Genomic DNA, 230,686 nt, shown 5'->3' on the forward strand with positions numbered 1-230,686 from the left:
TTTTCTAAATATTTATTAAATGCTTGTCTTAGGGCATATTCTGATGCATATCCATAATAACCAAATACTATTCTAACCGGCATCATTTCCTCCATTAACAAACTATGATAAATCATTTGTTCATGCAGAGGCAGTTTGATCACTTCTTCATAGTCAGGAAGTTCTTTCTGTACTGTATGTCTAAATGCATCTCTAAACGCCTTCATATTTAATAATTCATTGCTTGGCTCAGTAATTGAGTAAATCTGCTTCATTTTATTGTAGGCATCTACTAGATCCTCCTGATACAAGTTTTTTTTCACTTCTAAAACTGCAATTACTTGAGAGAGATTATATATAAACTTTCCTGTATACGGAATGGCTTCGCCTTCTCCCTCTACTATCATACAATCTATTTCATTACTAAAGGATTCTTCTTCATTACGTATCTTACCTGACACAACTCTTATATCTAATCCTTCGAATATAGCTTTATTAAGAAGATTTGTTGTAAGTCCCTCATACATATCCCCTATTGTAGGGCCATGCTTAATTATGCTGTATTTTTTTAACAACTCTTTCTCCTTGATCATAAGAGAATTCAATAGATCAGCTACTGTTGTAATCAGTTTAAATCCACCTTTCAACTTCAGTTTGCCTCCAGTATACTATAAAGAGAGAGTAAAATTCTTATTCATTATAATATTTTTTAGCTCGGCTAAATTTGCGATTAGCTTTTTTGTAGCACTCTCACCATAACAAGTAATATCCATGAAGCTTAGTAATTAGTTGTCACACCTCTGCACATTTTTTGTCTCCCTCCAAAAAACGACTACTTAGAATAATCAGGGCTGTTTGCTCTTTAAGGTATAAAAAAGAGAGCATCCAGTAAAAAAGATACTCTTTTCTTTTTTTCGAAGTGGATACCTAGATTTATTATTCCGTAACTTCGAACCCTATTTCATTAAATTTCTTAGTCAATCGAGAAGTAAAACCTTCAATTTTAGATTTATCAATAAATATTGACAAATTTCTTCGTGCACGAGAACAACCTACATAAAATAAACGATAAGCACTTAAAGACCCATACACTTGGCTTTCCTTAAAACACATTTTCGCTGTCTTTACAAGTGAATTGTCTAAATATGCTTTGTGATCACTCTCACATAAATTTTTGAAGTACTTATTATTTTCAAAATGTTTAAGTAGTTGATTTATTCTTGATGTTAAATACTCTCTATGTTTTTTATGCAGCTCACTATTAATTTCAGATAACTTGAACCCTAAGTATGAAGTTGTATCCTTTATCCACTCAACATATTCATAATAGAACGACTCAAATTCATTAAGTGACACCTCCATGTTACTCCACATGTTAAAGAACTTATACATATGGACTAATGGCTTGCTGTTACTGTCCTCCGCTATAAAAAAAACTGTGTCATGGCTCTCTCCCTTTACGCCATGTTGTGTAGATACATTTGGTGTTTTTAAGTACTCAGCTAGAAGACGAAACTCTGCTATATTAACTTCCAAAACTAAAGAGTATTCTTCGTCATCAATTATGGAGCCTATATACTCCGGTCTAACCAGTGCAGTTTCCAAAAGTGTATTTAACACTGATTTTATACTATATTCCATTTGAGAATTATTATATACATCCGAAACTTTAAGCAATAAATTATCCAATCTATGTTTATCTTCATGTTTTTTCACAGTAAATACAGTATCATTAAATATTTTAGAATTTCGTTTGAACAACTGAACGATATTGCCTAGGCTCTTAGTACCATAGTCCTGAGCAATTTGGTTAACCAAGAACAATAATTTAACTAAACTATCTGGGTTATCCTGTGAATCATTTATAAGCACATCAACAGCACTATATTGTTGTATATGCGAATATCGTTCCATTTTGTTATACTTTCTATAAAGATCTCCTGCTCCAATAGAGTCAAATCGTTTTTGATTAAGCAAGAACAACAATAATGCGTTAGGATAATTTTGTTTTTCTAACTTAAGCTTCTCAGAAACATCATCACATAACAAAATTCTAGGCAAGTGATCAACTGTTACATTTAAATTTTTCTCTGCAGGTTCTTGCTTATACGAATTGTTATTATACAAATTGTTTAAAATATCAATAACAGCAGGAACTGATCTATAATTAGTAGTTAATTTAATTGATTGATTGAGGGTTAAAAGTTTATCCTCAAATGAGCCATCATAGTTCCTATATATTTGTTGCATTTTATCTCCCAGAAAATATAGCTCTGTAGAGGTTGCATGAACTGCTTCATAAAATAATTTTAATACATTTGCCGACGAATCTTGATACTCATCAATAAATATAAGTTGATACTTTTTTGTCAATCTCCTTCTAATGACAGGAAACTTATCAAATACCAATTTAGAAAACGTTATAAGATCATCATGGGACAAGCCTCCATAATATAAAAAGTTAAATTGAGACTCATTGTAATAGATAGACTTAAGGTTTTCCTTAATATAATTAAATGATAACTCACCGTTTTTCTCAATATACCTTTCATTACTTCTGGTTATCTTTTCATCCCCATTTTCATTGGAAATTCTCTTCATTATTTCAGAACCATATGTTTCAAAGTACAAATTTAGTATTTGTTCATGTGAAAAATAAATCTTTAGAAAGTTGTGTAAAAAAGAATGAATTGTTGAAAAATAAACTTTTTTATTATCCATATCCTTCCCTAATTCTTCTGCAGCCCTATTTGTGTATGTTATACAAAGAATATTATTTTTGGGGTATTCAACCAGATGCTTAAAAATCATTGATTTGATTGCCGTTGTCTTACCACTTCCGGCCGGAGCATTAACTAAATAGATATTTTTATCTACTATTTCTTCAGCCATGCCAGCCCCTCCTCAATATAATCTGGCAACATATTTTTAGTTAAATTATTTAGGATTACTGAATACATAAAATCTGTTTTTCCTTTTGAAGTATGCTCAACAATGTCTCTAATTGTATATTGTCCCTCTTCTTGAGGAATAGTAAACTTCAATTTGTCAACATTTCTTAAATTAATCCAATCCTCCCGACTCTTTTGCTCAACTGCTGTTAATTTATAATGCTTAGCAAGCATTGCTTCTTCTAAGGTACGAGCAAAGCTGTCCTTTTCCCCTTGATAATTTAGATATGCACAGCCTTTAAACAATATGTTCCCCTCATTCTTTTTCCACTCATATAAATCTGCTACAGTTGGCTTGGTTTCTGGATGTGTTATTTCATAAAAATTATTAATCGTGGCATTCGTTGTTCCCGAGGCTCTTATGTGACTTTCTGTTTTTGAGGCTTTATTATAATCAAGATCCGTCAGTATAAGCGTTTTTATTCCCATAAACTCAATGAGAGTTCTATAGTTGTGAGCATACGCTCCTCCCACCTGAACAAATGCGATATATAGTTGGTTTAATACTGCAAAATCATCCAAAGAAAAGAGTTTTCTAATAAGCATTCTTTCTGTGTCACCCTCATAAATAATGACTCTATCGGCAAATACTATATCAGAGAATCCTATTTCATAGAACCAATCATAGAAATTATCAAGAACAGGGTCCTTACTTACACTTTCTTTAAAAGATGAGAAATCAAATATATTGCTTATGAACGGAGTTGTCGGTCTTGCCACTCTGAGATTCTTCATCTCAGTTACTCTAACCATCTCACTAGAATGCGTAGTTATTAACCCTTGTATCTTTTTTTCTTGGTAGTATTTTTTCAGAAATTTTCCAAAGACATTTTGCATTTGTGGATGCATGTGTGACTCAGGTTCTTCAATAATAAATATGTTCACCAACAATGGGTCAATATTCCTTTTATATCTTTCAAGTTGCAAGAGAATAAATATCATATTACTGTATCCCAATCCTTGTGATGTTTCATTGAGATAGTGCCCCTGAAGATCATACTTAGCGTGAGTAATTTGGCTGATAAGAGAACTAATCGTTTCCTCCGAGATCTCTAAATCAAGCATAATGCTCCCCGTATTCCCCCCATTAGCTTGTGCAATGGATGAAATTGTCTCGGTAAGTCCATCCACCGAAACCTTCCTTACAATATCTGTTATCCCTAGTTCTTCAATTGGCTGAAGTATCTTATCTGGCAAGGCTCCCAGAAATGCTTTCCATGCATCATCATGATGTGCTAGATCAAGGACATTTTTGCTAATACTTTTTGAGTGACCTACATTCTGGTCTTCTAATGGCCTACCTGCATAAATATTATATAAATTAAACAACTTTCGGAAATGTGAGAGTTCCATTTCATTTTTATTTTGAAACTGCCTATCAGCAAAATAACACTTCTCAATAATACTAGAAACGTATGTACCTAATATTTTTTCTTTAAAGAAACCTATCTTAGTATTTTGTTCTTTTTCTCCAGAAAGCTTTACGTATCTACTTTTTAATTTCTCATAGTCTTTATCTAGTGATTGACTAAAAGTAGTGGAAGTAACCTCAAATGAATATTCAAAATAGATTGAACAATGGCTAGGATCTAAATCCATAATATAGTCTGCGAAATCCCCAATCTCTTCATTTGCCTCATAATCAACTCTTAGTTGAACTACTGTTGGTGAAATAAGGAGTTTCTCTTTCCCTGTAGCTGCATCTATACAAAAAATATCATTTACTATTCCTTGAATCGTCTTATCTCTATCTTCATTTTTATCAAAATAATTAATAAAAATAGAATAAGCTCGATCAATCCATTCTTTTGAGAGAGTCACAGGAATATCTGAAACACAATATTCCGTTTTTTTGGTATTTAGAATATTTTCAAAAAGTTCAATTAAAGATGTTTTTCCACTATTGTTAGCACCCGCTAACAAAGTCACATCATCTGCCAAAGATAATGATGTATTTAAAAATCTTCTGTAATTTTGAATCGAAACAGTTTTTAGCTTCACAAAATCTCCCCCATAGACATAAAATAATATTTTTATAGTAAAATTCTACTACATGTCTATAGTACCATAGATTCCTGAAAATATTGGAATAAATGCATGAAATTTGTCACTACATGAATTAAAGAATTGAATGGTTAAGTGATCATTTGGGCATCAGAACAAAGTTCTAGTACCCTATGGCCTTTTGAGTATTTAGGTCCGTATATTTTCAACTCAAACTTTTGCAGTACAGTTGGACTTAACATAGCGACGAAGATGACTTTTACCTAAATTAATGTAATCAAATCTGCATTCTGTTCAATAAGCTTGATCCAAGGTCAGCCAACAATCAATATGATGAGAATCTACTTCATCTACACCTAACTTTTCACCTTATCCTCAGTAGCTTTGTGTCCAAACTCAATATGAATTTAATTGCTCTAATAGTTTTTGTTTGATAGCCCTTTTAATCGTTCCACCATACCTAATAAAATTAGCATTTCCTACTTCACTAGAATTTTCAATAGGGAACATCAGAAAATTTCAAACTCAACATTAGTCGTTCCTTATAAAATATAAGCAAGGTTAACTCTCTTCTATGATTATTGAATCCCAATCTCACAGATCTCGATATATTTTTTATTGACCCAGTCTATTGCTAATTCTGCTTCTTCTTTTAAAATAACATCTCGCTGGCTTTTATACTGAAAGTTCTCTTTTGCCCATAACAATAGAAACTTTACATATTCTAACGTCTCAATTTCACATCTACTGTCCTGTTCATCATCTTCAGCAAAGATATCTTCAAAATTTGTAAAAAACTTGTCTGATCTTATTAAATTGACGTTCCCTCCACCTTCGTATAGCTTTATTTTTCCTTTCAGTAATTCAATTAGGTTTCCAGCCTCTTCCTGGATCGTGGCGAAATCTCCAAAAATATCTGATCCCAAAGAATTAGTAATTAGATAACCGTTCTTTAAAGATGAATTAATGCCTAAGTCCAGGATGACTTCGTTGAAATCCTCTTTATATTCAATAGTGCACCTATATTTAATCATGTTCGTATCTCCTATAAGTATGAGTTCACTATTTCGTCCAGGATATGACCAATCAAATCATCTTCTTTTTCCAAAGAGTCTCCGTCTATACAATGGCTTTAAAAGGAGCATGACCTGTTTCAGCATTCCTTAATAAAGTCGGTTTTCTAAAACGCAAACTGGTTTCCAGCTTGAAGATAGCGGTATCTCCTTCAATTTCTATAAAAGATACATTAATCCATATAGGAGCTTTCGGAAAAAGCCCTCCTAAAACCCCAACTACATCTTCTAACAATAGTTTTTTACCACCAATATTCTCTTTAGACAACACAAGACGTTTCATCATTTCATCGCCACCATCTAACATTTTCCCCTGTTCCTCAACAGGCTCTATGATAAACTTAATAATATCGCTCGAAATGTTTTTAGCCTTTTTTATCTTATCAACTGCTTTAGATAAATTAGTCGAAAAAATTTCCTCATTCATTTGAGTAGTCAAAATATCTCCTCCTACTATTTCAGCTTAGCTGAATATACTTTCTTTAATTTCCCTATATCAACATAACCACTTCTCGTTACTTCTAGTTGATATATCTCTAACCAAGCGTTTTCTGTCTTTATTCCAGCACTATTGAATATCTGCTCATATTTTTTAGCTTGCTCAGTTGTTGGAGTATAGTGTCCTGATTCATTTGTTATTCTTCTAACATTTCCGTTTGCATCGACTTTTAGTTTTCCAGCAGCTTGAACGTCAGCTCCATTTGCTAAATGAGAGTGTCCTCTTCCAACATTTAAGTTACCATCTGTATCTATGACAAAGTCAACTTCTTTAATTCCATCTCGAATCTTAACTTGGCCATTCTTCAAAACATAGTCAAAACTCTTCCCTTGCTGAATCTCATTTGGATATCTATTTTCAATGATTTGGACAGGTCTAACATCACCCGTCCCCTTAATATTACTCGTTTTTTTTGCTTCAGCCGCTTCCAAGTTCTTTTTAATCTTCGTCACAGCCGGATCAGAAGCAGGCAAGCGAAACGGCCCTTTGCGACCAGGCATACTTCCGCGAACCATCTGAAAAGCCATAAAGATCTGGCTGAACTTCAGGGAAGTCAGCATCATCTGAGCATACTTATCGGATACAGGTTCGCCCGTGAAGGGATGGATTCGATTTTCAAAAGCTTTAATCTGCAATGCATGAATATCTTCCCCTGGCTCTTCCGCATGACCTGCTTGCATCCGGTTGATATCCAAATGCCCCTGATCTTTCTCATAAGCCTTTAGAGATGCCTGATCGGGAACGCCATTCTCGTTTACTGGCATCCACATCAGCCTACCATAGATATTGACTTGAGCCATCCGGTAGCCTTTGTCCTCCGAACCCGCATCACTTGCTGCACTCTTCATCATTGCTACCGCACCCGCAGCACCAATAACACCGCCCAGACTCCCTTTCTCCGCATCCGCATTTTCAAACCGGATCGCGATATCCTTTAACTCTTTCGAAGTATACACCATGCTCTCAAGTGCTTTCTGTAGTACAGGACGCGACCTTGCAAAATCATCATAAAAGCGCTCCTGTGTCACACCCATCCACATGGCTTGAAGGAACATAATCTGCCTGGAGAGATGATCTTGGATATGCTCCAATTGCTGTCTCGCCTGATCCACCTGACTGGATACGTGATGTAACTGCTCAGGTGTTACTTTGATTGTACTCATCCGTTTTCACCGCTTATTTTTATGTAGGATTTACTTATGTTAGCAGAAGTTTGATGGCAATTTCATCCGGCTAATTTCCTGATTTCAATTTATTATTCCCACCTCACAGTGTTGAGTTTCCATACTGAGGTCCTACATCATTCCGCACTCACTTCATTTCTTCTGATAGCCCTTCTACAACGTCAATCCTATATATCTTATGTATGCCTAATTTTTCGGTAGTGGTTAGCTTGTATATTTCAGGTTCTTCTGTAGGTTCTAGAACAGTCCACTGCCAATCTGATCCTGGGTGCGTCGTGATAGCCGCGATCTCTTTCCCATCCAGATCTAGCGGGATCGTTTTCTTAACAGCTTGATTAGAGACCTCTTTTACAATTAAATTTACCTGATTATTTCGCTGGGACATGTTGATTATCTCCAGATTGTACTCGTACTTCTCATCCGATGTGAGGCTGACAGGATCACTTTCCACTTTCTCTGGTTTCACCGTATGTTCTAATGCATTGATAAAAGCTGGAGTACAGAACATTAATATCAAAATGAATATAACCCCATAGATCATGGTACTTATACTTAACGAAGAATTCCATTTTCTTATTAAAACGACTATTGAAATCATGTTAATAATGAGCGATGGTATACCGCAGAGAAGCATGATCGGCATACCGATCAAATCGAGTGATCTTTGAAAATTGGATGTAGCACCAACTAGAAACCAAATAAATACGGCTAAATTAACTAGAACCGCAGCACCCCAAATCCATTTCATCCAACTCGACACACACTCACCTCCAAATTCTGCAAAATTCCATACTTTTCTTTCGCTTCACTCTCATGAAAAATGCTTTCCTGTATGTAAATCTTCTATTTCTACTGAAAGCTTTTTAGTGTGAACCCCCATATATCGATCCGCTTTATATAAAACATCAATATCTCCTCCAAGGTTGTACAATATCGTAGTCGATAATATTTGTACGATATAAAGGTCCGAGTGTAGTGCCATCCATTCAAAAAAACTAAAGAATTTCTCTATTTGTTCAATGTCACTATGTTCCTGAAGCAATCTTTCCACATGAGTAGACACTTCATCTCCGAAGAATACATGTCCTAGAAACTCTTGATTAAACTCCATATGCTCAATATATCGATCATTAAATTCCGGAAACAGTTTTAGAAATTGACTTATGAAGATATCTTTCTCCATCCATCCTTCTCCTTACTTATACATTTTGTCTCATCTGGTAGTATCATTCCTTCCAATAAATAACTCTACTTCATCCGATAATTGTCTGGTTCGTTCACCCATATATTTTTGAGCTTCTTTAAATATAGTGATGTCATCGCCAATTCTTGTTAAAATGGTTGTGGTTAGAACTTGTCTACTATAGAGATCCGCTTCCTTCGCTATATCCTCGAAAAATGCAAAATATTTAACAGCCTTACTGTTGAATGCTTCCAACTTCAATTGATTAATTACTTCACTAGTGACATGATCGCCGAAAAAAACATGGGCTAGCTCCTCATTGTATTCAGAGATATGTTCTTGATAGGCCGCTTCAAACTCGGGGAACACTTCTAAAAACAATCTAGATATTTCACTTTTGTGTATCATCTTGTTTTCTCCTCTGGGTTACTTCTTTAACAAAGCTATCGCTTCATCTAGCAGATCATTTCCACTTACAGCTTTGCACTGCAATATAATATTTTTGCAAACCTGCTTCTGCTGCTCGCTTAATTTCTCCGCCACCTTTTCAAATAATAGAAAGGACTGCAGCCTTACTTCCAAACTCGCATCTCCAATCAATGCCACAATGATCTCGATATAAGGCTCATAATGCATTTCTTCCATTGCGTATAGCAGAGTGCCCCTGCTCCTTCTCAACTGAGCGTTAGATAGAGCCTCAATTAGCGGATAAACCGCTCTATTGTCTCCAATGTCTCTTAGTGCGATTGCCACTTGATTTCTGACAAGAGCATTCTTGGTTTCGGTCAAAATCCCAATTAGAAACTCTACTGAAGATCGATCTCTTTTTTCTCCCACCTCAGCAATCCGAGTCATTGCTTCCTCGAACCTCTCTGCATCTAATAAATCCTTGATGGTAGTGTGTATTGGATACAACCTCCCTTATAAAAATTCTATTACGAATCGAATTCATTTATAGTAGTTCAATGTTATGATTCCAATGGTCTAAATAAAATGTAATATTGGATCTGGTATTTAACTTTTCCCAATTCTTTTTACCAATCGGAAAGGTTTCTTTGCCAAAAGCAGGAGATATAACGTGAATATAAAAGTAACCATCATGTTCAATCATTTTAGCGATCACTCCTGTCAAAGGGTCTTTTGTCAATTCTTTATTAATTGAAACGATGTATAGATATTTCCCCTCGTTAAGATACCTATAGTTTATTTCATCCCCTCCTTTTAGCTTGCTGCATGATGGACTTTCGAATGTTTCTGTCTTCGTTCTGTTGTGCCCTTTTGATGGGTCGCTAACAGTTACCTTACATGATGAATCAGCCTGTAGTTCAACTGAAACAATGTGCGTGGTCGATGATATAGGTGTAAGGTCATTCATTAAATACCATATCCAACCTATTGTTGCAATGATCAAGAAGATGCCGATGAATAATGCTTTTTTCAAAAAAATAACACACCTCTCCTTATTCATGATTAAGATTATAAAAATGGTAGAAAGATACAGAAGGTGTTCTCCAACTCGAATAGAGGTAACTTGGTTCGTAGCGTATTAGCCCGATACTGGTGCTCAAGGCCGATTGAGATTCACCAACGAAGCTTGCGCTCCAAAGAATCGGCGTTTCTTTCGAATCATAGAGCAACTCCCTATCGTTTGATTGCTAAGACACTCTTGTAGGACTTATGCTCTGAAACCTGACAGCTTTACTCGTTACTCTTTGTGTAGATTTGAATACAACTTTTTTAAGTATCCAATCTCGCGTGCAATTATGTCGGCTCTTTTCCCTTACTGGAAAACTTGGTTCTAGGCATCCCTTTTAGATAAAGAAATTTTTTTTTTCAATATCAACATGTATTACTACTTCAGTTATACTCATGTGATTTTCGTTAAGCTAGTGGACTATTTCCAGCTTCAATACAAAGAAGTATTGAGTGCTGACAGCTTAGCTGTCCTATATTGTTCATAAAAAGATCCCCTTCGTTTATATGATTAATTCATCTTAACAGATGTCTTATTCCTCATATAATTAGAAGGGGATGATAGTACTACAATATAATTTCACCTGTTGAAATCTTAACAACCTAATAGAAGCACCATATTATTATGATTTCGTAGCCTTCTTATGAGTACGACATCCTCTAATATTTTTATAGCTTTAATTTACTCATTTGAAGACTTAAATTTTTCTAGGTCATAGTAGGGGTTAGATATATGATCTCCTACCTCAATAATTGTCTCTTTTATCTCATTTAGAGTTATCAAGTCTATGTTATGCTCTTTAGTTACTGACTCTTTAATTTTATTAAAAGTTTTCTCTAGACCAAGATTAACAACGATAGACAATATAGTATCCACTTCTTCATAGGAATCGGTGCTCCACAACCTTCTTAATGCAGTATCCAGATCATTTCTTGTATCTTCTTCTAATAGTTCATAAGTCATGACCTGTCGATCTGTTAATTCGATCAGTATCAATAGAAACTCTCGTTTGTCAATAATTTCATCTTTAAAATCCTTTAAAACTTTCTTAAAAAATTTTAGCAACACTTCTTTAGATACTCTGTCAGGTAATTTCTTAACGTCTTCAATGTTCATTTAATCACTTCCCTTTAATTGGAATATGAACTTGATCCAAAGATTGATTTTTTGTCCATGTACCATCTGTCTTTAATTGTTTATTACCTATTTTAATTTGTGCAGTCCAACGACTACCAGATGCAGAAGCAGGATATTTCGCCCTAGCAACAGGATCAGGGGAATGCCATCTAATGATTACTTTTTGTCCGTCAGCAAGTGAAAATTCATATTTTGCTCCTACTTTAATTGTATCTGTTTTTACAAATGTATTTTTCACCCCTTTTGGAATCATTGATTTTAAGTGGGTTATTCTAATTTCCCCATTTTTAATTAACTTCTGGGCAAATTTTCTGGCTTCATCTCTTGTTAATCCATTTATAGATCTTTTTCCTGTAATAGATTTAGTACTCTTCGGTTTTGATGTATTGGGTTTAGAAGAAGGACTGCTCCCTCCTCTACCTCCACCGCCACCCATGCTTCCGCCTGGAACTGTTCGTCCCCCACGGGAACTGCCACTACCACTTTCCAAACCTAGCAGAGCATTATTAGCTGGTCTTTTTGATTCTCCACTCGGATCCACATATTTCAACGGATTGTTGTGAACATACGAATACAGATTCAAACTCAGTGGATCATTCAGTTCACCTTCATACGTATCTTCACCGATGAAACGGGCCATGCCTGGGTCGTACCAGCGAGCTCTCAAGTATTGCAGACCTACGGTGTCATCCCAGTATTCTCCTGCGTATCGAAGTACATTCGGAACCGTTTCTTCTTTGGTTAACGGTCCGCCCCAGATATCGTATGTGTAACTGTTTAGAACTTCGCCTGCATCGTCCACAAGGCCAACAACGTCACCATGTCCGTTCAACTGGTAGTACTCCAGTTTGCCCGTCTTTTTATCCTGCCGGGCCCATAGCTGCCCATACAAGTCATAGATATAAACGTAAGCAAGCTCCGCTTTTCCAGACGATACTACAGCCTCAGCCATCAGTTTGGCTTCTTCGTCATAGTAATAACGTATCGTTTGCTCGCCTTCGGTACGTTCGTACAACAATCCATCGCCGTTATAGCTATAGTTTACGGTTTTACCTTCTCCAGTCGCTTTAACCATACGATTCTGACTGTCATACGTATACTGTGCATCCTTCAGACCGTATATCTTTCCGCTTCCGGTACTGTATCGGTTACCGTTCTGGTCATAGGTGTACGTTTCTTTTTGCGTGCCCGTTTCAGTCTGAATCCGGCTCAATTCATCGTACGTGTATTGATCCGTTTTTCCGTTTTGGATACGGGTCGTCATGTTTTTGTTACCGTCATACTCATAGCTAAACTGTTGAACCGCGGAAGCCCCTTGAGAGACTGTAACCCCCGACAGGTCATATCCGTTATACTGGTAGCTCGTACTGAGTCCTTTACCAAATGATAGTTTTTCCAGTAAGCTATTCGGTTTGTAACTGAACGTCATACGATCTACCGGTGTTGTTCCCGATGAAGCAAGAGCAGAAGCTCCTCCTGTACCCGAGGTAATATCCATGGAAGTGACCCGATTCATCGCGTCAAGCTCGCCGTGAATACGAAGGGCTTGTCCCTTTACATCGGTCATCGTGTATCCCAGACGTTGCTGTGTATTATTTTCATAACTCAACTGTGTTCCATCTGGAAATGTTAATCCGTCCAATATTCCATCTGATTGCTGATAGCTGTACGTCGTTTTGCCATGGTCGTCGGTCATGGAGGTTCTGCGCCCAACAGCATCATACGTATACGATACGCTCGTATCTGGCGCCTTCATGCTTGTGAGCATGTCGTCACTGTTGTACGTGTATTCGGTGACTTTTCCAAGTCGATCCTGCTTTTTGATCAGATTGCTTCGTTTATCATAGTAGTAGCTGGTTGCAGAGCCATCCTGAATAGGTGGAGTCTGTTTAATCAGCCTGCCCAGTTCATCATATTGTTTGGTTACCGTCTGACCATTCGCTGATACGACCTGAGTCGTCTGACCTTGATAGCTATAGAAATAACGGCTTGTCTCTTGCTTCGGTGTGGTGGCCGTTGCAATTTGACCCATAGCATCATACGTATACGTTGTCCGTTCGCCGTTACCATCAATGGATGCCGTCACATTACCATCCAGATCATACTCCTTCTGCTGCAATGGAACGTATGCACCGTTCTGATATTCTTCCATCACTGTCACGCGGCCCAATACATCTCTTTTTTCCCGGGTTTTGTTGCCAGCAGCATCTTCATACGTTACCGTACGATCTACAGCGTTATACGCTGTGTTAGCTGTGGTCGTATCCGGGTATTGAGTCTTGGTCGTTCGGCCCAACGCATCTACAACGAATCGGGTTACATTTCCTTCAGCATCTTCAACCGCGGTGACATTCCCTTCACGATCGTAGGCATACTTATAGGTAGCCTCTGCCGTCTGTTCTTCTGCCAGAAGACCTAACGGATTATACCGCTCTTTGGTAACCATACCGTCCGGGGCGGTGTTGGTAATTATATTTCTCACATCATCATAGGCAGTGACTGATTTTGTGCCATCCGCATGGGTGACTTGAAGAACCCGTCCGGCTTGGTCATACTGATACGTTTCTTCTTCACCGGAAGCATCGGTTACTTTTTTCAGTTCACTAGCACCATTATATTCATATGAATCGACATAAGGAGTTGCCTTCCCTGCAATATCATTGACAGTGGTTGATTTCGATTGAACTAAATGTCCCGCATTCGCATCATAACTCAGCGTCACCACGCGGTCTTTAGCCAGATAACCACCTTTATCCGTTGTTGTGACAACTCTGCCTTTTGCGTCGAGTTTGATTTCGGAGTCAGATAATATCTGTCCTCCGTATCCGTTTTTGGTTACACTTCGTAATACAGATCCTTGTCCATTATAAGTCGTTTCCGTGTATCTTTCTAACCTGTCATTAATCTTAGTCGTTGTACGAATGGGTTGGATCCAAAAGTACGGAGACTTCCCGGTTTCATAGGCATAAGTGGATTCTTGTCCCGTACTTTGCTTCTCGGAAGTAACCATTCCATTCGGATCATAGGTCACCGAAGTGGTCAGCTTATCTCCTGTACGCCCACTTTCGCTAGTCCATTCGGATTGTTCTGTCGGCAGATTCCGTTTATTTTGGCTATCGTACTTGTACTCCGTGTTATAGACGACGCCATCTGCACTTAATTCATGCTTGTTCACCCGGATTAAATCCGGCTGTGCAGCTGCACCGAATGATTTAGAGAACTTCCATGTATCCACCGTATTTCCTGATTTTACTTTGGTCGTCCATGAAGCGGACTGACCGTATGACTCCAGATCCTCTCCAGAGTATTCGAAATTAACTTTGTCCAGATCACCTTCGGCATCGGTTGAACTAAAATGGCTTTTGCGCTCTCTTACTTTGTATACAAAATGTACGGAAGACGTTCCAACCTGTTTCAAAGCCGGTATGTAGGCATAGTCTGTTATCGCTGAGGATGGGCTTGTAATACGCGACAGCAGCGCCGTATGCATCACACCATGTGCACTCTGATTTTGTTGAAGCTCCGGTAAAAAGTTGAATTTGGATTCCGGATAATAATACGTATAGGTCGTTGTTCGATCCAGCGCATCCGTAAACTCTCTCAGAATACGAATATCTCCGTCCTCACGCTGTGTATAGGTCACTTTCCGATCCGTTCCAGCAAGCTGAACAGTCATTTTCAGATCGCTATACGTAAATGTCAGCGCTTGACCTTCGCTATTTTCGATACGAGAGATAACACGGTTACCATTGGAATTCGTATATTTAAAATTCACCGTGTTTCGGTAGGCATCCGTAATCTGCAGCAATTCTCCTGTTTGTGTAAACAAATACTCGTACCCGTTCCGGACAGACAAACGATAACTGCTGGCTACCCCATCCACCGTTACAGTCGCATCTCTTTGAATTGAAATATCATTCCATACGTAACCTTCTAGTTCCAAATTTGCGTTTAAACGATAATAGCCCACACCTGGAATATAAATGTACTGGTTCTCACCACGTTGTTCCATAAAAGGCAGATCCCAACGCCAGCCCTGTCCAAGGCCTGCCGCTGTTTCTTTACGCGGTGTTACCGCATTAGAATACGTTTGAGTCGCTTCGTCATACTTCACACCAAGCTGTCCATTCGCTCTAGCTGTATCATAAATACGTGTCAGATCGAAGGGAATCAAACCTGGAAGTGACAGATCGGCACTTTGAATCGTCATCTCCCCTGTAGCAGTTGAGATGGACTCAGCTCCATAAGACGTCATATACTGGGATGCTTCATCCCGAAGATCGACATGATCAAGCCCTGTTTGATCCACGGTTGTTCCTGTACCTGGAACTTCATCGTCAACTGCAAGGATTGAAAAGGGTTTGAGCTGAGATGAATCAGACGGTGTGGATGAGGAAGGGCGTAACCCCTCCATGGTAATCGGTTCGCTGATTTCCTGGGTTTGAAGCCAGTTCTCAGCAGCCGCACCGCCTGAGCGATCTGTCTGTAACGCCTTATACAACTGATACAAGGAGTAACCTTGATCCAGTTTCGCTCTGATCCATTCCTCTTGAATACCAAACTGCTCTTGTAAACTATGAATTGTAATATAGGTAGCTGAAGGAAGAGAATCTCTTCCTTCTGACGACGATGCCGCCGCAGCCTGCCCTTCATACGCAAAAGAGCCAAGCCCACTAAAAACTAATATCGCACATAACCATATCAATGTTATTTTCTTAAACACTTCATCACCTCAACCTAGTATTAACAATCATTAATTAAATGGGAAAATTTTCTTTGTTCTTTTCGTTAAATTACCGTTACGGTCATACTCAAATACAATCTGATCTCCTGTATACAGCACAACTTTAAGCAATTGATTCGCATAACCGTATTCGTAGCTGTTATCGTTGCGAATGTTCATCCAGGCCGCTTTGATGGCTCCTTTTATCGGTTTGCCATTCTTTTCACTCAGTTTGAGATAGTACGTTTTGCCACCCTGCAGATCCCATTCAAGCACGGTATATTGCTCGCCGTACACCTGCTCCTGATCTACGGAAGACACCAGAGGTATGCTAAGCTCCTTGTCTTCATACAACTCGATTCGAGGTTCGATGGAAAAATCTCCTGATTCTTTGATTGCAATTCGATATTTATCAGAGCTATATGGACTGAAACGGTAGTAGATATTACCTTTTTGCTCCTTAGGAAGTTCAGTCTCTGTGTTCTCATACAAAGTCAGAAACTCTAATTCGACTTGCTTTACCGTAAAATTGCGGTATGGAGCTACGAATTTCAACGTTTGGTCTGACACATTATGCACCTGAATTTCAGACTTTCCAGGTATTTGTTGTGGTCCTACTGCGTCTTTCCCTTCTTTGACAACGACTTGGTTCTGATTCCGGACAACGTAATCGTAGACTAATCCTTCTACTTGAGATGTAAAGAGCACGGATGAGAAAGAAGATGTGTTAGAGAACACCGCCGTCGTGTTCGGCTCCAAATTTCGTTTAAGGAGTGCAGGCTCCTGACTGGGACTAGCCGTCACAGGCACGCTATATTGAATCGTTACTGGCTCAGAAGATATTGCAGTCATCACGAGTGTTCCGCCAGCAGGTATTTCCCAAGCATCCAAGTCCGAACCTGCCGTTAGATGCAAAAATTTATCGGTTCCTTCGTAAACTACAAAATCAACAATGGAACTGTTTGTTCCTACCCGATTGATTAGAGCCGTTGTTGAACCCGGATTCGTGAAGACTGCGCTCTGTCCCTGCTTCACTGTAATTTCCGTTTCAGGTGACGGGACTTCGTCGTCTTGTCCACGGAAAATACGATAAATCCCTCCATACGTTATCGCTTGCTCGGAAGTATTCGTAACGACAATTTTTTTGCTACCCACGACAAGGGGATCAAAAGCAACCGCTGTTCTCTTGGATGATTCCGTTCCATCTGAATTGTAGATGATATAATCAAAGACTTTCTGTTGATTACTAGAGGCATCCGTCCTGATTCTCTTGGAATCGGAGCTTATATTTGTATAGGCATAACTCTCTCCTTTGTTTAACGTTACACGTAAATAGGCGGGTTCCTGGCTATCCACGACGGAGAAATCGTCTGTATATTCAAATAACACAGGTGTGCTTCCTACAACGGTAACAATGGCTTCACCACCAGATGGAATGTTAACGAGACTACCATTGTTATTGAATTTGTCACTATATGCTTTGCCGTCTGATTTGTAGACAACGATGTCATATAGAGAACCTACCGTCTTCGCATTACTACGGATTGGATTACTAAGGGAACCGCCGTTATGAAATTTCACGGATTGTCCCGGTTCAACAGTAATCTTACTCAAGGCTTCGTTAGGCCGATCCTCCACATCAAAAATGGTATAAATGGCACCCATCGTAACAGGTTGTGAAGATACACCTGTAATTACGGCTTTGTTCCCATAAAATACCACCGGGGCAGTCGAGGTTGATTTTTTGGTGCTGCGCTCCGTACCATCGGAGTAATAAGTTACATAATCAAATAAACGAGATTTGTTATTCGATGAAGCATCACTATCGAGATATTCCTGACTTTTACCGTAGTTCCAGAATGTCACGCTCTCCCCCTGGTTCAACGTTACACGGTGATGGGAAGGTTCCAGGCTGTATTCAAAGGAAAAATCATCCGTGTAACTAAATTCAATCGGAACTTGTCCTACAACGGATACAACGGCGTAACCTTGGGATCGAATCATCGGATTGACATTTTTGTTAAAGCCGTCAGAATGCACAACATTTTCCGAGGTATACAAGGTGTAATCAAACACAGCTCCGTTCGCGCTGCTCGCATTGTTTTTAATTGGGTTGGCTAATGATCCGTTATTCCGGAAAATAACAGATTCGCCAGGATATACGGTCACTCTTGTTATCGCATCACCGCCAGCTTTCTGAACATCGAAAGTCCTGTAAGGCACACCGTATGTCACAGGTGTTGAGGTTACCAGTGTCACCACAGCTGTTCTGCCCGCAGCGATAGTCGGCTTTGTGGTTGAATTGGTCCCGGTCGTACTTTCTGTACCATCGGGAAGATAAACAACGTAATCATGTTTATCTTTAGAGGTCCCATCACTCTGAAGCGCATCCGATTTGGAACTAATATTCGTAAACTGATAACTCTCTCCTTGATTCAAAGTTACTCGTGTATACGCCGGCTCGTCACTCCAGTCACCCGTGTATACTTCATAGGGAAAACCAACACTAACAGGCTGTGAACCTGCACCTGTAATAATAACTTCATTTCCTCCAGCAACTGAAGGCTTGCCTGTAGTTTGGAAATTTGAACTTACAAGACTACCATCTTCTTTGTAAACAGCGTAGTCTATCTTCTTATCCTGGGTTGTGGAAGTACCCGCACTTAAAACTCTTGACTGTGATCCTTCATTGAAGAAGCGGTAACTTTCTCCTTTGGATAAAGTAACTCGGTGCATCGCAGGGTTTGTGGACACACCATAGGAAAACTCCGGTCGAACCGTAACCGTGAAAGGATTTTCCCCGCTTGATGTAATGACGATCGTGTAGCCTGAATTTACCGTTATACTTCCGGTAAAGTCTAAATTATCACCTGAAATACTTCCGTCCGGTCTATAATTGGCATAATCGTATGCACTGCCTCTTGAGGTTGATGCATTGATACTTAAACTCCTGGCAACGGTCCCGGTATTGGTGAATGTATATGATTCTCCCGGATTCATGACTAGTGTTTCGTTCGCCAAAGCCACTGCTTGGGTAGTGAACATGTGCTCTCCGTATGTATCATCCGTCACCGTCAACGGGTCTGATTCCTTCTTATGTTCTTCACCTTCATTTACATCCTCAGGTTCTTCATAGAATTCGGGGTCCCAACCCTCTACATCCGTCTGTCCTATTAGCACTGCATCCTCCGCAGAACGGTTGACATCATCACCCGTGCTTTCTGACGTTACTATTGAAGCTGATGGATCTGAAAGTGCATAACCGCTAGTTGGAAGCATGGTTCCAATAGCAAGCCAGAAAACTAGAAAAATAATAAAGCCTTTTCGTAGATTCATGAAATTTCTTTTCCTCCTTTATATTCATCTTCCAGTTCATCCCTTAAAAGAGATAAAGATGGTCGAATTATAAGTATCGTCATTTTCCTTAATTTAGGTAATAGTTATTTAGTCCTTGATTTTAGGGACTTTTTTCCTTTTAAAGGTGTGGATAAAACAAAAAAGCCGCCAGATGGCGACTCTTGGATAAAACAAAACAGATTGGTACTCTCTTACATATTAAATAAGCTTCACTACTACTTTTTCTCAATAAATAAATACATAAGTACTCTCATCTGACTGTTCTTCCGAGAAAACAAAATCTAACCGATCAAATCCTTTGATATCTTCCACATCTGTAATCTTACGCTCTGCCATATACCGTACCATCTCACCTCTCGCCATTTTGGCGCGGGTGGCCTTCTCCACCAGTTTCCCACCAACCATCTGTCCAAATACACAAGTGATAAAACGGGTTTCTTCTTTCAAAAAAGGCGTGATGTTCTTGCTGTACTCTTTGGAAGCCAGATTCAGAATGCAGTTGCTTTCGGATTGAAGCTGATCAGCCAGCTTGCTGCCCCAGAACTGATAAAGGGATTTGAATCCCGGCCCTTGCAGCTTGCCCTGCATCTCCAACCGATACGGAGTAACCCCGTCCAAAGGACGCAACATGCCATAAAACCCGGATAATATCCGCAAATGCTGCTCCAGATACGCCAGCTCTTCCTGCTGAAAAACACCCGGCGCCATATATTGATACTGAATGCCCTCATACGAATAGATGGCCGGTGTAAGATTTTCTTTTACATTCATGCTGCGAATCCGCTCCATGTTCAGTTCAGCGATAGCATCATTGCACTTCCATAACGTTTTGAGCTCTTCATAAGATAACGTCTGGAGCAGACTCAGGAGTTGTTCTGACTCGTTTATATATTGCGGCAACTGCGCGCTAGCCATTAGATCGGTATCAACCTTCATCTTTTTGGCTGGTGATATAATAATCCTCATCGTTCTAATCCATCCTTAATCTACCGTTGTTTTGTCGTTATTCATTGTACAGGATTAGGCAGATGAATCCAATGGTGGGTCATATTAAGATCGCGCCTTCATAAAAGATTCCAAAAGTTTAAGTTATTTTATGAAAGTTTACGAATTCGGATCAGGTGCCAGCTGAATCCATTCATCTTCTCTATAGTAGTAGATATATTCCTCCGGATTGTCTTTAAATTTAACAACAACAGGATACATCGGCATTTTACTACGGCGAGCTGTGATGCTGGTGATCGTCTGCTCATCCATTCCTTTTTCAACCGTTAAATACGTTCTCAACTTATCCTCAAGTTTCTTCATATCACTCTTATAGGACCCATACCATGCCAAAGAAGCAATGATCACGAGTGTTACTAGAACCAATGAGGTCTTTAGTAATTTCATCTCTATTCACCCTGACTCTTTTAATTTTTCTTCTTTTAATTCTCGAATTCATCCATTCAAAGCGATCATCTAATCTTAGCTCACAATGTACCTCGACCTCAACTTTAGCAATCCGGAATACCAGACTTTATATCAATGGGTCTTTGCTACCATTCCGAATCAATCACTCGTCAATATGTTATTATCTGAACTTAGTCCAATATTCTCATGGTCTTCCTAAATGGTTTTGTTATGATGATTAATAAAAGTATTTACATCAATGGATCAAGAGAAAGGGTGTCGCTTCTTCATGTTTATTATTCAATTACTGGTTGCTCTCGCACTTTTGAGCGGTTCAGGCAATTCAGATTATGCTTCATCTACAAACCTGGAGAGCACATCATTACAGACTCAAATTGCTTCGCCTGAACTTGTATTGGAATCCGGTATGAAACCTTTCCGGTCGGAATTAACATACAAAGATCTTAAGCCAGATTACAATGCATTCGAGCAGTCCGCGAGCAATCTTAGTGATAAACTTTTGGAAAATACTTCATCACCGATCTTATCTAAAGCTGGGGATACGGGCATATTCGAATACGGTGGACAGCTGAAATTGTTAAAAACAGTTTCTCTGGATCAAAGTATTGCAGTTGGACCATTAACTATTCATCTGATGGATGTCCAATTACTAGAAGCAAATGATATTCCCGAGGACACCCTGAAAAACATTTCGGTACTCAATCAACAGGATATCGCTTCTAAAATGACTTATATCAAAATCCTATACAGTGTCGAAAATACAACGGATCAAAATATAGGATTTTACGGTCTGAATTCTGTTCATCCGAATATGGGCAACCCTATTTCAGCAGATCGTAATTTCATGAGGAAACCTTACGTCTATCATCAATATAATGGTGTAGTCATGGATAATATAGCCGCTGGTTTCGTATACACTGGTGATCCTGATGAACTGGAGTCCATCGAATTAATTTTCAACAAGGTCTATGACTATGATACGGAAAAAACGATTGTAGAGCCGACTTCATTGACGATTCCATTCGAAAATAAAGATTAACGTTGAATCTGCGCTGTCTCACTACTCCATATATTCTTTCTCCGCGATAACAACGTATAAATAAAACAAACCCTGGTAAAATATCTGCAAATCTTCTGCAGCGTTCAACCAGGGTTTGTTGTTGGACCAAAAAATTAGTTACCACTCTACCTAATTAGCTGGCTTCTTGCATTACCACCTTATTTCGTAAAATCATGTTGCCCAATGGTCAGCAGTGTGGGCCTGCTCTTGCTCCACTCGGACGTGGCAATCTTCGGATTGTAATAAAATAGCGCTCCATGCGTTGGATCGGCACCATTGAGAGCTTGACGTGCAGCCTTGAACGAGGTTGCGGTTGGCTTCAGATTAAATTGACCATCGTCTACAGCTGTGAACTGACCTTTCTGGAAAATGACTTCGGAGATGGATGACGGAAACTCCCCCGATTGCACCCGGTTTAAGACAACTGCCCCTACAGCGACCTGTCCTTCGAAAGATTCTCCGCGCGCTTCCCCATGGATCAGCTTCGCCAGTTGACGCAGTGTTTCTCCTTCGGCTTTGACCTTTTGGTTCAGTCTGTTCAGCGTCACAGGCCCTACTACACCATCGGCACTTAATCCCTGCGCTTGCTGGAATTCACGAACGGCGTTCTGAGTAATCGAACCATAATAACCTGTCACACCAGCATCAAAATATCCTAGGTCACTCAATTGCTCTTGCAGTTGCACCACATGTTCACTGCGAATGCCCTGCTCCAGCTTTTGTGCCCCTGCTGAAGGGGCAGCAACGGTAAGTCCAAGCGTCATTGCACAGGCTCCAAGAAGCATACTGACTCGGCCTGCTCTTTTGTTCGTCTTTTTCCCCCTGCGATGGGTGACTTTACGACTCACGGTAATAGGCTCCATATCGTCTGCACTCATGCGCAGATCATTCGGATCAGAATACCCATATATGATATTCATCCCTGACTCTTCATCAACTCTCACCATTTCGTACACGCTATGCTGTTCACTCGTCATATGCATTTCATTCTTTGTATTTTTCTTCATCATTTCCTTAACCCTCCAATTTTCTGAATCCAGATATACTACTTCCCACTGAATCCTCACATTTGGACATCCCGAGTGTCATTATAGGATATCAAAAATAGCCCGTCTATCGGACCGATGGAGCATGAAAAAATGAGTCCTGCACATATCAAAAAGAGGCATGAGCCCATGGTCGTATCAGGGTCACACCTCTTCTTATATCAACCTTGTATCGCTTGTCCAACCCCCTTTTCCGTAGGCAGGCAGACCCGTATAAAAGTTGCGCTAAAATTTTCTGAACATTATTCGGCGAGTTCCTGCCCTTTCGTTTCCCGGCCCCAGAACAGCACAGCAGCTGCTCCAATAAGGATGGTTACGAAGAAAATGGTGAAAATCAGGCTGATGGGAACTGCCTTCTGAACAAGCATACCCACCATAAATGGTGCAAGTACGCCTCCAATCCGGCCGACCGATGTAGCTAGTCCAACGCCTGTGGAACGAACCGAAGTCGGATACAATTCAGGGCTGTATGCGTACAATCCGCCCCAAGCACCGAGATTGAAGAACGATAAACAGATTCCGGCGGCCAAAATGGTCGCTTCGGTTGTAGCCAGTCCAAAGGCAATCGCACTGAACGCAGTCAAAGTAAGGTAAACGACAAGTACAAACTTCCGGCCAAATCGTTCAATGAAATACGCAGCAGTGAAGTAACCTGGCAACTGTGCGATCGTCATGATCAACACATACTGGAAACTTTTGACCAACGTAAAACCCTTTGCCATTACAACCGAAGGCAGCCACAAGAACATGCCATAATACGAGAAAATAACGGTAAACCACAAAATCCATAGCATCAATGTGGTGCGGCGATGCGGTGCAGACCACACCGTGGCAACCTTCTCGCGGAAAGTGATTTTATGCAATTTCGTGTGATTCTTGTACCGCGGAGGATCTTGGATAGCACGGCGTAAATACAGCGCATAGAACGCAGGAAGTGCACCAATCGCAAACGCAATTCTCCACCCATACTCAGGGATAACAAAATTGGCAATCAGCGCCGATACAATCCAGCCCCCTGCCCAGAAGCTTTCCAACAACACAACCGCACGTCCACGTTCCGCTGTAGGCATCGATTCCGATACCAGCGTAGATGCTACGGGCAGCTCGCCGCCAAGACCGATCCCTGCAACGAGACGTAGTGCACACAAGACTGCAAAACCAGTAGCGAGTGCCGATAGACCGCTTGCAATCGTAAAGATCAGCAACGTCCACATCAGAATCGCTTTTCTTCCAAAACGGTCTGCGAGTGCACCTGCGAGCAAGGCACCCAGTGCCATACCGATGGAGTTGATACTCGTCAGCACCCCGACTTGTCCGGGACTTAGACTCCACTCCTTCGCGAGTGCAGCTACGATAAAGGAGATCATGCCGACTTCCATCGCATCAAACAGCCAGCTCATACCGGCACTGAACAGCAGCTTGCGCTGCTTGGGATTCCGCAACACTTCCAATTTACTCATCAGATTAATAGCTCCCTTGATCTCTATGTAGTCATCCTGACACTAAACCATTATTATGCAGAATGAACCAGAAATCAATGCAAAATACAGGGCCACGCTAAATGAAACATGTACATCTGGAAGTGAACATAAATACTTTATACTTTTTTGTAATTAAAGCAGTAAATTTGCAATTTTATAATTTTCCATTTATAACTAATAGAGGGGATTCTAAAATTAATTCGAATCGTTTCGAATGATAAAAACATTGGCTTATAAATCCCCAAAAATAATAACTATTCAGAATATCAAACTAACCATAGTCATACTAGGATCAGTATTAATTAAATAATTCATAAGGAGAGTTACAACAATGGTGACTAAAATACTTCCAATTTCTCAACCAAAAGTTATCGGTTTTTTACATCATGCTTATCCATTGTCAATTTTAGGTAATCACAATGAATATATTCCTTGGTTCTATAATAACTTCATCCAAATAATATGTAATCCAGAATACTTTGAGCATACGAATGACCATCTCGTTGATTTCTACTTTCCAAACGATCGATTGTTCAGTTACCCATGTATCGAGACCTATGCTTCTAAACCAGAATTTTCAATTAGTGAAATCGACATTGTAGACTACACTATTAATAGCATTAATAATGATTGCTATGTTTATACTCATGTTGATGAATTCTATATTCCTAATAGAAAAGTAAATAAACACTTCACTCATAATATTTTGGTTTATGGATACGAAGATAAAAAATTTAATGTTCTAGGTTTTAATGAGATTCGTCATTTTGCCAGCACTCAAGTTCCCTTTGAAGATTTTAGAAAAGCTTATAATCATGCTGATTACAAACTCACTATTCTATACAGTTACAACAACTACATTACACCACAATTTAATATCTACAATGTCATGCGTTCAATAAAGGATTATTTACTATCAATAAATACGATTCAAGGAAACTGTTACCTCCCTCCAAATCCTATATTTGGTATCGACACATATTATTATCTTAAACGATATGTCGAAATACTAAAATCAGGTTCAACTAAAGCAGATATACGTCCCTTTCATATTTTATTAGAGCACAAAACTTGTATGGTTGAGAGAATAAACTATATGAGGGAACACAACTATATAAGAAATCCCAATATTTATTCAAAATATAAAGAGATAGAAAAACTTGCATATATACAACGAAATATTATACTGAAGTACTCAATCTCTCTTGACCCTATGTCTTTGTCTAATCTGGCGAACTCTATTGATCTATTAATAGCTAAAGAAACGGATGCGTTAAATATGATTTTAGATGACTTACAATCATCTGGATTTAGCATTGATTAATACGCGCCCAGTATTACAGACAAATAAAAAGAAGTACTTATTTTATTCGATTAATTGTGAATTGGAGAAGAGTAGAGAATATACCCCAAAGCGAGATGCAGCCTTATGTGTACAATCGCTTTGGGCTTTTCCAGTTTCAAGCTGTTTCGTCAATTTCTATCTCCAGGCCTCAACCCTTAAGGGAACCTGCCGTAAGACCTGCGACGAAATAACGCTGAAGTAGCAAGAACAGCACAATCATCGGGATCGCTGTCACTAGAACACCAGTCAGCATCATCGGATAATTCGTCACGTACTCCCCGCGGAATTGCATCAGGGCAAGTGGCAAGGTGAGTTTGGACTTGCTGGTGAGCATAAGCATCGGAATGAGCAAGTCATTCCAGACCATCACCAGCAGGAACGTTGCGGTTGCGGCCAGTGAAGGTGCCGCCAGAGGCAGAGCGATCCGGGTAAAGAGTCTCCACTCGTTGGCCCCATCCATACTACCTGCTTCCAAAATTTCCGAATTCAACATACGCATGAAACCTGTCAGCATAAACACGGAAACGGGCATCAACATCGCAGCTGATACGATAATCAAACCTGTCAGACTGTCGGACCATCCAAGCGTACGTGTGAGGGAATAGATCGGCAACATGCTGACCTGTGACGGTACAATTAGACCAGCAACAAAGAGTGCAAACACAATTTTGCCTACGCCGCCGCCCCAGCGGACAATGGCATAAGCAATCATGCTACTGAGCAGTAGCTCAATCGCTACTGTCCCCAGTGTTACAATCATACTGTTCCCGAAATATTGCCACATGGGCTGATTACGGAACAATCCCGTCACATTATCCCATGTAAACGGGTCCGGCCAGCTGAATGGGCTGGTGAAGAAATTGCTACTTGTTTTGAACGAAGATACAAATACAAAATACAGCGGCACAAGGATCAGCAGCGCATACACAAACAGGATCAGTCGATTGAACCATTTGAAAACCATATAAAAAATCCCTCCTTCCTCTCAACCTCACACCTAAAGTTAATCTTCACATCCAAAATCAAATTACTACGTTTTTCTCGAACACGCTCACGAAAAGAGGCAATCATCTATCCGTTAATAGCTCACCCGGTCGGCACGTAGCGCCTTGAACTGTAATAACGTCAGTAGCGCGAGCAACACCAGGAAGATCATCGAACCGGCAGAAGCCAGACCAAACGAATAGCTGCCAAAAGCAGTATGATAAATGTATGTGGTCAAAATTTCAGTGGCGTAGTTCGGACCTCCGTCCGTCATTGTGAAAATAAGATCAAAAGCCTTGAACGACTGGATGGTCGTATAGGCTACCACAATCGTTGCCGATGGAGCCAGCAGCGGCCAGGTCACGGTGCGGAATACCTGCCATTTGCTCCCGCCGTCCATACGTGCCGCTTCGTACAGTTCTGCTGGGATCCCTTGCAGACCTGCGATGAACACAATCATCATCTGCCCTGCGTGAGCCCAAACCTGCACCGCAGCGATAGAGAAAATCGCAATCTTCGGATCACCGATCCAGTTACGAGCGATGCTACTCATCCCCGCCTCGTTTAATCCATAATTGATCAGTCCAATGGACGGGTCATACATGAACGCCCAGATCAGACCAACGGATACCGACGACAGAATCGCCGGCAGGAAATAAAGCGCCCGAAGTACCACTTTTGTCTTGGTATTGCGTACTAGAAGCAGGGCTAGAACGAGTGAAATAAAGGTTTGTGCGATCACAACGGTTAACATAAACTCCACGTTATTGCCGAAGGCTTTGCGAAATACGATGCTGCTGAGACTGTCCTTGTAATTATCCAGCCCTACAAATGCATACGACGGGGATACCCCGTCCCAATCCGTAAAGGAGTAGAACAGCCCCGTCAATGTAGGAAATACGAACAATCCAACGTACAGCAGCAATCCGGGTAACAGAAACAGGGATAGCTGAAACCGGTTTTTCATCGTTTATTTCCCGATATGCTGATCAATGATCGCTTGTGCTTGCTGTGCTGCTTCTTCCGGGGAAGTGCCACTCAGCACAGCCTGAATGGAGTTGGTTACCGCCTTCTGGTTATCTCCGTTCAGGATGGTGAACCGTGGCTGGAACACGGTCTTTTTGTTCGCCCATTCTCCCGCAACCTGAAGTTCTGGTGTATCATACTTCACGTCATTCACCGTTACATTCTGTCCTGTCTGGTTGGCGTATGCGCCAGCTACATCCGGTTTGCTCAGGAATTCAAGGAATTTCTTCGCTTCTTCCGGGTGTTTCGATTTGCTGTTTACCGCAAGCATGAATGTGGTCGTATGCACTCCCTCATATTTCGCCTGGTCGGCACTTACCGTAATCGGCGCGAGCAACTTTTGCTCGAGATTCGGGTTTTGTTGTTTGTTCTGAGCAAGTTGATACGATCCGCTTGCAAGCATCGCCGCTTTCTCCTGAATAAACAGTGCACCTGCTGCCGGGTCTTTCGTACCCAGTGCATTTTGCTGGAAGTATCCTTTATCGTTCAGCTCTTTGATTTGCGTCAACGTTTTTACCCAGAACTCATCTGTCAGTTTGGCTTCGCCCGCTTCAACTTTGGTAAAAATGTCGTCACTCGGTGCATTGTTCATCACCATCGTATTCATGAATTGGCCTGGACCAATATCCGCTCCGGCAAAGGCAATCGGAATAATGCCATTGTCTTTCAGCTTTTGGCACAGCGCCAGGAACCCTTCCCAATCTTTCGGTGGGGTCAGGCCGTACTTTTCAAACAGTTTAACGTTATAGATCGGATCGTTATATACAAGTTGATACGGAATCGCATATTGTTTGCCATCGTGTTGTCCGGCTTCGATCAGTTTCGGATTGTAAGCCGACAGGAAGGATGATCCCGTCAGATCCGTAAATAGTCCGGCTTTGCTGAATGCTTGGAACTGAGCACCCGGGAAAGAGGCAAACACATCCCCTGTGGAGCCGTCGCTGATTTTGGATTGCACGGTGGATTGATATTGATCCGAAGGGAGCGTCTGCATCTCCACATGGATGTTCGGATTTTCTTTTTCAAACGCGTCAATCGTCTTGTTAAATGCTTCGGAATCCTCGCCCCGCCAGTGCATGAAGCTAATGGTCACTTTACCTGAACCTGAGGAGCCGTTCTCTCCGGATGCCGCATTATTTCCACCGCCGCAAGCGGACAGCAGGATGGACATCACCAGCATACTGACAAGCGGCAGGATCATTTTTTTATTTTTTTTCATGAAAGACGACCTCCTAAGGATGATAAACGTAAGTTAAACCGACTAAATTTACACTGAACACTACGTATTCATAACAATCTTTCAATCGCTGTTACCCCCGGATTTTTTCAATTTTAATATATAAGGAGAAATCCGGGGATAAAGGCGAGCGCTCCGCTTTTCCAGATTTGTTTTGAATACTTCGTTGTCGTGTAAAAAACAAGTTTTACTTATTTAGTTGGCAGTAATAGAATGCTGTTTCTGTCTTGTTTTCCATTTCTCGCGGATGATGGGCATCACGGTCTTGCCGAAGATTTCGGCTTCTTCCAGATGCGGATAACCGGACAGAATGAATGTTGTCACGCCCAGGTCTCCGTATTCCATCAAACGTTCTGCAACCTGCTCCGCTGTACCCACGATGAGGATGGCTCCCCCAGAGCGTACTACCGACAAACCTGTCCACAGGTTTGGCCCAACCACAAACTGCTGTTTCTCGGACAATTCACGAAGCTCATTCTGTCTGCGCTGGTTGGTGGCATCCGTTTCGGCGAACGCGGCTTTGGCCTTTTCAATCGCTTCCGGTGGTACTTTGCTGATGATCTCCCACGCTGCTGCCCATGCCTCTTCTTCGGTATCCCGAATGAGCACCTGTGCACGCATACCGTAACGGAGCTGGCGATCTTGTCCCGTTTCCTCTTTCACCTGCTCCCGAATGACCTCGATCTCTTCGATCTGCTCCTGAATCCAGTCATGCGGCTCGCCCCACATCAGGAAGGTATCCGCATGTTCAACTGCCACTCGCTTTGCAATCGGAGAACTTCCTCCAAGATAGAACGGAGGGTATGGCTTCTGTACCGTCTCCGGCATGCCTACCGGGCCTTTGAAGTTGTAATATTGACCGTTGAATTCAGGATTTGGTTCGCTGGATGCATCTGCACCTGATTGTGCGCCACTTCCGGCGAATTCCGTCAGATTCAAGCCTGTCGACTGCGTCCACGAACGCTTCATGACTTCCATATATTCGCTTGCGCGAACATACCGTTCATCATGCGCATGTGCCAGTGGATCACCGAGTTCTTCCAGATCTCGAACCGAACTGCCTGTAACTACGTTAATCATGGCACGACCGCCAGAGAGCTGATCCAGTGCCGCACCCATGCGAGCTGCGAGTACGGGTGTCACCAGACCCGGGCGAATCGCTACAAGGGGACGCAATGTCTTGGTGTGACTCATTACCGCTGAGCCGACCACCCATGCGTCCAGACAGGCTCCCCCTGTCGGAATCAGTACAAATTCGAACCCTGCCGTCTCCGCCGTCTGTGCCACCTGCACCAGATAATCCAGACTTGGCTCACGTTCCGGCTCTACACCTACATACTTCCCATCTCCAGCCGTTGGTAAAAACCACCCAAACTTCATCTCTTCCTGCTCGCTCACCATCGTCATTCCCTTCTATGGATAAATAAAGTCTCATGTTAAAAATAAGATCGGTGTTGTGCAACATGGCCGTTCCGGGTACGAATCGTTCTTTCGATCGCTGTTATCTCCAGATTTTTTTGGTTCCCTTTCCCAAAGGGAAAATCCGGAGATAAAGGCGAACACTACGTTTCTTCAGAATCGATTTCGCCCCTCCACTACGTTCGCACTCGTTAAACCCTATTTTTAAAGTGCGCCTAATTTCTAATTATTTTGTAAAGTATACATCCAAATGCCGATTAATTAACTTGGTTTAATAGGTATGGACATCATATCAATTGATTTGTCTGTGATCAATGTCATTTCGCGGTAATTTATTTTTGTCATTTTGTGGTCGTTTTTCGAATTCAGATTCACCTGATCTTGAATTTGTATAAAACCCACCTGTATAATAGGTTATAAATGAATCTTTTAGAAGATATCGACGATACTTATACAATAAAGAGGTGTTCCTGGTGACCGAGCTTGAGCGCATGAAGGAGGACCACCACGAGTTTTTGGATATTCTATTTTTTACTCCGTCTGAATTTGAGAAGGCCAGCGGTGCATGGCCCTTACGCATTGGTCGTAACATTGCTAAAAGCAATTATCATATAGGTCCTCGGACTACGCCTTATCATTATTTGTTATTTGTGCTGGAGGGCGAAGGCTCATTCATTCAGAACGGACAGCAGTATCCCTTGCGAGCCAAAGATGCTTTCTGTCTGTTTCCGCATGTGACGCATGAGTACTGGACAGATCCCGACCATCCTTTGCAGAAAATATTTATTGCCTTTGACGGAGCATATGCCGCTGAACTGCTCTCCCGAATTGGCTTAAGTCCTGACAATCCGTACCGTTCAGGTGTACTGACACCCGAGACCGCAGGCAACATGCGTTCATTTATGGAGGACGTTCGTAAACCGCAGGACAGTGCCAGTGATTTGGGACGACTGATCCGGTTTCTCGGCCTTTTCGACCGCATTGCGCGCTCTCCAGCGACCAAAGACTTGCAACCGAATGTAGCCACCCCCTGGCTTCAAAAAGGGAAAGAGTACATTGAACTTCATTTCGCAGGCGGCATTTCGGTGGAGGGTGTGTCTGCCCATGCAGGGGTGGATCGAACCCATTTTGCCAAACAGTTTCGCAAAGCCTACGGCTTGTCCCCAGTGCAATATATTCAGCAACTCAAAATGAATCAAGCCAAACTCCTGCTTGTGCAGACCACGCTGAGTTTAACGGAGGTCGCTCATTCCGTGGGTTACCCGGATTTATTTTCGTTCTCCAAAGCTTTTAAAAAGCAAGTCGGTCTACCTCCTAACCGTTATCGGACAACGACAACAGAACAGAAGAGAGACTAGATGAGTTGGTTAAGAGAACACCAGAACACCCGCGCTAACGGAGCGATTTCCTGTTCTCAAACACTAAAATATCCTGAATAAGGCAAGCCCCTTCACTATGCGAGTGATCGGGATTTGCCTTATTCAGGTTTTCTATTTTAGATGAGCTAGAATCAGTATCTGCTGTCTCTGACGAGTCGAAATGTTTTTTTCATAGATCACAAGTTAAATTACGAAAAAATCTCATCTGGCACTTCCTAAAAACTTACTCTCAACATATGTAACTTATGTACCGGTTCTTACGTTAATCCTAATGAATAATGAATATACCAAAGGAGTGGTTATCATGCGTATTTCCAAGTTTTTAGTGGTGACTGTGCTAACTTTTGCTATGGCTGGCTTCAGTTCATCCGTAAATGCGGCTTCTCCCCCCGCTTCCGGATCAACTGTGAACATCCAATCCAATGTGCTGGGTGAAAAATCATTTACAGGTCTGATGATTAAAGGGCATACCTACGTTGATCTCGACGGATTCGTGAACTGCCTTCCGTTCCAAATTAATTCCAAAGCGTTATCCTTTCAATCCGAGACCAAAACATTTAAGGTACTCAATGAAGACTTTGCAATTCCTACCCCAGAATTACAGTTCAAGGTTGGAAGTGATACGTTCCAGCACAATGATGAGTCATTTCGATTGAGTGATCCCGTTCTTCTGATTCAAAACCGCATTTATTTTCCGCTAAAAGATATCGTTTCGGTCTACGACATTAACGTTTCTTATAACTCGCAGACGAAAACGGTACAAGTGAGTAAAGAGTAACTTACGTTACACTAATTTACAAAGGTAGCACGTTTACCAAAACGGGGAACAAGCGCACCAATTGGGACGCTTTTATCTAACCATAGGCTCCTGATGTTTGGGATCATCGTCCATGTAGCTGTGCTGCTGAATGTGCCCGTCCTTGAAAAGGATGTAATAATATTTATTATTAGGCTCATCCGCGAATGTTACGGAAGCACCATATGGTGCCTCTGAGCTTGTGAAGGAATAGTTACCCGTTATATCTATCATTTCCTCAGGGGAATATCCCTTTTGTTGAATTAAATAAGCCCTTACTTTCTTTTCAGCATCTTTCATTTGAATTGGATTACCGAATAAACTGAAGTACACCCAACCTGATATCACCACAACGAACGCTAAAGTAGCAATCAAACTGATTTTCACTCTTTTCGACATAGAGAAACCTCCATTTCTACACTTTCACATTCTCTAAATAATATAAAAATCCCTTCTGAGCTACACACAGCAGGAACGAATACCTGCTGCTTTGCCCAGAAGGGATTATCAACTAAACGTTAAAGCTTGTGTTATTGTTTCTGATGTTGTGATCCTTCCTTCATTTCCCCGGTCTTACGGACAAGCGGGATGCCGTTTTGCTTCGCATACCACGCCTCATAATGATGCACAGCCACACCTGCAAACGATGAATGTGAGGCGCCCAGTTCAAACACCTTCTGCATCTCTTCGTCCATATTGCTGATGGGTTTGCGGAAAAAGGTCAGGTGATCTCCCTCGTGTGTATCCGCGAGTTCTGCTCCAATCCAGACCTTCTTGCCCAGATCATCCGCTTCAGCCAGCTCTTCCTTAGACAGATCGTACATCTGCTGCCCGCTGTCTCGATAAGCCATAATGGCCACCGCATCAAAACGGGAGATGACCCAGCGACTGAACGTCTCCTTGCCTCCAGCAGACTGCCGGGCATCCAGCCAGAATGGAATCGCTGCACTCATATATAGTCCTGCTGCCTTTCCGGCTTCCGTCCAGACCTCCATATTATTCTGCCATTCGGCAATGACACTGCTCTGCTCGTTCTCCCAGCGTTTTAACTGGTACGGCTCGACATCGAGCTGAATGCCTTCAAAGCGTTCATTCTTCGCAGAAGAAGAATTGTATGCCCGCACGCGTTCAATAAAAGCAAGTCCTTCTGCACGCTTCTCGCGATAAGCCCAGTCGGCATGACCATTCAGCGCGTGCACTTCAATCTCGGCATTGGTCGCAGCCGCAATGAACTTACGATAAGCCGCATCAGGCACCTCATCCTGAACTTGCAGGAAAATGGTATCCACGCCCTGTTCCTTGGAGAACGCGATAATCTCAGGTGTCTGCTTCATAATGATCGACGTATCCCACAGCCAGGTTGCCTTGTGTTCCTCATGCGAAAACCATTTGAACAGCCAGGACAGGAGCAGCAGGCAGAACACCACAGCCACAATAGCCCATTTTGCCTTACCTGCCAACTTGCCCTGTATTCTCATCGGTCGCCTCAGACGAGAACCGCTTCACTTGGTGCAAACACAGGATGTTGTACCGAGTGACCGATCTTGTAAATATGTGAGTGATTGTACGTGCGGAATGCATTACGTGTATCCAGAATAGGTACACCCAGTTCCGCAATATCATAATAAGGCAAGTCGCTGTGGTTGGTGATCAGCACGATGCAATCGTACGTTTTGAACTGCTCCAGGTTAAAGGCTTGGCTGTGCACGGTTTCGCCATGTTTGTCTTTGAATGATTCTGCATGCGGGTCGTAATAGTTAACGTTTGCGCCGCTTTCCTTGAACAGCTCGTATACTTCCAGTCCCGGTGATTCACGCAGATCGGCAATGTTCGGTTTGTACGACATGCCGAGCAGGAGAATGTTCGATTTACGAACAGACTTCGCGTATTCGTTCAGGATTGTTGACGTTTTATTCAGTACATAGTACGGCATATTGTCATTGGTGGATTGCGCCAGTTCAATAAATTTGCTATAAAAACGGAATCCTTTGGCCTTCCACGACAGATACATCGGGTCGAGCGGGATGCAGTGTCCGCCAATACCCGGACCTGGATAGAATGGCATAAAGCCAAACGGTTTTGTCGCAGCCGCGTCAATAACCTCCCAAATATCGATGCCCATGCGATCACACATCATGGCCATTTCATTGACAAAGGCAATGTTGACACTGCGGAATGTGTTTTCCAGCAATTTGGACATTTCCGCTACTTTAGGTGAAGATACCGGAACTACAGTCTCTACATATTTGCTGTACAGCGCTGTGCCTAGTTTCAGACAAGCTTCCGTTGTACCGCCGATGACCTTCGGTGTATTAAATGTGGTGAAACGACCGTTGGATGGGTCCACTCGCTCAGGTGAGAAGCACAGGAAATAGTCTTTGCCCGCCTCATGTCCGATTTTGTCCAGCTCCTGCTGGATCAACTCTTCCGTTGTACCTGGATATGTCGTACTTTCCAGTGTGATCAGCATACCTGGTTTCATATGCAGTTTAATCTGATCAACAACCGTCTCGATATAAGAGGTATCCGGGTCCTGGTTTTCGCTGAGCGGTGTCGGTACGCAAATACTCAGTGCGTCAATGACACGCAACATGCTGTAGTCTGTTGTTGGCTGAAAGCGACCGCTTTGCATTACTTTTTTCAATTCGTCGGACGAAATATCGTGAATATAGGAATCTCCATTGTAGATGCTGTCGACTTTGGAAGCATCCAGGTCGATACCAATGACGGTAAATCCTTGGTTGACCATCTCCACCGCAAGGGGAAGGCCGACATAACCAAGGCCGACAACGCCCAGTACCGCTTCTTTATTTTCGATCGCGTTCAGTAAAGTGTGAAATTGTTGATTCTCCATGATATTCCCTCCGCGCAATATATTTGATGTTGCTTATATGAGCTGAACTAAGAGGATTTACACGGACACTCCGATGACAGAATAACCTTCCAATCGCTGTTATCCCCAGATTTTTTGATTCCCTTTTGTTAAAGGGAAAATCCGGTGATAAAGGCGAAGCATATGCTTCCGATGTAGCTTTCTTTCAGAAAGCTTTTAGCTTCGCTTTGTCAGTTTTTTTCTGTCCTCTCCGTTAAAGTGTAAAAAATAGTTCAGATCATATAGATGTGGTTGTAACTGTAACCGTTGTGACTCTAATCTACTTATCTTCTAGTGCAGGCAACGTCTGATCCGGGCGTCCAGCTCCACAGGTGAGAACGGTTTGGTCATATAATCGTCTACCCCGCTACTGAAACATTGGCTGATCGTCTGCTCCACCCGCTGTTCCGTCAACACGACGATTTTAGGCGGTTGCTCCATCTCCAGCTTCTGGATGTGGTGAATGAATGGAAGCCCATCGATGCCATACAGATTCAACTCCGTCAGCACGAGGTCAGGTGTCACTTTCTCGATCAGGTCGAGTGCAGCAAGTCCATCCACTGCTTCATAGGTTTCATATCCCTGCATTTTCAAACGCAGTTGCAAAAATTCTCGAACCGTCGGATCATTATCCACGATCAGAATCCGTTCGGGGTCATCCGCCGTATGTTCCAGCGTATAGATATGAATTTCCGATGAATCCACAAGCTTCGAAGATTCGGCCATATGCTGAATCGTTGCCTTCGAAGGGCGCTCCCCCGGCGGGAAACTGGCCAGTGTAATCTGCGGATCAGCACCAGGAGCACTCTCTTGCAACTCATGCTTGATACGAAGTCCTTCATAGTGCACCTCATCGAGCGTAAGCCCTGGAAGAAGGACAGCAGTGGTCTGTGTATGACTATCCTGCCATACCTGGAACGACGTATATCCCGCCTGCTCCAGATGTGTCCTGACCTGCTGCTCCGGCTGAACCTGACCTGCACAGTGAATGAACATTAAGCCACAAGCCTCGGCACCCGTTTCCTTCAATCCCTGTTCTACATTGCGATACACATTAACGGCAGCTTCACGCTGCAATGTCGCCGTATTTGGCATGTTCTTTTCCACCCTTCTTCATGTTCTATACAAGTTCAACAAGTCGTTTACACGTACATTCCGATGACAGAACAATCTTCCGATCACTGTTATCCCCTGATTTTTTCGATTCCCTTTGCTCAAGGGGAAAATCCGGTGATAAAGGTGAAGATTATGCTTCCGATGCAGCTTTCTTTCAGAAAGCTTTTAGCTTCGCTTCTTCAGATTATTTCTGTCCTCTCCATCATCGTGTAAAAATGGAGTTGAACATCTATAATGTTGTTACAATTAAGCCGCTTTGCTTGCGTCCTTGGATTCCTCAGACCAGCTTTGGCGTGTCATCGTGCCCCATGAATTGTTGTTTTGCAAAAACTGAATGTGTCCCTGCAATCTCCACAGCACGCCGAGTTGATGATATCCCACAAATTTCAGGGCGGAGTAGACCAGCATTTTGACCAGATCGGACAGCTTGTTATACCGTTTAAACGCAATCTCCTCCAGAATCAATGCCCCTACACTCAGCAGATATCCACTCACAAAGTTCAGCAAGCCAAACAAAACGAGGATCGGCCACTGGGTCATGTCCAGAAGCACGTATCCAGCCAGAGCAATCAGTCCGGTAATGCGGAAGTACGGATTCAGCGCTTCAAAAATAACGTTATATGGCATGGTGATTAACCCCATAACCTTATATTTCGGGTTGAACAGCATGCCGCGATTTTCCAGCATGTTTTTCAGATTCCCGCGGCCCCAGCGTTTGCGTTGGCTAGACAAAATGCGGTACGAATCCGGTGCTTGTGTCCAGCACACCGCTTCAGGACAGAAAGCGACGCGGTATTTGAGTTTATTTTCCAGCATATAGCGGTGAAGCTTGATAATAATGTTCATGTCCTCACCTGGATAACCGTCGCGGTATCCACCTACGGCAATCACTGCATCCTTACGGAACATGCCGAATGCGCCAGAGACGATGATCAGACCGTTCATGTGACTCCAGCCGATTCGGCCGCCGAGGAAAGCTTTCAAATACTCGATAGATTGGAACATCGGCCAAATCTTACGCGGCAAGGATACGTCCTGTACCGCACCGTTTTCGATTTTGCAGCCGTTGGCAATGCGGACATCCCCACCAATCGCAACAGTCTCTTCCGGATTCTCCATATACATGCGTGCCATGCGGATCAAAGCGTCTTTCTCCAGAAGGGAATCGGCATCGATGGAAGAGATCAGCGGATAATGGGACAAATTAATCCCTGCGTTGAGGGAATCGGCCTTACCACCATTCTCCTTGTCGATGACATACAGATCCGGGAAGTCCGGGTTATGATAGATGCCGCGAATTTTTTGACACTGAATTTTTCCGCGAATTTGCGTATTCGGCACCGGCTTCAGCCGGTATTCTTCCAGCAACACCTTCAAGGTGGAGTCGTTCGAACCATCATTAATGACAATGACTTCATACGTTGGATAGTTCAGTGTCATGAGGCAGTTTACATTTTCAATAATCGTCAGTTCCTCGTTGTACGCTGGCACCAGCAGGGATACCGAAGGAACCAGTTCCGAGCCGGATAACGTGTTGTACTTGGAGTAATGTGACCTCCGGAAGATCGTCCAGATGTTACGAAATGATAAGGCCAGTATGGAAAAATAAAGCGTATTAACAAACACCACATAATAGATGGCGACCATACCGTAGATTAGCAATAAATCTCTAAGCAGTGTAATCCCCTCCTACTGTTGCAACGCCTGTGCGTTTCTTGGTTGTACGGTTTTCGCCGCGCACCGGGCCAAAATAACGTTCGTACAGCAGTCTTTTTTTGTTATGTGCAATCATCTGCTCTACCGCCTTGTGGTCGGTTCCCGAATGTTGCATCGTGCTCTCGATCTGCTGCATGGCAATCTCGCGCTCTGCACCCGTTCCTTGCACTGCTGCCTGACACAAAGCTTCGAATCCCGGTTCGCCCAGCTTACTCAAACTTTCCGCGCTGTTATAGCGAACTCTCCAGTCTTCATCGCGAAGTGCCTTGCGCAGCAACGGGATGCTGCCTGATGCATGCTTCAAACCAAGTGCCTGTACCACTTCCGCCCGAACTTCCGGATCGGTGTCCTGGATCAGCTTCAGAATCGTCTCATCCTTAAGTGCTGGACTTGCACTGAGATACAGCTTCACTGCTTCGGCACGAACATCCTCATGCTCTGCTCCGACGAGTCTGTGGAGTGCAGGCATTACTTCCGGCACCGCTTGTCCCCACATCGCCACAAGTCCTACTTTGACAAAATCAGGGTTGCGATCCTCAAGTAATTCGATCAGCACACGACTCGTATCCAGGTTTGCTTCCAATAAGATGTCCGCTGCCAGATGATGAATCGATTTTCCTTTCGTTAAAAGCAGTGTAAGCATGTCTTTCAACTCGCCATGCCGGGTTGTACATCTCGCAATCGAACGTCCAATCATGATCGCCATCGGACCCGGCTTCTCATCCTTGAGAAGCTCCATTAAACCTGGAACTGCTTCGGGACAGCGCATGCCTCCGAGACGATATGCTGCATCAATCTGACGTCCGTAACGCAGACGGCCCAGCTCTTTCAGATCGTGTTCGACGAATCCGGCCTCGCGGCACAGTTCGATCAGCTTGTCACGATACTCTCCCTTGAACTGGTCAATCCATTCAATCAGCTTGTCCTGAATAACCCGTCTTTCTAGTGGAGCAAGCTTGCCTGGCGGCAGCTTGAGTGGGCTGTTCTCCGTCAATGCGGTCTGCAGATACGTGAAATAGTCTCGTTGCTTCATTTCATACAAAGCGGTTTTGCGTCGTTTGCCGTTGTGGGACATTTTCATGGCAAACAGAACGACGACGCCTACAATCACAAGTGCAATGCAGGCGATCAAAAACCAATAGGCCAAAGCTAAACTCTGGAACATGTGAAAAAGTCCTCCTTTTATACTCGCTTATGATGTTCTATGCTGATTTATTCGATCTGAAAACTAGGCATTTTTTCGTAGCTCTGCCGCATTTTCTCATAGCTTAACTTAAGTCTTTCGCTATATTCGACCTGCTCCCAAGGTTTCCAGCTGTAGACGGGTAAAGTTTTCAAATCAAGCGTTGATTGCTCGCCCCCAGGCCAGGATACCTGTTTCGTGGAACGATCCGTCAGCCACGGAACCAGCGTGATACCTTCAACGGTAGTTGTAGAAAACTCCCGACCGTTTTTCAGCGGTCCGTATTCGATGGCCTGCAAGGAGCTTGGATCACCGAAACCAAGCAGCATCCACGGAATTCGCATCTCCACCTGATTGCCGTTATACTGCCAGGCTGTTAGCGAATCGGTGTCTGTCTGTCCTGGAACTGTCGTCCCCCGTTTCAACGTCCCCACCTTCTCAGCCATGAATGGATGCGCCGAACGTGTATCTGGCGGGGTCATCTTCAGACTGACTGCCAGTTCCCAAGGATGGAACGGATCCGTTGACTTGAGTTGCTCGTCTGGAATCATGTTATATCCGTCCTTGCCATATAAACGCTGGTTGAAATCATAGTCCTTCGCAATCTGTACCTGGGATTCGTTATCTTTGCCCAGTGTGATGACCGTTTCCAGTCCATCACTTAGCGTTTTGCCTGGCAACATGTTGCTTGGTTGACTGCCGCCGGTAAGAGTATCTGTCCCAATGCGAAGTACAGTTTTCTCCGGGTCAAATGGCTGATCCAGCGTCAAGCCCACATACAGATAAGCTTCATCATGGGTCATTTTCATCTCCTGAATACCATTCACTTGCCCTTGCCAGACGGTGACATCTTCTTTCTTCAGCTTATCCCAGTCATCCAGCTTGCCATCAATGGTCAGCTGTTCCTGTTTCCCTGGGTCCATGGCCAGCAAACCAAACATCTTTTCGTTGGTTAACACGTTTAGCCAGTACGCCCGGCGATCTGCCGGAATTTCCAGCGGCATCGTGTTCCAGGTCTTTTTGAACCACTCATCCTGCCACATGAACAGAATCGCTCCTGCATAGCCTTCATCATAGACATCCTGCGTAAGCGAAGCATCGATGTCTCCCTGCTGTACCTCGTTATGCCCGCCTTGATTTCGACCACCCATGCCCAGATGAGAAATACCAAGTGAGGACGGCACACCATACTCTGTAATCATTACAGGCATATCGGAAAACTCGGCTTTTAGCTTTTGCAGATAGCTTTTGTACGTGTTGTACTCGCCCTTTTCATCCTTGATGGTTTGCAGTGTCTTATCAATGTGGAACAGATCCGGGTAATACGGGTACACGTGGTAGGCAGCAAAATAACCTCCATCCCATGCTTCCGGCTTAATATGCCGTGCATCCACACTGACGAGATCCTCTTCATAGAGCGGCTCGCCCGGATGATCCAGCACATCGGTTGTAACCCAGTTGGTAAACGTCATCGGATGTTCCCATCCATACTTTTTCTCCTGAACCGCCGTGTAGTCCAGCAGCTCTGCTAACCAATTTTCAAACGGTGATGCTTCTGCACTGCCGGAAAAGTGAACACCTTTGTACTGCGGCACATCCGCATGCACCTTATTGGTGTTGTCCACCATCCCCGGGTCCCACTCGGTACCTACATGCCAAGCCATCAAGTATTTTCCGGCATTGGTTCTGTACTTGCCGCTGGACTCTCCGTTCTTGGCAGGAATGTCTGCATCACCGTACACGGCAGATACGGCCTTTTCTATCTCCTGCTTGAACCTCTGTTCAATATGATCGGCGTAGGCATCCTGCTTCTCAATCAATTCCTCTTCAGGTGACCATATGCCTTGTATAAAATATAACGGCTGCTCCCGGCCACGATTATAATCGACCAGTGCGGAGTAAAAAATCGGCTGGTGGACGGTATAGACCCGAATCACATTCGCGCCCAAATCCTGAATCTGCTCGAACCAGCGCAGGTAATCCTCCTCGGTGAGCGGAAACTCTCCCGGGTAATGTCCCGGCGAAGTCGCCCCCAGGTTCACCCCTTTAACGAACATTTCCTTCCACGTTCCATCCGGCCCGTATTGCATGAACCGGTCTCCATCGGTCTTAAATTTCATTTCCGTGCCGTTCTCCGCTGTATACGTAACAAGCTTTGGTTGCATGTAATGCCATCCGGCAAGTATTCCGCCAGTCACCACCAATGCGCCTGTCAAAGCTGTCAGTAACCAGCGTCTTCGTCGTTGTCTGCTCATGACTTCTGATTGCTCACCTCTCTAGTATGCATCCTGCTTCCCCATAGATCAGGTTCATGCACTGCACAAACCCATGCAGGAAACATACGATCATTCCGCTTCGGATGTCCGCTTGGTAGAGATGTCAGCGGTGTAGTTCTCACTATAGCGCTAAGCCTCTGCATTGTAACTAGGCTGATGGAAGCAAACATGATATGGAACGTTCTGCCCATACTCAGCCCGTTGAGCCACCCGCCAGCACTCCAAGGCAACAATTCCGTTTGCGGTCTTTTTACATTCGTGATCTGCCGAAAAGCACAGATGAATGCCCTGCTTATCCTGCACATCTTCACGTAATATTGTTATGTGCAACGCGGATACAGGCACTCTTCCCCCGAAAAACATATACCCCATTAAACGCGAGTAACATTTTAAAGTTTCGCGTTTTTTACAGTATTAACCATAAAGATTACAAAATTGATACTATAGTCCGATAACGCATCACTGAAAATCCGCGTCCTATCAAGGTTTTCTGAAAAGTACTGAAAATGAAAAAAGGACATCAGTCCCCCTATCTAGGACTCTGTCCATGAACGACACTTTTACAAAAATCAAAATGAACTACCAGTCATCGCCCAGAGGTCACAGATCTCTCACATTAAATGTAAAAAGCCACATCTTATTTCCTATTTCAGACCTCTGATCTGTCGATCGTATAATTGTGTCCAATTTGCAAAATAATTCCGGTTGCCGCATTTTGAATTGTCCTTTATGCTTATAAAACAGGAACACTTGTTCCATACTGTAAATTAACTGTAAATGAACAGCTCTCTGCAAGGATCAGACGACAGGAGCAACATCAAGAATTGCAGATAAGGAGAGGAAACATCATGCCCCGCCAAGACAGACGTGTCATCATGCTGGCAGACTGCCAGTCATTTTACGCCAGTGTGGAGAAGTCTGCACATCCTGAGTACAAGGATCGCCCTCTTGTTGTAGCTGGTGACCCGGCGAGGCGTTCAGGTATCATTCTGGCGGCGTGTCCTCTCGCCAAGTCCTACGGTATTACAACCGCAGAACGACTGGGAGAGGCGCTTGCCAAATGTCCAGATGTTGTGGTTATTCGCCCAAGAATGGCCGAATACATCCGCGTATCCCTTCATATTACACGTATTCTTCAGTCCTATACCGATCTGGTGGAACCCTACAGCATTGACGAGCAATTTCTCGATGTCACGGGAAGCCTGGATCTGTTCGGCAGTCCCGAAACAATTGCACGCAGCATCCAGTCTAAAGTGATGGATGAAACTGGCGTTTACATTCGAATCGGCATCAGCGATACCAAAGTCGTCAGCAAAATGGCCTGTGACCTGTATGCCAAAAAAGTCCCAGGAGGCATCTATACGCTGCCAAGGAAGGATATGCCCTCCACGATCTGGGAAAAACCTGTACGCGATATGTTCATGGTTGGTTCACGCATGGCACAGCATCTCTACAAAATGGGCGTTCATACGATTGGTGATTTGGCGAATACACCGCTATCCCGGCTCAAGGAGCGGTGGGGTGTAAATGGTGAAGTGTTATGGCGTATCGCCCGTGGTATAGATGATTCTCCGGTAAAACCCGGAACATACACACACCAGCAGCAGGGGATCGGACATCAGATGACGCTGCCACGGGATTACGAGACTTGGGAAGAGATAAAGGTTGTGTTGCTGGAGCTCGCGGAACTAGTCAGCCGACGTTCCCGGGACAAATCACTCATGGGGCATGTCGTTTCGGTCGGGTGTCGCGGACAGGATTACGACCGGCCAACCGGTTTTTCCCGTCAGATGAAGGTGAATGAACCGACCAACATCACAGATGAAGTATATGATGCGGCGGCAGCTCTGTTTCTGCGCCATTGGGACGGATTACCCATAAGACGCATCCATGTGTCGCTGAGCGGACTTGTACCCGATTCAGAAGTACAACTGTCCTGGTTTGACGACCGCGAACGCAAGAGAGAACTGGAGCGAGCCACGGATGATATCAAGCGCAAGTTCGGAGATACCGCCATCATGCGTGCTTCATCTCTGTGCTCGTCCGCTCAGGCGCAGGATCGTTCTCATAAAATTGGAGGTCACTATAGATGAGTAAAAAATTGCAACAAAACGGACTTTTTGAGTCTTCACGTATGATGCTTCCCGAACATCGGGAAGCCTATATTCTTCATCAGGAGCAGCTTGCCCCCCGCACTCGTCCCTCCCTGGATGCTCAGGCTGCAGATGAAATGTCCCGTTTGCTGAGCAACTCCATGGTACTTGGCGACCGCGTTACGATCACGCTGTTCCATGAGCATGATGACATTTCTTATACTGGACGTGTGCTCCGATTGGATCGCCCCGCCCGTACACTCAGACTGCTAACCGATGACGGGAATCGGGATCTTCAGATGAATCTCATTACAGGTGTGACTTCAGCAGGTGAGTGGATGGATGAGTAAACATGTGAGTGATGTAGCAAAATGAGCATTTCTTCACATATGGACATGGTGGGAACCCCTTGATAGATGTAGCAGCTTCACGTTGTGCAGGACTGTATCCCTACTATACTTTAAGAACATAAAAAAAGCAGTCGATAAAACCGATGTCTGTGCACTCTGCCTCGTTCAAAAGAAGCAAAATAACTGGAATCTGATTCATCCACTGCCTTAGAAGGGTAACTATTATGTTGCTTTTTTAATATTAGAAGAAACTCCAGTCGAACTCCTTGGACAGACGCTCAAGCAGATGAACGCCAGCGAGGCTGTTGCCTTTGCGATTGAGTGCAGGGCCGACCACACCAATGCCGAATTGCCCTGGAACAAGCGTCAGTATTCCACCTGAAACACCACTTTTGGCGGGCAAACCAACCTCGATGGCAAATTCACCAGAAGCATTGTACATCCCGCAGGTAGTCATAAAGGTCTTGGCGATCTGCACATAACGACGAGGAATGAGTTCTTCTCCAGTAATCGGATCGGTTCCATCATGAGCGAGAACAAGTGCCATGCGAGCCAGGTCAGCACAGGTGACTTCAATAGAACAATGGCGGAAATATACTGCCAGCACATCTTCCACATCATCTTTGATGACACCGTTATGTTTGAGGAAATAGGCGAGGGAGCGATTCAAATGACCACTCTCCGATTCGGAACGAAAAACGTCTTCGTTATAACCCAATCGTTCATTATTCGCTAACTTGCGGAAAAATTCGAGAATACGGCGGGACTTCTCTTCCTTGCAGTCACCACCAACAAGAGAGGATACGGTGATCGCCCCCGCATTAATGAGAGGATTAAACGGAATACCTGGTTCAACCAGTTCCAGCTTGATCATGGAGTCATAATCATCGCCGGTGGGTTCTTTTCCTACATTAAAGAAGACCGCCTCTTCCCCATGATCCATCAGGGCCAGAATGAGGGTGAACACTTTGGAGATACTTTGCATCGTAAAAGGAACTCCGCAATCGCCGGCAGACACATGGTTACCTTCCGCGTCCATGATATGTATTCCCAGATCATCCTGAGATGCTTTGACCAGTTCCGGAATATAGGAAGCTACTTTCCCCTGTCCCGTATGCAGGCGGCTGGTCTCCAACCACTCGGGCAACAGAGCATTCAGTCGTTCCATCGTTGAATCACTCATATGTCATCTCCTCCACGTTTATCTATAGAAGTATCTTACACGAGATACTAGTCCTGCAATACAACGGAGCGCTGTACTCAGGCAAGACACCTTATACTCCTTATTCTATCCTATGCATTACCCTGTGGTACGCGAAGTTACACGGATTTCTACCGGGAAAACAAAAAAGCTGCTAGCGTAACAGCTTTTATGGGGACTTTGTTCTATTCTCTGAATCAGGTTGTTGATGGATTACGATGGGAACGGTTCCTTTATTTTCCAAATTTTATGAATCATATTTCAGTATTGTTTCCTCGCTGATTAACAAAATCTTCCGCTCTTTCAGCCATAAGCTCCGAATCAATATTGCTAATGCCAATTCTGGCAAGTTTGTGCACGACCTGACTCGCAGATTGTGCATTTTCAATAATGATGTTTACGGCTTCATCAGCATCATCGACAACGCGAATATAACGTTTGAATTCCTCTTCTGTCATATTTTTCGTACCGACAAAAAGTTGATAAAGCAAACCCATCACTGGCATGTGCAGCCTTTTATCAGGGGTCTCTGAATTGGTCCAGAACTGGCTGTCAAGAAACAGCATTGAAGTAATTGGAGCCTTATTATACGCGTCATTCTCACGGTAATAGACTTGAGCGGCGTCCTGGAACACTTCCTGGATTGTGCCTCCCCGCCCCTCCGAAAAAATGATACCGCATGAAGCGAGTGTAAGAAGTACATCTTCCCGTATACTATTGAGAAAGTATTTCGCAACGTGGGTAGCAAACGGAGTAAAAGGCTCGTGGCCATAATGCCAGGTCGGCAGTGCCAAACTGCAATTGAGTGGGCTGAGCTGATCCTTGAGTTCATTTGCTATTTCCCATGCGGGAAGCATCCATTTATGGAGCTTACTTAACAATTCTTCATTAAAGGTCTGCCCATCTTTACCGATAATATCGCTCATGTTTTGCGGGAATTCAGCAAACGGTTCCTTCTCCAAACGATTTATTGCAGATTCAAGGCAGCCTGCAGACCGTCCAGCGTGAAGAGCACCAAGATGTGTTGCTTCCATACAACCAGGTCCGCCACCGCTAACGACAATAAAACCAGATTCTGATAGCTTCTGGGCAATTCGTGCTACTTTACGATAGGTTTCGCTTCCACGTTTCTCCCGATGTCCTCCCATAATTGCAACAGGACGACGGCCTGCCTGTAACTCCGTTGCCAGAAATCCGTTCATTTCGCGTACAACGGATGTATCATGTACAGCCTCCATCATCGCAGCATAAGGATCTGAGACGGTTGTACCTCCTTGTTGATGGAAATATGTAAAACACCGGAAATCTGGCGTGACTAATAGACTCCGTGCATCATCCGCATTAAAACCCTTAAGCAACTCAAAGGGAGTATAAAGCTTATCATGAATAGGGTTAAACGGAGGATGCGTAATCCATTCCAATGACTTTATCATAATGCTCTCCTCTTACATGTAATTTAGGGCCATTCTCTATCTAATATAGATTGCACAGAAAAAAGCCGCTTTATAAGCGGCTGCAGCATGTTTAAGCATATACTTTCATGTGTATCTAACGTCTTTATCTGTTAGGACGCAGATTCAACTCCAGAATCTCCCCAGGCAAACCGTCGTAATCTCCCACCCATGTTGATTCAAAGTTCTGTCTAAGCAAAATCTGACGGGATGCCGCATTGGAAGGATCAATAACGGCATATAGAACCTCAATGCCTGCAGCCTGAGCCTGAATAATCAGGCGGGACGCGATAGCTGTACCCTGACCTTTGCCCCAATGCTCCGGTAGAATCATATACCCCATCTCTGCCCGGCTTGGGTTATCTTCATCCAGAATCAATTTGGCGTAGGCCACACCCGCATCATCCTGCGTGGTCACTCGATAGTGCCCGCATAAAGAACGAAGGTTATAATCTAGCATGGAATCGAACTGTGTTCTCGCTTCCGGCTCCGGGATCGCCCGCTCGGTAATCTGCTTCATGACGTCCTCATTGGAAACGAGTGCATAATAATGTTCAAAGTCCGGTTCTGTGTATTTTACAAAGTTCATGAATATGCCTCCTCAGGATAGATCATTTCAATGTCATCGTGTCGCATACCGTATATCATTTTATAACGCGTCATCGAGTACAGTTTTGCTTTGATTCACCTAAAGTATAACAGAAGCAAAGGTAGCAATGCACATCTTGGGATGTACGTCAGCGTGGTTATGTCGCTCTTGCACTTGGCAACAAGGCTTTTGGGATTTGTGAAGCTTTTGAAAAAGGTAAAAACGGCCTCATCTGAGACCGCTTGCCATTAATCTAATCTAACTTTTGGTATTCGTTCTTAGCCCAATGCCGTGTCCAATCGCTAGGTCTCTGTGATGTTGTGATACGTATATATGGATCTGTACAACGATATAACTACAACTTAGCTTGCCCGCGATGACGGGTTGAACTGCATCTGTTTATTATGGGAATCACGTGCCCGCAGGCTTGTACCTGGAGGTGTGATGATCAGTGCCATCAGCAGTGATACCGCACAGAGTACCGCAATGACGATAAAGGTAAGATGGAAACCACCCAGTAGCGCACTGATGAATGATCCGGCCAGAGCACCAAATCCGAACCCTTGGTAGATGACGCCGTAGTTTTTGCTCTGGTTTTTCAACCCGAAGTAATCGGCCACAATGGCTGGGAACACGGTAATGTTACCCCCAAAGCAGAAGGCAATCACTGCCACACAAGCGAAGAAGATTCCAAAGTTCAGCGGCACCAGACTCAGCGTCATGACAGCCACGGCTGTAACGAGCAACGCTCCGGCGATGACTTTCATCCGTCCTACTTTATCCGACAAGGCTCCCAGAATTATACGACCCGCTGTGTTAAAAATAGCGACCATGGCCACCGCATTTGCAGCCGTTGCCACGTTAAGACCTGCGAGCTGTACGCCAATGTCTTTGACAATGCCGATCAGATACAGACCGCTCATACATGCTGTGAAGAAAATACCGAAAAGCATATACGCCTCTTTTGTGCGAAGCATTTCTTTAACTGTATATTCATGATGGACTTCTGCAGGTTCACTGACCGCGCCCTCTTTGGCATTCACCGGAGACTGTTCACGAACCACCGCTTCACGGATCAGGAATGATCCGGCAACAACCAGTACAAGAACGATTATCCCCCAGTACATAAAGGCTTGCGCTGGGCCAACCGCACTAATCAGGGCGGAGTTCACATATTTGAACAATAGACTACCGGTACCAAAAGCACCTACCGAAATACCCGAGATCAGACCTTTACGCTCAGGGAACCACTTGATCAGATTGGATAGAGAAGTGATATATGCTGTGCCGTCCGCAAAACCAACCACAAACCCAGCCAGCAGATACAGCAGCGTTAACGAGCTCACCTGAGAACTTAGAATAAGTCCAAGCCCGAGTACCACCCCGGCTACACGGATCAAACGCCGAAGCCCCCAGCGCTCTTGCAATCGGCCCGCAAACAAGGTAGCAAATGCCAAAGCAAAACTCGTAATCGAAAAAGTTATCGCGACCGAGCTGACGTCCCATCCGAAACGATCAGACAGCGGTTGATTAAATAAACTCCAAGTGTAAATGGTGCCGAGTCCCATTTGTACAATAATTGTACCCAGTACAATAAGCCAGCGGTTCATGGATAAAGATGATGTCGTGGTTGAATTCAATGCTGATGAAGCGGATGAAATAGCTGCTTTCATCGTAATCTCCCCTTTGCCGATGTCTGTGACATGTTGAACATTCTCTGTACCATTCAAACATACTTGAATGCGTTCACAAGACCATCATACATGAAAGGGGATTCATAGAGCCGTTTGCAGCATGAGTTGCATCAAATACGGAATGAAATGCCGTTATATGCGCATGAGTTGCCTGAATTCTTTGACTTTGCCACGACTGACGGGCACTTCGGCTTCCAGATCACGCAAACGAAGCAGATACGTATTGTTAAACCAAGGCACAATCTCACGGATTTGGACAAGATTCACGAGATAGGAACGATGACAACGGAAGAAAGCATCCTGAGGCAAGCGACTGTGAAAATCGGAAATGCTGACCGGCATCGTGAACTCTCCGTTTTTGGTATACACCTTGGTGACCTTCTCCTGAGCCTCTGCATAATAGATATCTGCCGAATCGGTGACAATGATATTGTCATTGCGCAGCAAATTGACCCGTGTTCCTGTCAGATGATCCGCCGCCTGTGATGGAGAATTAGAAGATATCGGTCGCTGCTCCAGTCCTTGATGTGCCTGCCGTACGCCAGAGCGAACCTGATCTTCTCTTGTGTCATGTCCTCGCTGAGCCCCATGATCATTTGTTGACGAATGTTCCTCTGCGCGCCGATATGCCCGGTTCTCCCCCTGCATTAGGCTATCCAAGTTCTCCGTTTGCTCCTGATCGCGTTTGAAGGTCAGCTCCAGCTTGTGCAACATGGCTGCGATCCGCTTCTCGTCATAAGGCTTCAAAATATAATCAAAGGCTTCCAGTTCAAAAGCCTCAGCCGCATGCTCCTTATAGGCTGTCGTAAATACGATGTAAGGTTTACGTGCAAACTTGCCAATATGATGTGCCAGCATCATACCGTCCAGCGAAGGAATGTTAATATCGAGAAATAGTACATCCACTTCCTGCTCCTGCAAAAATTTAAGCACATCCAGGCCATCTTCCAGACAATCCACAACATCAATCTGGCTATGCTCGTGAATGAGATAACTCAATTCTTCGCTTGCCGGAATTTCATCCTCCACAACTAAGGCTCTCATCCTTCTTTTGTCTACCCCATTCAACATGCCTTCATCTAACGCTCTCATCGCTTCATCATCACCTTGATATGACATCTCCTTTGGGTACATCAAATAAAATCTCGGTCCCTTGCTCTAACCTTCTAATCGTTAGGCCTTGTCCATAAATCAACTTCACACGCCGATGCACATTATATAGCCCGATTTGGTTGCCCGGCATGCGATCATGGTAGACTTTTTCAATAATATCTCCACTGATGCCTGCCCCGGTATCACTCACGCTAATACGCACAAAATCAGAATGATCCTGCACCTGAATCCGCACGGTTCCAGGGCCTTTAACCTTCAGAATCCCATGTATAATCGCGTTTTCTACGAGAGGCTGAATGACCAGGCTTGGAATATGCACTGCCACTTCATCAATCTCGTAGATAACCGTGAGTCTGCTGCCAAAACGCGCTTTTTCAATCTCCACATAATTACGGACTTGCTCCAGCTCTTTATGAATATCAATTAACTCATCCGACAGCTCCAAGTTGTAACGCATGTAACCCGAGAGGTTAACAATCAATTCCCGCGCACGATCCGGCTTGGTGCGTATGGACGAAGCGATAGCGTTCAGCGCATTGAACAAAAAATGAGGATGAATCGTTGTCTGTAATGCGCGTAATTCCGCTTTGTTCGCCGCAGCCTTAATCTCCTCTACGCGAGACACCTCCATCTGTGTGGAGATAATCTGAGAAAGTCCCACAGCCATCGTTTGCAGTGGATACGTAATTTTGTAGGCTTTACGATAATAGATTTTAAGCGCGCCCGTCACATCGCCCCGTTCTTTCAGGGGAATGATCAGCAACGAGTGGATATCTGGGGTTTTCTCATCTGTTACATCGTTACTGATCGTAATTTCCCCGCTGGAGATCGTCTTCTTGGTCATTTCACTAATAATCTCATTGCCAATATGATACCTTTCCTCACCAAAACCAACATAAGCCAAAACATTCCGTGTATCCGTGATCGCTACCGCGTCCGCTTGGATATCCTCTTGAATGATTTTACATATTTTGCGCAGGGAATCCTCATCAATAGAGCGGAAATACGGTAGTGTTTTATTCGCAATCTCCAAAGCCAGTTTGGCCTGACGGCCTGCAATTAACTCTTTTTCCCCCTCCACACTCTGCACCAAAAGTACGATCAGCCCAATGTTCACCTCACCCAAAATCATCGGCAGTGCAATCTTCGAAACGATATCTGCTCCAAGCGGGTCAGGATACGAGTATAAGAGAATCAGCAGCATCGTGAGCGCTTCAATGATCATGCCTGCCCCGATACCGATCATCCAGCGTTTGGATTTTGGGGTGTATTTGTGAATATAACCTGACACCAGCCCCGCCAGAATACTTGTGATCAGGCACGGAATCGCGGTTATGCCATCCATATCGATAAGATAACGATGCACTCCGGACACAAGTCCCGTAATAATGCCCACCGGTGCTCCGAACAAGATTCCACCCGATAGAATCGCAATGATCCGTACATTAACAAGTGAGCCTTCAACGTTGATGCCTGTATATGTACCAAAGATGGCAAACGCACAAAATAACAAAGTTACCGCAGCATACTCCTGCCATCTTAACTTGCCCTTCTGCAAAATCTGCCTGAACCGCGGCACCCGCGACAGAAAAAACAAAAATATAATCAGCAGCGCCGCCCGCTCGAACAGCCCCAGCAGCATCGTAAACATTTCCAATCCATCTTCCTCCGCATCTATCTGAAAAATAACAATAACAGTGCCAAATCATCCTCATGCATCCCGCACTGCGATATTATATCTATACTACTCGTATGCAACAGTTTACCCTCCCCCTTGGAGGAAAGCAAAGGATATCCTGTGAAAACTAAAAGGAGGATGTTTCATCAAATCAAACAGGAGAACTAATGCCTCTTCTGATATAACCATTTTCTCTTAATAGTCATATTCAATGCACTCTTAGCTCTGAGTAGAAATGTGGTATAATCAGGAAACTAATATGCGTAACATGAAGATACTCATACTAACCAATTTCTCCACAGAAAGGTGCTCCGTACATGTTTGCAATTCTGCTCCTTAGTTCACTTCTGCTATTTAGTCTTATATTTTATATCTTAAAATGCTTCTCTGGACGTTCCAACCATGTTGAACGATCGACAGGACGAGTACTCCAGGTCGTTTTATGTATTTCAATTCTGGTTTTGGTTGTACAAGATTACATACTCACAGAACTACCTCATAACGGAATTATCATCGTCACATTAATAGCAATGTGGTTTGCAACGATGGTCCCGAACGACCGTGGCCCAGTGTCCAAAGAGGCCAACCGAAAATCCATTTGATCTCATTTACTCGGTTGCGGTAATCCGAACCACTACGCTCCTCCTCAACGTACCACTCCAAATTCTAACGATCTCAGATGAGCTTATTTGAGCCAAATAGAGCCTTCTGAATTTGTAACGATCACCACAGAGCTTATTTCAGACAAAATCAGAAGAAACAAGCCCATTTTAGCACCAAACAACTCAAATAAGCTTCCCTGAGATCGTTAGAAAATAAAAACGTGTAATCTAGCCTAAATAACGTCTCTGGTGATCGTTAGAAAAATCAGGCTCCCTGGTAGTGGCACAAGCTCCCGGGTAATGGCCCAACCTCTTAATATAGGTCACCAGTTAACGGCGTACCACTTGAAAACGCAACTTTTCAACTGTGTCACTACTCCAGGATATCACTGGTGAGCATCATATTTTTCAGCAAATCTCCAAAAATGGACATTGTTATATTCTCTTCGATGCTTGGTAGAACGAACCTGTTATTCTCAGCTAAAATGGACTCTACTCGGTTCGTTAGCTCCGGCATTCACCAACCACCTCATCGCCAAATCGAATTTCCAGCGTGTACACAAGTCAGTTCACTACTTTTCACCTCTATAAGTTGCTTATTACGCTACCCCATCTTGCGATTAAACAGCTCCAGTAGCATCATAATCATTCCAATCTAACTTCCCTCATATCTATCTGGGGCTTATATTCAACAAGGATATGCTGTAAAAATAAAAAAAAGCCAACCGAACATCCGGTTGACCTCGTTCCACTGCTTTTGAATCAGCAAGCAGTTGAAGCAAATATTCGTCTAATAAAATAACTTGGTGTACAGCTCCAGGCATGGCAATAACTATTGATCAGATTACTGCCATACGGAGAATATGTCTTGTCGTCGGGATTATATAGCTCCCAGAACGTATCTGCTCCATCCTTTACCATGCCGCCCCAGTAAGCTCGAATCTGCGCCAAGGCCTCTTCCTTTTTTCCACATTGCAACAGCGACTCTACGTAATGATGCATCATGTAAGGCGTGTTCATTGGAATTGCTTCCTTATGATTCATCAACCGTTGCAATAATGCCCACGCTGCATCCTTATCCACCACTTCAGCCAGAATCATCCAGACCTGCGATGCCCACGATACCTGACGTCCCTCACCACTGATGAAGAAACCTTGTTCCTCATCCCATAAATAATGAAGGGTAGCCCGTTCCGCCTGCTGAACCTGCATCTGAATCTGTTCCTCTTGCGCGGACAGCCCCAGTTCCCGGGCAATCCATTGCCCTCTTTTCATGCTATAGATCAATATCGCCTGTGCACCTGCCTGTTTATTCAACTGCTCATGCCAATCGAGGAAGCAATACCACGTGTCATCATCCTGCACAACACCACGTGCATCCAGCCTTTTCAAGGCAATGTCGATCTGCTCTCTGGCAACAGGCCACAACACCTCCAGTGTCTCTCGATCCTTCGTTGCCTCGTAATAGTCCCATAATGTAGTGATGAAAAATAGGGCATAGTCATACAAGTAGATGTCATCTACATAAGGCTCCGGTTTTTCGTACAGGCACGCACCAACTTGCCCACCTTCCAGCCTTGATCCGGCAAATAGATATAAACAGCGCTTCACCAGATCATTACAGCCAAATGTCTCATAATTGACCAAGGCCTGCAAACGCAGATCACCAATCCATAACCGCCGATCCCGCTTCGGACCGTCCTCAAATACCGTTTGCATACAATCCCGAAGAGTACGAATCGATACCAGATCAAGTTGTGCGAGCTCTTCATCGATGTTTTCCGGCAATGGCGGTATAGCATCCATCGATGCGGAAGTCACCGCCCTACAATAAATATCCTTGATCTGGATATCATACCGAATCGATGTGTCCAGTACTTCAATCTTCAGATAACGAAAGGCATATCGACGGTTCAACGTAACTGTGCCAGGTAGCACGTCCACATTAAGCACCTCATCCTGCAACCAGGAACGACTAAGCCACCCCTCATATGTGGAAAAGTCTTCAGCAACCTCACATGGCATCTCGCCAAATGTCAATTTTAATCTCAAAGGTGCATCTGCATTGCTTCGTACATTCAGCAGTGACAGGGTTACATAACCGACAAGATGCTGGCCAAAATCCAGTGTTATCTCGTCTCCCTTGCGTAGCGTTTGCTTAGGCAAAACAGAAGCCGGGCCTATCGTCTCCATCCGCCATCCTTGAAATGCATGTGAATCTGACATGGAACGAACGATCCGCTCGGGATATACCGTTTGCTCGTGGAGCTTTGGAATCCATTGCTGCGCCTGATCCATCCATGATTCGTTTACGATATGTTCGCCCACCCTGCGTTCACTTATAATCTTTTCACTCATGTCAGGTTCCCCTCCTTAACCTTTAACTGCACCAACCGTCATACCACCAACGAAGTATTTTTGTAAAAATAAAAAGACCAGCAACAGCGGCAGGGCACACAGGAAGCACGCTGCGAACAATACATTCCATTGGGTCGGATTTTGCTGATCCCCCATAAATCCAAGCATCGCCAGAGGTAAAGGTGATTCTCCGGCTCCGGAAATAAAAATCATATTAAAAAAGTAATCGTTCCATATCCATACTCCCTGTGTAATAATAACGGACACCGTCACTGGAAGGAGCAGCGGAAAAACAACTGTCCAGAAACGCTGGAATAACCCGGCACCATCAATATGTGCAGCCTCCTCCACCTCTTCAGGTACACCACTGCGAATAAATCCGGTATACAGGAAGGTGGAAAACGGCAAGCTGCAAGTTATAAACATAAAGATCGGAGTATACTGGTTCGTCGGAATATGCAGCGCATTAATCATCTGCACGATAGGGATCAGCACCATCTGAGCAGGCACCACGAGCCCGGACAGAAAAAATAAATACATAAACTTGCTGAGCTTTGTTTTCAGCCGGGCCATCGGATATGAGGCCATCGCTGCGAACAGGACCACAAAGATGACCGATACCCCAGTTAACACAACGCTGTTCCATAAAGCATCCAGAAAATGCATACGCTCGAAGGCAGCTTTGTAACTTGCCAGAGACATACCTTGAAACAGGACGAGTGGATTGGTGTTATCTTTCGGATCACGCAGTGAAGTCGAAAAAGCAATAATCAGTGGAATAAGATTCAGCGCCATAATTAGAATGACAGCGAGCTGAGTAAACCCTTTTCCCATCCATTTACGAGAAGTCATGCAGACACCTCCCGCTTGTTCATTTTCAGTACAAATACCGCCGTAATAACGATAATTACAGCAAAGGATATGACACCAAGCGCTGAAGCCTTACCAAAGAGCTGCTCGGTAAATGCCATTTTATAGATTGAAAAGATTAACGTATTCGTCGCTGTACCCGGGCCGCCATTGGTCATAATAAACGGAAAGTCAAACGCTTTGAGCCCGTTGATTAAGCTCAGAGTTACATTAATGGTGATAGCCGTTGCCAGAAGAGGTATCTTCACATGTCGCAACAACCGCCAAGGACCGCACCCGTCAATTCGACCCGCTTCTAACAGATCATTCGGGACTGTTTGCAGACCGGCCAGGAAAATAATCATCGTAGTCCCGATCGTTTTCCAGATTTCCACAAAAATGATGGAATACAAGGCTGTTGAATAATCACCGAGGAAATTCAGTTCACTCGCAATACCCAGTTTATTCAGAAAGGAAGAAATCAGCCCGTAATCCGGCATGTATACGTAACTCCAGAGAAATCCCACAACGATTGCGCTGAATAGCGTAGGAATATAGGCCAAAGAACGGTAGATTCCGGTTCCTCTTATTTTCATATTTAATAGCAAGGCCATCCCCAAACCGATTAGATTACCCACAATAACCGTAACAAACGTATAGATTAATGTGTTTTTCAACGATACACCAAGCACATCACCGCGAAACAAATCTTTGTAATTGTCCAATCCGATATAGCTAAACGCCTGAGCATATCCGTTATAGTCCGTTATACTGTACTGGAATAACCGCAGAATCGGGAAAATCCAGAACGTAAGGTAAAAAAGTAATGCGGGTACAGCAAACCAGTACATGGACTTTTTCATGACAGTCGAGTTCATCTTGCTCCATCCTCTCCCAGAAGAATGCGGCCAGGGAAGTAGCTGAAAAGCCCTTCCCCATGGCAACAGACAGTTTCATCTAATTCTTGATCAAGTGTTTTCAGACACACTCTAGTTCTTCCACAGCTCTCTAAATTTGCTTTCCATCGCAGCTGCGACCTCTTCAGGTGTTGTCTTTTGTCCAGCGATAATCTCTGCGAATTTGGCTTGCATGACATCCGACACTCCCGCAGGCCACATCTGATTGCTAAAATATACAGAGTTGCCTGTTTGTTGATAGTTGTCATTCACTTCCTTGAACAATTCCTTCTCCAATGTCACGCCCTTGTACACACTGATTGAACTGTTGGAAGCCACAAAAGCTTTGAACAACTCTGACTGTCCGTCAAACAGATAATTCAGCACTTGCTTCGCTGCATCCAGATTGACTGATTTTGCATTGAGTGCATAACCGGCCGATGTTGCACCAGACACATATACCGGTTTGCCAGAATCATTGCCTGGAAGGGAAGAGAATCCGCGAGTGAAGTCAGCTGCACCTTTGGATGTCATGGAAGCGTAATCCCATGTACCGGTCAATGTCATCGCTGCTTTGCCATCAATGAACAGCTGTGCTGATTGTGCACTGCCGATACCCAGTGAGTTTTTGACTATGTAACCTTTGTCGTACAGATCTTTATACCTTGAGATCGTTTCAGTCCACTTTGGATCGGTCAGTGATTTCTCACCTTTTTGCAGCTTTACATCAAAATCCTTATCATCCGGGTATACCATGTTGGCCGCAATCTGATACATTCCAAATTGGATCACCCAAGGATCTTTATCTCCCATAGCAATCGGTGTGATCCCCGCATCCTTCAACTTTTGGCATAATTCCAGAAACGAAGGCCAATCTTTCGGAAATTCGGAGTAACCGACCTGTTGTAGCAGTTCCTTATTGTAATAAGCCCCCAGAAATGCAATACCACCCGATACGCCGTATGGCTTGCCGTCCACAGACATATCATCCTTTGCACCTTGACTGATATTATTCCAGAACTTCAGGTCAGACAGGTCAGCGGCAAATCCGGCTTTGGCAAAATCAACGACTCCACCTGCTGAATTTTTGGGGAAAATCCAGAACATATCCGGCCCCTGTCCAGCTGCCAGTTTCGTTCGTACCGAGGTGTTGTACTGATCATCAGGAAGCTTCTGCACTTCCAGCGTGATATTCGGAAACTTTTCCTTGACTAGACGAGGCAACGTTTCGAGTTCGAAGTCCTCCCCTTCCGACGCCTTGTTTCCTGAGAGCATCATCGTCAACGTGATCGGTTTGGCAGAGTCACCGGCTCCCCCATTATTGTCGGAACTTCCCTGTTCCTGACTGGCAGAACTACATGCGCTAAGGAACGTCATTAGCAGCACTAAAGTCAAAGGCCACAGTTGTTTTCTATTTTTCATCTTGTCATTCCCCCGATTCATGTTTATTCTTGCTTTGTGCACATTTTCATCATACGGCGTTCATCAGTACATTTACTTTAGCTTGTGTAGTGCACTATTTTTAGAATTGACATTCGCAGGGGGAGCACGTATGATTCTGTTCAATATCAAAACCAAACTGTTTCTGATTCTCGTTCTTGTGTCGATCATACCTATTATCGTTGTATCCCTGAGTTCCTACCGAAGTTATACGAAGCTGGTGAATGAGCAGACTTCTCTGATTACATCCACAACAATCGGCAATTCGGTCAAAAGTATGGAAGAGATTTTGCAGAACATCGACCGCATTTCGGTCACTCTTCTTCAGCAGTCTTCCAATGCAACCGCTTACAGCACAGTTAGTGATGAACTAACGAAGCTGAACGATACGAATGATCAGTATGACATTTTTATGATACGTAGCAAGCTCAAGCTGATCTTTGAAAATATTTTGCTCGGATACAATTACATTAATGGTCTCTACCTCTTCACACCAGACGGAAAATGGATCAGTTATGGAAGCAGTGGCACGGATCTGCGTCTAGACTACGTTGCTCTTCAGGATCAATGGTATCTCGACACCATTCAGCGTAAAGGCGATTTATATGTTGGCGAGGTGGGCGTTAAACCTTATATTATCAATGCCAAACAGTCGATCGGTTTCTCCAGAGCCCTTTACGATCCGAACAATCATGAGTTTCTCGGCGTATTCATGCTGGATTGCGGGATGAACATTTTTGACGGACTGAAACGGAATCCTGCGCCAAGTCTCTCCAACCTGTATTTGGCTGACGATCAGGGGAAAATACTATACTCCACGGAAAGCGACCAGATCGGACATCCTCTTCCTGCCAGCTTTAATCCGGCAATGAAGCAAGTGAACAGTAGTTCACAGTATAAAACCATTCAGGATAAAATGATGACCGTTATACAAAAAGTGCCTGGACATAACTGGAATGTCATTGCCAACATCTCTCTTGAACGCTTATACGAGCAGTACAACATCTCTCAAAAGCTATTTTTGTATGTTGCTGTAAGCTGTGCTGTAATCTTTCTACTCTTATCCTTTTTCTTGTCCAACCTGATTACCAAACCGATCATTGAATTAACCAAAATGATGCGTAAGACCAAATCACATCAGTTCGTGAAGATCAGACCGCAAAAAAGCAAACATGTGGATGAAATCGGAATCCTCTATCATGAATTCAATAAAATGATGAAGGATATTGATACCCATATTCGGGAGAGCTATCAAAATAAAATCCTGACACTCGATTCACAGATGAAAGCACTCGAAGCACAGATCAATTCTCATTTCTTATACAATACACTGGAGTCAATCAACAGTATTGCAGAGATTGAAGAGGTCGAAAGCATTGTCATTATGACCAAGTCACTCGGCGATATGTTCCGTTACAGCATCAAAACAGATAGTGAACGCGTGACCGTCAGCGAAGAGCTACAGCATGTTGAAAATTATATGGCCATTCAGCAGATCAGGTACGGAGATAAAATCAACTTCGAGCTCTACGTGGAGCCTGAGATCCAAAACCACTATATGCTTAAACTCCTGCTGCAACCGCTCGTGGAAAATGCAATCTATCATGGTCTGGAGAACAAACGTGGCAAGGGTACGATTATGATTACCGGCAAGGTTCAAGATGAACAGATCATCTTTGAAGTATGCGATGACGGCGTAGGCATTGCACCTGAACAGGCAGATGAGCTGAGACAACTACTATTACAGCCGCCAGAATTCATTTCTGTCGGTCAAAGGCTCAAGCAGAGCATTGGCATCAAAAACGTACATTCACGAATTGTTCTGTATTATGGTGACGGATACGGGTTGACCTTCCATAGTGAGGTTCATCGAGGAACCCGAATTACCGTAAAAATTCCAAGTCTTTGAGAGTAGAGGTGACGGCTATGTATACGTTTATCGTTGTGGATGACGAACATTTGATTCGTAAAGGTCTGTTAAAAAAACTGGAGGCATCGGAGCATAAGATGACGCTGGTTGGTGAAGCAGACAATGGAGCCGAGGCATTGGAATTGATTGAATCTTTGAGCCCCGATATTGTCTTCACAGATATGCGCATGCCCGAGATGGACGGGCAATGGTTAATTCGAACGGTGAGCCAGCGTTTTCCTCATATCAAACTCATCGTGATCAGTGGCCATACTGATTTTGATTATATGCAGGAGGCCATCTCGGCCAAGGTAGTCAATTACCTGCTTAAACCGTTTAGCCGGGACGAAGTTCAACGTGCCTTGCAACAAGCCATACGAACACTTGAACAGGAACGCGCGCTGAAACAAGAGGTTGTTCAGCTGACTGTGGAGACAGAACAGATGAAAATCGATGCTGACCATCAGACTTTTCTTCATGTTGTGCTGAGTCCACATCTGCCCGCGAAGCGCCCTATATTCCGTTCCCGAGAATTCGCTGTCCTTCTGGAAGCCGAGCTTCTGCTTTTTATGATGATCTATAGTCCTAAACCCTTCATCGTGGAGCATCTTCCATCTTTTCCGCAAAGTCTCTATATCCCGCATCCCCAATCAGAACAACTTGTTTTTCTCATGATGTGTGATCCAGGCGACACAGTTGCTGAACTGCAAAAACGTGCCGTTCTATACGCGGAGCGTATCCTCGCAGAAACAACAACAGCGGAATGTTGTATCGGAATCAGTCTTCCCTTATCCGATGTAAGTCGTATTCGTGATGCTCATCATCAGACTATTTTAGCTCTCGACCAACGCTCCATTACCGATTTCGGTAAATGTTATATCTATACAGAGGAGAACAACACCTTGTCTTCCTTGCGCTGGAGCAGGTCGCATGAATTACTGTTTTCTATCGAAAGCGGCAGCGTATCCAAAGTGCAAGAGTTAATCGCTGATTTCTTTGCTTTCTTTCTCCAGCAACCTGATGCTTTACTAGCACACCTGAAAGAGCAGTGCCGGGACATTGTGGCTGAAACGAAACGCTTGCTGCAACATTATTTACAAAGCGGTAGCAGTAGCAACGGAAATGCTTCTTCCAGTCTCGAAGCCGTGCTTGACATTTCATTTGATATGGAATCCATCCGTCAGTATATGGACAAGGTGTTGACAGGGACAGCACTACTGCTTCAAGAATATAATCCATATCGATCCGATCAGGTTATCGACAACGTCAGGAAATATATCGATGTTCATTATGCCAAAAATTTAACGCTGGAATGGGTCTCCTCCCTGTTTTACCTGAACCCAAGTTATCTCAGCTATCTGTTTAAAGAAAAACACGGCGAGAACTTCACAGATTACGTTAACCGCCTGCGTATCGAACAAGCTAAAAGCGCCTTAACCTTGACCGAGGACAAAGTCTATCGCATTGCCAAGCAGCTTGGTTACGATAATCCAAAATACTTCTTCCGCGTATTCAAAAAAGTGACCGGACTGACCCCCGAGGAATTCCGGAAACAGTACAAAGTTACGTGCAGCACCAAAGAACCAAGTCACGAGTGATGACCTGGTTCTTTGAGGTTTGCCTGTTTGGTGCAAAGTCATTGCATCTTTTCCTGCACAGAGAATGCTAGACTGATCTGGAAACGCTGCTAACACAGCCACACTTGGCAAGCACATATAAAGCCAGCCAAAACTACGTCCTTCTTCCACTATCCTCACTTGGCTGAATTGACCAACTTCTCTTCCTCAGATAACAATAGTCAACACTACAACCTTTCTTCCGCAGCAAACGTTAGCTAACACAATTTATTTTTGTAATTTTCAATTATGATCAGAAAGCTAACGAGCAAAGCCTCCCAGTAAAACTGCTCACCATATCTCTCCAAATTCTAACGATTTCAGATGAGCTTATTTGAGCGAAATAGAACCTTCTGAAATTGTAACGATCTCCACAGAGCTTATTTCAACAAAAACAGAGGAAACAAGCCCGTTTTAGCGCCAAACAACTCAAATAAGCTTCCCTAGGATCGTTAGAAAATAAAAATGTGTGATATCGCTGAAATAGCGTCTCTGGCGGTTCAACCCCTTAATATTGGACACTAGCTAGCTTTTTCTCAGATTGACGCATCATAACGCAATGGATTTGGGTTCTATGGTTCCTTCGTTGACCAGGCGCAGGTAATCTGTCGGCGACCAGTCGTGTAGACTGCCGTGAATACGGTCTTTGTTGTAATAACGGATGTATCGATCTACCTCGGAAAAGGCTTCTTCGTAGCTTTCGAAACAATGTCGCTGGTAACACTCACGTTCCAGAACACTATGAAACGATTCAATAAAAGCATTTTTATTCGGTGTTCGAACGGGTGTCCGCTCATGCTCTAAACCTGCTTCTTCACAGAAGTTATAAAACGCTTTGCTTATAAACTGAGGGCCGTTATCGGTACGAATCACGAGCTTTGGCTCGGTTTTAGGGATACGTCGTGTTACCATAGCCTGCCGGAGCGTATTCAAGATGCTCTGCGTGTCGCAGGCTTTACCTCGATGGTGAGCGACGATTCGGCGATCAAAAACATCAATAATACTTGCGAGGAAAAAGTGCCGGCGTTTCCCTGCAACATAACCGTACTTGATATCCATCTGCCACAATTGGTTAGGCCCATCTACCGTTCGGTTATTAGCTACTTTTCTCGGTACAGTATGCGTTCGTTCGCGCTGAGGGAGAAGGATACAGAGAGACTTACAGAGCCGATATACCTTCTTTTTGTTAATCACCAAGTTGTATTTCCGGCGCAACAACACGGTTAGTTTTCGGTAGCCAAACGCCGCATCCGGCCCTTGGATCAAACGACGAAGAAACCCGAAAATCCGAGTGTCCGAGATACGCTTCCCCTGCTGGTTGTAAGAGTATCCAGGGATTTTTCGTCCGCTACTTATGGGTTGCTGGCGTTCAGGGTGTTTCAAGTGATAATAGTATGTTGAGCGAGGGACATCGCAGATCCGAAGCACCGTACGGACAGGATATCCTCGCTCAATCCAACCTATCGCGGTTTGTAGTCGGGGTACTTTTTTTTAACGAGATCCTTGAGAATCTGGTTCTCTAATTCTTTTGCGCCGAGAAGTTTCAAAGCTTCATCGTATTTCTCTTGTAATTCTTGATAGTTGGCTGCATCTTGCTGTATTTGTTGCGTTTCTTTTTGTTTTTTAGCCACCAGTTCCCCCACCTCATCTTCATATTGACGAACCCAAGTCGTCAGCGTTTTAGGAGACATGCCGTACTTTCGTGCCACGACCTCTGTCCGGAGGCCAGAAAGCACCTCTACGACATACTCCTTTTTCGCCTCAACCGGGCATCTAAATCGTCTTTTCATGAACACTCTCCTCATTTCATTTAGTGTATCTGAGGTGGCTTCGAGTGTCCAATTGGATTAGGGGGCTTTAAAGCTGGTGATCGTTAAAAAACCAAACCCCAGTGTCCTCTCAGCATCTTAAATATTTCCAATCTAACTTCCTCCACATCTACAAAAAAATAGCATAACCTGGTAACTGTAATACATCTTGCATCTCATACTGTGAAGTTATGATTACCCCACTCGTATGCCGCGGTCTTCCCTTCCAAGTGAGGAAAACAGAAATTATCCTCTCTAAAAATCCAAAAAGGCATTTCATCAAGTCATATATGACTGATGAAACACCCTTCTTTACACTAACAATCTCTCTTGAATGTAATCCGACTTTTCAAAAAATTCAGTTTGCACATTAACGGAGAGAGCAGAACCAATCTGAAGAAGCACAAGCGGGCGCCTTTATTACCGGATTTTACCCTTATAGAGGGTAATTCCAAAAATTCGGGGATAACAGCGCTCGGAAGATGGTACTGCACTCGGAGTGTCCCGTGTAAACCCCTATATGTTTTGAAGTAACCCCATCACATTCAACCTTACCTGAACATACCCCACAACTTAATCAAATGAAACGTGTTGTTCGGATCAATCTTCTGCGCGATCACAAAAGTAACAAATTGCTCCTCCTGTGCAGGCGAGAAGTTCTCATTCATAATGACTGCCGACGATTTAATGAGCCTGCGCACCTTCGCTTTATCCTGCAGATCGGCCTTCGTTACGCCATCGATCAGCTTTTTAATCCGCTCTTTAACCGCAGGATTTTTCATCTTAAGTTTGATCCGCTCCACCAGCTGCGGACTAATTCCATATTGTTGGTAACCCAAAACGTACAGCACCTCCCAAAAAATGAACTCACTTCTTATTCATATGTCGGGAGGGCTTGGTCACTTGTCACTTTTTACAAAACATGCCTTAAAACAAACGTAGCACATCCGCGTTAAGCTTTTAAGTAGCACATTCAGGTCTAGCATTTACTTTACGCTTTACTTTACGATATCACGTTATGAATTTAGGTTACTCATTTCATTACGCATTCAGGCCACGTATCTGAATTACGCAACCTTACGCTTCCAACTGCTTGTCCACATTCCACATCCAGCGCTTAATCGATCAGATCGCCCTTGAATACCTGCTGTTGCTGAAGAAAATCACGCAGTGGTGTATAGTCAACAGACGTCCAGAACGTAGCATCCGCAATCAGATCAGATACATCATCCCGAGCCTGCTCCAGTATAGCGAAATCCGCCACCATATCTGCCAGACGGAATTCAGGTAACCCGCTCTGCTTCGTGCCAAAGAAATCCCCAGGCCCCCGCAGATCCAAATCACGCCGGGACACCTCGAATCCATCCTCGGTTTCAGTCATGACCTTCATCCGTTCCTGACCAACCTCTGTCTTCGGATCAGCAATGAGCACACAATACGATGCATGCGCACCACGACCGACACGGCCGCGAAGCTGATGCAGCTGGGACAACCCAAAACGGTCTGCGTCCATAATCACCATTAGAGTGGCGTTAGGCACATCCACCCCGACTTCTACCACCGTGGTAGACACCAGTAGCTGAATGTCATTGCTGTAAAATTCACGCATCATTTCTTCTTTTTCCGCAGCTGTCATGCGCCCATGGAGAAGTCCCACTTTGTATTTGGGGAAGTTCTGCTGCATCTGCACATGCAGGTCAATCGCATTCTGCACATCCAGCTTCTCCGATTCCTCGATCAGTGGGCAGATCAGATACGCCTGACGCCCTTGATCTACCTCCCTCGATATAAAACCAAGCACCCGCTCCATCATGTCATGCTTCACCCAATACGTGGAGATCGGAATCCGTCCCTTCGGCCGCTCCGATATCGTCGATACCTCAATATCACCAAAAGCCGTAATCGCAAGTGTCCGGGGAATCGGCGTAGCGGTCATCGTTAATACGTCAGGATTATAGCCTTTACGTCTCAAAACACTGCGCTGATTCACCCCGAAGCGATGCTGCTCGTCCGTCACCACAAGGCCCAGCTCCCGGAAAAAAACATCTTCCTGAATTAGGGCGTGTGTGCCCACAACAATATCCAGCATCCCCATCTGCAATGAGGCGATCAAGTCCTTGCGTTTGCGCCCGTTGACACTGCCCGTTAACAGACCCACCGTCACACCAAAAGGCTCAAACAGCTTCTGCAAGGAACGCATATGCTGTTCCGCCAGAATCTCAGTTGGCACCATAAGTGCCCCCTGAAAGCCGGAGCGCACCGTCGTATAAAGTGCAATGGCTGCGATCACCGTTTTACCAGAACCTACATCGCCTTGCAGCAACCGATTCATCGCATAGGGTGAACGCATATCATGCAATATTTCAAGTTCCACCTTCTTCTGCGCATCTGTCAACTCAAATGGCAAACTACGTACAAACTCTCGAATCGTCGTATTGTCCGTTGTATGTACCATGCCATCCATTCGGTTTCGATTTAACGCACGAAACGCCTGCATTTTAAGTTGGAACAAAAATAACTCCTCATAGACCATGCGCTGTCTGGCTCGCTGACCTTCCTGATTATCCTGCGGACGATGAATACCTGCGATGGCCTGCTTGCGTGGCATCAGATTATATTTTTTAATCAATGCCTGCGGTAAAATCTCCGGAATCATCTCACCGTACTGAGTCAGCCCCTGGTTAATCGTCTTGCGCATCCATTGCTGCGTGACCTTGCCCGTGACGGAATATACCGGTTGCAGTGTGCCTGAACGTCCATCGCCTTTATCCGGGAATTCCGAATCAGATACGGTAAGCTGCATACGCTTTTGTTCCCATTTTCCGGTAAGCACAATTTCCCGGTTGGGTGTAAGCTGGTCTTTGAGAAAATGGCGGTTAAACCACGTTGCCGTAATCATCCACTCTTCCGTCATAATCTTGCAAGTCAGACGGGACTTTTTACCGTAACGTTGCAACACCGGAACACCCATAACCTGACCTTGTACCGTAATTTTGTCTCCGTCTTTTACCTCACTAAGCGAACGCAGACGATAATCTTCATAACGAAACGGATAATACTCCAGCAAGTCTTTCACACTAGAGATGCCAAAGGCGTGAAGCTCTCCCTCTTTGAGAGCACTCACGCCGTTAATTTGCTTGACTGATATTTCTTCCAAGTTCATATCTAATCCCTCATTCCGGAACAGGCCACATAAAGATAGCAATAACACCGGGCCCCACATGACTGCCAATAACGGCCCCGATATTCGTATAGATCACTTCATTCAATGTAAAATGACCTCGTAACTGTTCCGCACAAGCCTCTGCTGACGCGGGGTCGGCCGTATGACCTACCGCCAGGTTGACTCGCTTTCCAGCCAGATCCCTCTGGAACAGTTCAATAATACGTGCCATAGCCTTTTTATGACCTCTGACTTTCTCTACGGCGTAGATTACGCCTTCTTCATCGATAGACAGGATCGGTTTGATATTTAACAGCGTTCCCAAGATCGCTGAGGCTTTGCCAATCCGTCCGCCTTTCTGCAGATACTCCAGCGTATCCACCAGAAAAAACAGTTTACGGGATTGTTGCATTGCCTCCACAGCAACTGCAATCTCAGTAACAGACTTGCCTTGTTCAGCAAGCTCGGCAGCATGTACAACCATTAGACCATACCCGTAGGAAGCCGATTTTGAATCAATGATTGTTAGATCCGCTTCCCGTTCCAGTAGTGACTTGCCGAGCATCGCCGATTGATACGTACCACTCATGCCCGAAGACAAGTGTATAGATACGATAGGTCGGTCCGGGTTTTCGTCCAGCAAACGCTGGTACACATCCATAAAATCGGTAGGAGAAGGCTGTGAAGTCGTAGGCAGGACTGCGCTCTGCCTTAACTTGTCGTAAAACTGCTCCGAAGTCAGTTCCACTCCATCCGCATAGTTTTCTTCCCCAAACAACACACGCAAGGGAACCACATGTATACCGTATTTACGAACCAGTTCCTCAGGAATATCCGCCGTACTGTCCGTTACAATCGCAACCTTGTGGCTCACAGGCTCTCCTCCTCTTCACATCAAGTGCTATCATGCATGTTTAACAAGTCATTCGTCCAGCGTCTAAAATCGATAGTGATTGGCTTGTGAAACAACCGCAATTAGGACTCTACAGAGAACAGATAATAGTACACGGGCTGTCCTCCCTGATGTACCTCGACTTCCGCGTCAGGATACTGCTCTTCCAGCCATGCAACAAGAGAAGAAGTAATCTCAGCGTCAGCCTCTTCCCCCTCAAGAACCGTAACCACTTCATCTCCGCTCTCCATCATCTGCCCAAGCAGACCTTCACAAGCATGAAGCATGCTCTCATCTGTCGCAACAATTTTGGAGTTATAGATCCCGATATAATTTCCGGCTTTGATATCCAGTTCATCATATTGTGTATCCCGAACGGCATGTGTCACTTGTCCGGACTGCACGCGGCTAATGGCCTCCAGCATCTGTTCACGATTCGTTTCTGCAGACTCATCCTCTTGGAAAGCAAATGCCGCTGCCATCCCTTGTGGAATCGTCTTGCTCGGGATAACGGTAATCCGACGCTCATCCTCCAGCAATTCACGAGCTTGTTCAGCTGCAAGAACGATGTTGGAGTTGTTCGGTAAAATAAAAATTTGATCCGCCGCAATCGAACGAACGGCTTTTACAAAGTCTTCTGTGCTTGGGTTCATCGTCTGACCACCAGACATCACCACATCTACACCCAGACTTTTGAAAATTTCCGCAATGCCGTCACCGGAAGAAACCGCAATAAAGCCATATGGTGCCATTTCATCAGCCGGAAGCACCGCTTCTTCCAATGTGCTTGTCTTCTCATGCGGAATGTCAGCAAAGAGATCAGGTGAAGCTGCAATATCCATGCCTGCGCTCAGCAGGTCCCGGTGCTGTTCACGCATATTGAGAATATGAATCTGTGTAATCTCTCCATACTTCAAAGCCAGATTTAATACATCACCAGGTGTCTTGGAATGCACATGCACCTTAATCACTTCATCGTCAGCAATGATGATGATCGAATCTCCATTTATTGACAACGATTTACGGAACGACTCTTCATCAAATGTTGCTCCTGCATTCTCACCAAGCTCACGATTGATGAAAAACTCCATGTCATACAGGAATTCAATATCTTCTGTTTCCAATCTTGCCTGAGCTGACAAAGGCATCTCGGGCGTAATTACTTGTGCCGCCTTCGTTGCAACTGGCTCGATTGCAGGCGTTTTCACCGGTGTTGCTGCTGAAGAAGCAGATTCTTTTTGCAGTGAGGCACGTGAACTACCGTCTGTTTTCAATAGCACGTCCATAAAACCTTCATAAATATATACAAGACCCTGACCACCCGAATCCACCACACCGACCTGCTTTAAAACAGGCAGCAACTCTGGAGTCATCGCCAGCGCTTCTTTTGCTTTTAATAGAACTTCATTCATTAATTCAGTGATATCATTCGTCCGTCTTGCATAGTAGCTGGCATGTTTAGCCGCTTCTTTAGCTACGGTAAGAATGGTTCCCTCCACAGGTTTAACTACAGCTTTGTATGCTGCGTCAACACCATTTTGCAGGGCGGCTGCGAATTGAATCGTATTCAATTCTTCATAAGGAGCTGCTGAACGGCTGAATCCACGGAACAATTGGGATAAAATAACCCCTGAATTTCCGCGCGCGCCCATAAGCAAGCCCTTCGACAGTATTGCGGCAGCTTCTCCGATGGAAGCAGAGCTCTTTCTTTTGATCTCTGCAACACCAGCAGTCATTGTCAAATTCATATTTGTTCCCGTGTCACCATCCGGCACAGGGAAAACATTCAGGGAATTGACATGTTCTGCGTGCTGCCCTAGTTGTTCCGCTCCGGCGAGAACCATTGCGGTGAAATCTGTTCCATTTAAAGAACGTATACTCAAGTGAGAATTCCCCTTCCTAGCTTGATACACGAACAACTTGCACCAAGAATCAATTTGGTCTGTTCATGCGCTAACGCGGCTGCGTTATTCTTCGTCCATACCTTGTCCGGCACAGGTATATAATACAACATGTCAGCCGGATAAACGGTCTGGGCGGCCGGGCTACCAATATCCTGCATTCTCTGCAACCCGTTATGCGGGCATAGGGATATGCACCGGTATCAGAAGCCGACATGAATGCCGCATGGAGACTGGTGCCAATGATGGAATGCCGCATCTCACAGCGTTGCCAAAAAAGCAAACCTCCAACCTCTACGTACGGTTTTTTCTCCGGCTTCCCGCGGCAACAGCCTATTCATGGCTGTATTATGGACTATTCAACATTGTACTATATTAGACAAGAGAAATAAATAAAGTTTTTGGATCAGTTGACGAAGCTTTTTTGATTATGATATTATATTTAAGTATTGTTTTATGCAGGTTAAGTAATGGAAATGATCCGGCCATGCCGGCTTGAACAACCCATTAGCTACTGAAGCCTGACCTTTAGGATCAGGTAAGAACAATTAAGTCCTTATGGAATGACGTTTGTCTCTCCCAAAGGCACTGGTTATTTTAGGATAGGAGGTGTAATCTATGTCTCGCAAATGTTATGTGACAGGTAAGAAACCGGGCACCGGTAACCACGTATCCCACGCTAACAACCGTAACCGTCGTTCTTGGGGCGTAAACGTTCAGAAGGTTCGTATTCTCGTGAACGGCAAACCAAAACGTGTATACGTAAGCACCCGTGCACTGAAAGCCGGTAAAGTGACTCGCGTATAATCACGCAAAGCTACTATAAATCGGGTAAGCAAAAAGCACCTTGTTCCTTGCAGGTGCTTTTTTGGTGTTCCAAAAAGCACATGTCCAACACACAGGAATGGCCGCCGCATGGCACATCATACAGATCTGGTTCTCCAGATGAGCGTGGAGCCAAAACGGCGGTATTCGACTAACTGTGCTGTTAATCAGATCAGTTCTTTTGAAACGTATTCAGGATCGCCTTTACAAACCCTCCCAAAAACTTCGGCAGTTTGAATGTGTAAAATTTCATACTTCACCCTCCCCATCATGCTCATGCATCCGCCGTATCCTATGCTTCAGGCCTTTTTCACCCAAACACGACAAAAAAGGCTACATGAGAAACCTGCTCATGTAACCATATTTATGCGGAACCTGCTGTCCCTATTCCACAATGACAAGCCTGAGATCAGCCCATTTACGTTTGAGTAGGGATGTACTGATAAACAGCGATCATAAAAACACTCATGAGATAATACAGTATGCTGAAAATGACAAAAGTAATCCGATGTCCCTTCCGATCAAACTTTCGGAAATACATGATAACTACGGCAACGCCAATTAATGATGTGAGCGCATTAAATGGAGCCTGGAGAACTGAAAACAATGCAAGCACCAAGCCCGTAATCATGCTTCCCGCCATTGTCAGCAATGTCTCTTTAAAAGTCATGAATTAACCCTCGTAACTGCTACGAATCTCGGCAATGGCAGCAGCGCGGTCTTCACGTCCGAATACGGCACTACCAGCGACCAGAACATCAGCACCAGCTTCCACAACGAGTGGAGCTGTATCTGCAGCAATACCACCGTCTACCTCGATATGTACGTCATGACGTCCTCTTTCGTTCAGCCATGTACGAATCTGCTTGATTTTGTTCATCGTACCGGAAATAAATGCTTGCCCGCCAAAACCAGGATTCACCGTCATGACAAGAACCATATCTACATCGTCCAGTACTTCCTGAATTGCACTTGCTGGAGTACCAGGATTAAGAGCAACGCCTGCCATAATTCCCTGCTCTTTAATGAGATGAATGACACGGTGCAGATGCACGCACGCCTCAGCATGAACTGTAATCACCGCTGCGCCGGCTTTAGCGAACTCTTCCACGTACCGTTCCGGATTCTCAATCATTAGATGAACGTCAATCGGCAATGTTGTATGAGGTGCAATGGCCTTAACAATAGCAGGACCGAGTGTAATATTAGGAACGAAGTGCCCGTCCATAACGTCAACATGAATCCAATCTCCGCCTGCTGCTTGTGCTTCGGCAACCTCTGCACCTAATTTGGCGAAGTCAGCCGATAATATTGATGGGGCAATTTTAATCATATTAATACCTCCGCTTCTTATCTTTCATTTCTGTCAGGAACTGAACATAATGCTGGTATCGACTTTCAGAGACCAGCCCTTCCTCCTTGGCTGTCAGCACTTTACAGCCTGGTTCATGCGTATGTGTACAACCACGGAACTTACACTGATCAGCAAACTGGGCAAACTCTCGGAAACATGTGGATAATTCCTCCACACCAATCTCCAGAAAGTCCAACTGGCTGAATCCCGGTGTATCCGCAACAAATCCGCCATTATCGAGTGGAATGAGTTCCACATGTCTGGTCGTATGTTTACCGCGCCCAAGACGCATGCTGATTGCACTCGTTTCCAAGGTAAGACCTGGCATCAATGCGTTCAGCATCGATGATTTGCCAACACCAGACTGACCGGAAAACACGCTGATCTTGCCCGCAAGGCGTTCTCTAAGCAGCTCACTGCCTTCTCCAGTCCTTGAACTGGTCGAAATAACCTCATACCCTATCTGCTCGTACATTGTCTTCACTTCAGCCACGATATTCCGATCCTCAGCTTCTGGATCAATCAAATCCTGTTTCGTCAGCACGATAAGGGCATCAAGTCCAGCTTGCTCAATATGCACGAGGAACTTATCCAGGAGATTCAGGTTCATATCGGGCTCTTTGACCGAAAATAGCAAAACAGCCAAGCTGACGTTTGCTACAGGCGGACGAATTAACTCGGTCTCTCGCTTGTGAATCTCATCGACGGTTCCTTCCCCGTTCTCCGTGAGCATGTAGCTTACACGGTCACCAACAAGCGGAGAAGTGCCTCTTTTGCGAAAAATCCCCCTGGCTCTGCATTGAACGGCGGAACCTTCAACCGAAGGAACCCCGTTGTCTTCTACTGGCATGACATAGTAGTAACCACTTAACGCTTTAACGATGATACCTTCTGGCACAGCTCCGTCGCCCTCCTTCAGATGAGTAATATTCTTTCCTTACGTCAGCATAAGCCGTCCTTATGGACGGCCTGATGCGTTGATAACTCCTTTTTTCTTATCCTCTTTATGCTTGCCTGGACCTTTATCCGTCTTCATTGCTGAAGTGTCGCCTTCCTGATTATCCCCTTCTCCATCAGCCGGGGTGGAGTCAGGTTCTTTTTCCTGACCATTATCTACGCTGCCTTCATTGTCGCCATTCCCTGGATCAGGGGTATTGGCTGGCGGTGCTTGCGTGTTCTGTTCAGGGTCGATGGAAGGTACATTCACTGTACCGTTCTTCGCTTCACTGTAAGACACAACATACGTATCCAGGAATTTACCATCACGATAAACAGATACAGCGCCATTTTCATTCGGTGCGAGCACAAGCGGTATGGTCAGGACTTGAGCGGAATTGATTGTACGTGTGCCCCACTCCTGATTTTTGCCGCGTGCATCCTCATAGGTAATACGAATTTTACTATTTTTACCCACTTCTTTTGGTGATACGTTGATGTTAAATGGATACTGCAGTGCTTCAGGAGGGTACCCTGTGCTGATAAAGATCGTAATTTTGTCGCCAGGGCTAACATCCGTCCCAGCTTCCACAGGCCATTGTTGGGTTACTTTACCCTGTTCTACCGTATAACTGGACTCTTCCTGTACCTGTCCGAGCACCAGTCCCTTTTCTTTCAACATTTGTTCCGCTTCACTGCGCGTATGATTTTTCAGATCAGGCATTTTGACCGTTTCAGTTCCCTTGCTTACGGTTAACTCAATCTCAACAGCTTCAGGATCAAATTCTTCATTTACACCAGGCGTCTGGGCAATGACGGAACCTGAAGGTACTTCATTGGAGAAATCGTCCTTACGCTTGATTTGGTCTTCCTTAAGACCAAGCGCAGTCAACTTTTTGACCGCTTCAGCATAAGGCTCCAGCTTAACATCAATCATTTTCACCAATTCTTTTTCCGCGCCAACACTCAGCTGAACCTCAGTGCCCTTTTTGACCACATCGCCTTCATTCCTGCTCTGATCAAAAACAATGCCTGGGTCTACATTTTCTTTGTACTGTCGAATGACTTCATTGCTCACCACCAAACCCTGTTCTTCCAACAGTTGGCGGGCTTTTTCTTCTGTCTGGTTAACTACATTAGGTACGGTTACCTCAGGTACAACAAGCATACCTTTGACATACCATACCACCCCAACCATAGCGACCAGAAGAAGAACAGTCAAGGATATGATGAGCGTTGGTTTTTTCCAGTTTTTCTGCTTCGATTTACCTGCGCTTTGTTCCTGATCTGTTTCCATCACAGGCACCGCTCCAGTAGACTTCATTCCACGCGGTTCCGGTTTGATGGCTGGCATTACGCGCGTCTGATCAATATCATCCTCATCCGGAAAATCAACCTTGGACTCATTGCGGCGCTCTGGCATGAGACATGTTTCCAGATCATGCTGCATTTCTTTCGCAGATTGGTATCGCTCCTGCGGATTTTTACGCATGGATTTCAGAATGACATTTTCCACACTTTGCGGAATGAGCGGATTGAATTTGCGTGGTTCATCAAACTCTTCCTGCAAATGTTTCAAGGCTACACTAATCGGACTTTCCCCGAGAAATGGAAGCTGTCCTGTAAGCATTTGATAAAGTACAATTCCAAGAGAATATAAGTCCGACTTCTCCCCAGTCACAATACCCTTGGCATGCTCTGGTGAGAAATAATGCACTGAGCCCACGACAGAGCCAGTCTGTGTGATCGTTGTAGAGGTAACAGCACGCGCGATCCCGAAATCTGTTACTTTTACCCGGCCATTCCGGCCAATTAATATGTTATGCGGTTTAATGTCCCGGTGAATAATCTGATTATGATGGGCGTGATCCAGTGCATCCGCGATCTGAGAAGCAATGTGTACCGCTTCGTCGACCTGCAAAGGCGCACGTTCCTTAATAATTTCATTTAGATTTTTGCCTTCAACGTACTCCATAACAATATAATGAACGTCATCTTCCTGACCCACATCATAAATGCTGACGACATTAGGATGTGAGAGCGATGCAGCTGATTGTGCCTCTCTCCGGAAACGGCGAATAAACTCTTCATCATGAACAAACTGTTGTCTGAGCACTTTAATTGCCACATTTCGATTTAAGAGCAAATCCTGGGCTTTGTAAACCAGAGCCATGCCGCCACCACCGACACGCTCAATGACTTCATAGCGTCCGCCTAGCTGATGCCCAATCATGACTCACACCCCGTTTCCACCTGTGGGGCGTCTTGCTGCTGAGGCTCAAATAAAGCGACAGTGATATTATCGTCTCCTCCAGCAAGCAATGCCAGCTGTAGCAGTCGATCTGCACGATCTTCCAGTGGAAGGTCAAGGTTGCCTGCAACCTGAATAATCTGCTCATTGCTGACCAGGTTACTGAGTCCGTCACTGCAGAGAAGCAGTACTTCCCCCTCTTCCAATCGAACAGCGTCCATATCCACCTTCACTTCAGCATCTGTGCCAAGTGCACGGGTAAGCACATTGCGACGTGGATGGTGAGATACGTCCTCCTTGCTAATCTGACCATTTTTGTACAATTCATTCACCAGTGTGTGGTCTTCGGTCAGCTGGAATACTTCCTTACCTGCAATTTTGTATGCACGGCTGTCCCCGATATGTCCAATCACACCTTCCGCATCATTTAACAGAGCGGCGACAACTGTCGTCCCCATATTATGATACTTATCGTCCGTGGATGCTGTGCGGAATATGACTTCATTCGCATGAAGAATCGCATCGCTAAGCGCAGCTGACAGGGAAGCATGGGACAAACCTGGCTCAAGTGTTGCCAGATCCTGTACCAACGTCTCCACTGCAAGGCGGCTTGCCGTATCACCAGCAAGATGTCCACCCATGCCGTCTGCAACGATTCCCAGAATATATCCTGTATCCAGATTCCGAATCCAGGCTGAATCTTCATTCACCGAACGTACTCGTCCGATATGGCTCACATGAACTGTTTTGATCAAAACGCTCTCACCTCAACTCCATATGCTTTGCACGAAGCTGGCCGCAAGCGGCAGCAATATCATGTCCCTGTTCACGGCGAATCGTTACATTAACACCCTGTTCCGAGAGAATTCTCTGGAAGTTAAAAATATCACTTCTTGATGTTCTAACATATTTGCGCTCAGGCACATGGTTAACCGGGATCAGGTTGACATGGCATAACATGTTTTTGAGCACACTTGCCAGTTCTGCCGCATGCTCCGGCTGGTCGTTCACACCGCCGATCAATGCGTACTCAAACGTAATTCTTCGGCCTGTCTTGGCCAGATAATAACGGAGAGACTCCATCACATCATCAAATGGGAAACGACGGTTCACCGGCATCAGTTTCGAACGCAAGGCATCATTTGGTGCGTGAATCGAAATAGCCAGATTGATTTGCGTGTCTTCATCTGCAAACTTGTAGATGTTCGGCACGATTCCACTTGTAGAGACAGTGATATGACGCTGACCAATATTCAGACCTTTTTCGTGAATCATAATCCGTAAAAACGTCATCGTTGCTTCATAGTTTTCAAATGGTTCACCCGAACCCATGATCACGATGCTGCTGACGCGTTCACCGCGCTCATCCAGAATTTTCTGAGCCTGTACAACCTGAGCAACGATCTCCCCGGCTGTCAGGTTACGTTTCAGTCCCCCGAGCGTGGATGCACAGAACGTACAACCAATCCGGCAACCAACCTGTGTTGTTACACAGATGCTGTTCCCGTAGTTATGTTTCATAATAACCGTTTCAATCGCATGATCATCATGCAGACCAAATAGGAATTTCACCGTGCCATCCTTGGACTCGAACTTCGTAATTTCCTTAAGAGTTACGAATTCAAACTGCTCTGCGAGCTTCTCGCGTAGCGTCTTGGAGAGATTTGTCATTTCACTAAAATCATTTACACGTTTCACATAAATCCAGTCAAAGATCTGACCGCCGCGAAACGCTGGTTCCCCGTTCTCCACAGCCCATTGCTGCAGTTGCTCCAGGGAAAAATCGTATATAAAAGGTTTCATTTTGTTTTCAACACCTATTCCTTTTTTCTTTTCATTTGCACTTCTTTTGCTTTCCATCGTTTTACTGCATTCGTCCTATTCTATCACAAACGGCACTTTACATCCATGTATACCCTGGAGACCCGTTCTTCATGCATTATAACATCTCACTGTTACCATCGCATCCTGACATCGTTTTATAAACGAGTTAGTAATCACCAAGTGGCCTCTCACAAAGAAATCCGCCGAGGGTTTTCCTCGGCGGCCTTCCTTTAGTGCTCTATTAAACGTTTAATTGACCGTTTTTGTCAACCTTGCGATGTAGAAACCGTCACTGTGAGCGTATTGTGGCAAAATCTGAACACCACCATTCACAGCCTTCCATTCCCTGCTTCCTGGCTGTGACCATGCGGATGTTTCGATAGCCTTATACTCTGGATGACGATCCAAAAAGTCCGCTACCATATCCTCGTTCTCTGCCGATTCAATGGTACACGTGCTGTATACCAAAATGCCACCCGGTTTGAGCAATGGCGCAACGCAATCCAGAAGTTCTCGTTGCAAACTGGAGATATCTTCGATGTCGGATGAGGATTTAGTCCACTTCACATCCGGCTTGCGACGAATGACTCCTAGACCTGAGCAAGGTGCATCCAGCAAAATCCGGTCAAACGAAGACTCGGCATATCGCTTGTCTAGATCAAGCGCATCCCCGGTTACCGCATCAATGCAGCTTAATCCAAGACGTTCAGCCTGATCCAAAATAAGCTCGCGTTTATGGGCATGAACATCGTTAGCTATAATGCGTCCACGGTCCCGCATTTTCTCTGCGATATGAGCTGTCTTGCCGCCAGGTGCTGCACAACAGTCCAGCACCTTTTGTCCCTCTTCCGGCGCTACGGCTTCGGCGACCAGCATAGAACTTTCGTCCTGAACCGAGAAAAGCCCATCGCGGTACCAGGACGTTAGAGCCATATTGCCACCGCTTCGAACCAGAATGCCATCTGGGCTAAGATGCGAAGCTTCAACCACAGCTCCCGAGCTTACCATTTCCTCCATCAGCTTGTCCCGTGTTGTCATCGTCGTATTCACACGTATACTCACTGCTGGAGGTTCATTATTCGCACGACAGATGGCCTCAGTTGTCTCTTCCCCATATTGAGCAATCCACCGCTCCACCATCCACAGCGGGTGAGAATGCTCCAGTGAGATCCGTTCAGCTACCGGCAGATGCGAGGGAACATGCAACTGCTCCTTGTTTCGAATCATATTCCGCAGCACACCGTTAACCATACCTGAGATTCCCTGATGACCAAGTTTCTTAGCCAGGTTCACTGCTTCGCTGACGACGGCATGTTCCGGAATTCGATCCAGGTAGATCAATTGATACGCACTGATCCGAAGCAAACTACGCACCCAAGGCTGTAACTTTGCTGTTCCTTTGGCAACAAAACGCTCCAGATAATAATCAAGCGTGTTTCGTCTTGCAATCGTTCCATATACCAGTTCCGTAGCGAGTCCTGCATCAGCAGAACTAAGATCTGCTTCTTTGAGACGGCGGTTCAGTTCCAGATTGCTGTATGCTCCGTCCTGCTCCACCGCACTCAGTACCTTGACAGCGAGTGCACGAGCAGATGTCTTCGGTTTCTGCGAACGATCATGAGTCTGGCTTCCCTTAGCAGAAGAACCTTTGCTAGTCTGACGAAGATTCGCGGGGCCTCCTGCGTTTCCGTTGCCTGCTCCTTTGCGTTCTTTTCCTGAAGAATGTCCTGATCTTGAAGTACTCATCGCAGCACCATGCCAGGTTTCAATGTTCCACCGCGAGCAAAGTCAGCGGCTTGCATTACTTTTTTGCCAGCAGGTTGGACTTCCGTTAGCCACAAAGAACCATTACCTGTCTTGATTTCAATACCTGATTTGTTCAATTGCAACACGGTTCCCGGCTCGGCTTGTCCAGCATCTGAAACAGATGAAGCTTCATTCGCCACCTGATCTGGATTGCACGCAGCCCAAACTTTAAATACCTGTTCATCCCACATCGTGAATGCACCCGAAAAAGGAACAAGACCACGAATCTGATTGAACAATTCACGGGATGTACGATTCCAGTCCATCTTCTCGTCTTCCCGTGTCAGATTACGAGCATAGGAAGCTTCCTCATCATTCTGTGGAACAGCTGTCGTTTCGCCTGCGATGAGACGTGGCATCTCCGCTTGGAGCAACTTGGAGCCGGCCTCACTTAATTTGGCAAACATCGTGCCGGATGTATCTTCATCCGTGATTGGTACTTCCACACGAGAGATCATATCCCCGGTATCCAGACCTTCTGCCATATACATCAACGTGACCCCTGTGACGGATTCTCCGTTAATGATAGAACGTTGTATCGGAGCTCCTCCGCGATATTTAGGCAGAAGAGATCCATGCACGTTCACACAGCCGCGAACCGGCATATCCAACACCGCTTTGGGAAGAATCTGTCCAAATGCGGCAGTGACGATCAAATCCGGTTTCCATTCCGCAAGGCGGGCTACCGCTTCCGGATCACGAAGTTTGACAGGCTGAAACACCGGCAGACCGTGGCGTTCAGCTGCGGCCTTAACCGGTGTAGGTGTAAGCACTTTTTTTCTTCCCTGCGGTTTATCCGGCTGTGTTACCACGCCTACCACATGGTATCCTTCCGCCATCAACATATCCAGAGAAGGAACGGCAAATTCAGGTGTTCCCATAAAGACAATATTCAAATCGATCACTCCTTAATTGCGACGCGGTCCAGTTTGCTCTGGGGTAATTTCATATACTTTTTCAGCGATATCTGTGAAGAGCACACCGTCCAAATGGTCAATTTCGTGCTGAAACGCACGGGATAGCAAACCGGTTCCTGTAATAATCAACTCTTTACCTTCACGATCGAGACCTTTAACGGTCACTGTCTCAAAACGACGAACATCACCGTTAATTCCAGGAATACTCAGACATCCTTCAGGTCCGAACTGTTCTCCTTCACTGGAAATGATCTCCGGGTTAATCATTTTGATCAGCCCTTGCTCATCTCCTGCATCAATCACAATCAAACGTTTCAAAATACCGACTTGCGGAGCTGCAAGACCTACCCCTTCTGCGTCGTACATCGTGTCTGCCATATCATCAAGCAACTTTTGCACATTAGGTGTAACTTTGGTAACTTCCTTGGCTCTTTTGTGAAGCACCTCATCTGGTTCTTTAACGATAATACGAATCGACATGTTGTAAGCACCTTCCCAATTCTCATCATAGTTTCTAGTCAATAATCTCTATTTCGTTGTTCATTTAATCTATGTTTATACCGCTTGTTCACATCCACATTTTCGCATCAAAATGCTATAAAATGTCTACATTAACATCTGCGGATCTACATCAAGGCTAATGAGCAGCTTCTGGGCCTGAACATCATCGTCCATGTGCCGGGCCGTTGCCAGAGCCAGACCGATGGCATCCACATCCCCACGCCATTTTATCATACATTGGAATCGGTATCTATTCTTGATCCTTGGAATTGGAGAAGCTACAGGCCCAAGCACATCAAAGGCTTCGTTACTGAAACGGTCCAGACTGCCCAGCCATCCATCAGCATTCGCCTTTTCTTTCAGCAATCGGGTATAGTTTTCAGCCAATCGAATCAGTACAGGAAGTTGTTCATGGGAGAAGGTTACCAGAATCAGGCGACAGTATGGCGGATACTGTAAATTTCTCCGATGTAGCAATTCCTCCTTCACAAAGGATACATAGTCATGCTGGCTTGCGTGTCCAATGGAGTAGTGTTCTGGCGTGTAAGACTGTACAAATACTTCACCCGGTAATTGATGACGACCCGCTCGGCCTGCCACTTGTGTCAGCAGTTGGAAGGTTTTCTCGGCAGCACGGAAATCAGGCAAGTTAAGAGCTGAATCCGCGGTGATGACTCCAACGAGCGTCACATCAGGGAAATCGAGCCCCTTGGCAACCATCTGGGTTCCAAGTAACACATCGGCTTTTTTCTCCCGAAACTGTTTTAACAGCTTCTCATGCGCGCCTTTCTCCGTTGTTGTATCCACATCCATACGGATTACCCGTATCCCTGGAAACAGCTTGGCCAGTTCCTCTTCAACCCGTTGCGTTCCTGTACCAAAGTAGCGAATATGCTCACTTCCACAATCCGGGCACGTTTCGGGCGCCGCTTCTGCATACCCGCAATAGTGACAGCGTAAATTGTTGGAACGCTGATGATATGTCAAAGAGATGTCACATTCAGGACAGCCCGCCACATATCCACAGCTTCGGCACATCACAAAGGTTGAATATCCGCGCCGATTCAGTAGCAGCACCGTCTGTTCTCCGCGCTCCAAGCGCTCTTCCAACCCTTTGTGTAACGCTCTGCTGAACATGGAACGATTGCCATCCTTCAGTTCTTCACGCATATCGATGATTCTTACAGCTGGCAGATTGTTGCCAAGCGCCCTTGTAGGCATTTCAAGCAAGAGAGGAGCAAAATCATCATTGCTTTGCGAACGCGCAGCATAATAACTTTCCAGCGAGGGCGTGGCTGAACCCAGAACCACCACGGCCTGATGTTGTTGCGCTCTTTTGACAGCTACATCACGCGCATGGTATTTCGGCGTTTCTTCCTGTTTATAGGAAGTCTCATGTTCTTCATCCATAATAATCAGTCCCAGACGGCTGAACGGAGCGAACACCGCAGAGCGCGCACCAATCGCTACCTTCACCTGACCCTCCCGGATTTTGCGCCATTCATCATAACGTTCACCGCCGGAAAGACGACTGTGCATGACCGCAACCTGATCACCAAAACGTCCTTTGAAGCGCTCCACCATCTGTGGAGTAAGAGCAATCTCCGGCACCAGCACGATGGCCTGTCTGTTCTGATTGATGCACTGCTGAATCGTCTGCAGATATACTTCCGTTTTACCGCTTCCGGTAACGCCATGCAAAAGAAACACACCATGACGCTGTTCCTGCAACCGGCCGTTGATACTGCTGTATACGCCTTGTTGCTCGTCTGTCAATTTCAGTGGTTCTGTCGGTTTAAAACGTCTGCCCTGATACGGATCACGGAACACTTCTACATCCTCTGTTACAACCAAGCCTTTTTCCTCAAGCCCCTTGATCGTTGCTGCCGAAACTTGAAGCGTAGACAATACTTCCTTCAAAGGCATGGGCAGCAAATCCTTCATTTCCAGCAAAAAAGAAAGAATTTCCTTCTGCCGTTGTGCTTTTGACGGGAACGAAGACAACGCTTCTTCCGCGACAGCGATATCCACAGCCAGATTCACGGACTTCATCGTTTTTTTATTCAGCTTATCCTTAATCGCCTGACTTTCCAAAAGCACACCGCCGAGCAACAGCTTTTTGATCAAGGCTGCATGGTTGGGGTATTTTCGGCTTAATTGTTGCAGCGGAACCTGCCCACGGCTTTTGACAAAACGGATAATATCCTGCTTTACCTTCTCGGTTGTCGATTCCTCTCCCCACATAAACAGAACGTCCTCGTTAGAAGATTCACCTCCAACATGTCCATCTAGTGCATCACCTAGCGAAATGTAGCGCTCCGCTTTTCCTTTCAGCGCGGTTGGCACCATCACTTGCAAGGACAGAATCCGATTGCTCGCATATCGCTCGCTCATCCATTCCGCCAGTTCCACCAGATCCTTCGATAGTGGCGGCACGATATCCAGTAGCTCCTGAATAGGTTTTAGCTTAAATGATTCTTCTCCCGTACGGGGAACCAGATCAACGACGAACCCTTGCACGGTGCGATGTCCAAAAGGTACACCTACCCTGCTCCCCACCTCAATCCATTCCTTCATGGAGTCGGGCACCAGATAATCAAAAGGCCGGTCGGTCTGCTTCACAGGCACATCGACAATGACCTTGGCAATCTCCATCTTCTAATTCCTCCCGGCAATGCGCTCCGCCGCAATTCGGAGCAAACGATGTGCCACTTCTTCCTTGGACATCAGCTCAAGCTCCTCTACCAACCCATCACGGTCATAAATATGCACCGCATTGGTGTCTGTTCCAAATCCTGCTCCCGAACGGGTGACATCATTGGCTACGATCAGATCACAATTTTTCCGTTCCAGTTTCTCACGTGCATACATCTCGAGCGACTGGGTCTCGGCAGCAAAACCAATCAAATACTGATGGGTTTTCCGTTTACCCAGCGTCTCCAAAATATCTATATTTTTCACAAGTTCGAGCGACAACGTGTCGCCTTTTTTCTTGATTTTTTCCATGTAAACTTCTTTCGGGCGATAATCAGCCACAGCGGCTGCCTTAATGACGATATCCGCACCATCCCACTCACGGGATACTGCCTCATACATGTCCTGGGCAGACTGTACAGGTATGATCTCTACATTTTCTGGCGGCTGTGCCTGTGTATTCCCCATAACAAGCTTCACATCAGCCCCAAGATCCCGTGCAACAGTGGCGATGGCAAATCCCATTTTTCCGGATGAATCATTCGTAATATAACGAACCGGATCAATGCGCTCGATCGTACCGCCAGCGGTAACCACGACCTTTTTACCATTTAAGAGCGAATCCTGCCCTAACATCACGCTGTGCAACGACTCTTGAGTTCCTGGCTGCGCACCACCTTGTGCAACAGTTGTAAACCAGGTCTGTTCTGAAGGTTTTACCGATACCGCACCACGCTGTGCAAAAAAACGCTCTACCACATCCACAATGGTCTCCGGTTCTTCCAGGCGCCCCTTGCCTACATATCCGCAAGCCAGAAGTCCTTCACCCGGTTCAATCATCAATGTGCCCCGTTCAGCCAGCAGATTCATATTGTGTTGCACCGCCGGATGATCATACATGTGCACATTCATGGCAGGAGCAATCATCACTGGTGCAGTAGTAGCAAGCAGGGTCGTAGTTAGCATATCGTCAGCCATCCCGTGTGCCATCTTGGCAATGACATTCGCTGTTGCCGGAGCGACCAGCACCAAATCAGCCATGTCTGCGAGATTAATATGAGAGACCACCGCTGGCTCACGTTCATCGAATGTATCTGTATATACTGCGTTTCGGGTCAACGTTTGCAGCGTTAATTCGGTAATAAACTGTGTCGCCGAAGCGGTCATGATGACGTGAACATCCGCTCCCTTTTGCACCAGTTTGCTGCATAATGTTGCTGCTTTATAAGCTGCAATGCCCCCTGTTACGCCAAGCACGATTTTTTTACCGTTCAACATGTTCAATATCCCCCGATAATGTTAAGACATCAATACAAGTTCAATACAAGTTCATCTATATGATCAAGGCTTATTCGTAAAAAAATAACAACCTTTCGGTTGTCAAAATGATTTCGGCTATCGCCGTATGCAGTTGAAGAGCAGCCCTGGGGCTTACTCTTCTTCTTCGTCCTGCCCTTTAATCACAACAAGGTGATCACCATAAATCTCTTCCAAAGCAACGCCAACCTGTTTATGGGACTTTGCGTTTCTCAGCTCTGTTTTTTCGCCTTCACGAAGCTGTCTCGCACGGCGGGAAGCAGCAACAACCAGGGAATACTTGCTGTCAACTTTGTTCATCATTTCATCAATTGAAGGATACAGCATATTAACAAAACACCTCTTTGCTTTAGTATAATCACAAGTTGCCGCCGGACAGAACCTGATGTTGCGTGTCCTCACGTAGAAGCAGCAGTCCAGAATGAACCTCAACCTTAACATGATATGACAACTGCCCCATGAATATCGCTGTACGCGGCGGCAAAAGGGATTATTTATTGATCTTACAATGTTCGGCGATAATGATGCTTTCTATTCGTTTGCAAGCCGAATCAATCTCATCATTAACCACGGCATAGTCATAGTGCTCGAGCAGATTGATCTCATCGACTGCTACAGACATCCGGTGATCAATCGTCGCTTGACTTTCCGTGCCCCGTCCTTGAATACGATCCTTCAACTCATCCAAAGAAGGAGGAAGCAGGAAAACAAAAATTCCTTCAGGGAATTTCTCCTTCACTTTAAGTGCACCCTGAACCTCAATCTCCAAGATAATATCTCGGCCTTCGTTGATCGTTTTCTCCACAAAATTACGCGGAGTGCCGTAATAATTGCCCACATACTCTGCATGTTCCAGCAGTTGATCCTCGGCAATCATTCTCAAAAACTCATCATGAGAGTGGAAAAAATAGTTCACTCCATGCTCTTCACCCAAACGTGGCTGACGAGTGGTTGCTGAAACCGAATAAGTCAGATTCGGCACCCGTTGGCGCAACGCACTGCATACTGTACCCTTCCCGACCCCAGATGGGCCGGACAACACTATCAGTAATCCCTTAGACATATTACACTCCATTTTATTCGTCGTTATCATCATCTTTCGAGGAAAGACGATGGGCGACCGTTTCAGGCTGAACTGCAGACAGAATAACATGATCACTATCCGTAATGATTACGGCACGTGTACGTCTTCCATACGTTGCATCAATCAGCATGTGACGATCTCTAGCCTCTTGTATAATTCTCTTGATCGGCGCCGATTCCGGACTCACGATGGATATAATCCGGTTCGCCGATACGATGTTACCGAATCCAATGTTAATGAGTTTGATTGCCATAATCAGGTTCTTCCCCCTATACATGCGACTCTTTTGCCGAAATTTAGCCGTTCATTCGATGTTCGCCGCTTGCTCACGAATCTTCTCCAGCTCCGCTTTCATCTCGACAACACGGTTCACCAGAGCCAAGTGGTTGGCTTTTGATCCAATCGTATTAACCTCGCGATTCATCTCCTGAATCAGGAAGTCCAACTTGCGGCCTACCGATTCCTCGCTCTTCAACAATTCTCTACATTGTCCAAAGTGGCTGAGTAAACGCGTAAGCTCCTCTTCAATGTTGGAACGATCAGCAAAGACTGCGATTTCCATACCCAATTTATGCTCATCAAAAGGGAAAGAGCCGTCCTCCTGTAACTCCGTAAGACGCTGTCTCAACTTGTTGCGGTAATCGCTCACCACAGTGGGTGCAAGTGCAAGCATCTCGGTGTGTAGTGACTCCAGACGGGTAATCCGCCGTTCCAGATCATTGGCCAGATGAAGACCTTCACGAGCGCGCATCTGCTCCAAACTGGACAGAGCTTCGTTCAACCCAGCCTGCAGAACCTGCTCCCACTCGTCTTTTTGTTCCTCTTGGATGGGGCTTGTCCCATCCGGTTGAACCATGACATCCGGCAAACCTAGCATATCCACAATACTTGGCTTGCCCTGCATTCCAAATTGAGACTCAAGCCGCTCTGCAGCCTGCAGATAGGCCCTGACCGCCTGCTCATTCAGAACAGCGGGGAGAGCCTGGTCTTCCTCTTTTTCTTTCATTACATAAACATCAATCCGCCCACGCTTCAAGCGGCCCTGTACGATCTTTCTCAAACCATCTTCATAATACGTCCACTCTCTCGGCAAACGCATCATCACTTCGCAATAACGATGATTGACTGATTTGATCTCCAATTGTACCTTGTAGCCGCCAAAATGAAAGGCGGATTGACCGTATCCGGTCATACTGAATGACATCGGCATCACATCCGTTTTACTATTGTAATTGATTATTAGGGTTGAAACAAGTAGGACATTGATGCTCCGATTTCTCCCAGACGTATTGAGTCAGTTCTGCCGTCATGCCATAGAACATAAACGGAGTCATCAGATAGATGCCCTTGAAGTGCTCTGTAGCTACATCCAGTAGCTCTTTTGCAATCGTCACTCCCATGGCACGCCCCTCTTCACCTTCCAGTCCTGCCATCCGTGAACGCACTTCATCGGAAAGCTGGATACCTGGAACCTCATTGTGCAGATACTCTGCGTTTCGGCCGCTTGCAAGTGGCATAATACCGATGAAAATAGGAATGTCCAGATGTTTGGTTGCCTCACGCATCGCCACGATCAATTCCGGATCATACACCGGCTGAGTCATAATATAGTCTGCCCCGGAGGCAATTTTCTTCTCAAGCCTTTGTACCGCTTTGTCCAGATGTTTCACGTTCGGGTTGAAGGCCGCTCCAATAACAAAGCCGGCTTTCTGTTTCAACGGTTTACCCGAAAAGGCTACACCATCATTCAGTTGTTTAATCATTCTTATGATTTCAAACGATGTCAAATCGTACACGGAGCTTGAACCAGGCAAGTCACCAAACCTTGCAGGGTCGCCCGTAACGGCAAGCACATGGTTAATGCCGAGTGCATCAAATCCCATCATATGGGATTGAGTTCCGATCAAGTTACGGTCACGGCAGGCAATATGCACAAGTGCACGAAGTCCTGTGCGATCCTGCACCAGATGTCCGAGTGCCATATTACTCATACGTGTTACAGCAAGGGAGTTGTCAGCAAGCGTAAGGGCATCCGCCCCTGCCGCTTTCAATGTTTCGGCACCCTTCATAAACTTGGCAATATCCAGATCACGCGGGGGATCAAGCTCTACAATGACCGTGTGGCGTTGTTTGACCAGATCAACAATGGTTGGCTGGCCCCCTCGTCCTGCGCGTTCATCCACATTCTCATGAAGTACAATGCGTGACGTAATCTCGGCAGGATCAGGTTCAGCAATCGGCTGAGGTACGTAATCCGCAAGCGCTTCTTTAATCGCAGTGATGTGATCCGGCGTTGTACCGCAGCAACCGCCGATAATACGTGCACCAAGATCCGCAAACTGTATTGCAGTCTGACCAAAGTACTCTGGTGTTGCACCGTAACGGAACTGACCATCCACATAGTCCGCCGCACCCGCATTCGGATATACGGACATCGGAACACCGATACGTCCAGAAACGGTTTCCATCGCACGCATGATCCCGTTCGGACCAGACCTGCAATTGAAACCGATGACGTCAGCCCCCTGTTCGCGCATGATACGAAATGCTTCAGGCATCGTGTAACCGTCCAGCGTATGGCCTACATCCTCTACCGCGAATTGTCCAATCACAGGCAGGTCGCTCAGCTTGCGGGCCTGCAAAAGAGCGATATCCATCTCTTCGATATCATAGAACGTTTCAAGCAAGATGCCATCTACGCCTTCGTCTAGTAACGCAAAAATCTGCTGTTGATAGAAGCGTTTCAATTCACTAGTAGACACATTTGTCCGTTTGCCGCCGCGAATCGAACCTACTGCACCCAGAACGTAGCCCTCTGCCCCTGCCACTTCTTTCGCGATGCGTACGCCCGCACGGTTCACATCCTCCACTTTGGACTCTAGCCCAAATTTAGACAACTTGTCAAAGTTAGCCGAGTACGTATTGGTCTCGAATATATCCGTGCCTGCATCACGATAACGACGATGCACATCAGCCACAACTTCAGGTGAAATTAAGTTCAACTCTTCATAAGATATCCCTACCGGAAATCCCATTTGATATAGAAATGTCCCCATGGCCCCATCCCCAACAAGGACACGTTGCTTCATCGCTGTACGTAAATCTGCCTTCATCCCGTTTCCCCCCGCCTGACTGTGATCGTTTTCATACTAATGTAACACAAAAAATGCTTAAAAACGAAGAAAAACACAGGTATTTACTGTATGTCCGACTCCAGTGGACATTCCTGCGAAATATGTGCTGAATTCGTCCTTGATGACCGGACAGCATGTAACATCTTGTCTAATTTGGATAAAAAAAGAGGCCCTGCAGGCCTCTTCCGTGTAACCTTCTACTTTTTTTCAAGAAACTATGAAGTAAATCCTTTGAAAACAACTTCGGCTGGTCCCGTCATATAGACGTGGTTATCCGCCTCGTTCCACTCAATGTTCAGATCCCCGCCTTTAAGGCTAATTACCGCAGTACGATCTGTATGACCATTCAGTACAGAGGATACCAGCGTTGCACAAGCGCCTGTTCCGCAAGCCAGTGTCGGACCAGCGCCACGCTCCCATACACGCATGTCTACATACCCGCGGTCGCGTACCGTTGCGAATTCAACATTAATTTTTTTCGGGAACATCGGGTGAACCTCAAGCAATGGCCCCCATGTTGTCAGATCAAAATTCACCGCATCCTCGACATAGATGACCGCGTGAGGGTTGCCCATAGACACCGCTGTGAATTTGAATGCATGTCCATTCGCTTCAATGTTGTGATTGACCACCGGATTCGCATCCACTGTGGTAGGTACTTGAAGACCATCCAGAATCGGCTCGCCCATGTCTACCCTTACGGTCTCTACCTTGCCATCCCGGATATTAAGAGTTACAGGTTGAACCCCTGCACCAATCGTTTCAATCGTAATCTGCTCGCGATCAACATGCCCATGGTCATATACATACTTGGACACACAACGGATCGCGTTGCCGCATTGCTCCGCTTCAGAACCGTCCGAGTTCATGATGCGCATCTGAAAATCCGCCTTCTCCGAAGGCAGTATATAAACCAGACCATCTGCTCCGATACCGAAGAACCGATTGCACCATTTTACCGCAAGTTCAGCCGCATCTGCTGGAAGCTGTTTTTCACCAAATACAACGATAAAGTCGTTGCCTAGTCCGTGCATTTTCGTAAATTCCATATCTTGCCCACTCCTTTTGGCAGTCTTCCGCCAAAGCTTTATAGTTTATTTATAGCTAATCTTCATATCATGCGCACAAAGCATACAAAAAAAGCTATCCTGCAAAATATCAAAGCTTTCGCTTTGAATCATTTTGAGGATAGCATATCGAAACGAGATATTAAAAGCTATTGATTTTATGCTGAAAACTTTGTACTTTTCGGTACGAAGCGTCCAGGACCGCCCATGCGGCGACGATTCCGGCGACCACCCCAGACACTGCCAGCCCCCATAAGGAATGTTGGAATGCCTGCGGCTACGATACAGATCGCCCATTCACGCAGACCGAGAGGTACCGTTTTGAAGATGGGTTGCAACGGTTCCACATACATTACCACCAGCATCAGCACAACCGATGAGATAACAGCCAGAACGAGATATTTATTCTGCAACGGATTGCGGTGGAAGATCGAACGGGAACTACGGCAGTCAAACACATGAATCAACTGGGCAAGCACCAATGTAGCAAAAGCGACGGACTGAGCTTTGAGTAGCTGACCAGGATGATCCGGTGCAGCCTGAAGTGTCAACCAGAAGGCACCGAGCGTGCATAATCCGATTAATACACCGCGGCTAATGATTTTCCAGCCCAGCCTGCGTGCAAAAATATTTTCCTTTGCGCCGCGAGGTTTGTGCTCCATCAAATCTTTTTCCGCCTGATCCACCCCGAGCGCCATCGCTGGCAAACCATCGGTCACCAGGTTTACCCATAGAATCTGGATTGGCACGAGTGGCAACGGCAAGCCCATCATCATGGCAAAGAACATCGTTAAAATCTCGCCGACATTCGAAGCCAGCAAATAACGGATAAACTTGCGAATGTTCTCATAGATGTTACGCCCTTCTTCAATAGCCGCCACAATGGTGGAGAAATTATCATCACTCAAAATGAGAGATGAAGCTTCCTTTGTCACATCCGTTCCCGTGATGCCCATGGCAATCCCGATATCCGCAGCCTTGATCGCAGGTGCATCGTTGACGCCGTCCCCAGTCATCGCGACAACGTGTCCTTTGCGCTGCAACGATTTGACGATACGCAATTTGTGCTCAGGCGAGACTCTGGAGAACACATAGATATCATTGACCGTTTTATCCAATTGTTCATCCGTCATGCCTGCCAGTTGCTGCCCGCTTAACGATGCTCCTCCGCGCGGGAGAATACCCAGCTGATGAGCGATCGCTTCCGCTGTTGTTCCATGATCTCCCGTGATCATCACTGTCCGGATGCCCGCTTTGCGGCATGTCGCAATGGCATCACGAACTTCACGGCGAGGTGGATCGATCATGCCAGCAAGCCCAACAAATACAAGCTGGCTTTCAGCTGCATGCTCGTCAGCCACATGTTCCTTCGGCTTGACTTCACGATAGGCCATACCAAGAACTCGCAGAGCGTTACCAGCCATACTTTCGTTGGCAGCCATCACTTTCTGGCGCAGTGTGCCGGTGAACGGAACCACCTTACCTTCCCACAAAATGTAACTGCAATGCTCAATCAGTACATCAGGCGCTCCTTTGGTATACACCATACGCCCACCTTGATGTTTGATCATAACAGACATCCGTTTTCGCTCGGAATCGAACGGGAATTCCTGCTCTCGATCGTATAATTCCTTGAGTCCTGCAGGAGTAAGACCCATTTTAGAAGCCATGGCTACCAGTGCACCCTCTGTCGGGTCCCCTTTTAACTCCCAGAGCACTTGGTTAGCACTAACTTGCTCCTCCTCCTGCTGGCCGTTCTTCCGGCCTTTCTTGCTCTCTTTTTTGGACTCTTTACTCTTTTTCTTGCTGGCTGGATCGTTTACAATCGTCTCGACAATACTGGCATTGTTACAAAGTGCACTGATCTGTAGCATTCTTCGTAAGGACTGGTCATTTTTCAGGTCGAGTATTCGATCATTTTCCAACATATGACCTTCTGGTGCATAACCGTCTCCAGTCACCTTAATGCTGCGCCCTTCAAGCCACACGTTCGTTACCGTCATTTTGTTCTGTGTCAGTGTACCTGTCTTATCCGAGCAGATCACCGACGCGCAACCTAACGTTTCTACAGATGGCAGCTTACGTACGATGGCCTTACGTTTGATCATCCGCTGTACACCTAACGCCAGCGCAATCGTAACGATAGCTGGCAATCCTTCCGGTATGGCTGCCACGGCGAGACTGACACCTGCCAGGAACATGCCTACTGCGGGTTGTCCATGAAGGATACCTGCGACTACGACCATCACTGTCAACCCCAGTGCAACAAAAATCAGAATTTTGCCTAACTGCTCCAGCCTGTGCTGTAGGGGGGTCTCTTGCTCCTCCGTATTTTGAATCAAATCCGCGATTTTCCCCATCTCGGTGTCCATCCCCGTCCGAATGACAACTCCCTTGGCTGTACCTCGTGTGACCATAGTACCCATAAAACCGATGTTTTTTTGATCCCCTAAAGGAACATCGTCACTAGCTATAGGTCTGCAATGTTTGCTGACAGGCACGGATTCTCCGGTGAGTGCCGACTCCTCTACATCGAGGCTGTTGGTTTCCAGCCAGCGCACATCCGCAGGAATGCGGTCACCACTTTCCACCATGATAACATCTCCCGGTACCAATTGTTTGGCCGCAAGATGTACCTCCTGTCCCGACCTGAGTACTTTGGCGGCAGGAGCCGACAACTGCTTCAGTGCTCGAAGAGAACGTTCTGCCCGGAACTCCTGTACAAATCCCAAAATAGCATTCAATACAATAATTGCCACAATCGTTACTGCATCCAGATACTCTCCAAGTAAACCGGATACCAGCGTCGCTCCCATGAGAACTAACACCATGAAGTCCTTAAACTGATTCAGCAACAGGGTGATCGGGGATATTCGCTGTCCTTCACTCAGTTCATTTGAACCAGCAATCTTCCGTTTCTCTGCTGCCGCTTCGTCCGTCAACCCTTCCTGCGGGCTCACGCCGAGAGTTTCGCGAAGCTCTTCGTCGTTTAGTTGGTGCCACTTGGTATGTTCCATGCTCCAAAATTCCCTCCCAATCCTATTTCATCTGCAATGCAAGCTCACATGTTTCACCGGCATGCTGCTAGGGCAGGCTGTACACTATGCCGGACAAACTACCTGCTCTATATGTATTCGGACAGGTCCGTGAATAGCACCCGGAAGCTGAATCCTTTCCCTCATGGGCAGAATAAGCTAAAATAAAGGTCTGCGTAGATTACTGCTCAACTCCGTTATTTGGAAAAATGCAGTCAGCCATCGTTATAACAAATGTTATTACATATGCTGCGGTTGCCTGTGAGCCGTTATAGATGAGGCATTCTGTATGAATTCATTCGGATGCCAGATAGAGAGGAAGTGGACAATATGGCACTTGACGGTATTGTAACCCGAGCCATCGTACATGAGCTGCAAGGCTGTATCGGAGGACGTATTAGCAAAATTCATCAGCCTAACGGCCATGATGTGGTGCTTACCCTGCGCGCTCAGCGCGGTAACAGCAAACTGCTTGTGTCGGCAAGCCCGACATATCCGCGTGTACATTTTACAGAGAAAACATTTTTGAATCCGACAGAGGCACCGATGTTTTGCATGCTGATGCGGAAACACTGCGAAGGGGCTATCATTGAGAATATCCGTCAGATTGGAATGGAACGGATCATTCATATCGATGTACGTCAGCGGGACGAGCTTGGCGATGTTTCGGCCAAACGTATCATCATTGAACTGATGGGACGTCACAGTAACATCATTTTACTTGATCCTGCGACGGATGCGATATTGGACGGGATTCACCATGTCACACCATCCATCAGTAGTTATCGTGTGGTTATGCCTGGTTTTTCCTATACTGCACCGCCAGAGCAACATAAAAGCAATCCGTTAGAGGTATCCCAAAACGAGTTTGAGCAGAAGATTGCTACTGCAGCAAATGTAGATGCAGACGAAAATGAAGCTGGATCACAAACGGGCACAACTAAAACGGCTATAGAAACAAAAGCAGACGCCTCACGCTGGCTCGTCAATGCTTTTAGCGGGATGAGTCCGCTGATTGCAGGTGAGATTGCAACGCGAACAGGTTCCGATTCAGACCGTATGGAGGCAGGAGCTCTTTGGACTGCTTTTGAATCAGTCATCGAATCTGTCAAAGAACACCAGTACACCCCTGTAACAGGGCTGAACGCCAAAGGCAAAATGATCTTTTCCGCTATTCGACTAGAGAGCATTCAGGATCAGGAAAAAACGTACGATACAATGAGCAAATGTATGGAGGATTACTACGGGGACAAGGCTGAGCGAGATACCGTTAAACAAAGAGTAAGCGATCTGCTCCGGTTCCTGCAGAATGAGCGTAGCAAAAACATTAAAAAGCTCGATAATCTTAACAAAGACTTGCTTGAAGCCGACGATGCGGACAAGTACAGACTATGTGGCGAGTTGTTATTCGCATCCCTGCACTTGGTCAACAAGGGTGATAAGAGTGTAGAGCTGATTAACTTCTACGATGAAGATCAGGGCAACATTACGATTCAGCTTGATCCACTGCTCACACCTTCTGATAATGCTCAGCGTTACTTCAAACGTTATAACAAATATAAAAACAGTCTGGCTGTCATTCACGAGCAACTTGGTAAAACCAAGGAGGAAATCGCCTATCTGGATAATCTGCTTCAGCAACTGTCCATCGCCTCCATGAACGATATCGAAGAAATTCGAGACGAACTCGTACAGCAAGGTTATCTGCGTGATCGGAACAAAAAAGGCAAGAAAAAGAAGAAAAATGATCGTCCAACTGTGCATCAGTTCACTTCATCAGAGGGAATTGACATTCTGGTCGGCAAAAACAATCTACAGAACGAGTATGTGACCAATCGTCTGGCATCAGCCAATGATACTTGGCTGCACACTAAGGACATTCCGGGTTCCCATGTCGTTATTCGCAGCACTGATTTTGGTGAAGCTACGCTGGAGGAAGCCGCTCAACTCGCCGCTTATTTCAGCCAAGCGAAGGAATCAAGCAGTGTGCCTGTGGATTACACGTATATCCGTCACGTTCGCAAACCAAGTGGTGCAAAACCCGGATTTGTCATATACGACCATCAGAAAACTCTGTTTGTAACACCAAACGATGAATTAATTAAAAGCTTACCATCCACGATAAAAAATGGATAAGCTACCACTTATCTTATAGGATGAGATGTAACGATAACCAAAAAAATCCCCTGCCAGCTAAGGCCGAGGGGATTTTTTTTTGGTTATCATATATGTTTAGAAAAGTAACACATGTCACTCCATTTCTTAATTCTAATTGCATATTTATTCACTATTACGTATAATAACGCCGTATTAACTCAATGAATACATAAGAGAAGGATGTGTACTATGCCGATTCATATTAGAGAAACTCGCTCGGATGATCTGAAACCACTGACAGCATTGATGCATGACTACGTCGTAGGTTTCTACAATAATCCGTGGCCAGGTGACCAAGCAATCGAACTTTTGATTAACAACCTGCTGGAGCAGCAGATCGGCGCTCAATTTGTAGCAGAAGAGGACGGAAAGTTGATTGGATTCGCTACATTGTTTTTCACGTACAGTACGATGAAAGCGGAGCGTGTAACGATTATGAATGACCTTTTTGTCACGGAAGCATTCAGAGAAGGAGAAACCGAAGCCAATTTATTCGCACGCTGTCAGCAATATACGCATGAACATGGATGTGCATATATGTCATGGATTACAGCCGTGACTAACGAGCGTGCGCAACAATTATTCGATCGGCTTGGAGCTAAACGTGGCGATTGGGTTAACTATTCAATTTAAGGATAAACACATCCTAATGATGTTACCTCTTGCTGTGTGCAGCCGCCTGCAGTCTTTCGAGCACATCAAAAGGTACCGTCTTGCTACCCAGATCTCCATGAAAAACAACGCCTTGTCGTTCGCCATGGTAATCTGATCCGCCGGTCACTATAAGATTATATGCTTTAGCCATCTCTGCATATCTACGTTCCTCTTCCGGGCCATGGTCTGAATGAAAGACTTCAATGCCATCCGGAAGGGATTCTGTGATAATACGCCGTACTAATTGATCATTGCTATAGAGACCCGGATGCGCAATTACTGCAGCACCTCCTGCAGCTCTAATCCACTCACAGGCATCCTTAGGCGTAACTCGAGGGACAGATACGAAGCCAGGCTTGCCTTCAGCAAGATATCGATCAAATGCATCCCGCATGTCGGTAGCATATCCTTTTTTCACCAGTACATCAGCCATGTGAGGTCTACCAATACTCTCATCTGGCGCTAACGGTCGTCCGAGTCCATCCAGTACTTCCTGCCAGCTTATATCCAATCCTAGTTGCTGAAGCTTGCCAATAATCAGATGATTCCGTTCCTCCCGCGCTTCTCTCAATCCGCGCAATCGTTGCAGAAATAACTCATCCTCCGTATTCACGTAATAACCGAGCACATGAATATCTTTACCACCAGCCCGCGTGCTGATTTCAACTCCAGCTATAACATCGATACCGTACTCTTTTCCCGCTTGCTTCGCTTCTGCTACACCTGCTACCGTATCATGATCCGTTAAGGCTACCGCAGCCAGTCCTCTCTGTTTTGCAAGCTTCACATTATCAGCCGGTGGTTGCATCCCATCTGAAGCCTGACTATGCGTATGAAGATCACAGCGTCCTTGATGCTGATCCATTGGCTCCCATTCCTTTCTGATTGAAATTTTACAGCCCTTTCATCCTTAAACCCGTTCTCCCTGCTCGAGCTCCTGTTGTCGCAAATACCCTAGAAAGGCAACAGCCGACAAAGGCAACAAAGATGACTTAAGGTGAATGGCATAAAACTGCCGTTTGAATTCAAGCCCGCGAATATCCACAATATGTACAAGCCCCAGTGCCAGCTCATGCTGCACGGACGAAGGAGACAACATCGTAATGCCCACGCCAGCCTCTACAGCCGATTTGACCGCACCTGTACTCCCAAGCTCCATAACCACATTCATGTCACTCGGATCTATTTTTTTCTTTTGCAGTTGACCTTCCATCACTTGGCGAGTACCTGAACCTTCCTCACGTAGCACAAAAGGGTAGTTCATCACCTCTTCCAAGTTTACTTTTCCCCGTCCTGCCAGATCATGCCCTGCTGGTACAATCAGTTTCAGTTCGTCCTGCATCACAGGTTCGACGATCATATCCGGATGATTTACCGGTGCTTCGATTAATCCAAAATTCAACTGGTGCTTCAAAATCTCATCCATGATCTGCGTGGTATTCATCACTTTCATCACAATCGAGATATCGGGATACTGCTTGGCAAAGGGTCCCAACATACGTGGCAACACATATTCACCAATGGTCAGGCTTGCTCCAAGCTGTAATCTTCCCTGCAATTTCTGTGTAAAAGCAGACATGGCTTCATCTGTCTGACGAACCAGTTCCACACTTCGCTTGGCGTGAGGCAGTAACGTCCTTCCTGCCTCCGACAATTCTATTTTTTTGGTGGAACGATGCAGCAGTTTAGTTCCGAAATAATCCTCCAGTGATTGGATCTGCATCGTCACGGCCGGTTGAGTCATATGTAACGCCTGCGCAGCTGCGGAAAAACTCCCCTTTTCCGCTACCGTATAAAAAATGTGCAACTGATGAAAATTCATATCTTCGCCCCTCTTCTATTACACTTACTATATTGTATCCGATTTCCAGTCTGGCAACAAAAAAAAGCATGCAGCTTGTCTGCATGCGTTGGTACAAATGATTCTTCACTTCTCATCCATAAATTTTTATGATTGCAATCTCACATCTGTTTCATCATCTATGCTTCCGGCTATTTTTGACCAGCGTCATTCTTCTGGAATGCCTCAGCCAAGAATAATATGACTTCAGATCTCTCAGTTCAATCGTCTCCGACATACGTCCCAAAAACGTCACTACAATCATTTTGTGTAGCGGATTGCCTGTAATGTCATATTCTCCTTCAAGCTCGGAAAACTCAGCAACCACCACCAGATCATCGTCAATCAGATAAACATCCTGCTCATTGCGGTAATATGGCGTTACCCTGTCCTGCTTCAGACACTCCCATAACCAAGCCGCAATATGGTCATCATCACTACGTGCAGGCTCAATACGGTCTGCATACCGCATCTTTGCATGATGGGTAATGACGATGTCAGCCACTTTCTTGTCTCCGAGAGCCACAAAAAACGGCTCGTAGGTGCTCCAACGTTGCATCACCTTATCACGCATGGGAATCACTCTCCACCAGATAGGACTTTCTATCTATTTATTACCCAATATATTACAACATTAGTCCCGTAACAACAAGGCGTAAGTGTAACTTTTTTTCGCAATAATCTATTTATGCTTATTTTAGAAAAGAGCGACCCAGCGGGTCCCTCCTATGTTTCCTGCTATACTCCGTAAAAACTTGTTTTGTCCGCCGTTTTGCTAGCATACTCGGTTTTAATCTCGTTTCGATAGGAGCGCTCGATTTTGCGCACATAGGAAAGCCGCTTTACGTTTTTCATCGTATCGTCAGCCCGTTCTGCATTAACATACATGACAACATAATGCATACGGCGGGAGATATAATGCACGGTACCATATTTTTCGAGATTGCGGGCCGCTTTCAAATCACTGACCCAAATAATAAATCCTGTTCTTTCCGCAAACACCATCGTTCCCCGCCCTTCTATAAATGGAGACCGGCCCTCGAAAGGCCCGGTCTGTTCAAATTCTAAAAAACTATAATGTAACGATCTTCATGTTTAACTGCATCCACATTTGCCGCCGCTACCACAGCCGCCTTTAGGATTAGGATCGTTGCTTGGCACCTTAATCGTGCTCGATACAGCAAAAGCAATGGTTTCGGACATCTGAAACAGCATCTCATCCAAAGCTTGCTCAGCCTGTTTGAAACGAGCTACAGCTTCAAAAGATTCCAGTTCCTTCTCGATCGCCTTCACCTGATCCTTCGCTGCATGAAAGTCAGGATGAAAATGGCCAAAACGCTGTGTTTCTTCAAAAAGCTCTTTCTTGGCATTTAATCTGCGGATGCCCTCTTGAATCTCAGAACTTGTTTCGACTTGCTGCTTCCAATATAAATAATCCGATACTTCGGCAGATTGGTTAATCATGTCGCCCAGTTCATATGCGCCCGTTAACACTTGGGCCATATCGACCGTGTTTATTTCCGCTACGCTCATGAATTATTCATCCTATCTATATATAAAGTTCTACTTAACGTAGACTTCTTCATCATAGCATATCCATGAAAGGTTAAGAAGAGTTTTTCCACTAAACTAGACATCATCCGGTAGAATAAGACGCATTGCATCCCAGTCTTCCGGGGTAAATGTTCGCCATTCCGTACGCGATGCAGTTTCGTGCGGATCAAGGATGCACCATCCTTCCAGTATCCATTGCTCTTGCTCTTTCACCTGATGCGGAATAAGAACAAACGCATCCTTCCCCTTTTGAATTCCTAGTTTCACTTGCCATTCGATGGCTTGAATTGCAATTTGGCGCTCAGTCGACAGGTGATACTTTCTCCATTCCCTGTGCCAAGTCTCAGGTACATCAGCCTTCCTCTCGTTCCATGCCGATTTTTCAATCGCATCATAGTCAGACTCATCCTCATCGTAGTCCACCGTCATACCAGGCATAAATGGGAATTGCAATAAGCCTTGAGTCTCACCGTTGTAAAAGAAAAGGGAGTTCCGCGTCGGTCCTTTGTTTCTCTCCCTTTTGCGCTGTTCAGGCTGATCCGTATTCTCAGCAACCACCAGATTATCTTGCTTATCTTGAATATTCTCCCCGACTGTTGTCCAGTCCTTTAACGTAACAATTACTTGGTGGGGCAACTCCCCTTGTCCATGTCTCTGTAAAAAATCAGCAATGTCTTCCCACTTCACTCCACTCGCAGCAGCGATTTTCATTCGCTCTTTGGTCAAACGATAGATTGACATCTGGTCACGTGTGATCCGTTCACAGTATTGTTCGAGTCTCCAGCAGACTTCAGCTGGCACATCGGGCGGCACCATAACTTCAAAGTCGGGTTGCACATAAAATTTGCCGTATTGTATCACTTCCTGCTCGTGTAGCCTATCTAAATGATGAACATCCCAATTTGCTCTCACTCTCCTATTCAAGAAATCGGCTGGATCGATCAACCAGCGAAATGCAGCCTCCCCATTCTCATTCTCACCGACTTCACCAAACCCCCAGCCAGCTAAAGCATGCAACCAGCCTTGAAACCCTGAATTACCTCCTCCGCACAGTACACGGAACCATTGATTCACTCCAGGCGTAAGTACCGCGAGCTGATAGCGAGAATGTTGCATCTCTGATCCGGACGCCCCATATCGCTCCATGCATACTCTAAACACTTCACCATGCATCTCGAAACAGGACAACTTGATCCACTGTTGCAATTTATCTTGCCTGATTTCGAAACCTCTATCTGTTTGTTGCACCAAGTTTAAGCAGAGCAGTAAATCCAGCAAAATAACTACATGCACCGGGTATAATGCCTTATGATCATACGTAATCTCCAACGGTTCGAAATCCTCTGGAGACATGATCGTTAATGTGCTTAACTTTTGTACCGTTCTCTTATGTATTGTACCTTTTCCAGTGACAGGCAGACCTTCTCTATCAATCCAAGCAAGAAGATGAAGTAATTCCCCTGCGATATGCGGTTTTCCTTCCTTAATGACACGCCTGACAGAACCGACCATCGGTTCAACAATGCGGTCCACGCGACTTGTATACGACAAGGTCAATGTTGCCAGATGACATTCAGGGATATGAAAAGAGCATTCTCCCCAGCTTTTATGTACGGATTTAATCCATTGTTTACGGCGTAACATGGCAAAAGCAAGCTTCGCTTCAGCTCCACTTAACCCTTCCTTAGCCCAAACCTCCGAAGGCAGAAGAGAAGAGAACGTTTGACCCGCATACTTGTGAAAAAGAGCACCAAGCACCCGTTGCTCCGCTGACGTAAGTGCAGACCACTGTGCCAGATCAGCCAACTTTCTCGATTGCATCGATTTCTCCACTTCAAATTCCAGATCAGACATCAGCATTTCCCTTCCCTTCTGCAACATGTTAATGAACCTTGTCCTGCTCATGCACAATCGCATATTCGTAACCCTGCTCTACCAAAAACATCTGGCGATTTAACGCAAATTCCTGTTCCTTGCTATTTTCGGAAACCAGTGCATAGAAATAAGCTTTGTTCTCACCTGCTTTGGGGCGCAGAATCCGTCCAAGTCGCTGGGCTTCTTCTTGTCTTGAACCAAAACTACCAGAGATTTCGAGGGCTACGGCAGCATCCGGCAAGTCAACGGCAAAATTGGCAACCTTGGATACAACAATCGTACGAATTTCGCCCTTTTTAAAAGCAGAAAACCAGTGGATCCGTTCCTGTTGTGACATCGATCCAGAAATTAGAGGTGCATCAATTTCCCGGGCAATCATCTCAAGCTGATCAAGATATTGTCCAATGACAAGTGTCGGTAGATTTGGATGTCGTTCCAGTAAACGCTTTACAACCTTTAATTTCGCAGGATTTTCAGCTGCCAGGCGAAATTGATGTTTACCCTCGGCCTGCACATAAGTTGATCTTAATTCAGGAGACAAGGGCACCCTCACTTCCTGACACTTCACTTCTGCAATCCAGCCTTGCTGCTCCAGCTCTTTCCATGGCATATCATATAATTTGGGGCCGATCAACGAGAATACATCCTGTTCACATCCATCTTCACGAACAAGCGTGGCGGTCAAACCCAGACGACGAGTAGCCTGAATGTCTGCCGTAGCCCGAAACACCGGAGCAGGCAACAAATGCACTTCATCATAGATGATCAGCCCCCACTTTCTCTCTTGTAAAAGATGAATGTGAGTGAAATCGGCAGCTTTAGATTTTCGATGCGTCAAAATTTGATATGTGGCCACCGTCACCGGTTTCACCTGCTTTTTCTGGCCCGAATACTCTCCAATCTGTTCAGCAGTTATCGTTGTTTTATCCTGAATCTCCTGTATCCACTGCCGGACAGACGTTGTATTGGACGTTAGAATAAGACATTCACATTGCAACCGTTCCAGCACAGCCATGCCAATAATCGTTTTGCCTGCTCCGCAGGGAAGTACCAGTAGTCCGCTACCGCCGACGCCTTCACCATCTTGAAAAGCGTCCACTGCCTTCTGCTGATAAGGTCGCAGCGCAAATGTAGCTCTTTTTCCCTCTCCGCGTCTACTAGACATACTAGTCGTTGAATCATTAATATTAGTCCGCCAGTCAAATGAAAGTTCGCTCCCTTTCCGATAACCGGCATAATCCAATACAGGGTAACCAAGACGTGTCAGTTCCCTCTTCAATAAACCACGCTTTTCTCCCGATAACACAAGCTCGTTCACGCTCGTTCGTTCCATACGGAAAGCAGATATCGATTTGATGTCGCTCAAATCATCCAACAATTGCTCGTCTTCACTAGTTAGGCGCATTTTGGCATGGTCCGGCTCGGCATGTAACTTTAATTTGCCGTATTGCTCCATTATTCTGCACACATCCTGAGCGAGTGCCGCAGGTACATTCCAGCGTGACACGTTCTCAAGACTCTTGATCACCCATTCAGAATTCCAGCCTAGTGCTGCCGCATTCCACAGCGACAACGGGGTGATCCGGTAGGTATGAAACGTTGCAGGTGTCTTTACGAGTTCCGCGTACATACTGAGCTCGGCTCTGGCTGTTTCAAACTCGGGATGCCCCACTTCGAGCAACACTGTGAAATCACGCTGTACAATGCAAGCTCCCTGCGGATTGAACATCTCCATCTTTCCCACATCCATTCCTAATCTATATCATTCGAACAAAGATCTAACTCGTATACTCCGACCGCAAACTTCATCTCATGCACAACAAAAAAAGCACCCTGTCCATACCCTTGGTATGTTCAGGATGCCCAACTATAGTTCTCAGCATTCCGTAGCGTAGCCTTTCGCCATTGCCACAAACAGTTTCACGCCCGTCTGCATGGCGTCTTCGTCAAAATCAAACATCGGATGATGATGAGGGTACACCGCATTTTTCTCCGGATTACCCGCACCGACAAACATGAAGCACCCCGGCACCTTTTGCAAATAATACGCAAAGTCCTCTGCAGGCATCAGCATCGGAGAGTTCTGTACCCGGTCTGGGCCAAATATCGCCGTTGCTTCATTAAAGAAACGTTCAGTCTCCTGCGTATCATTAACCACCGGCGGATACCCCATAATGTATTTCACCTGTGTTTCCGCACCATAAGCAGCCCCAGTTTGTGTCACCATAGATAGCACACGCTCTTTCATATTCATCCGTGTCTCTTCATCAAATGTTCGTACCGTGCCACTGAGCTTGCACTGCTCTGCAATCACATTCTGTGCGGACCCTGCCTGCATCGTGCCAATCGTTAGTACTGCCGGGCGCAACGGATCAACGGACCGGCTAACGATAGTCTGAAGTTGCATCACAAGCGCAGAGCCCGCAACGACACTATCAACGGTAGCTTGCGGCATGCCGCCGTGACCGCCTTTTCCTTTGATATCAATGTAAAAGTCATCTGCCGCAGCCATCATCGGTCCTGCTGTGCTTGCAACAATGCCAACGGGAAGCGGTGTCCATAGATGAATGCCATAGATAACGTCTACGCCTTCAAGTGCTGCGTCTGCTATGACCTGAACTGCACCACCCGGCAACAACTCTTCCGCTGGCTGGAACAGAAACCGAATCTCGCCCTGCACTTCCTGCTTATGACGACTGAAATAAAGCGCGGTTCCCAGAAGCATTGAAATATGACCATCGTGGCCGCAAGCATGCATCGCTCCAGGTTGCTGTGAAGCGTATTCCACATCCTTCTCGTCCTGCATCGGCAATGCATCCATGTCAGCGCGAAGCATGACTACAGGCCCTGACCTGTCCCCGCGTAGTATTCCAATTACCCCATGGCCACCTATATGACGTTTCACCTCAATGCCAAAGCTCTCCAGCATATCTGCCACAAAAGAGGATGTTTTCTCCTCATGAAAGGAAACTTCAGGATTGCGATGAAGGTGACGCCGCCATTCCACCATATGGATCTGCAGATCTTCCCACCATATTTGATTTGTCATGTAATCCCATCCTTTCGATCATCAGCAGGCCTTGTTCTTAGCCCCAAACCTTCCTCTTCAAACCTATTGCAGTATATTGTAGCAGAATTGAACGAAAACCGATACGAAAGGCCTTTGGAAAGCTTGCACGGGAAGGGGAAACATACTATCATGAACTAGAGAAACACACGAGAATTATACTCGGAAGCTTATGAGGAGGATCAAACGCTTATGATTTTTGAGAATACAGGCTTGGATGGCTTGAAAAGCGACTTGGCATACCTGGATGAGAGCGCCGAGAAAGTCGGATTCGTCCGGTGGCAATGGGAATATTACCGTGCTACATATGACTACAAAATCGAAGATGAACAAACCAACTCAGAATACTTTGTACGCATTAATACGCGCGCGGTAGAAGGCAAACTGGAGAAACCCGATACGGTTCTGGCCGTTGAAGCCGTTTATCTGGGCAAAGCTACTTTCCCGCATGGACTTGATTACGACTCTTCCGTTCCTCAGCCAGTCGTGAAGCTGGCCACCCAAAAATTGCAGCAGCTCAAAGAACTGCTCGAAGCTTAGGCGGGCCAGATTATGAAACAACAAACGGCCCAGACGAGAACGAAGAGAGGCACGCCGGATTTTCAACTGCTAATCCTCACTTTATTGTTGGTGGGCTTTGGACTGGTGATGGTATTCAGCTCCAGTTCCAGCATCGCAATCGCAAGCGAAAGTTTTAACAACGATGCCCTTTACTTCACGAAAAAACAACTTATGTGGGCGATGATCGGTCTGGTTGGCATGTTTTTTGCCATGAATATCCGCTTTAACAAGTACAAAAAGCTCTATGCACCGTTTTTCCTGTTCACCACCGCACTACTCTTAGTTGTCTTGGTATCCGGTGCCGTGTTAAATGGTGCAAGAAGCTGGATTCGCGTGTTTGGATTCAGTTTGCAGCCTGCAGAGTTCGCCAAAATTGCAATTATTTTATATTTGTCAGCACTCATCACCAAAAAAGGTGAACGTTTCCGTGATTTCAAGACCGGATATTTTCCTGTCCTGTTCATCGTCGGATTTATTGCAGGATTGATCATGTTGCAACCTGACTTTGGTACCTGTTTCATTCTGGTATCTACCTGCGGTCTTGTCATTTACGCTGGTGGAGCTAACATGAAGCACATCCTGGGTTCTATTTTATTGGTTGCGCTTGGTGGTGCACTTGCCTTTGGAGCCAGTGCCCTCTTTTCCTCCATGTCTCCGGACACTCCTGCGCTGGACAGCACAACAACAGTGACAGCAGAGCAAAACTACAAAATTGGACGTATTCAAGCCTTTCTTAATCCAGAGTCTGATATCAATGGCGGAAGTCTCAACCTCTACCGTTCTCTGGTTGCCATCGGGGACGGCGGTATTACAGGTTCGGGGATTGGACAAGGCACCATGAAGTTGCATTATTTGCCAAATGCCTATAATGACTTTATTTTTTCCGTCATCGGAGAAGAGCTCGGTTTCATCGGGAGTGCATTGTTCCTGCTCATTTATCTGTACTTTATCTGGAGAGGCATTATCGTCTCCCTACGTTGTCCTGATCCTTTCGGAACGCTGGTGGGTATAGGTATCATGGGGCTTATTGCGATCCAGGCCTTCATCAACATTGGCGGGGTAACTCAAACGATACCTGTAACGGGGGTTACACTTCCGTTTATCAGTTATGGGGGGACTTCACTCTTTGTCATGATGGTGGCGATGGGGATTGTGCTAAGTATTTCACGGACCAATAACCTAGAAGCAATTAAGGAACAAAAAACGAAATCGGTAACGGTGCAGACACGCACCTCCCCGGCACTTCGTTCACGGGATTCGATTCGCCGAGTTCGCTAATGGAATGAAAAAAGACTTTGCATCTGATGGATGCAAAGTCTTTTTTGTGTTTTTTTGTATAAAGATAAGGAACAAAACATAGATTTGTTCATACCTTACGTGGAGTCTAAAGATTTACAGGTCGTCGCCTTTGAAAGAGACACCTTCAACCTTTACATTCACTTCGACTACACGTAGTCCGGTCATCGTTTCTACCGCTTCTCTTACATTCTGCTGGAGCATACGGGAAACTTCATGAATCGGAGTTTCATACAGGACGATGATACGCAGATCAATGGCTGCTTCCAGCTGACCGACTTCCACGCCTACGCCTTTCTGTACGTTTTTACCACTGAGACGCTTCGCCCAGCCCTCTGACAAACCTCCAGACATTGCGGCGATTCCAGGCGTTTCCATTGCAGCCATTCCAGCAATTTTCGCAACCACGTCATCGGCAATCCGGATGTTTCCGCTCTCCATTTGAAGTTGTTCTGCCATGCCACATCCTCCTTCACTTCGTTACTCGTATTTTAAATCCTTTCCACCCTAAAAAGCAAATTTAACTGTAAAAGATGCGTTTACAACCTGCCCCCCTTTGGTTATATTGAAATATGAAATTAATCGCATAGGTACATAACGTGAATTTCAAAACAAAATATGTATATAACCGAGGTGTTTTTTGTGAGAAACCGGATTTCATCCTTTTTGCTGATTGCATTTTTTGCGCTCAGTGCCATCGCCCACTTCTTGAAATGGGATTCGATTCTGCAGTTCGTGATATCTGCCATTTCGGTTATTTTTGTGGCCGGTTTTTTAGGTAAAGCGACCGAAAGTGTAGCTCACTATGCCGGTCAACGACTAGGTGGATTCCTAAATGCAACCTTTGGCAATGCAGCCGAACTCATTATTGCGATTTTCCTCGTAAAAGAGGGCTTGTTCGACATGGTCAAAGCCAGTCTGACCGGGTCCATTATCGGTAATCTGCTACTCGTACTGGGACTCAGCATTTTTGCCGGCGGACTAAAGTATAAAACACAGAATTACAACGTTTCACTTGCGGGGCTCAACGGCTCCCTGATGATCGTTGCCATCATTGCCCTGTTCGTCCCGGCTGTATTCCTGAACACCCACTCTATCACACAGCGGGATACGAACACACTCAGTCTCATTGTGGCTGGCTTGCTTATCCTGGCTTATATTGCGTGGCTTATCTTCTCTATGGTCACGCATAAAAGCTATCTTGCCGATGTAACGGATGACCAGGACGAAGAATTGCCCCATGAGCATGCTCCGGCGTGGTCGAAAAAAAAGTCGATCCTCTATCTCGTGATCGCTACCGTTATGGTCGCCTTTGTCAGTGAATGGCTGGTTGGCACACTTGAGGTATTTACTTCAGAGTTTGGACTAAGTGAGCTGTTCGTTGGTGCGTTCCTCGTGGCCATTATCGGTAATGCAGCCGAACACAGTGCAGCCATCATGCTTGCGATGAAAAATAAAATCGGTGCCGCTGTTGAAATTGCCGTAGGCAGCAGTTTGCAAATCGCACTATTTGTAGCTCCAGTGCTGATCTTTGTAAGCTATTTTACGGGTCGTACGATGGATATCGTGTTTACCACCATTGAACTGGTCGCCATCGGTGTGTCTGTTTTTATTGCCAAATCGATCACACAGGATGGCTCCACCAACTGGTATGAAGGTCTGCTTCTGCTTGTTGTGTATGTCATTCTAGGTGTCTCATTCTTCCTGGTATAACAGAACTGTTGATTAACGTTATACCACTCCTGCGTACATCAAGAGACAGCCGAGGGACTACTTCCCCCGGCTGTCTTTTTACGCCTACTGCAACACTAGACATATACATCAACACATACAAAAAAAGCATGCAACGGAATGTGCATGCCTTCTATTCTGACCCGCGCGATTGCAGGCTATTGCTCATTCTTTTTGTTCAAAGCTTCATATAAAATTGCCAAGTTCCGCTCAAGCGCGCTAACCATCTGCTTACCTGTACCTTCTGGAAGGAGTCCTGCACGGACAGCAAAATCAACTTCCTTGGAGAACCCATACATCTGTGTATCCAATACTTCCTCATAGAGAGGGCAGTAGCGGGTAGCCAGATTCTCCATCTGTACTTCAATAAGCTTCTGTATTTTATCTGCATCTTCTTGAAGAAGATTGATTGCTTTCAGGTTCAGCTGGTCCTGCAGATCAGATGAAGTCATGCATCATTTCCCCCCTATGTCCCAAAATCGCGTAAAGACGTTCTACCTCTAATATTAGACGAAATGAAGAGCTAATACAAGAACCTGACCAAAATAACCGCACGAGTTGTGAGCTCTGTTACAGCCTTTTCTCGCTTTGTCTAATTCGCTCTAACGGACATTGTGTTCTGCTATGATTAAAAACACCCCTGCCCGAAGGCAGAGGTGTTCTTAATGATGTTATTCAGATGCGATGTTTACATTCAGGCCATGCTTTGCAAATACTTCAGACATTGCTGCCTTCGCTTCATCTGCATCCGGGCCATGAACGTGCAGTTCATAACTGTGCGTGCTAATCAGCGTTGTAAACAACCCAAGAATACTTTTTACGTCAATATACTTGTTCTCTGAATGAAGCACGATTGAAGAAGTAAACTTGCCTGCTGTTTGAGCAATTTCCACTACAGCCGCGTTATTACTCGACATAGGAATCCCTCCGTCTTTTCACTTTTGGTATCATCTATTAATTACCACTACATGATACCGTGAATCCGCTTTCCTAGCAACTGCAAAATACAGTTCCTATTTCAACTGGTCCGGATTCAAACATTCCAGCTCAGGAATGACAAAAATGCCATCTTTACGAATCAGCACATCATCGAAATAGATTTCGCCACCGCCGTAGTCTGGACGCTGAATCAATACGAGATCCCAGTGAATGGATGAGCGGTTTCCGTTATCTGTTTCTTCATATGCCTGACCTGGCGTAAAGTGCAGGCTACCTGCAATTTTTTCATCAAACAAAATATCTTTCATCGGGTGCAGAATGTGCGGGTTGAAACCAATCGCAAACTCACCGATATGACGCGCACCTTCATCTGAGTCCAGAATTTCATTCAGGCGTTTCGTATCATTGCTGGATGCTTCTACGATTTTACCGTCTTTGAATGTAAACTTGATATTCTCAAACGTAATTCCGTTATACAGCGTCGGTGTATTATAACTAATTGTTCCATTAACGGAGTTGCGTACGGGTGCGCTGTATACTTCACCATCCGGAATATTTTTTTGTCCGGAACACTTCTCTGCACCGATATCTTTAATGGAGAAGCTCAGATCCGTGCCTGGCCCCGTAATCCGCACTTTATCTGTACGTTTCATGAGGCTTGCAAGTGAGTCTTGGGCTTTGTCCATTTTTGCATAATCCAGGTTACATACGTCAAAATAGAAGTCTTCAAATGCTTCCGTGCTGGTGTTCGCGAGTTGCGCCATGCTTGCGTTAGGGTAACGAAGCACCACCCATTTTGTATGTTTGACACGCTGTTCGCTATGTACCGGATGGGAATACAGGGAGTTGTACAGTTTCATTTTTTCTTCCGGCACATCGGACAGATCATTCACGTTCTCTCCCGCACGGATGCCGATATAACAATCCATTTGTTTCATACGGTTCAAATCAATCTCTGCCCACGTTTTCATCATCTCTTCCGTAGCATTTTTTAGCATCACACGCTGAACGGTTCGATCTGTCAACTGTACAAAAACGTTACCGCCTTTTTTGCCCACTTCTTCAATAATGGCATTGATTAAATCACGTTCTGATCCAATCATCTCAACCAATACATTTTCGCCAGGCTGTACATCAACAGAATAACCTACGAGGTTCGCTGCAAGCTTCTGAATTCTAGGGTCCTTCATTCGATTAATCCTCCTGTCATCTGCCATTCAATGAATTGAACAACGGTAAATTACGTTACTATTGTAGCACGCACCAGACATCCCGTCAGCAGGCAGTCACAGGTTTTATTTATTGATATGATTTAAAGTTCACATCGGTTACCAGTGCTTCTACATTGCTTCGGCTACTGTTATCCGTGTATTTCACCTGACTCTCAGAGGAAAGGCGCATTGGTAAGCTGGTTTTGCGATCAACCGTCAGATGATAGACCGTATGCACCTCAGCCTTTTGAATCAACTTCTGCATCGTGTCCTCACCCTGCTGCCATACCTTTTGCAATTCCTGCTCAAGTTTCTGCTTACTCGCACCTTTCACTTGACTCGCCTTGTGCATGTACTCTGCCCGAATGGAATTCATCTCATCTGTCAGTTGGTCTGTAGCCCAAGTTTTGGCGTCCTCTGGCGCAAGCTCAATCCGCAATATGCGTGTTTGGCGCCCCGAACCATATTCGGACTGAATCGTTTTCTTCATACGATCGATCTTTTCTAATTGCGCAATGGGGTTAAAACGGGATAAGGAGCCACGTAATGGTTCATGCTGCGCTGTTAAAGCATTCCATTGTCCTTTTTTACGTTGAAAAGAGGCACTGAATCCGCTCGGTTGGCCATTATTTTTCACCGCATTCAAACTTACTCCTGAATCCGCTGCAGTCACGGCACCTGGCAATCGGGTCTGCAACGTCAGCCGGTCATGGTCTTCCAGCTTGCCTTCAAATTTAAATTGATTTTCAAACATTCCACTGTTTTCTCGTCTCAATCCAGCCTGTCCTTCAAACGTCAACGTCTCTTTCCCCGCTATGCCGGATAATGCCAGCGAAAATATTTCTTCAGGCGTCCGATCATGCTGGAGCATCCCGCACCCCGGAACAATGGCTAGCACAAGGCAAAGGATTAGCGATAAAGAAAACGTAGACTGGCGGTTCATCATGTCTATTCCACCTTTCAGTCATTTTCTCCATAGATTGCCCTCACAATATGTACTTATACTTCCTTGCTATGCGACCAGACGAACCACATGGACTTTAATCCACATACCCCGTTCCAAAAAAAACAAAAAAAAGAGAGAAACGACTCCGCAACCGGAATGTTTCTCTCTTATCGTATACCTTCCTGTTCCTCTATGACAATTCGATTCCGGCCCCCGTTCTTTGCACTGTACAGCGCCATATCTGCACGGTAAAACAGGGACTCTACACTTACTTTCTCATCCATCCAGTTCCATTCAGCAATGCCACTTGACACCGTAACAGACGGTCTCGTCTCGGCCTCAACTCGGGTACGGATTCGTTCCGCATACACAAGCGCTTGCTGAATTCCGATCTGAGGCATGTAGATAGCCAGCTCTTCACCGCCCCACCTTGCGCAAATATCCTCGGCTCGAACCGAACTTGTAACAATATCACTGACTTGTTTTAATACTTGATCCCCGGTTTGATGCCCAAAGGTATCATTCACCTGTTTGAACTGATCGATATCCACGACAACCAATGAGCCGCAGTAATCATGAGCCTGACGTTCGTGAATAATATTGTCCAGGTAATGCCTTACGTACAGTCCGGTCAACATGTCCAGATTGGCCAACCGGCGCACCTCAGCATGCAGGGTGGCATTGGTTAAAGCAAGGCCCAGATGAATCGATAACATTTGTAGCAACCTGTAGTTCTCATAGGAGAAAAAATGTTCCCGCACATGGGCAAGCAAAATAGCACTCTTCACCTGTCCATCCACGCGAATTGGTGCTGCAATCAGAGACATCGCGCCTGTTAATTCCATGAAACTGGAAGTCACCTTATCAAACTGCGTATAGTCAGATATGATTAATGGCTCTTCAGTCTGATACATGTAACCCGCAATACCAGAATCCATAGGATACGTTCTCTGCCGAATCTCTTTTACATTGGTCGCCATCACCTCAAACCTGTTCGTACTGTCATTCAATTGCAAAATGCAGCAATAGTCGGCCTGAAAGATATTTTTAAATTCTTGCTCGGAAAACTGATAGATTTCCATCAATTGCAGGCTTTTGTTAAGGCGCTGTGTCAAATCATTGATTACACGAAGTTCCTGAATCAACATATGGGATTGCTCATGAAGTTTTGCATTTTCGAACGCTGTCCCTGCTGTATCCGCCATCATCGCAATCAGTTGCAAATCGGAGTCTTCCATCAATTCCTCGTTCATTTCGATATGAAACACTCCGTATATGCCCTGTTTGCCTTTGAGCGGCAAGCCCACCTCAATGATTCGTTTGTCCAACTCATCAGACCGGGAGACAATCAGTCTGCCCTCCATAAATGAGCGAACACAGATATCTTCTCCACGCTCCTGAATAAGGAGTGGCTTAATACGAGGATTAAAGCTTCTCTGGTCCTGAGACATATAGAGCATAATGTGTGTGGAAGGATAGAGGTAGTCCATACTGACAAATACTTCGTCCAATATCGCCCCGACATCCATTTTGTCATGCATACGCTGTACGATCTGAAAAAGAATGGATCTTCGGTGTTCCTCCCGAGCGGTTTGTTCATGTGAGTGCAACAAGTCCGTCATAAATATGTATTCAAATCTTCGGTAAAAGCAGGTGCGGTAATGCAATGCCTCAGATCGAACCACAGCTTCTGACGTTTCGGATCGGTGGGATTCAAAGACCAGCGCAACAAACACAGCAAATATATCTTTATTGATTCTTGAAAACAGAGGCTCGGCAATCAGCAGATACTCCCCATGTTTACTAATTCCGCGTCTAGATAACGTCTGTTCCTTTTCAGCACACTCCAAAACCATCGAACGTACATTGATATCCGAATCGGTAATCTGGCCGGAGTTCTCTCCTATGCACTCTCCTTCCGTATTCCAAACACTGTATGCAGCAATTGGCCCACTTGGCACAGAATCTTTCTGGCTTGTCCAATCCGTGAAGGCTTGTCCTAACAAACTGCTTAAATATGAGAAGTCAAAAGGTGTGATATCCATTTTTTGCATCCACAACGCATGGTCATCATGAGATGGAAGCACTGTAAACGATGTGGAATCGCCCGCGCTTCGCAACTTCAGACTGGTAGGTAAACTTCTTAGATGTTCCAACATGTCAGGCGCTCCTTTGCACCGTTTTTGCATCCTGGGGGATGCATTAATCTGCATCAATTATCGCAAATCTGCAAAATATTAGCGAAAACCTTGATACATAAGATTGTTTAAAGTTAAGATACCATCTATTTTACTCTGTTTGAAGCTTTTTTGCACTCATATTTCAGAAAATTGTCCCATTATTTTAGGCCTAATGACCTATCGACAAATTTAGACGTTTTTCTGGCTTTATGTATTACTTGACTTTACTCCTTTCAGAATGTAGAATAAATTGTTGATGAAGACTACTAATACGGTCTTTAAATTTGGGCATTACCGGTTGTGTCACCCTCATTCTTTTTGTTGCTTTCAGGACAGCGGCTGAACTTTCCTGATCGTTCTATGCGAGGCCAAGCCCGCATCAACAAATTGGAGCGCAAACAGAGCCCTATATGAACTTTAACTAAAAAGGAGCTACTTTAAACATGGCACGTTACACTGGTCCTAAATTTAAATTAAGCCGTCGCCTCGGCATTTCCCTGAGCGGAACAGGCAAAGAATTGAAACGCCCTTTCCCTCCAGGTCAGCACGGAGCTAACCAACGCAGAAAAATGAGCAACTACGGTATGCAGTTGCAAGAAAAACAAAAATTGCGCCACATGTACGGTTTGGGTGAAAAACAATTCCGCACATTGTTCTCCAAAGCGCAAAAAATGCAAGGTATTGCCGGTGAGAACTTCATGTTCTTGCTTGAGTGCCGCCTTGACAACCTCGTTTACCGTCTTGGCTTTGCTAACTCCCGCGCTGGAGCGCGTCAATTGGTAGCACACGGTCACGTAACTGTAAACGGCAAAAAAGTCGATATCGCTTCTTACCAAGTAAGCACTGGCGATGTAATCGGCTTGCGTGAAAGAAGCCGCGGTCTGACTTCCGTTAAGGAAGCTTTGGAAAACCGTTCGCATCTTCCAGCATACGTTGAATACAACGAAGCAGCTGTAGAAGGTAAATTCATCCGCTTGCCTGAGCGTGCTGAATTGTCCCAAGACATCGATGAAAAACAAATCGTCGAGTTCTACAACCGTTAATCGTTGCATCACAACAAAAAAGCAACTGTTCGAGATTTCCTCGGCAGTTGCTTTTTTGTTGTTTTTTCACTCCTTCCCCAGACCCCCTCTTCATTACTAGCCTCTACATAACGATAATATGTTTATCGAAACACGCACAAAAAAGAAAGATAACTTAGGGGGCTACACATGTCATTTTTTCGAAATACCAAGCTTGCGGTAAAGCTAGGATTACTGCTCGGATTAGTGCTCCTCTGCTCGATCGGCGCATTAATTGCCTTTAACACCAAAGCCATATACGACAAAAGCCTACAATATGGTGAAGCTGTAGCCGAACACTCAGCAAGTGCAGCTACTAGCGAATTCATGACTTACATCAACCAGGTAAAAAATACGCTCGACAGTTTGAGTACAACCCTGCTGGACGCTTCAAAAAATGGGACGCTGAGCCGTCAAGATATCGTAAGGCTTTTGGAAGAATACTTGAAAAAGGACGAAAAGGTTTTTGGTTTTTATACTGGATGGGAGCCTAATGCCTTTGACGGCAAAGATGCAGAACATGTGAATAAGGATAAATACGATGATGAAACAGGCCGTTTTATCCCTTACGTTATCCGGGATGGAAGCCCCTTGCATTTTGAACCGCTCACTACTTATGAGGGAAACAGTGAAACCAGTAAATACTATCAACAGCCGAAAGCGACCAAAACCATCTATTGGTCCGAGCCCACTACGTACAAAGTTGCTGGTAAAGAGACCTTGCTCGTATCCATCGTTCTGCCTTTACTTGATGAGAACAATACCTTTCTTGGCATCGTTGGGGCCGATTTTACGATTGAAGGTTTCCAGGAAAATATTGCATCTCTGAATCCAGACCAAGGCTATGCCATGCTGATTACAAGTGAAGGGCACGTTGCTGCGCACGGCTCAAGACCGGAACTGACCAAAGAGAATGCCGAGCTCTCTTCCAGTACCCAAGCACTTATTCAGCGGATCCAGTCGAATGATACAGGGTTCTACACTGCGGTTGACAATGGCAAACCAGAATTATTTATTGCCGAACCTGCCAAGCTTCAAGGCTCCGATTCTAGCTGGCATCTAGTATCTGCATTACCCAAAAGCGTGATACTCCAGCCTTTTTACGATAGCTTGAAATGGTCTGTACTTATCGCTATATTGGCGGTACTTCTACTGGCAAGCGTGGTCGCGTACACCATCATATCCATAGTAAAGCAATTGAACCGTGTAAATGTTGTCGCAGGACAACTCGCGCATGGTGATCTGACACAAAAGTTGCCTGTTAAATCGAAGGATGAATTTGGAGTCATGGCCATTCACATGAATAACATGATGAATACATTACGCCATACGATCTCTGTTATATCTGAACATGCCTTATCGGTCGGTTCAACTTCGCAACAATTAACCGCCGGGGCAGAGGATACAAGCAAAGCCGCCGAACAGATGGCACTTACCGGAATGGAAGTTGCAAACAAAGCGGAGAAGCAAGTTCAGGAGTTACTTCATTCCTCCCGCTCGATGAACGAAATATCCACGGGCATCGGAAGAATAGCTGAGGCTGTTTCCGAAGTAAGTAGTACATCAAAATCAGTGACGGAACGAACTTCATACGGAACAGACAAAATGCAGGCAGCTATCCATATGGTGGAGAGTGCAAACACTTCTGTCCAATCCTCCATGACTGCACTGGAGCAATTTAAAAAGCGCTCGGAAGAGATTGGTCATATAACGGGTATGATTACCGAAGTAAGCCGACAAACGAATCTTCTCGCCCTCAACGCTTCTATTGAAGCTTCGCGAGCGGGGGAACACGGACGCGGCTTTGGCGTTGTAGCTGCAGAGATTCGCAATTTAGCTGAGCAATCCAGACAATCGGCTGCTGACATTGCCGCGTTGATCCAATCCGTTCAACAAGAGATTTCGGCTATCGTTGAAAATATGGAAAAAGGAAGCACCGAGGTGACTCACATTGCCGATGTAATGAACGAGAGTGGTGAGCTATTCTCATCCATCTCATCACAGATCGCCGACGTGAATCAACAAATTGCACAAGTCTCCACCATTGCCAAACAGATGTCAGGTGAGTCCCGACAGGTCGATTCATCACTTGAGCAACTTAAAACGATTGGTCTTGAAACAGCAGCGCACGCAAGCCAGGTTGCCTCAGCTTCGGAGAAACAGCTTGCATCTATGGAGGAAATCACTGCTGCATCCGCTTCTTTGGCACACCTCACACAAGAACTGTTGGAACTTATCCAGCGTTTCAGAACCTAATGAGCCTAAGATACTATATTTTTCTTCAAACACTCTTTTCTATATAGACTTCAAGGCTGGCCTGCTTACATGCAGTTCCAGCCTTTTTCCTTACTTTTGCAACTCATGAAATGCTGTTCGATATCACATGCTATATATCATAATCCATTCCAGATTGGCAAATTTCGACCATTACTTGTATTTCTCAGGCATGCAAACGGGTCTTTTTATGCTATAATTAGTGCTGTTAAAAGGAGGAAGACACTGAATGGTTGATGTTACTAAGAAAAAGCCTGAAGATCCGCCTGTACGCAAGCGTAGCTTTGCACGCAAACTAGGTAGCTTCGTTATGTGGATGGTTGTCCTTGGATTTATGGGCATACTATTCGTTGGCGGTGCTTTAATGGGTTACGTCAGTTCGATCGTCAAAGACGAACCTGTCCGGTCAAGGGCCCTGATTGAACAAAAAGTCAGCGAAAACTCCATCACAGGCTTTGCTTACTTTTCTGACGGCAGTCCGATTGGTCAACTTCGCACGGAAGAAGACAGACGTCCGGTCACCTTTGACCAGATCCCCAAAAAAGTTATTGATGCCGTGATCTCGATTGAAGACAATCATTTTTACGAACATAAAGGTGTAGACATGAGCGGAACACTGCGTGCCGTGAAACAAAAAGTGCTGAAAGAATCAGTACAAACGGGTGGCAGTACGCTTACGCAGCAATTGGCTAGACGTGTATTTCTGAATTTGGACCGTACGGAAGATCGTAAAGTAAAGGAAATTTTGCTTTCCCTTCGACTGGAACGTTTTCTAACCAAAGACGAGATTATGACCGCTTACCTGAACAAGGTGCCTTTCGGCAATGGTTCCAGCGGATACAACGTTTACGGAATCAAAGCAGCCGCCAAGGGATTGTTTAATATCAATGATCTCGAAAAAATAAATATAGCTCAGGCCGCTTATTTGGTTGGATTACCTCAGTCTCCCTCTTCCTACTCCGCCTTTAACGGTAAAGGCGATTTTGTAGAGGATAAATTTGATCGCGCAATCAATCGTCAAAAACTGGTTCTGCGCCGCATGCTGGAACTTGGCAAAATCACGCAATCGGAATACAACAATGCACTTGCCTTTGATATCAAAAGCTCGCTTGCTCCGAAAACCATTAAAGCCTATAACACTTATCCATACCTTATGATGGAAACGGAACGTCAAGCAGCACAGATTATCATGCAGCAGATGAATGCCGACAAAACTAAGGCAACAGGCAAAAGTACAGACGTCGAGGCATCGCAAAAGGAAAACAGTGCCCTGCTGGAAGAGGCTCAGTCACAGCTTCGCACAGGCGGATATCGCATCTATACAACAATTAACAAGAACATCTACAAAACGATGCGTACGATTGCCGAAGATAACAGCAACTTCTCAGCAGATGATCCTGTCAAGGGAAAAGAGCAGACTGCAGCGATGCTGATCAATCATAAAACAGGAGCAATCCTCGGTATGATTGAAGGCCGAAGCTTCCAGGATGAACAGATGAACTATGCGACTCAAATGATTCGTCAGCCCGGTTCTACGATGAAACCTATTGCGGCTTATCTGCCAGCTCTGGAGGAAGGTCTTATTCAACCGGCCTCCGTCATCGACGATGCGCCAATTATTTTGAAAGACGGCCCTAGCGGATACCATATCGCCAAGAATGCGAACAACCGTTACCAAGGTTTGGTAACCGCTCGTAGAGCATTGAACTACTCATTGAACATTCCGGCTCTGAAGCTTTTTAATGAGGAAGTTGGCATCGATAAAGCCTGGACTTTTGCGAAAAAGCTTGGCATTACAACGATCCAGAAGCAGGATTACCAGGCCCAGACCGGTGTTCTCGGCGGACTTCAATATGGTGTAACTGTGGAAGAACTAACAAATGCCTACGGTGCAATTGCTAACAAAGGGGTCTACAACGATTCTTATATGATCAGCAAAATTGTGGATTCCAAAGGCAATATTGTATACAAACACGAAAGCGAGCCTGTACAGGCATTTTCGGAACAGACGGCCTATCTTATGACGGACATGTTACGTACCGTTATAACAGAAGGTACAGCCGATAAAGTACGGGAAAACTACAAGTACAGATCAAGTGTGCCTATTGTCGGTAAAACAGGTTCAACCCAGAACTACGCCGATGTCTGGTTTGAGGGATATACACCAGATGTTACGCTCGGTGTGTGGGTTGGTTATAAACAGCCGATTAATACACTCGAAAACAAATCACAACGCAAACGTGCTCAGCAGCTTTGGGCCAAAATTATGAATGAAGTCGTCGAAACACAGAAGGATCTGTTTGTTACTAATTCATTCAAAAAACCTTCTGGTATTGAAACCAGAACGGTCTCAGCATACAGTGGCAAGCTACCAACATCCCTGACCGATAAATTTGTTACTGACATTTTCAATAGCAAATTTATTCCGAAGGACCGTGATGATGCTGTCGCTAAAGCGAAATATATTACCTACAACGGTGTAAATTACATTCCACGTGATGAAACACCTGCGGATATGTTGAAGGAAAAAACGGTTGTCAAGCGTAAGAAACCGATCTCCGATCTCATCAAAGAATTGCAAAATGCATTTAAACGGATGAGTCGTCATGAGTCGCTTGCATATTATCTGCCTGAGGATGCCGGTGCTGATCTGCCAACTGAGGTTGATCCACGCAAGGATAACGGCAAAGCTCCAGATGCACCTGGCAATGTCCGCATCTCCATCTCGGGAGAACGGGCATCCATCACATTCAATGCTACACCTGAAAGTGATGTTGTTGGGTATCGTCTCTATCGTTCAGTCGGTGGTGCCGGATTCCAGAATCAAGGCCAGGTTGTACTGACAGGTGAGTCCAGATCGTTCTCAGCTTACGCAACAGCTAGTGGCAACTTTGCATTCTATGTTACTGCCGTAGACGTTGCTGGCAAGGAATCTGCTCCAAGTGCGACGGTGAGCAGTGCAGGCGCTGGTGCGCCTGATACAGAAGTCAAAGAGCCTATTGAGGTACCTGGTACGGTGGTAACCCCTGGAGAAACCGTCAGTAACAACAATGCACCAACGGCGGCTCCAAGCACACCAGGCCAAGTGAGCGTATCAGCGCTCTCCCAAGGGCTTCGTATTCAGTGGGCACCGAACTCGGAAACGGACGGCGTGCAGAGCTACGCTGTCTTCTATAGCGAGACAGGTTCGGACCCCTTCACCAAGATTGGCACCACTTCAGGCACCAGTATGGTTTATGGTGTACCGTCATCAACGGGGGGTTGGTTCAAAGTATCTGCCAGCAACAGTGTAGGAGAGTCCGCATCCTCGGAAGCGATACACTATCAGCCTTAATACGGGTGGCAAACCCGTTGACAAACCAATATCGTAAACGAATGAAAAAGCCGCATGTCCAGTGTAAATACACTGACATGCGGCTTTGTTTATGTTCATGTCCTTTTTAATTCTACATGCTAGCTACTCAGTCCTCAATGGTGGATAAGTCACCTGTTGGCAGATCAAGTTCCCATGCCTTCAACACACGGCGCATAATCTTGCCTGAACGAGTCTTCGGCAGTCTTTCTTTGAATTCGATCTCACGCGGTGCAGCGTGAGCGGACAGGCCCTCTTTTACAAACCGATAGATTTCTTCCTTCAGTTCCGGCGTCGCCTCATACCCCTCACGAAGCGCGACAAACGCTTTAATGATCTCTCCGCGTGTCACATCCGGTTTACCGATCACGCCAGCCTCAGCAACCGCTGGGTGCTCTACCAGTTTACTTTCCACTTCAAACGGTCCAATGCGCTCACCTGAAGAGTTGATGACATCGTCGATGCGTCCCTGGAACCAGAAGTATCCGTCTTCGTCCATGTACGCTGAATCCCCGGATACATACCAGCCTGTCAGTCTGAAGTACTCCTCATACTTCGCTGGATTATTCCAGATTTTTGCCATCATCGACGGCCAAGGTGTGCGGATCGCCAGATTCCCCATACTGTATGGAGGGAGCTCTTGTCCACGATCATCGATAATAGCTGCTTCAACACCCGGTAAAGGACGTCCCATGGAACCTGGTTTAATCGGCATACCCGGGTAGTTACAGATTAACTGTGCTCCCGTCTCGGTCATCCACCATGTATCATGAATTCGTTGACCGTACGCTTTCCAGCCCCAACGTACGACCTCCGGATTCAGCGGTTCCCCTACCGACATGACATGACGCAAGCTACTTAAATCATGTTGGGCAATCGTCTCGTCCCCTGCGCCCATAAGCATACGGAACGCCGTAGGGGCACTGTACCATACACTTACTTTGTTTTTCTCGATTGTGCTATACCAGTCCTGCGGACTAAAACGTCCCCCACGAATCACATTCGTTACCCCGTTAAGCCAAGGGGCGAAAATGCCATACGACGTGCCTGTTACCCAACCTGGATCGGCAGTGCACCAATATATGTCGTCTTCTCGCAGGTCAAGTACAACTTTACCTGTATAATAATGCTGAATCATCGCATTCTGAACGTGGTACACACCCTTCGGTTTCCCTGTTGAACCCGAGGTGTAATGAATCAACAGTCCATCCTCACGCGTCAGCCATTCTACTTCCATATCATCTGAAGCCGCAGACATCTCTGCATCAAAATCAATAAGACCTTCCTCAGACTGCGGGCCACCGCCGACAACAAAAATATGTTTCAGCTCTGGTAATTCGGAACGTTTGATCCGTCCCAGAAGCTCAGGCGTAGTCACGAGCGCAACAGCACCACTGTCCTCCAACCGATCCTTCACCGCCGTTTCCATAAAGGCCTCGAATAAAGGACCCGCTACAGCGCCCACTTTTAAAATTCCCAGCAAACTGAAATACAGCTCAGGACTTCGTGGCATGAAAATAAAAACACGATCTCCCTTAGCCACGCCATATTTACGCAGCACATTACCAAAACGACTCGACTGTTCGCTCAGATCTGCGAAGGTATAAGCTTCCTCACGAGAAGCATCGCTGTAGAGCAAGGCCGTCTTCCCACCTCTGCCTTCCAGGACATGGCGATCAATCGCCTCATGTGCCATATTCACTTTGCCGCTGGCGTGCCACGTAAAGTGCCTTTCTACCGTTTCCCAATCGAACCGGCTTCTTGCTTCCGTATAATCACCCAGATTCGATTCAGACACCACCGTTTGCAGCATCTCATTATGTGCTTGACTCATGCTTGCCAGCCTCCTTTAACTCGACATTTCGATTCCCTTCAGGGTTCATTCGTATTGCCTTTGTGTTGACTGAACTTCCAGTTAGCGCTTACATTAGTAGAGAGAACTTCTCGTCATGTACTTGCCTGACCCAACCGATGCACTCAAACGGTGTTGAATTGTGAACATTTTTTGTCAACGCAATTATAGCAAATTGGATCAAACATCGTCTACGGCTTTTCATTTTTTTGGTTTTTTGCTATAAGTAGGGGGAGAGAGGGGTATGAACCATGGAGCATATCAAGAAGCATCATATACGTTCCATTTTCAAGTCCGACCACCGAATTACGGTTGAGGGGCCCGTGCCCGCAGAACAGATTATGGAATTGACGTTTCACTCCGATCTGGATGCCTTTCGGCGCCCAACAGAGCAACAAGAAGCCATTGCCGAGATTGCCGCCTTACCCGAAGGGCGAATTATAATTGCCCATGAGAATAATATCATCATCGGATACGTTACTTTTCACTACGCAGATGAGTGTGAACGCTGGTCCGAGGGCAATATGACAGACCTAATCGAGCTTGGAGCCATCGAAGTCGCAGACGAGTATCGCTCTCTTGGTGTAGGCCGTGAAATGCTCCTTACTGCGATGCAAGATACGTATATGGAGAACTATATTATTTTCACGACAGAGTATTACTGGCACTGGGACTTGAAAGGCAGCGGACTATCGGTATGGGATTATCGCAAAATGATGGAGCGGCTTATGCAAAACATTGATATGACCTGGTACGCGACAGATGATCCTGAAATCTGCTCCCATCCTGCGAATTGCCTTATGGTTCGGATCGGCAGTCAAGTACCCATGACCTCGGAGGAACAGTTTGACCGTGTCCGCTTTCGTCATCGGTTTATGTATTAAAGAAAAAGATAAAAGGTACGAATCGCGAATTGAATACATAAAAGAACCGCCTTACAGATCATTCTCCATCGTAAACGGAAAATGCATCTGTGATGCGGTTTATTGGTGTCTCATTTCGATTTATTCGTGTCTCATTGCGAGTAAGTCACGTGTTTCGAATCACATATGTTCAAGCATGTGCTCAACAATACGATGGGAACGCTGAGAAGACTGCACCGTGAACTCGGCAAAATTCACATGTGCAGAACCGTCTGCCTTGTCAGACATGCTACGTAGCACAACGAAGGGTACACGGTTCATGTGACATACTTGAGCCACCGCAGCCCCTTCCATCTCTGCACAAGCTCCGTCCATCTCTCTATAGAGCATGTTTACGGTTTCCTTGCTGGCAATAAACTGATCACCCGACAACACCTTGCCAATCCGATATTGAGCGCCCTGCGCCTTGCACGCTTCTTCAGCAAGCGAGATTAACGCAGGCTCTGCCGGGAATGCCGATGTCTCCTGGTACGGTATCACTCCACGCTCGAATCCTAGTGGCGTTACGTCCATGTCGTGCTGCACACACACTGAAGAAATAACCATGTCGCCAATGTTCAATTCGGGATGAACTGCTCCTGCTACACCTGTAAAAATTACTCGATTCACCTGAAAACGATCAATCAGAATCTGCGTAGTTACCGCCGCATTTACTTTCCCTACGCCTGACTTGCATACCACAATCTGCTTGCCAAGCCACTCACCGGCGACATACGTAATCCCTGTCTGCTTCACCGTTTCAAGTTGTTTCATGCCCTGAAGCAGAAGTTCCACTTCCTCATCCATAGCACCCATAATTCCTATCGTTTCACGCACTGTTGTATCCTCCCTGTTCCCGTTCTGTATGTGAGATCATGTCATTACCCAAGCCGTTTTAAGCACAAAAGCTCCGTTTCCGGAGCTCCTGCACAATCAAAATCTATGTAGAGAGAATTGAATCTCCCCTTCGCTTACTTAATAAAATAGTCAATTAACCCGCGTGACTTACAGACAGACGAAGAATGGTTTCATGCGGCAAAATCACTCTTGGATTTTCCACATTTTCTTTCTTCATCAGTTTGGTCAGCAAACGCATCGCTACCGCGCCCAGATCATACATCGGCTGTGCAACAGTTGTTAACTGTGGACGCACCATGGAAGCCATACGAATGTTATCCACACTAATAATGGAGAAGTCATCCGGTACTTTCAATCCATCGTCTTGAATACTGTGAATTGCACCAATTGCCATTTCATCTGTTGCAGCAAAGATCGCAGTCGGTTTTTTCTTGAGTCCAAGGAAGTATTTCATCGCTTCCACACCGGATTCATAACGATAGTTACCGATGCGTACCAGATCCTCTTGATATTCAATACCCGCTGCTTCCAGTGCCTTCTTGTACCCTTGGAAACGTGCAAACCCGTTAGCCGGATCCTGCAACGTTCCACTGATCATCGCGATCTCTTTGTGACCGTGGCGAATGAGTGTGTTGACAGCATCAAACGCAGCTGCTTCATGATCAATATCAACAGAAGGGAATGTGCCCTTCTCATCACTTGTTGCGCACAATACGATTGGAACTGCTGCAGACTGGAACGCTTGAATGTGTTCATCCGTTACCGTACCGCCCATGAAGAGCAGTCCATCCACTTGTTTCTCCAGCAGGGTGTTGATAACACGAATTTCTTTTTCTTTCTTTTTGTCCGCATTACACAGAATGATATTGTAGTGGTACATATTCGCAATATCTTCGATTCCGCGGGCAATCTCCGCAAAGGTGGAGTTCGAAATGTCCGGAATAACGACTCCAACTGTCGTTGTCTTTTTGCTCGCCAGACCACGTGCTACCGCATTCGGACGATATCCGAGTCGTTCAATTGCTTCGTATACTTTTTTCCGCGTTTGCGGTTTGACATTAGGGTTATTGTTGACTACCCGTGATACCGTTGCCATAGACACTCCAGCTTCACGTGCCACATCATAAATGGTTACCGTCACAGTACTTCGCTCCATTACCAGTAAATTTTCATTCCATTTTCATTAAGATTTATATTACGACAAATTATTGCATTAATCAATTAAAATAGGCTCTAGGACTCACTTAAAGTGTTAGCAAGCATCTTACTGGTAATCTCTGAATGGGAAGTATGCCATACTGGATTTCCCTTTTTGACCAGAATAACTTGGGGAGATTCGTGCTTAACACCCAGTCTCTCAGCTGCTTCGTTAGATACCGGACGATCTTCCACCACATAGATGATGCCATATTTCACGCTTTCATTCGGAGAGTTATGCAGATAATCATTCATCTCCTGATAAGCATGTGCGCTGATTGGACAGCGGGTACTATGCTTGAACAGAAGCAAGGGTTGATCCTCCGTCGCCTGCACAGCGGAGTTTAGCTGTTCAATACTTGTCATTTTAGTCATGTCAGCCATTCGTTATACATCCCCCTTAATCAGCAATAACGCCTTGTTGAGCGTTTTCACTCTTCGATATCTTAACAAAAAGTGAGCAAAAAATCCAATTTTCATGAAAACAAGCATTCTACACGTCAAAACTAGACGGCATTTGAGAAATGCGCCTGCCATACAAAACCCGACAACTGTGCCAGTCTGCGCTCCGTATCCTCAATCCATGCCTTGTCTTCCGCTTTGTGTGCGTAGCTCATAATATCGAGCAATAGATTGATTCGTGCCTCTACCGCCTCTTTCATTCGGTATTCCATCTCTTGATCCGTTGCCTCCGGCCAGGCCAGAAGCTGTTCGTGAAGCAGGTCAGCCAGTTCATTCTGTTCCCCAAAAGAGACATCCTGCTTCACGGGCTGTTCACCCAGTTTACTAATACATTCTGTCAAATCCGGTTTCACCGGCTGTAACACCTCGTATGATACACAGTCTGCACACGCAAAAACAGGTACATTACGAATTTCTACCTTCTTGGCGTATACGACCGTTCTTAATTCCAATTCCATTACATGTCCACATCTGCACGACTTGCGCACAACCATCACCTCATTCGTTCTTTACTCTCTATGTATGTACCATTCGACCTATTTCCGCCTAAATCCTGCTGTAAACTAAAGGTTGCACAAATTACCACTGTCACCAGATGAAGGTTGTCGAATGAAGGCCCGGGTTGGTTTGAAATCGTTCTATCTAGATGAGAACTTGCACTTAAACATACTTAAATTAGGAAGCCAATTAGCAAATCTGGTACAATATAAGACGCGATCTGCCAAATTCATTATCGAAGGAGAGTTCATATATGAGATTATCAGGTCAAAAAGTCATCGCACTGGTTGATGAAGAATTTGAAGATCTGGAGCTTTGGTACCCGGTATACCGCGTCCGTGAAGAAGGTGCCGAAGTGCATCTGGCTGGCGAGCAAAAAGGAAAAACATACGTCGGCAAATATGGTGTTCCTGCTACCGCTGAATACAGTTTCGATGAGCTCAGCAGTTCCGATTATGATGGAATACTGGTGCCGGGAGGATGGGCTCCAGATAAACTACGGCGCTACCCCAAAGTGCTGGAGCTTGTAAAAGAGATGCATGCAGACCACAAGCCGATCGGGCAAATCTGCCATGCAGGCTGGGTACTCATCTCTGCCAAAATTTTGAACGGAGTCACCGTAACCTCAACGCCAGGCATTCGGGACGACATGGAGAATGCAGGTTCGATATGGAAAGATGAAGCCGTTGTCGTGGATGGGCATATCATCTCCGCTCGTCGTCCACCGGATCTCCCTCCTTATGGAAAAGCTTTCTGTGATGCACTCGCTGCAAAAATAGCCAAATAACAGCAAGGTAAAACGAAAACAAAGAAAAAACCGCTATGCAATCCTATGCATGGCGGTTTTTATATCTTTTGGAAAAAGTGGTACAAAAGTGAATATATTAATTTAAAGGTATTGCTCGTCTGCTAATGCGTGCAGTCAGTTTACTTTAAGATGCGTTTGATCCGCTCTGATCGTCAGGACTGCCGCTCGCATCATTAAATATCTGCAAACGCTGTTCAATTTCACTGCTCGTTCTGAGGGTAAAACACTTGCGTGCCTCCTCCTTCGCATCAGCAGCCGTAGTATTCAAAACTCTATGCTTCACGCGCAGCAAGGATTGCGGAGACATGCTGAGATGACGAATCCCGAGTTCCAGCCATAGCGGAATGGAGCGCTCGTCCCCTGCCATCTCACCACACACACTAACGTCAATCCCAGCCGTATGTGCTGCGTCTACGGTCGCTCGTAGCATACGCAGCACAGCCGGATGATACGGATGATACATATGAGCAATCTGTTCATTCATTCGGTCTACTGCTAGCACATACTGTACCAGATCATTCGTTCCGATACTGAAGAAATCTGCTTCTTCCGCAAGAAGATCTGCAATCATCACGGCAGCAGGGACCTCAATCATGATGCCTACCTGAATATTTGCATCGTAGGCCAAGCCCCGTTCATCCAGATCAGCCATCGCTTCCCGAAGGATTTCGTTGGCTTGTTGCAACTCCTCAACCGATGAGATCATGGGATACATAATTTTCACATTGCCCGCTGCGCTTGCGCGTAGAATGGCCGTCAGCTGCGTTTTGAACAGATCCTTACGATCCAAACTGATTCGAATGGCTCGATAGCCCAGAAACGGATTATCTTCTTCCGGTAATTCAAAATAATCGAGCTCTTTGTCGCCCCCAATGTCGAGTGTGCGAATCACAACCGCCTGTCCAGCTGTTTTCTCGGCAACAAGCCGGTACACCTCATACTGTTCCTGCTCTCCAGGGAAGGTCGAACGATCCATATACAGGAATTCAGTTCGGAACAAACCTACACCTTTGGCTCCGTGTTTCAAAGCCAGATCAAGCTCCTTCACGGAGCTGATGTTGGAAGCAAGCTTCAGCACAGATCCATCCTTGGTCACCGCATCTACGGTGGCAAGCACCTGCAACTGTTCTTTTTTCTGCATCTCCTTGTTGCGAAGCATCGTGTACCGTTCAATGGTTTTGCGATCCGGGTCTGTGAATACCAACCCATTATCACCGTCAACGACAAGCATGTCCCCTGTTTCGACCGGCATGCCAAGACTCGCTTCCAATCCGGAAACGAGAGGAATCCCGAGTGCACGTGCCATAATGGCCGAGTGAGACGTTTTACCTCCAATAAGCGTAACGATACCCAAAACATAGCTTGGATTTAAATGCGCCAATTGAGACGGTGACAGCTCTTTAGCAACGAGAATGTAAGGTTGTGTATCTGAAGGTAACGTAATCTCAGGTGCACCCAGAAGATGTTTAAGCAGGCGGTTACCGACATCCTTGATATCGATCGCCCGCTCCTTCATATATTCATCTTCCAGAAGGTCAAACATGGTGACAAAGTGGTCTATCGCCTCTTTTACCGCCACCTCTGCCGCCTTATACTGACGCTCAATAATGCCACGTATTTCATTCATGAAAACCGGATCTTCCAGAATCGCCAGATGCGCATCAAAGATGCTGGATTCCTCAGGTCCTACAACTTCTTTGAACTCATTTTTGATATATTCGATCTCATCCTTCGATGTCCGTATCCCCTCGTACAGCCGTTCGAATTCCTGGGCAAGATCCACCGAATCCATCTTCTGGTCGGGTAGATCCCATTCCCAGCTGGGCAGGACAAATGCTTTGCCGATGGCGATGCCTGCAGCTCCATTGATGCCTTGTATCTTCATTCTACCCCTCCAACGTTCCTGTCATAGAGCACCACGGACATGACGGATGCCTGACCTTTCTTCACTTGCTTGAATGGAGCAAAACTCCATGATTTTACACGATCCGGATTCGTAATGACCATCGGAGTCGTGAGTGACGCCGCTTGTTCACGTAATACAGCTAGATCAAACTTGATCAGCAGTTGTCCAGGCTCAACGGTATCCCCTTCTTGTACAAACGCTTCAAAATGCCCTTTCAGCTGTGAGGTATCGATCCCGATATGAAGCAGAACCTCCAGTCCCTCTCGTGTAGAAATACCTAGGGCATGCATCGTCGGATACAAATGCATGATCGTTCCAAAGACAGGCGACACCAGTTCTCCTCGCTCCGGTACAAAAGCAACACCGTCTCCAACGAGCTTGGCTGCAAAAATCTGATCTGGCACTTCCTCAATCGGGAGCATTTTCCCCTGCACAGGTGCTGCGAACAGTACCTGTTGCAAATCCCGTTCCAGCAACTTCGCAATCTCTTCCCGGATCAGTTCGGAATAGGTGCCGAATACAACCTGCACGTTACCGCCGCCGAGCTTGATCAGTCCAGCAGAACCCAGATTCTTCATTGCACCCGTATCGATCAACCGATCATCGTGAACCGTCAGACGCAGGCGTGTAATACATGCCTCCACCTGCACGATGTTGCTTTTCCCGCCCAATGCTTCGAGAATCAACGGAGCTTGATAAGGGATATTTCCAACCCAATCTTCCAGCATAGACCCTTCTTCTCGCCCTGGTGTCGGGATTTTGAACGTACGAATCGCCCAGCGGAACAGAAAATAATAGACCAGCCCATATAGTATGCCAATCGGAATGAGCTTCCAAGCATTCTCAGACAGATGGAAATTGAGTATGTAATCAATAACGCCAGCCGAGTATGAGAAACCATGCCTTATATCTAGCCAATAACTTAGCCACATGGCCACCCCGGACATCACTGCATGTACGATAAACAGATACGGCGCCGCGAAAAGAAAAGCAAACTCGATCTGCTCGGACACCCCTGTTAAAAAACAAACCAATGCAGAAGTCAGAAACGTTTTTCTGATTTTTGGTTTTAAATCTTCCCTGGCCTCTTGAATAATGGCAAATGCAATCGCAGGGATAGCAAACATCATAATCGGGAAAAGTCCAGCCATGAAAAATCCAGCTGACGGATCACCAGCAAAGAAACGTGGTAAATCCCCTTGCACAATATTGCCACTCGGCGTTTCATAGGTTCCTAGCTGGAACCAGAATACGTTATTCAGCAGATGATGAAGCCCAAAAGCAACCAGCACCCTGTATAACACACCATAGATGAACAATCCGAAACCGCCAAGACTGTATTCCCATGTTGCAATGGAATTCAGGCCATGTTGCAGAACCGGAGCAAGCCATAACATAAAGCAGGAAAAAAGAGCCGAACAGAGTCCGACGATAAGCAAAACAAACCTTGATCCGCCGAAAAATTGCAAGATTTCGGGCAGTTTGATACTTTTGAACCGATTATGCATTCCACCGGCTAACGCACCGAGTATAATTCCAATTAATGATGCAGGTTGCACCGTGCCATCCCCGAAATTTCGGGTAACCTGATCATAGATAACGATACCAGCCAGCGCTGCAAGTCCAGCTTGACCGGCCTGGTTGGAGAGCCCCAGCGCCACACCGACAGCGAACAAATACGGCAAAAAATAAAAAATACCGTGTCCGGCCACGGTAGACACTTCACCAACAACTTTCATTCCCCAGGAGTCCCAGGGCAGACTGCCCACACTGAGCAAAATGGCAGCAGCGGGCAGGACCATTGTAGGCAGCATAACCGCTCTTCCGAGCTGCTGCAAGGATCCGAGCCAATTCATGGCGACCTCTCCTTTCTATCCTAGATGGTAAGCTTTACACAGCATTTTGTCAAAGCAAAAGCATCATGTTTAACAGGAAAAATCCCGTGTCTTAGAAAAGACGCGGGATGTTCATTACAATCCTGAATTGGATATGCGATGCCAAGAACGAATTCATGACGACAGCATGGCCTCTTAGCCGCGGCCAGCGCCGCGCAGAACGATGGAATCTTCTACCTTGATACAACGATTGGTGACTGCAGTCATGCCGTTCTCTGCCGCAATCTGGACAGCCTCATCGTTATGAATGCCGAGTTGAAGCCATAATACATTGGCCTTGATCGCAGCAGCTTCACGAGCGACTTCCGCGCAGAACTCCTCACGCCGAAAAACATTAACAATATCTACAGGCTCGGGGATATCTGCGAGTGTGGCATACACCTTCTCGCCAAGAATCTCTCCCTGTGCTTGCGGATTAACAGGGATAATGCGGTATCCTCTGCTCTGCATCGCTTCCGCGACCATATACGAGGTACGATCTGATTTGTCCGATAAGCCGACAACAGCGATGTTGCCTGCATTGCGCAAAATGTGTCCAATTTCTTCTCGAGTAGGGTTGTTAAATTCCATGTTCAAGCACCATCCTTTTCTGCTTAACGTGTTAATTTACTCTTTTACCCACTGAACCGAGGCGCCAAGCGCCTGCAAATGATCAAAATATTGCGGATATGACTTGGCTACATGGTGCGCATCCCGAATACGGATAGGCTGCTTGGCACGCAGACCCACGACAGTAAGCGCCATAATGACACGGTGGTCATAGTGAGCATTAATCTCTACGCCGCCCTCGACACCTTCCGGACGCCCGTGTACGATAATCTCAGCCTGACGCTCTTCGACGTTCGCTCCGGCCTTGCGGAGTTCATTTAAATAATCCGTAATTCGGTCACATTCCTTGTAACGCAGGTTCTCTACATTATAAAACCGTGACGTCCCTTCCGCAAATACTGCTGCCGCTACCATAGCCAATACGGCGTCCGTCGCCGCATCTCCGTCGAATTCAATCGCCTTTAATCGGCCATTTCCTTGAACATGAACCACATCATTCTCATGAGTGAGCGGCACTTCCATCATACGCAACACATCAACGATGGCACGTTCCCCTTGCTTGCTCTGCTCCATCAGCCTAAGAATTTTCACATCAGACTGTGTAACTGCTGCGGCAGCAAGTACGGCAGCCGAGCCAGGGTAATCCCCCTGCACAGTATACGTTGTTGGCTTGTATGCCTGTCCGCCAGGTACACGGAAGGACATGTAATCATCGCTTGCGTGGATGATGATCCCTGCTTGTTCAAGAACCTCCAGCGTCTGACCGATGACCACTTTGGATTTCAAATCATTCAGAACCTCAATTGTGCTGTCTTCAGCAAGCAACGGAGTAACAAATAGCAGGGCGCTCAAATACTGAGAGCTTACAGAACCAGACACGCGAATATGTCCGCCTTTGGCCTGACCGCCTTTAATTGTAATCGGCAGTCGTCCTTGCTGATGCTCTACCTGTACCCCCATTTGACCAAGTGCATCAATCAAATCATCATGCGGCCGTTTACCCAGTGAATCAGGGTATGTATTCACAAAAGTTACCTCAGGGCATAGTGCGGTAACCCCCATCAGGAAACGAAGTACTGCCCCGGCATTGCCTACGTTTAATTCACGTACATCACGGGGGTGGCTTCCGAAACCTTGAATGACGATTTTGCTGTCGTCTTCTTCCAGCACAGCGCCCAGATCGCGAATACATCTGCGCATCGCATCGCTGTCCTCACTATGTGCCGGAAAATGAATCGTGCTTGTTCCTTCCGCCAGCGCAGCGGCCAGCAGGTAACGGGTGGTGTAGTTTTTGGAGGACAAAGCTCCGATTTCCCCGTTCAAATTAGGGGTAGGGTTAACAATAACGTCCATGGATGATATTCTCCTTTTATTGATTGTAGTGGTGAAGCTGCATAAATGGTTTTAGTGAGTCTCTGTAAGGCCAAATTGACATCCCCTGGTTCCCTTGGGTATCATTATAGGCGTTAAGTCCATATAGAAAAGAGGACCTGAATATGACACAAATCGCAGAAATTCAACCATCCGAGCTACGTCGCCGTTTACAAGCGGGGGAGAAGCTACAGATGATAGACGTCCGCGAGGACGAAGAGGTCGCGCAAGGCATGATTGCCGGTGCCAAACATATTCCACTGGGACAGATTCCAGATCGCTTATCGGAGATTGATAAGTCCGGTGAGATCGTGATCATCTGCCGTAGCGGTTATCGCAGTGAACGAGCTTGTGAATATCTGCAACAGCTTGGATACGACGGCTGTACCAATATGGTCGGCGGTATGCTGGAGTGGCAACAAGAAGATTAAAAAGTTAGGGCCATTGTTATCGCTGGCGAACCTTTCAAAGTGTTAATTTCCAATGGAGCACACACTCTGCTTTTCCCAAAACGGGCCCACATGGCCCGTTTTTCAATCTTCCTCTCTCGTTCAACTTCGATGATAACAAGCTTAGACGCGGTAATGCGCTAAAATTAAATGAGTCACTTCGGCCGCAGACAACGCAGTAGTATCTACCGTGTAATCCGCAAAACGATATGCATCTTTGCGTTCTTCCATTATCGTGCGAATGCGTTCCTCGGCATTACCTGCAAGTAGTGGACGGTTATCACACCCGCTCACACGTTCCACAATGACCTCAGGGTCTGCGGTTAGGGCAACAACCCAGCCATTCGCTGACATCGATTCACAGTTATCCGGACGAAGTACGACCCCGCCTCCAGTTGCAATGACCTGTCCTTCGTTTTTAAGGACCGTGCACAACACCCGGTTCTCTACGTCACGAAAGTACGCTTCTCCCTTGCCCGAAAACAATTCCGGAATGGTACAGCCTTCCTCCTGTTCAATCGCGGCATCCACATCGATTAACCGGTATCCCAGCTCATGAGAAAGCATATCAGCAACAGTTGATTTGCCCGTTCCCATCATGCCAATGAGAATAATATTTTTAGACTTGCTCAAGGTGTACACTCCTTTAATTCAAGCATTTCGTGAGCACTTTTGTCCTATCATAACACAGCCCTGCGAACGGGGGAAGGCCATGCCTGTACCAAGCTTCCTTTCGAGCCACGACCGTATATACTGTCCCTCCTCTCCCAATGATCTTCATTCATTCATTAATGTTACTCAACAGACTTTTAGTTTCTCTTATCGTATGAAAAAAGAGGAACCTGGTGGTTGTCGGTTTAAACCGATCCTCCAAGTCCCTCTTTACATGCTATGATTCGAATACTACTCCATCCAGTTGTGATGGAAGCTTCCTTCTTTGTCGACACGTTTGAATGTGTGTGCGCCGAAGTAGTCACGTTGTGCTTGCAGCAAGTTTGCCGGCAAACGTTCTGTACGGTAGCTGTCGTAGTAAGACAACGCGCTGGAGAAGCCTGGTACCGGAATACCTTGTTTTACCGCAACGGCTACCACTTCACGCCATGCATCCTGGTAGGATTCCACGATGTTTTGGAAGTATGGATCAAGGAGCAGGTTTTTCAGGGCTGCATCTTTGTCATATGCTTCCTTGATGTTTTGCAGGAACTGTGAACGGATGATGCAACCCCCACGGAAGATCATCGCGATGTTGCCGTATTTCAGATCCCAGCCATATTCGTCAGATGCGGCACGCATCTGTGCGAAGCCTTGGGCGTAGGATACAATTTTACTGGCGAACAGCGCTTTGCGCACGCTCTCGATGAATGCTTTTTTGTCACCGGAGAATGCTTCTGCCTTAGGTCCGCTCAGGATTTTGCTTGCAGCGATACGCTCGTCTTTCATCGCCGACAAGAAACGGGAGAATACGGATTCCGTAATCATGGACAATGGTACGCCGAGATCCAGCGCGCTTTGGCTTGTCCATTTGCCTGTTCCTTTTTGTCCAGCGGCATCCAAAATGACATCAACCATCGGTTTGCCCGTTTCCGGATCGTATTTGGAGAAGATGTCCGCAGTGATCTCGATCAGGTAGCTGTCGAGTTCGCCTTGGTTCCACTCTGTGAAAATTTCGTGCAGTTCTTCTACGGAAACGTTAAGTACGGATTTCAGCAAGTGGTATGCTTCACCAATCAACTGCATGTCACCGTATTCGATACCGTTATGCACCATTTTAACGTAGTGTCCCGCACCGTCAGGTCCGATATATGTACAACATGGGTCGTTACCGACTTTGGCCGAGATCGCCGTCAGGATCGGTTCCACCAGTTTATAAGCACTTTCTTGTCCGCCTGGCATAATGGAAGGTCCTTTCAGTGCACCTTCTTCACCGCCGGATACGCCTGTACCGATAAAGCGAATGCCTTTGTCTTCCAGTTCTTTGCTGCGGCGAACCGTGTCAGGGAAATAGGCATTTCCGCCGTCGATGATGATATCTCCTTGATCCAAATGAGGAAGCAATTGCTCGATAGTAGCATCTGTAGCTTTACCTGCTTGTACCATGATCAGAATTTTGCGCGGGGATTCCAGGGAGGCTACGAATTCTTCAATGGAGAATGTACCTGTCAGGTTTCTGCCCTCGGCTTCTTTCAGCAGGTCATGTGTCTTCTCTGGGGAACGGTTAAATACCGATACTGAAAATCCTCTGCTTTCAATATTAAAGGCCAAATTTTTACCCATGACTGCCAGGCCGATTACGCCGATTTGTTGTTTTGTCATCTGGTCCTCCATCCTTTACTCCAATTAATTTTATTGAAAAAAAATCTCAACAATACACCCATTTTAACGGTTTTATGTATGAAAGTGAACCCTCCACCCGAGCAGGATAGCGGGAAATCGCTGTAATCAGCAAAGGTGTTCATCGTATTTTCATAAAATACGTTATTATAGTATGAGTAATGAATCACCATCAGAGTGGAGGAACTTGTGAATGAGCTATGAGCAGCTTTCAAACGAAGAACGGTTTTCACTGGATATCCGTAGAACTTTTCTTTTGGGAACGTATATGAATGAATGGGGTATGCCTGAGAGCAGAATCGTACTTTCTAAAACAGAGCGCAACGTCCATGTGGAAATCTATTATTTCCCTGCAACGTCGCAATCCGAGATCTCCCGGTTTGTTACTGTAGGTTTATCTCAAGCTGCCCGACCCTCAGGGGAACAAGTCTCCGCAGAGTGGATGCTTGCGCTACCTTCCGATTTAGGCGGTGTAAGTGTAGAACGTGTCAACACCTACTTGGCAGATATCATTACGCATCATATCGAAAATGCTCCAGATTCGGATATCCCGCGTGTGATGAAATCAAGTACGCTAGCACCCACAGAATGGAATGCGACTGCCTTGTTAATTGACGAGTTGCGGGGAGAAAGCGAAGCTCTCGAACTTATTCATATTGGTCAGGAGACAGTCCCTCTGTTGTGGGTCATTCCGATCACCCCAGATGAAGCAGATCTAATTCTGGAACAAGGGATTGAGGAATTTGATACTCATGTAGACAGTTCGGACTATTCCATTATTGATCCTCAGCGTCCGTAGACGAGCGGAAAAGTACAAGTCCAGAGATTCAGAATCCAAAACTAACATTCCCTCTACATATCAAGGGGCCGCCCCTAGTCCGTTAATGACCTTTGGGAACAGCCCCTTTCAATAAAAACGATGCTCAAACACGCTTTGTCTCATCCTTCCAGCATCAGCAGATGCCCGGACAATCGCTGCAGTGCTTCACGGCAGGCATTGGCCTTCTCTGTATTATCGATCTGTACAGCATCATACAGGCGCTCCAGTTCATCATCGATCTCCATACGCAGCAGCATCAGCCGTTCTTCGCCTTCGCGCGAGAGGAACATTTCTTCCATCTCTTCCGCCGTAGGCGCAGGTTCTTTTTGAAAAATAACCCGTTGCTTGAATCCCGACACTTCCACCAGACGAATCACTTCACCAAACAGAATATTCTCCACCGTCATTTGCTGATCCTTGAAGCGTTTCACCACAGCATGCCCGCGTGTATCGCCAATCAGTTTCTCCAACCACTCTGCGAGCTTGGCATCCTTGATCAGATAATCTCCTGTCATTTTATAATTCCCACTGCGTGTTTGTTGAAAACGGAGCTTTACCAGCTTACGTCCGGTGCGGACTGACAAGATAAAGAAGGATTCGTCCTCGCTCCAATATAGTGAATACCCCTCACGAATTAGGTCTTTGATTAGATTTTGGATATGCCGACGGTTGAACCGCAGCTCCAGATTGCAATATTCAACTTCATAACTCTTGTTCACGGCACTCCCTCCATCTGTACCGGATCTGCTCCGGCCTCATGTTTCAAGCGCTTGTGTTACATCGGCTTACCCTATTTTATACTTCATTTTATGTAAGGGTACTTGGTTATTTGACTATTTTTCACGGAATACGAATCCGAATTGAAGCTTTCCGCAGGTGCACAGGGGCAAGCCCCCGGTAATTCATTTTATTACGGAGTACAAGTGACAAAATCATGATCATTGTGTTGTACAGCCGAGATAACTCACTTCATTTGCACTAATTGACGACTCCCAAGTATCACATCACATCAAAAAAGAAGATCCTCAACCCTAATCAGGTTATGGATCTCCTTTTTTCTCTCCTTCATCTATCCAGCTGATGCGGTACGGTAAGGCTTGCGTGCCAAGACAAAGTGAACGACGAAAAGTCCGGCCATTACAAGAGCGCTCGCGATAAACGGAGCCGGATGACTGATGTGATCCCACAACAACCCCGACACAATCGGACCAAAAACCATACCCGAACCTTGCAAAGTAAGGAAGAACCCCCAAATTGCCCCGCGTTCCCCTTCCGGAATCAGTGTGGCAACAAATGCATTCCAAGCCGGAAGAATCATCGCATAACTTACGCCAACAAGCATGACAATGCCAAAAACAACGGGAATGGCTGTCACGATCGAGAAAACAAACAAACTTGCTGCCGCCATCAAAAAACCGATATTCAGGAACGGCTTCGTGCCGAACTTGTCCACCATTTTCCCAACAGGGAGCAGTGCGATGACGGTAATCCCTCCTCCTGCAATGAGTAGCAGGCTATACAGATTGGGTGAGATATTCAGATCTGTTCGTGTATACAGCGTAATGACAGGGCTGAGCAGGCCAATCACAAACGACTGCATAAATAGCGCAGGATAGACCAGCGGATTAACGTTGAGTGTGCTACGTACCCGGTGTAATGTACGCTTTACGCTCTGTTGTAACCGAATAAACGGAGTAAGAAGATTCGGCTTGGCTGGATATTTCTGATTTGCAGACATTCGGTCTTCTCTAGCATCTCCTGCTCCTGTTGCTTGTTCCCCCTGAGCCACAACGCGGCCCGGAAGAATCATAGCGACCAGAATGACCAGAATCGCACATCCCATCAGAACGAGGAAGATTGTACGGTAATCATGATCGGTCCGCTCCAGTAGCCAGTTCATGCCAACAGGCCCGAGCCCCGTGCCTCCCAAAGCCGCCATTTCCAGCGCACCCATCGCTGTTCCATTTTTATTCTGCGGGCCTGACATTGCCGTTACTCCCGTCATTGCGCAGGGCCACAGGGGTGACGTGCCGATTCCGAGAATGAGACAAGCCATAGATAGTCCAACTGCACTTTTGAGAAAAAGAATCATGATCACGGCAATCAAAGTACAGATCAGAGCCGTTACCATCGTGGCGCGGAAACCGATTCGTTCTGCTGCCCAGCCTGAAGGGGCTCTGAACAGATTATCCCCCAGATATTGAAGAGCAAATGCTACGCCGATAACGCCAGCAGACAACCCCAGAATATTGTCCATATATACGGGGAGAACGGCGACCAGCAGTGCCCCCTTGATGATCTCCACTAGAAAAAGTGTCAGCCACATCGCAATAAAAAAAGGCGATCTTAAGATCTTGGCTGGTTTGATGTCGGTTTGCATTCTTTTTCCCCTTTCAAGGTTCATTTACCGTTCCTCTACACATAGTGTAACCGGGGGCATGACAAGCAAATCTCACCAATTCAAAAATTTGTCGTTCATACCGCTTGCATTCAGTGCTTATTTTGCTATACTCATCTTTGTTTACCATTTTACTTAGGAAGGGTTGTGACAGCACTGATGAATCACCACCGTACGCCGCTGTTTACCGCTTTGAAAGATCACGCGGCACTCAATCCCGTACAGTTTCATATTCCGGGACATAAAAAAGGATTGGGAGCGGATACCGAATTCCGTGAATTTATAGGCGATAACGCCTTCTCCATAGATTTAATCAATATCGCACCACTCGATGACCTGCATCAACCCACAGCTGTCATTCGGGAAGCACAGATGCTTGCCGCAGATGCCTTTGGAGCCGATTATACCTATTTTAGTGTACAGGGTACAAGCAGTGCGATTATGACGATGATTCTATCGGTATGCGGACCTGGGGACAAAATTATCGTGCCCCGCAACGTACACAAATCTGTCCTGTCTGCTATTATTTTCTCAGGAGCCAAACCTGTATTTGTTTCTCCTGCACAGGATGTTAACCTTGGTATCGATCACGGTGTAACCATTCAATCGATCCGTCGTGCGCTTGAGCGTCACCCGGATGCCAAAGCTCTGTTAGTCATTAATCCAACCTATTACGGTGTATGTACGGACCTGAAGTCCATCGTAGAGCTGGCTCACAGCTATCAAGTACCCGTTCTGGTGGACGAAGCACACGGGGTACTCATTCATTTCCATGAGGATCTGCCGCTGTCTGCCATGGCCGCTGGAGCCGATATGGCTGCTACAAGTGTGCACAAGCTTGGTGGTTCGATGACACAGAGCTCTGTGCTGAATCTGAATACCAAGAACGGGTATGTCAACCCACAACGTGTACAGACCATTCTCAGCCTGCTGACATCCACATCCACGTCATACGTATTGCTTGCATCGCTGGACACCTCCAGACGCAACCTGGCGCTCCATGGTCATGAGATTGCGCAAAAGGCGATTGATCTTGCTGAGTTTGCAAGACGTACAATCAATGATATTGATGGCTTGTACTGTTTCGGAAAAGAGCTGTTAGGCACAGAAGCCACTTTCAATTATGACCCAACAAAAGTCACGATTCATGTGCGCCATCTCGGCATTACAGGCTACGAAACCGAGAACTGGCTGCGTGAGCATTATAATATCGAAGTAGAGCTTAGCGACATGTACAATATTCTGTGCCTTATCACGCCAGGTGATACAGATGACAGCGTGAATATCTTGCTTAATGCGCTACAGGATTTGTCCCGTACTTATTATCAGGTCAATCCGGCGCATGAACTGGTTGTCAAAGTTCCAGACATCCCTCAGCTGATGTTGACCCCGCGTGATGCTTTTTACGGAGATACTGAGGTCATTCCTTTTAAGGAATCCGCTGGACGCATTATCTCGGAGTTCATTTATGTGTACCCGCCAGGTATTCCGATCCTGCTTCCGGGCGAGGTCATTACGCAAGAAAACATCGATTATATCATTGATCATGTTGAGGTTGGACTGCCCGTTAAAGGACCCGAAGACCGTAGCGTTACGAACGTCAAAGTCATCGTGGAAGCTGACGCCATTTTCTAGAATGGCATTTAGGTCTGAGACAGCTTGAACAGAAAAGGACTGGGTCTACCACCTGGTCCTTTTTGATTTTCATTTTTGGTGACTCTCCGTCTCCGCACCAGCCTGACAATCCAAAGCAACAACAAAAGACCCCCTGAAATTCAAGGAGCCTTCATGTTATATTCCAAAAGATTGACTATTCTTGGGAAGCAACCAGTTCGTTGTATGCCGCTTCAACACGGTTCCACTCTGCTTCATCTTCAATATTGTAGAGCACCATTTCCTCGTCTTCTTCTTCCATACGCAGGATGATGCCGTCAGCTTCAGGATTGTTGCGTTCCAACAGAAGTGCATAAACGTGATCTTGCACGTCAAATGTTTCTACCAAAACCATTTCCACGTCTTGTCCGTTCTCATCAGTCAATGTGAGAAGGATCTCTTCGTGTTCATGATCGTGATCATGGTCGTGACCGCAACCGCAATTATCTCCATGCTCGTGTTTGTGATCGCTCATTGTAATACCTCGCTTCATTAATAGAAAATGTGTAACCTTGCATATCGTAACATGTTCACAGAGCTAGGTCAATTTAGAAGGATAGCGTCTATTCGCCTTTAATCATTCAAGGCTGTAATGATTTTTTCGGCGACCAGAACATAGTTGCTATTTGCATTTTCTTTAATATGAAAACCGACTTGATATTTGCCAGCACGACTAAAATCATAAGTGAAATCATACGTTCGGAACCAGAAGTTGTCCTTCTGCGTAGCGAGATCCTGTGCCTGAATATCCTTTACCTGACCGCTCGGGTCCGTTATGGTAACTTTCACGGCAGCCACATCGGTTGTGAGACTATCTACCTGTGAGAACACATTAAATTTCAATTTGCCCACATTGACGTTCCCAAACACAGTGTCTCCCTTGAACAGAAAAATATGTACGTTCGGCTTGATCACCGTTACTCGCTTGTTACTGTTATCCCACCGAGTAATGCCTCCAGCCTCTCTAACAGGTACATAAGTCGTCCCATCAATTAAATAACCACCGTCAGACGCTTCCTTGCCGTTAATGAGCACACGAATCTTCTCGTTCACAGAGTCCGCAAATAATAAAGACCCGCCCAGCAAGGAGAATACCATGACACACAGCAGCACTCTTTTCCATTTCATCCCGTCAATATACCCTCCCTTGCTGTTAGCTTGTTTGTAGATTTATACTGCGAACGGCTCCACAAAGTTGCGCTGTTTTTCATCATTTTTCATTTTTTATCCAAAATATTTACCACGCTCTGGTAAACACAAAAAAAGGCTATCCTTTTTTCAGGATAACCTATGGCGTCGCATATTATATCTACGTCATTAGACGAAGTATCATGAAGATACGTGGCGAGTGAGGATACAGGGAACCCCTTTGCCAACCGCCCCGCCTTCTCTCATTCGTGCAGCATATTCCGTCCCTCGTGAGCAAGGTGTCTTGCAGCGTTCACATACATCGGATGTGACCAGCTTCATGGATACACGCATCTTGTCACTTTTTAACGCGGGAGCTTTCTTTCCTTTTGCCTTTGCCATCACGGATTCCCCATTTCCCATAATGCTGAATGAATAGTGCATCATATGGGGAAACGCCCAATTGTGTGCCTTCCTTAGAAAACGTATTTAAATACTAAAAAGATAACGAACAAAATACCACCGAGAATCAGCCAATTGCTGATCTCCCACCAAATACTTCTTCCTCCACCAGAGATGAGTTGCTGTGATTTCTCCTCATGACGCTGCTGATGTGTGTGTGATTCGGATAAGTCTGGCGGCTTGTTAAAATCTCTAAAATCCATATCATGCACCTCTCTTTCGGTGATCTCAATTCATTTACAGGATTTGAATTAGTTCGATAAGTTTGCACTTTTATGAATATTTACGGCGATATCCATCCAAAGTTTCAACATTATACATTTATTGAGTTATAGATTGTATCTTAACTCCATTTCACCGAAGCTATAATTTCAACGCGAAGCAAGTATAAGGCAAAAAACCTCCGAGTCTTCGGAGGTTTTTGTCTATTGCATTTATTTTATTCTAAAGGAAACGTTACGAAACCCGTCTGCTTACGCCTGCTCTACTTTAACGTTAACATTACCTTTGATCGCTTTGGAATAAGGGCAATATTCATGAGCAAGTTTCACAAATTTTTGAGCCGTTTCTTCATCCAGGCCGAGAATTTTTACTTCAAGCTCCACATCCAGCTTTACACCACCATCTGCCGGGTCCGCTACCAAGGCAACAGTTGCAGATACGGTGCTGCGTTCAATCGTTACATTGTGCTTTTTCAATTGAAATTCCAACGCAGAGTTAAAACATGCACTGTATCCTGCTGCGAACAATTGCTCCGGGTTAGTCGCTGTTGTGACTTGACCTCCAAGTTCAGGGGGTGTAGCTACATCCATCATAAATACGTTATCCGGGGATTGTACGATCCCTTGGCGTCCACCCGTATTAATAACTGTCGTTTCATATAGAGTTTTCATATTAAAATTCTCCTCTTCCGATTTAAGTTTTTGTTATATGTTTTGAACATGTTTTCTTTTAACTTGTTTACAAATTGATTTTACACAATTTAATTTGCTTTGTAAATAGTTTTTTAAAATTAAAAAAGAGCGACCTTGTAAGGTAGCTCTCTATATTGTTTTAAGGCAAAACCAAAGCACAAACATTCGTGTAATCTCCAATACCTAGCAATGGAAAACGGAATGACATCTGAGTTTATTGGGATGTATCCGATTTTGATGTTTCAGATTGCTCCGTTTTTTCACTCTGTTGATTTTGATTTCCGGAATTACGATTGAACCCTGGGCCTCCGAATCCACCCCTCATGCCGTTTCCTTTGAGACCATCTCCCAATTTGTTTAGGTCAACGGAAGATGCATCGATCAGCTTATCCGCACTCGCTTTTTGCCCTTCTGTAGTGGAAGGGATCGTTCCATCAAGCTGTCCTTGAATGCTCTCGGCACGCAATGTTCCTAATTTAGTCAATTCAGCAACAGCTTCTTTATACTTGTCATATGTCACGAACGCAGTCGCATCATTTTTTACGTAATCCGTAATCAGATTGTTTAATGTCTCTACCGTTTGCTCAAATTTTCCGTTGGCAAAATAACCGTCCACGATTTGTTGCAAGTATTCATGATACTTCGCTTTGTACTCAGGAACCTCCAGCAACTTGCTTAGAATCGGCCGTTCTTCCATCGTTACGCCCGATAACGGGGTATCAATGGCAAGATTGACCACATCGGATGCGGAACCTGCCTGGAATCCACCAAAAGCCATATTGTAGTCCCAAGGCAACATACTGATCTTGCCGTTATTCTCATATAAATAATAGTTATGCCCCATATTGGATGTGTAACTATCCATGTTAACCACCACATTATGAGCTGCAAAATATTTGAGCACAGCACCCACATCTACATATTTCTCAAGATCGGTGCCCGCATTCAAGTTTTTGAGTGCTTCAATCACACGTTGTTCATCTTCTTCCGTCGTTTTGGTCCTTGCATTATCAAAAATGCCAGAATAACTGGACACTTTATCATCCGTATACACTAAGGATACGCCGTTCGTGCCACCATTCATTCCACCGCCTCTGCCGAACCCCCGACCACCCTCTCCGCGAGTGTTGGCAGTCTGAGATTTGGCATCGTCTGTTCCTTCACCTTGATCGCTTGGCGGCTCCATGCCTTCAGGAGGCTGACGGTCTCCCATCCCTCCAGCATCCCCTTCTGCTGGCGGGTTCCCCATTCCCATTGGGTTTCCCATTCCGCCCGCTCCCATATTGCCATCGTTATTGGGTTTGTAGATCTCTCCTTCACCATTCTTCGCACGTGCCAGATATCCGCTGTCTATGTCTTCAACAGCCAAATATAAGCCCCACGCCTTTCCGTTTACGTTAATGTTGGCAAAAGAAAACAGCGGTGCATCAACTCCGATATAACTCATGATGTCATAGCTGAGATACTCTTTCATATAACTGGCGTCGGAAATCATATTATTCACGACCATTTTATCAAGACCATTCCAGGTCTGACCTTTGACGTATTTGTCAAACTTGATTTTGAAACTATACCGATCGGTTGAATCGTCCTGTGCCACTTGCCTCAAACTGGAGTTTCCTTTGGCTCGTATACCTACATTTTCTATGGTTGTTCCATTGATCGTTACATTGGCCTTGATATAGTTTTCCTCTGTTGCCGTGTCCAGCATTTCCTGCCAGGCATCCTCATCTACATCAATGGAGAAAGACATCACTTCCGTTTTATTAAAGTTTTGTGCATAATCCACCGTTTTCGTCTGATCTTCTGTAGATTGTTTTTCCGTAGTTGTAGTCGTTGTTGTTGATTGCAGAGCTCCACTCTCATTGCTGCAAGCCGCTAATAACATCGAAGCAATCACTGTAGTTGTCATAACATTTCGCCATTTGTTATTTATCATATCATTTCCCACCTTTAGTTCTCTTTTATATTCCTGTTACAGAGAAGTTTAAAAGAGAAACCTTAAATGGAACTGAACAAGCAAAAAGAGCCACCTTCTAGGCGACTCTTTATAAAAATTTCTTTTTATGCTTCTACTTTATGATGGCTAAATGCATCATTCGACTTTTTTGCTGTCTTTCAATTTACCGTTGCCATCCAGCTCATAGGATTGGTAAATGTCATTAGAGAGCGTTAGAGATTCCAGAATCTTCTCCATAAAGGACGCTGATGCCTTGGTACTGAGATGGTCGCCGTTCCAATAGTAATGAATCATAAGACGATTTTGATTGTATGGATGTTTAATAACATATGCTCCGGAGTGTCCAGATGCGTTCATAGCCTCTTTCCAGTCCAAACCGATACCCTTTGCCCGAACATTAATGTTGTTTTTCAAAGCTTGAACCATACCATTCGACTTTGCATCACCAACAAGAATGAGGTTACTGCTGCCAATCTCACGTTTCAGCTTCTGCTTCAACTGTTTTCGATCCCGAACTACATCGTACTTCATGCCAAATACATCAAAAATCTGAATTAACTTGCTGGTCGCTTGTTCCTGTTGTTTTGCTGCTTCTTTGCTCACCTGATCTCCAAGTACAATGGTTAATGGCTCCCCTCGAAAGGACTTTTCCATTAAACGAATCATCACTTCGTAAGGCAGATTTGGAATGTTATTCACCACTGCTTCATACTGCGGCTGATAGGCATCATGCATATATGCTGCAAGTTCCTTCTTCGACATTTGATATTCCTGCTTAAGCTCAAATCCTGGCTCCATTAAAGCTTTTCCCATGTCCTGACGCTGTTCTTTACCAAGAACATCCTCAATAGTACCAAGTAATCCATCGATTGTAGCGTTTTGATAAACAAAGCGATTAAAATACTCCTTCATGAACGCATCAAATTTTTGTTCACCAACAGAGCGATATAATTGATAAATGGCCTGACGTCCCTTTTGGTAAAATACATAATTAGCCATGTCTCCTACTTGTTCATTCGTAGAAGCAATGGGAAGATCAATAGGTGACGGATCGAGCTGAATCGATCTGAACCCTCCCAGCTTATTGCCCTGCTTTTCTAGAAAATACACCGTGGAGAACTCGGCAAAACCTTCATCCAAAAAAGATTCCGTTTCTGAATTGTTCCCGATTAAAGCATGGAACCACTGATGTGCAATCTCATGTATAAACGTGGTATCCTCTTCAGGCGATAACCCCGCAGGACGCTGCGGCATCTGTATTAATCTTGAATACTCCACGCCAAAGCCATCCACATAAGTCTCGATGACACGAAATTCGGGATATGGATATTTACCATATTTCTCACTGTAGAACGCTATGACTTTAAATGCATAATCAATGTATTTGTCCACCGTAGCTTTTTTGGCAGGATCATCACCCGAATAAAAATATTCCACGGTTAGACCATTACGCGTCTCACGTTCTACCTTTAAGTTGGCGCCAGCAAAAAAAGCAAATTCTCTGGTGTTCGCTGCGCGCGCTGTAACCACTTTCCGTCCTTGTTCAGTACTGTTTTTGGAAGTGATATCTCCCGGCATGACCACCTGATATGACTCAGGCACATTGAACTCAACATCGAAATCGGATGAGGTATAGTAATCACTCTCGAATGAAGTGCTGTACGGTGTCTTATTCCATTGATGTGTAGTCTCGTCATACACAGACATCACAGGAAACCAATGTGCTCCGTTGACCTGATCCTTGTAATACGATATTCGTTGCATGCCATAAGGAATGTCGATCCGATAATCCACTTGGAAAGTAATTGACTGACCTGGTTGTAGAGGTGCCTTCAATTGTACATGTAATGCCTGATTTTGGTTATTGAAAAGAAGATTCTCTCCTTGCTGCGTCACTTTCACAATATCCATCCCGCCCAAAAAATCTGACGCTTTCTTCTCCGGGTGTTCTTTGGCTATTTGCTCATTCTGGTCTGTATACATAATCGTTTGCGTTGCTTTGGATCGATTCGCATCTGCATAGGTATGCATGACCAACTCTTGAAGGGTATCTTTTGCTCGTATTCAGGTAGGTCACCGTCTGGCTACCCTGTATTGTCATGTCTTTTTCGTCCAGACGTGCTTTGATCTGGTACTGAATCGGGGATTGTTCTTGGGACATGGCTTGTTGTGAGCGCATGCGAAAATCTTGTTGCATCTGGAACGCTTTCTTCGTTGTCTCAGTACTGGTAGCCAAGCTATCCCCCTCCGAGGAGGTGGCATACGTAGTTTGGATGAATGAGGATGTTGTGAGCGCCAGTACCAATGTGCTTAATATGGCCTTTTTCATCACGTTTTTGTTAGTAGATTGGGTTTTAGAAGCGTGCATTTTCTCTCTCCTCTGTTCTATGTTGTTTGCTTACTACAACAATAAGAGATCAACCTTACATTGAATTTAGGTTTGGTTTAAATTTTGTTTAAAAAAGCATAGCATGTCCCCATTCCCGCACCGAATTCTCCCCCAAAAGCCGATTTAACCATCCATATTGGTTCAGAAAAAAGAAAAAAAGCCTTGCGTAGCAAGGCTTCTTAAGTATGATCTGTAGTGGGCTCGAACCACTGACCCCTACCCTGTCAAGATAGTGCTCTCCCAGCTGAGCTAACAGATCATGTATATTAGGTTTCGTTCAATGAAGTAACAGTATCATACCAAGTAAACGTCTTCATTGTCAATCATTAAATTGGTTTTAAATCATCCATATTGGAGCACAATAATGGAAAGCTTACAATATTCTGCAATAGGAGAATGTATAGTGATGATGAATAAACATACTGACCAATCGCTTAATCCACACCATAACAATAAACACCATAATAAATACTGGAAGCTAACTGCTACTCATGTTGCTGTTTTGCTCATTCTCGCCTGTACCTTGACTGGTTGCAGGCTGGAACGGGACGAGCATACGGTACAATTTCAGCAATTGCACCAACCGAATGAACAAAATGAATCGCTGCCTGTCTGGATGGACGTCTACTCAAAATCCATAAATCAAGAGGTATACTCCCCTCAGGGAAACAGTGAGTTTTTGCCTTAAATAGCAGAATGAGATCTAGAGCCTTTATCAGAAGTACATACTCACTCTTCTTCATCCCATTTGCGTGAGTATGCCTTCTTGGTCACATAATATAACAAAGCGATCATTCCCGCCGACATAAGCAATGTAATGGTCATAATAGCCGCCATTCCCATGACTCTCCTCCTCCTCCAAAGTCCCAATATGTACCAAACTTAACTATACAGGAAAAGCATTTTTTTGTATAATGCAGTCTGAACTTGTGCGCATGGAGCAGAAAGAAGGAATCGAATTTGGCAGCAGAAATTAGTTATGTCACGACAGAAGAAGAATTGAAGCAAGCTCTTGAGATTCGCCGTCAGGTTTTTGTCATTGAGCAACAAGTGCCCGAAGAACTCGAAATAGATGAATACGATGTTATCAGTCCTGATGTGCATCATGTATTGCTTCATACCGATGGTCAGGCTGTTGCCACAGGGCGTCTCATCTATTACAGCAAAGATACGGCCAAAATGCAGCGAATTGCTGTACTGGAGTCCTACCGTTCCTTCGGGTATGGACGTGTGCTCTTGTTAGCGATGGAGGAGCTAGCTCGTGAGCTTGGATTAACCTATTCGCTCCTGGATGCCCAGTGTCAGGCGCAGAAATTTTACGATAAACTCGGTTATGAAGTGATTTCGGAAGAACCTTTTTACGATGCCGATATCCTACATGTCCGTATGAGAAAAAGCCTGTAGTCCAGCAAAACAACTCACAACACAGGCACTACATACATTACACACCTATTCTCGAAATGTGGAATGTTGTAAAGAATGCATACTTCTCGCGAGTTCGGACAGGCTAACAGGGTAAACCTATTCCCATTTGGTCATAGAAGGAGAGTGTGACATGATGGATCAAACAACACGCGAAACATTCACAGCAGTACAAAAGAATGGTGACGGTGACTTGACCGCCTTCCAGACATCGACAGGCCGTATTCTGGATTATCAGCAAGCTCTGAACGAAGTGAAGGCTGGAACAATCGCTGGTGTGAATGTATTCAAAGGCAAGGATGGAGAAATGTATATTCGCGGCGATGCCGACGGCGACCCGACCAACAACCTTGACCAGCTTCCGAATTTCTGATAAATGTATTCATCATACAGCGCCAATCCTTACGGATTGGCGTTTTTGCTGTAACTTCTGCAGAAGTCTGTTACACACCTAGGCGTACTATTCGCCCCTCAATGAATCAGTAATCCGTAAAATATTTTACTGCATTGCCAGCAGGCTGTGCTCTTCGCACGGGCTTGGGTTCCTGCTCCCAGGCCTGCAAAATCTGTATACTTTCCACCGTAGATGGTTGGGGCCAGGAGATATATCCTTTCTGTTCAAGCGCCTGTAGTGACTCCCGAATGTGCACCGGGTTGCGCCCTGTCTTGGTTTCCAGTTCATCCATACGTGGAATTCTACGTTGCTGACCTGCATAGTTGACAATAATACGAAGTATTTTACGTTCAAAGTCGTTCAGCATACTTCAGTTCTCCCTTCCGATTCCGATCCGTTACAGGGCGCCATGCCAGAATATTTTGCTCCAGAAAAGTCCGGGGTACCCCTTCCATGCCATCAGATGCCCGAATTACTCCGCCTCGCATGCTGTTAATTCGAATCTGCCGTTGCGTAATCTGTCCCGCACGATCCATGTACACAAGCTCCACCATCTGGCCAACATACTTCCCTAGCATGATCATCCCTCCAATAAGAACATTTGTTTGTATTCATTATTATATGCGAACATAAGTTCTTTATTCAATAACAAAAAAAAGGAATTTCGAAAAATAAAAAACCAGACATACTCCGGGCAAGACGGAAGTCTGGTTCTTCAGGTGAAGATCGAATATTAGTGACGATCTGATTCAGAAAATTGCACTGTTTTTAACTGTTGCGTATTCGGATTAAAATCCACATTAACATAAACAGCAAATTGCTTGCCGTCTTTGGCTCGAACCCACAGCTTGAACTGCTCTCTGGACTGATTCGCGCTAAGCGACGAACGGCCGATATGTTTGTAATCCAGAATGTCGACATTGTACTTCGTTTGGGTTTCCTTCACGGCGATGATGCCCCATTTCGCATAATCCGGAATGTTGCTGCTTGCTGCCGAAATGGTTGTTGAGATGCCTGCGAAACCTAGAACAAGCGTTAATATCGTTATCATAAGCACTCTCATGCATTTCACTCCTTGGGAGAATGTGTTTGCTGATATCGTGCCCGTTAGGCTTACATTTTACACCCAGATTCGCAAAATCCAGACCGCTGGCAACAGCCAAAATGGAACAACTGGCATCAGTTTAACCAATGGATCTACCTCGGAAGTATTACTGAAGCTCATCCCCCAATCCCCGGAAAGAAAATGCTGCTCTGCCTGGGACTCTTCTATAGGCTCTAAACCATACTTCTCCATAAGTATTTGCCTTGTCTGTTCATCCACCTTAACATCATTCCCTACACCGCTTGCCGCCACATGTGCACTGTTTATGTAAGTTAACATCATTAAACTCACTATTGAACATACGATATGTATCCGTATAAATCTCATATGTATTCCTTCCTTTCTACTTCGAATCCATGACCAAAGATCGGCGCAACTTAAAACAACTTGTCTGATTGTACATAATAATTGTGAAAATGGAAATACCAAACGGTGAACTATTCACCACGTTCTTCAAACATTCGTAGCAGATAGTACATGCCCCTTTAGACCCATTTCATAGTTTATTTGTTTAAAAAATCCATAGACCGTGTAATGGGCTTTGACTGACCAAGCTTAATCCAACGTCGCCCGAGTCCATTTTCACCCCATATTCGAGGAGGTTATATCTGCATGTTCAAACGTCTGGATGAAATTTTGATTGAAATTCCCAACGTCGAAAAGCCTGATCCCAATGCAGCAGCAGCTATACAGGAATTGCTTGGTGGTAAATTTGGAGAAATGTCCACACTGAACAACTACCTCTACCAATCCTTTAATTTTCGCTCCAAAGAAAAACTAAAACCATTCTACGACCTCGTCATGAGTATTACGGCCGAAGAATTAGGACATGTTGAACTGGTATCCCATGGGATTAACCACTGTCTCCGAGGATCAACCGAATATAAAGAACCTGATCAGACACCACTCGGTTCCGTCAAAGATGCAAGGCTTTCGTATCATTTTCTGGCAGGCGCACAAGGCGCAATGCCATTTGACTCGATGGGCAATCCGTGGACAGGTGCCAATGTCTTCAACAGCGGCAATCTGGTAGAGGATTTGTTGCATAATTTCTTCCTCGAATGTGGAGCCCGTACGCACAAGATGAAAGTATACGAAATGACCGATCATCCCGCAGCTCGCGAAGTTGTCGGTTTCCTGCTCGTACGCGGCGGTGTGCACGTGGTGGCGTATGCTAAAGCGATTGAAATTGCGACAGGTGTCAATGTCACCAAACTGATCCCGATCCCTTCTTTGGATAACAAAGCCTTTAACGAGGCTCGTAAATACGAAGAAAAAGGCGTACACACCAAGCTGTACACCTATAGTGATAAAGACTTCAATGCCATCGACCAGATCTGGAAAGGCACGCATCCCGAAGATGGACAACCTCTGGAAGTCATTCAGGGCATTCCTCAAGGCTTCCCAATCCCCGAAGCTCCGGCGGTGGAGGAAGAATTCGCACCAGGCATCTCACACGAGGACTTCAAGGAGATTGCACGTCGCCTGAAAATGGCGGGGAATATTGCTGATTAAGAAACATGTTGTAGTTGGCCTATATGAAAGAAAGCCCTCAAACTCTACTGTTTGAATGCAGTAAAGGTCTAAGGGCTTTTTGAATTAAATAAATAAATTGATTGTATGTAGTTAACTCCTTAACAAATCGCAATTTTCAGGTAAACGTGCTATTTCCATGACTATAACTGGTTCAGCATAGGTACAATGACTTGATCCAGTTCCTCAAGTATCTCGCTATCCGTAGGACATTTTATGATTCTTTCTAAATCAGGTTTTAACATATGTAGACATTCTAAAGGTAATCGAGAGATTAGCCCAGTCAGCATAAAATACTCCCAAGTACAGTCTCTTGTTTGAAATACATATTGAATATAATTCGTCTCCGAATCTTAACAGCAAATCCTCCACGGGCTTTGAAATCGGCCAATTCCCATCCTGCAACCACTCCATAAGTTCGGGTAAAATATGTCTCAGTTCATCGTTACTCCGTTTGGCAAGTTTCTCTACGGATTCGACATCAAATTTATCTTTAGGTAATATCGTTCTGATATTCATTCGTTATTCCTCCTCAGGAAACTGCCCACTTTTGAAAATGCAAAAGTATTTCTTCTTAATTCCTCGCTCCGCCCGCACCTCGAAATTTCCCATGCTTTGATATAGCATTGCCACCAATCTTGTTCGTTTCTTTCAATTTCAATCCTATCAACCAGTTACAACGTCATCTTAAATAGGGTATTCCGAGCAAAGTGCTTCTTACTGTCATTACCTATTTAAGCTAGGTCAAGGGAAGTGAGCCTACTTGTCAACCATCAAGGATAGTTCAACGAATGAAATTGTAGCCTGCTATGTATCGGAGCGAATTACCATGAATCTGGCCACAAATACGCTACTTACAGAAAATTCGCAGATTCAAGAAGAAATAGATACCTTCATTCCGGTCAAGAGACCCACCACACACATCCTGATTTTCAAAAAAAGTAAAACGCTTAGGTCTTGGACAATCTATTTCCAAACGAGTGAACTGATGGGATAACGCACCGCAGAGTCGTTCTTTGGTCATTTTAAGGACGAAACCCCGTTGATAAGCTGTGTCACACTAGATATATTCAAACAAAAATCAAACAATATTGCCTACTACAATGACTACAGATACCAGTGCAACCTAAAAAAGATGACCCCTGTGCAGCACAGAGATCATCTTCTTAAAGCAGTATAGTCTTTTTTAGAAATGTCCTTCACATAGGATCCAGTTTAAAAGCAGATTGAGAGCTTTTTGGATTAAAGTTACGTACTTTTTTTAAAGATCTCGATTTTCTTAATCTGATATTATTTCAGTTTCTGAAATTAATTCAACATTATCATACTCCCATTTTAAGAAACGATTAATAGCTTGTGCCGTTTCACCCCAAGTAGTGCGAATGCAATCTCTCAAAATATAATTAATCTCCATTTTCAACACATTAAGATCAAACTGTTGAACAACAAATGTCGCTCTACAATTCAATATATTTTGATTTTTTTCAAGATAATTTATTATATAATCAGAAGTTACCACTTGAAAATAGAAACAATCGGAACCCAAGTCGTCTTCTTCAGCTATATAAGCTGTACATCTCAATTTAGTACCTTTCAATCCGTCAGAGACATCAATAATTTCAAGATCCTTTAGTACCGGTGTAACCAACAGATATCCCCACACTTTCATATTATTTCACACTAATATGGAAATTCCCTTCTGTTCGAGTATTCTCCAAATTTAATTCTAAACCTCCATGTTTCTTGTACCCGTATCTGGCAACATATCTCCCATCTTTACTAATATAAGTCGTATACCCGTTGGCTGCCGTTCCTTTAGTATAACCAGACCCGACAAACTCAATAGCCGTAGCTAATGCCGTTTTTTTTGAGATATAACTATTTTCCAACCCGGCATTTTTCGTATTAACTTTGCCCATAGTAGCTAGAGTCGTTGCACTTAAAGTACATTCCGTGTTATGCACCCAAATACCCAAATCTGTTACATAATACGTATGGAAATCTGCAACTGTAAAGTTATACACCATAATTGGCTCATCCAGTTTAACGAACTCAACCTTGTCTATCGTCAGGTTACTCCCGTCAGCTTTTTGGAGATTGTCTCCTGCTTGAAGTTCATCAGCAAAGACCCATCCCTTACCTTCAACAAAAAACGGATGATTATTGGTCGTCTCGATGATTTGCTCCCCAACATGTAATTTAATAATATCATCACGCTGGTTACGATATAAAGCAGTTACTTCTTTGTAGGCCAAATCTCCATTGGAGTCATATTCAGACTTAGCAAGAACCTTATCTCCGACTTCAATATCTTCGATATTTTTCTCTCCATTGTCTGTCTGCACCTTAGTCCCTGCAACAAAGCAGTTACAACCTCTTGAAGCAGGAGCATTTGTCTTACCTGCAGTTTTTCCACTACCTTTGGGAACAGTACTTGTACTTGTAACAACCCCCATTGCAAGTATCGCAGCATATTCCGCTGCTTTCCCTTTAATCAATTCATCTACTAACTGTTCAGTAGCCCAGCTAATATTACCCGCAGATTTAGAATAAGAACTTTTACCCAATGCCATGTCATACAAGTAATTAAATCGATTTCTGCTAAGGTATGAATCGAAGTCGTAACGATCTCGAATGGTATTTTTATGCAGGTTAAATAGTGAAATATTGATTCTAGCTTCCCTTAGCAGGTATCTCAGCTCTGTAGCGTAGGAAGGCTCTGCCATATGACCACTTGGATCAACATATCTTAACGGATTATTTTTCACATACGCATACAGATTCAAACTTAGCGGGTCATCCAGCTCACCATCAAACGTATCTTCATTAATAAACCTGCCCGTATTTGGATCGTACCATCTTGCTCGTAAATATTGCAACTGCGTCGTATCATCCCATAGTTCTCCGGAGTACAAGAACGGATTATGGACCTTCTCCTCTTTCGACTCCAGATTACCCCACACGTCATACTGATACTTGTTCAGTAATACGCCATTGACATCCCGCAGCTCGGTAATATCTCCATGCCCATTGCTCTGCACATACGCTTTGCTACCATCTGCATAAACAATCGCTTCCAACTTGGCACCGCGAATATAGTTCGCTTTGAGTTCTGGCGTACCGTTGCGCACTTCGGCTTCGGCAATAATCTGAGCGCCATCATCATAATAGTAACGCGTAGTGACACCATTCTCTGTACGCTCGACAAGCAGGTTATCACCGTTGTACTGGTATCCCACTTTGGCCGTATCTGTGGTCACTTGAGTCAGACGATTACGGTTATCGTACTGATACTCACTAGTTACCGCGTTGACTTCCTTATCCGACTGCATGGTCAGGCGGTTGCCTTGTTTATCATAGGTGTACTGCTCGTTATTGCCACTTGACGTGATCATCCGATCGAGTTGGTCATACGTAAAGTCGTCCTGTACGCCTTGCTGTACACGCTTCGTTATGTTTTTGTTGTTATCATAACTGTAGTTGTACACACCAAGTGTAGCTTGATCTCGCACTTGCTCAAGCCCCACCAGATCCAGACCGTTATACGTTTTGCGATCATTTACACCATTTAGTGATTGGGACGATTTAAAGAGCCCATTCAGATAATGCGAGTACTGCGCGTCTGGCGCGTTCTTCGCTGTTCCTACCGATGTCATTCGGTCCATCGTGTCATACGTGTAGTAAACCGTGTTGCCAAATGGTCCTTTCATCTCGGTCTGGTTACCGTTCAGATCATAGGTAAACTCTGCAGTAAGTCCATCCGGATAGGTCATTTTTGTCAATTGCTCGGTTGCTGGGTCATATTGATACCCTGTCGTACCCGTGCGATCTGTCATGCTCGTACGTTTCCCTAAGGCATCAACAGTATAGCTGATCGTTTCGTCCGAGCTCACTTTACGTAGCAAGTTACCACGCAGATCATACTCATATGTGAATGTATTTCCATTTCGATCCACATATTTCGTCAAGTTACCGCCAGGTGTATAGTAGCTTTTCGTGATATTACCTGACTTGTCTTTCGTCTGAAGGCGGCGATTCAGCTGATCATACGTATTTTCTTTCACGTTACCTGCTGGATCAATTGTCTTAATTAGATTAGCTGCCAAGTCGTAGCTATATTGTGTCTGTTCTCCATTGGCGCTGGTCACTTGGCGGAGCTGGCCCACGACATCATAACTAAATGCAGTCACATTGCCATTACCATCGGTTTGCTCCAGCGTTTGACCGCTGATGTTATCGTATTTGTTTTTCTCCAATACTCGGAGGACCTGATCCAGCTGCGTTTTCTCTTCCGTTTTGATGCCTTTGCCCCACTTATCATAGGTTGCAATCTGCATATAGCCTTCAGCATCCGTACTTGTTGCTGTACGAGCTACATCATCGTATTTCATGGATATGGATGTACCATCAGCTCCGGTGGTCATCACCACACGGTTCCAGTTATCGTACGTATTACGAGTACGGTTGCCCAGGGCATCGTCTGTCCAGGCAGCCCGGCTATACGGATCATATCCGGTACGTTGAGAGACTACATAGCCGTTTCCTGAGAAATAACCATTCTCGATGGCCTGACCCAGTGAACTCCATTTCTGTAACCGTTGCTGCCCTGACTCGTCCGTCACTTTGATCGTATTGTTGATATCATCGTAATCCGCACGGAGTTTTGTTCCATCCGTTTGCGTTACATCAATGGTACGACCCATCGCATCCATGCGATACTTGGTTGTACGCTGCTCTGCATCTGTAGAAGAGATCAAGTCACCGGTGGTCATGTCATATTCAGACGATGTGCTGACCTGCGTTGTTTGACCATCCACATCGGTCACCATCATGCTTAGACGTGTTGGAAACGCATTTTGATAACGACCATCATATTCAAGTGTGGCATTTCGTTCTTGTTTGCCGTCCGAAATGCGCTGGTTTAACAGGTTACCATAGGCATCATAGGTGTAATCTGCCTGTGTCAACAGTTCACCACCGGCACTGTCTTTACGATTCACAATTTGCTTGATGTTACCGAGGTTATCCCGTGAAAGAACTGTATATTTCTTGTTTGTCGCATCCACCATGTCGGTGACACTTGTTAACCAGTGTCTAGTGTCATCATACGTACTGGTCGTGGTGCGTCCCGTTGCATCCGTTACCGACGTAATATTGCCGTAATCATCCACCTGTACGGTGGTCGTTAAAACATCCTTGGCCTGGTTATCGGTTACCGTCGTTACCGTCGGTGTTGATGCAGCATAACTACGTCCTTTGACCGTTTTACCGTAGGTATTGGTTGTTGTCTGGGTTTTTCCCTCTGCACTAACCAGGGTCCGATCCAGATAAAACTGGGCTGGTGTGTCATTGGTAATAAAATCTTTGCGGTAGTTGTATTGCGTATTGGTTAATCCATTACTTACCGAGACAGCAAATGTTGTATCCTGTGAGAATGTAGCTCCCAGATCGGACGTATAGCTATACGTCTGACGGTTGAAGTCTTCTGTTGCTCCATTTTCATACGTAATCTGATCTTTACGAGACAAGACACGGTAGGCATCATTGAAGGACTCTTCACCAAGATAACGCTTAACCGGCCCGTTTTCATAATCATAGAACGTTTTGGCACCCGTATTATGCTGGACTGATGTCAGTAGCGCATAGGGGTTAAGTGCTGCACGTTCCGGGCTAAAGCCAGGCAAGTTAAACTTGGCATCCGCCAGTTTGTAAGAATACGTCGTTTTTCGTCCTAGCGGATCAATGACCGAATCGAGTAGTTCGATGCCATTTTTCATCTGTTTGTTATAGGTGACTGTACGGTTTCCTTGCACAATTGTTACGGCTGAAGACGTGTAGCTGATACGAATGGTATTGCCTATAGCATCCTTCACTTGGGTTAACAGTTTGCTGTTATACACCGAATTGTTTTCATAGAAAAATTGAACCGTATTTTTCTGTCCGTCGGAGATCTGAAGCAGACGTCCATTCGCAGAAAAATATTGCTTGATTAATCCATCTGCAGAAGTCATCACCAGTGAAGACGTTTCTCCATTTACAGTAACCGTCGTATCCGGACTAACTGTGATGCCTTCCCAGTCGTACCCTTTTAGCTTATTCCCTGCAATTTCGTAGCGACCGCCATCGGCCAGCACCATAAACGTTTTGTTATTCTCCGTTTCGGTGTAAGGCAGTTTCCATGACCACCCCTTACCCAGTGGTGCTCGTTTGTCCGCAGCGGCGGGAATCGTTTTGTTATAGTAGGTGACATCTGTGTTATTGCCCACTTGATATGCCCGAATCTCGGCATTAGGCTGGGAAGCAATATAATAGTTATAGCCATCATTGATTCCGTTCTGGAACTGTACATTGGCATGATTGTTAATCTCGGTCTTGATACTGCTCGCATCGGACCAGTAGTCTGTACCATCTGTAGCCTGCGTAGTTGATTCTGCTGCACCCTCCGTAATCTCGGTTTCTACCCACGGGAGCTCATTCACATTGTAGGCTTTACGTTGCTTACCTCCTCCACCCAGAAGCACCCAAGAATCGAACCTTCTGCCTGACGTGGTCGCCGGTTTGATAACTGTACCCGAATAAAGTTGGGAGTAATTGCGTGTGTCTGACGATGGTATGGATACAGAACCGTCATATTTCGCTTCCCATGACTTGGTACATACAAAATTGGCCACCGATTTATTCGGTGATGGACAAGCTTTGGTATTCGTTACAGATGACCGCGTCAGCGTAATGGTCTGGCCTTGAACCGTAGCTGTTTTGGTTTGCGGACATGGGCTCTCTGACCCGGTTTGTACCCAGTTTCCTTTGGCATCATATTTACCAGGAATGGAATTTACGCAGGTTTGAGTAGGGGCCGTAATCGTTCGAGCAGGTTTATACTCTCCCGAAACCACAGAAGGGCTCCCCTGTTTATTGAGTGTTCCGCTAAAAACACCATTGTTGTAACTCACACTTGAAGCAAAACTGCTGGCATTTGTTGAATATCGGGTTGTTTGCTCTGTACGCGACTCCGCGGGTACGGGGTATACGATGGGCTGCTTGGCCGCTTGTTTGGCCTCCGCCTCAGTAGCATACGTACCTAGAAGTTTCGTTTTTCTTTCCTGAATTTCGGTTTCGAGATCGATAACACCATCGCCATCGTTATCCATCTGATACCACATGTTTTCGCTATATTTCACATGGTATTTCGGGATTTTCTTTTTACGAATAGCACTATACGTCACAAAATATTTGTAGACAGGATACTCGTATGTGTTAAAGCCTACCTCCTTATCATAGAACTGCGCTTCGGACGAGTTATACTGCCGTTGTAAGGAGAATCCCATACCACCCCGTCCTGGCAGCGTTGCATCCACATGCTCCAGGATTAAGGAACCACTCAAATTGGAGATGGCTTCTCCATTTTCACCTACGGAATAAGGCGCCTCGTTAAATGAATTCTTGTTAAATACCGGCGCTTTCTCGGAAATATGTTTACCCGGATCAGGCACACTGGTCGACGCAGCCAAAGGCTGGATAACATCTGAAGCTGTACTATGTGTCGCTTCATCTGCTGGTACGTTGTTATTCTCTTGATTTCCCGTAACGGATTCCGGGGCTGTCGTTGATTCTGACTGTTGGCCCTTCTCTTGAGCAGGTTCCTCCCCAGCAGGCTGGCTTGTTTCAGGAGCACTACTCTCTGGATCTGTTACAGGCTGTTCGACCGCTTCAGATTTCTCTTTGTCGGCCTCCTCATCCTCTGTCTTCGGTTGAGCAGGATCGGTGCCTCCATAAACCTCTTCGGTTACAGCAAACGTATCATATCGTTGCATGATACTGGACTGGTCAGCCTCAACACTGACAATTGACAATTCGTTGTTAAGCGAACCTTCTGCATAGACATCACTGGTTACGCTTTGAGATTCATTGATTTCTTTCGGATAAAGGGTATTCAGTGCTTCTTCAAATCTCATTTGACTATCTCTCATTTTGAAAAAGGCTGATAGAATTTGATTCAAGTTATATCCCTGATCCAGGTAACCTTGAATAAAACCTTCCGTCGTACCGAATTCGCTGATCATTACTTGAATCAGATCCGTAGTCTGACTCTGTTCTTCCTCCGCGTATGTAGTCGCCGGTATCCAGTTGCCAAAAAGACCTAGCACGACTGAAAAGATAAGAATAATATTCATAAACTTCTTCATTTTAGAATGTTTCAACTAAGTTTCGCTCCGTTCAATAAGTAGTAGCTACAATGTGCTAATCGTCTATGGATTGACTACCGTTGTTTTTTTCAAATTCCCATTTTTGTCGTATTCATAACTTATTTTCTTGCCGGATTCATAGATAATGCTCGTAAGCTGGCCTGAAGAATTATAGACGTAAGTATATTTTCCAATTCCTCTTTTTTTCACCGTATTACTTGCTTCGGATTCTTGACTTGACGTGGCTTTTGCTTTGATATAGAAGTTGTATTCTTTCGTTGCATCGAGATTGTTAATAATAAAGGTTTTTTCTTTGGTACTACCGATCATCACGTTGTTTTGGTAGATGTTGTATCCATCTTCAAGCTCATTTTGTGCTTTGGGTTGATCCCATGACAATTGAACAGAAGAAGAGTTTACGACTTTAAGTTTAAGGTTTTCAGGCTTATTGATCGGTACAACGACTATGGGTTGATCGTTAATCGTTATAAGCTGAGGAGAGATTAATTTTGTCCCGGCGTTATACTCTGACAGCGATCTTATTTCCTGTCCCCAAATATAGATCTGAGAAGATTTACTAACCGCCCCACTGATGGGTCCTTGCCCAGCTGCTACAGAGTCCACCTCCGATAAACCAGGTACTTTGACCGGTAATAAGCGTTCCGAAGTTGTACCGTCACCTAACTGACCACTTGCATTATTCCCCCAAGCCCAAACGGTTCCATCTTGTTTCAGAGCAAGAACATGCGATCGTCCTAAGGCAAGTTGTTTAACTTTACCCAATCCATCATTAATTGCTGGAAACTTTCTAGATTCTTTGGTTCCATCTCCTAATTGTCCATTGCTATTGCTACCCCACATCCATACAGCATCGTTTACGTCAATCACCGCTACATTGCTGCTGAAATTGGAATAGATATGCTTGATCTTTGTTGGAATGTCAATCCGGACAGGAACAAAACTTTCATTAGTGTTCCCATTACCTAATTCATAAGAAGCATTAGATCCCCACCCCCATAACGTACCGTCCTCTTGAATTGCCAGTGTGGTTTGACCTACAATAGCGATCTCAGTGACTTTATCTAAATTAGGGACAAGTGTGGGTTCCTTACGTGCATCACGATCTCCCAGTCCTAATTGTCCGTAAAAACCCGTTCCCCACGTCCAAACGTTTCCCTCCGTAGTTAAAACTGCATAATAATTACTTCCCTCAACTACCATTTTCACGTTTTTTAATGAAGAAAAAATTGAATCCAAATTAGAGGAAGAATTTCGCCAGTTTAATACTTTACCATTCTTCGTAATACCATAACTGCTGAATCGCCCAGTCGAAATACCAACCATATCTTTTGCTGAAGGAATAGCTTTTAGATCGTCGAATACTGAATCAGAATCCCTTCCTAATTGTCCATTATTCTGTCCAGCGGACCATATGGTTCCATCCCTACCCAATACCAAGAAATGCTGGGTTCCAATAGCTAACTGATTAACTGCCTTATCAGCTTTGTTTTCCTCTGCTTGGATGGTGCTTGTAACACCCATTGTCAAAATCAAACTTAGAGAAATTAATAATTTAACTGCTACTTTAATTTTCATTAGTTAAAATGTTCACCCTTACTATAGTATTCTCGTTTACTTTCTGTAATGCGATATGTTCTCTTCACACTGATCAGCCTCACTCCTGTTTATCTATTAGTTGTGAAATAGCTTTATCATTATCGTTTATTCATCTACAATAATAAATAGGCTTATTTTGTATTTTATTGTCTATTTTTGTCGAACAAAATCCTGATATAATATATAAAATCTTATATATGTATAATTGTCCAATTATGATTGGTTTTTTATAAATCCAATAATTTAATGCAACACATATAATAATTATTCATATGATATGTGTTATATATAAAATAGAGTTATTTTAGACAATAGTTTCAAAATAAAAATATCCTTTACACAGATAATTTCTGGTAAAGGATCGGTTATTAGACGAGTTACAATTACATCCATCTCAGATGTAAAAAACTAATTTTGATATAGTCCCATATGATATATGCATCATCTTGTTATCTTCTAACAATAAATCATTGCACATTTAAGTTGGATAACCCTTGAAATAATAATCTATCCATCACTTCCTTTTCCCATGCCACCAATACCTTCCCCACACGCCTAACACACCACACAACAACAGCGCACAGTATGCCCAGGCAAACAGCATAGCAAGCCCTAACCCGATGTTGGCATCCAAACGTTCATCGGTGATGTAGGTATACAATGCAAACATAAGAGGCACGGCGCCGATGATAAAAAGTCCCATAAACCAGCCAGCCAAGATACGAGGGGCGGTACCTTTGTCATTTCCCATCAGTTTACGAATCCCCAGCAATAACAACGATAAAATTAAAAGAAAACCGAGACAGGTAAGTAGTATTTTAGTCAGATCTGACATGTCGATTGCCTCCTAGTAGATAGACTGTTTATCAATAAACTTCACTGCTTCTCGTAAACATATTATACATTTCAGTCAAAGGTATACCTATCATTACCCAAAGGAGGTTTCTTTTTGTGTTTAATGCTCCATTTTTTACTGTTCGTATCATTTTACTGGCCTCTCGGTCCTTTAATATCAAAAAAATACCCCGGTATACTATACCAGGGTAGATTCACTATTCTATCGAAGTTTCAGGAAAAACGATGTGAATTGAAAGTGATGGTTTATCAAAATTCACCGTTGCACCTATGGATTCACTGATAAATCTGAGGTTCACATATAATGTGTTGCCTCCAAGGAAAGGTGTTTGTGATAAGGCAAATGATTTCCCATTCACAAATGCTGTCTTTTTATTCTCGCTTAATTTTATAACTGTAGCACCGTCTTGACTGCTTGCCGTCACTGTTTTGTTGATATTGTCCCAACTTACCTTCATATCATATTTCTCGAATATTTCACGAAAAGGAACCATAGATACTCCTGAGTATGCAACAATCGCATCAAAATCCAGTTTCTCTTCGTTTACGTAGATAGTCGCCCGAGGTGCCTCTCCTGCTGCAAAAATACTCGTTGAACATACAGACATGATTAAAAGGATAAGACCAAACGCAAATAATTTCTTTTTCATATGTTTCCCTCACTTTCTTCACAAATTTTCGTCAGCTATTATTTCACTACTTCTAGTAATGGAAGCATGATCTGTAGGCGGAGCACTAAAAGTACTACTAGGCACTGCAACCTCATTGACTTCTATGCTAGAGCATGATGCTACGCCATACCGCTTTGTCCTTCACGTCTCTCTTAATCCAATTAATACATTTTATTAAATTTCCTAACAAAATGATAACACTCCTTCCCCTCTCATTGTCAATATGTACATATACAAAAAAACTCGAAACTGAAGTTATTACTTCGTCTCGAGCCTTTTGTATAATAATTGAATTGTTGCTGTAATTACTTATTATTCATGCAATCATTCTTAAATTCATTCCCTGAACTATGCACCAAACTGCGCATAGTGCAGGCGACTGTAGATGCCGCCCGAAGCAAGCAGTTCCTCATGACGTCCCTGCTCTGTGATGCCTTGCTCGGCCACGACCACGATGCGGTCTGCGTTTTTGATCGTCGCCAGCCTATGAGCAATGACTAGTGTGGTACGCCCTTCGGAAAGTTCCGCCAGGGATTGCTGAATCGCGGCTTCCGTCTCGGTATCGAGCGCAGACGTCGCTTCATCCAGAATGAGAATCGGTGGATTCTTCAGGAACATACGAGCGATAGACAAGCGCTGCTTCTGTCCACCGGACAGCTTCACGCCGCGTTCTCCAATCAGTGTATCCAGCCCTTCCGGCATGGACAAAATCAAGGATTCCATCTGGGCCCGACGAGCCGCCATCCAGATTTCTTCTTCAGATGCATCCAGTTTGCCATACGCAATATTTTCCCGAATCGTACCATCGAAGAGGAATACATCCTGCTGCACGATCCCGATCTGACTGCGCAAGGAATCCAGTGTCATGTGCTGAATGTCCTGACCATCAATCGTGATGCGCCCTTCCAGCACATCATAGAATCGTGGCAGCAGACTGCAAAGTGTTGTTTTTCCCGCACCCGACGGACCGACCAGAGCTACCGTTTCACCGGCACGAACACTTAGATCGATACCCTGAATGACCGGCTCTTGATCCGAATAACCGAAATTCACTTGCTCGTAACGAATGTCTCCACGTAGATGGGATACCGGAACAGCATTAGGGCGGTCCCTGACATCCGGTTCCATATCAAGCAAGTCCGTATACCGTTTGAAACCTGCAATGCCTTTAGGATATGTCTCTATAACCGAATTAATCTTCTGAATGGGTGTCAGGAACACATTGGACAACATAATAAAGGCAATAAACTCCCCATAGGTCATGCTGCCGTTAATGACAAACCACGTTCCGCATACGAGCACAAACAACGATACCAGCTTCATTAGCACATAACTGATGGAAGAGTTCCACGCCATAATTTTGTAAGCGACCAACTTGGTTTGACGGAAACGACCGTTGTTTACAGCAAATTGTGCTTTTTCATACTCTTCATTGGCAAAAGCCTGAACCACGCGAATACCCGTAATGTTGTTTTCAACACGAGCATTGAAATCGGCAATATCCCCGAACATTCGGCTGAAGGCTTTGGACATTTTGTTCCCGAAATACAAAGATAGATAGATAATCAGCGGCACAATGATAAACGTCAGAATCGCCAGATTCCCATTAATGCTCATCATGATACTGAAGGCACCGACCAATGTCATCACGGCAATAAATACATCCTCCGGACCATGGTGGGCAATCTCTCCGATATCCATCAAATCATTCGTCATGCGGGATACCAGATGTCCGGTCTTCGTATTATCAAAATAACGGAAGGATAACTTCTGTACGTGATTGAACAGACTTTTACGCATATCCGTCTCGATATTGATCCCCAGCTTATGTCCCCAATAGGTTACAACGTAATTCAGGAATGAGTTCAGCAAGTAAATGCCCAGCAGTCCTAGACACGCCCATAGAATCCAATCCCAGCGTCCACCTGGCAGCAGATCATCTACAACCCGGTTCACAGCTAGCGGAAAAGCCAGCTCCAGCAACGCAACCAGAATTGCACAGGTGAAGTCCAGAATGAACAGTTTTTTGTACGGCCTATAATAGGCAAAAAAACGACGAAGCATAAACCTAGTTCCCCCTTACGGCAATCCTCCGTCAACATGATGATGATTACCTTCTATTTCGTCCTGCTTAAAAGATACAGGAAGTATGGTGCACCCAGAATTGCAACGAGAATCCCGGCTGGAATCTCCGAAGGTTGCAAAATGACACGTCCCAGCGTATCCGCGACCAAAACGAGCAATGACCCAACCAGAGCAGATGCGGGTAGCAAAAACTGATGTTTTGGCCCAACGAGACGACGCGCCAGATGAGGCCCAATTAGGCCAACAAAACCGATACCGCCGCTTACAGACACACAGGCTCCTGCCAAAACAGCTGCTGCAGCAAGCAAAATCATACGTTCACGCTCTACAGGAGCACCGAGACCACTTGCTGTCTGATCACCAAGATTCAATACATTCAGTACACGTGCCTTCGCCAGTACCAGCGGTACAAGCACCAGGATAAATGGCAACAGTGCCCAAACAAACTTCCAATTCGAGCCCCAAATGCTTCCTGCGAGCCAAGTGGCCACAAATTGATATTTCTCGGGACTAAGTCGCAACGTTAACACGATCATAGCTGAACTGATACCGGCTGCGATCCCGATTCCCGTGAGCAACATACGGGTTGGCAAGATGCCCTCCCCTTTTTTGTAGGAAAGGATATAGATTAGAAATGCTGCAAAGCTTGCGCCAATCAGCGCAAGGATCGGAAGCAGAAAGATCGGAGCTGCTGTCGTCGTTGGAAAAAAAGAAACAAACAGCATCACCATAAGCCCCGCTCCAGCATTAATACCTAGAATCCCAGGATCGGCGAGTGCGTTCCGCGATACCCCTTGCAGGATACAGCCCGACAACGCCAGACCCGCCCCGATTAGAACAGCAATCACAATACGAGGCAGTCTGAATTCAAACAGGATCAGCTCCTGTTTCGGTGTACCGCTGCCAAACAACGTCCGTAAAACCTCCAGCGGTGAAAGCTTGGTAAAGCCGGTATTCATACTGATAATAAAAGCGGTAATAATCAAAAGACCAAGCACAATAAGAACAACGATCCCTTTTGTTTTCTTTTTGCGCTCTGCACCAACCATAGTTGAGGAACCCATCTTACAGCGTCCTCCTTTCTTTCCGCGCCAGATACAGGAAGAACGGCACCCCGATGAGGGCTACCAATGCGCCAATCGGCGTTTCGTAAGGCGGGTTAATCATACGTGCTGCCAGATCCGAAAATACAAGCAATAGACTGCCCATCACGGCAGAACAAGGAATAATCCAGCGATAATCGACCCCAACCAGCTTCCGGGTAAGGTGGGGGATGATCAGACCGACAAATCCGACCGCACCCACGACAGATACTGCAGTACCCGCCAGGATTAGTACTACAATCAGACCGACCAGCTTGATCACACCGGTACGCTGTCCCAATCCAACCGCAATCTCCTCGCCAAGACTGAGTAACGTAATTGAACGAGAGATGATCATGCCCACGATCAGTGCAGCGAGCACCCAAGGAAACATCACTTCAAGCTGAGACCACTTCGTTCCGGCCACCCCTCCGGCAGTCCAGAAGGCCAAGTCTTGTCCGATTCTGAAGTAGAGCGCAATCCCCTCACTCAGCGCAGACAACATAGCCGATACCGCGGCTCCAGCCAGCACGAGACGCAGCGGCGTCAGACCTGATCTGGATGCTGCACCGAAACCATACACAAGTAGTACACCAAGTCCTGCTCCCAGGAATGAGTACATAATAATGTACATGTACGGCAGGCCCGGGAAAAAGGCAAAACAGATCGCCAGTGCAAAGCCGGCGCCAGCGTTCAAACCAAGCAGTCCTGAATCGGCGAGCGGATTCCGGGTCATGCCTTGCATAATCGCTCCGGCAACAGCAAAGCAAGCACCCACCATCGCTCCGCCAAGAATACGAGGCAACCGAATCTCCCATATGATCTGATGGGGTGTCAAGTCAGGGTTAAAGTTAAATACCGCCTGCCAGACCACGCCGAGTTGAATATCAGCAGCACCAAATGAAATAGACAACGCCATGCCCAGAGCAAGCAGCAGAATACCGCCTGTTAGAATGAGAGTGGCTGCCCATGGGCGTGTATGGATTTTCGCTGTAGGTGACTCCTCATTTGATTGCGTGGAAGAACTGTTCAAGTTCATACTTGTCCACCCGTGTTATGAGTGACGCTTATTAATCTTATGTACATAACAATCACCTCTCCAAAAATACCGCTTCTATTGATATTGATTCTCATTCCCATAGAACATTGTAAGGGAATCCTTCCAGTCTGGCAATGGACAAAAAGGACAACTTTCTTGCAGATATGAATATTTTCGCATGAATATGCATAAAAAAGGCCACACAGAGCTTCATTGCTCCTGTGTGGCACTCATACGATAACTTTACATACGATAACCTTACATATCTTTATTTGATTCCAATATTCGCTGAGCGAGTCCGAGCGGTCATCAATGAAGCAAGTACATCCGGAAGATCGGTGATGATGCCTTGTACTCCCATATCCATCATCAACTCCATATCGCCGGGATCATTCACGGTAAACGGATAGGTGACTATACCTTGCGCAAGAGCAGCAGTTACTTCCTCTTTAGCCACAGCCAGCTTATACGGATGAAGGCCCGATGCCTCAAGTTTAGCCGCGTAATCATAAGGACGATACAACTTCTCCATATATAAAAGCGCTGTACGAATGTCCGGCGCGATTCGCTTACACTTCACAAGCGAGGCATGATTAAAGCTGGATAGAACAACCTGTTGCTCCATGTTCCACTCCCGAATAACCTGAATGATCTTCTCTTCCATCCCCTTGTATGGCACGATGCCATTTTTCAACTCTACATTAAGCAGAATTCTCTTGCCTTGCACCAGGTTAAACAACATTTCCAGTGAAGGTATAGGCTCTCCGGCAAAATCCGCATGAAACCAGGAGCCTGCATCAAGAGTGCGCAATGTATCATAAGTGAAATCTTTAACCCAGCCCTCGCTTCCCCCCGTCCGTTGTAAAGTTTCATCATGAATTAACACCAACCGGCCATCGGCTGACATCTGCACATCCGTCTCAATTCCCGTTGCCCCCAGCTCTAGCGCTCGCTCAAACGCAATCATCGTGTTTTCCGGGCATACCGCAGATGCACCACGGTGGGCAATAATTTCGATTTTGTCCAATCCAGACCCTCCTGCATTCAAAAGTGGATTCTATGAACTTTCACTATATACACCATTTGTCATACACGTATTAAGAGAGCGTATAATTATATACTGGCTTGTTCATTCAGCACGGGTCTAACATTTAAAGGGCTGGGGATTCACTCATTTTTGCGAACTCAATCTAAAAACCAACATAATATAATATCAGTCGTAGACAACTGCACTCCGCTGTAAGGAGGTTGCCCTTTGAAACCGTTGAAATCACGAACAAGGAAGCACTCGATCTCTTCCAAATCTTGCTCTGCCCAAAAGTGCTCATCACACCATTCAGCGAAGAATAGATCAGAACCCGGATCGAAAATCAGCACGTCAAGACCTCCCGGATCACGACAAACGATTCCGCGAGCTTCTGTTCGAGGACTCTCTTTACCTGACAGAACAAGTAATCAGTCCGGCGTCATCGAACCCAAACAAAATAAACTTGATAAACTGGCCTTTGTTGCGGCCATCCTTGCACTGATCGCTTCCGCTATTGGACTATACATTGCCTGGAAAACACTCATTCTGCCCAGCGATACTACGGAAATCGTCGTATAGTTTCAATAGATAGCTCTATCTCATTACGATGGGATGGAGGTCTTTTTTTAGGCGCAAGCAAAAAAACCGTTCCCCTGAAACGCCGGTAGCCGCCGGCGTCTCTTTGGAAAGGCCATTTTCTTCGAATGATGCCATGAGTCAGCATGCATCCGTTATAAGAATGGTCTGAATTACAGTACGAACGTGCGGGAGATGATAACCAGCAGGATAAACAACACCAGGATTGCGCCTGTTGATGTCCATACACCACCACCGAAACCTCCACAGTAGCCGTAACCTGCTCCTTTGAGATCGCTCATGAGTGACACTCCCCTCTTCATCAAAGTACACTATAGACTATGTCCGCAAGCGTTATTTGCTTGGGCAAATGAGGAAGTTTTTCTCTTGAAGCATCAGGTTAACAACTCCATTTCATTGGGTGTTTACTTTCCGCTGAGTTCAGACCATTTCTGAGTCAATTCCTTGGGGCTGTAGGCAGCCATCTGAGCAAGCAGCTCAGCCGGATCAGACTCAAGACTCCACAAACTGAGATGTGATGTGTTGGAGAAGCCTTCGTGCACACTGTGCTCCACCATTTTCATAAGTGGTTCATAATAACCGTTGACATTCAAAAGGCCAACAGGTTTGCGATGAATGCCGATCTGTGCCCAGCACAGTACCTCGAACAATTCTTCAAACGTGCCCATCCCACCCGGAAGTGCGATAAATCCATCGGATAACTGTGCCATCGTTGACTTCCGTTCATGCATCGTACCCACTTCAATCAGTTGAGTAAGCCCGCCGTGAACCACCTCACCCCGGAATAACCCCGTAGGCATAACCCCAATCACTTCTCCGCCTGCCTCGAGAGCCGCATCCGCGACTGCCCCCATCAACCCCATACAAGACCCGCCATAGACCAGGGCATATCCGCTGCCCGCAATCTGTTCCCCCAAAAGGGAAGCATGCTTAATATAATCAGGATGATTTCCCGGGTTAGACCCAGCAAAAACACATATCCGTTTCAAGTGGTTTCACTCCTTTTTGAGTTCTATCTCCTTAGTATACAGTATAAGTGTCATTGCTATGTTACAGCACGTTAACAGAACTCATGCAAAACGTTATACGAAGTTTGAAATCGTTTATTTCTTTGCTTCTCCATGTTGCTTTCATACGCCTCCCGCTAAAAAAAGAGAAAAAAATACCCGGCCGTTTGCAGCCGGCCGGGTTCCCAAATCCATACACATTAATTTAGAAGGGGTTGTTACTACCTACTATAAGATCGAAACATTAATGCTGTATGATCGCAGTATGAAATACATATTAAATTTCAACCAGACTATCGTATGCCGCGCCGCGAACGTACCACAAACATGTGCTTGTCCTTGCGAAGCAGACGGCCGTCTTCAAGCTCGACCTGATCTTCGTCATGTCTTACAATCGTAGTGGATAACGCTACAATTTTGGCACGCCGCCAAATCATAATCTGTGACTTGAAATAAATCGCATTTTCAAACTGCACTGCTTTTTTCATCACATATCCGATCTTGTGCACTTCAGAACGTGCTTTCTTCAGAGGCAGGCTTTCGTCCGGAAGTGGTTTGATCATTGCAATATTGTCAAACGATACTTTAATCCGTTTCGGTCCAATTCGAACACATTCCGTTTCTTCATCCCACTCTACCAGCGTTCCCTTCAGAGGCTCGCGAATTCCTGTTGCCCGGTATACTGCTACTTTTCGTCCAATCCAATGTCGCAATGTGCTCGCCTCCAATCTATCTATATCCGTTGAACCAAAGATATTTACACAGACACTCCAATGACAGAAGAACCTGGAGAGTAGCTGTTATCCCCAGATTTTTTGATTCCCTTTTCCAAAGGGGAAAATCCGGTGATAAAGGCGAAGCTTATGCTTACGATGTAGCTTTCTTACAGAAAGCTTTTAGCTTCGCTTTTTCAGGTTTTTTCTATCCTCTACGTTCCTTGTGTAAATGATTTGTTCAACATATCTAGTTTTCAGGTATTGTCCAATCGATCGGTTTAATACCTTTGGAGACGAGAAATTCATTAGCTTTGGAAAAAGGCCGACTGCCAAGAAAGCCGCGATGTGCAGCTAAAGGGCTCGGATGTGTTGATTCCAACACCAGATGTTTGTCTCTATTAATAAAAGCACCCTTCTTCTGAGCGTGACTTCCCCATAGCATGTACACCATAGGCTCATTGCGTTCATTCAGCTCACGAATAACAGCATCCGTGAACGTCTGCCACCCCAAGGCCTGATGAGAATTCGGCTGACTCTCCCGAACCGTCAGAACCGCATTTAACAACAACACACCCTGCTCTGCCCAGTGAATAAGTGAACCGTGCTTTGGAACAGGCACACCCAGATCGGCATGAAGTTCCTTATATATATTTTTCAGTGAAGGGGGTACGCGCACCCCCGGTCTGACCGAGAAACTTAATCCATGCGCCTGCCCTGCCCCGTGATAAGGATCTTGACCAATAATAACGGCTTTCACCCGATGATAGGGGGTCAACTTCAAGGCAGAGAACAAATCTTCCTTGGGCGGGTAGACAGTCTGTGTTTTATATTCAGCAGCGAGCGCATAACGAATCTTGTCAAAATACTCCGCTTCCATCTCCTGCTGTAACACCTCGTCCCAATCATTTCCAAACATAATATATAGGCTCCTTTCCCCTGATGAATACATATCCGTGTAGCCCGTTTGGAAGGGCTCTTCCCTGCAAGAGTCACATGTCCCGCGACTCATAGACTATCCATCATTTTAACATAACCGTAGTCGACAGACCAGAAGTGTACGACGAAGAGAAAGGAAATCGTTCAGATAAATAAAAGAAACACTCAAAAAGGGACGAAACAGAATACGTTCTGCTCCGCCCCTTTCCTATTGATCTGTATATACCCGTGTTCATCGTAAAACCTACTGATGTTATACGTGTGCGGGCACCTGTTTCACCTGTTTTTGTTCTGTCAGTTGGTCCACCAGCACCCGACTAATTCGACTCAAACCTTCCTTCAGGACAGAACGAGGGCAAGCCAGGTTTAACCGGATACAACCTTCGCCGTTTGCCACAAACATTCCCCCATCCTCCAGTAATACGCCTGCTTGCTCCGCAAAGAACAGAGGCAGGCTGACATTCTTCGGTGCATATGGCGTAATATCAATCCAGGCAAGGTACGTTGCCTCAGGAATGTGGAAAACGGCAAGCGGCAGATGTGTTTTTAAAAAGTCATCAACATACGCAAAGTTATCATCCAGGTAAAGTTTTAACTGTCTCAGCCATTCATCGCCATGTTCATAAGCTGCTTGAGTTGCCGTAATACTTAGCGGATTTTTGAAGCCGTAATGACGTGCCTGCCAGATCTCCCTTAGTGCCTTGTTGGGAATAATGACATTGGAAAACATCAGACCCGCCATGTTGAACGTTTTGCTGGGAGACATACAAGTTATAATTCGGTCTGTATCCGGGAACAGTTTGGCGAGTGGGGTATGTGTTTTTCCCGTACGAAGCAGATCACAATGAATCTCATCTGATATGATCCATAGCTCATTATTCAAACAGATTTCGCCTACTCGCTTCAGTTCCTCCGTTCTCCAGATGCGTCCAGATGGATTATGCGGATTACAGAAAATGCATACCCGAACTTTCTCGTCTCTGGCTTTCGCTTCAAAATCGTCAAAGTCAATCGTATAGTGCCCCTCTTCATTCAACATGTCCGAGCACACCAGCTCAAGCTGGTTATGGTCTGCTGCCGATTTGAAAAATCCATAGGACGGTGTCAGGATCAATACCTTTTCGTCCGGCTGGCAGATATACTCCACCAGTTCATAGAGCGCGGGAATAATGCCATTCGATGTCTCCAGATGCTCCTTCGGGAAAGACCAGTCATAATATCGTTTCATCCAGCTTGCTACCGCTTCATAGTAACTCGGGTCAAAAACTTGCGAATACCCCATAATGCGGCGATCCAGGCGTTCTCTCACGGCATCCAAAATCTCGGGAGGTGTGGCAAACTCCATATCGGCAATCCACATGCGGATGAACTCCTCATCCTTAAACGGAAATTTCATCTCACTCGTTGCGTTGAAAATATATTGGCGGAAACCATCCGTATTCATGGCGTTGGTTCCGGTGCGGTCAATGATCTCATCAAAATTATAAGAATTGTCTATCTTGTTCGTATTGCTCATCTTGGTCATAGGGTTAACTCCTCTGTCTTTTCATTTCATCATTTATGGATGTTGGATCTATCCGTTCTTCGGTTCATCACTTCTAACCCTATTGTTCCATGCCGCGGGAGTTGCATCAAATGCAAGGGAATCTACTTAGAAGAAACAAATCAATTATGATGTTTCTTTAGAATAGGCTTTTCACTGAAAAAGTGATATATTTCTGATAGGCTTTGGCGTTTAAGAAAGACTTTCAGCTTATTTGTCTATTCTCAGGAAACACTTCCGATCATCCCACTCGATAAGGAGCACCCCAATGAACAACATCAACCAGGAAGTGGGCAAAAAAATACGAAACTTCCGCAAATGGCGCGGGCTCACCGTACAACAACTGGCAGACCAGATTTTCAAGAGCAAAGGTACTCTTTCCAAATATGAGAGCGGTGATATTACGCTGGATCTCATCACACTACACCAGATTGCAGATGCGCTGAACATTCAGGTAGAGCAGTTGCTCTACCAAGAACCGAGGCATGCGTCTCCGCTGATGAACACGGTCCAGTCCAGCTTTTTCAAAAACTCCACCCGCTTCTATTCGTACTTCTACGACGGCAGGAACAACAGTCTCATTCGCTGCGTGATCGACATGATGGCACAGTCGGATGCCAATCGCTACCGTACGGTGATGTATATGAATGTAAAGGATTTTGACAATTATCAGGAATGTGAAAATATGTACTGGGGTCACACCGAGCATTATGATACGCTGACTACACTCATTTTGAAAAATCAGGCTACCCCGCTGGAGAATTTGTACATTAATATTTTGGCATCCTTCCAGGAATCGGAGAAAAAATGGGGACTTATGGCTGGTGTTTCATTCAGGCCGTTTATGCCCATTGCACTGAAAATGCTTTTCTCTCGAACACCGTTGCCGGAAACACCCGAGCTATACAATGAACTGAAAATCTCCAAAGAGGATCTGCGCACACTTAAAATTTACAACATGCTTGCGGTAACTTAAGCGGAAGCCCGAATAAAATAAAAAAGACACTTGCCCAAGCTGTTTTACTTACCAGCCCTTGCAAGTGTCTCTTCTTTTTATCTACAGATGTTTTTTCTAAAGATATTGATTGAATCTTTCTTTTCACAGTCGCAACCCTGGTTACTGCTCCTTAATGTTTGATCAAATCCAACGTTTCGTCAAACTGTTGCTTCTGCTCCTCAATCTTGTGCTCATTTCCAATAACACACCGATGCTGTTGCTCCAGAAAGGCAGAGACAAATCCGGCAAACCCGATAATATCGCTCTCTTTCGTACCAAGCACCTCATTGCGCTCCTGCTGCAGATCAGCTTCCGTCACATTAGACAGATAACATTCCAGCGAGAATGCCCCTTCACTGTAAGGCGTTCTTGGCGTATCCAGATCCTGAATCGCCCCAATGATATAACGAGTCATCTCCCGTTCGTCGGCACGGAAATCGTTCAAATACTGCGGAATCTCCTCGTATACTTTGTAGGTTTTATCCAGATTCGGGTCACGGTAGGAAGCCAGGAAACTGTCACCATTCCGTCTGAACCCGGACATACAGCCGTAAGCGCCACCTTTGGCACGGATATTGTTCCACAGATAGTCCAGTGACAAGATACCCTGTAACACACGTAATGAGCCCGTATAGGCGTAGCCCTTTTCAGCATAGTTCCCGGTTTGAACGACATATTGAACCTCGGAAGGAGAACGGAAACCTTCGTTATGTGTTGCAGGCGTAAAGGTAAAAGCTTCCTTCGCCACATCATGTGTGAACAGCTTGGCTTTCAGAGCGGACACCTGCTCTTCCAGACCTTCGTATCCTTTATCGTCTGCCGTGTAACTGACAAGCAGGTTCTCCGGTCTGAAAATGTAACCCATCAGCTCTTGCAGGCTGGAAGACAGCTGTTCTTTTTTCGCATCAAAGTTCGCCTGTAGATCCTCAAGCCACTGATAATAAGCAATCCCGCTAACCGCCTCCCGGAAATCAGCAACGGCTGAATGTTTCGAGGACGATCTGGCAACTCCTGCGGAATGACCACTGTTGATCAGACTGCGTTGCAAATTACCTTTGACCTGAGAAATAATCTCGAAAAGTCGCTTCGAGTTGTCAAAACGGGACGTAAACACGATCTCCTTGATCATATCGAAAGCAAATCCCAGTTTGTCATACAGTACTTTCGCATTGAACTCATAGGTTGCTTTGAAATCATGAAGCTGATGTGCATTCGCATAAGAACCAACCCCGCTGTTGATGCCTCCAGAATGAATATGAATTTCATTCGATAACTCGTTAAACAAGTAGTTTTGAGTGTCCACGTAACCAAGTACGTTTTTGAGCAATCCCACATAAGGCAACAAGCGGCGCGGTACTTCCTTGATATCAAACAACAGTCTCAGATAACCAATACCGTTCGTATACAAATTATGATGCAAAATCGTTGTGCCATCCACGTTGTTCAGCGTTTGGTACAGTTTAGACGCCTTCGTATCAATGTCCTCAATAGACAACGTCGGGATGACTTGCTGCTGTTCTTTGGTGGAAGGGGTGTTCTGGTACTCGGCAAGCGCCTCGGTGCGCTTAATCATATCCTGCACCTCTTCTGGACGAAGTCCAGCCTGCACCGACTTCAACCGCTCCTTCAGTGCCTCTTCCTTGCGTGCGTTCAAGCCTTTGTCAGGTGTGAGCGCAACAAATGATATATGTGTGTTTTGTAATAAATACTTCTCAATCAGTTGTTCGAAATAACCGTCTTTCATTTTGGACCGAAGTTCTGCAAATACATCATTCGCTTCAAAATACGTGAAAGGCGCTTCCTTATCATACAGCCAGCTTTGGAGGGAGGAGAGTCCGTAGATCAGTCCTTTCGGCATCCGGCCAAAGTCCGCTTCCCGGTGGTTGAACTCATAAGAGTTGATTCCAGCAAGCAATGCTTTCGGGTCAAAGCCTTCTTTCACAACGCGCTCCAGCACTTCCTTGATCGTCCCGAGAAATTCGTCCTTACTGGACAAGTTGCTCTTCTTCAGTCCCACCGTGAACACGGGTTGATACAAGCTATCATCATAAGAGCCGTAGACATCCTTCGCGATGCCTTTATCCAGCAAGGCTTGCTTCAGAACAGCTCCCGGTGCATTGAGCAGTGCGTATAACAAAATCTGAAACGCAATGTTCAATTCCTTATCCAGACTTGTGCCAATCACCGCATTATAGGTCAAAAAGCTATTGTCTACTTCGGATTCCGTGCTTCCCGCAGAGTAGGACTTTACCGTATCCACCCGTTTCGGGAAAGCAGATTGCAGTTTAATCTCGGAGTCAATCTCGATCCGATCATAGTTGCCTAAGTAATTTTCATCCAGCCACTGCAGCTTTTCTTCCATATCCATATCCCCGTATAGATAGATGTAACTGTTGGACGGATGATAGTACCGTTTGTGGAAATCAAGCAATCCTTCATAAGTGAGATCCAGAATCGCCTCCGGGAAGCCTCCAGACTCGCAGGAATACGTTGTATCCGGGAAAAGAGAATTCAGCACCTCTCGTCGAACCAACCGTTCTGGCGAAGAAAAGGCACCCTTCATCTCGTTATACACTACGCCGTTGTATGTCAGTTCGTCTTCTGGTGAAGTCAGGTTGTAATTCCAACCTTCCTGCAAAAATATTTTTTCATTCTCATAAATATTCGTATTTAATACCGCATCCAGATACACATCCATCAAGTTATGGAAGTCATGATCGTTGCGACTCGCAACGGGGTAGACGGTTTTGTCAGGATACGTCATCGCGTTGAGGAATGTATTGAGCGAACCTTTGAGTAGCTCCACAAAAGAATCTTTAGCCGGGAACTTTTTCGAGCCACATAGCACGGAGTGTTCCAGGATATGAGCTACCCCTGTATCATCTTCAGGAGGTGTGCGAAAACCGATGTTGAACACCTTGTTATCATCACTATTGGACAACAGTACGATATGAGCACCCGATTTTTGATGTTCCAGCAGGTACGCATCGGATTTCAGTTCTTCGATTCTACGCTCCTGTAATACCTTATATGGCTTAAGCTGTTTCAACATAAACTTGAGTCCTCCGTCCATAGATTGTTGTGTTGGTTGATGCGAAAGGTAATATATGCCTATCGATAGTATACACCATTGTGACCTCTCTTCATAAATAGACGCCCGAATCCACTTTCTGATATGTATTATGTTCCTTTTCGGTTTATGAACTGCACTAGTAATATGCAAAATTTAACTTTTCACGTAAAAGAGTTAGAGAACATTACTTAAATATTTATTTAATTACTCAACTTTCACAGCTCAAATCTCCAAACAAACCCTTGATATAGCTGGGTAAACCAGCGATCCATTCATGTAGTTGACAAAAAACGGCCGTTTTGTTCTTTTTCGTTTTTGCCTCTGCCATTTCAAGAAATAATCTCATCAATTGCTGAAGCGCGGTCTGGAAGTCCAGATCGCGGACTTCATCGGCAAAAAGAAAAAAGAGTCCGCCAAGTGTACGGTCATCACTGGATTCCAGCCGTTCGTATTCCATCGCCAAATAACGGCTGAATACAACCGTCGTGTGGCTAATCAATTGGTCGAAAGAACGCCCCTGAAATTCTGTTCCCAGTTTCAAATAGCTTTTTGTGACTTTAAAAAGGTTTCAATACTCCATCGCATGCCGTAGATTCGTACGATTTCGGCATCATCCAGCGTGACATCTGTGCTTAAAATGGCAAGCCATTCCCGCTTTTTATTCCGGTTGCGCACAAAGACAAGCTTCACAGGAAGACGGCATGAAGTATGCACGACCATGGAGCCTTTGATGTCTTTTGCACTCGATTTTGGCAGAGTTTGGAACACTTCTCCCAGTGTCATTCGCTGTCCCGACATGAGATATCGCTGCTTCATTTCTTTCACCATCCCTATCGCAGGCAGACCTCTGTCCGTGAGCTCCCGAAGCAAAGGGGCTTGCGTAAACCAGCTGTCCATTAACACATAGTCTGCAGTGAGGCCAGCTGTTAAAGCCTAATCTAGCAAGCCCACAACCGCATCTGGCTTCCGGGAAAAAGCCTCCATTCGGCGTTTGTATCCGTGGCTACGTCTTGAAAGATGGGAAACTATTTCGCATAAGCGATTGGCAAATTTCGCGGAGGACAGCATTACAAAATCCAGCGGAGCAAAGCTAAAGCCGTCCGACCAGCCGAGCGTGAGCATGGTGTATCCTTTAGAAAATTTGCCTGTAGAGTGGTCAAACACACGTGCTAGCAGCTCTGCTTTTTTACTCCTGTTTCGGCTAAGTACCGAATCATCAACGATAAATACATGCACCCGTCTAGATGAAATGAGCGATTCAAAATGGCGTACGATCCGAAGGCTTAACATCTGCAAAAATCGCCGCCATGCAAAAGAAGATTGATTCAAGAACCGATAGACAACATCTTTACCTGGAAGGTCTGCTCGGCTGTCGCTCTCCAAAAGACGAAACCAGTTTTTCCCTTCAAAGACCAGCGAGAATTATAATCCGGAAAATCGCTAAACTCGAAAGGCCAAACGATTTGGAAATACCGGCGTGCATGAGGGCTTTTCCAATATGGAGTGTAGCAAAAAGTTTAGAAAAACGAGACTGTTCAGACAGGGAATGTTGCTGTAACATAGGGTTACACACCTTTCTTGTTCATGGTTGGTCGCACTTGCATGATACTAAACAAGCGAGGTGTTTTTTTGTCAATAGAATTAGTTATTTTGAATTCTTACTACGCCCACAAGGGGTTAGGGAGATATTCTAGATGCGAAAGTTGAGTTAATTATATTTTCAAAAAGAACCTTAGCTAGAACGTCCAGAGTAGCCGTAACGTCCGTCTTGCTCTAACCTGTTTTTACTGCCATTTCATGTATAATTCAAACGTTTATGTCCACTTTTATAGTTATAAAAGATACGGAGTACCTTGCGTTTAAAATCTGTTAGCACAAAATCACCTGTGCCCCATTATATGAGAATATACGTTCTTTTAACAACAGAAAAATTAAGGTAATGGATTGTTTCATTCGTTCAATTTTATGATGTATTATTGAATCAAGGAGGTTAGTCAAATGATATACGTCTTATTATCCGTTTCATTGGGAGTCAATTAAAAATGAAGTCGCACCATTGATGTGCATCAGATAATGGACAAAATTAATGAGTTGCAAAATGAAACTACTCTATTCGTCATTGAGCTTTGGGGAAAATAACGTACAAATTAAAGAAGAACACTTCAAAAATACGAATGATGAGGTGACTATATTGGTTAAGTTTGTACATTCTAACGAAATGGAAGACTATCTAAACAATTTAGCTAGCGAAATTGAAAGTCACTACAACATACCGGGCCTCAAAGGATCTATAGCTCAAATTAGATGGGCCAGACAAATAAGAATCAATTTTTTTAATAAAGCATCTAACAAAAATATTAAATCCGAAACTCTAATTTCCCTCTCGAAAAGGACCTCTGCAGCTTGGTGGATCAATAACAAGGATCTATCTCTTTACCAAATCATTGAAAAAGCTTCTCAACAGCAAAAGAGCGCGGAAATTTAAGTCCAACGCTCTTTTTTATTGTTTAGGCCAAGTATACTTTGTTAAGTCTATTGGGTTTTCAACCCCACCCAAGTGACTAAATATGTAAATGAGAACAATTACAAAAGCAAAAACTGCAAGATATCCAGCAAAATATTTATTCTCTATTTTGACTACCTCCTTACCAACATCGATTTATATCCCGGCTTTAAAACAACCTTCCATTCACATTCATTTTTTCAATAAATAAGTTCCACTAGTATATGAAACTAGTAGAACTTTTCGGATAAAACTATTTTTTAGTTCCTGAACTATATATAATTAAACCTACTACAATTAACAAAGCAATTAAAACTCCAACTTTAGTGAATAAATAGTTAAAAAAGATACATGAAAGACAGATCAATACAATACCGGTCAAAGCATATACCAATTTTGATTTGAAACCATCTTCTTCATCGAAATAAGAATACCGGTACTGAGCTTGTCGATTATCAAACACCGCAATAATCCATAAAACTCCAGCTGCCAATAATCCAAACCCTGAAAAAATGTTAAGCACAGGTGTAAACAGCATTGAATTTTTCTGAGTTTCAAATTTTTCCATAAGATCAGAAAAAGAAGCTAACGTTAATTCTTGGAACCAGATCATAGTTACTGCACCCAGTATTAATAAAACAATTGAAAACACAAACAAAGAGGATTTATTTTTATACGCTTCAGCAATATCATTTAGCAAAATAAACAGCCACCTTTTCTTTAATTATAGTTGTTAATGGAAGTATAAACAAAAAAGATTGTGACTATGACTTCCCATCACATAAAGTCATAGTCAATCAATCTCTAGGGTAGTTCTTCTATTTTGTTGTAGCTGTATTTTTTTGATTTGTCTTCTCTTTCCGTTTCAAATACTCTTTATGCTTCTCTTCTGAGACATCAAAACAAAACGCCTCTTTACCCTTCTCATGCGCATAAAGTCTTTTTCCGTTTCTCAGTGTAATGAATGGTGTACAAATCATCATAATTATCATTTCCTCTCAAGGTTTTTTACCTTGCAAGAGGGAGTTCATAGTGATACATTATAAATACGCCAATATTTAATTATGTAGTGATAGTTCACTATAAACACACAGATTCTAAAGAACCGTGGGCCCTCTACAAGGCCGGCGGTTTTTTCTTCCCAATAACATTCCAGCATCACTCCCTTGATATTAATTTCCACACGATTTTAATTGTTTACGTGCTGCTTGTTGCGATATTCCACAAAAGCGTACTACTTCAAAAACGGTCATATCTTTAATAATGTGGGGAGGGGCAAGCAGTTCTCCTGCAAAAGCATCGGCTTGCCACTCGGGATTTCTGAAAGCAGGCAATTTCTCTGCTAGTCCCATAGTTCTTGCGAACGATACTCTTTCTTTTTTATGAAGAAAGTAATGCCCAATTTCATGAGCAATAGTAAATCGATCGCGTCCGTTTCCCTTTACCGCTCCTTCATAGACATCTTCCCGAATCTTAATGAGCTTGTCATCGGGATAAGCTAACCCATGTTTAGAGCCCATCTCGAATCTTGAAATAGATTCCCACACGAAGTGAGGATCTAATTGCGGCATAACAAATTCCAAAAATTCAACAACAGGAAAAAATTTCGCGTCGATTAATTTACATTGTTGACGGAAAAAATTAGCTATTTCTCGAATGTCGACGCGTGATAATGGGGATGCTTCGTATTCACTCAATATTACACCTCCCCACCATTGTTTTTACGAAGAATACTCAAAATTTTTGACTTGTCATCTTCGTTGAGTTCCTTAAACTCTCTTGCGAACGCCATAACCAAATTTTTTTCTTGGTTACTAGTGTTTTTCAAATCAATCTTAACTGATTGTTGTGAGTTCTCGATTGCAAATTTGAGAACTTGGGCTGATTCAGCATTTAGCTGATAAATGTTTGATATTTTTTCAATCCAGTCATGAGGGACATTTCGTTTGCCTGTTTCGACAGCTGACAAATAAGATGAGGTCACCTCTAGTTTGTCGGCCATGTTCTTAAGCAATTCTCCATTATCTATTCTCAATTTTCGGCAAAACACCCCAAACTGAGTCAACATTGGATACCCTCCTTCCTACTATTAAGTTTTCTACAAGACTGATATTAACATGACGAGTAAAATGAGTCAACAATTTTTGTTGATTAGTTTACTGATAGTTGTTTTTCGTTTGCAATTCAATCAATTTTAATAATATTATTTTATGCTCAGTTTAGTTTTTCAAAACAACTAAAAAAGATTTGAAAAAGAAAAGCACCCATTAAGGGTGTTTAATATAATTATTCAACTGCTCGATCTATAACAGATACAACCTTCTTTGATCCATTATATAAATCGTCTACAGCAGATTCAGTTTGAATCCTTAATTTTTCTTCATCTCCAGTGAAGCTTTCGACTCCTTCCGGTGCCTCCAACCCATTTTGGTAACGTAAAATAGAGACTAACTTGGAAACACCTCGTAGAATTATTTCAACCCCACTAAGGTAATCCTCATATAGCAATATAGTATTCTTATCCCTAGTTATGGCTATATTTGAATCTCTTAAATCTTCAACTTTTAATCCTGCGGATAAGTTATAAAGACTAGTAATAAGTTCTACATCCACTTTTTTATTGTTTTGAATATAGCTCGAAATCTCATTTACGGAATCAGAGATAGTAGGTAAAGTGTTAGAAATATGATTCAACAACTTTTCAGTGAATAAATTATCCATCAACGATCCCCCCTCTGAGTCCCGCAGTTAGGACAAAAGTTAAATCGCACATCAACTTCACAAGAACAATTAGAACAAACTTCCACCAAGGCGATCCTACACTCTTTATTTACACAGTGCTTTTTATTGGGCATTAGAACGTAATCGCATGAGTGACATCTTTTTAAAGCTAGTGATGTTTCCAGTGCTACATCCACTTTTTTCATAATAGCTTCTTCAACATAACCCTTGTAATCAGATATTCGTTCTTTCTTACTCAGCACCCTGATTTGTCCACAATCTATCAAAGCTGTTTTAGTTTGCCCATTATGATCATTTGGGATCAATTCCACAAACATAGGCATACGTTTCCTTTTCTCCGTAACCTCACCTGTTATAGGAAGTGCAATAACTGTAGTTCCTAAATCATTACCAATATCATTAGACACAATAAGAACCCGCCGTTGTTTTCCTTTCTCAGTCCCACGGACGGGTTCTAAATCAGCGATGTAAATGTCGCCTCGTTTAATTTTCTTTGTCATCTAGTTCCCCTAACGAAGCGTAAAATTCTTTTTCGGCTTCCTCAGCTGTAATTTGTGACTCTTCTGAGAATCTAAGTAATTCTTCACCTTCCTCCAGGTAGTATGCCTGAAGCATCTCATAAGAGTACTCGTCTTCAATTGCCTGTTTCATAAAACTCTCTTGCTTTTTCATATAAAGTTCGACTTTTGCCTTTGCTGAATTTAATAGTAACCCTGCTGAAAAAAGTTTTACAAACATTAGATTATCATGAGAAATTGTTCTAGCCATATTAAACTCCTCCTTATCCACATTTTGCCCTCCTTCCTCTCAAAAGTCAAACTTTTATTATCAGGATATATACTAAAATTATTATCTAGTTATATTTTTTTATTCACTTCTTGATAGTTATTCCGTTTGAGGTAGTAAAAATTTTTATTACCATTTCCGTCTTTCCCCAATCTAATTCCCTAACTAATTAAAGCTTATATCCTTTCGAGAATTGATTATTTAATCGCCCCCTTCTAAAGAATGTATTTCTTTAAACAAAAAAAATGCGCCTTGACTAGGCGCATTCTTTAAAATAACCACTACATTACTATTATATTTTAACGTATCGATCCTCGGGTCATCTTTTAAGATGTTAATCGTCTGATTTTCGTATGAATTTTAAGATTATAGTTCAAGGATTAAACTATGCTTCAATACCACTCATTTTCCTGTAGCTAACAACCAGTTGCCGCCAAAAGTCATAGCTACCTGTCTTGTCAGATAGATAATCCTTATAATACTCATAAGCTGATTCTGCCCATTTAAGACATTCCATATTCTTGATATCTAAAGAAGTGGCTATCTTGTCTAGTGTATCAATGGTCGCGCCTCGCTCCCCACGTTCCACTTGACCCAAATAGGAAAGAGTGATATCTGAGAATGGAACCCAACTGAATTCTCGAACGAAAAGCATAAGATAGAACTATTAGTCGTGAAGTCGGTTCAAGCATCATTCTCAGTGTATCGGAAACCTCGAATCTACACAAAAAAGAGGCACCGTTAGCAAACCATCTTAAAAAGAAACAAGGGTCTCAGCTCTAACGAGCTGAAACCCTTGTTCTAAGTATGCCGAGGACCGGGATCGAACCGGTACGGTAGTCACCTACCGCAGGATTTTAAGTCCTGTGCGTCTGCCAATTCCGCCACCCCGGCGTATGTAATATTTTCTTGGCGACAAGAAATATCTTACCATGAATAAATTAATAATGCAACCCTTTTTCCTAAAAAAATGAAACAGGCACTGCAAGCGCCAGCTCACAGTGCCTAGAAAGTCCGAGTTGCGGTCCCGGACTTCCGGTAAACCATCTATATTAAGGGAGGTGTGAGATAAGAATACCTCTCCAACATTAAAGGAACCTAAAATCAGCATTAAATTAAACTAAAAAAGTAAAATAGGCTTCACACGCTCCACCTGCTCCTCACTACACTCTACAAAAATTAGCATATGACCTTGCAATAGCCAGTCCTCGTAATGACGTGCGTCAACTTCCGGAATGCCTGCTTCTGTCAGCGTTAGGACCAGATCATCCGTCTCACTGCCGATCTCATTGCCCGCTAATCTTCGCACTGCCTTCCCGATGGATGCGGTCTGATCCATTCGTTTTCCGAGCCCTGCTAATATACCCTTCAACGCTCCAAACGCTCCGTCCGTTCCAGCACCTTTTAGTGGTTTGGGTAACCCTGTCCTCTCACTGATCTTCTCCAAATCCAGCTGTTCCTTGCCTACAGCCCCCAAATATTGATCTTGGATGCCTTCCTTCTTTAAGGCATTCAACATAATAATTGCTTCGTGCTCCGAACGAGCAAGCCCAACAAACAGTTTCGTCATGTGGTTCCCCTCCTCTTCCTGATACCTTATATAACCCTGTAGTTTATGTTTAGTAACGTATCTTCACTTGCTAAGTCAATTCACCTACATCAGCTTAATCATTTCTCTACTGGAAATCTATACCTAGTTCTGATAGACTAGATAAAGAAGACAAATTAACCATTGAAAATATCGACATATCGATGAACATCTTATAAATCAGGAGCAATGACTTATGAAAAAAGAGGTAGAAATTGCCATTCGGCGCAATCAACAGATTATGGTTCGGAATACAAGCGGACAGACCGTAACCGGTTTTCCAGAGCGCTCAGCAGACAGCTCTATTCTCTCCTTACGAACTGTACAGGGAAATGTGTGGATTCCGTTTGATGAAGTCGAACAAGTCACTCGCCTGTTAACCCTTCGCTCTCACCATCTGGGCACGATGCAACTCGTTTAGGCACTTGTGCGCAAGCACATTCAATTCATTGCTTTCCTTACAGAGAACTTAGACAGACACTAATAGATAAAGATACACTGTAGGTGAGAAGCTCGGTGTTTCTACTACAGCCAACTTATATTTAAAAACCAGACGCCTCCAACGTCTGGTTTTTCTTATGGTAACTAATGATGCGGATTACTTCACTACAAATTTAACACGCGTACCATCCGGATATGTACTTAGTTGATTGCCTACCCATGAGCCTGCACCGCGATTATCTTTTGGCGTAATGTACTGGATATCTGCATCTTTACCACCCTCCGCACACATCGCCATAGGCCACTCATCCCGATCCTTGCCTTTTTTGACCGGTACACCTTTCAGTGACAGTTCCCTGTTTCCTTCAGCACCTTTCCGGTCAATTGTACAGACATCGGAATGCCCCGCTTGAATCGCCTTTCGGATATGGTTTGCTGTTTCGGGATACCGCTCTGCCGGAAAAGTAATCGTATGATCTACACTCTTGTCGGTTGTTTTGAACGGAGAAGGAATATCCAGCGGCCACTCTCCTCCTGCCAAGGCATATAGAGCAATCACAACCATGCCGACTAAGGTCAGTATTTTACTTTTGAATCCCCGGCTTCCTCTCTTGCTTCTTCTGCTACGTCTCTTACTCATGATGCGCCTCCCCCATGTAACACTAACATCCATAGCATTATAACAGAACGCCAGTTCGTAAAACAATCTATTCCACAACAAAATTCAACATAAAAAAAACAGCCGGATCCATCCGGCCGCTCACTGCATCTTATCCTGCGTTAAAAATACTCTGTGTACTTAGAAAAGGCACTGTCACCTGAAACTCTGTTCCTTTTCCTTCAGCACTATCTACAGTAATACTACCGTTCATTAATTCTAATAGTTCTTTGCAGATTGTTAATCCAAGCCCACTGCCTCCGAACCTTCTTGCATGTGAAATATCCGATTGCGTAAAGGCATCAAACAGTTGGTCCATCTGATGAGACGGAATGCCGATCCCTGTATCCCGTACAGAGAAAGCCAACGTGGTCATCTCATGCGATTGCTGCTTGACATCCACGAGAAGCTGCACTTCCCCTTGCTCCGTAAACTTGATGGCATTGCTCAGCAAATTATCCAATACCTGCCTTAATCGCAGTGGATCGCCCCAAAGCACATCAGGAACATTCAGATCAGCATGGCAAACTAAACGAATTTGTTTATTCATGGCCGCCAGCTCATGTGTCTTCACGATTTGCTGAATCAGCTTCAATGGCTGGAATTCAATATGCTCCACTCCCATTTTGCCTCTACCAAGTTTCGCCATATCCAGACTGTTGTTTACGATGTTCAGGAGTGCCTCTCCGGATTGACGTGCCAGATCCAGATATTCTTTTTGCTCTTCGGTAACCTTGCCCATTCCCGCAAGTTCGATCATGCCCATGATGCCGTTTAACGGTGTACGAAGCTCATGATTCAACTTGCCGATGAATTCCAGCTGCCCTCTGCTTGTTTTCTCAGCCATAGAAGCTGCCGTCTTCAGCTGCTGCTCCGCATATTTCCGTTCAGTGATGTCATATTGAATACCAACAAAATAAGTACACTCACCAGATTCATTGAAAATGGGATCGATGTTCAGCTCATTCCAGAATTTCTGACCACTTTTGGTATAGTTTAAAATTTCAACCTTAATGGATTGTTTTTTACTTATTGCTTCCCGAATGCTTGAAACGGTTTCGGGATCTGTATCTGTACCCTGTAGAAATCGGCAATTCCGCCCGATCGACTCATCGTGCGTATATCCGGTCAGACGGGTAAAATGTTCGTTAACATACATGAGCGGAAGCTCAGGCGAGGTAGCGTCAACTACGGTAACGGAGGATTTTAATTTCGAGATAATAAATTCCCATTGCAAGGGAAGTTGATTATATAAACTCATGCCTGTGTCTCCCCCATCTCACATCCTTAACTCCAGATGGTATGTGTTGATATTAAACAATCTATTTTATTGTACCACAGTTATTCAAACAATGTAGTTCTTGGGTAATAGTTCTTAATCATATCAATCTTTATCCATTTACAATAACTTGCCTACACTCAAAAACACATAGATAAAGTTTATTCATCATCGTCCGGCGTTGATTGTCTACATTTTTTCCAGGCGCAGACCTTAAAGGCGGGGCCGTTAATAGCCCGACGAGGAAGGAAGATCGACGATGAAAACTCTCTTTTTTATATTTATGGTGTTGTGTATCATCAATCTGTGTTTCCCCAAATTTGGCTGGTATCTTCGTTATGGCTGGATTGCGCAAGGTGAGACGGAACCCAGCAAATCTTACATGACTATGGTGCGAATGTCTAGTCTGTTTATGTTGCTTACTGCTTTTACTCTTGCTATGGCGTAATACAACAATACATTTGTAAAAAGACCAGTTGCCTCCTGCGCAGCTGGTTTTTCGTATGCACTGACGGGAATATGATAACTTTGTTTGTGGTGTTACTACAGTGTGCGCCGTAAGATAAATGATATAGATGTATCGTTGCAGAAAGGACACATTGGTATGAACATCGCATTTTATCCGTTCTGGGCGGCCAGAACACTGCTCTCACTTATACAAGTGATCTCAATCACAACCTTGACCTGCCTAATCTACAAACAAACGGAATCGATTGGATATGCACTGCTACTCCTGTGCGTTTACTTGCTAGCTTATGCGGTAGCAAAATTCACATTCCATAAGTTGATGAAACACTGTATATTTTCAAGACTCCTGATCGGTATTCCTGTGACCAAAACATTGTTGCTCATCGGCATCGCGTCCTCTCTTCCCTACCTGAGATTACATATTGCCGTTATGTTTCTGGGGGCTGCACTTCTCGCTATAATCAACTGCTGGGAAGCATTGGTTCTGAAGAAACTCCAGTCAAGACTGATGAGTAGCGAAGATATAGGTAAGGCAAGCAGCCTGCTCTCATTTTCAAATTATACGGTAGCTGGTATTGGACTCGTCATGACGATCATCGCGATCCTATATTTAGGGCGAGCACAGGTTCTTTGGGCGGCTGTGGCCCTTTCACTCGTTGCACTCGCTCTTACCGTGACCGTTCATCACTTAACTCATAAACGCTCCAATACTTCGATAAGTCTGGACATCAGACGCCCCTTGCATAAATAAAAAAGACGAGCATGGTCAAAACTGCTCGTCTTAGGGGTACCAGGCTGCTTCTCTTTCGAGCAGCTTATTCGTTTTTTTTTCCGAAATGGATCCTGAACTTCTCACATCTCACCCGCTGTCTAATCCAATCGGTAATCTGTTAGCGGCTTGCCTTTCTTATAATACAAATTAGGGGATAATATATTGAAAAAAATATGCACATCCGGCAGTTCAGCCTTCTCTAGAATAGACTGCATAGACGCTGCAATTCGATCATGTATCTCCTGATCACGCTGAAACATCAAAATCTCTATCGACGCCGGGGATGGTGTTAAGGCTTGTACATCATGACGCTCTGCTTTCATTCGTTCCTGCGGAATATGAGTAATTAAGGCCATTTGTTCGGTAATTTGAGGCACAACTTCCTCCAGCTTAGAACCCGTAAATCCTTTGAATCGTATAAACGGCATTGCAATCCCTTCAATCTCTGTTAGTAGTCTCCTTATGTGATTTTAAGCACATTGTTTTCAGTTGTCAAATGTCATTCATGTCATATTGGACTGTAAAACAAGAGCAAAGCCCCACCAAAGTCTTGGTGGAGCTGATGCACGCGCGTCTGATCGTTATCTTACAGCCAGAAAGATTTGGTGATGATGACGAGCAAAATGAAGAGAACGAGAATTGCGCTAGTCGAAGTCCACGCTCCGCCAAATCCACCAACATTGCCACAACCGTATCCAACATGACTCATTTGATTGGCCTCCTTTGAATTTCAAGGTATGCCATAACATATGCGTATTTCCCTCCAGTGACCGGGCGAATGTCCAAGTCTCATGGCCCAATCCTTGGGAGTGTATCATCTTCAATGATAAGGGCTTTTCTGTCGGGCCTGTACGTTGAATCTAGAACAAAAGCAGAATCACCTCATCGGTTCAGGTACGACTTGGCCTATAGTCCGAATCGTCTTATGTAACTAACCTTTAATTCCTTCGATTTGATCAAAAATGGCTTGTCCATCATAACTAGAGTCTCGTTCTATATCTTTCTTAAGTAATACGAGATCAGTCATACTGGTGCTATTTCCACCAAGAATACTAAATGCCCCCAGAATCCATAAAAACGGATAAAACACTAAGGATAGGCCTTTTTTCATTGCTCTCTCCCCTCTAATCATTACTTAAACTTGGAATTAATTCCTTTTAGGAATACGTAAAAAAATGGATAATGGTTTCACTTGAATTCAACTAATATAGCTGGTTGTGAAATGGGGTTCATTCCCAGCCGTCCAGAAGTGCCGCCGCCTCTTCATGGTTCGGATCTATTTGAATTACACGGCGAGCGTAGACAAGTGCCTCCTGTTCCAGTTCCAACTCATAACAACATACAGCCAAATCATACAACACCGTTATCTGTTGCGCATCAGATTCAGCATTCAGTGCGTCAGGGTCACCAGTCAGCAATTCCTCCAGGAACGTTTTAGCCTCTTCATACATAAACATCTCCAATAATAACTGCCCTGATACGAAAGCAACCTGATTCCGATGGTCCATTGGATAATAGGAGGACCACATCCGTCTGATGCCAGAGTGAAGGTCAAACATCTCCTCATCGCTCGCATCCGCCAAAAGATCTTTGAACCGAGAGCACGCAACCATCAGAAACTCGGCATCGTACCCGCCCAATCGCCAGAAAGCCAGAAGTTGTCTAAGATCCATCTGTTCCACTTTAAAATCTGCCCATTCTTTTAGACTAAAGAAATCGTCTGGACCAAAGCGTTCAACAAAGCGATGATAAGCCAGCCTTGTATTCGCGTAGCTGATTGAATCATCCAGCATTAAAATCATGCCAACGTTCAGATCCTTATAATGATGTGCCGTAAAATACGTAGAAGCACCCTGCTGTTCCATTACAACCTTTATCGCATGATAATTAGCTGAGAGCGAGAAACTGCCATGAAACGCAAATTCAGGCGGCTCTGCATATTTCCAGTAATCCAGCCGATGATCCCCTTTATCCGCCGTAATTAACACATAACCTGACCGGGAAAGCTTGCTTAATCGTTCGAGGCATCCTAGTCCTGTGGAGGGAAGCAGAATATGCGAATCTTCTAGCTCAGCACGGTACAGCGAGATCAGCTCGGCGTATGGGTAGGTCTCTTCCATATACTCGGGTGCGGGACGATAGTTATATTTCAGTGTCATATTTCCCAGGATCTCGGCAGGGTTCTGTTCTGCTACATGCTGTGGAAGTTCTACAAGTAGATCACACTCAAATACTTGCCCCTCCCCAATGTAAATCAAGTCCTGCGGAATGCTATCGAAGAAGTAATTGGCAATGAGTAGCAGCGGTTGTTGTAGATCCCCTTGCCTTATTGTTTTTTCGGACATAACCAGATTCAACGCTGTATCGTGCACTGCATCAAAACGTGCAAAATCCAGTACTCCCTGCTCTATGTATGTTTGCATCGAAGGATGCTCTTTCCAGGCAATCACATTCTCCATAGCTAGGTCTGTCATCACATAACGGAAAGGCGGTAGCTCCATAACCGCAATTTCCTTCAAAGCACACAGCTTGTTGAGCACCTGGTGAGCCAGTCTTCCTGCTCCTGCACCAAGTTCAACGATGGTAACCATCTCATGCTGTTCACCTTTGAGCATCAGATCCTGTAAAAAGCTGAAAATCATTTCAGCATAGGCTGTTGCAATGAATGGATTGCTCGTAATATACTGTGGCACCTGGTGATTCTCCCAAGCTTCCAATCCCATCTGTTCATAATAAGCTCTCTGCCAATCCCAAACCGGCGCTTCACTAAACCGGACATACCGGCCTTCGTTCTTCATCATCACTTATATCAAACTCGCTTTCTATCTATTTATTAGGACCAAGTCATTTAATTCTATGAAGAAAAACAATTATATCATATCCTTCTTATTTTACTTTCTATACTCTATTTATTCTTCCCCGAATACAGAGCGTCATTCCTTTCTACCCTCTCTACAAAAAAAGCCTGCTCCTTATGGAAACAGGCACAGCGCCTATAAAATGAATATCTATAAACTTCGTAGCAAATCAAAAACAGTTTGGACTCGCATTTATGTTTCTAACAAAAGAGTAACCATTAGTCAGAGTACAAGACACCGTCAAAGTTCTCAGGACCTACTCGAACAGTACCCAGCAAGTTACTGCTGACAAATGCAGTGTACGTTAATTGTGGTGTAATTGGTGGGTTGTAATCGTCCGCAGAGAATGTAATAACCTGTGGTGCCAGAACGCTCAAGCTAAATGTGGATGTTGCAGAGTAAATGACCGGATCAGTTGAGACAGTCCCACGAACTATCGTAATGGTTATACCGACAAGTGCCAAAGGAACCTGCACAGTTACGGTGCCTTTGAATTGAACCCGCGGGTTCGCTCCGATACCTGCTGTTGTCACCAAACCAATCTGTCCAAACAACTGGGGAGTGTTAATAACGAGAATCGGGATAGCGATGGAGTTAGCCAAACTCGCATTTTGCGAGGTTCTTGCATCAATTAACTGAGTCATGAAATCTACCTCCTATAGGTGGAATTGAGATAGTATATGCGAGAATGATCATCTGGCATGGACATCCATCCCGTCATTGAAAAAAAGTCGTATAGAACCCGATAAAAAGGTAGAATTGTACCGTTTTTATTCCTTAGCTAAACTATACGTCGTTCCCGTCTATGAAAATAGAAAAAAACCCTTGCATCGCAAGGGTTCTAAAATATGGGCCCTACAGGACTCGAACCTGTGACCAATCGGTTATGAGCCGACCGCTCTAACCAACTGAGCTAAGGGCCCTGAACAAATAATATATAACAGTGCAGATGATCGCTGTAAACCATCCAGTAAAGCTATATTGCGGGGGCAGGATTTGAACCTGCGGCCTTCGGGTTATGAGCCCGACGAGCTACCGGGCTGCTCCACCCCGCGTCGTTAAAATTAATAAACAGCGACTTAATTAATATACACCATTACTCCATCATAAGTCAAGGGGTAATCTCAGGGAATAAATCGCACACCATACCGACCTTTACGTGAACGATACACTTCAACTTCTTCAGGCTCATTGTGCCCGTAAATCCAGCCATCCTGCTCCAGTCTTTTTGCTAGGCAACCTGCTTGAAATTTCGTTGCATACAGCTTGCTGAAATATATCCATTTCATCCTGCTCGTCCTTTCCAAAGGGTTCATATACTGCTGTTAATTGTAGAATACCCCAAATTCGTAAAAATAGCCGCCAGAGATGATAAAATCTCCAGCGGCCATTATTTTTTGTAATAGACGAAGATTACTTGGATGTTACTGGTGCATAACTTATTGGAATGTTGCTTTAGGATCTTTTTTCAACTTCGCAAGCATCTCATTCCCTTTGGCTGCCCATTCACCCAGTGCTTCTTTTGGTGTCTTTTTATTTTCTAACACTTGATTAAAGTACTCCATACCTTTGTCACTTACCTGCCACAGTCCAGGCATTTTCTGATACATTTTATCCAGATTCGTGTTGGTTGGCGGCACCGGCTTCAACGTATAGAACGCCTGAATATTGTAATCAAGGCCGTCTTTTGGTTTAATGAAGCTTTTCCGGGATACCAATTCATAGCTGCTACGTGCCTTGATCTTAGCCCAATCCTCGCTATTCATATACTTGATCAGTTCCCAGGCATCATCCGGGTTCTGAGCGGAGCTGTTGATTGCCATCAAACTGCTAAGATAGATGTTACCTCCGACCTCAGGAGCTTCTGGATGAACGGGAGGTGTAACTACATCCCAATCTATTTTCGTAAAATCTTTCATTTTATCTGCATTTTTATTCGCATCAATTAATTGATTGATGTAATTGTAATCCCCGATCGCCATTGCTGTTTTGCCACTAAGGAACAAGTCGCCCTGAACAGGATTGTAGCGTCCTTCTGTTTGCTGATCTTGTGGCTCGTCACCTTTCGGGATGACTTTATCAATCGCCAGCTTGCTGACCGTACTCCACACTTTCTCCCATTGCGGAGAATCTACGGTCATCTTTTCTGCCTTGTCGTCAAAGACTTTCAACTGCAGCGAATTATAATACTGTTGCATAGAGTAGTACGGAGAGCCGCCGTTATACGTGCTGAACGACATTCCGAAGACATGATCTTTACCTTCGCCTTTAGTAAGGCGAGTCGCCAGATTAAAGATATCGTCCCACGTCATGTTGTCCGTTGGTGGTTCAACACCCGCTTTTTCAAACATTCCCTTGTTATAAAACAGAGCAGAAGAAGAGAAGGTTGGTGTCAGCGCATAAATGTTCTGGTCACCCAGATCTTTGATCCCTTCAAGCACACTTGGCACAATGTCGCTGGTGTCAAATTTGTCTTCCTGCATTAACGGATCAAGTTGCTTAACCATGTTCTCCTGAATCAACGACTTGATCGTAGCCGTATCTGCTACAACGACATCCACCGGATTATCTCCTGTCATAATTTTCTTCAAACTCTCCATGGTATCTGGCATTTCGTTTGCTTGTTCGGAATTCCCAAAGCCATACATACTGCCCTGATCAACCGCAGGCACGATTTCTACCGTGACATTTTTGTGTGTGAGTTCGAAAGCATCCGTAAATTGCTGACGGAAATAGCTGTCATCCTGTCCTCCCCAGAGTGTCGCTACACGCAGCACACGCTGTTCATTATCTGTATTCTCACTCGCTGTACATCCTGCGATAAGTGGCAATGCCAGTGTTGCTGTTGCCATGATGGCCAGCACACGTTTTCCCCACAACCTGTTTTTCATCTCCCAGTTCCCCCTCTTAAATTATCTTGGCGGTGTAATAACAATACGTTCACCGTCAAACTCCAATGTGGCTCGGCTATCAATGGACAAGGCTTCCAGATACTCTTTTGGCACCTGAAGCCGCCCCGCACGATCAATAATGACAAAAGCTTCATGAACGTCAGGCGCGCCTGCTTCAGACAGCCCCTGATCGTCATCCAGATTCGGATTGCGTTTCACAAATTCAGTACTGGTCAGGCCATCCCGAATCGCAACGATCCGATCAACCTTGCCAGCAAGCGTCAAGTCATGGGTAACAATGACAATGGTGACGCCAAGTTCCTTATTCATTTTGCGAAAAATGTTCATGATTGTATCACACGTCTCGGAATCGACGGAACCTGTAGGCTCATCCGCCAGCAAAATTTTCGGCCGATTGGACAAGGAGATCGCAATCGCTACACGCTGTTGCTCCCCGCCCGACAGTTGATGCAGTTTGTTATGCATACGATCCTTCAGACCAACCCATTCAAGTAACTGCATAGCGTACTTACGATCACGTTTGCCACCCAAAATCATCGGTGTTTCCACATTTTCCAGTGCGGTGAGATAGGGCAGCAGATTACGACCGTTATTTTGCCAGATGAATCCAACCGTGTGACGTTTGTATTCCACGAGTTGAGCATCCGTCATTTTAAGCAGATCCCAGTCCCCAACCACCGCCGTGCCAGCGGTAGGGCGATCCAGGCCGCCGAGGATGTTAAGCAGCGTTGATTTACCACTACCGCTGTTGCCAATGATCGCCATCATTTCGCCTTGATTGACGGTCAGATTGAGACCTTGAAGGGCAACGACTTCCACATCGCTGGATTTAAAAATTTTGACAAGTCCTTCGCATTGGATCACGTTTACCTCTCCTCTCCCATTTTGACCGCCTGATGAACTCTGAGCCTGCGAATCTGCCAGAGCAACATCGATGCTCCGATAATCAGCATGACTACGGTTACGCCGTACAGTTGCAGCATATCCTGCTGTTCAAAGACGATGCGGAATGGCGGCACCTGCGCAGACACGTTATCGGTCGTTTGCAAGAATGGCAAGAAGAGCCTGCTTGAAACCTGACCGATACTAATCCCCAGCAAGATCGAAAGCCCAGCTGTGAACACCTGCTCCAGCAATAACATACCGCTAAGCTGTGCTCTGGATAGACCCATAGCCCGCAGGACACCAAACTGTACCACTCGTCCCGAGAGGTTGAAGAACCAATAGAGCACGTAACCGATTAACGAAATGATTACCGATACAAGGAATCCCAGACTCAGAATGCCGAATACCCCGCCCCTGGATGGATGTTTTCCCTGAGTAACCAGTTCAGTCCGTACATCACGGACAGAGGATAGCTCAATGCCTTCTGCCGCGAGTTTCTCCATTAATGGAGCTACCTTGGCATCCGGTTTCATTTTTAACCATACCTCGTAGGGCATTAGCGGAACCTGATCATAAATATAATCCAGATTAGCCACGAAGAATGGCATCTGATCCGGGTATTGTGAAGGCCAGTATGGAATAATGCCAAAAACTACAAATTCTATCGCTTGACCTTGTATCCCCATGGAGACCATGTCTCCCGTTTTGAGCTTGAACTTGTCAGCAAATTTCGAAGAGATCAGTACAGCCCCTTCATATTTACCAAGCAAATCAAGATATTTGTAAGGATGTGCAGGGAATAGATCGTTACGGAACCAAGCTACTTTGGCAAAGTCTACATTATCGATACCGACGAGCATCCCTTGTCCGCCGGATTTACCCGAGACAATAATGTTGCCCTTCGTTTGCAGTACCCGTGCAGCATGCTCCACACCGTTTAATTGGCGGAACACTTCAAATGGGGGTTCGGAGTATATGATTTTGGTTGGTTGCGATGAACCGCCGCCACCTCCACCTCCTGGAGCTCCACCACCGCCATTTCCTCCACCAGCGCCACCACCGGCCCCTCCGTTGCCTCCACCTTGCTGCCCGCCTCCTGATCCGCCGCCCTGTCCAGAACCTCCTGGCTTCACCTCGGGGGTTCCTTCCCATACCGTTTGCATAATAACATCCGAGCCATAACGGTAAAGCGTACGTTCTGTTGAATTCAAATCAATGGTTCGCGCTGCGGCCGAGTTATACACCCCAAGGCCGAGCGTCAGCACTAATAGAATCATGAGCGGATAATAGGATGAAGATGAACGGGATAACTGTGTCAACGTCAGATACATTGGAACTGGCAATAACTTGCGTCCGATCAACTGTATCAGTTTCAAAATCCATGGGAACAAACGCAGGAAAAACAGGCCAAGCGCAAAGATCGCTAGTGCAGGTACAAAGAACAGAAACGGCTGCACCTGTAACTGATCTGTCGTCATCCCCGTCTGGAACGTCAGCATCTGACGTTCATAAAACAGATAGTATCCGTATCCCGCTAGACCGAGCAGCCCCACATCGAGGAACCATCGTTGCCACAGCGGCGCACGATCGGTACGTGCCTGGCGCCTTTTAGCGGATACAATCGTTGCTCGTGCGTACGTAATTGCCGGAATCAGTGATGCAATGATAGCAACCAGTACCGCTGCCACGCCAAGCAGAATCGCTTCTTTGGAGACACCAATTGGAATGGATTTCCGATCTACAAAGGATAAAAACCCACTTGCCGAGCCGATACTCTTCGCCATGAACCATCCGAGTAGCGGCCCAACAACCAGTGCAATCGCGCCCAGGAAAATGCCTTCAAGCAGATAGAGCGAGAAGATCTGACGAGCCGAGGCTCCACGGCTACGTAGCACAGCGATGTCACTTTCCTGCTTTTGCAGGGATTGTCTGGCATTCATTGCGATGAAATAAAAGACCATCGCAATCATCGGTGCAGCAAGTGTAAACAGCATCGTCTGTAGCTGCAGACTCTGGCTACGGAATTGTTTGAGCAAATCGCCGAAGGTAATATCAACCTTGGTATCTTTCAGCCGCTGATAGAGATCAATATCCAGCCGTTCCAGCACAGAGCTGAGGCCAGATAACTGGCTGGTTTGAACCTCTTTAAGATCAAATGCATAGTACCAGCGTGAATTCTGTAGTGGAATACCCTTTTCTTTGAGTAATACGTCGTTAAAAACCGATTCATTCACATAAAGTCCATTCATCATACCGTCGAAGCCTTGAACCCAATACGGACTATTCGGATTGTCGGCCTTGAAGGAACCCGTAATTTTCACACGCAACGTAATATTTAGACCGCTGTAGATCGGGTATTCCAGAATATCCCCCACATGAAGATCATTCCGGTACATCCCTTCTTCCAGCATCACAGCTTCAACGATGTCGTCCTTGACCTGATTCCCAGGTTTGACACCCGCGGAGTAATTCACCTGATCATCCAGTCCACTCATCGTACCCAGTGTCATACTCCGTACGCGGCTTGCATCCACTTTCGTTGGATCTTCAGGACTGACTTCTGTACTGCGAATGGATCTCGAATTCACATACGTATGAAAGGGAAACCCAACGTCGCGAGGAACATCCTCGCGAATGTAGCGATTCACCTCATCCAGTCCTCTGGTATCGGTCTTTGCACCCCCGGGTGCTTGGTAACTCATCAACAGCGATCCTGCTGGTAAACCTTCACTGTTATCCTGCAGCGTCTGCGCGACAACCCGTTTCAACGCACCATCGGCATACATTGGAATACTGACGGTGAACGCTACCGCCACAATCAAGCCGATTAATGTGCTGAAAGTCATCCAGCGTGTGTTCCACATTTTGCGGAACAGCAGCCGAAGCAATGGCAGCCCCATTAGCGTCCCACAACTTTCTGACCAACCGTCAGACCTTTCAGAATCTCGACATCGGTTGATGTCTGCTGTCCAACCTCAACGTCCACTTCACGCTTGCTTCCATCATTCTCGATCACCTGTACGTAGGTTCTGGAACCGATGGAGCGCAAAGCAGATACAGGAATGACAATCGCGTTCTCGGTGCGCTGGGTTACAATCGAAACCGTTAAAGGCGTACCGCGTTCTACATTTTTAGGCATCTTCGCCAGGGTAACAAGGACATATTGATCCAGCGTTTCCTTCGCCGGAGGTGTGCCTCCTTGGCCCTGACCTGATCCATTGCCATTATTGTTACTTGAAGCATCAGCCGTAGGCATGGCTTTGATCTTGCCGGCCACTTTGCCAGCACCGTTGATGTCAACTTCAGCCTTCATGCCAGACGTAAATTTCTCCAGATCCTCCTTGGCAAACGTAGCCGCCACAACTAGGTTGGACGTATCTGCAATGGTCGCAATAGGATCATATGCTTTGACCGATGCTCCCTTCTCCACTTGAACCGCAATCACGGTACCTCCAAATGGAGCCGTCAACGTGGATTGTCCCAGCTTTTCTTCCAGATCAGCAAGCTCCTGACGAAGTTCTTCAAAAGCAATGGTCGCTTCTTCAAACTCCACCGGGTCCATCTCGTCCTTCTTGCGCAGCGTTTCCTTCATCTGTACTTCCGATTTGCGAATCTGAAGCCGCTTGCCGCGAATTTCCTTCTCCACACTTGTTACGTCGAGGACAGCGAGAACCTGTCCTTTCTTCACTTTATCCCCCGTTTTTACATTCAATTCCTTAATGTGCATGCCATCCAGCGTAAAATATACTTTTTCTTCACGCTGACTCATCATCTTGCCACTACCGCTCACCTTTTTCTCCAGCGTCTCCGTACGGACTTCATATTCCGGTTTTTTGGAGATCGTTGGCGGTGTTATTGGTGGGAGCACCTCTTCCTCCGACTCAGATGGTAGCAATGAACAGCCTGACATCGTTGCAGCGAGTATTGCACCAAGTACAATAAGCGCTGTGCGTTTCCCCCTCTTCGGAACGGCACCTTTACGTGAGAAATCTGCCGTCCGCCATTTCATAAACATGGTCCGCAACCTCCAAAATTGTAGGATCGTGTGTAGTCATACATATCGTTACTTGTTCTACTTCAATGATATTGCGGAACACAGCCATAACCTGTGCACCCATTTTGGAATCCAGCTCCGCCGTTGGTTCATCCGCAAGCAGCAACCGAGGCCTGTGTGCAATCGCTTTAGCGATGGCCACCCGCTGCTGTTCCCCCCCGGACATCTCAAAAGGCCGGTGCTTGACACGTTTGCTCAGTCCAACTAGATCCAGACAGTGACCTACTCTGTCTTTCCATTCCGACCGCGGTACATCCGCCATACGGAGCGACAGCTCTACATTTTCCCAAGCAGATAATAAAGGCATGAGTGCATACGCTTGAAAAATAAATCCAATCTCTCTGCGCCGCAAAGCGGTTCGCCGTTGATCTCCCCAATCCTGAAGAGGCTGTCCGGAGAATAGAATCTCTCCACTGGAAGGCTGGTCAAGTCCGCCAAGCATGTTCAGCAATGTTGTTTTACCTGAGCCAGACCGTCCTTTCAGCATAACAAGCTGCTGCGGCTTTACTTCCATATCAATGCCTTTGAGCACATGAATGATACGACTGCCTGTCTGAAAACTACGATGAACGTTGCGTACCTCCAACACGGGTCCATCATACGGAGGCAACAGTTCCTTTCTCGGCTTCGCTTTGGTCTTCTGCGGTTTTTCCTCTATGGCTATAGCCGTTGCTGACTCCTCCATAGCAGATACCTCATCTGACGTGAGCGCTTCCGCGCTTAGAGGCTCGGGCTCCGTTATGTACGAAGGTTCTTCCGATGCAGCCCTTTTCTCCAGCTTAGGTTGTTCCTGTTCGCGTTCATCACCCGATTGGCTCTTGGCAGTTCTTTTCCTTGAAAATAACTTTTTCATGCCAGCAATCACGCTCATCCTCTCTTGTTATGCCGCGCATTTCCTTCATGCGCCCTAAATCTAGAAATCTGTTCCATGCTACACTGAATTATAAACGACTGCTCTCCACTAAAAGTTACAAGCTTTTTACAACGTCAGTGTGAAAAAGTTAATATTTTGATGAACATAACAAAAAAGCACCCCAAGTTACGGGATGCCTCTTGATTATTCGATAGTTTTGCCGTCATTACGGGAATCATTACAATTTTGATACCGTTTGCTGAGCAACAGTTTATTGTTGATGGGATGATATTATTTACCAAATGAAGAAGGATCTTCACGCCACGATTGAAGCAGTGCAAAATCGCTCTCTTGAATGGTTCCTTGAGCCAACGCAACATCCATCAGCGCTGTATAATTGGACAGCGTTTGTAGAGGTATGCCGGCTTCCTCGAACGCTTTCACACCTTTATCCAGCTGATAGCTGAAAATCGCAAGAACTGCGAGTGGTGTCGCTCCTGCTACGCGTACAGCTTCTGCCGCTTTAATCGAACTTCCTCCGGTTGAAATTAAATCCTCGATCACGACTACTTTCTGTCCTTCGCTGATTAAACCTTCAATCAGATTTTCCTTGCCGTGACCTTTCGCTTTATCTCGAATATAGGCCATTGGCAGATTCAGCTTCTGAGCTACCCATGCAGCGTGTGGAATGCCGGCGGTCGCTGTACCTGCAATCACTTCAGCATCTGGATATTGATCACGAATGATTGCGGCAAAAGCTTCGGCAATATCGTTACGAATCTCAGGATAAGACATGGTCAGACGATTATCACAATAAATTGGTGATTTGATGCCGGATGTCCATGTGAATGGTTGCTGTGGACGCAGTGCCACCGCCTTTATTTTTAGCAACTGAGAAGCGATATGGTTTGGAATTTGGCTAAGTTCGATCATACGTTCAACATCTCCTTCAAAATGGTCTCTGCCGCTTCACGCGGGTTTGGTGCACCGGTAATGGGTCTGCCCACAACGATGTAATGACTGCCTCTGCTAATAGCTTCACCTGGTGTCAGGACACGTGTCTGGTCACCAAGACCACTGCCTGCTGGACGAATACCGGGGGTTACCGTGCGAAAATCACTGCCACATGCTACCCGGATTGCTGGCACTTCGAGCGGAGAAGCCACCACACCATCCAGCCCGGCCTCCTGAGCCAGCCCGGCATAACGAACTACCGCTTGCTCTACACTCCCAGGGATACCGATCTCGTTATTCATCGTTTCCAGACTGGTGCTGGTCAATTGTGTCACAGCGATAATCTCAGGTTTTTTCAGCGAAGGATATGCAGCAAGGGCAGCTTCCGCGCCTTCACGTGCTGCACGCATCATGCTGGCCCCACCCGCCGCATGTACATTAAACATGTCCACTCCAAGACGTGTGATGCTTTCGGCTCCGCCACGCACGGTGTTTGGAATATCATGCATTTTCACGTCAAGAAACACGGAGTACCCTCTCGCTTTCAATTCCCGAATAAAGTCCGGACCCGCTGCATAGAACAACTGCATGCCAACCTTGAGATAACAAGGAATACCCTCAAGAGCCTGTACCAGTTTCTGTGCCTCATCTGCCCCCGGATAATCGAGTGCAACCATCAGACGACCAGCCATTTCATTGAAATTCGGGTGATTCATATCCCAGCGCCCCTTCCGCGTGCTCATTTTTTCCGTTTTTGCCCGATATAAAGGACATCCCGCCAGCCCGCAGGCTGACTGATGTCCTTCATCAAGTGACTATTCATTATACAAAGGCTGGCATAGCCTCCGAGGAGAAGTTGATCGTTTGTAGCATAATCAGCAACGCACGAATGGTATCCAGGGAAGTCATACATACCACACCATTCTCAACCGCTTCACGGCGGATACGGAATCCATCACGTTGTGGCGTTTTACCTTTAGTCAAGGTATTGAACACAAAGTTCGCTTCACCACTGCGGATCATATCGAGAATGTTAGGTGAGCCTTCGCTCAATTTGTTCACAACGGTTACTGGAATGTTAGCCGCTTGAAGCGCAGCTGCCGTTCCGCCAGTTGCCATGATTTTGTATCCCAGTCTGTAGAAACCTTCGAGCAAAGGTACTGCTTCGTCCTTGTCTTTGTCTGCGACAGTGACCACAATGGCTCCAGTTGCTGGAATTTTCATTCCCGCACCGATCAGACCTTTAAACAGAGCTTTGGCATAGTTCGGGTCACGTCCCATAACCTCACCTGTTGATTTCATCTCAGGTCCGAGAGTCGGTTCAACACGGCGCAACTTCGCGAAGGAGAACACAGGTACTTTTACCGATACGTGATCCGCTTCCGGCCACAGACCATCTACATAACCCAGGTCTTTCAGTTTCACACCCAAGATCGCTTGTGTTGCTAGGTTCGCCATTGGAATGTTGGTTACTTTACTCAGGAAAGGAACCGTCCGGGAAGAACGCGGGTTAACCTCGATAACATAAACCTGACCCTCGTGGATAACAAACTGAATGTTAACCAGACCGATGGTTTTCAGTTCCTTGGCAATTTTGATCGTGATCTCTACAATTTTTTCTTTCAGATCTGCCGACAGATGCTGCGGTGGGTATACCGCAATCGAGTCACCAGAGTGTACCCCTGCGCGTTCGATATGCTCCATGACGCCTGGAACCAGTACCGTTTCACCGTCACAGATGGCGTCTACTTCCACCTCTTTACCCAGCATGTAACGGTCGATCAGAACCGGATGCTCTGGATTGATTTTCACCGCTTGCTCCATGTAAGTCAAGAGTTCCGCATCGGAGTATACAATCTCCATTGCACGACCACCCAGGACATAAGAAGGACGAACGAGTACAGGGTATCCAAGTGATTGAGCTGTTTCCACAGCATCATCTACGGAAGTGACCGTTTTACCTTTTGGCTGTGCAATCTCTAGACGGGAGAGCAGGCGTTCGAACTTCTTGCGATCCTCTGCTTCATCAATGCTTTCCAGATCCGTTCCAAGGATCGTTACTCCTGCATTGCGCAGCGGTGCTGCCAGGTTGATTGCCGTTTGACCACCGAACTGAACGATAACTCCTACCGGTTGCTCTTGTTCAATGACGTTCATGACATCCTCGAAGAACAGCGGTTCGAAGTACAAGCGGTCAGAAGTGTTAAAGTCTGTGGATACAGTCTCCGGGTTATTATTGATAATAACCGCCTCGTATCCTGCTTTCTGCAAAGCCCATACTGCATGTACTGTGGAGTAGTCGAACTCAATACCTTGCCCGATCCGGATCGGGCCGGAACCAAGCACCACCACTTTTTTCTTGTCCGAAGGCAGCACTTCATTTTCTGTCTCATATGTCGAGTAGTAGTAAGGTGTTGTCGCTTCGAACTCAGCCGCACAGGTATCTACCATTTTGTAAACCGGACGAAGGTTCTCCTCTTCACGACGTGCTCTGACTTCTGCTTCGGTCGTCAATGTGCTTCCAGGTTGACCTTCGGCACGCAATTCAGCGATAGCACGGTCCGTAAAACCAAGACGTTTCGCTTGATAGAGCGTTTCGGAAGTCAATTCGGATTCTGCGCGAACACGGTCTTCGAACTTAATGAGCCCTTCGATTTTATCCAGGAACCACCAGTCGATCTTGGTCAGATCCTGCAGTTGTTGCAGCGTATAACCTCTACGGAATGCTTCCGCGATCAGGAACATGCGCTCATCGTCTGCTTTCATCAGACGTTCGTTCAGCGTCGTTTCATCCAGTGTTTCTGCACCTTTCAGGTACAGACGGTGTACACCGATCTCCAAGGAACGAACCGCTTTGTGAATGGACTCTTCAAATGTACGTCCAATCGCCATCACTTCGCCTGTTGCTTTCATCTGTGTACCCAGTTTCCGGTTCGCCGATGTGAACTTGTCGAACGGCCAGCGTGGAATTTTGCTTACGATATAGTCAAGTGTTGGCTCAAAGCAAGCGTAGGTTTGGCCTGTAACCGGGTTAACGATCTCATCCAGTGTGTAACCCATCGCGATTTTGGCAGCCATTTTCGCAATCGGATAACCTGTTGCTTTGGAAGCCAGCGCCGATGAACGGCTTACACGCGGGTTAACCTCGATTACGTAATATTGGAAGCTGTGCGGATCGAGCGCGAACTGAACGTTACATCCTCCCTCAATATTCAGGGCACGGATGATTTTCAGGGAAGCGGAACGCAGCATTTGGTATTCACGGTCAGACAACGTTTGGCTTGGAGCCACAACGATACTGTCACCTGTATGAACGCCTACCGGGTCAAAGTTTTCCATGTTGCAAACTACGATGCAGTTATCGTTTTTGTCACGCATAACCTCGTACTCGACTTCTTTCATACCGGCGATGCTCTTCTCTACCAGACATTGACCAATCGGGCTGTAACGAATTCCGGCTGCTACGGTTTCGCGCAGTTCTTCTTCGTTTGCACAGATTCCGCCGCCTGTTCCGCCAAGGGTATAGGCCGGACGTACGATGATTGGATAACCGATCTCACCAGCAAATTCCAGCGATTCTTCCAGCGTTGTAACGATGACACTTTCTGGTACGGGTTGTTCCAGTTCACGCATCAGATCACGGAACAGATCGCGGTCTTCCGCTTTCTCGATGGACGTCAGTTGTGTTCCGAGCAATTTCACGTTTTCACGTTCAAGCACACCCGCACGTGCGAGTTCAACAGCCATGTTCAGACCTGTTTGGCCGCCCAGTGTTGGCAACAAGCCGTCCGGACGTTCCTGACGAATGATTTGGGTTACAAAATCCAGCGTAATTGGCTCAATGTACACTTTGTCAGCCATATTGGTGTCCGTCATGATTGTTGCAGGGTTACTGTTAATGAGTACAACTTCCACGCCTTCTTCTTTCAGAGCCTGGCAAGCTTGCGTACCGGCATAGTCGAACTCGGCTGCTTGACCGATGACGATTGGACCGGAACCAATCACCAGGATTTTTTTGAGATCTTTGTTAATCGGCATGTTATTGCGCTCCTTTCACTGCGGCTGCCAATACGGCTTGACGCGGCTTTTGCGGGTTAGTGATCTTGTGCTCACGAATCATCTCGATGAAACGATCAAACAGGTAGCTGTTATCATAAGGTCCTGGCGCTGCCTCCGGGTGATATTGTACGGAGAAGGCAGGATATTTTTTATGTTTCAGACCTTCGATGGTCTTGTCATTATTGTTGATATGTGTAACTTCAAGATCTGTGCTCTTCACAGACTCTTCGTTTACCGTGTAACCATGGTTTTGGGATGTGATGAAGCAACGTCCACTCTCCAGTTCCTTAACCGGGTGATTGCCTCCGCGGTGTCCAAACTTGAGTTTTTCCGTGTCTGCGCCTGCTGCCAGGGCGAACAACTGGTGACCTAGGCAGATACCGAAGATCGGATATTCACCGAGCAACTCGCTGATCATGTTCACGGCATGAGGTACGTCTTTCGGGTCCCCAGGGCCGTTGGACAATTGAATGCCATCCGGGTTCAGGCGACGAATCTCGTCAGCCGTTACGTCATGAGGCACGACAACAACATCACAGTTACGTTTGCTGAGTTCACGCAAAATCCCTGTTTTTGCGCCGTAGTCGACCAGAACGATACGTTCTGCTGTTCCCGGACTGTTGTACACATGCTCTGTAGACGTCATAGGCACCTGATTACGCAATTGCTCAATCGTAGTGTCCCCCATCATCTCCAGCAGTTCTTCGACAGGTTTCGATCCTGTTGTGAGAATTCCCTTCATTGTACCGTGGTGACGAATCCGGCGAGTCAACATCCGTGTATCAATCTCGCTGATTCCTACGATGCCGTATTCTTTCAGCAGATTATCCACGCTGTACTCTGCACGCCAGTTGCTCGGCGTTGGCTCATGGCGTCGTACCACGAAACCGTGCACGTATGGACGAATCGACTCAAAGTCATCCCGGGTAATTCCGTAGTTACCGATCAATGGATACGTCATCGTTACGATCTGGCCACAGTATGAAGGATCTGAAAGTACCTCTTGATAGCCTGTAATTCCCGTATTAAAAACGACCTCTCCTGTCGTTTCACCTTCCGCACCAAATGCTTTTCCGGTGAACAGCGTGCCGTCTTCCAACAATAATCTTGCCTGTCCCTGCATCCCATTTCACTCCCTCTGTGTTTATCCAAGTTGAATTCTTGGAGTTGAACATAAGTGATGTACGTTAGCTGTAGCTTCATGGTCAGAAAACCCTGCGATCGCTGTTATCCCCGAATTACTTTAATTCCATTTTTCAAATGGAGTAATTCGGTGATAAAGGCGAGCGCTTCGCTTCTTCGGGTTCTTTCCGCCCACTCCGCAGTTACGTCCCGCGTCTATGTTCAAAAGCAGGATTCAACTTTTCTTTGTTGCGTCTATTTTGACTCAAGGCTTGACTTGCCTTGAGTTTGTTCATAAAAAGTGTTTACTGATCAAGCTTTTAGTTCGTTAAAAAATAGTTGTTATGAGTGCCATTGTATCTTTTTAACGATGTGTTACGTCAGCATGTTGCTGTTTTATTGCTCTAACGTGTTATTCCATACACTTTTGCCATCCACCCATGTTTGTACCGGCCAGCCTTTCAGCTTCCAGCCTGTGAACGGTGTGTTTCTACCTTTTGTTGCGAACGTTGCTGGGTCAACCGCCTTCTCCTGATTCAGATCAATCATCGTCAGGTCGGCAGGTGCTCCTGCTTCCAGCTTGCCCGTATCCAGTCTGAATACGCGAGCCGGATCAGCCGTCATGCGTTTTACCAGGAAGTCTAACGTCCATAATCCTGTTTCAACAAACTTCGTGTAGAGCAACGGGAAGGCCGTTTCGAATCCAACGATACCAAATGGTGCAAGCTCCATGCCCTTTGCTTTCTCTTCTTCACTATGCGGTGCATGGTCGGTTACGATCATGTCGAGGGTTCCATCCTGCAAACCTTCGATACAAGCCTGCACATCACGTGGCGAGCGTAGCGGTGGGTTCATTTTCCAATTGGCATCCATGCCTGGGATGTCTTCATCAGATAGAACGAGGTGGTGCGGACATACCTCAGCAGTCACCTTGATGCCGATCGATTTCGCCAGACGAATCAGACGAACCGATTGTTCTGTACTGACATGGCACACATGGTAGTGTACCCCTGTTGCTTCTGCTAGCAGAATGTCGCGGCCTACGTGAATGGCTTCGGACTCGTTCGGGATGCCTTTGATGCCATGGCGTTTGGAGAATTCACCTTCGGTGACATACCCGCCAACTACCAGAGAATCATCCTCACAATGGGCAATCACGGGCATATCCATGCTGGCTGCAAGGCTCATAGCATCCTTCATCATTTGCGCATTCTGTACACCTACGCCGTCGTCCGTGAAGCCAATCGCACCCGCTTCTTTTAATGCGGCAAAGTCGGTCAATTCACGGCCTAGTTCGTTTTTGGTAATCGCCGCATAGGGCAACACTTTAACCAGATCTGCTTCCTTCGCTTTGTTCAGTACCAGTTCTACAACCTCAGGTGTGTCGGTTACCGGTCTTGTATTTGGCATGCAGGCAATGGTTGTAAACCCGCCTTGTGCAGCGGAGAGAGCTCCTGTTTCGATCGTCTCTTTATGTTCGAATCCAGGCTCGCGTAGATGCACGTGCATATCGATTAATCCAGGGATCACCAGCTTGCCTGATGCATCCGTTACCTGCTCTGCTGACTTCTCGGCGTTCCGTACGATTTCATCTTCCGGGCCAGCGATCGTTTTAATTTTACCTTCTTCTATAAGAATGGTTTTCCGTTCAAGTTCCCCTTGTTGATTCAAGACGTTTGCGTTTTTTATCACCTGTACCATAATTGCCCTCCGCTTCGGTTCTGTCCAGCAGGGTAGATCCGCTAGATGAATGTTTTATCGTCTACTCTCTCTTCATTGGTGTGCAAGAACATCGTCTCGCCAGCCTATGACTCTATGCTAGGCCCTGTTACAGCTTCATCGCACGTTCCATAACCGCCATGCGGATCGGAACTCCGTTTGCCATCTGTGGGAAAATTCGTGAAGCTTCGCTCTCTACAACCGCATCATCCACTTCAACGTTACGGTTCACAGGTGCAGGGTGCATAATAATCGTACTTGGCTTCAGGCGTGATGCCCGTTCTTCCGTCAATCCGTAGTGTTCGCGATAATCCTCAGCTGAAGTGATCAGGCCATGTTGATGACGTTCCAGTTGAACCCTGAGCATCATGACTACATCAGCATCCAGCGCTTCTTCAAGACCTACATAAGGTGCGTGCTCTGCAAGCTCTGGCGCCTGCATTGTTTGCGGTGCGCAGAAACGTACATCTGCACCAAACTTTTGCAGTGCCCACAAGTTAGAGCGTGCTACCCGGCTATGCATGATATCTCCGATGATTGAGACACGTAAACCTTTCAGTTCACCAAATGCCTTCCGCATCGTGTAGAGATCAAGGAGCGCCTGCGTCGGATGCTCATTATTGCCATCTCCCGCATTCACTAGCGGCACACTGACCTTCTGAGCCAGTTGTTGCAAGACACCAGCCGGTTTCAAGCGAATGACCCCTGCATCGATCCCCATGGATTCAAGTGTTCGAACCGTGTCGTAGATCGACTCGCCCTTTTCTACACTTGACGCAGCTGCTGTGAAGTTCAACACTTGAGCTCCCAGTCGCTTCTCTGCCATTTCAAATGAAAATCGGGTGCGGGTACTGTTCTCGAAGAACATGTTCGCTACAAAGCGGGACTCAAGGACCGGAACGAGTTTTTCCTTCTGTGCTTCCCAGTGGGCTGCACGATTCAGAATCGACTCGATCTCGTCACGGCTAATGTCTTTTAATCCAAGCAAGCTTCGGTCTTTCAGCGCTGTCTGTGTAATCATCATGCCTGCTCCCCTCGGTTCTGTATGATTTTGACCTCATCCTGTCCGTCTGTCTCCATGAGTGCAACCTCGATCTCTTCTGATTTGGATGTCGGCACGTTTTTGCCAATAAAATCAGGTCTGATCGGTAGTTCCCGGTGCCCACGGTCTGCAAGTACTGCCAGCTGTATGTTCTGTGGTCTTCCACAGTCCATGAGCGCATCCATCGCAGCTCGTATTGTGCGTCCGGTGTACAGCACATCATCGAACAAAATCACTTTTTTGTTATGAATGGAAAGTGATTCAGGTGTCATAATCAACAGTTCCTTGCGATTCGTCTGGTTATCATCCAGTCGGTCATCACGATAGAGGGTTACATCAAGTTCTCCCCAGGGAACTTTGGCGCCTTCAATTTCTTCGATCTTGGCGGCGATTCGTTCGGCCAGATACACTCCGCGGGTGCGGATTCCAACCAGCACGCAATCGTCGATGCCTTTGTTCTTCTCCAATATTTCATGGGCAATCCTTGTCAATGCGCGGCGAATCGCCGTTTCATCCATAATGACATGTGTCTCTGTGCTCATGCGTTCAGCCTCCTCAGGATTTTCCTTCGAAACCATGGCCCCGTGACGAGGAGAACAAAAAAGACTCCTTGCCGTGTTTATTGGCAAGGAGTCTCCGAACTTCAGACGTCGCTGAAGAAAGTTTACTCTCGGGATGCATCATTATATCTGCCGCAGCAAATAAATGATGAATCGTTCACGTTACCTTGCCAGTCTCACGGGACTGATTTAAAGGTGCTATTCATGTCGTTCATATGAGGAACCTCACAGAGTTCTATCTCAATATGCCCGTTTGTCTTCATGAATTATGACAGAAAGACAACCCTCTGTCAACACCTCACCATCGCAGGTGCAAATCCTCTGCTTCGTCTTATTAGAATCAGCATTTAGGCGACAAAACATCCATGTCACATCACATGTCATTCGTCATTTATAATTATACAACAAACCTGCATATTTATCCATAGACAATTACAACCTGTTTTTAATCCAAATAACACCACCTGTCCCCTATTTTCAAACACTTCTCCTGAATCTATGAAGTTGATGAATCAGTCTCCTTTCAATTGGGGAAGTTTATACACACGTTCATTTATTAAATCCGCCTTTTTTCCGATATACATATAGCTTAGGGAGTAAAAACATAAGGAAGGTGACCCTATCCCTCCACTGTTATAGCTCCCTTCATTATTTTGAAGGAGGACACCATGCGTCACATATGGCAAATTTACAAGACAGACTGGCTACATATTTTCAAAGTACCCACAGGTGTATTTCTGATCGTCGCAATCATATTACTGCCAGGTGTATACGACTGGGTAAATGTCAAATCCGTTTGGGACCCGTACAGTAATACACAAGGCATCAAAATCGCCGTAACTAGTGAAGACAAGGGTGCCACGGTTACGGGTACTGCCATTAATATTGGCGATGAGTTAATGAATAGTTTAAGTCACAACCACAAGCTGGGATGGACATTTGTGAATCAAGCCGAAGCTAACCGAGGTGTTCAGACCGGTGAGTATTATGCCAGCCTGCTCATTCCTGCTGATTTTTCATCACGGATCACGGGCATTGTGGATGGAAAACTGGATCGACCGGAAGTCATATACACAGTCAATGAAAAGGTCAATGCCATCGCTCCCAAAATAACCGGTTCGGGCGTATCCGCCATTACAACGCAGATTAATGAGAATTTTACTGAAGCCGTCAGTGAAGCAGTGCTTACCAAGCTGAAGGAAGCTGGCGTAGAGATTAATGCACAGTTGCCAACGCTACGCAAAATGGAAAGTGGCATCTTTTTGCTGGAGAAAAATCTGCCTGAAATCCAGACAGCTGGTCAGAAAGTGCTCGAAGTTGACCCAGCCATGCCGGAGATTGTAAAACAGGCTCATAAAATTGTTGAATTAGAGAAAAGACTGCCTGAAATTAATGAAGCTGCTGGATATGTACTAAAAGTACAGCAATATTGGCCTCAGATTAAAGCGGCTGCTTCAGAGGTGGTAGCCTTACAAGATCGAATACCGGAAATAGAGCAAGCCGTCGCCCGCATTCAAGAGGTTGATGCCAACTTCGGACAAGTTTCTGGAGTGATTCAAACCGCCCTGGATAAGACCAATCAAGCTCTTGCTATCGTTTCTGATGCTGAGCAGGATTTGGATAAGGTGTCCGAAATTTCTGATAACGCAGTGCAGTTTGCTAATGGATTAAATCAATTTGCAAGTTCCAGTCAGGAAGCTTTCCAATCGATTACGCCAACGATTCGGCAAAATCTGATGTTCGTGCAACAAATAACAAACGTAGCTGGCGATATGTTCGAACAATTAAAAGGAACCGATTGGAGTAAGTTGCCAAGCGCTGATGACATCGACCGTCTTACTTCTCGTCTAGGCACTGCAGTAAAAATCATGGATAGTATGTCTGATCTGTTAGGCAAAATCAATGCTCTATTGCCCTCTCATCCACTGGCAACAAGGATACAGCAATTACAAACGATATCCGAACAACTTCAGCAACAAATAAAACTGGCCGGGATCATCAGTACAGCCTTGCGTGAGAATACAATCCCTCCCGCAGATGTTGTTGCCCGATTAAATGAAATGAATAGAAACATTAACACCGGGATCGATCGCTTCCTAAGCACCTTTGATAGCCAGATTGTTCCTGCGCTTACGGATGCAACCGATCAGCTAAAGTCTGTTCTCTCTACGTCAGCTAATACGTTGCAAGCAGCAAAGGAGCGTCTTCCCGACATTGCAGCAATTCTCGCTACAGCGAAGGAAGGCATTCAATTTGGTCAAACGGAGCTGGAAAAAATTCAGGGTGATCTACCCGACATTCAGGCTAAGGTGCATGAGATTTCACAAACCGTTGGCACTAAGAGTGAATCCTTTATCCGTGCTTGGAATGTGGTGTCTTCCCTTATTCAACGTGATCTGCCCAAGCTGGAGGATAAATTAAATGCGGCTGCCGATTTTGTTCGTAATGATCTGCCTCAGGCTGAGAAGCAAATTAGCAAAGCGTCCAGCTTTGTGCAGCATCAACTGCCCGATGTGCAACAAGGAGTACATCGCGTAGCTACTCTTGTTCGTAAGGACTTGCCAGAGCTGGAACGTGCAATCCGCAAGGCTGCCGAGAAATTAAGAGAAGTCGAGGGCAATAATCAATTTGCCGAGCTCGCCAAATTGTTGAGGGGGGATATTGAAGAGGAAAGTGCATTCCTCGCGAGTCCAGTACAGATTAAGGAACAACACCTCTACCCCATTCCGAATTACGGTTCAGCGATGTCACCATTCTATGCCGTATTATCACTATGGGTAGGTTCAACATTGTTAATATCCCTGTTGCGTGCGGAAGCAGAAAACCCGGAGGGCACATACCGCGGATATGAACTGTATCTCGGTCGCCTAGCTACTTTCTTAACCGTTGGTTTATTGCAGGCGATATGTGTTACAGCGGGAGACATCTGGATTCTGGGAACGTATGTCGCAGATCAATGGTTTTTTATTGTATTTGCCATGCTAGTGAGTGCAGTGTTTGTCACGATCACATATACGCTTTTATCTGTATTCGGTAATATTGGCAAAGGCATCGCTATTATCTTCATGGTGTTTCAGTTCTCCAGTTCGGGTGGTACTTTCCCGATCAGCATGACTTCGCCCTTTTTTCAAGCTTTAAATCCGTTCATGCCGTTCACTTATGCTATCAGTCTGCTACGTGAAGCTGTCGGTGGTATTCTATGGTCAACAGCCATAAAGGACATCCTGTGGTTATGTCTGTTCATAGCGCTTAGTCTTATTCTTGCTCTCTTGTTAAAACGACCATTAAGCAGCTTAACAAAACGTTCTGCTGAAAATGCGAAAAAAACGAAAATCATTGCTTGATTTGTGTATTTAGCAGTACCTGAGCTTCGCAAAAAAGGCCTCTTGAACGTAAGTTCAAGAAGCCTTTTTCTTTTTGTATTACTACACAGGATATCATCATGTGCTGTGCCACGCTGTTCTTTCAATTCTTTCCCGATCTGCTCATCGCTGTGCTGAACGTTGCTGTTCCAGCTGTTCATAAGATTGTTTAATCGTCGACAGGGTTTCAAAATGACGATAGATGTTGTTGCCAATCGTGACGAGCAAGGATGCTACGAGCAGTCCAATCACTACTTTTTTACCCAACCCGGAGCGCAGACTGCTGATAAACATACCACCAAGCAGATAAAAAGCAAACAAATAATGTCCGGCATACAGGTACATATCATACTGATACACAGCTAGCCCGAATCCTACAACAAGGTGAAGCAGGAAAGCAAATATAATGTACGGCATTAACGTCCACACACTGCGCTCGCGTATACCACGAATGAAACCTGCTAGCGCAAGGAACAAAAGAAATATACCCGTAATTTGAACATAAAGCGGATTAGAGCGGGTAAGGTCTGTGACAAATGCGACCATACCCGGATCAAGCAAGTACACTTGGGGAGATAACATCGGATTGATGGTCAGCAATACCAACGCTTTATAATGTGCCGCCCACTGGAAAGGTGTCGCATAACTCGTGCCCCCATTTTGAATACCTAACAACCAGTTGCTTATCCAGCTTCGGCCGCCAAATGCAACATACTGAATGGCTGTTAACACCACAATCATCAGTACGGCGAGTGACATAATGCCGATATATTTTTTCCAACCTGCCTTACTACGCCATGCCTGCATATTAAAGAAGACAGCTCCGGCAAACGGTACGATATTAGTCGAAGTTAATCCAAAGTTAATTGTCGCAAGTAGTGCATTCGGGACATAACGGACGTCCTGCTGTGCCCGCGAATACTGCAAGTACAGAACAGACAGAAGAATAACAAACTGCACATACGGATACGAGTCCGGGATAAAAGCTGTAAACATAAGGTACGAGCTGAACCCGAACAGCAACGCGAACAACAACGGTGTATGTGAGGATTTATTTTCATTTTGGCTTAGAAACACAAAGACCAGAACAACTGAGCCTGCATTCACAAGGGATTGTAAAATCAGAAAAAACCAATTGCCCCCCAGCAGCTTGGAAATAGCTCCGAGCGTAACCGCCAAATAAGATATTAAGGGGTGAATAACCGAAGAACTGTTATCTCCGTAATACATCGAAGGATCAAAATTAAACAGGTTAAGTGGAAATACCGCTGTATTAAACGGTGTATATTTTCCCAGCATCTCTGCGTTTTGACTGATATACATAATATAAGAGCCATTCATCAAACCATAAAAAAGAGCAAAACCGGCGAACAAAACAAAAGCAGTCCAAGTCACTCTACGGTCATAAAATATGTAATCTAAAAATTTCATGCGTTCACATCCAATAGTTAATGATAAAGATTAGAATTATAAAATCCGGTCTAGATTACCAGCAAGCATAGTCCGCCCATTATACAGATAACGCCGATCCATCTCATTGGTCCTACCGTCTCCTTAAAAGCCCACCTTGCAATAATAAGGGTCCAGACATAGGTTAAAGCGTTCGCAGGCAATACCACGGTTAAAGGCAGAAACTTCAGTAATACAATGTTAAGCAATGCACCTGTTCCATAAAAACCAAGTCCGATCAGCACATGTAGTCGTTTACGACTCGTTGCGTAAAATTTCAACCCAGCCCCGCCCATTGCTCCGCATAGGGTCATCACGATTAACACAGCAATCATCCAACTATCGATCCACACTGGTTAACGTCACCCCGATTCCCAGGAGCACAACAGCCGCAAGCTTTTGTACCGTAATTTCTTCACCTAGCAAGAAATATCCATAGATTAAAGCAAACACATAACTGGCACACATGAGTGGATAGGCTACCGAGAGCTTTTCGCGCGCGAATGCCTTAATCATCAAAATGGCTCCCATGCCGTAACATAGAAAACCCACACCCATGTAGATCCACTCCGTCAATCCCCACTTCCAGAACAATTGCCCTGTCGCCGTCAGGAAAGCAGAAGCCAGCATCAACCATTTGCCCGTGTGACGTGAACCTATTTCCCCCACGTTAACGCCTCCATCTCAGGAACACGTTTATTTACAAAATACCGCTGACGCACAAGCTGCATGACGGGAAGATCAGATAAAGAATCGGAGTAGGAGCAGGATTGCTCATAATCAATTTCCATGTTTTTCTCGGCCAAATAAGCTTGAATCCGGCGTACCTTTTCTTCTCCCTTACAATTGGCACCTTCAATGGTGCAGGTATAACCATTCTCATGTCGAACAAGTTCGGTTCCGATCACATGATCGACCCAAGGGAAATTTTTGAAATACTTCATATACGCATGCGGAGAAGCCGTTACGAGCAACACGTGATATCCAGCTTCCTTCCGATGTTGCATCTCTACACTTGCCTCCGTAAATATGGAAGTTCGGAGGTGGGTCTCGAAAAAATGCTCCAGGTCTTTTTCAGACATACGTTTGATTTCTTGAAAATAGGAACGTTTAACTCGTTCAACCGTCATAATACCCGCTTTGAATAGGAAGGTATGGAATGCAATGACAGGCAGACGCCATACTTGCCAAGGATAACGTCGCACACTATAAAATACAAATTGAAACATGGAGTCACTGCGTATAATCGTTTTATCGATATCAAAGATCGCAACCTTCGTTCGTTTCACCCTGATCCCCCTCTATACTAAATCTCTCTATGATCATTCGAAAATGGCAAAAATCGTAATCACACTCACTACATACAAAATAACCGTAATCAGGATAGGCTTGTCCTCAAATAAAACCCGGTCCGGTGATCCGCCCTGATTTTTCATATGGATCAGATACAAATACCGGAACATGCCATAAATCACCAGTGGAATGGTCCACATCAGATGAATGGTGCGATCTGACGTAAAGGTGAACAGTGAATAACTGATGATGGTTGCTGTCGTGACGATCGTGTTGAACTGATCCAGTAACGTTATCGAGTAATTATCCAGCACTTTACGATGTGATCCTGTGTTGCCTTCGAGCAATGTAAGTTCATTTCTCCGTTTACCAATCGCAAGGAACAGCGATAACAACATCGTGCAAATCAGAAACCAAGGGGTGAACGGCACATGAATCAATACACCACCAGCAATTGCACGAAGCACAAAACCTGCCGCAATAGTCATCATATCCAGAATAACGAGATGTTTCAGTACAAAAGAATAAGATACGTTCAGTAGGAAATACACAATGCACAATACACCGAACAACGGATTCATCACAAAAGCAGCTCCCAAGGAAAACACAAGGAGAGCCATTCCGAATACTATTGCATGTGTAGGATTAACCTGCCCTGAAGCGATTGGACGGAATTGCTTAGTCGGATGTTGCCTATCCCGTTCCCGATCTACATAGTCGTTCAGTATATACACACATCCTGCAACAAGGCTAAATAACAGAAAGCCAATCACTGTTGAAACAATGGTCTCCGTTCGGATTTCCTCAAATGAAAATAACAATGCTGCAAATAACAGCAAATTTTTTGTCCACTGTTTAGGCCTTAGCAATTTAAATAAACCAGAAACGGTTCCAGCATTACCTACAGCAGAAGACGCGGTATCTTGCCGTGATGAAAACAATAGCAATAACTCCCTTCAACAACAATTCTAACGGATTAGTCTATACAAATAACGTAAAGACTTAATCATAAGTTGCTTGGTTATTTTTGTAAAGAGGATAAAGGATTTATTTTGACATAAAAAAGAGACCGTTTCCGGTCTCTTTTTACTCTTTATAGTCTATATTAACGCATGTTTGAATTAAAATTCAAACTCTACGTCACTCAGACGACGTTTGATTTCAGTAATAACACGTTTCTCTTCTTCTTCGCCACTCGCAATGAATGTAACGGAGAAACGAACAAAGTTACCTGCATCATCCCAAGGCACGGATGAAATCAGCTTCTCACGAATCAGGAATTGGGAGAAGTCTTCTCCTGACTCGAAGCGACGTCCACCGACCACACCTTTTGGTGCTTCAACATAAAGGAAGAAAGAACCTTTTGGTTTCTCCGCTTGGAAGCCCAGCTCGTTGAGCGCTGCAACCAGCATATCGTGACGGCGGGAATACTTTTCTGCAATTTTCTCCGTAATTTCAGGATGATTCAATCCGTAAGCCGCTGCCTTCTGAATCGCGATGAATTGACCGGAATCGTTGTTGTCCTTCACATCACTGAATGCTTTGACAACGAGAGGATTACCGGCTACGAAGCCAATTCTCCAACCTGTCATGTTGTAAGATTTGGAGAGAGAGTGCAGTTCTACACCTACATCTTTGGCTCCTGGTACAGAAAGGAAACTGAAAGGCTTTTTGCCATCATACGTCAATGCTGCATATGGAGCATCGTGCACAACAACGACATTGTATTTTTTCGCCCATTCAACGACCTCTGTAAAGAACTCCACTGTTGCACTTGCACCAGTCGGGTTATTTGGATAGTTCAGATAAAGCAATTTTGCACGTTTAGCGATATCTTCAGGAATAGCTGTCAGATCAGGCAAGAAGTTGTTCTCTTTGGTCAATTGAATATTGAATACTTCTCCACCCAAATATTTCGTGTGTGTGCCCATTACAGGATAACCAGGCACAGTCATAATCGTTACATCACCTGGATTAATGAAGCAAGAAGGTAACATTGCCAAAGCCGGTTTGGAACCGATGGAATGTACGATTTCTGTATCCGCATCAATACCATCCACATTAAATACGTTTTTCAGGTAAGCAGCTGCGGCTGTTTTGAATTCAGGAATACCATTATCGGCGTACCCGCGGTTCTCTGGTTTAGCCGCTTCTGCAGCAAGTGCAGCAACGATGCCTGCGTCAGCCATCTCGTCGGGTTCACCAACCCCAAGGTCAATCAGTTCGACATCGGGAAAGTCTTTTTTGGCCGAAGCTTTCGCACGTTTGATTTTTTCGAATTTATAGATGTTCGTGTCTTTACCATAGTTGGAGCCGCCGATACGGTCGGCAAAATTAGTTTGGATATACGTTTCCTGATATTTATCGATACTCATAATGTGTTCATCTCCTCATTTTGACGCAAATTTCTCATGTTTTAATATGAAGCATTTGAGCATTCAACACCATGGACAAAATATCCGAACATTTGTACTTTCTTCAAAGGTCAGCGGCTTCTCAGCGAAGCGAGTACATCTTCCATATCCTGCGGAATCGGTGCACTGAATTCCATGTATTCTCCTGTGGAAGGATGCACAAAACCAAGTGTTGCCGCATGCAGAGCCTGTCCATTCATTTTGATACCTTTGTTCCGCCCGTACGTCGGATCACCAACAAGAGGATGACCGATAAATTTCATATGCACCCGGATCTGATGGGTACGCCCTGTTTCGAGCTTTAACTCGAGCAAGGTATAATCGTTGATGCGCTCCGTCACTGTAAAATGAGTCACTGCATGTTTGCTGTTACGTTCGGTGACTGTGTACATTTTACGATCATTCGTGTCCCGTCCGATCGGTGCATCGATGGTACCTTGATCATGACTGAGATGCCCATGAACGAGTGCAATATAACGCCTGTTCACACTGTGCTCCTTCAACTGGGCAGCTAGTGAAGCATGCGCCCGGTCGTTTTTGGCCGCCATAATCAAGCCTGACGTATCCTTGTCAATCCGATGTACGATCCCTGGACGAAGTTCTCCGTTAATACCGGAAAGATCCTTGCAATGGTACATTAGAGCGTTCACAAGTGTTCCTGATGTATGCCCCGGTGCAGGATGTACGACCAGTCCACGTTGTTTGTTAATGACAATCAGATCACTGTCTTCATAAACCACTTCAAGCGGGATATCTTCCGCAATAATCTCCACCGCAGCAGGCTCGGGAATCTGTAATACGATCTGATCTCCTTCTGACAGCTTCGCATTGGACTTCACCAGAGCACCATTGACAGTAACTGCACCATCTGCAATCCATAGTTGCACTTGCGAGCGAGACACGTTATCTACAGCATCTGTAATATATTTATCCACACGTTCCTTCTTATGTTCAGCGGCAACGATCCATTCCATACGTTCCTCGCCATTAAATTGCTCATCGTTATTGCGTTGTTCCTCATTCAAATTACTCATGATGCTCATTCCCTTCAATCTTAGCGGCCGCTTTTTCACGACGTCCTTCCAATAATGTCTCCACAATAATCAAAGCTACCCCGATACAGATGGCCGAGTCAGCAATGTTGAAAATCGGAAACGTGTAACTCCCAAAATTAAGCTGCACAAAGTCTACAACTTCCCCCGTCAACGCACGGTCAAGGAAGTTACCAATCGCTCCTCCAAGCACTAGGCTAAGCGCTACTGGTAGCAATTTGTGCGGGGTATCTTTTACTTTTTGCAAATACCAAATCAAGGCGACAACCACAATAATGGTCACCACAATAAAGAACCAGCGTTGATCCTGCAGGATACCAAACGCTGCACCTGAATTTCGATGGGAAGTGATGACAAAAAAATTACCAATGACCGGAATTTCTTCTCTAAGCTCCATCCGGGTAGCAATCAGATACTTTGTTCCCTGATCCACTAGAAATACGATAAAAGCAAGGATATAATACACCACGTTTGTTGTCACTCCGTTCTTGTCTTTTCCAGCGATACCAAGCATTCGCCAGACTTATTTATTGTAGCACAGCTATTCAGAGATCGTCCATGACGTGGCAACCTTGTGAAGCAATATTGGCTTAGGCGGATTGGAAAAACCGATAACATTTGCCTTCTGTAATCCTGCTCCAAAAGGCACATCCTAGAACGGAGAAAAAACCGGATTCCAAATGGAATAGAAAGGGGAAAGCCATGTCACATTTTACAACCGAGCAAATGCAATCATTGCGTTCCCAGCTCTTGTCAGATAAACGGGATATCGAACACCGGTTGTCAGAGAACGAACACTACGGCCTTGGAGACTCATTAAAACTACAAACAGGTGAACTGTCACCGATTGATAATCATCCTGGTGATCTTGCCACAGAGGTATATGAACGAGAAAAAGACATCTCCTTGCTGGAGCATGATGAATTTCAACTCGAACGTATTGATTCCGCCCTGCACTCGATTGAAGAAGGTCATTACGGTACATGCGCTGTCTGCCAGCAACCGATCCCTTATGAGCGTATGGAGGCCGTTCCATACACAAAGTACTGTAAAAAGCATCAACCGGAAACTGTCGTTTCCGAAAATCGGCCTGTGGAAGAAGAGTTCCTCGCCCCATCATTTGGACGTACCAGTCTGGACGAGCGGGATGATCAGAATGGTTTTGACGGCGAAGACGCTTGGCAGATCGTGGAGAGTTGGGGCAACTCGAATTCCCCGGCAATGGCGGAAAACGGTAATATCGACAGCTATGATGTGATGGCTATTGAAGCTACGGAAGAGCTGGACGGCTTTGTTGAGGCTTACGAAAGCTTTGTCGCAACGGATATTTACGGTCACGATGTTTCGATTGTACGTAATCGTCAGTACCGACAATACCTGGAGAAGGGTGAGGGCTTAGGATTACTTGAACCCGACTCAGACGATGATGACACGTATTGAGTTTACAGGTGAGCCCTAAAGGCCTTATTTTTCAATACGTGTTCATATCAAGCTGCCTTTGTACGATTCGTACAATATCAGCAATATAATCTCCGACGATAGGGAGGTTTAATGCACCAAGAACCTGTAACACATAGATAATGGTGGCCGCGAAAAAAGTAAATCCGATGGCAATTCCTACACCTCTGGCTGCACCGGACAAGAGATTCAGCCCAATTAGCTTCCACGGCCGATTTAGCAATTCCGTATATTGGGCAATACGTGAACGCTCCAGCTCACTCGCAAGACGGTTGGTTAACGTATGTAATTCTTCAATTTTATCATGCGGTGTGTCCACCTTAGCTATTTCCGCTGTTTCTGTTGCACTGGACTCAGCTGACTTATCCTGTTTGCTCATGTTTCGCTCCAATCCTTGCATCAATATAGATCAAACGAACGTGTTACTTTTTTAAAAAGAACTGCACAATTTAATCATTGCCCGATCTGTGGAAAAACAAACAAAAACAAATGAGCCCAGCTTCAGGAATTGCCCCTTAGCTGTGGCTCATTTATTTTAATCTTACTTATTCTTGTTCACTACGCTTCAATAAAGATTCCGATGCCCTTGCCTCCGGCTTCTACTTGCTCCATGCCATCCACCTTACCAAATGTCACGTCAGTCACCAGTACATTTTCACGCAGAACATCGTCAAATGCTTCAATAGCTGCTTGAAGATCGGCATCCACATCCAGCGTCAGGCGCACTCTTTTCTCGATTGGCAGATCCAGACGTTTACGAGTATCCTGTACCGCACGAACCACTTCACGAACCCAGCCTTCTTGCTCCAGCGCCGTTGTGATCTCTGTGTTGAGGGCTACCGTCAAACCATAACCGGATGCAGAAGCAAAGCCCGATTTAGCCTGTTTCTCAACCAGCAACTCCTCATCCGTCACCTGTAGTTCCTCGCCTTCCGGAGAAACGACGTTAAATGCACCTTCCGCTACCACTTTACGGGTCTCATCCGCCGTCATGCCTTTGAACAAGTTTTGCAGGAAACCTACGTTTTTGCCGTATTTTTTACCCGCGACTTTAAGGTTCAGCTTGAGTGTAAAATCAACAAACTCGGCATCGTTATGTTCTGTACGAATTCCTTTGACGTTGATCTCTTCCTTGATGATCTCTTCATAACTTGCCAGATCAAAGCCTTTGTCAAGGGATACGATCAACTCGGACAATGGCTGACGCGTTTTGATACCAGTCTCGTTACGAACGTTACGAGCAAGCTCAACAACGCGGCGAGCTGTTTCCATATCTTGCTCCAGAGCCGCATCGATTAATGCTTCATTCGCTACAGGATAGTCATCCATATGCACACTTTCGCCCGTTGTCAGGTTGAGGTAAATATCCTCAGCCAGCATTGGAGTGAATGGCGCAACCAACTTCGCTGTAGTCACGAGCACTTCGGTAAGGGTACGGTACGCATCCAGTTTATCCTCTGTCAAACCACTTCCCCAGAAGCGATCACGGGAACGGCGGATATACCAGTTACTGAGCTCATCTACAAAGGCTTCGATCGCTTTGGAAGAGTTCAGGTAGTCGTTCACGGACAATGCTTTTTCTACCACAAGGATCAGGCTGTTCAATCTGGACAGAATCCAGCGATCTAATTTGTGAGCAGACACTTGGAATGGATGTTCCTGTGGATCGAATCCATCGATCGTTGCGTACAGCGTCAGGAATGCATGAGTGTTCACCAGCGTATCCACCATTTTGGACTTCGCTTCTCCTACGATGCCTTTGGAGAAACGTTTGCTGTTCCACGGTGCACTGTCAGACAACAACGCCCAGCGGAATGCGTCCGTACCGTACTCCTCGATAACTTCCCAAGGATCGATAACATTACCTTTGGATTTGGACATCTTTTGGCCATTTTCGTCCAGTACGTGTCCTGTTGCCATAACAGCTTTATAAGGCGCTTTGCCTGTCAAAAGTGTAGATACCGCGAGCAGGCTGTAGAACCAGCCGCGCGTTTGGTCAATCCCTTCACAGATCATATCTGCAGGATATTGTTGCTCAAACACTTCTTTATTTTCAAAAGGATAATGTTGCTGCGCAAACGGCATGGAGCCGCTGTCGAACCATACATCGATGACTTCAGGTGTACGCTTCATTTCGTATTTGCCGCAAGAGCTGAGCACCTTCACTTCATCTACATACGGCTTATGCAACTCGAGGTTTTCCGGCACATCGCCTACCGCACGCGCACGTAACTCAGCAATGCTATGAGGAGCAAACTGTTCGCCTGTCTCTTCACACACCCAGATGTTAAGCGGTGTTCCCCAGTAACGGTCACGGCTGATATTCCAGTCCACGAGATCCTCAAGGAACTTCCCAAATCGTCCTTCACGCACATGACCCGGATACCATTCCACTTCACTATTGTTTGCAATCAACTGATCCTTGATTGCTGTTGTTTGGATAAACCAGCTGTCCATAGCATAGTAGAGAAGTGGAGTATCACACCGCCAGCAGAACGGGTAGCTGTGCTCATATTTCTCTTTGCTGAACAGACGGCCATGCTCAGACAAGTATCTCACAATGTCGATGTCGCAGTCCTTCACGAAACGACCTGCAAAATCAGTAACTTGTGCTACAAACTTGCCTTCCAGGTCAACCATGTTCACAAAACTGATGCCATTCTCACGGCAGACACGGTAGTCATCTTCACCATGTGCAGGAGCCATGTGAACAATACCCGTACCACTTGCGTCTGTAACAAATCCTGCCCCCAGAATGATGTTGGTTTTCTCGGCCTCTACGTAGTTAAATGGCGGGCTGTACGTTTTACCTACCAAGTCTGCACCTTTCAGTGCACCAATGATCTCATAATCGCCTTTGCTATCTTTCATAACTTTCTCCACTAAGTTCGTCGCCATGATATACACTTCATCATTTTGACGTACACGAGAGTAGTCCATTGCCGGGTTTACAGCAAGTGCAACGTGAGAAGGCAATGTCCAAGGGGTCGTCGTCCAGGCCAATACGAATTCGCCACTGTCATCCAGCTTGAATTTTGCCGTCGCACTCAAATCTTTAACGTCCTTGTATCCTTGTGCAACTTCATGCGAACTCAATGTTGTTTGGCAAGAAGGGCAGTATGGACTTACGCGGTGACCGCGGTACAACAAACCTTTCTCATGGATCGTCGCTAGGATGTTCCACACACTCTCGATGTAGTTGTTGTCGAGGGTGATGTACGGATTATTCATATCCGTCCAGTATCCGATCCCTTCCGTCAAATCACGCCATTGCTGCTCGTATTCAAAAACACTTGCTTTACATTCGTTGATAAATTTCTCCACGCCATAATCTTCGATTTCCCACTTGTGGGAGATACCCAATTTTTTCTGAACTCCAAGCTCTACAGGTAAGCCGTGTGTATCCCATCCCGCTTTACGCACAACGCGGTAACCCTTCATCGTATTGTAACGTCCAACAAAGTCTTTAATTACACGACCAAGCACGTGACCGATATGTGGTTTACCATTGGCTGTAGGTGGGCCTTCATAAAATACGAAGTTCGGCTTGCCTTCCCGGTTCTCAATGGAGCGTTTAAACGTATTCTCCGTTTTCCATTTATCTAACACACGCAGTTCTCTTGCACGTGCTTTTTCTTTGACATCAACTCGTTGCATGCTGTTCGACTTCCTTTCTGTTGTTAAGATGAATCGATTGTAAAACATTAAACATACACCATCGTAGCTCACAGATTCCGCTCACCGTTTTAGAACACAAAAAAACCTCGTCCCTGGAAAGGGACGAGGTTCATCTCGCGTTACCACCCTAATTCTGTTCATCACAAACCACATTCAGGTTACCCCGAGTATGCTCTGTCATCAACAGCGCTTAAGCCCCGCTAAACTACTGCAGGGTACCGTTATAACGTACGGCTTACGGTTCAGCTTACACACGGCAATGCATTCACCGCTTCAGCGTCACTTCTCCGGGAGGATATTCGGCTATAACTCATCCGTTGGTTTGCACCAGACACCAACTCTCTGAGGGATGAGATCATAACGTACTGAGCCCGTCATGGAATCACTATTCAATATGAATATAGTTATAGCTTCTTTACCCGCAAAAGTCAACCGGGCAGCAGACTAATAAATCTCTTTCATCTCCCGCTCACGGTCACGCACTTCCTGCTCACGGCTCTCCAGTGCTTCCCAGCCATCCTGTGTCAGCAATTCAAGCTGAGCTTCAACGAGCGTACGGAAACGCGCACGATAGATGGATGCCTGCTTCTTCAGTTCTTCCACTTCCAAAGCAATCTTACGGGACTTGCCAAGCGCTTCGTTAACGATTCGGTCTGCATTTTTCTCTGCTTCCTTCACAATTAACTGAGCTTCCTTCTTTGCGTTATTCTTCACATCGTCAGCAGCTTCCTGCGCAATGATGATCGTTTTGCTAAGCGTCTCCTCGATGGTAGCAAAATGATCCAGCTTCTCCTGAACGGACAGCAACTGATTGCTCAGCTCCTTGTTCTCGCGAATGACGCCTTCGTAATCTTTGATGACTTGATCCAGGAATTCATTGACTTCATCCTCGTCATACCCACGCAAGCGTCGGGAGAATTCCTTGTTATGTATGTCCAGCGGCGTTAATGGCATGCTGTCCACCTCCTGTAAAAATTCCTTCTCACTATAGAGAAGGTTTGCAGCATATGGGTTCCACCCAAGGGGCCGTAAGAAAGAAACCTGAACTGGTAACTTTTTACGGAATAGCAGAATCTGCTCTCACGATCTGCAGAGATCCACATCTTGTACTTTAATGTATATCGGAAACACCGGATATTTTTTTACCTTTACGTTTAACATTTCGACAAGAATTCGGATTATCCTGCAATAACATCAAGCAAATTTACCGATCTTTACCCGGCAACGTCCCTTTTTGGTCATTCCTTCCTGTTCAAGCACCTTAAAACGACCAAATCCTTGAATGGATACCACATCTCCTGCCTTAAGCGGCTTTGAGGGGTCTTCCACCACTTTCCAGTTCACTTTACAGCGTCCTGCTTTAATTGGAATCAGTATTTTGCTACGGCTTAATCGGTGCACATCTGCACAGATACCATCCAGTCGCATCGAGGCAACGGTAATATCTATAGTGTCCAATTTCGTTGCAGACCATTTCATCTGATTCAATGGCAGTAGTTCTGTAAATACGTGCAACCGATGCACCTGATTCAATTGAAGCGATAAAAAAGCGCCGGTCTCTGCTGCCACTACAGTATGGCAGCCATCCTCCAGCACTTGAATATCTCCAATCTTGCCTCGTTTCATCCCGAGACCGAGCAGGGAACCCATATAGTCCCCATGCTCCAGTTCCGAGATTTTCTGATCGTCAGACGTAATGCTGAGGACCTGCATCCCCATATCTTCTTCATCCAGATAACGATAATCAGGAGCAATCAATGCACGCTTACGTTCAGCAGCTTCATATCCGCCATCGAAACGAACCTGAACGTCTTGGCTACGATTGACCAAGGATTGCAGAATAAACACCTGTCTTGGATCAAGGAAATCGGTGAGTTTCATATCATGAACCTTGCTCGCCCGTTCAACCCAATCGTTGGCTTTATCTACAAAGTCCCGCTCATCATGGCTAAAATGTTCGTACATATCACCGCTCATCTATGTCACCCTAACTTAAAATGTCAAATACTGAACTATAGAGAGTAACCCAACCAGCGCCAGTCGAAGAACAAGCAACGCGACAATCGGGGAAATATCCAGCACACCGAACAGAGGCGGAATAAACCGGCGGAAAGGACTTAAGTAAGGCTCTACAAATTTGCCTAACAATTCACCGATGAAGCTCTCCCGTGCATTGGGAAGCCATGACATCAATATGTAGACAATAACCATGTAAAAATAAATCTGGTATAGCGTACCCAATATACCTTCAATCATCTGATACAAAAAAGGCTCACCTCATTCTGTTATAATCTTGCTCGCTGTCAGCCAGTATCTCCGTAATGGTTCCCTGAATTTCAACCGTATCTGGCGTACAGAGAAAAATGTTGCCGCCAATTTTAGATATACCGCCGCCTAATGCATATACCGTACCGCTTAGAAAATCAATAACACGTAAAGCCTGATCCTGACGGATTCGTTGCAGATTCACAACAACGGTACGATGCGACCGCAGATGGTCGGCAATCTCCTGTGCTTCGTCATAAGAACGAGGCTCATAAAGGACAACTTTTACATTTTTCTGGGAATGAATGCTAACCACATTATTACCCCTTTGGTTTCTACGTTTATCAAGTGCAGAGGTTTCATTTTCCTGCTGTTCAGGTTCGTGTTCTTCCTGTGCAGCAAGACGCTCCCGCTCTACAATCTCTTCCTCTTCCTGAAGTCCCAGGAAATTCATAAATTTATTCATTACGCCCATCGTGTTCCCTCCTCTTTTCCTACGAGAATTGATCCAAGCCGCACCCAGGTTGCTCCTTCTTCAATGGCCACTTCGAAATCGTTGGACATGCCCATAGACAACTCGGTAATGGGCTCAGCTGTCAATGCTTGTCCATTCAAATCATCTCTCAGCTCACGCAAACCTCGAAATACAGGACGCGTCAACTCTGGATCTTCCTCATGAGGCGCCATTGTCATCAGACCAATGACCTTAAGGTTGTTGAACGATTGAATATCCTTCAGAAAAGAACTTGCCTGTTCAGGTTGCAGACCATACTTGCTCTCTTCACCTGAAATGTTCACCTGCATAAACGCGTTCACCTTAATTCCAAGTGAAGCAGCTTTTTTATCCAGCTCTTTGGCAAGTGACAATCGATCCAGTGAATGGATGTACGCAAACTTGCCGATGACGTCTTTCACCTTGTTCGTCTGCAAATGACCAATAAAATGCCACGTGCCTTTCTGACCAAAGGCTTCCCATTTCGCCTGTGCATCCTGCCAGCGATTTTCTCCAATATGCTCAAGACCATGATCCAGCACAGCACCCGTCGTTTGCAATGAGACATATTTCGTGACCGCAATCACATTTACATCCTCAAAAGGGCGGTTACTGCGCTTACACGCATCTTCCATCTTCTGATTCACTTGTTGTATACGCTCCTCCAATGACACAGAGGGTCACCTCTCTTCCAGCCCAATCCAGCTTGCCATTCTCCCCGTTACCCCATTTTCCTTACGATAGGAAAAAAATAGTTCGGGATGACAACTTGTACACCATGTTGTACATTCGATATGATCCGGCAATATTCCTGCTTTCATCATAATGTGTCGATTACATTCTTTCAAGTTTAACATCGTTTTTCCGTTCGCAACAGGTGTATATATGCGCTTTGAAGCAGAATGCTTGTATTCATCATTACCCTGAGGTTCATTCAGCCAAACCCGAACATGCTGCATAACAGCCTCATCCACTTCATAACAGCAATCCCCAATGGAGGGACCAATAGCCGCACGAATGTCCTCTCTCCGGCTTCCATACTCCCGCTCCATCGTTTCCACCATAGAGACGGCAATACCCGCCACAGTCCCTTTCCATCCTGCATGAGCAAGACCTACAGCCTGATTCACCGGATCATAGAAATATAAGGGAACGCAGTCAGCATAAAACGAAGTCAGCAGTACACCAGGCACATTGGTAACCAGTCCGTCTGTATCCTGCAATGCCGATTGACGATCCAGCAGTCCTCTGCCTTTGTCTTTAGCTGTAATGACACCCACCGCTTTACCATGCACCTGTTCTCCACAAGTCCATGCCTCCAGCGGAAAAGCAAGCTTCTCCGTCAGCAGACGGCGATTACGGAGCACTGCCTCCGCATCATCTCCAACGTGATACGCACAATTAAGGGTAGCGTACGGTTCTTGACCAACGCCGCCATGTCTGGTTGTAAATCCCACCGTTAACCGCTCAAACAACCGTTTCCAAGGTTCAATATATAATAACAGCGGATCTTGATCACCATGATACGTTTTCTCTTCTATATCCTTCATGACATTTTTGTTCAATACAAAGGGTTCCATTCTTCATCACCTCACAACTTCCAGTTTACCAAATGCGGGTGCATTCTGTCTCATTTATATCGTTCTCCGTTGACTCCGATCCAGCCGTTCCAATCGTTCGGTACGCTCCGTGCGGCCCTGTTGCTGCTCATCATATAATCTTGCTTCTCGCTCACGCTCATCATAAGCTTGTTCTTTCACCTCATCCATTTTAACCAAAATGACATCCGAGCCGATCTTTACGATATTTCTCCAAGGTATAATCAGATCTGTCCCTCCTCCAAACAACCCCATAAAACGGCTATATCCTGGAACAACAATGGCTTCGATTCGCCCCTGTTTAAGATCCAGTTCCAGGTCACTGATCTGGCCAAGACGTTTGCCATCCGTAATATTTATGACATCCTTTGTTTGAAAATCGGAGATTTTCATACCTCGTGACGTTGCCTCATTTGTGTTCACTCTCATTCTACCCGCCCCCTGTTTACAGCTCATCTGTCCGTTCAGCATGCCTCTATACCAATATATGTTCTGTAGGCGAAAAATGTCCTGTTTTTCGCTTGTTTGTTACAACAGCCAACTCGGGCAAGATTACACTGGACTAGGGGGCTTCCCTTCCTTTTACGTAAAAAAGACGATCAATGGAATGGTTCTCCGACTGATCGCCTTTCTTGTCTAATGTCATCCTACGACTTTACATGTTTCTGCATCTGCTGTATAGCTGATTTCTCCAGACGTGAAACCTGAGCCTGAGATATCCCGATTTCATCTGCAACTTCCATCTGGGTTTTCCCTTCGAAAAAGCGCATCGACAAAATCATCTTTTCCCGTTGACCGAGACGGTGCATCGCTTCCCGCAATGCAATCTCCTCAATCCAGGACACATCCTTGTTTTTGTCATCACTGATCTGATCCATCACGTAGATCGGGTCTCCCCCATCGTGATAAATCGGCTCAAACAGCGATACCGGATCTTGAATGGCATCCAGTGCAAAAACAACATCTTCCTTCGGCACATTCAGTGCCTCCGAAATTTCAAATATCGTCGGTTCGCGTGAATTTTTATTCGTCAAGCTGTCACGAACCTGAAGCGCCTTATAGGCAATATCCCGTAGGGAACGGGATACCCGAATCGGATTATTGTCACGCAGATACCTGCGAATCTCACCGATAATCATCGGTACTGCATAGGTCGAAAATTTGACATTCTGGGATAAATCAAAATTATCAATGGCTTTCATCAGGCCGATACATCCAACCTGGAACAGATCATCGACAAACTCCCCCCGATTGTTAAAACGCTGAATGACACTGAGTACCAGACGCAGATTGCCATTCACCAATTTCTCTCTTGCTGAGCGATCATGGTGCTGCTGAAGGGAATGAAATAATTCCCGCATTTCAATATTGGTGAGAACAGGCAACTTTGCGGTGTCCACGCCACAAATCTCGACTTTGTTTCGGGTCATCGTGATTTACCTCCCAAGGAGAAACATTAATGTACATTATCTCCGGGGCAGGCTTTTTTATTCGTCGTTGGAACCCTTGCCAGTAATACCCATTCTTCTTTCCCCACTGGATCAGACCATTTTGTTGAACTCTTTTCGCAGCCTCTTAATGATTCTTTTTTCAAGTCTGGAGATATAGGATTGGGAGATTCCAAGCAGATCTGCCACATCTTTCTGCGTCTTTTCCTCACCATCCGTCAAGCCAAAACGAAGCTCCATAATCATTCGCTCGCGATCGGTCAGTTTTTCCAGCGCCTTATGCAGTAACTTGCGATCTACTTGTTCCTCAATATTTCGATAGATTGTATCGTTTTCTGTACCGAGTACATCGGATAATAAAAGCTCATTTCCATCCCAGTCAATGTTCAGTGGTTCATCAAAAGAAACTTCAGTACGAATTTTACTGTTACGCCGCAGATACATCAAAATTTCATTTTCGATACAGCGCGAAGCGTAAGTTGCGAGCTTTATTTTCTTTTCCGGATCGAATGTATTTACAGCTTTGATTAGTCCAATTGCACCTATAGATACCAGATCCTCGATGTTAATGCCTGTGTTCTCGAACTTACGTGCAATGTATACCACCAAACGCAGATTACGCTCAATTAACATGGCTCGGATCGCCGAATCCCCTGAAGATAACTTCTGTAGCAAGTACTCCTCTTCTTCCCGTGTCAATGGAGGTGGAAGTGCCTCACTTCCCCCAATGTAATAGATCTCTTCACTTTTCAGCCCAAACAGGAATAACAGACGATAATATTGTAGCTGGGCAACCAATTTCCATTTCACAAGCATGTAGGTTCCTCCTATACCACATTCAGCGGCTTTTCTGTGGGTTCTGCGGATTGAGCCTTAGACTGCGCAGAAGCAGCTTCTTGCACCAGTTCAGGATGAATCACGGCCTGATATTTCCCATCCGAGGACAAAACGCCCCCATCCAGTCCAATCAGAACTTTTGTCGTCACATAATCTGTTCCGTCCATTGTCACCTTAACCCGATCGGGCTTGACCGCCATCATAAATGCTGTTCCTTTATTAATCCCCCGATAAGGAACCAATCGCAGACGATCCTGCCAGCGAAAATGTTTCTGATCTAGTTCCATGATGAGATTTTCCGGTGATTCGTGTTTCAGTCTACTGTTCCATGAATCAGGCAGCATCGTTTGCCACAATGAAACCTCCATAACCATCACCGGCATCCGTGATAAAGGGTCTGTGAGCTGATTCCCTGTATCCAAAAGGCCTGTACAAGACACAACAACCTCATCGATGCAAACCTCTACTTGACCAAGGTAAGTGGTCATGCGATCTGATTTACGTTTGGCTCCTTGCACAATTTTGAATAAAATGAGCACCGCGAAGAATACAATGAAAGTGAACCAGAATGCAATCTTCAGATCAAACGACATACCCCCAGATGCTGTGAACCAGATGCCATTGAACAGTTCTCCTGAATTCTGAAGCATATAATGCACACCCAGGATGCCTCCAGCCGCCACAAAATTAATAACGTAAAATGTACCCAGCGTCCTCAGAAAAGCTTGCAGTCCCTTATATCCAAACGCGATACTCAACATCACAAGAGAAAAACCAAACTTGATCAAAAACGTGAACAGGAAATCAAACTGTGGTACAAACATCATCACGACGTATAACGCCCCAACGATAGCCGATAGCAGCCATCTCCACCAGACCAGCTTCGTTTGGCGCATCCAGGCCGTCAGTCCAATGAGCGCTCCATCCATGCATAGATTTGTTAGAAAGATCAGATCGACATATACAACCACGCTCTTCACCTGCCTGCATCCAACCTATCGAAACGAAAGGTTACAACGAATCTCACATGCTTTTAGATTGAATCGCCCTGAACGCTTCAGATTGAATCAACCTAAATGCTTCGGATTGAATAAACCTAAATGCTTCGGATTGAATAAACCTAAATGCTTCATCGTCTCGATATTCATGAGCATATTCCCAAGTATACGTAGCCTCCTGTTCAAAGTCTGTCTAAATGTGGGAGCTTGTCTTCAACTATTTTTGTCGGAATGACGCAGCCGAGTTGTTCAGAATTTGTTCATTCCTGTATGTTAAACTATATAAAAAAACAGCAAAAAACCCGGCAACTGCAAAAGCAGCACCGGGTTTTCCAGGTATAATACTACCTAATTATTCGTTGTTATTGTTGCGGGAACGATTACGTAAAAATGTCGGAATGTCCAACTGATCATTGCTTGGCTGATTTCCGAATGGACGAAGA

Annotated in this window: 204 protein-coding genes, 4 tRNA genes, 3 pseudogenes and 1 other annotated feature (2 of these 212 running past the window's edge); of the genes and pseudogenes, 35 read left to right on the plus strand and 176 right to left on the minus strand. The window is 45.1% G+C overall.

All coding sequences use genetic code 11. The features are described from left to right. From MKY23_RS18445 to MKY23_RS18525, 17 genes and pseudogenes are all read right to left on the minus strand, one after another. On the minus strand, positions 1 to 626 hold the beginning of the coding sequence (locus MKY23_RS18445) for a DUF6602 domain-containing protein (protein WP_221789105.1). It extends 664 nt beyond the left edge of the window; the window shows 626 of its 1,290 coding nt (coding positions 1-626); it begins with the start codon at positions 624 to 626; the stop codon falls past the left edge of the window. Between the two features lie 289 nt (positions 627 to 915). Then, positions 916 to 2,871 carry a UvrD-helicase domain-containing protein gene (locus MKY23_RS18450; protein ID WP_221789104.1) on the minus strand — a complete coding sequence of 652 codons (1,956 nt, stop codon included), beginning with the start codon at positions 2,869 to 2,871 and terminating at the stop codon, positions 916 to 918. Further along, positions 2,856 to 4,931, minus strand: a complete 2,076-nt coding sequence (locus MKY23_RS18455) for an AAA family ATPase (protein ID WP_221789103.1) — start codon at positions 4,929 to 4,931, stop codon at positions 2,856 to 2,858. Before MKY23_RS18455 ends, MKY23_RS18450 begins: the two co-directional genes overlap by 16 nt. Before the next feature lie 581 nt (positions 4,932 to 5,512). Continuing rightward, positions 5,513 to 5,968 carry a hypothetical protein gene (locus MKY23_RS18460; protein WP_221789102.1) on the minus strand — a complete coding sequence of 152 codons (456 nt, stop codon included), beginning with the start codon at positions 5,966 to 5,968 and terminating at the stop codon, positions 5,513 to 5,515. An 85-nt stretch (positions 5,969 to 6,053) separates the two neighbouring features. Further along, positions 6,054 to 6,434 carry a hypothetical protein gene (locus MKY23_RS18465; RefSeq protein WP_221789166.1) on the minus strand — a complete coding sequence of 127 codons (381 nt, stop codon included), beginning with the start codon at positions 6,432 to 6,434 and terminating at the stop codon, positions 6,054 to 6,056. 26 nt (positions 6,435 to 6,460) lie between these two features. Continuing rightward, positions 6,461 to 6,868, minus strand: a pseudogene (locus MKY23_RS18470) (hypothetical protein); the annotation flags it as partial. A gap of 543 nt (positions 6,869 to 7,411) precedes the next feature. Further along, positions 7,412 to 7,669 (minus strand): annotated as a pseudogene (locus MKY23_RS18475) (WXG100 family type VII secretion target); the annotation flags it as partial. A gap of 148 nt (positions 7,670 to 7,817) precedes the next feature. After that, entirely contained in the window at positions 7,818 to 8,438 is a 621-nt protein-coding gene (locus MKY23_RS18480; protein WP_221789098.1) for a hypothetical protein, read from the minus strand. 63 nt (positions 8,439 to 8,501) lie between these two features. Further along, on the minus strand, positions 8,502 to 8,873 hold the full coding sequence (locus tag MKY23_RS18485; RefSeq protein WP_221789096.1) for a hypothetical protein: 372 nt from the start codon (positions 8,871 to 8,873) through the stop codon (positions 8,502 to 8,504). Between the two features lie 30 nt (positions 8,874 to 8,903). Beyond that, entirely contained in the window at positions 8,904 to 9,281 is a 378-nt protein-coding gene (locus tag MKY23_RS18490) for a hypothetical protein (protein WP_221789094.1), read from the minus strand. An 18-nt stretch (positions 9,282 to 9,299) separates the two neighbouring features. Beyond that, complete coding sequence (locus tag MKY23_RS18495; RefSeq protein WP_339831318.1) at positions 9,300 to 9,710, minus strand: HEAT repeat domain-containing protein; 411 nt, start codon at positions 9,708 to 9,710, stop codon at positions 9,300 to 9,302. Positions 9,711 to 9,825: 115 nt separating this feature from the next. Continuing rightward, a complete protein-coding gene (locus tag MKY23_RS18500; protein ID WP_221789090.1) occupies positions 9,826 to 10,314 on the minus strand; it encodes a hypothetical protein in 489 nt (162 codons plus the stop codon). Between the two features lie 714 nt (positions 10,315 to 11,028). Beyond that, positions 11,029 to 11,463, minus strand: a complete 435-nt coding sequence (locus MKY23_RS18505; protein WP_221789088.1) for a hypothetical protein — start codon at positions 11,461 to 11,463, stop codon at positions 11,029 to 11,031. 4 nt (positions 11,464 to 11,467) lie between these two features. Next, the gene (locus tag MKY23_RS18510; RefSeq protein ID WP_339831320.1) at positions 11,468 to 16,207 is read right to left on the minus strand and encodes an RHS repeat-associated core domain-containing protein; all 4,740 of its coding nucleotides are present in this window, start codon (positions 16,205 to 16,207) and stop codon (positions 11,468 to 11,470) included. Positions 16,208 to 16,237: 30 nt separating this feature from the next. Next, a complete protein-coding gene (locus MKY23_RS18515) occupies positions 16,238 to 19,543 on the minus strand; it encodes a hypothetical protein (RefSeq protein ID WP_339831323.1) in 3,306 nt (1,101 codons plus the stop codon). Positions 19,544 to 19,789: 246 nt separating this feature from the next. After that, positions 19,790 to 20,530: a peroxide stress protein YaaA gene (gene yaaA, locus MKY23_RS18520; RefSeq protein WP_221789083.1), complete on the minus strand. Its 741-nt coding sequence runs from the start codon at positions 20,528 to 20,530 to the stop codon at positions 19,790 to 19,792. Between the two features lie 138 nt (positions 20,531 to 20,668). After that, on the minus strand, positions 20,669 to 20,956 hold the full coding sequence (locus MKY23_RS18525; protein ID WP_221789081.1) for a DUF3139 domain-containing protein: 288 nt from the start codon (positions 20,954 to 20,956) through the stop codon (positions 20,669 to 20,671). Positions 20,957 to 21,245: 289 nt separating this feature from the next. Between MKY23_RS18525 and MKY23_RS18530 the strand changes: the two genes are divergently transcribed. Continuing rightward, a complete protein-coding gene (locus MKY23_RS18530) occupies positions 21,246 to 22,016 on the plus strand; it encodes a hypothetical protein (protein ID WP_221789080.1) in 771 nt (256 codons plus the stop codon). A 179-nt stretch (positions 22,017 to 22,195) separates the two neighbouring features. Here MKY23_RS18530 and MKY23_RS18535 read toward each other — a convergent pair whose 3' ends face one another. Further along, positions 22,196 to 22,822 (minus strand): cell wall hydrolase, encoded by a 627-nt coding sequence (locus tag MKY23_RS18535; RefSeq protein ID WP_312027625.1) that lies wholly within the window; start codon positions 22,820 to 22,822, stop codon positions 22,196 to 22,198. 503 nt (positions 22,823 to 23,325) lie between these two features. Next, positions 23,326 to 24,543, minus strand: coding sequence for an MFS transporter (locus MKY23_RS18540; RefSeq protein WP_090922661.1), 1,218 nt, complete (start codon positions 24,541 to 24,543; stop codon positions 23,326 to 23,328). A gap of 352 nt (positions 24,544 to 24,895) precedes the next feature. Here MKY23_RS18540 and MKY23_RS18545 point away from each other — a divergent pair, with 352 nt between their 5' ends. After that, a complete protein-coding gene (locus tag MKY23_RS18545) occupies positions 24,896 to 25,888 on the plus strand; it encodes a hypothetical protein (RefSeq protein WP_221789079.1) in 993 nt (330 codons plus the stop codon). 169 nt (positions 25,889 to 26,057) lie between these two features. On the opposite strand, the gene MKY23_RS18550 is transcribed toward MKY23_RS18545, so the two are convergent. From MKY23_RS18550 to MKY23_RS18565, 4 genes are all read right to left on the minus strand, one after another. Then, positions 26,058 to 26,873 carry a carbohydrate ABC transporter permease gene (locus MKY23_RS18550; protein ID WP_221789078.1) on the minus strand — a complete coding sequence of 272 codons (816 nt, stop codon included), beginning with the start codon at positions 26,871 to 26,873 and terminating at the stop codon, positions 26,058 to 26,060. A 114-nt stretch (positions 26,874 to 26,987) separates the two neighbouring features. After that, positions 26,988 to 27,860, minus strand: a complete 873-nt coding sequence (locus MKY23_RS18555; RefSeq protein WP_221789077.1) for a sugar ABC transporter permease — start codon at positions 27,858 to 27,860, stop codon at positions 26,988 to 26,990. Positions 27,861 to 27,863: 3 nt separating this feature from the next. Further along, positions 27,864 to 29,138, minus strand: a complete 1,275-nt coding sequence (locus tag MKY23_RS18560) for an extracellular solute-binding protein (protein WP_221789076.1) — start codon at positions 29,136 to 29,138, stop codon at positions 27,864 to 27,866. A gap of 213 nt (positions 29,139 to 29,351) precedes the next feature. Next, positions 29,352 to 30,563 carry an LLM class flavin-dependent oxidoreductase gene (locus MKY23_RS18565; RefSeq protein WP_221789075.1) on the minus strand — a complete coding sequence of 404 codons (1,212 nt, stop codon included), beginning with the start codon at positions 30,561 to 30,563 and terminating at the stop codon, positions 29,352 to 29,354. A 485-nt stretch (positions 30,564 to 31,048) separates the two neighbouring features. On the opposite strand from MKY23_RS18565, the gene MKY23_RS18570 reads away from it, so the two are divergent. Together MKY23_RS18570 and MKY23_RS18575 are read left to right on the plus strand one after the other, a co-directional pair. Beyond that, positions 31,049 to 31,933: an AraC family transcriptional regulator gene (locus tag MKY23_RS18570; protein WP_339831331.1), complete on the plus strand. Its 885-nt coding sequence runs from the start codon at positions 31,049 to 31,051 to the stop codon at positions 31,931 to 31,933. Between the two features lie 325 nt (positions 31,934 to 32,258). Continuing rightward, complete coding sequence (locus MKY23_RS18575; protein ID WP_221789074.1) at positions 32,259 to 32,732, plus strand: stalk domain-containing protein; 474 nt, start codon at positions 32,259 to 32,261, stop codon at positions 32,730 to 32,732. A gap of 72 nt (positions 32,733 to 32,804) precedes the next feature. On the opposite strand, the gene MKY23_RS18580 is transcribed toward MKY23_RS18575, so the two are convergent. The 8 genes from MKY23_RS18580 to MKY23_RS18615 all read right to left on the minus strand — a co-directional run bounded on the left by MKY23_RS18580 (position 32,805) and on the right by MKY23_RS18615 (position 42,224). Then, positions 32,805 to 33,149 (minus strand): DUF3139 domain-containing protein, encoded by a 345-nt coding sequence (locus MKY23_RS18580; protein WP_221789073.1) that lies wholly within the window; start codon positions 33,147 to 33,149, stop codon positions 32,805 to 32,807. Between the two features lie 131 nt (positions 33,150 to 33,280). Then, on the minus strand, positions 33,281 to 34,228 hold the full coding sequence (locus MKY23_RS18585) for a hypothetical protein (RefSeq protein WP_221789072.1): 948 nt from the start codon (positions 34,226 to 34,228) through the stop codon (positions 33,281 to 33,283). Positions 34,229 to 34,236: 8 nt separating this feature from the next. Beyond that, positions 34,237 to 35,604, minus strand: a complete 1,368-nt coding sequence (locus tag MKY23_RS18590) for a nucleotide sugar dehydrogenase (protein ID WP_090922673.1) — start codon at positions 35,602 to 35,604, stop codon at positions 34,237 to 34,239. Positions 35,605 to 35,913: 309 nt separating this feature from the next. Next, positions 35,914 to 36,717 (minus strand): response regulator, encoded by an 804-nt coding sequence (locus tag MKY23_RS18595; protein ID WP_154983745.1) that lies wholly within the window; start codon positions 36,715 to 36,717, stop codon positions 35,914 to 35,916. Between the two features lie 267 nt (positions 36,718 to 36,984). Then, entirely contained in the window at positions 36,985 to 38,385 is a 1,401-nt protein-coding gene (locus MKY23_RS18600) for a glycosyltransferase (protein ID WP_186811643.1), read from the minus strand. A 22-nt stretch (positions 38,386 to 38,407) separates the two neighbouring features. Further along, positions 38,408 to 39,619, minus strand: a complete 1,212-nt coding sequence (locus tag MKY23_RS18605; protein ID WP_339831334.1) for a HEAT repeat domain-containing protein — start codon at positions 39,617 to 39,619, stop codon at positions 38,408 to 38,410. A 47-nt stretch (positions 39,620 to 39,666) separates the two neighbouring features. Continuing rightward, complete coding sequence (locus MKY23_RS18610) at positions 39,667 to 41,892, minus strand: hypothetical protein (RefSeq protein ID WP_339831337.1); 2,226 nt, start codon at positions 41,890 to 41,892, stop codon at positions 39,667 to 39,669. Continuing rightward, the gene (locus tag MKY23_RS18615; RefSeq protein ID WP_308723155.1) at positions 41,889 to 42,224 is read right to left on the minus strand and encodes a hypothetical protein; all 336 of its coding nucleotides are present in this window, start codon (positions 42,222 to 42,224) and stop codon (positions 41,889 to 41,891) included. The genes MKY23_RS18610 and MKY23_RS18615 overlap by 4 nt, the downstream gene beginning before the upstream one ends. 537 nt (positions 42,225 to 42,761) lie before the next feature. Here MKY23_RS18615 and MKY23_RS18620 point away from each other — a divergent pair. Continuing rightward, positions 42,762 to 44,006: a DNA polymerase IV gene (locus MKY23_RS18620; RefSeq protein WP_090922681.1), complete on the plus strand. Its 1,245-nt coding sequence runs from the start codon at positions 42,762 to 42,764 to the stop codon at positions 44,004 to 44,006. Further along, on the plus strand, positions 44,003 to 44,356 hold the full coding sequence (locus MKY23_RS18625; protein ID WP_339831342.1) for a YolD-like family protein: 354 nt from the start codon (positions 44,003 to 44,005) through the stop codon (positions 44,354 to 44,356). The genes MKY23_RS18620 and MKY23_RS18625 overlap by 4 nt, the downstream gene beginning before the upstream one ends. Before the next feature lie 241 nt (positions 44,357 to 44,597). On the opposite strand, the gene glsA is transcribed toward MKY23_RS18625, so the two are convergent. The 11 genes from glsA to MKY23_RS18680 all read right to left on the minus strand — a co-directional run bounded on the left by glsA (position 44,598) and on the right by MKY23_RS18680 (position 58,209). Further along, complete coding sequence (gene glsA / locus MKY23_RS18630) at positions 44,598 to 45,539, minus strand: glutaminase A (protein WP_090922686.1); 942 nt, start codon at positions 45,537 to 45,539, stop codon at positions 44,598 to 44,600. Positions 45,540 to 45,811: 272 nt separating this feature from the next. Continuing rightward, positions 45,812 to 46,990, minus strand: coding sequence for a hypothetical protein (locus tag MKY23_RS18635; protein ID WP_339831345.1), 1,179 nt, complete (start codon positions 46,988 to 46,990; stop codon positions 45,812 to 45,814). A gap of 124 nt (positions 46,991 to 47,114) precedes the next feature. Further along, positions 47,115 to 47,597, minus strand: a complete 483-nt coding sequence (locus tag MKY23_RS18640) for a GNAT family N-acetyltransferase (protein WP_090922690.1) — start codon at positions 47,595 to 47,597, stop codon at positions 47,115 to 47,117. A 362-nt stretch (positions 47,598 to 47,959) separates the two neighbouring features. Further along, positions 47,960 to 49,207 carry an OFA family MFS transporter gene (locus MKY23_RS18645; protein ID WP_339839548.1) on the minus strand — a complete coding sequence of 416 codons (1,248 nt, stop codon included), beginning with the start codon at positions 49,205 to 49,207 and terminating at the stop codon, positions 47,960 to 47,962. Positions 49,208 to 49,423: 216 nt separating this feature from the next. Then, complete coding sequence (locus MKY23_RS18650) at positions 49,424 to 50,335, minus strand: LytTR family DNA-binding domain-containing protein (protein WP_154958052.1); 912 nt, start codon at positions 50,333 to 50,335, stop codon at positions 49,424 to 49,426. Positions 50,336 to 50,393: 58 nt separating this feature from the next. Further along, complete coding sequence (locus MKY23_RS18655) at positions 50,394 to 52,055, minus strand: sensor histidine kinase (RefSeq protein ID WP_339839551.1); 1,662 nt, start codon at positions 52,053 to 52,055, stop codon at positions 50,394 to 50,396. Between the two features lie 1,002 nt (positions 52,056 to 53,057). Beyond that, entirely contained in the window at positions 53,058 to 53,201 is a 144-nt protein-coding gene (locus MKY23_RS18660; RefSeq protein ID WP_186811625.1) for a hypothetical protein, read from the minus strand. A gap of 245 nt (positions 53,202 to 53,446) precedes the next feature. Further along, positions 53,447 to 55,042, minus strand: a complete 1,596-nt coding sequence (locus tag MKY23_RS18665; RefSeq protein ID WP_154957700.1) for a family 78 glycoside hydrolase catalytic domain — start codon at positions 55,040 to 55,042, stop codon at positions 53,447 to 53,449. Between the two features lie 15 nt (positions 55,043 to 55,057). Continuing rightward, entirely contained in the window at positions 55,058 to 55,894 is an 837-nt protein-coding gene (locus MKY23_RS18670) for a carbohydrate ABC transporter permease (RefSeq protein WP_336120324.1), read from the minus strand. Then, positions 55,891 to 56,754, minus strand: a complete 864-nt coding sequence (locus MKY23_RS18675; protein WP_339831349.1) for a sugar ABC transporter permease — start codon at positions 56,752 to 56,754, stop codon at positions 55,891 to 55,893. The genes MKY23_RS18670 and MKY23_RS18675 overlap by 4 nt, the downstream gene beginning before the upstream one ends. A 126-nt stretch (positions 56,755 to 56,880) precedes the next feature. Next, complete coding sequence (locus MKY23_RS18680; protein WP_154983130.1) at positions 56,881 to 58,209, minus strand: extracellular solute-binding protein; 1,329 nt, start codon at positions 58,207 to 58,209, stop codon at positions 56,881 to 56,883. A gap of 130 nt (positions 58,210 to 58,339) precedes the next feature. Between MKY23_RS18680 and MKY23_RS18685 the strand changes: the two genes are divergently transcribed. Then, positions 58,340 to 60,136, plus strand: a complete 1,797-nt coding sequence (locus MKY23_RS18685) for a sensor histidine kinase (RefSeq protein WP_339831352.1) — start codon at positions 58,340 to 58,342, stop codon at positions 60,134 to 60,136. Then, entirely contained in the window at positions 60,133 to 61,734 is a 1,602-nt protein-coding gene (locus MKY23_RS18690; RefSeq protein ID WP_339831354.1) for a response regulator, read from the plus strand. The genes MKY23_RS18685 and MKY23_RS18690 overlap by 4 nt, the downstream gene beginning before the upstream one ends. Before the next feature lie 567 nt (positions 61,735 to 62,301). Here MKY23_RS18690 and MKY23_RS18695 read toward each other — a convergent pair. From MKY23_RS18695 to MKY23_RS18720, 6 genes are all read right to left on the minus strand, one after another. Then, entirely contained in the window at positions 62,302 to 63,216 is a 915-nt protein-coding gene (locus MKY23_RS18695; protein ID WP_336122735.1) for an IS3 family transposase, read from the minus strand. Beyond that, positions 63,213 to 63,542 (minus strand): transposase, encoded by a 330-nt coding sequence (locus MKY23_RS18700; RefSeq protein WP_221791733.1) that lies wholly within the window; start codon positions 63,540 to 63,542, stop codon positions 63,213 to 63,215. Before MKY23_RS18700 ends, MKY23_RS18695 begins: the two co-directional genes overlap by 4 nt. A 569-nt stretch (positions 63,543 to 64,111) precedes the next feature. Next, entirely contained in the window at positions 64,112 to 64,399 is a 288-nt protein-coding gene (locus tag MKY23_RS18705) for a stage VI sporulation protein F (RefSeq protein WP_145331903.1), read from the minus strand. A gap of 278 nt (positions 64,400 to 64,677) precedes the next feature. Beyond that, positions 64,678 to 66,723 (minus strand): ATP-dependent DNA helicase RecG, encoded by a 2,046-nt coding sequence (gene recG, locus MKY23_RS18710; RefSeq protein ID WP_251506709.1) that lies wholly within the window; start codon positions 66,721 to 66,723, stop codon positions 64,678 to 64,680. Between the two features lie 10 nt (positions 66,724 to 66,733). Next, on the minus strand, positions 66,734 to 67,597 hold the full coding sequence (locus tag MKY23_RS18715) for a DegV family protein (protein ID WP_253492969.1): 864 nt from the start codon (positions 67,595 to 67,597) through the stop codon (positions 66,734 to 66,736). Between the two features lie 101 nt (positions 67,598 to 67,698). Next, entirely contained in the window at positions 67,699 to 69,498 is a 1,800-nt protein-coding gene (locus MKY23_RS18720; protein WP_154957707.1) for a DAK2 domain-containing protein, read from the minus strand. Between the two features lie 233 nt (positions 69,499 to 69,731). Between MKY23_RS18720 and MKY23_RS18725 the strand changes: the two genes are divergently transcribed. Continuing rightward, positions 69,732 to 69,908 (plus strand): hypothetical protein, encoded by a 177-nt coding sequence (locus MKY23_RS18725; protein ID WP_186809620.1) that lies wholly within the window; start codon positions 69,732 to 69,734, stop codon positions 69,906 to 69,908. Positions 69,909 to 70,134: 226 nt separating this feature from the next. Continuing rightward, positions 70,135 to 70,323, plus strand: a complete 189-nt coding sequence (rpmB, locus tag MKY23_RS18730) for a 50S ribosomal protein L28 (protein WP_024631107.1) — start codon at positions 70,135 to 70,137, stop codon at positions 70,321 to 70,323. 190 nt (positions 70,324 to 70,513) lie between these two features. Here the strand turns inward: rpmB and spoVM are convergent, their stop codons facing one another. From spoVM to MKY23_RS18825, 19 genes are all read right to left on the minus strand, one after another. Next, complete coding sequence (spoVM, locus tag MKY23_RS18735; protein WP_019424875.1) at positions 70,514 to 70,594, minus strand: stage V sporulation protein SpoVM; 81 nt, start codon at positions 70,592 to 70,594, stop codon at positions 70,514 to 70,516. Positions 70,595 to 70,759: 165 nt separating this feature from the next. Then, entirely contained in the window at positions 70,760 to 71,011 is a 252-nt protein-coding gene (locus MKY23_RS18740; protein WP_090923633.1) for a hypothetical protein, read from the minus strand. 3 nt (positions 71,012 to 71,014) lie between these two features. Next, a complete protein-coding gene (gene rpe / locus MKY23_RS18745; RefSeq protein ID WP_339831366.1) occupies positions 71,015 to 71,674 on the minus strand; it encodes a ribulose-phosphate 3-epimerase in 660 nt (219 codons plus the stop codon). A 1-nt stretch (position 71,675) separates the two neighbouring features. Further along, entirely contained in the window at positions 71,676 to 72,593 is a 918-nt protein-coding gene (gene rsgA / locus MKY23_RS18750) for a ribosome small subunit-dependent GTPase A (protein WP_090923635.1), read from the minus strand. A 60-nt stretch (positions 72,594 to 72,653) separates the two neighbouring features. Continuing rightward, complete coding sequence (gene pknB / locus MKY23_RS18755) at positions 72,654 to 74,864, minus strand: Stk1 family PASTA domain-containing Ser/Thr kinase (RefSeq protein WP_339831369.1); 2,211 nt, start codon at positions 74,862 to 74,864, stop codon at positions 72,654 to 72,656. Further along, a complete protein-coding gene (locus MKY23_RS18760) occupies positions 74,861 to 75,637 on the minus strand; it encodes a Stp1/IreP family PP2C-type Ser/Thr phosphatase (RefSeq protein WP_154888323.1) in 777 nt (258 codons plus the stop codon). The genes pknB and MKY23_RS18760 overlap by 4 nt, the downstream gene beginning before the upstream one ends. Positions 75,638 to 75,644: 7 nt before the next feature. Beyond that, positions 75,645 to 76,685: a 23S rRNA (adenine(2503)-C(2))-methyltransferase RlmN gene (gene rlmN / locus MKY23_RS18765; protein WP_090923780.1), complete on the minus strand. Its 1,041-nt coding sequence runs from the start codon at positions 76,683 to 76,685 to the stop codon at positions 75,645 to 75,647. Between the two features lie 270 nt (positions 76,686 to 76,955). Further along, positions 76,956 to 78,452 (minus strand): 16S rRNA (cytosine(967)-C(5))-methyltransferase RsmB, encoded by a 1,497-nt coding sequence (gene rsmB, locus MKY23_RS18770; protein ID WP_339831371.1) that lies wholly within the window; start codon positions 78,450 to 78,452, stop codon positions 76,956 to 76,958. Continuing rightward, positions 78,449 to 79,408, minus strand: a complete 960-nt coding sequence (gene fmt / locus MKY23_RS18775) for a methionyl-tRNA formyltransferase (protein ID WP_339831374.1) — start codon at positions 79,406 to 79,408, stop codon at positions 78,449 to 78,451. The genes rsmB and fmt overlap by 4 nt, the downstream gene beginning before the upstream one ends. Before the next feature lie 12 nt (positions 79,409 to 79,420). Next, positions 79,421 to 79,909 carry a peptide deformylase gene (gene def / locus MKY23_RS18780; RefSeq protein ID WP_154957711.1) on the minus strand — a complete coding sequence of 163 codons (489 nt, stop codon included), beginning with the start codon at positions 79,907 to 79,909 and terminating at the stop codon, positions 79,421 to 79,423. A 126-nt stretch (positions 79,910 to 80,035) separates the two neighbouring features. After that, positions 80,036 to 82,585 carry a primosomal protein N' gene (priA, locus tag MKY23_RS18785; protein WP_339831376.1) on the minus strand — a complete coding sequence of 850 codons (2,550 nt, stop codon included), beginning with the start codon at positions 82,583 to 82,585 and terminating at the stop codon, positions 80,036 to 80,038. A gap of 3 nt (positions 82,586 to 82,588) precedes the next feature. After that, complete coding sequence (gene coaBC / locus MKY23_RS18790; protein ID WP_221789056.1) at positions 82,589 to 83,902, minus strand: bifunctional phosphopantothenoylcysteine decarboxylase/phosphopantothenate--cysteine ligase CoaBC; 1,314 nt, start codon at positions 83,900 to 83,902, stop codon at positions 82,589 to 82,591. A 153-nt stretch (positions 83,903 to 84,055) separates the two neighbouring features. After that, positions 84,056 to 84,268 (minus strand): DNA-directed RNA polymerase subunit omega, encoded by a 213-nt coding sequence (gene rpoZ / locus MKY23_RS18795; RefSeq protein ID WP_090923643.1) that lies wholly within the window; start codon positions 84,266 to 84,268, stop codon positions 84,056 to 84,058. A 163-nt stretch (positions 84,269 to 84,431) separates the two neighbouring features. After that, a complete protein-coding gene (gene gmk / locus MKY23_RS18800; protein ID WP_154888312.1) occupies positions 84,432 to 85,004 on the minus strand; it encodes a guanylate kinase in 573 nt (190 codons plus the stop codon). A gap of 13 nt (positions 85,005 to 85,017) precedes the next feature. Beyond that, on the minus strand, positions 85,018 to 85,278 hold the full coding sequence (locus MKY23_RS18805) for a DUF370 domain-containing protein (RefSeq protein ID WP_006209218.1): 261 nt from the start codon (positions 85,276 to 85,278) through the stop codon (positions 85,018 to 85,020). A gap of 51 nt (positions 85,279 to 85,329) precedes the next feature. Further along, a complete protein-coding gene (locus tag MKY23_RS18810) occupies positions 85,330 to 86,229 on the minus strand; it encodes a YicC/YloC family endoribonuclease (RefSeq protein ID WP_090923645.1) in 900 nt (299 codons plus the stop codon). 19 nt (positions 86,230 to 86,248) lie between these two features. Next, positions 86,249 to 88,138, minus strand: a complete 1,890-nt coding sequence (locus tag MKY23_RS18815) for a bifunctional homocysteine S-methyltransferase/methylenetetrahydrofolate reductase (RefSeq protein ID WP_154888309.1) — start codon at positions 88,136 to 88,138, stop codon at positions 86,249 to 86,251. A 236-nt stretch (positions 88,139 to 88,374) separates the two neighbouring features. Then, the gene (dapF, locus tag MKY23_RS18820; RefSeq protein WP_221789055.1) at positions 88,375 to 89,208 is read right to left on the minus strand and encodes a diaminopimelate epimerase; all 834 of its coding nucleotides are present in this window, start codon (positions 89,206 to 89,208) and stop codon (positions 88,375 to 88,377) included. 176 nt (positions 89,209 to 89,384) lie between these two features. Continuing rightward, positions 89,385 to 92,243: a calcium-translocating P-type ATPase, SERCA-type gene (locus MKY23_RS18825; RefSeq protein WP_090923648.1), complete on the minus strand. Its 2,859-nt coding sequence runs from the start codon at positions 92,241 to 92,243 to the stop codon at positions 89,385 to 89,387. Between the two features lie 348 nt (positions 92,244 to 92,591). Here MKY23_RS18825 and MKY23_RS18830 point away from each other — a divergent pair, with 348 nt between their 5' ends. Together MKY23_RS18830 and MKY23_RS18835 are read left to right on the plus strand one after the other, a co-directional pair. Next, positions 92,592 to 94,397: an NFACT RNA binding domain-containing protein gene (locus MKY23_RS18830; RefSeq protein ID WP_339831386.1), complete on the plus strand. Its 1,806-nt coding sequence runs from the start codon at positions 92,592 to 92,594 to the stop codon at positions 94,395 to 94,397. 210 nt (positions 94,398 to 94,607) lie between these two features. After that, positions 94,608 to 95,051 carry a GNAT family N-acetyltransferase gene (locus MKY23_RS18835; protein ID WP_339831388.1) on the plus strand — a complete coding sequence of 148 codons (444 nt, stop codon included), beginning with the start codon at positions 94,608 to 94,610 and terminating at the stop codon, positions 95,049 to 95,051. Between the two features lie 22 nt (positions 95,052 to 95,073). Here MKY23_RS18835 and MKY23_RS18840 read toward each other — a convergent pair whose 3' ends face one another. The 8 genes from MKY23_RS18840 to MKY23_RS18875 all read right to left on the minus strand — a co-directional run bounded on the left by MKY23_RS18840 (position 95,074) and on the right by MKY23_RS18875 (position 103,390). Continuing rightward, on the minus strand, positions 95,074 to 95,937 hold the full coding sequence (locus tag MKY23_RS18840; protein WP_339831391.1) for a PHP domain-containing protein: 864 nt from the start codon (positions 95,935 to 95,937) through the stop codon (positions 95,074 to 95,076). A 45-nt stretch (positions 95,938 to 95,982) separates the two neighbouring features. Then, positions 95,983 to 96,894 carry a selenium metabolism-associated LysR family transcriptional regulator gene (locus tag MKY23_RS18845; RefSeq protein ID WP_154888298.1) on the minus strand — a complete coding sequence of 304 codons (912 nt, stop codon included), beginning with the start codon at positions 96,892 to 96,894 and terminating at the stop codon, positions 95,983 to 95,985. A 154-nt stretch (positions 96,895 to 97,048) separates the two neighbouring features. Next, on the minus strand, positions 97,049 to 97,486 hold the full coding sequence (locus MKY23_RS18850; protein WP_090923653.1) for a hypothetical protein: 438 nt from the start codon (positions 97,484 to 97,486) through the stop codon (positions 97,049 to 97,051). A gap of 164 nt (positions 97,487 to 97,650) precedes the next feature. Then, a complete protein-coding gene (locus MKY23_RS18855; RefSeq protein WP_090923781.1) occupies positions 97,651 to 97,914 on the minus strand; it encodes a YlbG family protein in 264 nt (87 codons plus the stop codon). Between the two features lie 93 nt (positions 97,915 to 98,007). Further along, positions 98,008 to 98,445, minus strand: a complete 438-nt coding sequence (locus tag MKY23_RS18860; RefSeq protein WP_090923654.1) for a YlbF family regulator — start codon at positions 98,443 to 98,445, stop codon at positions 98,008 to 98,010. 96 nt (positions 98,446 to 98,541) lie between these two features. Next, positions 98,542 to 100,371 carry a helicase-associated domain-containing protein gene (locus MKY23_RS18865; protein WP_339831395.1) on the minus strand — a complete coding sequence of 610 codons (1,830 nt, stop codon included), beginning with the start codon at positions 100,369 to 100,371 and terminating at the stop codon, positions 98,542 to 98,544. Further along, entirely contained in the window at positions 100,349 to 102,070 is a 1,722-nt protein-coding gene (locus MKY23_RS18870) for a DNA repair helicase XPB (RefSeq protein ID WP_339839560.1), read from the minus strand. The genes MKY23_RS18865 and MKY23_RS18870 overlap by 23 nt, the downstream gene beginning before the upstream one ends. Before the next feature lie 147 nt (positions 102,071 to 102,217). Beyond that, the gene (locus tag MKY23_RS18875) at positions 102,218 to 103,390 is read right to left on the minus strand and encodes an amidohydrolase (protein ID WP_339831397.1); all 1,173 of its coding nucleotides are present in this window, start codon (positions 103,388 to 103,390) and stop codon (positions 102,218 to 102,220) included. Between the two features lie 210 nt (positions 103,391 to 103,600). On the opposite strand from MKY23_RS18875, the gene MKY23_RS18880 reads away from it, so the two are divergent. Continuing rightward, positions 103,601 to 103,948, plus strand: a complete 348-nt coding sequence (locus tag MKY23_RS18880; RefSeq protein ID WP_090923657.1) for a YugN family protein — start codon at positions 103,601 to 103,603, stop codon at positions 103,946 to 103,948. Between the two features lie 12 nt (positions 103,949 to 103,960). Further along, positions 103,961 to 105,247, plus strand: coding sequence for a putative lipid II flippase FtsW (gene ftsW, locus MKY23_RS18885; protein ID WP_090923658.1), 1,287 nt, complete (start codon positions 103,961 to 103,963; stop codon positions 105,245 to 105,247). Positions 105,248 to 105,361: 114 nt separating this feature from the next. Here the strand turns inward: ftsW and MKY23_RS18890 are convergent, their stop codons facing one another. Continuing rightward, positions 105,362 to 105,724 carry an Asp23/Gls24 family envelope stress response protein gene (locus MKY23_RS18890; protein ID WP_090923659.1) on the minus strand — a complete coding sequence of 121 codons (363 nt, stop codon included), beginning with the start codon at positions 105,722 to 105,724 and terminating at the stop codon, positions 105,362 to 105,364. 183 nt (positions 105,725 to 105,907) lie between these two features. Between MKY23_RS18890 and cax the strand changes: the two genes are divergently transcribed. Beyond that, a complete protein-coding gene (gene cax / locus MKY23_RS18895; RefSeq protein WP_090923660.1) occupies positions 105,908 to 106,978 on the plus strand; it encodes a calcium/proton exchanger in 1,071 nt (356 codons plus the stop codon). A gap of 176 nt (positions 106,979 to 107,154) precedes the next feature. Here cax and MKY23_RS18900 read toward each other — a convergent pair whose 3' ends face one another. From MKY23_RS18900 to MKY23_RS18920, 5 genes are all read right to left on the minus strand, one after another. Continuing rightward, positions 107,155 to 107,448, minus strand: coding sequence for a YlaN family protein (locus tag MKY23_RS18900; protein ID WP_090923661.1), 294 nt, complete (start codon positions 107,446 to 107,448; stop codon positions 107,155 to 107,157). A 219-nt stretch (positions 107,449 to 107,667) separates the two neighbouring features. Continuing rightward, the gene (locus tag MKY23_RS18905) at positions 107,668 to 107,913 is read right to left on the minus strand and encodes an HPr family phosphocarrier protein (RefSeq protein WP_090923662.1); all 246 of its coding nucleotides are present in this window, start codon (positions 107,911 to 107,913) and stop codon (positions 107,668 to 107,670) included. 96 nt (positions 107,914 to 108,009) lie between these two features. Then, on the minus strand, positions 108,010 to 109,125 hold the full coding sequence (locus tag MKY23_RS18910) for an aminopeptidase (protein ID WP_154983148.1): 1,116 nt from the start codon (positions 109,123 to 109,125) through the stop codon (positions 108,010 to 108,012). Between the two features lie 109 nt (positions 109,126 to 109,234). Beyond that, on the minus strand, positions 109,235 to 110,092 hold the full coding sequence (locus MKY23_RS18915) for a hypothetical protein (RefSeq protein WP_154983149.1): 858 nt from the start codon (positions 110,090 to 110,092) through the stop codon (positions 109,235 to 109,237). A 167-nt stretch (positions 110,093 to 110,259) separates the two neighbouring features. After that, the gene (locus MKY23_RS18920; RefSeq protein WP_336120341.1) at positions 110,260 to 112,251 is read right to left on the minus strand and encodes a sensor domain-containing diguanylate cyclase; all 1,992 of its coding nucleotides are present in this window, start codon (positions 112,249 to 112,251) and stop codon (positions 110,260 to 110,262) included. A gap of 464 nt (positions 112,252 to 112,715) precedes the next feature. Here MKY23_RS18920 and rpsD point away from each other — a divergent pair, with 464 nt between their 5' ends. The 3 genes from rpsD (at position 112,716) to MKY23_RS18935 (ending at position 118,941) form a co-directional block, all read left to right on the plus strand. Continuing rightward, complete coding sequence (gene rpsD, locus MKY23_RS18925) at positions 112,716 to 113,315, plus strand: 30S ribosomal protein S4 (RefSeq protein ID WP_154888288.1); 600 nt, start codon at positions 112,716 to 112,718, stop codon at positions 113,313 to 113,315. Positions 113,316 to 113,483: 168 nt separating this feature from the next. Beyond that, positions 113,484 to 115,589, plus strand: a complete 2,106-nt coding sequence (locus MKY23_RS18930; RefSeq protein ID WP_339831407.1) for a methyl-accepting chemotaxis protein — start codon at positions 113,484 to 113,486, stop codon at positions 115,587 to 115,589. Positions 115,590 to 115,836: 247 nt separating this feature from the next. Continuing rightward, on the plus strand, positions 115,837 to 118,941 hold the full coding sequence (locus tag MKY23_RS18935; RefSeq protein ID WP_221789040.1) for a transglycosylase domain-containing protein: 3,105 nt from the start codon (positions 115,837 to 115,839) through the stop codon (positions 118,939 to 118,941). Between the two features lie 127 nt (positions 118,942 to 119,068). On the opposite strand, the gene acsA is transcribed toward MKY23_RS18935, so the two are convergent. After that, positions 119,069 to 120,793: an acetate--CoA ligase gene (acsA, locus tag MKY23_RS18940; protein WP_339831410.1), complete on the minus strand. Its 1,725-nt coding sequence runs from the start codon at positions 120,791 to 120,793 to the stop codon at positions 119,069 to 119,071. 269 nt (positions 120,794 to 121,062) lie between these two features. Here acsA and MKY23_RS18945 point away from each other — a divergent pair, with 269 nt between their 5' ends. After that, a complete protein-coding gene (locus MKY23_RS18945; protein WP_145331936.1) occupies positions 121,063 to 121,695 on the plus strand; it encodes a GNAT family N-acetyltransferase in 633 nt (210 codons plus the stop codon). Between the two features lie 159 nt (positions 121,696 to 121,854). On the opposite strand, the gene MKY23_RS18950 is transcribed toward MKY23_RS18945, so the two are convergent. From MKY23_RS18950 to MKY23_RS18965, 4 genes are all read right to left on the minus strand, one after another. Further along, on the minus strand, positions 121,855 to 122,529 hold the full coding sequence (locus MKY23_RS18950; RefSeq protein ID WP_090923783.1) for a 5'-methylthioadenosine/adenosylhomocysteine nucleosidase: 675 nt from the start codon (positions 122,527 to 122,529) through the stop codon (positions 121,855 to 121,857). 175 nt (positions 122,530 to 122,704) lie between these two features. After that, positions 122,705 to 123,712, minus strand: a complete 1,008-nt coding sequence (gene ccpA, locus MKY23_RS18955) for a catabolite control protein A (RefSeq protein ID WP_090923671.1) — start codon at positions 123,710 to 123,712, stop codon at positions 122,705 to 122,707. A 92-nt stretch (positions 123,713 to 123,804) separates the two neighbouring features. Beyond that, a complete protein-coding gene (gene ytxJ, locus MKY23_RS18960; protein WP_090923672.1) occupies positions 123,805 to 124,152 on the minus strand; it encodes a bacillithiol system redox-active protein YtxJ in 348 nt (115 codons plus the stop codon). Between the two features lie 122 nt (positions 124,153 to 124,274). Next, on the minus strand, positions 124,275 to 124,688 hold the full coding sequence (locus MKY23_RS18965; RefSeq protein ID WP_154957727.1) for a hypothetical protein: 414 nt from the start codon (positions 124,686 to 124,688) through the stop codon (positions 124,275 to 124,277). Positions 124,689 to 124,981: 293 nt separating this feature from the next. On the opposite strand from MKY23_RS18965, the gene MKY23_RS18970 reads away from it, so the two are divergent. After that, on the plus strand, positions 124,982 to 125,515 hold the full coding sequence (locus MKY23_RS18970) for a type 1 glutamine amidotransferase domain-containing protein (protein WP_339831413.1): 534 nt from the start codon (positions 124,982 to 124,984) through the stop codon (positions 125,513 to 125,515). A gap of 145 nt (positions 125,516 to 125,660) precedes the next feature. Here the strand turns inward: MKY23_RS18970 and ptsP are convergent, their stop codons facing one another. From ptsP to aroA, 4 genes are all read right to left on the minus strand, one after another. After that, the gene (gene ptsP / locus MKY23_RS18975; protein ID WP_090923675.1) at positions 125,661 to 127,421 is read right to left on the minus strand and encodes a phosphoenolpyruvate--protein phosphotransferase; all 1,761 of its coding nucleotides are present in this window, start codon (positions 127,419 to 127,421) and stop codon (positions 125,661 to 125,663) included. Further along, positions 127,418 to 129,298, minus strand: coding sequence for a glucose PTS transporter subunit IIA (locus MKY23_RS18980; RefSeq protein WP_339831415.1), 1,881 nt, complete (start codon positions 129,296 to 129,298; stop codon positions 127,418 to 127,420). Before MKY23_RS18980 ends, ptsP begins: the two co-directional genes overlap by 4 nt. Positions 129,299 to 129,472: 174 nt before the next feature. Continuing rightward, complete coding sequence (locus tag MKY23_RS18985) at positions 129,473 to 129,907, minus strand: CoA-binding protein (RefSeq protein ID WP_090923677.1); 435 nt, start codon at positions 129,905 to 129,907, stop codon at positions 129,473 to 129,475. A 36-nt stretch (positions 129,908 to 129,943) separates the two neighbouring features. Next, on the minus strand, positions 129,944 to 131,239 hold the full coding sequence (aroA, locus tag MKY23_RS18990) for a 3-phosphoshikimate 1-carboxyvinyltransferase (protein ID WP_339831418.1): 1,296 nt from the start codon (positions 131,237 to 131,239) through the stop codon (positions 129,944 to 129,946). Positions 131,240 to 131,382: 143 nt separating this feature from the next. On the opposite strand from aroA, the gene MKY23_RS18995 reads away from it, so the two are divergent. After that, positions 131,383 to 131,688, plus strand: coding sequence for a rhodanese-like domain-containing protein (locus MKY23_RS18995; protein WP_090923679.1), 306 nt, complete (start codon positions 131,383 to 131,385; stop codon positions 131,686 to 131,688). A gap of 141 nt (positions 131,689 to 131,829) precedes the next feature. On the opposite strand, the gene MKY23_RS19000 is transcribed toward MKY23_RS18995, so the two are convergent. Both MKY23_RS19000 and gndA read right to left on the minus strand, forming a co-directional pair. Then, positions 131,830 to 132,339, minus strand: a complete 510-nt coding sequence (locus tag MKY23_RS19000) for a shikimate kinase (protein ID WP_339831421.1) — start codon at positions 132,337 to 132,339, stop codon at positions 131,830 to 131,832. A 270-nt stretch (positions 132,340 to 132,609) separates the two neighbouring features. Further along, complete coding sequence (gene gndA, locus MKY23_RS19005; RefSeq protein WP_339831423.1) at positions 132,610 to 134,019, minus strand: NADP-dependent phosphogluconate dehydrogenase; 1,410 nt, start codon at positions 134,017 to 134,019, stop codon at positions 132,610 to 132,612. Positions 134,020 to 134,230: 211 nt separating this feature from the next. Here gndA and MKY23_RS19010 point away from each other — a divergent pair, with 211 nt between their 5' ends. Further along, positions 134,231 to 134,836 (plus strand): suppressor of fused domain protein, encoded by a 606-nt coding sequence (locus MKY23_RS19010; protein WP_339831425.1) that lies wholly within the window; start codon positions 134,231 to 134,233, stop codon positions 134,834 to 134,836. 140 nt (positions 134,837 to 134,976) lie between these two features. Here MKY23_RS19010 and MKY23_RS19015 read toward each other — a convergent pair whose 3' ends face one another. Both MKY23_RS19015 and MKY23_RS19020 read right to left on the minus strand, forming a co-directional pair. After that, positions 134,977 to 135,576 carry a hypothetical protein gene (locus MKY23_RS19015; protein WP_154957732.1) on the minus strand — a complete coding sequence of 200 codons (600 nt, stop codon included), beginning with the start codon at positions 135,574 to 135,576 and terminating at the stop codon, positions 134,977 to 134,979. Between the two features lie 350 nt (positions 135,577 to 135,926). After that, a complete protein-coding gene (locus tag MKY23_RS19020; protein ID WP_154957733.1) occupies positions 135,927 to 137,237 on the minus strand; it encodes an MFS transporter in 1,311 nt (436 codons plus the stop codon). Positions 137,238 to 137,414: 177 nt separating this feature from the next. Between MKY23_RS19020 and MKY23_RS19025 the strand changes: the two genes are divergently transcribed. After that, positions 137,415 to 138,890: an aminotransferase class I/II-fold pyridoxal phosphate-dependent enzyme gene (locus MKY23_RS19025; RefSeq protein ID WP_090923785.1), complete on the plus strand. Its 1,476-nt coding sequence runs from the start codon at positions 137,415 to 137,417 to the stop codon at positions 138,888 to 138,890. Between the two features lie 175 nt (positions 138,891 to 139,065). Here MKY23_RS19025 and MKY23_RS19030 read toward each other — a convergent pair whose 3' ends face one another. The 9 genes from MKY23_RS19030 to MKY23_RS19070 all read right to left on the minus strand — a co-directional run bounded on the left by MKY23_RS19030 (position 139,066) and on the right by MKY23_RS19070 (position 146,020). Beyond that, on the minus strand, positions 139,066 to 139,383 hold the full coding sequence (locus MKY23_RS19030) for a DUF1292 domain-containing protein (protein ID WP_090923684.1): 318 nt from the start codon (positions 139,381 to 139,383) through the stop codon (positions 139,066 to 139,068). Positions 139,384 to 139,481: 98 nt separating this feature from the next. Then, the gene (locus MKY23_RS19035) at positions 139,482 to 140,036 is read right to left on the minus strand and encodes a copper amine oxidase (protein ID WP_090923685.1); all 555 of its coding nucleotides are present in this window, start codon (positions 140,034 to 140,036) and stop codon (positions 139,482 to 139,484) included. Positions 140,037 to 140,237: 201 nt separating this feature from the next. After that, complete coding sequence (locus tag MKY23_RS19040) at positions 140,238 to 140,438, minus strand: hypothetical protein (protein WP_154983409.1); 201 nt, start codon at positions 140,436 to 140,438, stop codon at positions 140,238 to 140,240. A gap of 74 nt (positions 140,439 to 140,512) precedes the next feature. Then, positions 140,513 to 140,701 carry a hypothetical protein gene (locus MKY23_RS19045; protein ID WP_123062398.1) on the minus strand — a complete coding sequence of 63 codons (189 nt, stop codon included), beginning with the start codon at positions 140,699 to 140,701 and terminating at the stop codon, positions 140,513 to 140,515. Positions 140,702 to 140,971: 270 nt separating this feature from the next. Further along, positions 140,972 to 141,391 (minus strand): organic hydroperoxide resistance protein, encoded by a 420-nt coding sequence (locus MKY23_RS19050; protein ID WP_090923686.1) that lies wholly within the window; start codon positions 141,389 to 141,391, stop codon positions 140,972 to 140,974. A 235-nt stretch (positions 141,392 to 141,626) separates the two neighbouring features. Then, positions 141,627 to 143,324 (minus strand): CotH kinase family protein, encoded by a 1,698-nt coding sequence (locus MKY23_RS19055; RefSeq protein WP_339831433.1) that lies wholly within the window; start codon positions 143,322 to 143,324, stop codon positions 141,627 to 141,629. Positions 143,325 to 143,507: 183 nt separating this feature from the next. After that, entirely contained in the window at positions 143,508 to 145,403 is a 1,896-nt protein-coding gene (locus tag MKY23_RS19060) for a M1 family metallopeptidase (protein ID WP_339831435.1), read from the minus strand. Further along, entirely contained in the window at positions 145,336 to 145,740 is a 405-nt protein-coding gene (locus MKY23_RS19065; RefSeq protein ID WP_339831437.1) for a hypothetical protein, read from the minus strand. The genes MKY23_RS19060 and MKY23_RS19065 overlap by 68 nt, the downstream gene beginning before the upstream one ends. Positions 145,741 to 145,947: 207 nt before the next feature. Beyond that, a tRNA-Val gene (locus tag MKY23_RS19070) sits at positions 145,948 to 146,020 on the minus strand. A 147-nt stretch (positions 146,021 to 146,167) separates the two neighbouring features. Between MKY23_RS19070 and MKY23_RS19075 the strand changes: the two genes are divergently transcribed. The 3 genes from MKY23_RS19075 to MKY23_RS19085 all read left to right on the plus strand — a co-directional run bounded on the left by MKY23_RS19075 (position 146,168) and on the right by MKY23_RS19085 (position 147,556). Continuing rightward, positions 146,168 to 146,449, plus strand: a complete 282-nt coding sequence (locus tag MKY23_RS19075; RefSeq protein WP_339831439.1) for a hypothetical protein — start codon at positions 146,168 to 146,170, stop codon at positions 146,447 to 146,449. A 272-nt stretch (positions 146,450 to 146,721) separates the two neighbouring features. Beyond that, positions 146,722 to 147,165: a GNAT family N-acetyltransferase gene (locus MKY23_RS19080; protein ID WP_339831441.1), complete on the plus strand. Its 444-nt coding sequence runs from the start codon at positions 146,722 to 146,724 to the stop codon at positions 147,163 to 147,165. Between the two features lie 154 nt (positions 147,166 to 147,319). Continuing rightward, complete coding sequence (locus MKY23_RS19085) at positions 147,320 to 147,556, plus strand: DUF3892 domain-containing protein (RefSeq protein WP_090923789.1); 237 nt, start codon at positions 147,320 to 147,322, stop codon at positions 147,554 to 147,556. Between the two features lie 106 nt (positions 147,557 to 147,662). Here MKY23_RS19085 and MKY23_RS19090 read toward each other — a convergent pair whose 3' ends face one another. From MKY23_RS19090 to MKY23_RS19105, 4 genes are all read right to left on the minus strand, one after another. Next, complete coding sequence (locus tag MKY23_RS19090; protein ID WP_339831443.1) at positions 147,663 to 147,944, minus strand: hypothetical protein; 282 nt, start codon at positions 147,942 to 147,944, stop codon at positions 147,663 to 147,665. Further along, complete coding sequence (locus MKY23_RS19095; RefSeq protein WP_090923691.1) at positions 147,928 to 148,155, minus strand: hypothetical protein; 228 nt, start codon at positions 148,153 to 148,155, stop codon at positions 147,928 to 147,930. Before MKY23_RS19095 ends, MKY23_RS19090 begins: the two co-directional genes overlap by 17 nt. A gap of 155 nt (positions 148,156 to 148,310) precedes the next feature. Continuing rightward, positions 148,311 to 148,640, minus strand: a complete 330-nt coding sequence (locus tag MKY23_RS19100) for a DUF3889 domain-containing protein (protein WP_090923692.1) — start codon at positions 148,638 to 148,640, stop codon at positions 148,311 to 148,313. A 57-nt stretch (positions 148,641 to 148,697) separates the two neighbouring features. Continuing rightward, positions 148,698 to 149,009, minus strand: a complete 312-nt coding sequence (locus tag MKY23_RS19105) for a hypothetical protein (RefSeq protein ID WP_339831447.1) — start codon at positions 149,007 to 149,009, stop codon at positions 148,698 to 148,700. Between the two features lie 285 nt (positions 149,010 to 149,294). Here MKY23_RS19105 and MKY23_RS19110 point away from each other — a divergent pair, with 285 nt between their 5' ends. Further along, positions 149,295 to 150,197: a manganese catalase family protein gene (locus MKY23_RS19110; RefSeq protein ID WP_123062476.1), complete on the plus strand. Its 903-nt coding sequence runs from the start codon at positions 149,295 to 149,297 to the stop codon at positions 150,195 to 150,197. 249 nt (positions 150,198 to 150,446) lie between these two features. Here MKY23_RS19110 and MKY23_RS19115 read toward each other — a convergent pair whose 3' ends face one another. Next, positions 150,447 to 150,734: a DUF5071 domain-containing protein gene (locus tag MKY23_RS19115; RefSeq protein ID WP_336120351.1), complete on the minus strand. Its 288-nt coding sequence runs from the start codon at positions 150,732 to 150,734 to the stop codon at positions 150,447 to 150,449. 244 nt (positions 150,735 to 150,978) lie between these two features. Here MKY23_RS19115 and MKY23_RS19120 point away from each other — a divergent pair, with 244 nt between their 5' ends. Next, the gene (locus MKY23_RS19120; RefSeq protein WP_336120352.1) at positions 150,979 to 151,212 is read left to right on the plus strand and encodes a hypothetical protein; all 234 of its coding nucleotides are present in this window, start codon (positions 150,979 to 150,981) and stop codon (positions 151,210 to 151,212) included. Positions 151,213 to 151,494: 282 nt separating this feature from the next. Here MKY23_RS19120 and MKY23_RS19125 read toward each other — a convergent pair whose 3' ends face one another. From MKY23_RS19125 to MKY23_RS19195, 15 genes are all read right to left on the minus strand, one after another. After that, positions 151,495 to 151,884 (minus strand): Imm8 family immunity protein, encoded by a 390-nt coding sequence (locus tag MKY23_RS19125; protein WP_336120353.1) that lies wholly within the window; start codon positions 151,882 to 151,884, stop codon positions 151,495 to 151,497. 1 nt (position 151,885) lies between these two features. Continuing rightward, positions 151,886 to 158,386 carry a polymorphic toxin-type HINT domain-containing protein gene (locus MKY23_RS19130; protein WP_339831452.1) on the minus strand — a complete coding sequence of 2,167 codons (6,501 nt, stop codon included), beginning with the start codon at positions 158,384 to 158,386 and terminating at the stop codon, positions 151,886 to 151,888. Positions 158,387 to 158,461: 75 nt separating this feature from the next. Next, complete coding sequence (locus tag MKY23_RS19135; RefSeq protein ID WP_339831454.1) at positions 158,462 to 159,994, minus strand: fibronectin type III domain-containing protein; 1,533 nt, start codon at positions 159,992 to 159,994, stop codon at positions 158,462 to 158,464. A 535-nt stretch (positions 159,995 to 160,529) separates the two neighbouring features. Then, positions 160,530 to 160,850 (minus strand): hypothetical protein, encoded by a 321-nt coding sequence (locus MKY23_RS19140; RefSeq protein ID WP_339831456.1) that lies wholly within the window; start codon positions 160,848 to 160,850, stop codon positions 160,530 to 160,532. Positions 160,851 to 161,067: 217 nt separating this feature from the next. Then, entirely contained in the window at positions 161,068 to 161,520 is a 453-nt protein-coding gene (locus tag MKY23_RS19145; protein ID WP_339831459.1) for a copper amine oxidase N-terminal domain-containing protein, read from the minus strand. A gap of 369 nt (positions 161,521 to 161,889) precedes the next feature. After that, entirely contained in the window at positions 161,890 to 163,605 is a 1,716-nt protein-coding gene (locus MKY23_RS19150; protein WP_339831462.1) for an ABC transporter ATP-binding protein, read from the minus strand. Positions 163,606 to 163,658: 53 nt separating this feature from the next. Continuing rightward, entirely contained in the window at positions 163,659 to 164,690 is a 1,032-nt protein-coding gene (locus tag MKY23_RS19155) for an iron ABC transporter permease (protein ID WP_154888231.1), read from the minus strand. Position 164,691: 1 nt separating this feature from the next. After that, positions 164,692 to 165,747 (minus strand): iron ABC transporter permease, encoded by a 1,056-nt coding sequence (locus MKY23_RS19160; RefSeq protein ID WP_090923705.1) that lies wholly within the window; start codon positions 165,745 to 165,747, stop codon positions 164,692 to 164,694. A gap of 268 nt (positions 165,748 to 166,015) precedes the next feature. After that, positions 166,016 to 166,774: a glycerophosphodiester phosphodiesterase gene (locus tag MKY23_RS19165; RefSeq protein ID WP_339831465.1), complete on the minus strand. Its 759-nt coding sequence runs from the start codon at positions 166,772 to 166,774 to the stop codon at positions 166,016 to 166,018. Positions 166,775 to 166,932: 158 nt separating this feature from the next. Further along, the gene (locus MKY23_RS19170; RefSeq protein WP_090923707.1) at positions 166,933 to 167,124 is read right to left on the minus strand and encodes a hypothetical protein; all 192 of its coding nucleotides are present in this window, start codon (positions 167,122 to 167,124) and stop codon (positions 166,933 to 166,935) included. Positions 167,125 to 167,523: 399 nt separating this feature from the next. Continuing rightward, positions 167,524 to 167,652, minus strand: a complete 129-nt coding sequence (locus MKY23_RS19175; protein WP_260510917.1) for a hypothetical protein — start codon at positions 167,650 to 167,652, stop codon at positions 167,524 to 167,526. A 123-nt stretch (positions 167,653 to 167,775) separates the two neighbouring features. Beyond that, positions 167,776 to 168,360, minus strand: a complete 585-nt coding sequence (locus MKY23_RS19180; protein WP_339831467.1) for a TIGR00730 family Rossman fold protein — start codon at positions 168,358 to 168,360, stop codon at positions 167,776 to 167,778. 311 nt (positions 168,361 to 168,671) lie between these two features. Next, positions 168,672 to 169,091, minus strand: a complete 420-nt coding sequence (locus MKY23_RS19185; RefSeq protein ID WP_090923709.1) for a hypothetical protein — start codon at positions 169,089 to 169,091, stop codon at positions 168,672 to 168,674. 250 nt (positions 169,092 to 169,341) lie between these two features. Then, positions 169,342 to 170,010 carry a uracil-DNA glycosylase gene (gene ung, locus MKY23_RS19190; RefSeq protein WP_339831470.1) on the minus strand — a complete coding sequence of 223 codons (669 nt, stop codon included), beginning with the start codon at positions 170,008 to 170,010 and terminating at the stop codon, positions 169,342 to 169,344. A 273-nt stretch (positions 170,011 to 170,283) separates the two neighbouring features. Next, on the minus strand, positions 170,284 to 171,555 hold the full coding sequence (locus tag MKY23_RS19195; protein ID WP_339831472.1) for a MalY/PatB family protein: 1,272 nt from the start codon (positions 171,553 to 171,555) through the stop codon (positions 170,284 to 170,286). A 286-nt stretch (positions 171,556 to 171,841) separates the two neighbouring features. Between MKY23_RS19195 and MKY23_RS19200 the strand changes: the two genes are divergently transcribed. Then, positions 171,842 to 172,549: a helix-turn-helix transcriptional regulator gene (locus MKY23_RS19200; RefSeq protein WP_339831474.1), complete on the plus strand. Its 708-nt coding sequence runs from the start codon at positions 171,842 to 171,844 to the stop codon at positions 172,547 to 172,549. A 151-nt stretch (positions 172,550 to 172,700) separates the two neighbouring features. Here the strand turns inward: MKY23_RS19200 and MKY23_RS19205 are convergent, their stop codons facing one another. Then, positions 172,701 to 175,622, minus strand: coding sequence for an insulinase family protein (locus MKY23_RS19205; RefSeq protein WP_339831475.1), 2,922 nt, complete (start codon positions 175,620 to 175,622; stop codon positions 172,701 to 172,703). A gap of 229 nt (positions 175,623 to 175,851) precedes the next feature. Then, positions 175,852 to 177,204, minus strand: a pseudogene (locus tag MKY23_RS19210) (transposase). Between the two features lie 537 nt (positions 177,205 to 177,741). On the opposite strand from MKY23_RS19210, the gene MKY23_RS19215 reads away from it, so the two are divergent. Next, the gene (locus MKY23_RS19215) at positions 177,742 to 178,128 is read left to right on the plus strand and encodes a hypothetical protein (protein WP_222591813.1); all 387 of its coding nucleotides are present in this window, start codon (positions 177,742 to 177,744) and stop codon (positions 178,126 to 178,128) included. A 271-nt stretch (positions 178,129 to 178,399) separates the two neighbouring features. On the opposite strand, the gene MKY23_RS19220 is transcribed toward MKY23_RS19215, so the two are convergent. From MKY23_RS19220 to MKY23_RS19255, 8 genes are all read right to left on the minus strand, one after another. Beyond that, entirely contained in the window at positions 178,400 to 178,846 is a 447-nt protein-coding gene (locus MKY23_RS19220) for a hypothetical protein (protein ID WP_154983170.1), read from the minus strand. Between the two features lie 472 nt (positions 178,847 to 179,318). Next, positions 179,319 to 179,843 (minus strand): ImmA/IrrE family metallo-endopeptidase, encoded by a 525-nt coding sequence (locus MKY23_RS19225; protein ID WP_222591814.1) that lies wholly within the window; start codon positions 179,841 to 179,843, stop codon positions 179,319 to 179,321. Positions 179,844 to 179,845: 2 nt separating this feature from the next. Continuing rightward, positions 179,846 to 180,214, minus strand: a complete 369-nt coding sequence (locus tag MKY23_RS19230) for a helix-turn-helix transcriptional regulator (RefSeq protein ID WP_154983171.1) — start codon at positions 180,212 to 180,214, stop codon at positions 179,846 to 179,848. Between the two features lie 218 nt (positions 180,215 to 180,432). Then, positions 180,433 to 180,867 (minus strand): hypothetical protein, encoded by a 435-nt coding sequence (locus MKY23_RS19235; protein WP_154983172.1) that lies wholly within the window; start codon positions 180,865 to 180,867, stop codon positions 180,433 to 180,435. Beyond that, positions 180,867 to 181,388: a type II toxin-antitoxin system PemK/MazF family toxin gene (locus tag MKY23_RS19240; RefSeq protein WP_154983173.1), complete on the minus strand. Its 522-nt coding sequence runs from the start codon at positions 181,386 to 181,388 to the stop codon at positions 180,867 to 180,869. The genes MKY23_RS19235 and MKY23_RS19240 overlap by 1 nt, the downstream gene beginning before the upstream one ends. Further along, the gene (locus MKY23_RS19245) at positions 181,372 to 181,656 is read right to left on the minus strand and encodes a hypothetical protein (protein ID WP_154983174.1); all 285 of its coding nucleotides are present in this window, start codon (positions 181,654 to 181,656) and stop codon (positions 181,372 to 181,374) included. Before MKY23_RS19245 ends, MKY23_RS19240 begins: the two co-directional genes overlap by 17 nt. Before the next feature lie 826 nt (positions 181,657 to 182,482). Continuing rightward, positions 182,483 to 182,568 (minus strand) — tRNA-Leu (locus tag MKY23_RS19250). A gap of 226 nt (positions 182,569 to 182,794) precedes the next feature. Continuing rightward, positions 182,795 to 183,244 carry a general stress protein gene (locus MKY23_RS19255; protein ID WP_154983175.1) on the minus strand — a complete coding sequence of 150 codons (450 nt, stop codon included), beginning with the start codon at positions 183,242 to 183,244 and terminating at the stop codon, positions 182,795 to 182,797. A gap of 214 nt (positions 183,245 to 183,458) precedes the next feature. On the opposite strand from MKY23_RS19255, the gene MKY23_RS19260 reads away from it, so the two are divergent. Further along, entirely contained in the window at positions 183,459 to 183,683 is a 225-nt protein-coding gene (locus MKY23_RS19260; protein WP_145331980.1) for a hypothetical protein, read from the plus strand. Positions 183,684 to 183,860: 177 nt separating this feature from the next. Here the strand turns inward: MKY23_RS19260 and MKY23_RS19265 are convergent, their stop codons facing one another. Then, a complete protein-coding gene (locus MKY23_RS19265) occupies positions 183,861 to 184,343 on the minus strand; it encodes a NucA/NucB deoxyribonuclease domain-containing protein (protein WP_090923716.1) in 483 nt (160 codons plus the stop codon). A gap of 130 nt (positions 184,344 to 184,473) precedes the next feature. Next, entirely contained in the window at positions 184,474 to 185,622 is a 1,149-nt protein-coding gene (locus MKY23_RS19270) for an ATP-binding protein (RefSeq protein ID WP_154983176.1), read from the minus strand. A gap of 277 nt (positions 185,623 to 185,899) precedes the next feature. Between MKY23_RS19270 and MKY23_RS19275 the strand changes: the two genes are divergently transcribed. Together MKY23_RS19275 and MKY23_RS19280 are read left to right on the plus strand one after the other, a co-directional pair. Beyond that, positions 185,900 to 186,088 carry a DUF6199 family natural product biosynthesis protein gene (locus MKY23_RS19275; RefSeq protein WP_154957743.1) on the plus strand — a complete coding sequence of 63 codons (189 nt, stop codon included), beginning with the start codon at positions 185,900 to 185,902 and terminating at the stop codon, positions 186,086 to 186,088. A 102-nt stretch (positions 186,089 to 186,190) separates the two neighbouring features. Further along, positions 186,191 to 186,859: a hypothetical protein gene (locus MKY23_RS19280; RefSeq protein ID WP_339831484.1), complete on the plus strand. Its 669-nt coding sequence runs from the start codon at positions 186,191 to 186,193 to the stop codon at positions 186,857 to 186,859. 119 nt (positions 186,860 to 186,978) lie between these two features. On the opposite strand, the gene MKY23_RS19285 is transcribed toward MKY23_RS19280, so the two are convergent. The 20 genes from MKY23_RS19285 to pyrR form a co-directional block, all read right to left on the minus strand. Beyond that, on the minus strand, positions 186,979 to 187,308 hold the full coding sequence (locus MKY23_RS19285; protein ID WP_339831486.1) for a DUF1904 family protein: 330 nt from the start codon (positions 187,306 to 187,308) through the stop codon (positions 186,979 to 186,981). Positions 187,309 to 187,466: 158 nt separating this feature from the next. After that, positions 187,467 to 187,589 (minus strand): sporulation protein YjcZ, encoded by a 123-nt coding sequence (locus tag MKY23_RS19290; protein WP_090923721.1) that lies wholly within the window; start codon positions 187,587 to 187,589, stop codon positions 187,467 to 187,469. A gap of 222 nt (positions 187,590 to 187,811) precedes the next feature. After that, on the minus strand, positions 187,812 to 187,991 hold the full coding sequence (locus MKY23_RS19295) for a hypothetical protein (protein WP_154983177.1): 180 nt from the start codon (positions 187,989 to 187,991) through the stop codon (positions 187,812 to 187,814). Between the two features lie 118 nt (positions 187,992 to 188,109). Beyond that, positions 188,110 to 189,681, minus strand: coding sequence for an SAM-dependent methyltransferase (locus MKY23_RS19300; RefSeq protein ID WP_339831489.1), 1,572 nt, complete (start codon positions 189,679 to 189,681; stop codon positions 188,110 to 188,112). Between the two features lie 275 nt (positions 189,682 to 189,956). Continuing rightward, entirely contained in the window at positions 189,957 to 190,382 is a 426-nt protein-coding gene (locus MKY23_RS19305) for a hypothetical protein (protein WP_253492660.1), read from the minus strand. 205 nt (positions 190,383 to 190,587) lie between these two features. Further along, positions 190,588 to 190,661 (minus strand) — tRNA-Ile (locus MKY23_RS19310). A 58-nt stretch (positions 190,662 to 190,719) separates the two neighbouring features. Beyond that, positions 190,720 to 190,793, minus strand: a tRNA-Met gene (locus MKY23_RS19315). A 69-nt stretch (positions 190,794 to 190,862) separates the two neighbouring features. After that, positions 190,863 to 191,027 (minus strand): hypothetical protein, encoded by a 165-nt coding sequence (locus MKY23_RS19320; RefSeq protein WP_167375813.1) that lies wholly within the window; start codon positions 191,025 to 191,027, stop codon positions 190,863 to 190,865. 150 nt (positions 191,028 to 191,177) lie between these two features. Continuing rightward, a complete protein-coding gene (locus MKY23_RS19325) occupies positions 191,178 to 192,629 on the minus strand; it encodes an extracellular solute-binding protein (RefSeq protein ID WP_090923724.1) in 1,452 nt (483 codons plus the stop codon). A gap of 21 nt (positions 192,630 to 192,650) precedes the next feature. Beyond that, complete coding sequence (locus MKY23_RS19330) at positions 192,651 to 193,514, minus strand: ABC transporter ATP-binding protein (RefSeq protein ID WP_090923725.1); 864 nt, start codon at positions 193,512 to 193,514, stop codon at positions 192,651 to 192,653. Positions 193,515 to 193,516: 2 nt separating this feature from the next. Further along, the gene (locus MKY23_RS19335) at positions 193,517 to 196,435 is read right to left on the minus strand and encodes an FtsX-like permease family protein (RefSeq protein ID WP_339831497.1); all 2,919 of its coding nucleotides are present in this window, start codon (positions 196,433 to 196,435) and stop codon (positions 193,517 to 193,519) included. Further along, entirely contained in the window at positions 196,435 to 197,550 is a 1,116-nt protein-coding gene (locus MKY23_RS19340) for an efflux RND transporter periplasmic adaptor subunit (RefSeq protein ID WP_339831499.1), read from the minus strand. Before MKY23_RS19340 ends, MKY23_RS19335 begins: the two co-directional genes overlap by 1 nt. After that, positions 197,513 to 198,460, minus strand: a complete 948-nt coding sequence (locus tag MKY23_RS19345) for an ATP-binding cassette domain-containing protein (RefSeq protein WP_261764453.1) — start codon at positions 198,458 to 198,460, stop codon at positions 197,513 to 197,515. The genes MKY23_RS19340 and MKY23_RS19345 overlap by 38 nt, the downstream gene beginning before the upstream one ends. 273 nt (positions 198,461 to 198,733) lie before the next feature. Further along, positions 198,734 to 199,375: an orotate phosphoribosyltransferase gene (gene pyrE, locus MKY23_RS19350; protein WP_090923728.1), complete on the minus strand. Its 642-nt coding sequence runs from the start codon at positions 199,373 to 199,375 to the stop codon at positions 198,734 to 198,736. After that, complete coding sequence (gene pyrF, locus MKY23_RS19355; protein WP_339831506.1) at positions 199,372 to 200,112, minus strand: orotidine-5'-phosphate decarboxylase; 741 nt, start codon at positions 200,110 to 200,112, stop codon at positions 199,372 to 199,374. The genes pyrE and pyrF overlap by 4 nt, the downstream gene beginning before the upstream one ends. A gap of 106 nt (positions 200,113 to 200,218) precedes the next feature. Further along, positions 200,219 to 203,434 (minus strand): carbamoyl-phosphate synthase large subunit, encoded by a 3,216-nt coding sequence (carB, locus tag MKY23_RS19360; protein ID WP_339831508.1) that lies wholly within the window; start codon positions 203,432 to 203,434, stop codon positions 200,219 to 200,221. A 1-nt stretch (position 203,435) separates the two neighbouring features. Further along, positions 203,436 to 204,578: a glutamine-hydrolyzing carbamoyl-phosphate synthase small subunit gene (gene carA / locus MKY23_RS19365; protein ID WP_090923731.1), complete on the minus strand. Its 1,143-nt coding sequence runs from the start codon at positions 204,576 to 204,578 to the stop codon at positions 203,436 to 203,438. A gap of 395 nt (positions 204,579 to 204,973) precedes the next feature. Further along, positions 204,974 to 206,278, minus strand: coding sequence for a dihydroorotase (locus MKY23_RS19370; protein ID WP_154888150.1), 1,305 nt, complete (start codon positions 206,276 to 206,278; stop codon positions 204,974 to 204,976). A 127-nt stretch (positions 206,279 to 206,405) separates the two neighbouring features. Further along, complete coding sequence (locus MKY23_RS19375; RefSeq protein ID WP_090923733.1) at positions 206,406 to 207,320, minus strand: aspartate carbamoyltransferase catalytic subunit; 915 nt, start codon at positions 207,318 to 207,320, stop codon at positions 206,406 to 206,408. Then, complete coding sequence (pyrR, locus tag MKY23_RS19380) at positions 207,317 to 207,880, minus strand: bifunctional pyr operon transcriptional regulator/uracil phosphoribosyltransferase PyrR (protein WP_154888148.1); 564 nt, start codon at positions 207,878 to 207,880, stop codon at positions 207,317 to 207,319. Before pyrR ends, MKY23_RS19375 begins: the two co-directional genes overlap by 4 nt. Positions 207,881 to 208,566: 686 nt before the next feature. Here pyrR and MKY23_RS19385 point away from each other — a divergent pair. Beyond that, a complete protein-coding gene (locus MKY23_RS19385) occupies positions 208,567 to 211,242 on the plus strand; it encodes a YhgE/Pip domain-containing protein (RefSeq protein WP_339831517.1) in 2,676 nt (891 codons plus the stop codon). A 141-nt stretch (positions 211,243 to 211,383) separates the two neighbouring features. On the opposite strand, the gene MKY23_RS19390 is transcribed toward MKY23_RS19385, so the two are convergent. The 8 genes from MKY23_RS19390 to lspA form a co-directional block, all read right to left on the minus strand. Next, positions 211,384 to 212,691 (minus strand): DUF6080 domain-containing protein, encoded by a 1,308-nt coding sequence (locus MKY23_RS19390; RefSeq protein ID WP_154888144.1) that lies wholly within the window; start codon positions 212,689 to 212,691, stop codon positions 211,384 to 211,386. Between the two features lie 50 nt (positions 212,692 to 212,741). Next, complete coding sequence (locus tag MKY23_RS19395; protein WP_154888639.1) at positions 212,742 to 213,044, minus strand: EamA family transporter; 303 nt, start codon at positions 213,042 to 213,044, stop codon at positions 212,742 to 212,744. Between the two features lie 4 nt (positions 213,045 to 213,048). After that, complete coding sequence (locus MKY23_RS19400; RefSeq protein WP_244159410.1) at positions 213,049 to 213,378, minus strand: EamA family transporter; 330 nt, start codon at positions 213,376 to 213,378, stop codon at positions 213,049 to 213,051. Beyond that, the gene (locus MKY23_RS19405; protein WP_154888142.1) at positions 213,366 to 213,998 is read right to left on the minus strand and encodes an HAD family hydrolase; all 633 of its coding nucleotides are present in this window, start codon (positions 213,996 to 213,998) and stop codon (positions 213,366 to 213,368) included. Before MKY23_RS19405 ends, MKY23_RS19400 begins: the two co-directional genes overlap by 13 nt. 33 nt (positions 213,999 to 214,031) lie before the next feature. Continuing rightward, positions 214,032 to 214,943, minus strand: coding sequence for a decaprenyl-phosphate phosphoribosyltransferase (locus MKY23_RS19410; RefSeq protein WP_154888140.1), 912 nt, complete (start codon positions 214,941 to 214,943; stop codon positions 214,032 to 214,034). Between the two features lie 180 nt (positions 214,944 to 215,123). Further along, entirely contained in the window at positions 215,124 to 216,377 is a 1,254-nt protein-coding gene (locus MKY23_RS19415; RefSeq protein ID WP_154888138.1) for an LL-diaminopimelate aminotransferase, read from the minus strand. Between the two features lie 110 nt (positions 216,378 to 216,487). Next, on the minus strand, positions 216,488 to 217,390 hold the full coding sequence (locus MKY23_RS19420; RefSeq protein WP_251507441.1) for an RluA family pseudouridine synthase: 903 nt from the start codon (positions 217,388 to 217,390) through the stop codon (positions 216,488 to 216,490). Positions 217,391 to 217,442: 52 nt separating this feature from the next. After that, entirely contained in the window at positions 217,443 to 217,937 is a 495-nt protein-coding gene (gene lspA / locus MKY23_RS19425) for a signal peptidase II (protein WP_090923795.1), read from the minus strand. 233 nt (positions 217,938 to 218,170) lie between these two features. Between lspA and MKY23_RS19430 the strand changes: the two genes are divergently transcribed. After that, positions 218,171 to 218,908, plus strand: a complete 738-nt coding sequence (locus MKY23_RS19430) for a TraR/DksA C4-type zinc finger protein (protein WP_339831527.1) — start codon at positions 218,171 to 218,173, stop codon at positions 218,906 to 218,908. Between the two features lie 31 nt (positions 218,909 to 218,939). Here the strand turns inward: MKY23_RS19430 and MKY23_RS19435 are convergent, their stop codons facing one another. From MKY23_RS19435 to ftsZ, 13 genes are all read right to left on the minus strand, one after another. Then, positions 218,940 to 219,305 carry a DUF5665 domain-containing protein gene (locus tag MKY23_RS19435; protein WP_090923742.1) on the minus strand — a complete coding sequence of 122 codons (366 nt, stop codon included), beginning with the start codon at positions 219,303 to 219,305 and terminating at the stop codon, positions 218,940 to 218,942. Positions 219,306 to 219,484: 179 nt separating this feature from the next. Then, positions 219,485 to 222,583, minus strand: a complete 3,099-nt coding sequence (ileS, locus tag MKY23_RS19440) for an isoleucine--tRNA ligase (protein WP_154888131.1) — start codon at positions 222,581 to 222,583, stop codon at positions 219,485 to 219,487. Positions 222,584 to 222,699: 116 nt separating this feature from the next. After that, positions 222,700 to 222,991 (minus strand) — a binding site (T-box leader). Positions 222,992 to 223,048: 57 nt separating this feature from the next. Beyond that, positions 223,049 to 223,558, minus strand: coding sequence for a DivIVA domain-containing protein (locus tag MKY23_RS19445; protein WP_090923744.1), 510 nt, complete (start codon positions 223,556 to 223,558; stop codon positions 223,049 to 223,051). A gap of 240 nt (positions 223,559 to 223,798) precedes the next feature. After that, positions 223,799 to 224,581, minus strand: coding sequence for a YlmH/Sll1252 family protein (locus tag MKY23_RS19450; protein WP_154888129.1), 783 nt, complete (start codon positions 224,579 to 224,581; stop codon positions 223,799 to 223,801). A gap of 15 nt (positions 224,582 to 224,596) precedes the next feature. Then, the gene (locus MKY23_RS19455) at positions 224,597 to 224,860 is read right to left on the minus strand and encodes a YggT family protein (RefSeq protein WP_090923796.1); all 264 of its coding nucleotides are present in this window, start codon (positions 224,858 to 224,860) and stop codon (positions 224,597 to 224,599) included. A gap of 16 nt (positions 224,861 to 224,876) precedes the next feature. Beyond that, positions 224,877 to 225,344 (minus strand): cell division protein SepF, encoded by a 468-nt coding sequence (locus MKY23_RS19460; protein ID WP_090923746.1) that lies wholly within the window; start codon positions 225,342 to 225,344, stop codon positions 224,877 to 224,879. Then, on the minus strand, positions 225,335 to 226,036 hold the full coding sequence (locus MKY23_RS19465; protein ID WP_339831533.1) for a YggS family pyridoxal phosphate-dependent enzyme: 702 nt from the start codon (positions 226,034 to 226,036) through the stop codon (positions 225,335 to 225,337). Before MKY23_RS19465 ends, MKY23_RS19460 begins: the two co-directional genes overlap by 10 nt. A gap of 6 nt (positions 226,037 to 226,042) precedes the next feature. After that, entirely contained in the window at positions 226,043 to 226,912 is an 870-nt protein-coding gene (gene pgeF, locus MKY23_RS19470) for a peptidoglycan editing factor PgeF (RefSeq protein ID WP_339831535.1), read from the minus strand. A gap of 84 nt (positions 226,913 to 226,996) precedes the next feature. Beyond that, the gene (locus tag MKY23_RS19475; protein WP_244159411.1) at positions 226,997 to 227,389 is read right to left on the minus strand and encodes a YlmC/YmxH family sporulation protein; all 393 of its coding nucleotides are present in this window, start codon (positions 227,387 to 227,389) and stop codon (positions 226,997 to 226,999) included. Between the two features lie 218 nt (positions 227,390 to 227,607). Next, positions 227,608 to 228,390: an RNA polymerase sporulation sigma factor SigG gene (gene sigG, locus MKY23_RS19480; RefSeq protein WP_110898501.1), complete on the minus strand. Its 783-nt coding sequence runs from the start codon at positions 228,388 to 228,390 to the stop codon at positions 227,608 to 227,610. A 111-nt stretch (positions 228,391 to 228,501) separates the two neighbouring features. Beyond that, positions 228,502 to 229,224, minus strand: a complete 723-nt coding sequence (sigE, locus tag MKY23_RS19485) for an RNA polymerase sporulation sigma factor SigE (RefSeq protein ID WP_090923750.1) — start codon at positions 229,222 to 229,224, stop codon at positions 228,502 to 228,504. Positions 229,225 to 229,235: 11 nt separating this feature from the next. Then, the gene (gene spoIIGA / locus MKY23_RS19490; RefSeq protein WP_154888637.1) at positions 229,236 to 230,216 is read right to left on the minus strand and encodes a sigma-E processing peptidase SpoIIGA; all 981 of its coding nucleotides are present in this window, start codon (positions 230,214 to 230,216) and stop codon (positions 229,236 to 229,238) included. A 379-nt stretch (positions 230,217 to 230,595) separates the two neighbouring features. Next, positions 230,596 to 230,686, minus strand: partial view of a cell division protein FtsZ gene (gene ftsZ, locus MKY23_RS19495; RefSeq protein WP_090923751.1) — the end only. It continues 1,019 nt past the right edge of the window; 91 of the gene's 1,110 nt are visible here — the last part of the coding sequence; its start codon lies off the right edge, out of view — the gene reads right to left on this strand; it ends in the stop codon at positions 230,596 to 230,598.

This window comes from Paenibacillus sp. FSL R7-0272, from assembly GCF_037969905.1.
In the GTDB taxonomy this organism is placed as follows: Bacteria; Bacillota; Bacilli; order Paenibacillales; family Paenibacillaceae; genus Paenibacillus; species Paenibacillus polysaccharolyticus.

What these genes read in the sequence shown, in the direction of transcription:
- MKY23_RS18450 (WP_221789104.1), bottom strand. Translation starts at nt 2,871, where the DNA reads ATGGCTGAAGAAATAGTAGATAAAAATATCTATTTAGTTAATGCTCCG.
- MKY23_RS18460 (WP_221789102.1), bottom strand. Translation starts at nt 5,968, where the DNA reads ATGATTAAATATAGGTGCACTATTGAATATAAAGAGGATTTCAACGAA.
- MKY23_RS18465 (WP_221789166.1), bottom strand. Translation starts at nt 6,434, where the DNA reads ATGAATGAGGAAATTTTTTCGACTAATTTATCTAAAGCAGTTGATAAG.
- MKY23_RS18480 (WP_221789098.1), bottom strand. Translation starts at nt 8,438, where the DNA reads ATGAAATGGATTTGGGGTGCTGCGGTTCTAGTTAATTTAGCCGTATTT.
- MKY23_RS18485 (WP_221789096.1), bottom strand. Translation starts at nt 8,873, where the DNA reads ATGGAGAAAGATATCTTCATAAGTCAATTTCTAAAACTGTTTCCGGAA.
- MKY23_RS18490 (WP_221789094.1), bottom strand. Translation starts at nt 9,281, where the DNA reads ATGATACACAAAAGTGAAATATCTAGATTGTTTTTAGAAGTGTTCCCC.
- MKY23_RS18505 (WP_221789088.1), bottom strand. Translation starts at nt 11,463, where the DNA reads ATGAACATTGAAGACGTTAAGAAATTACCTGACAGAGTATCTAAAGAA.
- MKY23_RS18515 (WP_339831323.1), bottom strand. Translation starts at nt 19,543, where the DNA reads ATGAATCTACGAAAAGGCTTTATTATTTTTCTAGTTTTCTGGCTTGCT.
- yaaA (WP_221789083.1), bottom strand. Translation starts at nt 20,530, where the DNA reads ATGAGGATTATTATATCACCAGCCAAAAAGATGAAGGTTGATACCGAT.
- MKY23_RS18525 (WP_221789081.1), bottom strand. Translation starts at nt 20,956, where the DNA reads ATGAAATTACTAAAGACCTCATTGGTTCTAGTAACACTCGTGATCATT.
- MKY23_RS18530 (WP_221789080.1), top strand. Translation starts at nt 21,246, where the DNA reads ATGTTTATTATTCAATTACTGGTTGCTCTCGCACTTTTGAGCGGTTCA.
- MKY23_RS18535 (WP_312027625.1), bottom strand. Translation starts at nt 22,822, where the DNA reads ATGCTTCTTGGAGCCTGTGCAATGACGCTTGGACTTACCGTTGCTGCC.
- MKY23_RS18540 (WP_090922661.1), bottom strand. Translation starts at nt 24,543, where the DNA reads ATGAGTAAATTGGAAGTGTTGCGGAATCCCAAGCAGCGCAAGCTGCTG.
- MKY23_RS18545 (WP_221789079.1), top strand. Translation starts at nt 24,896, where the DNA reads ATGGTGACTAAAATACTTCCAATTTCTCAACCAAAAGTTATCGGTTTT.
- MKY23_RS18550 (WP_221789078.1), bottom strand. Translation starts at nt 26,873, where the DNA reads ATGGTTTTCAAATGGTTCAATCGACTGATCCTGTTTGTGTATGCGCTG.
- MKY23_RS18555 (WP_221789077.1), bottom strand. Translation starts at nt 27,860, where the DNA reads ATGAAAAACCGGTTTCAGCTATCCCTGTTTCTGTTACCCGGATTGCTG.
- MKY23_RS18560 (WP_221789076.1), bottom strand. Translation starts at nt 29,138, where the DNA reads ATGAAAAAAAATAAAAAAATGATCCTGCCGCTTGTCAGTATGCTGGTG.
- MKY23_RS18565 (WP_221789075.1), bottom strand. Translation starts at nt 30,563, where the DNA reads ATGACGATGGTGAGCGAGCAGGAAGAGATGAAGTTTGGGTGGTTTTTA.
- MKY23_RS18575 (WP_221789074.1), top strand. Translation starts at nt 32,259, where the DNA reads ATGCGTATTTCCAAGTTTTTAGTGGTGACTGTGCTAACTTTTGCTATG.
- MKY23_RS18580 (WP_221789073.1), bottom strand. Translation starts at nt 33,149, where the DNA reads ATGTCGAAAAGAGTGAAAATCAGTTTGATTGCTACTTTAGCGTTCGTT.
- MKY23_RS18585 (WP_221789072.1), bottom strand. Translation starts at nt 34,228, where the DNA reads ATGAGAATACAGGGCAAGTTGGCAGGTAAGGCAAAATGGGCTATTGTG.
- MKY23_RS18590 (WP_090922673.1), bottom strand. Translation starts at nt 35,604, where the DNA reads ATGGAGAATCAACAATTTCACACTTTACTGAACGCGATCGAAAATAAA.
- MKY23_RS18595 (WP_154983745.1), bottom strand. Translation starts at nt 36,717, where the DNA reads ATGCCAAATACGGCGACATTGCAGCGTGAAGCTGCCGTTAATGTGTAT.
- MKY23_RS18600 (WP_186811643.1), bottom strand. Translation starts at nt 38,385, where the DNA reads ATGGTCGCCATCTATTATGTGGTGTTTGTTAATACGCTTTATTTTTCC.
- MKY23_RS18605 (WP_339831334.1), bottom strand. Translation starts at nt 39,619, where the DNA reads ATGTTCCAGAGTTTAGCTTTGGCCTATTGGTTTTTGATCGCCTGCATT.
- MKY23_RS18610 (WP_339831337.1), bottom strand. Translation starts at nt 41,892, where the DNA reads ATGAGCAGACAACGACGAAGACGCTGGTTACTGACAGCTTTGACAGGC.
- MKY23_RS18620 (WP_090922681.1), top strand. Translation starts at nt 42,762, where the DNA reads ATGCCCCGCCAAGACAGACGTGTCATCATGCTGGCAGACTGCCAGTCA.
- MKY23_RS18625 (WP_339831342.1), top strand. Translation starts at nt 44,003, where the DNA reads ATGAGTAAAAAATTGCAACAAAACGGACTTTTTGAGTCTTCACGTATG.
- glsA (WP_090922686.1), bottom strand. Translation starts at nt 45,539, where the DNA reads ATGAGTGATTCAACGATGGAACGACTGAATGCTCTGTTGCCCGAGTGG.
- MKY23_RS18635 (WP_339831345.1), bottom strand. Translation starts at nt 46,990, where the DNA reads ATGATAAAGTCATTGGAATGGATTACGCATCCTCCGTTTAACCCTATT.
- MKY23_RS18640 (WP_090922690.1), bottom strand. Translation starts at nt 47,597, where the DNA reads ATGAACTTTGTAAAATACACAGAACCGGACTTTGAACATTATTATGCA.
- MKY23_RS18645 (WP_339839548.1), bottom strand. Translation starts at nt 49,207, where the DNA reads ATGAACCGCTGGCTTATTGTACTGGGTACAATTATTGTACAAATGGGA.
- MKY23_RS18650 (WP_154958052.1), bottom strand. Translation starts at nt 50,335, where the DNA reads ATGAGAGCCTTAGTTGTGGAGGATGAAATTCCGGCAAGCGAAGAATTG.
- MKY23_RS18655 (WP_339839551.1), bottom strand. Translation starts at nt 52,055, where the DNA reads ATGTTTACGATGCTGCTGGGGCTGTTCGAGCGGGCGGCGCTGCTGATT.
- MKY23_RS18660 (WP_186811625.1), bottom strand. Translation starts at nt 53,201, where the DNA reads ATGCCGGAGCTAACGAACCGAGTAGAGTCCATTTTAGCTGAGAATAAC.
- MKY23_RS18665 (WP_154957700.1), bottom strand. Translation starts at nt 55,042, where the DNA reads ATGAGTGAAAAGATTATAAGTGAACGCAGGGTGGGCGAACATATCGTA.
- MKY23_RS18670 (WP_336120324.1), bottom strand. Translation starts at nt 55,894, where the DNA reads ATGACTTCTCGTAAATGGATGGGAAAAGGGTTTACTCAGCTCGCTGTC.
- MKY23_RS18675 (WP_339831349.1), bottom strand. Translation starts at nt 56,754, where the DNA reads ATGAAAAAGTCCATGTACTGGTTTGCTGTACCCGCATTACTTTTTTAC.
- MKY23_RS18680 (WP_154983130.1), bottom strand. Translation starts at nt 58,209, where the DNA reads ATGAAAAATAGAAAACAACTGTGGCCTTTGACTTTAGTGCTGCTAATG.
- MKY23_RS18685 (WP_339831352.1), top strand. Translation starts at nt 58,340, where the DNA reads ATGATTCTGTTCAATATCAAAACCAAACTGTTTCTGATTCTCGTTCTT.
- MKY23_RS18700 (WP_221791733.1), bottom strand. Translation starts at nt 63,542, where the DNA reads ATGAAAAGACGATTTAGATGCCCGGTTGAGGCGAAAAAGGAGTATGTC.
- recG (WP_251506709.1), bottom strand. Translation starts at nt 66,723, where the DNA reads ATGAACTTGGAAGAAATATCAGTCAAGCAAATTAACGGCGTGAGTGCT.
- MKY23_RS18725 (WP_186809620.1), top strand. Translation starts at nt 69,732, where the DNA reads ATGAATGCCGCATGGAGACTGGTGCCAATGATGGAATGCCGCATCTCA.
- rpmB (WP_024631107.1), top strand. Translation starts at nt 70,135, where the DNA reads ATGTCTCGCAAATGTTATGTGACAGGTAAGAAACCGGGCACCGGTAAC.
- spoVM (WP_019424875.1), bottom strand. Translation starts at nt 70,594, where the DNA reads ATGAAATTTTACACATTCAAACTGCCGAAGTTTTTGGGAGGGTTTGTA.
- MKY23_RS18740 (WP_090923633.1), bottom strand. Translation starts at nt 71,011, where the DNA reads ATGACTTTTAAAGAGACATTGCTGACAATGGCGGGAAGCATGATTACG.
- rpe (WP_339831366.1), bottom strand. Translation starts at nt 71,674, where the DNA reads ATGATTAAAATTGCCCCATCAATATTATCGGCTGACTTCGCCAAATTA.
- pknB (WP_339831369.1), bottom strand. Translation starts at nt 74,864, where the DNA reads ATGATTGGGCATCAGCTAGGCGGACGCTATGAAGTCATTGAGCGTGTC.
- rlmN (WP_090923780.1), bottom strand. Translation starts at nt 76,685, where the DNA reads ATGAAACCTTTTATATACGATTTTTCCCTGGAGCAACTGCAGCAATGG.
- rsmB (WP_339831371.1), bottom strand. Translation starts at nt 78,452, where the DNA reads ATGAGTACTTCAAGATCAGGACATTCTTCAGGAAAAGAACGCAAAGGA.
- def (WP_154957711.1), bottom strand. Translation starts at nt 79,909, where the DNA reads ATGTCGATTCGTATTATCGTTAAAGAACCAGATGAGGTGCTTCACAAA.
- priA (WP_339831376.1), bottom strand. Translation starts at nt 82,585, where the DNA reads ATGGAGATTGCCAAGGTCATTGTCGATGTGCCTGTGAAGCAGACCGAC.
- coaBC (WP_221789056.1), bottom strand. Translation starts at nt 83,902, where the DNA reads ATGTTGAACGGTAAAAAAATCGTGCTTGGCGTAACAGGGGGCATTGCA.
- rpoZ (WP_090923643.1), bottom strand. Translation starts at nt 84,268, where the DNA reads ATGCTGTATCCTTCAATTGATGAAATGATGAACAAAGTTGACAGCAAG.
- gmk (WP_154888312.1), bottom strand. Translation starts at nt 85,004, where the DNA reads ATGTCTAAGGGATTACTGATAGTGTTGTCCGGCCCATCTGGGGTCGGG.
- MKY23_RS18805 (WP_006209218.1), bottom strand. Translation starts at nt 85,278, where the DNA reads ATGGCAATCAAACTCATTAACATTGGATTCGGTAACATCGTATCGGCG.
- MKY23_RS18810 (WP_090923645.1), bottom strand. Translation starts at nt 86,229, where the DNA reads ATGTCATTCAGTATGACCGGATACGGTCAATCCGCCTTTCATTTTGGC.
- MKY23_RS18815 (WP_154888309.1), bottom strand. Translation starts at nt 88,138, where the DNA reads ATGAAGGCAGATTTACGTACAGCGATGAAGCAACGTGTCCTTGTTGGG.
- dapF (WP_221789055.1), bottom strand. Translation starts at nt 89,208, where the DNA reads ATGGAATTTACGAAAATGCACGGACTAGGCAACGACTTTATCGTTGTA.
- MKY23_RS18825 (WP_090923648.1), bottom strand. Translation starts at nt 92,243, where the DNA reads ATGGAACATACCAAGTGGCACCAACTAAACGACGAAGAGCTTCGCGAA.
- MKY23_RS18830 (WP_339831386.1), top strand. Translation starts at nt 92,592, where the DNA reads ATGGCACTTGACGGTATTGTAACCCGAGCCATCGTACATGAGCTGCAA.
- MKY23_RS18835 (WP_339831388.1), top strand. Translation starts at nt 94,608, where the DNA reads ATGCCGATTCATATTAGAGAAACTCGCTCGGATGATCTGAAACCACTG.
- MKY23_RS18840 (WP_339831391.1), bottom strand. Translation starts at nt 95,937, where the DNA reads ATGGATCAGCATCAAGGACGCTGTGATCTTCATACGCATAGTCAGGCT.
- MKY23_RS18845 (WP_154888298.1), bottom strand. Translation starts at nt 96,894, where the DNA reads ATGAATTTTCATCAGTTGCACATTTTTTATACGGTAGCGGAAAAGGGG.
- MKY23_RS18850 (WP_090923653.1), bottom strand. Translation starts at nt 97,486, where the DNA reads ATGCGTGATAAGGTGATGCAACGTTGGAGCACCTACGAGCCGTTTTTT.
- MKY23_RS18860 (WP_090923654.1), bottom strand. Translation starts at nt 98,445, where the DNA reads ATGAGCGTAGCGGAAATAAACACGGTCGATATGGCCCAAGTGTTAACG.
- MKY23_RS18865 (WP_339831395.1), bottom strand. Translation starts at nt 100,371, where the DNA reads ATGAGCAGGACAAGGTTCATTAACATGTTGCAGAAGGGAAGGGAAATG.
- MKY23_RS18870 (WP_339839560.1), bottom strand. Translation starts at nt 102,070, where the DNA reads ATGTTCAATCCGCAGGGAGCTTGCATTGTACAGCGTGATTTCACAGTG.
- MKY23_RS18875 (WP_339831397.1), bottom strand. Translation starts at nt 103,390, where the DNA reads ATGACAAATCAAATATGGTGGGAAGATCTGCAGATCCATATGGTGGAA.
- MKY23_RS18880 (WP_090923657.1), top strand. Translation starts at nt 103,601, where the DNA reads ATGATTTTTGAGAATACAGGCTTGGATGGCTTGAAAAGCGACTTGGCA.
- ftsW (WP_090923658.1), top strand. Translation starts at nt 103,961, where the DNA reads ATGAAACAACAAACGGCCCAGACGAGAACGAAGAGAGGCACGCCGGAT.
- MKY23_RS18890 (WP_090923659.1), bottom strand. Translation starts at nt 105,724, where the DNA reads ATGGCAGAACAACTTCAAATGGAGAGCGGAAACATCCGGATTGCCGAT.
- MKY23_RS18900 (WP_090923661.1), bottom strand. Translation starts at nt 107,448, where the DNA reads ATGACTTCATCTGATCTGCAGGACCAGCTGAACCTGAAAGCAATCAAT.
- MKY23_RS18905 (WP_090923662.1), bottom strand. Translation starts at nt 107,913, where the DNA reads ATGTCGAGTAATAACGCGGCTGTAGTGGAAATTGCTCAAACAGCAGGC.
- MKY23_RS18910 (WP_154983148.1), bottom strand. Translation starts at nt 109,125, where the DNA reads ATGAAGGACCCTAGAATTCAGAAGCTTGCAGCGAACCTCGTAGGTTAT.
- MKY23_RS18915 (WP_154983149.1), bottom strand. Translation starts at nt 110,092, where the DNA reads ATGATGAACCGCCAGTCTACGTTTTCTTTATCGCTAATCCTTTGCCTT.
- MKY23_RS18920 (WP_336120341.1), bottom strand. Translation starts at nt 112,251, where the DNA reads ATGTTGGAACATCTAAGAAGTTTACCTACCAGTCTGAAGTTGCGAAGC.
- rpsD (WP_154888288.1), top strand. Translation starts at nt 112,716, where the DNA reads ATGGCACGTTACACTGGTCCTAAATTTAAATTAAGCCGTCGCCTCGGC.
- MKY23_RS18930 (WP_339831407.1), top strand. Translation starts at nt 113,484, where the DNA reads ATGTCATTTTTTCGAAATACCAAGCTTGCGGTAAAGCTAGGATTACTG.
- MKY23_RS18935 (WP_221789040.1), top strand. Translation starts at nt 115,837, where the DNA reads ATGGTTGATGTTACTAAGAAAAAGCCTGAAGATCCGCCTGTACGCAAG.
- acsA (WP_339831410.1), bottom strand. Translation starts at nt 120,793, where the DNA reads ATGAGTCAAGCACATAATGAGATGCTGCAAACGGTGGTGTCTGAATCG.
- MKY23_RS18945 (WP_145331936.1), top strand. Translation starts at nt 121,063, where the DNA reads ATGGAGCATATCAAGAAGCATCATATACGTTCCATTTTCAAGTCCGAC.
- MKY23_RS18950 (WP_090923783.1), bottom strand. Translation starts at nt 122,529, where the DNA reads ATGGGTGCTATGGATGAGGAAGTGGAACTTCTGCTTCAGGGCATGAAA.
- ytxJ (WP_090923672.1), bottom strand. Translation starts at nt 124,152, where the DNA reads ATGGCTGACATGACTAAAATGACAAGTATTGAACAGCTAAACTCCGCT.
- MKY23_RS18965 (WP_154957727.1), bottom strand. Translation starts at nt 124,688, where the DNA reads ATGGAATTGGAATTAAGAACGGTCGTATACGCCAAGAAGGTAGAAATT.
- MKY23_RS18970 (WP_339831413.1), top strand. Translation starts at nt 124,982, where the DNA reads ATGAGATTATCAGGTCAAAAAGTCATCGCACTGGTTGATGAAGAATTT.
- ptsP (WP_090923675.1), bottom strand. Translation starts at nt 127,421, where the DNA reads ATGAAGATACAAGGCATCAATGGAGCTGCAGGCATCGCCATCGGCAAA.
- MKY23_RS18980 (WP_339831415.1), bottom strand. Translation starts at nt 129,298, where the DNA reads ATGAATTGGCTCGGATCCTTGCAGCAGCTCGGAAGAGCGGTTATGCTG.
- MKY23_RS18985 (WP_090923677.1), bottom strand. Translation starts at nt 129,907, where the DNA reads ATGGAATTTAACAACCCTACTCGAGAAGAAATTGGACACATTTTGCGC.
- aroA (WP_339831418.1), bottom strand. Translation starts at nt 131,239, where the DNA reads ATGGACGTTATTGTTAACCCTACCCCTAATTTGAACGGGGAAATCGGA.
- MKY23_RS18995 (WP_090923679.1), top strand. Translation starts at nt 131,383, where the DNA reads ATGACACAAATCGCAGAAATTCAACCATCCGAGCTACGTCGCCGTTTA.
- gndA (WP_339831423.1), bottom strand. Translation starts at nt 134,019, where the DNA reads ATGACAAAACAACAAATCGGCGTAATCGGCCTGGCAGTCATGGGTAAA.
- MKY23_RS19010 (WP_339831425.1), top strand. Translation starts at nt 134,231, where the DNA reads ATGAGCTATGAGCAGCTTTCAAACGAAGAACGGTTTTCACTGGATATC.
- MKY23_RS19020 (WP_154957733.1), bottom strand. Translation starts at nt 137,237, where the DNA reads ATGCAAACCGACATCAAACCAGCCAAGATCTTAAGATCGCCTTTTTTT.
- MKY23_RS19025 (WP_090923785.1), top strand. Translation starts at nt 137,415, where the DNA reads ATGAATCACCACCGTACGCCGCTGTTTACCGCTTTGAAAGATCACGCG.
- MKY23_RS19030 (WP_090923684.1), bottom strand. Translation starts at nt 139,383, where the DNA reads ATGAGCGATCACAAACACGAGCATGGAGATAATTGCGGTTGCGGTCAC.
- MKY23_RS19035 (WP_090923685.1), bottom strand. Translation starts at nt 140,036, where the DNA reads ATGAAATGGAAAAGAGTGCTGCTGTGTGTCATGGTATTCTCCTTGCTG.
- MKY23_RS19040 (WP_154983409.1), bottom strand. Translation starts at nt 140,438, where the DNA reads ATGGCAAAGGCAAAAGGAAAGAAAGCTCCCGCGTTAAAAAGTGACAAG.
- MKY23_RS19045 (WP_123062398.1), bottom strand. Translation starts at nt 140,701, where the DNA reads ATGGATTTTAGAGATTTTAACAAGCCGCCAGACTTATCCGAATCACAC.
- MKY23_RS19050 (WP_090923686.1), bottom strand. Translation starts at nt 141,391, where the DNA reads ATGAAAACTCTATATGAAACGACAGTTATTAATACGGGTGGACGCCAA.
- MKY23_RS19055 (WP_339831433.1), bottom strand. Translation starts at nt 143,324, where the DNA reads ATGACAACTACAGTGATTGCTTCGATGTTATTAGCGGCTTGCAGCAAT.
- MKY23_RS19060 (WP_339831435.1), bottom strand. Translation starts at nt 145,403, where the DNA reads ATGCATACCTATGCAGATGCGAATCGATCCAAAGCAACGCAAACGATT.
- MKY23_RS19065 (WP_339831437.1), bottom strand. Translation starts at nt 145,740, where the DNA reads ATGCACGCTTCTAAAACCCAATCTACTAACAAAAACGTGATGAAAAAG.
- MKY23_RS19075 (WP_339831439.1), top strand. Translation starts at nt 146,168, where the DNA reads ATGATGAATAAACATACTGACCAATCGCTTAATCCACACCATAACAAT.
- MKY23_RS19085 (WP_090923789.1), top strand. Translation starts at nt 147,320, where the DNA reads ATGGATCAAACAACACGCGAAACATTCACAGCAGTACAAAAGAATGGT.
- MKY23_RS19090 (WP_339831443.1), bottom strand. Translation starts at nt 147,944, where the DNA reads ATGCTGAACGACTTTGAACGTAAAATACTTCGTATTATTGTCAACTAT.
- MKY23_RS19095 (WP_090923691.1), bottom strand. Translation starts at nt 148,155, where the DNA reads ATGCTAGGGAAGTATGTTGGCCAGATGGTGGAGCTTGTGTACATGGAT.
- MKY23_RS19100 (WP_090923692.1), bottom strand. Translation starts at nt 148,640, where the DNA reads ATGAGAGTGCTTATGATAACGATATTAACGCTTGTTCTAGGTTTCGCA.
- MKY23_RS19105 (WP_339831447.1), bottom strand. Translation starts at nt 149,009, where the DNA reads ATGAGATTTATACGGATACATATCGTATGTTCAATAGTGAGTTTAATG.
- MKY23_RS19110 (WP_123062476.1), top strand. Translation starts at nt 149,295, where the DNA reads ATGTTCAAACGTCTGGATGAAATTTTGATTGAAATTCCCAACGTCGAA.
- MKY23_RS19115 (WP_336120351.1), bottom strand. Translation starts at nt 150,734, where the DNA reads ATGAATATCAGAACGATATTACCTAAAGATAAATTTGATGTCGAATCC.
- MKY23_RS19125 (WP_336120353.1), bottom strand. Translation starts at nt 151,884, where the DNA reads ATGAAAGTGTGGGGATATCTGTTGGTTACACCGGTACTAAAGGATCTT.
- MKY23_RS19130 (WP_339831452.1), bottom strand. Translation starts at nt 158,386, where the DNA reads ATGAATATTATTCTTATCTTTTCAGTCGTGCTAGGTCTTTTTGGCAAC.
- MKY23_RS19135 (WP_339831454.1), bottom strand. Translation starts at nt 159,994, where the DNA reads ATGAAAATTAAAGTAGCAGTTAAATTATTAATTTCTCTAAGTTTGATT.
- MKY23_RS19140 (WP_339831456.1), bottom strand. Translation starts at nt 160,850, where the DNA reads ATGTCAGATCTGACTAAAATACTACTTACCTGTCTCGGTTTTCTTTTA.
- MKY23_RS19145 (WP_339831459.1), bottom strand. Translation starts at nt 161,520, where the DNA reads ATGAAAAAGAAATTATTTGCGTTTGGTCTTATCCTTTTAATCATGTCT.
- MKY23_RS19150 (WP_339831462.1), bottom strand. Translation starts at nt 163,605, where the DNA reads ATGCTTCGTCGTTTTTTTGCCTATTATAGGCCGTACAAAAAACTGTTC.
- MKY23_RS19155 (WP_154888231.1), bottom strand. Translation starts at nt 164,690, where the DNA reads ATGGGTTCCTCAACTATGGTTGGTGCAGAGCGCAAAAAGAAAACAAAA.
- MKY23_RS19160 (WP_090923705.1), bottom strand. Translation starts at nt 165,747, where the DNA reads ATGAACTTGAACAGTTCTTCCACGCAATCAAATGAGGAGTCACCTACA.
- MKY23_RS19175 (WP_260510917.1), bottom strand. Translation starts at nt 167,652, where the DNA reads ATGAGCGATCTCAAAGGAGCAGGTTACGGCTACTGTGGAGGTTTCGGT.
- ung (WP_339831470.1), bottom strand. Translation starts at nt 170,010, where the DNA reads ATGTTTGGAAATGATTGGGACGAGGTGTTACAGCAGGAGATGGAAGCG.
- MKY23_RS19195 (WP_339831472.1), bottom strand. Translation starts at nt 171,555, where the DNA reads ATGACCAAGATGAGCAATACGAACAAGATAGACAATTCTTATAATTTT.
- MKY23_RS19200 (WP_339831474.1), top strand. Translation starts at nt 171,842, where the DNA reads ATGAACAACATCAACCAGGAAGTGGGCAAAAAAATACGAAACTTCCGC.
- MKY23_RS19205 (WP_339831475.1), bottom strand. Translation starts at nt 175,622, where the DNA reads ATGTTGAAACAGCTTAAGCCATATAAGGTATTACAGGAGCGTAGAATC.
- MKY23_RS19215 (WP_222591813.1), top strand. Translation starts at nt 177,742, where the DNA reads ATGAAACTACTCTATTCGTCATTGAGCTTTGGGGAAAATAACGTACAA.
- MKY23_RS19230 (WP_154983171.1), bottom strand. Translation starts at nt 180,214, where the DNA reads ATGTTGACTCAGTTTGGGGTGTTTTGCCGAAAATTGAGAATAGATAAT.
- MKY23_RS19235 (WP_154983172.1), bottom strand. Translation starts at nt 180,867, where the DNA reads ATGGATAATTTATTCACTGAAAAGTTGTTGAATCATATTTCTAACACT.
- MKY23_RS19240 (WP_154983173.1), bottom strand. Translation starts at nt 181,388, where the DNA reads ATGACAAAGAAAATTAAACGAGGCGACATTTACATCGCTGATTTAGAA.
- MKY23_RS19245 (WP_154983174.1), bottom strand. Translation starts at nt 181,656, where the DNA reads ATGGCTAGAACAATTTCTCATGATAATCTAATGTTTGTAAAACTTTTT.
- MKY23_RS19255 (WP_154983175.1), bottom strand. Translation starts at nt 183,244, where the DNA reads ATGACGAAACTGTTTGTTGGGCTTGCTCGTTCGGAGCACGAAGCAATT.
- MKY23_RS19260 (WP_145331980.1), top strand. Translation starts at nt 183,459, where the DNA reads ATGAAAAAAGAGGTAGAAATTGCCATTCGGCGCAATCAACAGATTATG.
- MKY23_RS19265 (WP_090923716.1), bottom strand. Translation starts at nt 184,343, where the DNA reads ATGAGTAAGAGACGTAGCAGAAGAAGCAAGAGAGGAAGCCGGGGATTC.
- MKY23_RS19270 (WP_154983176.1), bottom strand. Translation starts at nt 185,622, where the DNA reads ATGAGTTTATATAATCAACTTCCCTTGCAATGGGAATTTATTATCTCG.
- MKY23_RS19275 (WP_154957743.1), top strand. Translation starts at nt 185,900, where the DNA reads ATGAAAACTCTCTTTTTTATATTTATGGTGTTGTGTATCATCAATCTG.
- MKY23_RS19285 (WP_339831486.1), bottom strand. Translation starts at nt 187,308, where the DNA reads ATGCCGTTTATACGATTCAAAGGATTTACGGGTTCTAAGCTGGAGGAA.
- MKY23_RS19290 (WP_090923721.1), bottom strand. Translation starts at nt 187,589, where the DNA reads ATGAGTCATGTTGGATACGGTTGTGGCAATGTTGGTGGATTTGGCGGA.
- MKY23_RS19295 (WP_154983177.1), bottom strand. Translation starts at nt 187,991, where the DNA reads ATGAAAAAAGGCCTATCCTTAGTGTTTTATCCGTTTTTATGGATTCTG.
- MKY23_RS19300 (WP_339831489.1), bottom strand. Translation starts at nt 189,681, where the DNA reads ATGATGAAGAACGAAGGCCGGTATGTCCGGTTTAGTGAAGCGCCGGTT.
- MKY23_RS19305 (WP_253492660.1), bottom strand. Translation starts at nt 190,382, where the DNA reads ATGACTCAGTTAATTGATGCAAGAACCTCGCAAAATGCGAGTTTGGCT.
- MKY23_RS19320 (WP_167375813.1), bottom strand. Translation starts at nt 191,027, where the DNA reads ATGAAATGGATATATTTCAGCAAGCTGTATGCAACGAAATTTCAAGCA.
- MKY23_RS19325 (WP_090923724.1), bottom strand. Translation starts at nt 192,629, where the DNA reads ATGAAAAACAGGTTGTGGGGAAAACGTGTGCTGGCCATCATGGCAACA.
- MKY23_RS19335 (WP_339831497.1), bottom strand. Translation starts at nt 196,435, where the DNA reads ATGGGGCTGCCATTGCTTCGGCTGCTGTTCCGCAAAATGTGGAACACA.
- MKY23_RS19340 (WP_339831499.1), bottom strand. Translation starts at nt 197,550, where the DNA reads ATGTTTATGAAATGGCGGACGGCAGATTTCTCACGTAAAGGTGCCGTT.
- MKY23_RS19345 (WP_261764453.1), bottom strand. Translation starts at nt 198,460, where the DNA reads ATGAGCGTGATTGCTGGCATGAAAAAGTTATTTTCAAGGAAAAGAACT.
- pyrE (WP_090923728.1), bottom strand. Translation starts at nt 199,375, where the DNA reads ATGATCGAACTTAGCCAAATTCCAAACCATATCGCTTCTCAGTTGCTA.
- pyrF (WP_339831506.1), bottom strand. Translation starts at nt 200,112, where the DNA reads ATGAATCACCCGAATTTCAATGAAATGGCTGGTCGTCTGATGGTTGCA.
- carB (WP_339831508.1), bottom strand. Translation starts at nt 203,434, where the DNA reads ATGCCGATTAACAAAGATCTCAAAAAAATCCTGGTGATTGGTTCCGGT.
- carA (WP_090923731.1), bottom strand. Translation starts at nt 204,578, where the DNA reads ATGCAGGGACAGGCAAGATTATTGTTGGAAGACGGCACGCTGTTCACC.
- MKY23_RS19370 (WP_154888150.1), bottom strand. Translation starts at nt 206,278, where the DNA reads ATGGTACAGGTGATAAAAAACGCAAACGTCTTGAATCAACAAGGGGAA.
- MKY23_RS19375 (WP_090923733.1), bottom strand. Translation starts at nt 207,320, where the DNA reads ATGATGATTACACAGACAGCGCTGAAAGACCGAAGCTTGCTTGGATTA.
- pyrR (WP_154888148.1), bottom strand. Translation starts at nt 207,880, where the DNA reads ATGAGCACAGAGACACATGTCATTATGGATGAAACGGCGATTCGCCGC.
- MKY23_RS19385 (WP_339831517.1), top strand. Translation starts at nt 208,567, where the DNA reads ATGCGTCACATATGGCAAATTTACAAGACAGACTGGCTACATATTTTC.
- MKY23_RS19390 (WP_154888144.1), bottom strand. Translation starts at nt 212,691, where the DNA reads ATGAAATTTTTAGATTACATATTTTATGACCGTAGAGTGACTTGGACT.
- MKY23_RS19395 (WP_154888639.1), bottom strand. Translation starts at nt 213,044, where the DNA reads ATGATTGCTGTGTTAATCGTGATGACCCTATGCGGAGCAATGGGCGGG.
- MKY23_RS19415 (WP_154888138.1), bottom strand. Translation starts at nt 216,377, where the DNA reads ATGAGTATCGATAAATATCAGGAAACGTATATCCAAACTAATTTTGCC.
- MKY23_RS19420 (WP_251507441.1), bottom strand. Translation starts at nt 217,390, where the DNA reads ATGGAATGGATCGTTGCCGCTGAACATAAGAAGGAACGTGTGGATAAA.
- MKY23_RS19430 (WP_339831527.1), top strand. Translation starts at nt 218,171, where the DNA reads ATGTCACATTTTACAACCGAGCAAATGCAATCATTGCGTTCCCAGCTC.
- MKY23_RS19435 (WP_090923742.1), bottom strand. Translation starts at nt 219,305, where the DNA reads ATGAGCAAACAGGATAAGTCAGCTGAGTCCAGTGCAACAGAAACAGCG.
- ileS (WP_154888131.1), bottom strand. Translation starts at nt 222,583, where the DNA reads ATGCAACGAGTTGATGTCAAAGAAAAAGCACGTGCAAGAGAACTGCGT.
- MKY23_RS19445 (WP_090923744.1), bottom strand. Translation starts at nt 223,558, where the DNA reads ATGCCATTAACGCCGCTGGACATACATAACAAGGAATTCTCCCGACGC.
- MKY23_RS19450 (WP_154888129.1), bottom strand. Translation starts at nt 224,581, where the DNA reads ATGAGCGGTGATATGTACGAACATTTTAGCCATGATGAGCGGGACTTT.
- MKY23_RS19455 (WP_090923796.1), bottom strand. Translation starts at nt 224,860, where the DNA reads ATGATTGAAGGTATATTGGGTACGCTATACCAGATTTATTTTTACATG.
- MKY23_RS19460 (WP_090923746.1), bottom strand. Translation starts at nt 225,344, where the DNA reads ATGGGCGTAATGAATAAATTTATGAATTTCCTGGGACTTCAGGAAGAG.
- pgeF (WP_339831535.1), bottom strand. Translation starts at nt 226,912, where the DNA reads ATGAAGGATATAGAAGAGAAAACGTATCATGGTGATCAAGATCCGCTG.
- MKY23_RS19475 (WP_244159411.1), bottom strand. Translation starts at nt 227,389, where the DNA reads ATGAGAGTGAACACAAATGAGGCAACGTCACGAGGTATGAAAATCTCC.
- sigG (WP_110898501.1), bottom strand. Translation starts at nt 228,390, where the DNA reads ATGACCCGAAACAAAGTCGAGATTTGTGGCGTGGACACCGCAAAGTTG.
- sigE (WP_090923750.1), bottom strand. Translation starts at nt 229,224, where the DNA reads ATGCTTGTGAAATGGAAATTGGTTGCCCAGCTACAATATTATCGTCTG.